General features: G+C 58.8%; 204 protein-coding genes and 4 tRNA genes. 96 read left to right on the forward strand and 112 right to left on the reverse strand.

Going from position 1 to position 219,497, the window contains the following annotated elements; all coding sequences use genetic code 11:
- The first annotated feature begins 89 nt into the window (after nucleotides 1-89).
- The 7 genes from GVK32_RS08625 (at nucleotide 90) to GVK32_RS08655 (ending at nucleotide 7,182) form a co-directional block, all read left to right on the forward strand.
- Nucleotides 90-1,109 (forward strand): NAD(P)-dependent alcohol dehydrogenase, encoded by a 1,020-nt coding sequence (locus GVK32_RS08625; protein ID WP_159867381.1) that lies wholly within the window; start codon nucleotides 90-92, stop codon nucleotides 1,107-1,109.
- Nucleotides 1,110-1,308: 199 nt separating this feature from the next.
- A complete protein-coding gene (locus GVK32_RS08630; RefSeq protein ID WP_123709821.1) occupies nucleotides 1,309-2,181 on the forward strand; it encodes a carbohydrate ABC transporter permease in 873 nt (290 codons plus the stop codon).
- Nucleotides 2,171-3,058, forward strand: coding sequence for a carbohydrate ABC transporter permease (locus tag GVK32_RS08635; RefSeq protein ID WP_041143815.1), 888 nt, complete (start codon nucleotides 2,171-2,173; stop codon nucleotides 3,056-3,058). Before GVK32_RS08630 ends, GVK32_RS08635 begins: the two co-directional genes overlap by 11 nt.
- 10 nt (nucleotides 3,059-3,068) lie before the next feature.
- Nucleotides 3,069-3,893: a phosphodiesterase gene (locus GVK32_RS08640; RefSeq protein WP_159867383.1), complete on the forward strand. Its 825-nt coding sequence runs from the start codon at nucleotides 3,069-3,071 to the stop codon at nucleotides 3,891-3,893.
- 5 nt (nucleotides 3,894-3,898) lie between these two features.
- Nucleotides 3,899-4,984 (forward strand): ABC transporter ATP-binding protein, encoded by a 1,086-nt coding sequence (locus GVK32_RS08645; protein WP_159867386.1) that lies wholly within the window; start codon nucleotides 3,899-3,901, stop codon nucleotides 4,982-4,984.
- A gap of 2 nt (nucleotides 4,985-4,986) precedes the next feature.
- Nucleotides 4,987-6,291: an ABC transporter substrate-binding protein gene (locus GVK32_RS08650; protein ID WP_159867388.1), complete on the forward strand. Its 1,305-nt coding sequence runs from the start codon at nucleotides 4,987-4,989 to the stop codon at nucleotides 6,289-6,291.
- 132 nt (nucleotides 6,292-6,423) lie between these two features.
- Nucleotides 6,424-7,182 carry an IclR family transcriptional regulator gene (locus tag GVK32_RS08655; RefSeq protein ID WP_159867391.1) on the forward strand — a complete coding sequence of 253 codons (759 nt, stop codon included), beginning with the start codon at nucleotides 6,424-6,426 and terminating at the stop codon, nucleotides 7,180-7,182.
- 4 nt (nucleotides 7,183-7,186) lie between these two features.
- Here the strand turns inward: GVK32_RS08655 and GVK32_RS08660 are convergent, their stop codons facing one another.
- From GVK32_RS08660 to GVK32_RS08675, 4 genes are all read right to left on the reverse strand, one after another.
- On the reverse strand, nucleotides 7,187-8,806 hold the full coding sequence (locus GVK32_RS08660; RefSeq protein WP_159867393.1) for a glycoside hydrolase family 43 protein: 1,620 nt from the start codon (nucleotides 8,804-8,806) through the stop codon (nucleotides 7,187-7,189).
- A gap of 12 nt (nucleotides 8,807-8,818) precedes the next feature.
- The gene (locus GVK32_RS08665; protein WP_159867396.1) at nucleotides 8,819-10,198 is read right to left on the reverse strand and encodes a glycoside-pentoside-hexuronide (GPH):cation symporter; all 1,380 of its coding nucleotides are present in this window, start codon (nucleotides 10,196-10,198) and stop codon (nucleotides 8,819-8,821) included.
- A gap of 358 nt (nucleotides 10,199-10,556) precedes the next feature.
- The gene (locus GVK32_RS08670; RefSeq protein WP_159867399.1) at nucleotides 10,557-12,524 is read right to left on the reverse strand and encodes a YjhG/YagF family D-xylonate dehydratase; all 1,968 of its coding nucleotides are present in this window, start codon (nucleotides 12,522-12,524) and stop codon (nucleotides 10,557-10,559) included.
- Between the two features lie 14 nt (nucleotides 12,525-12,538).
- Nucleotides 12,539-13,447, reverse strand: coding sequence for a dihydrodipicolinate synthase family protein (locus GVK32_RS08675; protein ID WP_159867402.1), 909 nt, complete (start codon nucleotides 13,445-13,447; stop codon nucleotides 12,539-12,541).
- A gap of 258 nt (nucleotides 13,448-13,705) precedes the next feature.
- Here GVK32_RS08675 and GVK32_RS29430 point away from each other — a divergent pair, with 258 nt between their 5' ends.
- Entirely contained in the window at nucleotides 13,706-13,834 is a 129-nt protein-coding gene (locus tag GVK32_RS29430) for a hypothetical protein (RefSeq protein ID WP_255429324.1), read from the forward strand.
- On the opposite strand, the gene GVK32_RS08680 is transcribed toward GVK32_RS29430, so the two are convergent.
- The 5 genes from GVK32_RS08680 to iolD form a co-directional block, all read right to left on the reverse strand.
- Nucleotides 13,831-15,324, reverse strand: a complete 1,494-nt coding sequence (locus tag GVK32_RS08680; RefSeq protein ID WP_159867405.1) for a sugar porter family MFS transporter — start codon at nucleotides 15,322-15,324, stop codon at nucleotides 13,831-13,833. The two genes, GVK32_RS29430 and GVK32_RS08680, sit on opposite strands and share 4 nt — an antisense overlap.
- A gap of 148 nt (nucleotides 15,325-15,472) precedes the next feature.
- Nucleotides 15,473-16,372, reverse strand: coding sequence for a myo-inosose-2 dehydratase (gene iolE, locus GVK32_RS08685; RefSeq protein WP_159867408.1), 900 nt, complete (start codon nucleotides 16,370-16,372; stop codon nucleotides 15,473-15,475).
- Nucleotides 16,373-16,395: 23 nt separating this feature from the next.
- Nucleotides 16,396-17,280 (reverse strand): sugar phosphate isomerase/epimerase family protein, encoded by an 885-nt coding sequence (locus GVK32_RS08690; protein ID WP_115193703.1) that lies wholly within the window; start codon nucleotides 17,278-17,280, stop codon nucleotides 16,396-16,398.
- 42 nt (nucleotides 17,281-17,322) lie between these two features.
- The gene (locus tag GVK32_RS08695) at nucleotides 17,323-18,336 is read right to left on the reverse strand and encodes a Gfo/Idh/MocA family protein (RefSeq protein ID WP_133601038.1); all 1,014 of its coding nucleotides are present in this window, start codon (nucleotides 18,334-18,336) and stop codon (nucleotides 17,323-17,325) included.
- A 48-nt stretch (nucleotides 18,337-18,384) separates the two neighbouring features.
- Complete coding sequence (gene iolD, locus GVK32_RS08700; protein WP_132513890.1) at nucleotides 18,385-20,325, reverse strand: 3D-(3,5/4)-trihydroxycyclohexane-1,2-dione acylhydrolase (decyclizing); 1,941 nt, start codon at nucleotides 20,323-20,325, stop codon at nucleotides 18,385-18,387.
- 526 nt (nucleotides 20,326-20,851) lie between these two features.
- On the opposite strand from iolD, the gene iolC reads away from it, so the two are divergent.
- Both iolC and GVK32_RS08710 read left to right on the forward strand, forming a co-directional pair.
- Entirely contained in the window at nucleotides 20,852-22,765 is a 1,914-nt protein-coding gene (gene iolC, locus GVK32_RS08705) for a 5-dehydro-2-deoxygluconokinase (protein ID WP_159867411.1), read from the forward strand.
- Nucleotides 22,766-22,914: 149 nt separating this feature from the next.
- Nucleotides 22,915-23,772 (forward strand): MurR/RpiR family transcriptional regulator, encoded by an 858-nt coding sequence (locus tag GVK32_RS08710; RefSeq protein ID WP_123709835.1) that lies wholly within the window; start codon nucleotides 22,915-22,917, stop codon nucleotides 23,770-23,772.
- A 267-nt stretch (nucleotides 23,773-24,039) separates the two neighbouring features.
- On the opposite strand, the gene iolB is transcribed toward GVK32_RS08710, so the two are convergent.
- Nucleotides 24,040-24,849 carry a 5-deoxy-glucuronate isomerase gene (gene iolB / locus GVK32_RS08715; protein ID WP_076946980.1) on the reverse strand — a complete coding sequence of 270 codons (810 nt, stop codon included), beginning with the start codon at nucleotides 24,847-24,849 and terminating at the stop codon, nucleotides 24,040-24,042.
- A gap of 18 nt (nucleotides 24,850-24,867) precedes the next feature.
- Nucleotides 24,868-26,373, reverse strand: coding sequence for a CoA-acylating methylmalonate-semialdehyde dehydrogenase (locus GVK32_RS08720; RefSeq protein ID WP_159867414.1), 1,506 nt, complete (start codon nucleotides 26,371-26,373; stop codon nucleotides 24,868-24,870).
- 350 nt (nucleotides 26,374-26,723) lie between these two features.
- Here GVK32_RS08720 and GVK32_RS08725 point away from each other — a divergent pair, with 350 nt between their 5' ends.
- Together GVK32_RS08725 and GVK32_RS08730 are read left to right on the forward strand one after the other, a co-directional pair.
- Nucleotides 26,724-27,545 carry a TIM barrel protein gene (locus GVK32_RS08725; protein WP_159867417.1) on the forward strand — a complete coding sequence of 274 codons (822 nt, stop codon included), beginning with the start codon at nucleotides 26,724-26,726 and terminating at the stop codon, nucleotides 27,543-27,545.
- Nucleotides 27,546-27,644: 99 nt separating this feature from the next.
- Nucleotides 27,645-29,147, forward strand: a complete 1,503-nt coding sequence (locus tag GVK32_RS08730) for a helicase HerA-like C-terminal domain-containing protein (RefSeq protein ID WP_159867420.1) — start codon at nucleotides 27,645-27,647, stop codon at nucleotides 29,145-29,147.
- Here the strand turns inward: GVK32_RS08730 and GVK32_RS08735 are convergent, their stop codons facing one another.
- Nucleotides 29,148-30,068, reverse strand: a complete 921-nt coding sequence (locus GVK32_RS08735; RefSeq protein WP_123709840.1) for a carbamate kinase — start codon at nucleotides 30,066-30,068, stop codon at nucleotides 29,148-29,150. It abuts the gene before it with no gap.
- Nucleotides 30,069-30,380: 312 nt separating this feature from the next.
- Between GVK32_RS08735 and GVK32_RS08740 the strand changes: the two genes are divergently transcribed.
- Genes GVK32_RS08740 through allS form a run of 5 tightly spaced genes read left to right on the forward strand, consistent with a single transcriptional unit; the run spans nucleotide 30,381 to nucleotide 36,328 of the window.
- Nucleotides 30,381-31,604 carry an MFS transporter gene (locus GVK32_RS08740; protein WP_132513880.1) on the forward strand — a complete coding sequence of 408 codons (1,224 nt, stop codon included), beginning with the start codon at nucleotides 30,381-30,383 and terminating at the stop codon, nucleotides 31,602-31,604.
- A 13-nt stretch (nucleotides 31,605-31,617) separates the two neighbouring features.
- Nucleotides 31,618-33,288: an acyl-CoA synthetase FdrA gene (gene fdrA / locus GVK32_RS08745; protein WP_159867423.1), complete on the forward strand. Its 1,671-nt coding sequence runs from the start codon at nucleotides 31,618-31,620 to the stop codon at nucleotides 33,286-33,288.
- 23 nt (nucleotides 33,289-33,311) lie between these two features.
- Nucleotides 33,312-34,577 carry a DUF1116 domain-containing protein gene (locus tag GVK32_RS08750; protein WP_123709843.1) on the forward strand — a complete coding sequence of 422 codons (1,266 nt, stop codon included), beginning with the start codon at nucleotides 33,312-33,314 and terminating at the stop codon, nucleotides 34,575-34,577.
- Nucleotide 34,578: 1 nt separating this feature from the next.
- The gene (locus GVK32_RS08755) at nucleotides 34,579-35,412 is read left to right on the forward strand and encodes a DUF2877 domain-containing protein (RefSeq protein WP_159867426.1); all 834 of its coding nucleotides are present in this window, start codon (nucleotides 34,579-34,581) and stop codon (nucleotides 35,410-35,412) included.
- The gene (allS, locus tag GVK32_RS08760) at nucleotides 35,399-36,328 is read left to right on the forward strand and encodes an HTH-type transcriptional activator AllS (protein ID WP_004857321.1); all 930 of its coding nucleotides are present in this window, start codon (nucleotides 35,399-35,401) and stop codon (nucleotides 36,326-36,328) included. Before GVK32_RS08755 ends, allS begins: the two co-directional genes overlap by 14 nt.
- Nucleotides 36,329-36,361: 33 nt before the next feature.
- On the opposite strand, the gene lptG is transcribed toward allS, so the two are convergent.
- Together lptG and lptF are read right to left on the reverse strand one after the other, a co-directional pair.
- Nucleotides 36,362-37,444 (reverse strand): LPS export ABC transporter permease LptG, encoded by a 1,083-nt coding sequence (gene lptG / locus GVK32_RS08765; RefSeq protein ID WP_159867429.1) that lies wholly within the window; start codon nucleotides 37,442-37,444, stop codon nucleotides 36,362-36,364.
- Nucleotides 37,444-38,541: an LPS export ABC transporter permease LptF gene (gene lptF, locus GVK32_RS08770; protein ID WP_076946991.1), complete on the reverse strand. Its 1,098-nt coding sequence runs from the start codon at nucleotides 38,539-38,541 to the stop codon at nucleotides 37,444-37,446. Before lptF ends, lptG begins: the two co-directional genes overlap by 1 nt.
- Before the next feature lie 267 nt (nucleotides 38,542-38,808).
- Here lptF and pepA point away from each other — a divergent pair, with 267 nt between their 5' ends.
- The 4 genes from pepA to GVK32_RS08790 all read left to right on the forward strand — a co-directional run bounded on the left by pepA (nucleotide 38,809) and on the right by GVK32_RS08790 (nucleotide 44,484).
- The gene (gene pepA, locus GVK32_RS08775) at nucleotides 38,809-40,320 is read left to right on the forward strand and encodes a leucyl aminopeptidase (protein ID WP_123709847.1); all 1,512 of its coding nucleotides are present in this window, start codon (nucleotides 38,809-38,811) and stop codon (nucleotides 40,318-40,320) included.
- A gap of 191 nt (nucleotides 40,321-40,511) precedes the next feature.
- A complete protein-coding gene (gene holC / locus GVK32_RS08780; protein WP_041143792.1) occupies nucleotides 40,512-40,955 on the forward strand; it encodes a DNA polymerase III subunit chi in 444 nt (147 codons plus the stop codon).
- Nucleotides 40,955-43,810 carry a valine--tRNA ligase gene (locus GVK32_RS08785; protein WP_159867432.1) on the forward strand — a complete coding sequence of 952 codons (2,856 nt, stop codon included), beginning with the start codon at nucleotides 40,955-40,957 and terminating at the stop codon, nucleotides 43,808-43,810. Before holC ends, GVK32_RS08785 begins: the two co-directional genes overlap by 1 nt.
- Nucleotides 43,811-43,980: 170 nt before the next feature.
- The gene (locus GVK32_RS08790; protein WP_159867435.1) at nucleotides 43,981-44,484 is read left to right on the forward strand and encodes a GNAT family N-acetyltransferase; all 504 of its coding nucleotides are present in this window, start codon (nucleotides 43,981-43,983) and stop codon (nucleotides 44,482-44,484) included.
- 82 nt (nucleotides 44,485-44,566) lie between these two features.
- Here the strand turns inward: GVK32_RS08790 and miaE are convergent, their stop codons facing one another.
- On the reverse strand, nucleotides 44,567-45,331 hold the full coding sequence (miaE, locus tag GVK32_RS08795) for a tRNA isopentenyl-2-thiomethyl-A-37 hydroxylase MiaE (protein ID WP_045853290.1): 765 nt from the start codon (nucleotides 45,329-45,331) through the stop codon (nucleotides 44,567-44,569).
- Between the two features lie 49 nt (nucleotides 45,332-45,380).
- Nucleotides 45,381-45,806, reverse strand: a complete 426-nt coding sequence (gene rraB, locus GVK32_RS08800) for a ribonuclease E inhibitor RraB (protein WP_041143788.1) — start codon at nucleotides 45,804-45,806, stop codon at nucleotides 45,381-45,383.
- 163 nt (nucleotides 45,807-45,969) lie between these two features.
- Between rraB and argF the strand changes: the two genes are divergently transcribed.
- The gene (gene argF, locus GVK32_RS08805; protein WP_041143787.1) at nucleotides 45,970-46,974 is read left to right on the forward strand and encodes an ornithine carbamoyltransferase; all 1,005 of its coding nucleotides are present in this window, start codon (nucleotides 45,970-45,972) and stop codon (nucleotides 46,972-46,974) included.
- Nucleotides 46,975-47,074: 100 nt separating this feature from the next.
- On the opposite strand, the gene GVK32_RS08810 is transcribed toward argF, so the two are convergent.
- The gene (locus GVK32_RS08810; protein WP_159867438.1) at nucleotides 47,075-47,527 is read right to left on the reverse strand and encodes a YhcH/YjgK/YiaL family protein; all 453 of its coding nucleotides are present in this window, start codon (nucleotides 47,525-47,527) and stop codon (nucleotides 47,075-47,077) included.
- A gap of 195 nt (nucleotides 47,528-47,722) precedes the next feature.
- On the opposite strand from GVK32_RS08810, the gene GVK32_RS08815 reads away from it, so the two are divergent.
- From GVK32_RS08815 to ridA, 5 genes are all read left to right on the forward strand, one after another.
- Nucleotides 47,723-47,827: a pyrBI operon leader peptide gene (locus tag GVK32_RS08815; RefSeq protein WP_080773194.1), complete on the forward strand. Its 105-nt coding sequence runs from the start codon at nucleotides 47,723-47,725 to the stop codon at nucleotides 47,825-47,827.
- Entirely contained in the window at nucleotides 47,802-47,861 is a 60-nt protein-coding gene (locus GVK32_RS29435; RefSeq protein ID WP_112150686.1) for a pyrBI operon leader peptide, read from the forward strand. Before GVK32_RS08815 ends, GVK32_RS29435 begins: the two co-directional genes overlap by 26 nt.
- 2 nt (nucleotides 47,862-47,863) lie before the next feature.
- The gene (gene pyrB, locus GVK32_RS08825) at nucleotides 47,864-48,799 is read left to right on the forward strand and encodes an aspartate carbamoyltransferase (protein WP_159867441.1); all 936 of its coding nucleotides are present in this window, start codon (nucleotides 47,864-47,866) and stop codon (nucleotides 48,797-48,799) included.
- 12 nt (nucleotides 48,800-48,811) lie between these two features.
- Entirely contained in the window at nucleotides 48,812-49,273 is a 462-nt protein-coding gene (pyrI, locus tag GVK32_RS08830) for an aspartate carbamoyltransferase regulatory subunit (protein WP_159867444.1), read from the forward strand.
- A 177-nt stretch (nucleotides 49,274-49,450) separates the two neighbouring features.
- Nucleotides 49,451-49,837 carry a 2-iminobutanoate/2-iminopropanoate deaminase gene (gene ridA, locus GVK32_RS08835; protein WP_159867447.1) on the forward strand — a complete coding sequence of 129 codons (387 nt, stop codon included), beginning with the start codon at nucleotides 49,451-49,453 and terminating at the stop codon, nucleotides 49,835-49,837.
- A 194-nt stretch (nucleotides 49,838-50,031) separates the two neighbouring features.
- On the opposite strand, the gene GVK32_RS08840 is transcribed toward ridA, so the two are convergent.
- Nucleotides 50,032-50,949, reverse strand: coding sequence for a LysR substrate-binding domain-containing protein (locus GVK32_RS08840; protein ID WP_159867450.1), 918 nt, complete (start codon nucleotides 50,947-50,949; stop codon nucleotides 50,032-50,034).
- Nucleotides 50,950-51,044: 95 nt separating this feature from the next.
- Between GVK32_RS08840 and GVK32_RS08845 the strand changes: the two genes are divergently transcribed.
- The gene (locus GVK32_RS08845; protein ID WP_159867453.1) at nucleotides 51,045-51,905 is read left to right on the forward strand and encodes an aldo/keto reductase family oxidoreductase; all 861 of its coding nucleotides are present in this window, start codon (nucleotides 51,045-51,047) and stop codon (nucleotides 51,903-51,905) included.
- A 70-nt stretch (nucleotides 51,906-51,975) separates the two neighbouring features.
- On the opposite strand, the gene GVK32_RS08850 is transcribed toward GVK32_RS08845, so the two are convergent.
- From GVK32_RS08850 to GVK32_RS08875, 7 genes are all read right to left on the reverse strand, one after another.
- On the reverse strand, nucleotides 51,976-54,369 hold the full coding sequence (locus GVK32_RS08850; RefSeq protein WP_159867456.1) for a beta-N-acetylhexosaminidase: 2,394 nt from the start codon (nucleotides 54,367-54,369) through the stop codon (nucleotides 51,976-51,978).
- Between the two features lie 159 nt (nucleotides 54,370-54,528).
- Entirely contained in the window at nucleotides 54,529-57,237 is a 2,709-nt protein-coding gene (gene mgtA, locus GVK32_RS08855) for a magnesium-translocating P-type ATPase (RefSeq protein ID WP_159867459.1), read from the reverse strand.
- A 143-nt stretch (nucleotides 57,238-57,380) separates the two neighbouring features.
- Nucleotides 57,381-57,434, reverse strand: coding sequence for a mgtA regulatory leader peptide MgtL (gene mgtL, locus GVK32_RS29505; protein ID WP_227697828.1), 54 nt, complete (start codon nucleotides 57,432-57,434; stop codon nucleotides 57,381-57,383).
- A 139-nt stretch (nucleotides 57,435-57,573) separates the two neighbouring features.
- Nucleotides 57,574-58,326, reverse strand: a complete 753-nt coding sequence (locus GVK32_RS08860) for an IclR family transcriptional regulator (RefSeq protein ID WP_133601054.1) — start codon at nucleotides 58,324-58,326, stop codon at nucleotides 57,574-57,576.
- On the reverse strand, nucleotides 58,323-59,660 hold the full coding sequence (locus GVK32_RS08865; RefSeq protein ID WP_159867462.1) for an MFS transporter: 1,338 nt from the start codon (nucleotides 59,658-59,660) through the stop codon (nucleotides 58,323-58,325). Before GVK32_RS08865 ends, GVK32_RS08860 begins: the two co-directional genes overlap by 4 nt.
- Nucleotides 59,661-59,750: 90 nt before the next feature.
- On the reverse strand, nucleotides 59,751-60,443 hold the full coding sequence (locus tag GVK32_RS08870; RefSeq protein WP_159867465.1) for an RraA family protein: 693 nt from the start codon (nucleotides 60,441-60,443) through the stop codon (nucleotides 59,751-59,753).
- A gap of 17 nt (nucleotides 60,444-60,460) precedes the next feature.
- Nucleotides 60,461-62,179 carry an IlvD/Edd family dehydratase gene (locus tag GVK32_RS08875; protein WP_159867468.1) on the reverse strand — a complete coding sequence of 573 codons (1,719 nt, stop codon included), beginning with the start codon at nucleotides 62,177-62,179 and terminating at the stop codon, nucleotides 60,461-60,463.
- Between the two features lie 445 nt (nucleotides 62,180-62,624).
- On the opposite strand from GVK32_RS08875, the gene treR reads away from it, so the two are divergent.
- The 3 genes from treR (at nucleotide 62,625) to treC (ending at nucleotide 66,831) form a co-directional block, all read left to right on the forward strand.
- On the forward strand, nucleotides 62,625-63,572 hold the full coding sequence (gene treR / locus GVK32_RS08880) for a trehalose operon repressor TreR (RefSeq protein WP_159867471.1): 948 nt from the start codon (nucleotides 62,625-62,627) through the stop codon (nucleotides 63,570-63,572).
- Nucleotides 63,573-63,701: 129 nt separating this feature from the next.
- Entirely contained in the window at nucleotides 63,702-65,120 is a 1,419-nt protein-coding gene (treB, locus tag GVK32_RS08885) for a PTS trehalose transporter subunit IIBC (RefSeq protein WP_041143774.1), read from the forward strand.
- A gap of 55 nt (nucleotides 65,121-65,175) precedes the next feature.
- Nucleotides 65,176-66,831 (forward strand): alpha,alpha-phosphotrehalase, encoded by a 1,656-nt coding sequence (gene treC, locus GVK32_RS08890; RefSeq protein WP_159867474.1) that lies wholly within the window; start codon nucleotides 65,176-65,178, stop codon nucleotides 66,829-66,831.
- Nucleotides 66,832-66,905: 74 nt separating this feature from the next.
- On the opposite strand, the gene celB is transcribed toward treC, so the two are convergent.
- The 3 genes from celB to GVK32_RS08905 all read right to left on the reverse strand — a co-directional run bounded on the left by celB (nucleotide 66,906) and on the right by GVK32_RS08905 (nucleotide 69,980).
- Complete coding sequence (gene celB / locus GVK32_RS08895) at nucleotides 66,906-68,258, reverse strand: PTS cellobiose transporter subunit IIC (RefSeq protein ID WP_159867476.1); 1,353 nt, start codon at nucleotides 68,256-68,258, stop codon at nucleotides 66,906-66,908.
- A gap of 26 nt (nucleotides 68,259-68,284) precedes the next feature.
- On the reverse strand, nucleotides 68,285-69,592 hold the full coding sequence (locus GVK32_RS08900; RefSeq protein ID WP_159867478.1) for a 6-phospho-beta-glucosidase: 1,308 nt from the start codon (nucleotides 69,590-69,592) through the stop codon (nucleotides 68,285-68,287).
- Nucleotides 69,593-69,671: 79 nt separating this feature from the next.
- Nucleotides 69,672-69,980 (reverse strand): PTS sugar transporter subunit IIB, encoded by a 309-nt coding sequence (locus tag GVK32_RS08905; protein ID WP_041143771.1) that lies wholly within the window; start codon nucleotides 69,978-69,980, stop codon nucleotides 69,672-69,674.
- 262 nt (nucleotides 69,981-70,242) lie between these two features.
- Here GVK32_RS08905 and GVK32_RS08910 point away from each other — a divergent pair, with 262 nt between their 5' ends.
- The 3 genes from GVK32_RS08910 (at nucleotide 70,243) to nrdG (ending at nucleotide 74,237) form a co-directional block, all read left to right on the forward strand.
- Nucleotides 70,243-70,986, forward strand: coding sequence for a MurR/RpiR family transcriptional regulator (locus GVK32_RS08910; protein ID WP_041143770.1), 744 nt, complete (start codon nucleotides 70,243-70,245; stop codon nucleotides 70,984-70,986).
- Between the two features lie 367 nt (nucleotides 70,987-71,353).
- Nucleotides 71,354-73,492, forward strand: coding sequence for an anaerobic ribonucleoside-triphosphate reductase (gene nrdD, locus GVK32_RS08915; RefSeq protein WP_159867480.1), 2,139 nt, complete (start codon nucleotides 71,354-71,356; stop codon nucleotides 73,490-73,492).
- 280 nt (nucleotides 73,493-73,772) lie between these two features.
- Nucleotides 73,773-74,237: an anaerobic ribonucleoside-triphosphate reductase-activating protein gene (gene nrdG / locus GVK32_RS08920; RefSeq protein WP_159867482.1), complete on the forward strand. Its 465-nt coding sequence runs from the start codon at nucleotides 73,773-73,775 to the stop codon at nucleotides 74,235-74,237.
- 6 nt (nucleotides 74,238-74,243) lie between these two features.
- Here the strand turns inward: nrdG and GVK32_RS08925 are convergent, their stop codons facing one another.
- The 12 genes from GVK32_RS08925 to pmbA form a co-directional block, all read right to left on the reverse strand.
- Nucleotides 74,244-76,154, reverse strand: coding sequence for a transcription antiterminator (locus tag GVK32_RS08925; RefSeq protein ID WP_159867484.1), 1,911 nt, complete (start codon nucleotides 76,152-76,154; stop codon nucleotides 74,244-74,246).
- 23 nt (nucleotides 76,155-76,177) lie between these two features.
- Entirely contained in the window at nucleotides 76,178-77,329 is a 1,152-nt protein-coding gene (locus GVK32_RS08930; RefSeq protein ID WP_159867486.1) for a lactonase family protein, read from the reverse strand.
- Nucleotides 77,330-77,415: 86 nt separating this feature from the next.
- Nucleotides 77,416-78,156 (reverse strand): KDGP aldolase family protein, encoded by a 741-nt coding sequence (locus GVK32_RS08935; RefSeq protein WP_159867488.1) that lies wholly within the window; start codon nucleotides 78,154-78,156, stop codon nucleotides 77,416-77,418.
- On the reverse strand, nucleotides 78,153-79,271 hold the full coding sequence (locus GVK32_RS08940) for a DgaE family pyridoxal phosphate-dependent ammonia lyase (protein WP_159867490.1): 1,119 nt from the start codon (nucleotides 79,269-79,271) through the stop codon (nucleotides 78,153-78,155). Before GVK32_RS08940 ends, GVK32_RS08935 begins: the two co-directional genes overlap by 4 nt.
- A complete protein-coding gene (locus tag GVK32_RS08945) occupies nucleotides 79,255-80,388 on the reverse strand; it encodes an amidohydrolase/deacetylase family metallohydrolase (protein ID WP_159867493.1) in 1,134 nt (377 codons plus the stop codon). The genes GVK32_RS08940 and GVK32_RS08945 overlap by 17 nt, the downstream gene beginning before the upstream one ends.
- A gap of 42 nt (nucleotides 80,389-80,430) precedes the next feature.
- Nucleotides 80,431-81,075, reverse strand: a complete 645-nt coding sequence (locus GVK32_RS08950; protein ID WP_032689791.1) for a DUF4310 family protein — start codon at nucleotides 81,073-81,075, stop codon at nucleotides 80,431-80,433.
- A gap of 13 nt (nucleotides 81,076-81,088) precedes the next feature.
- A complete protein-coding gene (locus GVK32_RS08955) occupies nucleotides 81,089-81,865 on the reverse strand; it encodes a DUF4311 domain-containing protein (RefSeq protein ID WP_041143762.1) in 777 nt (258 codons plus the stop codon).
- Nucleotides 81,866-81,886: 21 nt separating this feature from the next.
- Entirely contained in the window at nucleotides 81,887-82,186 is a 300-nt protein-coding gene (locus tag GVK32_RS08960) for a DUF4312 family protein (RefSeq protein WP_041143761.1), read from the reverse strand.
- Between the two features lie 2 nt (nucleotides 82,187-82,188).
- A complete protein-coding gene (locus GVK32_RS08965) occupies nucleotides 82,189-82,551 on the reverse strand; it encodes an SFCGS family glycine-rich protein (RefSeq protein WP_004098072.1) in 363 nt (120 codons plus the stop codon).
- A gap of 11 nt (nucleotides 82,552-82,562) precedes the next feature.
- The gene (locus GVK32_RS08970; RefSeq protein ID WP_041143759.1) at nucleotides 82,563-82,901 is read right to left on the reverse strand and encodes a glycine dehydrogenase; all 339 of its coding nucleotides are present in this window, start codon (nucleotides 82,899-82,901) and stop codon (nucleotides 82,563-82,565) included.
- 301 nt (nucleotides 82,902-83,202) lie between these two features.
- Complete coding sequence (gene cybC, locus GVK32_RS08975) at nucleotides 83,203-83,592, reverse strand: cytochrome b562 (RefSeq protein ID WP_159867496.1); 390 nt, start codon at nucleotides 83,590-83,592, stop codon at nucleotides 83,203-83,205.
- A 111-nt stretch (nucleotides 83,593-83,703) separates the two neighbouring features.
- Nucleotides 83,704-85,056, reverse strand: a complete 1,353-nt coding sequence (gene pmbA, locus GVK32_RS08980) for a metalloprotease PmbA (protein ID WP_159867499.1) — start codon at nucleotides 85,054-85,056, stop codon at nucleotides 83,704-83,706.
- Between the two features lie 94 nt (nucleotides 85,057-85,150).
- Between pmbA and yjgA the strand changes: the two genes are divergently transcribed.
- Nucleotides 85,151-85,702, forward strand: coding sequence for a ribosome biogenesis factor YjgA (gene yjgA, locus GVK32_RS08985; RefSeq protein WP_041143756.1), 552 nt, complete (start codon nucleotides 85,151-85,153; stop codon nucleotides 85,700-85,702).
- Nucleotides 85,703-86,251: 549 nt separating this feature from the next.
- The gene (locus tag GVK32_RS08990; RefSeq protein WP_159867502.1) at nucleotides 86,252-87,460 is read left to right on the forward strand and encodes an aldose 1-epimerase family protein; all 1,209 of its coding nucleotides are present in this window, start codon (nucleotides 86,252-86,254) and stop codon (nucleotides 87,458-87,460) included.
- Nucleotides 87,461-87,549: 89 nt separating this feature from the next.
- Here the strand turns inward: GVK32_RS08990 and GVK32_RS08995 are convergent, their stop codons facing one another.
- Together GVK32_RS08995 and mpl are read right to left on the reverse strand one after the other, a co-directional pair.
- Complete coding sequence (locus GVK32_RS08995) at nucleotides 87,550-88,071, reverse strand: GNAT family N-acetyltransferase (RefSeq protein ID WP_159867504.1); 522 nt, start codon at nucleotides 88,069-88,071, stop codon at nucleotides 87,550-87,552.
- A gap of 63 nt (nucleotides 88,072-88,134) precedes the next feature.
- Nucleotides 88,135-89,508, reverse strand: a complete 1,374-nt coding sequence (mpl, locus tag GVK32_RS09000) for a UDP-N-acetylmuramate:L-alanyl-gamma-D-glutamyl-meso-diaminopimelate ligase (protein ID WP_159867507.1) — start codon at nucleotides 89,506-89,508, stop codon at nucleotides 88,135-88,137.
- A 175-nt stretch (nucleotides 89,509-89,683) separates the two neighbouring features.
- Here mpl and fbp point away from each other — a divergent pair, with 175 nt between their 5' ends.
- Nucleotides 89,684-90,682, forward strand: coding sequence for a class 1 fructose-bisphosphatase (gene fbp / locus GVK32_RS09005; RefSeq protein ID WP_159867510.1), 999 nt, complete (start codon nucleotides 89,684-89,686; stop codon nucleotides 90,680-90,682).
- 43 nt (nucleotides 90,683-90,725) lie between these two features.
- On the opposite strand, the gene yjfF is transcribed toward fbp, so the two are convergent.
- From yjfF to ytfQ, 4 genes are all read right to left on the reverse strand, one after another.
- Nucleotides 90,726-91,724 (reverse strand): galactofuranose ABC transporter, permease protein YjfF, encoded by a 999-nt coding sequence (gene yjfF / locus GVK32_RS09010; RefSeq protein ID WP_041143751.1) that lies wholly within the window; start codon nucleotides 91,722-91,724, stop codon nucleotides 90,726-90,728.
- Nucleotides 91,711-92,736 (reverse strand): galactofuranose ABC transporter, ATP-binding protein YtfT, encoded by a 1,026-nt coding sequence (ytfT, locus tag GVK32_RS09015; RefSeq protein ID WP_041143750.1) that lies wholly within the window; start codon nucleotides 92,734-92,736, stop codon nucleotides 91,711-91,713. Before ytfT ends, yjfF begins: the two co-directional genes overlap by 14 nt.
- Before the next feature lie 9 nt (nucleotides 92,737-92,745).
- Nucleotides 92,746-94,248 (reverse strand): galactofuranose ABC transporter, ATP-binding protein YtfR, encoded by a 1,503-nt coding sequence (gene ytfR, locus GVK32_RS09020; RefSeq protein ID WP_159867513.1) that lies wholly within the window; start codon nucleotides 94,246-94,248, stop codon nucleotides 92,746-92,748.
- Nucleotides 94,249-94,328: 80 nt separating this feature from the next.
- On the reverse strand, nucleotides 94,329-95,285 hold the full coding sequence (gene ytfQ / locus GVK32_RS09025; protein WP_123709879.1) for a galactofuranose ABC transporter, galactofuranose-binding protein YtfQ: 957 nt from the start codon (nucleotides 95,283-95,285) through the stop codon (nucleotides 94,329-94,331).
- A 401-nt stretch (nucleotides 95,286-95,686) separates the two neighbouring features.
- Between ytfQ and ppa the strand changes: the two genes are divergently transcribed.
- The 3 genes from ppa to GVK32_RS09040 all read left to right on the forward strand — a co-directional run bounded on the left by ppa (nucleotide 95,687) and on the right by GVK32_RS09040 (nucleotide 99,618).
- The gene (gene ppa, locus GVK32_RS09030; protein ID WP_041143747.1) at nucleotides 95,687-96,217 is read left to right on the forward strand and encodes an inorganic diphosphatase; all 531 of its coding nucleotides are present in this window, start codon (nucleotides 95,687-95,689) and stop codon (nucleotides 96,215-96,217) included.
- A 235-nt stretch (nucleotides 96,218-96,452) separates the two neighbouring features.
- Entirely contained in the window at nucleotides 96,453-97,523 is a 1,071-nt protein-coding gene (locus GVK32_RS09035) for a YncE family protein (protein ID WP_159867516.1), read from the forward strand.
- An 85-nt stretch (nucleotides 97,524-97,608) separates the two neighbouring features.
- Complete coding sequence (locus tag GVK32_RS09040; protein WP_159867519.1) at nucleotides 97,609-99,618, forward strand: TonB-dependent receptor domain-containing protein; 2,010 nt, start codon at nucleotides 97,609-97,611, stop codon at nucleotides 99,616-99,618.
- A gap of 47 nt (nucleotides 99,619-99,665) precedes the next feature.
- On the opposite strand, the gene GVK32_RS09045 is transcribed toward GVK32_RS09040, so the two are convergent.
- The 3 genes from GVK32_RS09045 to tamA are packed head-to-tail and all read right to left on the reverse strand — an operon-like array spanning nucleotide 99,666 to nucleotide 105,519.
- Nucleotides 99,666-100,010, reverse strand: coding sequence for a gamma-glutamylcyclotransferase (locus GVK32_RS09045; RefSeq protein ID WP_041143744.1), 345 nt, complete (start codon nucleotides 100,008-100,010; stop codon nucleotides 99,666-99,668).
- A 2-nt stretch (nucleotides 100,011-100,012) separates the two neighbouring features.
- Nucleotides 100,013-103,789, reverse strand: a complete 3,777-nt coding sequence (tamB, locus tag GVK32_RS09050; RefSeq protein WP_159867522.1) for an autotransporter assembly complex protein TamB — start codon at nucleotides 103,787-103,789, stop codon at nucleotides 100,013-100,015.
- On the reverse strand, nucleotides 103,786-105,519 hold the full coding sequence (gene tamA, locus GVK32_RS09055) for an autotransporter assembly complex protein TamA (RefSeq protein WP_159867525.1): 1,734 nt from the start codon (nucleotides 105,517-105,519) through the stop codon (nucleotides 103,786-103,788). The genes tamB and tamA overlap by 4 nt, the downstream gene beginning before the upstream one ends.
- Before the next feature lie 210 nt (nucleotides 105,520-105,729).
- Here tamA and msrA point away from each other — a divergent pair, with 210 nt between their 5' ends.
- Together msrA and GVK32_RS09065 are read left to right on the forward strand one after the other, a co-directional pair.
- Nucleotides 105,730-106,368, forward strand: a complete 639-nt coding sequence (msrA, locus tag GVK32_RS09060) for a peptide-methionine (S)-S-oxide reductase MsrA (RefSeq protein WP_045853335.1) — start codon at nucleotides 105,730-105,732, stop codon at nucleotides 106,366-106,368.
- A gap of 172 nt (nucleotides 106,369-106,540) precedes the next feature.
- The gene (locus tag GVK32_RS09065; RefSeq protein WP_159867528.1) at nucleotides 106,541-107,884 is read left to right on the forward strand and encodes a hemolysin family protein; all 1,344 of its coding nucleotides are present in this window, start codon (nucleotides 106,541-106,543) and stop codon (nucleotides 107,882-107,884) included.
- 75 nt (nucleotides 107,885-107,959) lie between these two features.
- Here the strand turns inward: GVK32_RS09065 and GVK32_RS09070 are convergent, their stop codons facing one another.
- Nucleotides 107,960-108,166: a DUF1107 domain-containing protein gene (locus GVK32_RS09070; RefSeq protein ID WP_041143739.1), complete on the reverse strand. Its 207-nt coding sequence runs from the start codon at nucleotides 108,164-108,166 to the stop codon at nucleotides 107,960-107,962.
- 318 nt (nucleotides 108,167-108,484) lie between these two features.
- Here GVK32_RS09070 and GVK32_RS09075 point away from each other — a divergent pair, with 318 nt between their 5' ends.
- Nucleotides 108,485-109,042, forward strand: coding sequence for a YtfJ family protein (locus GVK32_RS09075; RefSeq protein WP_159867531.1), 558 nt, complete (start codon nucleotides 108,485-108,487; stop codon nucleotides 109,040-109,042).
- Here GVK32_RS09075 and cysQ read toward each other — a convergent pair.
- On the reverse strand, nucleotides 109,032-109,775 hold the full coding sequence (gene cysQ / locus GVK32_RS09080; protein WP_041143737.1) for a 3'(2'),5'-bisphosphate nucleotidase CysQ: 744 nt from the start codon (nucleotides 109,773-109,775) through the stop codon (nucleotides 109,032-109,034). The two genes, GVK32_RS09075 and cysQ, sit on opposite strands and share 11 nt — an antisense overlap.
- A 191-nt stretch (nucleotides 109,776-109,966) precedes the next feature.
- Between cysQ and GVK32_RS09085 the strand changes: the two genes are divergently transcribed.
- Nucleotides 109,967-111,910, forward strand: a complete 1,944-nt coding sequence (locus GVK32_RS09085) for a bifunctional 2',3'-cyclic-nucleotide 2'-phosphodiesterase/3'-nucleotidase (protein WP_159867534.1) — start codon at nucleotides 109,967-109,969, stop codon at nucleotides 111,908-111,910.
- Nucleotides 111,911-111,918: 8 nt separating this feature from the next.
- On the opposite strand, the gene GVK32_RS09090 is transcribed toward GVK32_RS09085, so the two are convergent.
- Nucleotides 111,919-112,299: a helix-turn-helix domain-containing protein gene (locus GVK32_RS09090; protein ID WP_041143735.1), complete on the reverse strand. Its 381-nt coding sequence runs from the start codon at nucleotides 112,297-112,299 to the stop codon at nucleotides 111,919-111,921.
- Nucleotides 112,300-112,388: 89 nt separating this feature from the next.
- Here GVK32_RS09090 and GVK32_RS09095 point away from each other — a divergent pair, with 89 nt between their 5' ends.
- From GVK32_RS09095 to ytfE, 4 genes are all read left to right on the forward strand, one after another.
- The gene (locus GVK32_RS09095; protein ID WP_159867537.1) at nucleotides 112,389-113,237 is read left to right on the forward strand and encodes an SDR family oxidoreductase; all 849 of its coding nucleotides are present in this window, start codon (nucleotides 112,389-112,391) and stop codon (nucleotides 113,235-113,237) included.
- A gap of 80 nt (nucleotides 113,238-113,317) precedes the next feature.
- A complete protein-coding gene (locus GVK32_RS09100; protein ID WP_159867540.1) occupies nucleotides 113,318-114,142 on the forward strand; it encodes an AraC family transcriptional regulator in 825 nt (274 codons plus the stop codon).
- A 75-nt stretch (nucleotides 114,143-114,217) separates the two neighbouring features.
- Nucleotides 114,218-115,192, forward strand: coding sequence for a DMT family transporter (locus GVK32_RS09105; protein ID WP_115193734.1), 975 nt, complete (start codon nucleotides 114,218-114,220; stop codon nucleotides 115,190-115,192).
- 82 nt (nucleotides 115,193-115,274) lie between these two features.
- Nucleotides 115,275-115,937, forward strand: a complete 663-nt coding sequence (gene ytfE, locus GVK32_RS09110; RefSeq protein WP_045853343.1) for an iron-sulfur cluster repair protein YtfE — start codon at nucleotides 115,275-115,277, stop codon at nucleotides 115,935-115,937.
- Nucleotides 115,938-116,149: 212 nt separating this feature from the next.
- Here ytfE and cycA read toward each other — a convergent pair whose 3' ends face one another.
- On the reverse strand, nucleotides 116,150-117,553 hold the full coding sequence (cycA, locus tag GVK32_RS09115) for a D-serine/D-alanine/glycine transporter (protein ID WP_159867543.1): 1,404 nt from the start codon (nucleotides 117,551-117,553) through the stop codon (nucleotides 116,150-116,152).
- Between the two features lie 305 nt (nucleotides 117,554-117,858).
- On the reverse strand, nucleotides 117,859-118,479 hold the full coding sequence (fklB, locus tag GVK32_RS09120) for an FKBP-type peptidyl-prolyl cis-trans isomerase (protein ID WP_159867546.1): 621 nt from the start codon (nucleotides 118,477-118,479) through the stop codon (nucleotides 117,859-117,861).
- 347 nt (nucleotides 118,480-118,826) lie between these two features.
- Between fklB and GVK32_RS09125 the strand changes: the two genes are divergently transcribed.
- Complete coding sequence (locus GVK32_RS09125) at nucleotides 118,827-119,492, forward strand: LysM-like peptidoglycan-binding domain-containing protein (protein ID WP_159867549.1); 666 nt, start codon at nucleotides 118,827-118,829, stop codon at nucleotides 119,490-119,492.
- 86 nt (nucleotides 119,493-119,578) lie between these two features.
- Here GVK32_RS09125 and rplI read toward each other — a convergent pair whose 3' ends face one another.
- From rplI to rpsF, 4 genes are read right to left on the reverse strand one after another with little or no spacing between them, the layout of a single operon-like run.
- On the reverse strand, nucleotides 119,579-120,028 hold the full coding sequence (gene rplI / locus GVK32_RS09130; protein ID WP_041143727.1) for a 50S ribosomal protein L9: 450 nt from the start codon (nucleotides 120,026-120,028) through the stop codon (nucleotides 119,579-119,581).
- A gap of 39 nt (nucleotides 120,029-120,067) precedes the next feature.
- The gene (rpsR, locus tag GVK32_RS09135) at nucleotides 120,068-120,295 is read right to left on the reverse strand and encodes a 30S ribosomal protein S18 (protein WP_002210155.1); all 228 of its coding nucleotides are present in this window, start codon (nucleotides 120,293-120,295) and stop codon (nucleotides 120,068-120,070) included.
- Between the two features lie 4 nt (nucleotides 120,296-120,299).
- Nucleotides 120,300-120,614 carry a primosomal replication protein N gene (gene priB, locus GVK32_RS09140; protein ID WP_041143726.1) on the reverse strand — a complete coding sequence of 105 codons (315 nt, stop codon included), beginning with the start codon at nucleotides 120,612-120,614 and terminating at the stop codon, nucleotides 120,300-120,302.
- 5 nt (nucleotides 120,615-120,619) lie between these two features.
- Nucleotides 120,620-121,015, reverse strand: a complete 396-nt coding sequence (gene rpsF, locus GVK32_RS09145) for a 30S ribosomal protein S6 (RefSeq protein WP_004098001.1) — start codon at nucleotides 121,013-121,015, stop codon at nucleotides 120,620-120,622.
- 340 nt (nucleotides 121,016-121,355) lie between these two features.
- On the opposite strand from rpsF, the gene GVK32_RS09150 reads away from it, so the two are divergent.
- Nucleotides 121,356-121,631 carry a DUF1471 domain-containing protein gene (locus GVK32_RS09150; protein ID WP_159867552.1) on the forward strand — a complete coding sequence of 92 codons (276 nt, stop codon included), beginning with the start codon at nucleotides 121,356-121,358 and terminating at the stop codon, nucleotides 121,629-121,631.
- Between the two features lie 62 nt (nucleotides 121,632-121,693).
- Here the strand turns inward: GVK32_RS09150 and yjfP are convergent, their stop codons facing one another.
- Nucleotides 121,694-122,410 (reverse strand): esterase, encoded by a 717-nt coding sequence (gene yjfP / locus GVK32_RS09155; protein WP_159867555.1) that lies wholly within the window; start codon nucleotides 122,408-122,410, stop codon nucleotides 121,694-121,696.
- Nucleotides 122,411-122,619: 209 nt separating this feature from the next.
- On the opposite strand from yjfP, the gene bsmA reads away from it, so the two are divergent.
- Both bsmA and yjfN read left to right on the forward strand, forming a co-directional pair.
- Nucleotides 122,620-122,928: a biofilm peroxide resistance protein BsmA gene (bsmA, locus tag GVK32_RS09160; protein ID WP_041143723.1), complete on the forward strand. Its 309-nt coding sequence runs from the start codon at nucleotides 122,620-122,622 to the stop codon at nucleotides 122,926-122,928.
- 138 nt (nucleotides 122,929-123,066) lie between these two features.
- Nucleotides 123,067-123,342, forward strand: coding sequence for a DUF1471 family protease activator YjfN (gene yjfN / locus GVK32_RS09165; protein ID WP_200842854.1), 276 nt, complete (start codon nucleotides 123,067-123,069; stop codon nucleotides 123,340-123,342).
- On the opposite strand, the gene GVK32_RS09170 is transcribed toward yjfN, so the two are convergent.
- The gene (locus GVK32_RS09170; protein WP_159867561.1) at nucleotides 123,333-124,970 is read right to left on the reverse strand and encodes an isovaleryl-CoA dehydrogenase; all 1,638 of its coding nucleotides are present in this window, start codon (nucleotides 124,968-124,970) and stop codon (nucleotides 123,333-123,335) included. The two genes, yjfN and GVK32_RS09170, sit on opposite strands and share 10 nt — an antisense overlap.
- 195 nt (nucleotides 124,971-125,165) lie before the next feature.
- Between GVK32_RS09170 and GVK32_RS09175 the strand changes: the two genes are divergently transcribed.
- Entirely contained in the window at nucleotides 125,166-126,458 is a 1,293-nt protein-coding gene (locus GVK32_RS09175; protein WP_159867564.1) for an MFS transporter, read from the forward strand.
- Nucleotides 126,459-126,486: 28 nt separating this feature from the next.
- Here GVK32_RS09175 and rlmB read toward each other — a convergent pair whose 3' ends face one another.
- The 25 genes from rlmB to nnr form a co-directional block, all read right to left on the reverse strand.
- Nucleotides 126,487-127,218: a 23S rRNA (guanosine(2251)-2'-O)-methyltransferase RlmB gene (gene rlmB, locus GVK32_RS09180; protein WP_041143720.1), complete on the reverse strand. Its 732-nt coding sequence runs from the start codon at nucleotides 127,216-127,218 to the stop codon at nucleotides 126,487-126,489.
- 106 nt (nucleotides 127,219-127,324) lie between these two features.
- Nucleotides 127,325-128,125, reverse strand: coding sequence for an ABC transporter ATP-binding protein (locus GVK32_RS09185; RefSeq protein ID WP_159867567.1), 801 nt, complete (start codon nucleotides 128,123-128,125; stop codon nucleotides 127,325-127,327).
- Nucleotides 128,122-129,111, reverse strand: coding sequence for an ABC transporter ATP-binding protein (locus GVK32_RS09190; RefSeq protein WP_159867569.1), 990 nt, complete (start codon nucleotides 129,109-129,111; stop codon nucleotides 128,122-128,124). Before GVK32_RS09190 ends, GVK32_RS09185 begins: the two co-directional genes overlap by 4 nt.
- Entirely contained in the window at nucleotides 129,104-129,961 is an 858-nt protein-coding gene (locus tag GVK32_RS09195) for an ABC transporter permease (RefSeq protein ID WP_159867571.1), read from the reverse strand. The genes GVK32_RS09190 and GVK32_RS09195 overlap by 8 nt, the downstream gene beginning before the upstream one ends.
- Nucleotides 129,961-130,917, reverse strand: a complete 957-nt coding sequence (locus GVK32_RS09200) for an ABC transporter permease (RefSeq protein ID WP_159867574.1) — start codon at nucleotides 130,915-130,917, stop codon at nucleotides 129,961-129,963. The genes GVK32_RS09195 and GVK32_RS09200 overlap by 1 nt, the downstream gene beginning before the upstream one ends.
- Before the next feature lie 12 nt (nucleotides 130,918-130,929).
- Entirely contained in the window at nucleotides 130,930-132,492 is a 1,563-nt protein-coding gene (locus GVK32_RS09205; RefSeq protein ID WP_159867577.1) for an ABC transporter substrate-binding protein, read from the reverse strand.
- A gap of 22 nt (nucleotides 132,493-132,514) precedes the next feature.
- Nucleotides 132,515-133,732, reverse strand: coding sequence for a M20 family metallopeptidase (locus tag GVK32_RS09210; protein WP_159867580.1), 1,218 nt, complete (start codon nucleotides 133,730-133,732; stop codon nucleotides 132,515-132,517).
- Nucleotides 133,733-133,785: 53 nt separating this feature from the next.
- Complete coding sequence (locus tag GVK32_RS09215) at nucleotides 133,786-134,562, reverse strand: ABC transporter ATP-binding protein (protein WP_159867583.1); 777 nt, start codon at nucleotides 134,560-134,562, stop codon at nucleotides 133,786-133,788.
- A complete protein-coding gene (locus tag GVK32_RS09220; RefSeq protein WP_159867586.1) occupies nucleotides 134,562-135,332 on the reverse strand; it encodes an ABC transporter permease in 771 nt (256 codons plus the stop codon). The genes GVK32_RS09215 and GVK32_RS09220 overlap by 1 nt, the downstream gene beginning before the upstream one ends.
- Nucleotides 135,329-136,336 carry a glycine betaine ABC transporter substrate-binding protein gene (locus GVK32_RS09225; protein ID WP_159867589.1) on the reverse strand — a complete coding sequence of 336 codons (1,008 nt, stop codon included), beginning with the start codon at nucleotides 136,334-136,336 and terminating at the stop codon, nucleotides 135,329-135,331. Before GVK32_RS09225 ends, GVK32_RS09220 begins: the two co-directional genes overlap by 4 nt.
- A gap of 73 nt (nucleotides 136,337-136,409) precedes the next feature.
- Nucleotides 136,410-137,117 (reverse strand): aspartate/glutamate racemase family protein, encoded by a 708-nt coding sequence (locus GVK32_RS09230; RefSeq protein ID WP_159867592.1) that lies wholly within the window; start codon nucleotides 137,115-137,117, stop codon nucleotides 136,410-136,412.
- Nucleotides 137,110-138,126, reverse strand: coding sequence for a D-cysteine desulfhydrase (locus GVK32_RS09235; protein WP_159867595.1), 1,017 nt, complete (start codon nucleotides 138,124-138,126; stop codon nucleotides 137,110-137,112). The genes GVK32_RS09230 and GVK32_RS09235 overlap by 8 nt, the downstream gene beginning before the upstream one ends.
- 214 nt (nucleotides 138,127-138,340) lie before the next feature.
- Nucleotides 138,341-140,788: a ribonuclease R gene (rnr, locus tag GVK32_RS09240; protein ID WP_123709897.1), complete on the reverse strand. Its 2,448-nt coding sequence runs from the start codon at nucleotides 140,786-140,788 to the stop codon at nucleotides 138,341-138,343.
- A gap of 161 nt (nucleotides 140,789-140,949) precedes the next feature.
- Nucleotides 140,950-141,372 carry a nitric oxide-sensing transcriptional repressor NsrR gene (gene nsrR / locus GVK32_RS09245; protein WP_076947037.1) on the reverse strand — a complete coding sequence of 141 codons (423 nt, stop codon included), beginning with the start codon at nucleotides 141,370-141,372 and terminating at the stop codon, nucleotides 140,950-140,952.
- 150 nt (nucleotides 141,373-141,522) lie between these two features.
- On the reverse strand, nucleotides 141,523-142,821 hold the full coding sequence (gene purA, locus GVK32_RS09250; RefSeq protein ID WP_041143717.1) for an adenylosuccinate synthase: 1,299 nt from the start codon (nucleotides 142,819-142,821) through the stop codon (nucleotides 141,523-141,525).
- A 102-nt stretch (nucleotides 142,822-142,923) separates the two neighbouring features.
- Nucleotides 142,924-143,121 (reverse strand): DUF2065 domain-containing protein, encoded by a 198-nt coding sequence (locus GVK32_RS09255; RefSeq protein ID WP_128879251.1) that lies wholly within the window; start codon nucleotides 143,119-143,121, stop codon nucleotides 142,924-142,926.
- A gap of 220 nt (nucleotides 143,122-143,341) precedes the next feature.
- Nucleotides 143,342-144,346, reverse strand: coding sequence for a protease modulator HflC (gene hflC / locus GVK32_RS09260; RefSeq protein ID WP_159867598.1), 1,005 nt, complete (start codon nucleotides 144,344-144,346; stop codon nucleotides 143,342-143,344).
- 2 nt (nucleotides 144,347-144,348) lie between these two features.
- Complete coding sequence (hflK, locus tag GVK32_RS09265; protein WP_159867601.1) at nucleotides 144,349-145,605, reverse strand: FtsH protease activity modulator HflK; 1,257 nt, start codon at nucleotides 145,603-145,605, stop codon at nucleotides 144,349-144,351.
- A gap of 65 nt (nucleotides 145,606-145,670) precedes the next feature.
- Nucleotides 145,671-146,951, reverse strand: coding sequence for a ribosome rescue GTPase HflX (gene hflX / locus GVK32_RS09270; protein WP_041143713.1), 1,281 nt, complete (start codon nucleotides 146,949-146,951; stop codon nucleotides 145,671-145,673).
- Nucleotides 146,952-147,148: 197 nt separating this feature from the next.
- Nucleotides 147,149-147,457 carry an RNA chaperone Hfq gene (gene hfq / locus GVK32_RS09275; RefSeq protein ID WP_041143712.1) on the reverse strand — a complete coding sequence of 103 codons (309 nt, stop codon included), beginning with the start codon at nucleotides 147,455-147,457 and terminating at the stop codon, nucleotides 147,149-147,151.
- Between the two features lie 92 nt (nucleotides 147,458-147,549).
- Complete coding sequence (gene miaA / locus GVK32_RS09280; RefSeq protein WP_045853364.1) at nucleotides 147,550-148,500, reverse strand: tRNA (adenosine(37)-N6)-dimethylallyltransferase MiaA; 951 nt, start codon at nucleotides 148,498-148,500, stop codon at nucleotides 147,550-147,552.
- Complete coding sequence (gene mutL, locus GVK32_RS09285) at nucleotides 148,493-150,358, reverse strand: DNA mismatch repair endonuclease MutL (RefSeq protein WP_159867604.1); 1,866 nt, start codon at nucleotides 150,356-150,358, stop codon at nucleotides 148,493-148,495. The genes miaA and mutL overlap by 8 nt, the downstream gene beginning before the upstream one ends.
- Nucleotides 150,359-150,368: 10 nt before the next feature.
- The gene (gene amiB, locus GVK32_RS09290) at nucleotides 150,369-151,703 is read right to left on the reverse strand and encodes an N-acetylmuramoyl-L-alanine amidase AmiB (protein ID WP_159867607.1); all 1,335 of its coding nucleotides are present in this window, start codon (nucleotides 151,701-151,703) and stop codon (nucleotides 150,369-150,371) included.
- Nucleotides 151,704-151,714: 11 nt separating this feature from the next.
- Nucleotides 151,715-152,173, reverse strand: coding sequence for a tRNA (adenosine(37)-N6)-threonylcarbamoyltransferase complex ATPase subunit type 1 TsaE (tsaE, locus tag GVK32_RS09295; protein ID WP_159867610.1), 459 nt, complete (start codon nucleotides 152,171-152,173; stop codon nucleotides 151,715-151,717).
- The gene (gene nnr / locus GVK32_RS09300) at nucleotides 152,166-153,677 is read right to left on the reverse strand and encodes a bifunctional ADP-dependent NAD(P)H-hydrate dehydratase/NAD(P)H-hydrate epimerase (protein WP_200842855.1); all 1,512 of its coding nucleotides are present in this window, start codon (nucleotides 153,675-153,677) and stop codon (nucleotides 152,166-152,168) included. The genes tsaE and nnr overlap by 8 nt, the downstream gene beginning before the upstream one ends.
- A gap of 13 nt (nucleotides 153,678-153,690) precedes the next feature.
- Between nnr and queG the strand changes: the two genes are divergently transcribed.
- The gene (queG, locus tag GVK32_RS09305) at nucleotides 153,691-154,830 is read left to right on the forward strand and encodes a tRNA epoxyqueuosine(34) reductase QueG (protein ID WP_128879258.1); all 1,140 of its coding nucleotides are present in this window, start codon (nucleotides 153,691-153,693) and stop codon (nucleotides 154,828-154,830) included.
- 271 nt (nucleotides 154,831-155,101) lie between these two features.
- On the opposite strand, the gene GVK32_RS09310 is transcribed toward queG, so the two are convergent.
- From GVK32_RS09310 to GVK32_RS09320, 3 genes are all read right to left on the reverse strand, one after another.
- Nucleotides 155,102-155,177, reverse strand: a tRNA-Gly gene (locus GVK32_RS09310).
- Nucleotides 155,178-155,200: 23 nt separating this feature from the next.
- Nucleotides 155,201-155,276, reverse strand: a tRNA-Gly gene (locus tag GVK32_RS09315).
- An 86-nt stretch (nucleotides 155,277-155,362) separates the two neighbouring features.
- A tRNA-Gly gene (locus tag GVK32_RS09320) sits at nucleotides 155,363-155,438 on the reverse strand.
- A 287-nt stretch (nucleotides 155,439-155,725) separates the two neighbouring features.
- On the opposite strand from GVK32_RS09320, the gene GVK32_RS09325 reads away from it, so the two are divergent.
- Nucleotides 155,726-156,457, forward strand: coding sequence for a transporter substrate-binding domain-containing protein (locus tag GVK32_RS09325; protein WP_159867617.1), 732 nt, complete (start codon nucleotides 155,726-155,728; stop codon nucleotides 156,455-156,457).
- 53 nt (nucleotides 156,458-156,510) lie between these two features.
- On the opposite strand, the gene orn is transcribed toward GVK32_RS09325, so the two are convergent.
- The gene (gene orn, locus GVK32_RS09330) at nucleotides 156,511-157,056 is read right to left on the reverse strand and encodes an oligoribonuclease (RefSeq protein ID WP_123709906.1); all 546 of its coding nucleotides are present in this window, start codon (nucleotides 157,054-157,056) and stop codon (nucleotides 156,511-156,513) included.
- 94 nt (nucleotides 157,057-157,150) lie between these two features.
- Between orn and rsgA the strand changes: the two genes are divergently transcribed.
- From rsgA to mscM, 3 genes are all read left to right on the forward strand, one after another.
- Entirely contained in the window at nucleotides 157,151-158,212 is a 1,062-nt protein-coding gene (gene rsgA, locus GVK32_RS09335) for a small ribosomal subunit biogenesis GTPase RsgA (RefSeq protein WP_123709907.1), read from the forward strand.
- A 206-nt stretch (nucleotides 158,213-158,418) separates the two neighbouring features.
- Nucleotides 158,419-159,345, forward strand: coding sequence for an archaetidylserine decarboxylase (asd, locus tag GVK32_RS09340; protein ID WP_159867619.1), 927 nt, complete (start codon nucleotides 158,419-158,421; stop codon nucleotides 159,343-159,345).
- A gap of 23 nt (nucleotides 159,346-159,368) precedes the next feature.
- Nucleotides 159,369-162,695 carry a miniconductance mechanosensitive channel MscM gene (gene mscM / locus GVK32_RS09345; RefSeq protein ID WP_159867621.1) on the forward strand — a complete coding sequence of 1,109 codons (3,327 nt, stop codon included), beginning with the start codon at nucleotides 159,369-159,371 and terminating at the stop codon, nucleotides 162,693-162,695.
- Nucleotides 162,696-162,774: 79 nt separating this feature from the next.
- Here mscM and epmA read toward each other — a convergent pair whose 3' ends face one another.
- Nucleotides 162,775-163,752: an elongation factor P--(R)-beta-lysine ligase gene (epmA, locus tag GVK32_RS09350; RefSeq protein WP_045853374.1), complete on the reverse strand. Its 978-nt coding sequence runs from the start codon at nucleotides 163,750-163,752 to the stop codon at nucleotides 162,775-162,777.
- A 273-nt stretch (nucleotides 163,753-164,025) separates the two neighbouring features.
- On the opposite strand from epmA, the gene frdA reads away from it, so the two are divergent.
- The 5 genes from frdA to GVK32_RS09375 all read left to right on the forward strand — a co-directional run bounded on the left by frdA (nucleotide 164,026) and on the right by GVK32_RS09375 (nucleotide 167,961).
- On the forward strand, nucleotides 164,026-165,816 hold the full coding sequence (frdA, locus tag GVK32_RS09355; protein WP_159867623.1) for a fumarate reductase (quinol) flavoprotein subunit: 1,791 nt from the start codon (nucleotides 164,026-164,028) through the stop codon (nucleotides 165,814-165,816).
- Nucleotides 165,809-166,543 (forward strand): fumarate reductase iron-sulfur protein, encoded by a 735-nt coding sequence (gene frdB / locus GVK32_RS09360; RefSeq protein WP_132513816.1) that lies wholly within the window; start codon nucleotides 165,809-165,811, stop codon nucleotides 166,541-166,543. The genes frdA and frdB overlap by 8 nt, the downstream gene beginning before the upstream one ends.
- A 10-nt stretch (nucleotides 166,544-166,553) precedes the next feature.
- Complete coding sequence (gene frdC / locus GVK32_RS09365) at nucleotides 166,554-166,949, forward strand: fumarate reductase subunit FrdC (protein WP_123709912.1); 396 nt, start codon at nucleotides 166,554-166,556, stop codon at nucleotides 166,947-166,949.
- Nucleotides 166,950-166,959: 10 nt separating this feature from the next.
- Nucleotides 166,960-167,319, forward strand: coding sequence for a fumarate reductase subunit FrdD (gene frdD / locus GVK32_RS09370; RefSeq protein ID WP_159867625.1), 360 nt, complete (start codon nucleotides 166,960-166,962; stop codon nucleotides 167,317-167,319).
- A gap of 111 nt (nucleotides 167,320-167,430) precedes the next feature.
- Nucleotides 167,431-167,961: a lipocalin family protein gene (locus tag GVK32_RS09375; protein WP_159867627.1), complete on the forward strand. Its 531-nt coding sequence runs from the start codon at nucleotides 167,431-167,433 to the stop codon at nucleotides 167,959-167,961.
- On the opposite strand, the gene sugE is transcribed toward GVK32_RS09375, so the two are convergent.
- The 4 genes from sugE to efp all read right to left on the reverse strand — a co-directional run bounded on the left by sugE (nucleotide 167,958) and on the right by efp (nucleotide 169,486).
- Nucleotides 167,958-168,275, reverse strand: coding sequence for a quaternary ammonium compound efflux SMR transporter SugE (gene sugE, locus GVK32_RS09380; protein ID WP_041143694.1), 318 nt, complete (start codon nucleotides 168,273-168,275; stop codon nucleotides 167,958-167,960). The two genes, GVK32_RS09375 and sugE, sit on opposite strands and share 4 nt — an antisense overlap.
- Nucleotides 168,276-168,414: 139 nt before the next feature.
- Entirely contained in the window at nucleotides 168,415-168,561 is a 147-nt protein-coding gene (gene ecnB / locus GVK32_RS09385) for a lipoprotein toxin entericidin B (RefSeq protein ID WP_159867629.1), read from the reverse strand.
- 149 nt (nucleotides 168,562-168,710) lie between these two features.
- Nucleotides 168,711-168,842, reverse strand: coding sequence for an entericidin A/B family lipoprotein (locus tag GVK32_RS09390; protein ID WP_041143693.1), 132 nt, complete (start codon nucleotides 168,840-168,842; stop codon nucleotides 168,711-168,713).
- A 77-nt stretch (nucleotides 168,843-168,919) separates the two neighbouring features.
- Entirely contained in the window at nucleotides 168,920-169,486 is a 567-nt protein-coding gene (gene efp / locus GVK32_RS09395) for an elongation factor P (RefSeq protein ID WP_041143692.1), read from the reverse strand.
- A gap of 40 nt (nucleotides 169,487-169,526) precedes the next feature.
- On the opposite strand from efp, the gene epmB reads away from it, so the two are divergent.
- Nucleotides 169,527-170,555 (forward strand): EF-P beta-lysylation protein EpmB, encoded by a 1,029-nt coding sequence (epmB, locus tag GVK32_RS09400; protein WP_159867631.1) that lies wholly within the window; start codon nucleotides 169,527-169,529, stop codon nucleotides 170,553-170,555.
- A gap of 44 nt (nucleotides 170,556-170,599) precedes the next feature.
- On the opposite strand, the gene GVK32_RS09405 is transcribed toward epmB, so the two are convergent.
- From GVK32_RS09405 to GVK32_RS09415, 3 genes are all read right to left on the reverse strand, one after another.
- A complete protein-coding gene (locus GVK32_RS09405; RefSeq protein ID WP_041143690.1) occupies nucleotides 170,600-170,953 on the reverse strand; it encodes a DUF4156 domain-containing protein in 354 nt (117 codons plus the stop codon).
- 133 nt (nucleotides 170,954-171,086) lie between these two features.
- On the reverse strand, nucleotides 171,087-172,733 hold the full coding sequence (groL, locus tag GVK32_RS09410; protein WP_159867633.1) for a chaperonin GroEL: 1,647 nt from the start codon (nucleotides 172,731-172,733) through the stop codon (nucleotides 171,087-171,089).
- Between the two features lie 44 nt (nucleotides 172,734-172,777).
- Entirely contained in the window at nucleotides 172,778-173,071 is a 294-nt protein-coding gene (locus GVK32_RS09415) for a co-chaperone GroES (protein ID WP_003855929.1), read from the reverse strand.
- A 230-nt stretch (nucleotides 173,072-173,301) separates the two neighbouring features.
- On the opposite strand from GVK32_RS09415, the gene yjeH reads away from it, so the two are divergent.
- Nucleotides 173,302-174,564 carry an L-methionine/branched-chain amino acid transporter gene (gene yjeH / locus GVK32_RS09420; RefSeq protein WP_159867635.1) on the forward strand — a complete coding sequence of 421 codons (1,263 nt, stop codon included), beginning with the start codon at nucleotides 173,302-173,304 and terminating at the stop codon, nucleotides 174,562-174,564.
- 70 nt (nucleotides 174,565-174,634) lie between these two features.
- On the opposite strand, the gene GVK32_RS09425 is transcribed toward yjeH, so the two are convergent.
- Nucleotides 174,635-175,105 carry an FxsA family protein gene (locus GVK32_RS09425; RefSeq protein WP_041143686.1) on the reverse strand — a complete coding sequence of 157 codons (471 nt, stop codon included), beginning with the start codon at nucleotides 175,103-175,105 and terminating at the stop codon, nucleotides 174,635-174,637.
- 339 nt (nucleotides 175,106-175,444) lie between these two features.
- On the opposite strand from GVK32_RS09425, the gene aspA reads away from it, so the two are divergent.
- The 7 genes from aspA (at nucleotide 175,445) to GVK32_RS09460 (ending at nucleotide 183,469) form a co-directional block, all read left to right on the forward strand.
- The gene (gene aspA, locus GVK32_RS09430) at nucleotides 175,445-176,881 is read left to right on the forward strand and encodes an aspartate ammonia-lyase (protein ID WP_159867638.1); all 1,437 of its coding nucleotides are present in this window, start codon (nucleotides 175,445-175,447) and stop codon (nucleotides 176,879-176,881) included.
- 116 nt (nucleotides 176,882-176,997) lie between these two features.
- Nucleotides 176,998-178,299 carry an anaerobic C4-dicarboxylate transporter gene (locus GVK32_RS09435; RefSeq protein ID WP_159867641.1) on the forward strand — a complete coding sequence of 434 codons (1,302 nt, stop codon included), beginning with the start codon at nucleotides 176,998-177,000 and terminating at the stop codon, nucleotides 178,297-178,299.
- Nucleotides 178,300-178,394: 95 nt separating this feature from the next.
- On the forward strand, nucleotides 178,395-178,718 hold the full coding sequence (gene cutA / locus GVK32_RS09440; RefSeq protein WP_041143683.1) for a divalent cation tolerance protein CutA: 324 nt from the start codon (nucleotides 178,395-178,397) through the stop codon (nucleotides 178,716-178,718).
- Nucleotides 178,694-180,511 (forward strand): protein-disulfide reductase DsbD, encoded by a 1,818-nt coding sequence (locus tag GVK32_RS09445; protein WP_159867644.1) that lies wholly within the window; start codon nucleotides 178,694-178,696, stop codon nucleotides 180,509-180,511. Before cutA ends, GVK32_RS09445 begins: the two co-directional genes overlap by 25 nt.
- 35 nt (nucleotides 180,512-180,546) lie before the next feature.
- Nucleotides 180,547-181,122, forward strand: a complete 576-nt coding sequence (locus GVK32_RS09450; RefSeq protein ID WP_159867647.1) for a transcriptional regulator — start codon at nucleotides 180,547-180,549, stop codon at nucleotides 181,120-181,122.
- A 68-nt stretch (nucleotides 181,123-181,190) separates the two neighbouring features.
- Entirely contained in the window at nucleotides 181,191-183,278 is a 2,088-nt protein-coding gene (locus GVK32_RS09455) for a DUF1176 domain-containing protein (protein WP_159867650.1), read from the forward strand.
- A 115-nt stretch (nucleotides 183,279-183,393) separates the two neighbouring features.
- Nucleotides 183,394-183,469, forward strand: a tRNA-Phe gene (locus GVK32_RS09460).
- 224 nt (nucleotides 183,470-183,693) lie between these two features.
- Here GVK32_RS09460 and GVK32_RS09465 read toward each other — a convergent pair.
- Nucleotides 183,694-184,296, reverse strand: a complete 603-nt coding sequence (locus GVK32_RS09465; RefSeq protein ID WP_159867653.1) for an NAD(P)H-dependent oxidoreductase — start codon at nucleotides 184,294-184,296, stop codon at nucleotides 183,694-183,696.
- Nucleotides 184,297-184,412: 116 nt separating this feature from the next.
- Between GVK32_RS09465 and GVK32_RS09470 the strand changes: the two genes are divergently transcribed.
- Nucleotides 184,413-185,021 carry a TetR/AcrR family transcriptional regulator gene (locus GVK32_RS09470; RefSeq protein ID WP_159867656.1) on the forward strand — a complete coding sequence of 203 codons (609 nt, stop codon included), beginning with the start codon at nucleotides 184,413-184,415 and terminating at the stop codon, nucleotides 185,019-185,021.
- Nucleotides 185,022-185,110: 89 nt separating this feature from the next.
- Here GVK32_RS09470 and GVK32_RS09475 read toward each other — a convergent pair whose 3' ends face one another.
- The 5 genes from GVK32_RS09475 to hisD form a co-directional block, all read right to left on the reverse strand.
- Nucleotides 185,111-185,902, reverse strand: coding sequence for a DsbA family protein (locus tag GVK32_RS09475; RefSeq protein WP_159867659.1), 792 nt, complete (start codon nucleotides 185,900-185,902; stop codon nucleotides 185,111-185,113).
- A gap of 215 nt (nucleotides 185,903-186,117) precedes the next feature.
- Nucleotides 186,118-187,125 (reverse strand): alcohol dehydrogenase catalytic domain-containing protein, encoded by a 1,008-nt coding sequence (locus GVK32_RS09480; protein WP_159867662.1) that lies wholly within the window; start codon nucleotides 187,123-187,125, stop codon nucleotides 186,118-186,120.
- Nucleotides 187,126-187,131: 6 nt separating this feature from the next.
- Nucleotides 187,132-188,460, reverse strand: coding sequence for an MFS transporter (locus GVK32_RS09485; protein WP_159867665.1), 1,329 nt, complete (start codon nucleotides 188,458-188,460; stop codon nucleotides 187,132-187,134).
- Nucleotides 188,461-188,491: 31 nt separating this feature from the next.
- Complete coding sequence (locus tag GVK32_RS09490) at nucleotides 188,492-189,247, reverse strand: SDR family NAD(P)-dependent oxidoreductase (protein ID WP_159867667.1); 756 nt, start codon at nucleotides 189,245-189,247, stop codon at nucleotides 188,492-188,494.
- A gap of 9 nt (nucleotides 189,248-189,256) precedes the next feature.
- On the reverse strand, nucleotides 189,257-190,570 hold the full coding sequence (hisD, locus tag GVK32_RS09495; RefSeq protein ID WP_159867669.1) for a histidinol dehydrogenase: 1,314 nt from the start codon (nucleotides 190,568-190,570) through the stop codon (nucleotides 189,257-189,259).
- A gap of 391 nt (nucleotides 190,571-190,961) precedes the next feature.
- Here hisD and GVK32_RS09500 point away from each other — a divergent pair, with 391 nt between their 5' ends.
- Together GVK32_RS09500 and GVK32_RS09505 are read left to right on the forward strand one after the other, a co-directional pair.
- Nucleotides 190,962-191,246: an SAF domain-containing protein gene (locus tag GVK32_RS09500; protein WP_159867671.1), complete on the forward strand. Its 285-nt coding sequence runs from the start codon at nucleotides 190,962-190,964 to the stop codon at nucleotides 191,244-191,246.
- Nucleotides 191,247-191,248: 2 nt separating this feature from the next.
- Nucleotides 191,249-192,418, forward strand: coding sequence for a UxaA family hydrolase (locus GVK32_RS09505; RefSeq protein ID WP_123709944.1), 1,170 nt, complete (start codon nucleotides 191,249-191,251; stop codon nucleotides 192,416-192,418).
- Nucleotides 192,419-192,562: 144 nt separating this feature from the next.
- On the opposite strand, the gene GVK32_RS09510 is transcribed toward GVK32_RS09505, so the two are convergent.
- Nucleotides 192,563-193,309 carry a GntR family transcriptional regulator gene (locus tag GVK32_RS09510; protein WP_159867673.1) on the reverse strand — a complete coding sequence of 249 codons (747 nt, stop codon included), beginning with the start codon at nucleotides 193,307-193,309 and terminating at the stop codon, nucleotides 192,563-192,565.
- 265 nt (nucleotides 193,310-193,574) lie between these two features.
- Between GVK32_RS09510 and GVK32_RS09515 the strand changes: the two genes are divergently transcribed.
- The 3 genes from GVK32_RS09515 to cbpM all read left to right on the forward strand — a co-directional run bounded on the left by GVK32_RS09515 (nucleotide 193,575) and on the right by cbpM (nucleotide 195,619).
- Nucleotides 193,575-194,237, forward strand: coding sequence for a TerC family protein (locus GVK32_RS09515; protein ID WP_159867675.1), 663 nt, complete (start codon nucleotides 193,575-193,577; stop codon nucleotides 194,235-194,237).
- A 159-nt stretch (nucleotides 194,238-194,396) separates the two neighbouring features.
- A complete protein-coding gene (gene cbpA / locus GVK32_RS09520; protein WP_159867677.1) occupies nucleotides 194,397-195,314 on the forward strand; it encodes a curved DNA-binding protein in 918 nt (305 codons plus the stop codon).
- Nucleotides 195,314-195,619 carry a chaperone modulator CbpM gene (gene cbpM, locus GVK32_RS09525; protein WP_041143674.1) on the forward strand — a complete coding sequence of 102 codons (306 nt, stop codon included), beginning with the start codon at nucleotides 195,314-195,316 and terminating at the stop codon, nucleotides 195,617-195,619. Before cbpA ends, cbpM begins: the two co-directional genes overlap by 1 nt.
- A 111-nt stretch (nucleotides 195,620-195,730) precedes the next feature.
- On the opposite strand, the gene GVK32_RS09530 is transcribed toward cbpM, so the two are convergent.
- The 3 genes from GVK32_RS09530 to GVK32_RS09540 form a co-directional block, all read right to left on the reverse strand.
- Nucleotides 195,731-196,102 carry a plasmid partitioning/stability family protein gene (locus tag GVK32_RS09530; RefSeq protein ID WP_159867679.1) on the reverse strand — a complete coding sequence of 124 codons (372 nt, stop codon included), beginning with the start codon at nucleotides 196,100-196,102 and terminating at the stop codon, nucleotides 195,731-195,733.
- Between the two features lie 9 nt (nucleotides 196,103-196,111).
- A complete protein-coding gene (gene parM / locus GVK32_RS09535; RefSeq protein ID WP_123709949.1) occupies nucleotides 196,112-197,068 on the reverse strand; it encodes a plasmid segregation protein ParM domain-containing protein in 957 nt (318 codons plus the stop codon).
- 425 nt (nucleotides 197,069-197,493) lie between these two features.
- Entirely contained in the window at nucleotides 197,494-198,840 is a 1,347-nt protein-coding gene (locus GVK32_RS09540; protein ID WP_159867681.1) for an alpha-glucosidase/alpha-galactosidase, read from the reverse strand.
- A gap of 240 nt (nucleotides 198,841-199,080) precedes the next feature.
- Here GVK32_RS09540 and melR point away from each other — a divergent pair, with 240 nt between their 5' ends.
- The gene (gene melR, locus GVK32_RS09545) at nucleotides 199,081-200,019 is read left to right on the forward strand and encodes a transcriptional regulator MelR (protein ID WP_159867683.1); all 939 of its coding nucleotides are present in this window, start codon (nucleotides 199,081-199,083) and stop codon (nucleotides 200,017-200,019) included.
- A gap of 65 nt (nucleotides 200,020-200,084) precedes the next feature.
- On the opposite strand, the gene proP is transcribed toward melR, so the two are convergent.
- Nucleotides 200,085-201,587, reverse strand: a complete 1,503-nt coding sequence (gene proP, locus GVK32_RS09550) for a glycine betaine/L-proline transporter ProP (RefSeq protein WP_159867686.1) — start codon at nucleotides 201,585-201,587, stop codon at nucleotides 200,085-200,087.
- Between the two features lie 543 nt (nucleotides 201,588-202,130).
- Here proP and GVK32_RS09555 point away from each other — a divergent pair.
- The 13 genes from GVK32_RS09555 to phnP all read left to right on the forward strand — a co-directional run bounded on the left by GVK32_RS09555 (nucleotide 202,131) and on the right by phnP (nucleotide 211,384).
- Entirely contained in the window at nucleotides 202,131-202,466 is a 336-nt protein-coding gene (locus GVK32_RS09555) for a zinc ribbon domain-containing protein YjdM (RefSeq protein ID WP_041143668.1), read from the forward strand.
- Nucleotides 202,467-202,708: 242 nt separating this feature from the next.
- Complete coding sequence (gene yjdN, locus GVK32_RS09560; RefSeq protein WP_159867689.1) at nucleotides 202,709-203,143, forward strand: VOC family metalloprotein YjdN; 435 nt, start codon at nucleotides 202,709-202,711, stop codon at nucleotides 203,141-203,143.
- A gap of 161 nt (nucleotides 203,144-203,304) precedes the next feature.
- On the forward strand, nucleotides 203,305-204,030 hold the full coding sequence (gene phnF, locus GVK32_RS09565) for a phosphonate metabolism transcriptional regulator PhnF (protein WP_159867692.1): 726 nt from the start codon (nucleotides 203,305-203,307) through the stop codon (nucleotides 204,028-204,030).
- Entirely contained in the window at nucleotides 204,031-204,483 is a 453-nt protein-coding gene (phnG, locus tag GVK32_RS09570; RefSeq protein WP_159867695.1) for a phosphonate C-P lyase system protein PhnG, read from the forward strand.
- Entirely contained in the window at nucleotides 204,480-205,064 is a 585-nt protein-coding gene (phnH, locus tag GVK32_RS09575; protein ID WP_159867698.1) for a phosphonate C-P lyase system protein PhnH, read from the forward strand. Before phnG ends, phnH begins: the two co-directional genes overlap by 4 nt.
- Nucleotides 205,064-206,128 carry a carbon-phosphorus lyase complex subunit PhnI gene (locus GVK32_RS09580; RefSeq protein ID WP_123709954.1) on the forward strand — a complete coding sequence of 355 codons (1,065 nt, stop codon included), beginning with the start codon at nucleotides 205,064-205,066 and terminating at the stop codon, nucleotides 206,126-206,128. Before phnH ends, GVK32_RS09580 begins: the two co-directional genes overlap by 1 nt.
- Nucleotides 206,121-206,969, forward strand: coding sequence for an alpha-D-ribose 1-methylphosphonate 5-phosphate C-P-lyase PhnJ (locus GVK32_RS09585; protein ID WP_159867701.1), 849 nt, complete (start codon nucleotides 206,121-206,123; stop codon nucleotides 206,967-206,969). Before GVK32_RS09580 ends, GVK32_RS09585 begins: the two co-directional genes overlap by 8 nt.
- On the forward strand, nucleotides 206,966-207,724 hold the full coding sequence (gene phnK, locus GVK32_RS09590; RefSeq protein WP_041143662.1) for a phosphonate C-P lyase system protein PhnK: 759 nt from the start codon (nucleotides 206,966-206,968) through the stop codon (nucleotides 207,722-207,724). Before GVK32_RS09585 ends, phnK begins: the two co-directional genes overlap by 4 nt.
- A gap of 85 nt (nucleotides 207,725-207,809) precedes the next feature.
- Entirely contained in the window at nucleotides 207,810-208,496 is a 687-nt protein-coding gene (gene phnL / locus GVK32_RS09595; protein ID WP_159867704.1) for a phosphonate C-P lyase system protein PhnL, read from the forward strand.
- The gene (gene phnM, locus GVK32_RS09600) at nucleotides 208,493-209,629 is read left to right on the forward strand and encodes an alpha-D-ribose 1-methylphosphonate 5-triphosphate diphosphatase (protein ID WP_159867707.1); all 1,137 of its coding nucleotides are present in this window, start codon (nucleotides 208,493-208,495) and stop codon (nucleotides 209,627-209,629) included. Before phnL ends, phnM begins: the two co-directional genes overlap by 4 nt.
- Nucleotides 209,629-210,195, forward strand: a complete 567-nt coding sequence (gene phnN, locus GVK32_RS09605) for a ribose 1,5-bisphosphokinase (RefSeq protein ID WP_159867710.1) — start codon at nucleotides 209,629-209,631, stop codon at nucleotides 210,193-210,195. Before phnM ends, phnN begins: the two co-directional genes overlap by 1 nt.
- A complete protein-coding gene (gene phnO / locus GVK32_RS09610; RefSeq protein ID WP_159867713.1) occupies nucleotides 210,182-210,616 on the forward strand; it encodes an aminoalkylphosphonate N-acetyltransferase in 435 nt (144 codons plus the stop codon). The genes phnN and phnO overlap by 14 nt, the downstream gene beginning before the upstream one ends.
- Nucleotides 210,617-210,625: 9 nt before the next feature.
- Nucleotides 210,626-211,384, forward strand: coding sequence for a phosphonate metabolism protein PhnP (gene phnP / locus GVK32_RS09615; RefSeq protein WP_159867716.1), 759 nt, complete (start codon nucleotides 210,626-210,628; stop codon nucleotides 211,382-211,384).
- A 46-nt stretch (nucleotides 211,385-211,430) separates the two neighbouring features.
- On the opposite strand, the gene yjdP is transcribed toward phnP, so the two are convergent.
- The gene (gene yjdP / locus GVK32_RS09620) at nucleotides 211,431-211,781 is read right to left on the reverse strand and encodes a DDRRRQL repeat protein YjdP (RefSeq protein WP_159867719.1); all 351 of its coding nucleotides are present in this window, start codon (nucleotides 211,779-211,781) and stop codon (nucleotides 211,431-211,433) included.
- Nucleotides 211,782-211,864: 83 nt separating this feature from the next.
- Nucleotides 211,865-214,438, reverse strand: a complete 2,574-nt coding sequence (locus GVK32_RS09625) for an ATP-binding protein (protein WP_159867722.1) — start codon at nucleotides 214,436-214,438, stop codon at nucleotides 211,865-211,867.
- Between the two features lie 185 nt (nucleotides 214,439-214,623).
- Here GVK32_RS09625 and GVK32_RS09630 point away from each other — a divergent pair, with 185 nt between their 5' ends.
- Genes GVK32_RS09630 through GVK32_RS09640 form a run of 3 tightly spaced genes read left to right on the forward strand, consistent with a single transcriptional unit; the run spans nucleotide 214,624 to nucleotide 218,120 of the window.
- Nucleotides 214,624-216,144 (forward strand): sugar ABC transporter ATP-binding protein, encoded by a 1,521-nt coding sequence (locus GVK32_RS09630; RefSeq protein WP_159867725.1) that lies wholly within the window; start codon nucleotides 214,624-214,626, stop codon nucleotides 216,142-216,144.
- Entirely contained in the window at nucleotides 216,141-217,142 is a 1,002-nt protein-coding gene (locus GVK32_RS09635; protein ID WP_041143647.1) for a ribose ABC transporter permease, read from the forward strand. The genes GVK32_RS09630 and GVK32_RS09635 overlap by 4 nt, the downstream gene beginning before the upstream one ends.
- 36 nt (nucleotides 217,143-217,178) lie before the next feature.
- Nucleotides 217,179-218,120, forward strand: coding sequence for an ABC transporter substrate-binding protein (locus GVK32_RS09640; protein ID WP_159867728.1), 942 nt, complete (start codon nucleotides 217,179-217,181; stop codon nucleotides 218,118-218,120).
- Between the two features lie 53 nt (nucleotides 218,121-218,173).
- Here GVK32_RS09640 and GVK32_RS09645 read toward each other — a convergent pair whose 3' ends face one another.
- Entirely contained in the window at nucleotides 218,174-218,902 is a 729-nt protein-coding gene (locus tag GVK32_RS09645; RefSeq protein WP_115193763.1) for a response regulator, read from the reverse strand.
- Nucleotides 218,903-219,175: 273 nt separating this feature from the next.
- Between GVK32_RS09645 and GVK32_RS09650 the strand changes: the two genes are divergently transcribed.
- On the forward strand, nucleotides 219,176-219,497 hold a 322-nt coding region (locus tag GVK32_RS09650; protein WP_159867731.1), incomplete at its 3' end, for a molybdopterin-dependent oxidoreductase.

A 219,497-nucleotide genomic window follows, 5' to 3' on the forward strand; every position in this document is an offset into this window, starting at 1 on the left:
CGCCTCCCCCACACCACCTTCTGCCAAGCGGCGCCACCCCCAATGCTCTACACTTTCTGATTGTCTACGCCAAACCCAAGGAAACCGTCATGAGCATAATTAAAAGCTACGCCGCCAAAGAAGCGGGCGCCGATCTGTCGCTGTGGGAATACGATGCTGGCGAACTCCGGCCGGAAGATGTCGAGGTCCAGGTGGAGTACTGCGGCATCTGCCACTCGGATCTGTCGATGATCGACAACGAATGGGGCATATCGAGCTACCCGCTGGTTGCCGGGCATGAAATCATTGGCCGCGTTGCGGCGCTGGGCAGCGCGGCGCAGGAGAAAGGGCTGAAGGTCGGCCAGAAGGTCGGCATCGGCTGGACGGCGCGCAGCTGCGGGCACTGCGACGCCTGTATCAGCGGCAACCAGATCAACTGCCAGGAAGGCTCGGTGCCGACCATCATCAACCGCGGCGGCTTTGCCGATAAGCTGCGCGCCGACTGGCAGTGGGTGATCCCGCTGCCGGATAGCATCGATATCGAATCCGCCGGCCCGATGCTCTGCGGCGGCATCACCGTCTTTAAACCGCTGCTGATGCATCGCGTCACCGCCACCAGCCGCGTCGGCGTCATCGGCATCGGCGGCCTCGGCCACATCGCCATCAAGCTGCTGCGCGCGATGGGCGCGGAGGTCACCGCCTTCAGCTCCAACCCGGCGAAAGAGCAGGAAGTGCTGGCGATGGGCGCCGATCGCGTAGTCAATAGCCGCGATCCTGAAGCCCTAAAAGCGCTGGCCGGCCAGTTCGACCTGATCATCAACACCGTGGCGGTGGATCTCGAATGGCAGCCGTACTTCGAAGCGCTCTCCTGGGGCGGCAACTTCCACACCGTCGGCGCGGTGATGAAGCCGTTCCCGGTCCCCGCCTTCACCCTGATTAGCGGCGACCGCAGCATCTCCGGTTCGGCCACCGGCAACCCGTCCGAGCTGCGCAAGCTGATGAAGTTCGCCGGACGCAGCAAAGTGGCGCCAACCACCGAGCTGTTCCCGATGTCGCAAATCAACGAAGCGCTCAAGCACGTGCGCGAAGGCAAGGCCCGCTATCGGGTGGTGCTGAAAGCCGACTTCTGACGATCTCCGCCGCGCTCAGGCCGCATGTACGCAGCCTGAGCGCCGGTGAGCCAGGCTATCTGTAACCTCTCCGCCGGGCGGCCCGTCTGCCCGGCTGCTGCGCCCCCGTTCATTAAACAGTCATCTTCCCGCCATACTTTTGCAGTCAAAGCTTCTCACAATCCGTGCTTCGACAATGCCCGATTGAGACGTCGCCGTTATGAGAAAAAGCTGGCTCCCCTGGCTGATACTGTCACCTTCGCTGCTGTTTTTACTGCTCTTTACCTGGTTCCCGCTGGGGCGGTCGGTCTACGACAGCCTGTTCGATACCCGGATGGTCAGCGACGGCGCGCAGTTCGTTGGCCTCGATAACTTCACCCGCCTGTTCGCCGATAGCGTCTTCTGGCAGTCGTTGGCCAACAACCTGCTCTATATCCTGCTGACGGTGGTGCCGGGCGTGACCCTGGCCCTGCTGCTGGCGGTGGCGCTGAGCGAAAACCACCGCGTCAACCGCTGGCTGCGCACCGCCTTCTTCTTCCCGATGATTATCCCGATGGTCAGCGCCGCCGCGCTGTGGCTGTTTATCTTTATGCCCGGCCTCGGCCTGCTCGACCACTACCTGGCGAAGATCGTCGGCCCGATGAACAACAACTGGCTGGGGCGCAGCAACACCGCCCTGCTGGCGCTGGCGCTGATCGGGGTGTGGAAGTTTGCCGGCTACTACATGCTGTTTTTCCTCGCCGGCCTGCAGAGCATCCCGGCCTCGGCCCGCGAAGCGGCGATTATGGAAGGCGCCACCCGCAGCCAGGTGTTCTTTAAGGTCACCCTGCCGCTGCTGCGCCCAACCCTCAGCTTCGTCATCACCACGGCGCTGATCTACTCCATCACCCAGATTGACCACGTGGCGGTGATGACCCGCGGCGGGCCGGACAACGCCACCACCGTGCTGCTCTACTACATCCAGAACCTCGCGTGGGATACCCACGACCTCGGCAAAGCCTCCGCCGCCACCTTCCTGACGCTGGCCGGGCTGTTCGCCTTCTCGCTGCTTAACCTCAGACTGCTGGAGAAAGGAGCCCACCATGAGCGCTGAAATCTCGCCGCTGGCCGTGCGCTCGCCGGCCGCATCGCGCCCGCTGTGGCTGCGCCTGCGTCGTTCGCAGCCCTTTACCCTCAGCGTGCTGATGTGCTGCCTGGCGCTGCTGTGGGTGAGCCCGTTTATTTGGATGCTGGCAACCTCGTTCAGCGCCACCACCTTCGGCGAGGATATGGCCTCGCTGCTGCCCAGGCTGCCGCTGACCCTCGATAACTTCCGCGACGCCTGGGCCAGCGCCGACTGGCTGAGCCTCTATGCCAATACCCTTATCTTCACCTTCGGCACCTTCTTCGTGCAGCTGCTGACCATCACCACCGCCGGCTACGTCTTCGCCTGCCACGAGTTCCGCGGCAAGCAGACCCTGTTCCTGCTGTTCCTGGTGCAGCTGATGATCATGCCGGTGGTGATGATGGTGCCGAACATGCTGACCCTTAAAACCTTCGGCCTGCTCAACACCCTCACCGGGGTGATGATGCCCTACTTCACCTCAGCGTTCGGCGTGTTCCTGATGCGCCAGGCGTTCCTCGCCATCCCCAAAGAGCTGGAGGAGGCGGCGCTGATGGAGGGCTGCCGCTGGTGGCAGGTGCTGTTCCGCGTGCTGCTGCCGATGTCCTGGCCGTCGGTGCTGGCCTTCGCCACCGTCAGCATTACCTACCACTGGAACGAATACCTGTGGCCGCTGATGATGCTCAACGATCCCGATAAGCAGGTGCTGACCGTGGGGCTGGTCTCCTTCGCCATGGGCGCCGAATCCGGCGGCCAGTGGGGCACCATCGGTGCCGGGACGCTGATGGTCTGCCTGCCGCTGATGCTGGCGTTCATTCTTTTCCAGAAACAGTTCCTGCGAAGCTTCGGCTTCTCCGGGATCAAATAAGGAGTTATTGATGCTGTTAGCGCAAATTTCCGATACCCACTTCCGCAGCCACGGCCAGAAGCTGTACGGCTTTATCGACGTTAATGCCGCCAACGCCGACGTGGTTTCCCAGCTCAACGCCCTGCAGGAGCGTCCGGACGCGGTGGTGGTCAGCGGCGATATCGTCAACTGCGGTCGCCCGGAGGAGTACGAAGCGGCCCGCCAGATCCTCGGCGGCCTGAACTATCCGCTGTATCTCATTCCCGGCAACCACGACGATAAAGCGCTGTTTCTCGAATACCTGCATCCGCTGTGCCCGCAGCTCGGCAGCGACCCGCAGAACATGCGCTACGCGGTGGACGATTTTGCCACCCGCCTGCTGTTTATCGACTCCAGCCGCGCCGGCACCTCCAGCGGCTGGCTGACCGACGAGACCATTAGCTGGCTGGAGGCACAGCTGTTCGAGGGCGGCGACAAACCGGCAACGGTGTTTATGCACCATCCGCCGCTGCCGCTGGGCAACGCCCAGATGGACCCCATCGCCTGTGAAAACGGCTACCGCCTGCTGGCGCTGGTGGAGCGCTTCCCGTCGCTGACGCGTATTTTCTGCGGTCACAACCACAGCCTGACCCTGACCCAGTACCGCCAGGCGATTATCTCCACCGTGCCGGGAACCGTCCATCAGGTGCCCTATTTCCACGAAGATACCCGCCCGTACTACGACCTGTCTCCGGCCTCCTGCCTGATGCATCGCCAGGTGGGCGAGCAGTGGGTGAGCTACCAGCACTCGCTGGCGCACTATGCCGGGCCGTGGCTGTATGACGAAAACATCAGCTGCCCGACGCAAGAGCGCTAATCACGATGCTGAGTTTGCAAAATATCACCAAACGCTTCGACGGCAAGCCGGCCCTCAGCGCCCTGTCGCTGGATATTCACGAAGGCGAGTTCGTGGTGCTGGTCGGCCCCTCCGGCTGCGGCAAAAGCACCCTGTTGCGCCTGCTGGCCGGGCTCGATCGGGTCAGCGACGGTGAAATCTGGCTGCACGAGCAGAACATCACCGATATGTCGCCGCGCGAGCGCAACTTCGCGATGATCTTCCAGAACTACGCCCTGTTCCCACATCTGTCGGTGCGCGACAACATCACCTTCGGCATGAAGGTGCGCAAAGAGGAGAAGGCCAGCTGGCAGCCGCGGGTGGATAACGTCGCGCAGATGCTGCAGCTGGACACCCTGCTGGATCGCAAGCCGGCGAAGCTCTCCGGCGGCCAGCGCCAGCGGGTGGCGATGGCCCGCGCCATCGTGCGCAATCCGCGGCTATTCCTGATGGATGAGCCGCTCTCCAACCTCGACGCCCGCCTGCGCAGCGAGGTGCGCGACAGCATTATGGATCTCCACCAGCAGCTGAAAACCAGCACCGTCTACGTCACCCACGACCAGACCGAGGCGATGTCGATGGCCGACCGCATCGTGGTGATGAACGCCGGCCACGTGCAGCAGGTCGGGCGTCCGGAGCACCTCTACGCCCACCCGGCCAACCTGTTCGTCGCCGGGTTTATCGGCTCTCCGGCGATGAACCTGCTGTCGCTGCCCTGCGCCGACGGCGAGGTACGGCTCGGCGAGCTGCGCCACCCGCTGCCGCCGGGCTATCGCGACGAGTCCCGCGTCTGGCTAGGCATTCGCCCGGAACACATCAGCGATCGCGTGGAGGAGGGTCACCTGCGCCTCTGCGCCACCGTCCTGCAACGAGAGCTGATGGGGGCCGATTACCTGCTCCACGTCAGCACCCCCATCGGCACCCTGCGCTTTAGCCGCCGCCATCGCGGCGCGGTGCCGGAGAAAGGCGACTCGCTGATCCTCGGCTTCTCGCCCGGGGATATTCATCTTTTTCATGCTGAGAAACAGCATAATTTAGCGCCCGCTCATCAGGCGCTTACTCCAGGAGATTGACCATGCTAAAAACTCTGACAGCCGTCGGGCTTTCGCTCGCGCTGAGCGGCGCGGCGCTAGCGAAAGAGAAGATCGATTTCATGTTCCCGGCGCCGGTAGACGGCAAGCTGACCATGGAGATGACCCGCGTCATCAAGGCTTTTAACGACTCGCAGCAGGACGTCGAAGTGCGCGGGATCTTTACCGGCAACTACGACACCACCAAGATCAAAGCCGAGTCGGCGCAGAAGGCCGGGCAGCCGCCGGCGCTGGTGATTATGTCCGCCAACTTCACTACCGACCTCGCGCTCAAGGATGAGATCCTGCCGATGGACGAGCTGTTCAAATACGGCGACCAGAAGGCCGGGGATTTCCTGGTCAAAGAGTTCTGGCCGGCGATGCACAAAAACGCCCAGGTGATGGGCACTACTTACGCCATTCCGTTCCATAACTCGACGCCGATCCTCTACTACAACAAAACCCTGTTCGAGCAGGCCGGGATCAAGCAGCCGCCGCAGACCTGGGCCGAGCTGCTGGCGGATGCCAAAAAGCTGACCGACGAGAGCAAAGGCCAGTGGGGCATTATGCTGCCGTCCACCAACGACGACTACGGCGGTTGGATCTTCTCGGCGCTGGTGCGCGCCAACGGCGGGAAGTACTTTAACGAAGACTACCCTGGCGAAGTCTATTACAACGCCCCGACCACCATCGGCGCCCTGCGCTTCTGGCAGAACCTGGTCTATCAGGACAAGGTGATGCCCTCCGGCGTGCTCAACTCGAAGCAGATCAGCGCGTCCTTCTTCTCCGGTAAGGTCGGGATGGCGATGCTGAGCACCGGCGCGCTGGGCTTTATGCGCGAAAATAGCAAAGACTTTGAGCTCGGCGTGGCGATGCTGCCGGCCAAAGAGCAGCGCGCGGTACCGATCGGCGGCGCCAGCCTGGTGAGCTTTAAAGGCATTTCCGACGCGCAGAAAAAGGCGGCCTATCAGTTCCTCACTTACCTCGTCAGCCCGCAGGTCAACGGCGAGTGGAGCCGCTTCACCGGCTACTTCTCCCCGCGTAAAGCCGCCTACGATACGCCGGAAATGAAGGCCTATCTGCAGCAGGACCCGCGCGCGGCCATCGCCCTGGAGCAGCTGAAATACGCCCATCCGTGGTACTCCACCTGGGAAACCGTCGCCGTACGTAAGGCGATGGAGAACCAGCTGGCGGCGGTGGTCAACGATGCGAAGGTCACCCCGGAAGCGGCGGCCCAGGCCGCGCAGAAAGAGGCCGATGCCCTGATGAAGCCCTACGTGGATAAAACCGCGCTCGCGGAAATAAAGTAAGCCCTCGCCTCGTCGCCCCAACGGCCGCACCGCGCCGAGCGGGGCGACGAGGCATTTTCACCCCAGCCGTTTGATTTTTCAGCGTAAAAAAGGTACTTTTTCACCCTCTCCCCGCGTGAATGGTCGTACATAATGCCTATTATTCAGTCTGTTGAACGTGCCTTGACGATCCTCGATCTGTTTAACGACCAGGCGAAGGAGCTCAAAATCACCGACATCAGCAAGCAAATGGGCCTGAGCAAAAGCACGCTCCATTCGCTGCTCAAAACCCTGCAGCTGCACGGCTATATCGATCAGAACCCGGAAAACGGCAAATACCGCCTCGGCATGAAGCTGGTGGAGCGCGGCCACTTTGTGGTGGGCTCAATGGATATCCGCCAGCAGGCGAAGGGCTGGCTGACGGAGCTCTCGCAGCACACCGGGCAGACCACCCATCTCGGTATTCTCGACGGCCGCGAAGGCGTCTATATAGAAAAGATCGAAGGCCGGCTCGCCGCCATCGCCTACTCGCGCATTGGCCGCCGCCTGCCGGTGCACGCCACCGCCATCGGCAAGGTGCTGATTGCCTGGCTGAGCGACGCCGAGCGGGATCCCCTGCTCGATGGCTATCACTACACCGCCTTCACGCCCGCGACCATCACCTCCCGCGAGGCGCTGCTGGCGATACTCGCGCAAACCCGCGCCCAGGGCTACGCCCTGGACAGCGAAGAAAACGAACAGGGCGTGCGCTGCGTGGCGGTCCCGGTGTGGAATCATGAATCGCGGGTGATTGCCGCGCTGAGCCTCTCCACCCTCACCTCGCGGGTGGATGACGACGAGCTCACCCGCTACCGGCTGCAGCTGGAAGAGGCCGGGCGCCAGCTGTCAAAAGCGCTGGGCTACCCGGCCTGATGGCCTACGCCTCTACCGGCAGGTAGCGGAAGTAGTCAAAATCAGCGTAGCAGCCGTCGCCGCTGATGTCCTCGCAGTGCAGGCCGACGAACGCCCCGGTAAAGAACCCGCGGCCGCCGACGTAGTCGTCCGACAGCTTCCACGCCGCATAGTCGACAGGCACCCGGTGCCAGTTCTCGCCGTCAAACGAATAGCTATAGCGGTACACCAGATGGTCGACGTCCACCCGCAGCCACACGCTCTGCGCCTCGTCCGGCACCGGAATCGGCTGCTCGTGCAGCGGCCAGGAAGGCACGTTGTGGTCGAGCTGCAGCACCTTCAGCGTTCTGCCCCGCCCCTCTTCGAAATCGACAAAACAGTAGCTCCAGTTTTTGGTGTTGTAATAGCAGGTTAAACCGGCGCTCTGCTGGAAGTTCTCCGGCGCGAACTCCATCCGCGTTTCGGCGCGGAAGGCAAAGTGCTGCCAGCGCCGCGCCACCGTGGACTGGGTAAAGGTGGAGTTAAGCGAATCGTTGCCGTACAGGCGCAAATAGCCCGGCCGGGCGCTGAGGGAGCCGAGCGTCTCATCGAAGGGAATACGCAGGGTTTGCAGCTCCGGGTCGAGGGCCGCGCCGTCGAACTCGTCGCACCACGCCGGCTCTGCCGGTGCCTGGCTTTCCGTCATCTGCGGGCCCGCCACCGTCAGCGCCGCGTGCTTGCCGCCCTCAATGACCGGCCAGCCGTCGCGCCAGGCGACGGGCGTAATGCCGGTCTCACGCCCCAGCGAGCAGTAGCCGCGCCCGCCGGACGCCAGCAGCGGCACGCCGGGCAGGCGCTGCGGGCGGCTGACGAGGTACGCCATATACCACTCGCCGGTATGCGTCTCCAGCAGCGAACCGTGGCCGCTTTTCTGCAGCGGGTTCTCCGGCAGGTGCCAGCTGCTCATCAGCGTCACCTCCGGAGAGAGCTCGTAGGGCCCGTCGATATTTTTCGCCCGCAGCACCACCACCGCGTGCTCGTAGCTGGTGCCGCCCTCCGCCACCAGCAGGTAGTACCAGCCCTCTTTGCGGTACAGGTGCGCCCCTTCGGTATAGCGCAGGTCGGTGCCGGTAAACAGGGTTTTGCGCTGCGGCGACAGGGTTCGGGTGTGCGGGAAGTACTCCTGCATGACGATGGTACAGTGCGGATCGCTGTGGTGGCGCGGCCCCCACGGGCGGTAGATGTAGTATTTTCGGCCGTCGCTATCGTGAAACAGCGACGGGTCAAACCCGCCGTTGCCCATCGCAATCGGCTCGCTCCACGGGCCTTCGACGGACGGAGCGGTCACCAGATAGTTACGGCCGTTTTTCCACGGCGAATCAACGATCTTCACATCGGTATACAGTAGCCAGAACAGACCGTCGGCGTAGCTCAGGCACGGCGCCCAGATACCGCCAGAGTCAGGGTTGCCTTTCATATCCAGCATCGACACGCGGTCCAGCGGCGTGCTGACCAGCGACCAGTTTTTCAAATCCCGCGAGTGGTAAATGCGCACGCCCGGAAACCACTCAAAGGTGGATGTCGCGATGTAGTAATCCTCGCCCTGCCGGCACAGCGACGGATCGGGGTTGAAGCCGGTCAAAATCGGGTTAGTAATCGTATACATATTGTCTCCCTCTTAATTGGATGCCGCGGCCGCGGCGGCAGGAACGTCTTCACTCTGCGCCGCGCGATGCTTACGGAGCTGCTGGCTGATGGCCTCAACGCGCTCATCGCTCAGCTTGTAAAGTGAGAGCATGATGAACATGCCGACGTAGAGCACCACCGGCACCACGCAGAACAGGATTTTAATGGTGGTGAGCACTTCCACCGGCTGCACGCTGCTGCTGGCGGAGTAGTTCACAAAGGCGAGAACCCAGCCCACTACCGCGCCGCCGATCGCCAGGCCGATCTTCAGGCTGAACAGATAGGTGGAGAACACCAGGCCGTCGAGGCGTCGGCCGCTGCGGCTCTCTTCGTAATCCACCACGTCGGAGGCCATCAGCCACTGCAGCGGCGTGGTGGTGTTAAAGATGAACAGGAAAACGATGTTAAGCGCGAAAATTAGCCCAATCTGTTCGGCAGGAATAAAGAACAGCAGCAGGCTTAACAGCGAATAGACGACGATAATCCCTTTGAAGGCCTTCACCCGATCGAAGCGCCCCAGCAGGCGCGAAGAGGCCAGCGAGCCGAACATGGTGGCGATGCTGCCGTAGAGCAGAAACTGCATCGCCATCTCCGGATGATCCATCACGTATTTGACGAAGTAGAGCGTCGCCCCGCCGCGCACCACGTTGGAACAGGTCGCCATCATTTTGAAGGTGCACATGATCCGCCACTGGGTATTGCCGAACAGCAGCCTGAGATCTTTCATCACCGAGGCGCCCGGCTGCACCTCGAAGGTGTAGCGCTCTTTGGTGGTAAAGAAGCAGACGTACAGCAGCACCACGCCGGTCAGCCCCAGCACGCACATCGCGCCAAAGTAGCCCACCTGCTCGTTGCCCTTGCCGATGATCCCCACCAGCGGCAGCGCGATACCGCTGATCGCCAGCGATCCGGCGGCGGCAAGGAAAAAGCGCCACGACTGCAGCGTGTGGCGCTCTTTCGGATCGACGGTGATCACCCCCGGCATCGCGCAGTAGGGCACGTTGACGAAGGTGTACACCAGCGTCAGCAGGATATAGGTGATGCTGGCATAGATGATTTTACCCTGCGCGGAGAAGTCCGGCGTGTAGAAGGTCAGCATGCAGACGAGGCCAAACGGGATCGCCCCCCACAGCAGGAACGGGCGGAACTGACCGTAGCGGGTGCGGGTGCGATCCACCAGCAGCCCCATCAGCGGATCGGTGACGGCATCCAGCACGCGCGAAACTAAAAACAGCGTGCCCATCACGCCGGCGGAGAGCCCAAAGACGTCGGTATAGAAATAGGCCAACAGGAACATCGTCGCCTGCCAGACAAAGCCGCAGGCGGTGTCACCCAGCCCGTAGCCAATTTTATCTTTCATGGTTAATTGCATATTTATCCCCAACCCCAAAGAGTGGAATGATGCAAACGTCAGGGGCCTGAAGAGGGCAAAAAAATACCCGCAGCGTCGTCAGGAAAACACCCGTGATGCGTGTGCCTAATTCACGTTGTCGTGTTAATAGAGTGTAATGAGCTGCTCATTTTTACGGCAATGACCATTTTTAATTTATGAATTATGTTTTTTTGTTTTTGTGATTAGGGTCGGTATAAACAGGAAGCTGAATAAATATTTTTAGCTTTTATTTTTAACGGCTTATTGAATAAATAAAATCTCAATAAATAGGCTTTTTAGGCCAACGAAAATTCGCCCGCGGAATATTTTCCGCAGGCTAAATTAACCGCTTAATTATTTATAAGCCGAGGGCTTTTTTACCGGCGTTAATAACCTCAATAATTTTATCGGTATCATAAATACAGCCTTTCCAGGTACCGCCGCTCACCGACTGCAGCGCGGCCCAGAGGCGCGTATCGTCCGGTAAAAAATCGTGAGGGTGCAGATCCGGATGCGGCGCTCTCGCCGCCAGCGCCAGGGCGCCCTCTTCCGGCGTCAGGCGCGCCTCCGCCGTACCGATAAAGTTCACGCTGCCGGTCAGGGCCAGGCGGTCAACCACGATCTCGATGATATCGTTATCGCGCAGCCTGCCGATGGGCCCGCCCGCCAGCGCCTCGGGCGCGACATGGCCAAAACAGGCGCCGGTAGAGACGCCGGAGAAACGCGCGTCGGTGATCAGCGAAACCGTTTTGCCCCACGACACGTGCTTCAGCGCCGAGGTGAGCTGGTAGGTCTCCTCCATACCGGTACCCGACGGCCCGCCGCCGATCACCACCATGATATCGCCCCGCTCAATCTCGCCGTTTTTAATCGCCCCGATCGCCCGCGCCTCCGAGACAAATACCCGCGCCCGGCCGGTGTGGCGATACACGCCGTCGTCGCCCACCACCGACGGGTCAATGGCCGTGGCTTTAATCACCGAACCTTCCGGCGCGATGTTGCCCACCGGGAAGGCCACCGTCGAGGTGAGCCCTTTCGCCCTGGCGCGCTCCGGCGGCAGGATCACGTCATCCGGATCGACGCCGTCCTGCTCCAGCAGGCACTGGCGAAACTTCTGCCGACGCTCCGAGGCCTGCCACCAGTCGAGGTTTTCGCCGACCGTCTGACCCGTGACCGTCATGGCGTCAAGGTGCAGCAGGCCAAGATCGCGCAGGTGCAGCATCACTTCCGGCACGCCGCCGGCGAGGAACGCGCGCACCGTCGGATGGTAGTCCGGGCCGTTGGGCAGCACGCTGACCAGCCGCGGGACCTTGCGGTTGATGCGCGTCCAGTGCTCGACGTCGGGAATGGTGCAGCCCGCCGCATGGGCAATGGCCGGAATATGCAGCAGCAGGTTGGTCGAGCCACCAAACGCGGCGTGGAGCACCATCGCGTTTTCGATGGCCTTATCGGTCAGGATATCGCGGGTGGTAATGCCGCGATTATCCAGCTCGCTCACCGCCCTTGCCGACTGGCGGGAGATCTCCAGCCACACGTCCTGCCCGGACGGGGCCAGCGCCGAATGCGGCAGCGCCATGCCCAGCGCCTCCGCCACCACCTGCGAGGTGCCGGCGGTGCCTAAAAACTGGCAGCCGCCGCCCGGCGACGCGCAGGCGCGGCAGCCGAGTTCCGCCGCTTCCTGCAGCGACAGCTCGTGGTTGGCGTAGCGCGCGCCGATGGTCTGTACCTTTCCGGCATCTTCGCCAAAGGTTGGCGGCAGCGTCGCCCCGCCGGGTACGAGGATCGTCGGCAGATTATGCATCGCCGCCAGGGCGATCATCGTCGCCGGTAGCCCCTTGTCGCAGGTGGCGACGCCGATCACCGCCCGCCGGGTTGGCAGGGAGCGGATCAGGCGGCGAAACACGATCGCCGCGTCGTTGCGGTACGGCAGGGAGTCGAACATCCCGTGGGTGCCCTGGGAGCGTCCGTCGCACGGATCGCTGACGAAGGCGGCGAAGGGAATGCCGCCGCTGCGGGTGATCTCCTTTGCCGCCGCCTGCATCTGCAGGCCAATTTCCCAGTGCCCGGTATGATAGCCCAGCGCGATCGGCCGACCGTCGCCGGCGCGAATGCCGCCCTGGGTGCCGACGATCAGCACCTCTTTGCCCGTCAGCTTATTGGCATCCCAGCCCATGCCGGCGTTCTGCGTCATGCCGAACAGGTTGCCGCTCGGCGACTCCATTAGCATCTGCGGCGTCAGCGGCAGTGCGCCCTGGGGGCCAGCGGCGTGGGTGGTGACCGCATAGAATGCATCGTCCTGCGGGGTGAAAATCTTGTCGATGGTCATCGTCTTTTCCCGTTTCAGCAGAGCTTGAGCCGTTGCAGCAGCGCTTTGAGCTGCGCCTTACCCGCCTCATTCAGCGGCGAGGCCGGCGGCAGCACGTGCGTTGACAGCGGCCGGCCGCACAGGACCGTCGCCTCTTTAATCACGTTCACGAACGGCGTATCGAGCTGGTAGACCTGCGGGATTTGCAGCAGCGTCTGATGATAGTGCGCCGCCTGCGCCAGGTCGCCGTCGCGGAAGGCCTGCAGCAGCTTAACCGACAGCTGCGGGGCAAAGTTAGCGCTGGCCGAGATCGCCCCGTCGCCGCCCAGCAGCAGCGTATTGAACAGGTGATCATCGTAGCCGCAGAGCACCGAGAAGTTCGGGTGCGCCGCCTTTACGGTCAGGATCATGCTGCGCAGATGGGCCACGGAGTCGATGGTGTCCTTGATGCCGACGATATTGCTGCGCGAATCCGCCAGGGTTTTGACCAGCGCTGGTGTCAGGTCCTGGCCGCTGAGCGCCGGGAAGTTATAGAGAATAACCGGCAGCGTCACGCAGTCCGCCACCTGCTGGTAGTAGCGGATCAGGTTCTGTTCCGACACTTTCCAGTAGTAGGGGTTAATCACCACAATGCCGTCAGCCCCTTCCGCCTGCGCGTGCTGGCTGAGCTCAACGGTCTCCCGCGCGTTGGTGCCGCCGGTGCCAATCAGAACCGGCACCCGCCGATCGACGTGGCCGATGGCGAATGCCGCAACCGCTTTACGCTCTTCGGTGCCGAGCTGCGAGAACTCCCCGCCGCTGCCGAGGAAGAACAGGCCGTCAACGCCCGCGGCGATAGTATCGTCAATAAGCGCCGCGAAGCCCGGCTTATCAAGCTGGCCGTCGGCGGTAAAGATGGTGGAAACAGGCGGAATAATCCCCGAGAACTGCACGGTCTGCTGCATGAGATCTCCTTGCTGATGCATTGCTCGACATTTTTGTTCTACATTATAGAACGGCGTTCGTTTATTTAGCGATCATACTATGCTGCCTGGAAAGGGAAGGTAAATGGGGTTGCGGACGTAAGTGCCGGTTTTTCAGGCTGGATCACATAATGCTGCAACGACGCTGATCTATAGCCCCGGTCAGCGCAGCAGAGGCGGAGAAAATCCTCAATACGTTGCTGAACCCTGCTTTCATCAAGCGTAATGCGGGCGGGAAAAATGTCGAAGATAGCGCGCGACGCCGGTGCGGGCTGCAGGAGCGCGGGGCTGCAGGAGAGCGGGCCCGCAGGCCCGTCTCCCCGCCAGACGCCGGGCCTGACGGGATTCGTTGGATTAACGCTGGCTTAGGCCTTATCCGCCTGGGATTCGGCCCACACCTTACGCGCGGCCCTGCGCTCTTCGCTGGTATCAAGTCGGTCCTGCAGATAGTGCTCAATCTGCTCGAGGCTGCGGTTGCGGGTTTCCGGCACGCATTTAATGACGAACAGCGCGCCAAACACGCCGATCCCGGCGAAGATAAAGAAGGTTCCGGAGAGGCCAATCCACGACAGCAGGATAGGGAAAAATAGCGAAATCATGAAGTTGGCGATCCACATCGAGAACACTGCCCCGCCCATAAAGATCCCGCGCAGGCGGGTGGGGAAGATCTCCGACAGCAGCAGCCAGGTCACCGGCGACAGCGCGCCCTGCTGGAAGCTGAGGAACAGCAGCATGCCCACCAGCACCATATAGGCCCGCAGCGCGTCCGGCTGGCCGTTGACGGTTTCCGGCAGCAAATAGCTCACCGCGCCGATAAACACCAGGCAGGCGGTACAGCCAAACTGGCCGATCATGGTCATCGTCCGACGGCCAATTTTACCCAGCATCCAGATGCCGACAAAGGTCATCAATACCGACACCACCCCGTTGGCAATGGTGGCAAACAGCGCGGCGTTATCGCTCATCCCCACCGACGTCAGCACCGTTGGCGCGTAGTACATAATGGTGTTTACGCCGGTAAGCTGCTGAATAACGGCAATACCGATACCAATCATAAACAGCTTAAACAGCCACGGAGTCATAATTTCGCGGAACCGCGGCTTGCCGAGACTGCGCTGCTCATCGAGCGTTTCGCTGATCTCCATCAGCTCCCACTCGACGTCCTCTTTGCGGCGAGTGCGCTCCAGAACCCGACGCGCTTCCGCCAGGCGCCCCTTCATCGCGTACCAGCGCGGCGAATCCGGCATAAACATCATGCCAAACCACAGCAGCACGGCGGGCAGCGTGGCGACCGCCAGCATCCAGCGCCAGGTACTCTCCCCGCCCCATACGGCGTGGAAGCCAGCGTTCGAGATATAGGCCAGCAGCTGGCCCGAGACAATCATCAGCTCCTGCAGCGTCACCAGCTGCCCGCGCTTGTTCGCCGGCGCCATTTCGGCGATATAGACCGGCACGGTTGCCGCCGCGCCGCCAACCGCCACGCCGAGCACCAGGCGAAAGAAAATCATCCAGTTAACGTCGGGCGCCAGCGCGGTACCAATGGCGCCAATGGCGAAGATAACCGCCAGCCAGAGGATGATTTTCTTTCTACCCGCCGCGCTGGCCATATAGCCGGAAAGCAGCGCGCCGAACGCGGCACCGAACAGCAGCGAGCTGGTCACCAGGCCGGTGGTGAACGGGGTGAGATGCAGCTCATTGCCCATAAACAGCAATGCGCCGGAGATAACGCCGGTATCGTAGCCGAACAGCAAACCGCCGAGCGTTGCTATCAGCGCAACGACTTTCACAAACGGCGTGGTCGGGGCGTCGCTATTCGGCCCCGAGGCCCTGTTGAGGGTGAGATATTGTTCCTTTGACATAAAAGACTCCAGTAACCTGCCTTGTAGGGGGAGATCCGCTCTGGTCTGAATGCAGAGGCGATGGCCTCACTGACGTGTTTATTTGATTCGCGCGCAGCGCCGGGAAAAAGCAGGCCACGCTGCTGCATGGCCTGAAGTGAAACAACGATTAAATTCCTGCCGTTTCGCGAATATATTTCCGCGCCTTCAGCGCATATTCGAAGGGGTTGGCCAGCGCCGGATCCTGCTCGGCTTCCACCACCATCCAGCCCTTGTAGCCAAAATCATCCAGCAGCTTAAATACCGGACGGAAATCGATCGCGCCGTCGCCGGGCACGGTAAAGGTGCCCTTCTTCACGCCATCGAGGAAGGAAAGCCCCTCGCGGCGCACCTGCTCAATCACCGCCGGGCGCACGTCCTTCAGGTGCACGTGGTTGATCCGCGGCAGATATTTTTTGAGGATCGCCAGCATCGGCTCCGCGCCGCCTTCGGAGTACCAGGCGTGGCCGGTGTCGTACAGCAGGAAGACGCCGTCATCCACCAGCGACATAAACTTATCGATCTCTGCCGTCGTTTGAACGCCGGTTCCCATGTGGTGGTGCAGGCAAACCTGCATCCCTTTTTCCGCGGCCAGACGCCCCAGGGTGTTGTAGCCCTCGGCAACCCGCTGCCACTCCTCTTCGCTAAAGCACGGCTTGGCGTCGGCCAGAATCGGCTTGTCCAACCCCTGGATACTGCCGCTCTGCTCGGAGCAGCCGATCACCTTCGCCCCCATCGCATGGAGGAAATTCATATGGTTAACGAATTCATCAATGGTTTTTTCGCGCTGCCCGTCGGCAAAAAAGGTGCTAAACCAGGCGTTGCAGATCTGGATGCCGCGGATCGCCAGCATCGGCTGCAGCACCGCCGGATCGCGGGGATATTTACTGCCGACTTCGCTGCCGCTAAAACCCGCCAGCGCCATTTCGCTGACGATCTGCTGGAAGGTGTTTTCGCCGCCCAGCTCCGGCATGTCGTCGTTAGTCCAGCCGATCGGGGCGATAGCGAGTTTGATATTATCTTTGTTCATTAGGTTGCTCCTGCCGCCGCGTCTTAACGACGCAGCAATTCACGTTCGATGAGTTCACGGGTTTCCACTGCCTGGTACTTCATCTTCTCCGGGTAGCCGAACAGGGAGGCGGCCACAATCGGCTCGCCGCCGACTTTGAACGTCCGTTCGGCAAATTTCATCTCGCGCAGCGTGCGGAACAGCGCGTTGAAATCTACATCCCCTTCGCCGACGCCCACGTGCTGGTGCACGGCGGCATCAACGCCCGGCGGGTTAACGATGTAACGGCAGTGCCTGGTATGGTTGCGGGTATCGGCGATCAGCACGTGGGAGAGATCGTCGCCGGCGTAGCGCAGCATCTTCTCCACGTCGCCTATCCCTTTGTCATAGAAGAAGGTGTGCGGCACGCTGTACACGTACTTCACGTTTTCACTGCGGAACGACTTCACGATATCGACGGTTTCGTTGTTCTCTTCGCAGAAGTCCCACGGATGGGCCTGGATCTCGACGCGAATACCTTCGCGCTCAAAGATCGGCAGCAGCTCCTCCATCGAGCGATAGAACATCTCTTCGCAAATTTCCGGCTGGTTAGGATCGCCCGAGAACTCGGTGTTGATCACCTGGACGCCCATCTCCACCGCGACTTCGATCAGCCGCTTCCAGTTTTTCACCGCCGCCTGGCGACGCGCTTCATCCGGACCCGACCAGCGATAGACGCAGATGAATGAAGAGAGCTCAACGCCGGTGTCGCGCAGCGCCTGCTTGTACTCGGCAATCACTTCGCGACCGGCACGCGGGTGCTTATAAAACGGGTTAATCTGCGGGTGCGGCGACTGCTCAATATAGCGGTAGCCCCACTCCGCTACCTGATGCACCATCCCGCTAATCCCGAGGTCTTTAATCACATCCACATCAAAGGCAATTTTCATCATCGAGTCCTGTTTGCAGAGGTTCCGCAGACGCAGCTGCGCTTAGCGCTGATAGAAAGCCGGGCACTCCGGCAGCGCGACCGCGACCGGCCCGGTGCTTTCCTGCGCCTGCAGGCAGGCGTCGGCGGCGACGGAGGCGGCATAGCCATCCCACGCCGACGGGCCCTGCAGCCTGCCGGCCTGCACGTCGTTGATAAAGGCCTGCAGCTCGACGTCGTAGGCTTTGATGAAGCGGTCTTTCCAGTCGGTGAGGATCGGGGTTGAGAGGTTCGCCGCCTTGCGCATCTGCACTGCCGAGGGTTCCGGCAGGCGCGCAATCCCGGTTTCGCCCACCACTTCGCACTGAATGTCGTAGCCGTACTGGCAGTTGACGAAAACTTCGACGTCGATCAGGGCGCCTTTTTTGGTTTCAAACGAGACGATCTGCGGATCTCTCAGCCGGGCGTGGGTGTGGGAAGTGGCGCGCGGGAAGCGAACCTGCACCGAGCGATAGTCGTCGTTCAGCAGCCAGCGCAGCACGTCCAGCTCGTGGATCAGGGTGTTGGTGATCGCCATATCGGTGGTGTAGTTCTCGCCGACGCTCTGGTTGCGGTGCGCGCACTTCAGCATCAGCGGCGCACCGATGTCGCCGTCATCAATCACTTTTTTCAGCGCCAGGTAGCCTTCATCGTACGGACGCATAAAGCCGACCTGCACCAGCCTACGGCCGGCTTTTATTTCGGCATCGACAATACGGCGGCAGCCTTCAGCGCTCATCGCCAGCGGCTTTTCGCAGAATACCGGCTTGCCGGCGGCAATCGCCGCGAGGGTGTACTCTTCGTGGGTCGGGTCCCATGAGGTCACCAGGATAGCGTCAACGTCGCTGGCGTTAATCACGTCGTGGCCGTCGGCGTAGACTTCGGCGTGAACGCCGGGCAGCGCAACCGCCGCCCGCGCGTTGTCGGCATTGATGTCCGAAACGGCCACCACCGTGGCCCCCTGTAATACCTGAGTGCAGCGACGGATATGCTCTTTACCAATGGCGCCTGCGCCGATAACGCCTAATCTGAGTGACATAATAGTGTTCTCCCGCGGTTCTGTAGGGTTCAGGGTAAGTGTTCTGTTTTAGTAATCCCGCGCCTCGGCGCGTTTTTCATTAATCTGCTCTGCGACTTTGCGGATCCGCTCGGACAGCGCCGTCTGGGCCACGCCGACGTTCCACCAGCTGCCGTACTTATGCACCATGGTTTTCGGCAGCACTTTAATATCAATCAGCGTGCTGACCGTTTCACGACGCGCGGCGTCCAGCGCCTGGCGCAGCTCATCAAGGGTGGTGACGCGCCAGGTTTTGCAGCCATAGCCCGCGGCGATGGTCGCGAAATCGACCGGCACCAGGCCGCCCTGCAGCCGCCCGCTCTCCGCCGAGCGGTAGCGGAACTCGGTGCCGAAGCTGTCCATACCGTGCTCGATCTGCAGGTTGTTAATACAGCCGTTGGCCATGTTGTCGAGCAGCACGATGTTGATCTTCGCGCGCTCCTGTAAAGAGGTGACCAGCTCGGAGTGCAGCATCATGAATGAACCATCGCCCACCAGCGAATAGACCTCGCTTTGCGGCTGCGCCAGCTTCACGCCCAGCGCGGCATTCACCTCGTAGCCCATACAGGAGTAGCCGTATTCAACGTGATAGGTGTTGGTCGCCCGGTTGCGCCAGACGCGCTGCAGATCGCCGGGCAGGCTGCCCGCCGCCGCCACGATCACCGCGTCGGAGGCCAGCGTTTCATTCAGCACACCCAGCACGCTGCACTGCGTTAAGGTTGAATCCGTGATCTGGCGGAATTCGCGGTACACCGCATCGCGATCCAGGCGGTCGTCAATTTCCGGGACGAAGGACTCTTCCTGCCATACCGCCTGATAGACGCGCTGTGTCTCTTTCAGCTGGCGGCTCTGGACGCTGTCGATCTGCGCTCCCCATTCAGCCTGCCAGGACTCGCCCGCCAGCGCGTCGTCCAGCGCGGTGAGCGCTTCGCGGGCATCGGCCAGCAGCGGGATCCCGTCCAGCTTCCAGGCGTCAAAGTTGCTGACGTTGACGTTAAGGAAGCGCACGCCGGGATGCTGGAAAAGCCATTTTGAGGCGGTGGTGAAATCGCTGAAGCGGGTGCCGATACCGATCACTAAGTCGGCCTCTTTTGCCAGCAGGTTGGCCGCCAGGCAGCCGGTTTCGCCCACCCCGCCAACGTTCAGCGGATGTGAGGAGACCACCGAGCCTTTCCCGGCCTGCGTTTCCGCAAAGGGGATACCGTAGCGTTCGGCAAAGCGGGACAGCGCCTCGCCGGCACCGGCGTACTTCACCCCGCCGCCGCAGATAATCAGCGGCTTGCGGCTGGCCTTAATCGCCGCCAGCGCATCCGCCAGCTGCGCGGCGCTGGCCGGGCGACGGTCGAGCCGATGCACGCGTCGGGCAAAGAAAGAGAGCGGATAATCCCAGGCTTCGCCCTGAACGTCCTGCGGCAGACAGAGGGTCACGGCGCCGGTCTCTGCCGGGTCGGTCAGGACGCGCATCGCGTTAATGCAGGCGCTCATCAGTTGCTCCGGGCGCGTAATACGGTCCCAGTATTTGCTCACCGCGCGAAACGCGTCGTTGGTGCTGATGCTCAGGTCATAGCTCTGTTCAACCTGCTGCAGGACGGGGTCGGGCTGACGGGTCGCAAACACGTCGCCGGGCAGCAGCAGCAGAGGAATACGGTTGGCGGTCGCGGTGGCCGCAGCGGTAATCATGTTGGCGGCGCCCGGCCCCACGGAGGAGGTGCAGGCGATGATCTGCCGGCGCAGAGACTGTCTGGCAAAGCCGGTCGCCGCGTGCGCCATCCCCTGCTCGTTACGCCCCTGGAATACCCGCATTTCGCCGCTGTCCTGCTCCAGCGCCTGGCCCAGCCCCAGCACGTTGCCGTGGCCGAAGATGGCAAAAATACCTTTGACGAATTTATGCTCTTCGCCATCGACTTCCAGATACTGGTTATCAAGAAACTTCACCAGCGCCTGCGCCATTGTCAGTCTCAGTTTGCCCATGTTGCACAATCCTTATTGTTCAGTATTTGTGTGTGGGTTAGCGCTTTTTCCCCTGCGGTGATACCGGAACAGGTCGAGGGAAATCGTTAACGGCCACTGGAATACTGTTGGATTATAGGCAAACATTTTTTTCATTAAACATAAATACAGAAAAAATATTTCATTTTGCGAGAAAGATCAAACTCTCGGCGCATTTCACTCGTTTCATCGACATCGGCGCGCAACCCGCCTCCCATTTCGCGCCGCGCCATATGCCAACATCCTTTTAAAAATCAGGTATAAAGATGTTTATTACTCACCCTTTTTCACGCAAGAGCAGCCGGTACCAGCAAACCTTTGTATAATGGCGCCCGGCGCCGCAGAGTGGTAGATCCCTCACACTTTTGGTTTTTTAATTTCGATCTAATTTGCAAATGAAATATTTATTTCTCAAACTAAGGGGAATCGTTCACTCTCAGGCTGTTTGTGGAGACCTCGTCGATATCGACCCTTCCGTACAGCAGACATGCAAAAGGAAACCGTAGCTATGAATGCAGCAGTAAAGCGGCTCGACGTCATCTGTATTGGCCGGGTGGCTGTCGACCTCTATGCCCAGCAGATTGGCGCAAGGCTGGAAGATGTCGCCAGTTTCTCTAAATATCTGGGCGGCTCCTCGGGCAACGTGGCCTTTGGCACCGCCATTCAGGGATTAAAATCGGCGATGCTTGCCCGCGTGGGTAATGAGCACAATGGCCGCTTTTTACGGGAAACGCTAAGCCGTGCCGGGGTCGATACCGAATACCTGATAACCGACCAGCAGCGCCTTACCGCGCTGGTGATGCTGGGGATTAAAGATCAGGAAACCTTCCCGCTTATTTTTTACCGCGACAACTGCGCCGATATGGCGCTGACGCCGGAAGATATTAAGGAAGAGTACATCGCCTCCTCCCGGGCGCTGGCGATCACCGGCACGCACCTTTCGCATGCCAACACCCGCGCAGCGGTGCTGAAAGCGCTGGAGTACGCCCGCCGCCACGGCCTGCGGACGGCGCTGGATATCGACTATCGCCCGGTTCTTTGGGGATTAACCTCGCCCGGCGATGGTGAAACGCGTTTCATTGCTTCCGGTTCCGTCACCCGTCAGCTGCAGGAAGTGCTACATCTGTTCGATTTAGTGGTCGGTACAGAAGAAGAGTTTCATATTGCCGGCGGCAGCACCGATACGCTGACGGCGCTGAAAAACGTCCGCCAAGCCACCAAAGCCACCCTGGTGTGCAAGCGCGGTCCGATGGGCTGCGTGGTGCTGGAAGGCGAGATCCCCAACAGCTGGGACAGCGTGCCGCTGCAGCAGGGCGTGCGGGTGGAGGTACTCAACGTACTGGGCGCCGGCGATGCCTTTATGTCCGGCCTGCTGCGCGGCTGGCTGAACGACGAGGGCTGGGAGCAGGCCTGCCGCTACGCTAACGCCTGCGGGGCGCTGGTGGTCTCACGCCACGGCTGCGCGCCGGCGATGCCGACGAAGGTGGAGCTGGATGACTATCTGCTGCGCGCGGAATCGGTCCCGCGCCCGGATCTCGACGCTCGTCTGAACCATCTCCATCGGGTGACCAGCCGCCGCCAGCAGTGGCCTGAGCTGTGCATCTTCGCCTTTGACCACCGCAAGCAGCTGGCGGATCTGGTGCAGGAAACCGGTCGCGATACGGCCTGCATCCCGCAGCTCAAGCTGCTGCTGCTGGCCGCAGCCGAAGCGGCGGCGCAGGAGGCCGGGCTCGATCAGCGCAGCGGTATTCTCGCCGATGGCACCTACGGCCAGCGCGCGCTGAACGCCATTACCGGCAAAGGCTGGTGGATCGGGCGGCCAATCGAGCTGCCGGGCTCCCGCCCGCTGCGTCTTGAGCACGGCAATATCGGCTCTCAGCTGATCGACTGGCCGCTGGAACAGGTGGTTAAGTGCCTGGTCTTCTATCATCCGGCCGACCCGGCGGCGCTGCGCGCCGAGCAGGATGCGCTGCTGCTGGAGGTCTGGCAGGCCTGCAATAAGTCCGGGCACGAGCTGCTGCTGGAAGTGATCCTGCCGGAAAACGGTCCGGATAAGGACGAGCGCCACTATTACGCCATGCTGGAACATTTTTACCGGCTCGGTATCCAGCCCGACTGGTGGAAGCTGCCGCCGCTCTCCAGCGCAAACTGGGAGAAGATCGCCGCGCTGATCGAACGCGAAGATAGCCTGTGCCGCGGGATCCTGATCCTTGGCCTCGACGCATCCCCCGATCGCCTGCGCGCCGGATTCGCCGAAGCCGCGAACCACCCTATCATCAAAGGCTTTGCTGTCGGGCGCACCATCTTTGGTCAGCCTTCGCGCCGCTGGATGCAGGGCGAGCTTAGCGATGAGGCGCTGATCGATGAGGTGAAACGCAACTACCTGGCGCTTATCGGCTACTGGCGCGAAGCCCGCGGCTAATCCTGTTCAGCCCGCATCTTCCCCCTCCGGTGCGGGCTTTTTCGCTTTCTTCGTGAAATGAATCGCGTATTTCATCGCAAAAAATGAAAAATTCTCTTCATTTGGTACACTGGAAATTATATTTCTTTCATTTCATCAGAGCGCAATTTATGGCCAATAATCCAACCCAACTTACCATCCTGCAGGATGAGATCAGACGTCGCTACGAGACGTTAAGCAAACGCTTAAAACAGGTAGCGCGCTATATTCTGGATAACAGCAATAGCGTGGCTTTCGATACCGTAGCCTCTATCGCCCAGCAGGCCGACGTTCCGCCATCCACCCTGATTCGTTTCGCTAATGCTTTTGGCTTCAGCGGCTTTAACGAAATGAAGCAGATGTTCAGACAGCATCTGATGGAAGAGACCGCCAACTATACCGAGCGCGCGCGTCTGTTCCGCCAGACCACCAGCGATGAGAGCTCGCCGCCGGAAACGCCGACCGAAATTCTCAATATGTTTACCATGGTCAACACCCAGGCGCTGCAGCAGCTTGCCATGCAGACCTCGGGCGACGATCTTGAGCGCGCGGTAGCCCTGCTGGCGGAAGCGGAGAATATCTACGTTATCGGCCTGCGCCGCTCGTTTAGCGTCGCCTCCTATCTGACCTACGCCCTGCGCCACCTTGACCGCAAGGCCTTCCTGATCGACGGGCTCGGCGGCATGTTTACCGAGCAGCTGAGCCTGGTCGGCCCGAAAGACGTGGTGGTGGCGGTCAGCTTCTCGCCTTACGCCCGCGAGGTAGTTGAGCTGGTTGAGCTCGGCGCTCAGCGCAAAGCGCGGCAGATTGCCATCACCGACAGCCAGGTTAGTCCGCTCGCGGCCTTCAGCGACGTCTGCTTCGTGGTGCGCGAGGCCCAGGTTGACGGCTTCCGCTCGCAGGTGGCTTCGCTCTGTCTCGCCCAGACGCTGGCGGTTTCGCTGGCCCTCAACAGCAGCAAAGATCAGCAGGCCCAGCAGCAGGCCTGAGGCACCGCCTCCCCGGAGGCGGCGCGCTCGCCCGTCCGGGCGACCACGACCAAACGTTCTCTCTTCTCCCTGGATGGCGGCGTCAGCGCCTTATCCGGGCTAGCGCTGCACGCCTTGTCATCCCGACCGGCCTACCGACATTGTGCACATTCGCCCCACCCGCCCCGACGGCCCGTTGTCGGACTGGTCGCGCGGTCGGGAACGCTCAGGCAACAAAAAAAGGCCGGTTAGCAAATCTAACCGGCCCTGCGTCGCGTTCATGGCGTATCAGTCGTGGCGAGGATAGTCGGGGCTATTGATCCACGCGTGATCCTCTTCCCAGCTAAACAGCCACCGGCGATCCGGCCCGGCCATCACGTTCAGATAGTAGCTGTCATAGCCGGCAATCGCCGCCACCGGATGATAGCCGCGCGGCACCATCACCACGTCGTGGTTGTAGGGCGCCATGCAGGCGTCCAGGCTGCGGTCATCGGTATAGACGCGCTGGAAGGCAAAGCCCTGCGGCGGGTCGAAGCGGTGATAGTAGGTCTCCTCCAGCTGGGTCTCGCGGCCCGGCAGCGCGGTATCGTGCTTGTGCGACGGCCACGAGCTGGTGGCCCCCTCATCGGTGTAGACCTCAACCACCAGCAGGCAGTCAGCCTGCGCGCTGTCCGGCAGAATATTGTGCACCCGGCGCTGGTTGCGCCCTTTGCCGCGATGCTCAACGCCAACGTCCTGCGGGCGAATCACCCGCGCGGGGAAGCTCCCCTTACCCGGCGCGCTGCAGACCGCCAGCTCGAGATCGGAATCGGCGGTAACCTCGACTTTATCCTGCGGCGGCACGTAGACCGACCACGGCGGCGTGCGCTCAAACGGCGACATCCGCTGCCCGAGGTCCGGGAAGTCGGCCTTCGTCGTTTTGACCGAAGCCAGCCCGGCGACCAGCACCAGGCACAGCTCGCGTTCGCCGCTTTCCAGCGTCACGCTTTGCCCTTTTTTCAGCATCCAGACGTCAAAGCCGATGTAGCGCCAGCCGGCGCTTTGCGGCGTAATGTGCTGGATCTGTCCCTCTTTTTGCGATTTAGCCAGTAACGACATGGCGCTCTCCTTCGCCGATTAGCCTAACGTCGGCATGCTGAATTCAGATACGGTTTGCTGCCCTGCCGGCCAGCGGACGGTGGCGGTTTTCATGCGCGTGTAGAAACGCACGCCGTCCGGCCCGTGGACGTTCAGAGCGCCGAAGACGGAGCGCTTCCAGCCGCCAAAGCTGTGGAACGCCATCGGTACCGGCACCGGCACGTTGACCCCGACCATCCCGGCCTGCACGTCATGGACGAATTCACGCGCGGTATGACCGCTGCTGGTGAAGACGGCGCTGCCGTTGCCAAACTCGTGGCTGTTCACCAGTTCCAGCGCGCTGTGATAGTCGGCGACGCGCACAATCCCCAGCACCGGCCCAAAAATCTCTTCCCGCCAGATGGTCATCTCCGGCGTCACGTTATCAAACAGCGTCCCGCCAACATAGTAACCTTCATCGTAACCCGGCACCCGCGGCTTACGGCCGTCGACTACCAGCGTCGCGCCTTCGCTGACGCCCTTATCAATATAGCCCAGCACTTTTTTCTGATGGCTGTCGGAAACCACCGGGCCCATTTCGTTCTCTTCTTTGCCGCGCATGCAGCCAGGGCCGACCTTCAGCGCCTGCACCAGCGGCTGCAGGCGGGCAATCAGCTTGTCCGCGGTTTCATCGCCGACGGCAACCACCACCGGCAGCGCCATGCAGCGTTCTCCCGCCGACCCAAACGCGCCGCCCATAATCGCGTTCACCGTGGCATCGAGGTCCGCATCCGGCATTACGATCGCATGGTTTTTCGCCGCACCGAAGGCCTGCACGCGCTTCCCATGAGCGCTGGCGGTTTTGTAGATATACTCCGCCACGCCGGAGGAGCCGACAAAGCTGACCGCCGCAATGCGCGGGTCGGTGTAGAGCTGCTCGGCATCTTCGTTGCTGCAGTGAATCACATTGAAGACGCCATCCGGCAGGCCCGCCTCTTTAAGCAGCTCCGCAAGACGTACCGCCGCGGTAGGCGCCAGCGCAGGAGGCTTGAGGATGAAGCTGTTACCGCAGGCCAGCGCCAGCGGGAACATCCACATCGGCACCATTGCCGGGAAGTTAAACGGTGTAATCCCCGCCACCACGCCCAGCGGCTGCATCAGGGAGTAGCTGTCGACGCCGGTACCGACGTCGGATGAATACTCGCCTTTGATCAGGTGCGGGATCCCGCAGGCAAACTCAACCACTTCCAGGCCGCGGGTCAGCTCGCCCAGCGCATCCGACCACACCTTACCGTGCTCGCTAACGATGATCCCCGCCAGCTCTTCAGCATGTTGTTCCAGCAGCATTTTAAAGTTGAACAGCACCCGGGCGCGGCGCAGCGGCGTAGTACGCGACCAGCCTTCAAACGCGTCGCGCGCGACCTGAATGGCGTCAGAGACCTCCTGGGCGGTGGAGAGCGTGACTTCGCGCACCACTTTGCCCGTCGCCGGATCAAACACCGGCATCGTTTCATTGCTGCTGCTGGTAACGGTCTGCCCGCCAATAAAGTTTCCTGTGATCGTCATGTTCTCGCCTCATGGTGTGGAAGGCCAACGCTGTGGCCCATCTCCGATTTTGCTGTGCTATAACCGTAGTAAAATGAAACTTATATTTCAACATTGATATAAAATGAAATTCTAATTTGGTGATGATGGTCGCAATTTAAAGCAATAATACTTCTGTTACTGCAAGAAAGTGCGGTTGCATGGAACAGACGCTGCGGCGCTTCGGCCCGACGCGCATCGTCCCTTTTGCGCACGCTATTTTGCGAGGCGGCTCAAATAACCACCATTTCACTCATTGCCATTTTTGGAATAAACGTTTTGACTAGAGAGTAATCGAACGAAGCCACTTCATCCTGTTCCCGGAGAGTAAAATGACCATTGCCCTGCACCGCTTCTGCATTAATCGCAAGATCGCCCCTTTGCTGAATATCGAGTCCTTCTTTCGCCTGGTGAACAGCCTCGGGCTGAACAAGGTCGAGCTGCGCAACGATCTCCCCGGCGGAAAGGTGACCGACGATCTCAGCGCCCGCCAGGTGCGCGAACTGGCCGAGCGCTACCATATTGAGATTCTGACCATCAATGCGGTTTATCCCTTCAACTGCCGTACGCCGGAGGTGCGCGGCCTGACCGAATCCCTGCTGAAGGAGGCGCAGGCCGTTGGCGCGAAGTCACTGGTGCTCTGCCCGCTCAACGACGGCAGCGCGGTCTCCACCGACGAGACGCTGAGCGCGCTTCGCGAGCTGGCGCCACTGTTCTCTTTTTACGGCATCCACGGGCTGGTTGAGCCGCTAGGCTTTCCGCAAAGCTCGCTGCGCTCGGCGGCGCAGGCGCAAACGCTTATTCACGATGCCCGCGTGCCGTTTAAGCTGCTGATCGATACCTTCCACCACCATCTCTACCCGCAGGCGGATGAGGAGTTTAGCCAGCTGGAGATCGACGCTATCGGCCTGGTCCATCTCTCCGGCGTCGAGGATACCCGCCCGCGCGAGGAGCTCACCGACGATGAGCGCATCATGCTGACCCCGCGCGACAGGCTGCAAACCTGCGAGCAGGTCAAAAACCTTGAGGCGCGCGGCTATCAGGGCGTTTACGCCTTCGAGCCGTTTGCGCCGGAGCTGGCAAACTGGCGTGAAGACGATATCCGTCGTGAGGTAGAGCAGAGCATCGCGCTGATCCAGCAGCACTGCGCCTGAAGAAAATAAACGTCGACTCCGCCCTAAAGTGGCGATTCCCTGCGTCTTTTTGCGGCCAGGTTGCCTATAATCGACGCAGGATAAATGGAGGAATCGACCATGAGCTCACCCCTGCTGATTGCGCGTACGCTAGAAAAACAGCTGTATCTACTCCCCGGAATGGCCAACCGTCACGGCCTGATCACCGGGGCTACCGGGACCGGTAAAACCGTCACGCTGCAGAAGCTGGCGGAGTCCTTTTCCGAAATCGGCGTGCCGGTATTTATGGCTGACGTGAAGGGTGATCTCACCGGTATCGCCGAGGCGGGCCAGAGCAGCGAAAAGCTGCAGGCGCGGCTGGAAAAAATCGGCGTCACCGACTGGCAGCCACACGCTAATCCAGTAGTCGTGTGGGATATTTTCGGCGAGAAAGGCCACCCGCTTCGCGCCACGGTTTCCGACCTCGGCCCGCTGCTGCTGGCGCGCCTGCTGAACCTCAACGAGGTCCAGTCCGGGGTGCTGAATATCATTTTCCGCATCGCCGACGACCGCGGCCTGCTGCTGCTCGACTTTAAAGATCTGCGCGCCATTACCCAGTACATCGGCGATAACGCGAAAAGCTTCCAGAACCAGTACGGCAACATCAGCGGCGCCTCGGTGGGAGCTATCCAGCGCGGCCTGCTGACGCTTGAGCAGCAGGGTGCGGAGCACTTCTTCGGCGAGCCGATGCTGGATATCGCGGACTGGATGCGCGTTGATGCCAGCGGTAAAGGGGTGATTAATATCCTCAGCGCCGAAAAGCTGTATCAGATGCCGAAGCTGTACGCGGCCAGCCTGCTGTGGATGCTCTCGGAGCTCTACGAGCGCCTGCCGGAAGCCGGCGATCTGGACAAACCGAAGCTGGTCTTTTTCTTCGACGAGGCACACCTGCTGTTTAACGATGCGCCGCAGGTTTTACTCGATAAAATCGAACAGGTTATCCGCCTTATTCGCTCCAAGGCCGTGGGGGTTTACTTCGTTTCGCAAAACCCGGCGGATATCCCCGACGCGGTGCTCGGCCAGTTGGGCAACCGGGTGCAGCACGCCCTGCGCGCCTTCACGCCGAAGGATCAGAAGGCGGTAAAAACGGCGGCGCAAACCATGCGCGCCAATCCGGCATTCAGTACCGAACAAGCTATTCAGGAGCTGGGCACCGGCGAAGCGCTGGTTTCCTTCCTCGACGAAAAAGGCAGCCCGTCGGTGGTAGAGCGGGTGATGGTTATCGCCCCCTGCTCGCGGATGGGGCCAGTCACGGACGACGAGCGTAACGGGCTGATTAACCACTCCGCGCTGTACGGAAAATACGAGGAGGAGGTCGATCGCGAGTCGGCGTTTGAAATGCTGCAAAAAGGGGTACAGGCCACCACCGAGCAGCAGGATGCGCCGCCGGCCAAAGGCCAGCAGAGCAGCGCCGACGACGGCCTGCTCGGCGGCCTGAAGGATATTCTGTTTGGAACCACCGGCCCGCGCGGCGGCAAGCGCGACGGTATTGTGCAAACGGCAGCGAAAAGTGCCACGCGGCAAATCACCAATCAGATTGTGCGTGGCATGCTCGGCAGTTTACTGGGCGGCAGACGGCGCTAGTCAGACGCACACCTCTGCCGGGGCGATAAGGGTGCCCTTTTCGCCCCGCAGGATGGCTGGCGCATCGCGCAGCGCGCCGATGTACGCCGGGTGACCTGTCATCTCAACAAACTGGATCGCGGCTTCCGCTTTCGGCCCCATTGCACCATCCGGCACGGCCAGCGGCCGAATATCGTCCACGGTGGCCGTGCGTAATGCGCGCGCCTTCGGGGTACCCCAGTCAAGATAAACGGCGTCAGCCTCGGTGAGGATCAGCAGCGCTTCTGCCTGCAGCGACTGAGCCAAAACCGACGCCGCCAGATCTTTATCCACCACCGCCTCCATGCCCTGATAACTGCCGTTTTCCTCCACCACCGGCGTGCCGCCGCCGCCCGCACAAATCACCACGTTGCCGTCGGCCAGCAGCTGACTAATGGCCTGCCGCTCAAGGATTTTTTGTGGTCTTGGCGACGGCACTACCCGGCGAACATAGTCGCCGTCCTTTTTCATCTGCCAGCCATAGCGGGCCTCCAGCGCACTCTGTTCCTCCGGAGCCCACACCGGACCGATATATTTCCCGGGCTGGCGAAACGCCGGGTCGGCGGCATCCACTTCCACTCGGGTCAACAGGGTGACGACCGGTGGGATCCCGGCCCGACTGCCCAGCACCTGAGCAATCATGTAGCCCAGCATCCCCTGGGTCTCGGCCACCAGCACATCCAGCGGCCACGCCGGGCAGTCGCTGTAGGCCTGATTTTGCAATGCCAGCAGCCCCACCTGCGGGCCATTACCGTGCACAATCACCACCTGATACTCCTGGCTTAGACTGGCCACCACATCGGCAATTTGCGCAATATTACGGTACTGATTTTCGGCGCTTAACGCTTCACCGCGTGCCAGCAGAGCATTCCCACCCAGCGCAATGACGATGGTCTTTTTCATGTTATTCTCCGGTTAATAATATAGCCTAAAAACATAACGGAACAATCATCATAAAATGTGAGCAATATCATTATTGGCCGACTCAAAAGAACAATTTAAAAATTAAACATAAGTCCACCATAGTTATTAAATTAATTCTAACAATGGTTTCTTTTAAATATTTTTAATAATCCAGACGGTGTGAAGAAAAAAAATCTCACAATCAGGCGAGTGTGATCTGCCTCACCAGAATACCCCTATTTCTACTGTAGGTTTAGCCGCAGAACACCCGCCGGGACTGGCGGAGGCAATATTATCTACAGGAGACAAACCATGTCTGCACAACTCAACGATGCGGTGGCCCCGCACAAAAGAGGGATCCCCGCCTGGTGGGTGACCATCTTTTTATTCTGGCTCGGCTGGATATTTATGTATGCCGATCGCACGGTATTAAACCCGGTAATGGGGGAACTGGAAAAAGAATTTGGTTTATCAGGCACCCAGCTTGGATTAATGAATTCGGTCTTTTATTTCTCTTACGCTTTATTACAGGTTCCGGCCGGGATCCTCGGAGATAAAATAGGCAAGAAAAAAGTCCTTATTCCTGGATTTTTACTGTTCGGGGCCTTTACCGCCGTCACCGGCTGGGCCAAAAGCTGGAGCACGCTGCTGTTCGCCAGGGTCGTCACCGGCGCTGGCGAAGGCACCTACTACGGCCCGCAGTATGGCCTCTCCTCAGAGCAAATCCCCAAAAAATACCGTTCGCTCGGCAGCGCCATCATCAACAGCGGCATGGCTTTTGGTATTGCGCTGGGGCTGATGGCCTCCAGCTGGCTGGTGTATGACCAGGGCTACAGCTGGCGTACGCCGTTCTTTGTCATGTCGATCCCTACTCTGCTGACCGGGCTGGCTATCTGGCTGTTTGTCAAAGAGAAAAAACGCCAGCCCGTCGAGGAAGGCGGGATGGCGAAACCGAAAAGCAAATTCACCGATTTGTTCAAAAATCGCAATCTGCTGCTGGTCTATCTGATGGTGTTTTGCAGCCTGTTTGGTTTCTTCGTGATCCTCACCTGGCTGCCCTATTACCTGCAAAGCGAGCGCGGCATTGCGGGGAGCGAAACCGGCTTTATCACCTCACTGGTCGCCTGGATCTCAATCCCTGGCGCGCTGCTCTTCTCCTCGCTCTCCGACCGTCTGGGTAAACGTAAGCCGCTGATTCTGGTGCTGGTGCCGGTGGCTATTCTCAGCATGCTCTCCATTATCTGGATGCCGAACATGACCGGGGTGATCGTCGCCCTGTGCGTTTACGGCCTGGTCGGCAAGCTGGCGCTGGATCCGGTTCTGGTGGCGCTGGTCGCCGACAGCGTCGATGAGAACAACTACAGCTCCGCCTTCGGTCTGTTCAACTTTATCGGTATGAGTTCCTCCATTCTGGCTCCGGTGATTGCCGGTGCCGCTCGCGATATGACCGGCAGCCTTGCCTCCAGCTTCTACGTCTCCGCGGCGTTACTGGTCGTGGGTCTGGTCGGCATGCTGTTCCTGAAAGAGAAGAAATAACCCGAGGTCTGTGATGATTTACGCATTCGTAAAAAAAGGTAGTTTTCAGGACTCCGTCAGCCTGATGCTCATCTCCCGTAAGCTGAGCGCCATTGACGATGTCGAAGAAGTCTCGGTGATGATGGGCACCCCCGCTAACAAAGCGCTGCTGGAGTCGACGGGCTTCTGGCATGAAGAGTTTGCCCAGGCAACGCCGAACGATATCTGCGCGGCAATCCGCACCCGTCAGCCGGTCGCCGATATTCTCACCCTGATCCAGCAGCGGCTGGACGCCGAACTGAACGCCATTGCCCAGGGGCAGAGCAGCGGCCTGCGTCTGCAAAAGGCGCGCCGCTGGGAGAGCGCCTGCGCGAAACTGCCGGAGGCAAACCTGGTACTGATCTCCGTCGCCGGGGAGTACGCGGCGGGCGTGGCCCGTCAGGGGCTGGAGAGCGGTAAAAATGTGATGCTGTTCTCTGACAACGTGCCGCTGGAGCAGGAACGGGCCCTGAAACAGTACGCCCGCGAGCGCGGTCTGCTGGTAATGGGGCCGGACTGCGGCACTGCCGCCATCGCCGGAGCGCCGCTGGCCTTCGCCAACATTCTGCCTGCGGGCTGCATCGGGGTGATTGGCGCTTCGGGCACTGGCATCCAGGAGCTGACCTCCCAGGTAGCGCTGCTCGGCCAGGGCGTTACTCACGCGATGGGTTTAGGGGGACGCGATCTGAGTCAGCAGATCGGCGGCCTCAGTGCCCTGACGGCGCTGGAGATGCTGGCGGCAGACGAGCAAAGCAAAGTGATCGCTTTCGTCTCCAAGCCCCCTGCGGAATCGGTCAGGCAGACCATTATCCACGCCATGAAAAAGCTGTCTAAGCCCGTCGTCGCCTTGTTTCTCAGCAGTAAACCCGCCCGGGGGCAGGAGGGCAATATCTGGTTCGCCAGCTCACTGGCTGAAGCCGCGCGTCTGGCCGCCATGCTGGCGAGCGTCGAGCAGATAGCCGCTTCACAAGTACCACAAAGCGGTAAGCAGATCCTTGGCCTGTATGCAGGCGGTACGCTCGCCGCGGAGGCAGCCATGCTCCTGGCGGAGCATCTGGGGGTAGAAACCGATGCTCATCACCCAGCCGGCGTGATGCTGGAAGCCCAGGGTCATCGCCTGGTCGATCTTGGCGATGACGCCTGGACGGTGGGACGCCCGCACCCAATGATCGACCCAACCACCCGTTCTCTGGAGATCGAGAAACTCAGCCAGCAGCCGGAAACCGGGGTGCTGCTGGTAGACATCGTGCTCGGCTATGGCGCCTGTGACGATCCGGCGGGCGCGCTGCTGGAGGCTATTAACACCGTCCGCAGCGCGCGTGGCCCTGAGCAACCGCTGACGGTTATCGCCACCGTCACCGGCACCGAACAGGATCCCCAGCCTCGCTCCCAACAAATCGACGCCCTGCTCAACGGCGACGTCATCGTGATGAACACCTTGCAGGAGGCGGTGCTGCTGGCGCATTACCTGGTGGCTCCCCGTCAACACCCGACTCCTGTCGCTCCCCCGGCGCTGCTCAACGGCGTGCAGGTGATCAACGTTGGCCTGCGAAGCTTTGCCCGTGATTTGCAGCAGGCAGGTTGCCCGGTGGTGCATTTCCAGTGGGCACCGATAGCCGGCGGCAATCCACATCTGGCGGCCCTGCTTAAGCAAATGAACTTTTGACTCTATTTTTGTAAGAGGTAGCTATGTACACCAGCATTAATGAAGCAAACGACGCGGTGATCGCCCGTATCAAAGCCGCCCGCCCGCACTGGCTCGACGTTAAACCCGCTGCCAGCGTTATCTCTGAACTGCGTGAAGGCCGCGTGCTGCTGCATGCCGGGCCGCCAATCCGCTGGCAGGAGATGACCGGCCCGATGCGCGGGGCCTGTCTCGGGGCCTGTCTGTTTGAAGGCTGGGCTGATGATGAAGCCCATGCTTTGCAGCTGCTGGAGCAAGGAGAGGTCGCCTTTATCCCCTGTCATCACGTCCGGGCAGTGGGTCCGATGGGCGGCATTACCTCCGCCAGCATGCCGGTAATTGTTGTGCGCGATGCGGTGCACGGCAATGAAGCCTATTGCAACCTCAACGAAGGGATCGGCAAAGTGATGCGCTTTGGTGCTTACGGCCCTGACGTGCAAACCCGTCTGCGCTGGATGCGCGATACCCTCGCCCCGGTACTCAGCGAAGCGCTAAGCACCTTTGAAGAGGGCCTCGACCTGTCGGCGCTGATGGCACAGGCCATCACCATGGGCGACGAATTCCACCAGCGCAACATCGCCGCCTCGGCGCTGCTGATGCGTACCCTTGCCCCGCGCATCGCCGGACAGGAACGAGATAAAACGCAGACCGGTGAAGTGCTGGAGTTCCTCAGCGTCACCGATCAGTTCTTCCTCAACCTGGCAATGGCCTACTGTAAAGCCACCATGGATGCCGCCGCAGAAATTAAAGCAGGCTCGGTGGTCACCGCCATGACCCGCAACGGCCAGATGTTCGGCATCCGAGTCAGCGGCCTCGGCGACCGCTGGTTTACCGCGCCGGTGAATACCCCTCAGGGGCTGTTCTTTACCGGCTACAGCCAGACAGATGCCAACCCGGACATCGGCGACAGCGCAATAACGGAAACCTACGGCATCGGCGGCGCGGCGATGATAGCTGCCCCAGGCGTTACCCGCTTCGTTGGTGCAGGCGGGATGGAGGCGGCCCAGGAAACATCAGAGGAGATGGGCGAGATTTATCTTCAGCATAACCCGCTGCTGCAGATCCCGTCGTGGAACTTCCAGGGGGCCTGCCTGGGGCTCGATATTCGTCGGGTCGTGGAAACCGGCATCACGCCAATCATTAATACCGGCATTGCCCACAAGGAGGCCGGGATTGGTCAGGTGGGTGCCGGAACCGTCCGCGCCCCGTTGGCCTGCTTCGAGCAGGCGCTGGAAGCGCTGGCCCAGGCGATGAATATCCCGGCAGCCTGATATGATCCTGACGCCGCTTGCCTCTGGCTGCAGCCATCCGCTCCCGGACGGCGAGTGGCGTTGTCATAGCCTGTTTAGCCAGGCCATTAATATGCAGCATGAGGATGGCACGCTGTTGACCCTGCTGCGCGGCGGAACAAGCCTGCCACCCATGGGCTGGTTGCTGCGCTGTCAGGAGTATGATTATCTGCGCAGCATCCTCTCTCCTGGCACCGTGCTCACCCTGTTTGCAGGCGGTTTACACTGGCGGGCGCTGCGATTGCGCGCTCCTCGTCGACATGTCACGCCCTCACTCCCTACTCATCCCTTACAGCCACTGGCGGCTTTTTTATCAGCTTATCCTCAGAAGACCGGGCTTTGCGGCAGCCTCTCAGCGGCGGTGCACCGTGCGGATGCGCCACAGCAGCACCTGTTCAGGCTGCTGGACAACGGCTTTGCCGATGCAGAAACGCTAATCGGACTCGGCCCCGGCCTGACCCCCTCCATGGACGATATGCTGGTCGGTGCGCTGGCCGTTCTGTACTGTGCCGCGCCAGTTCGCGAGTTGCCTCGCAAAATCAAGCAATTCCCCCCGGCCCGGACGCTGCAACAGCTGACAACTACGGTAAGCGCTTGTTATCTTCTGCACGCCAGTCAAGGGCGCTTTTCGACCACGCTTATCCATCTCTTGCGTCACCTGGCTGTCGGTGCTCATAGCACAAGGACTCACCACGCCATTCGTCACCTGCTGGCACACGGACACACCTCTGGCGCAGACACTCTGCTGGGAGTGCATGTTGCGCAGCAATGTCTGGTAACGCATGTATCACGGGGACACTGTAATGATGGACCATGAAACGATCCGCACCTTTATACGCGTGGCGGAAACCCGGAGTTTTTCCCGTGCCGCCGAGAGCCTGTTCAAAACCCCGGCCGCCATCAGCTACCGCATCAAAATGCTGGAAGAATCCTTGGGTACACCGCTGTTTCTGCGAACCACACGCTCGGTCAGTCTGACCCCCGCCGGTACCCATCTGCTTGAGCGCTGCCTGCAGTGGCTAAGCTGGCTGGAGGCGATGCCCGATGAGCTAAGCCAAGTCAATGACGGCGTCGAACGTCAGGTGAATCTGGTTATCAACAATCTGCTGTACGACAACCTCGCCGTGGCCCTGCTGCTCAGCCATCTGCATCAGCGATTCCCGTTTACCCAGTTTCAGGTCTCCCGCCAGGTCTATATGGGGGTCTGGGATGCCATGCTGTATGGCGACTACCACCTGGCGATTGGCGTCACCGGTTCGGAATCGCTCTCCAACTCAATTAATCTGTTGCCGCTCGGGGAAATCAGCTGGGTCTTTGTGGTGGCACCGCATCACCCGCTGGCGGCCGTCGAAGGGGTGATTAACGATGCACCGCTGCGCGCTTTCCCGGCTATCAACATCGAAGATACCTCCCGCAATCTCACCAAGCGCGTGGCCTGGCTGCTCTCCGGACAGAAGGAAATAAAAGTCCCGGACATGCAGACTAAATTACAGTGCCATATTACCGGGGTGGGGGTCGGTTTTCTGCCGCGCAATGTCTGTCAGCCATGGCTTGATAACGGCAGTCTGATAGCCAAAGAGGTGGAGAATCGTCGGCAGCCTTCACCGCTGTCGCTGGCATGGAGTAAAGAACGAGACGGTAAGGCGGTGAGTGAGATAGTGACGCTGTTCCGTCATCAGGAAAGCTGCGTGAAAGGTTTTTTAAACAATATTGACAGGCCGCCCGCGCTGTAACGACTCCTCCCGACGGGAGGAGCCGCAAGTCGTTTACGCCTTACGCATCATCAGCCAGAGGCTTATCAGGAAGAAGCTGGCGCTCGGCAGCAGCGCGCCGATGATCGGCGGAATGCCGTAGACCAGGGTCAGCGGGCCGAAAATCTGGTCCAGAACGTAGAAGATAAAGCCGAAGCTAATCCCCGTCACTACCCTCACGCCCATCGCCACGCTGCGCAGCGGACCAAAGATAAACGACAGCGCCATCAGCATCATCACCGCCACCGACAGCGGCTGGAAGATCTTGCTCCACATATTGAGCTGGTAGCGGCCCGGATCCTGACCGCTGGACTTCAGATAGGTGACGTAGTTGTGCAGGCCGCTAATCGACAGCGCGTCGGGATCCAGCGCCACTACGCCCAGCTTGTCCGGCGTCAGTTTGGTATTCCAGGTGCCGCTGACCATCTGCGAGCCGGTAATCTGTTTCGGGTCGGTGAGATTGGACTCATCAACCTGCGACAGTCGCCAGACCTTATTCTCGCTATCGAATTTCGCCGACGCGGCGTAGCGGACCGACTGCAGGCGACGCGCCTCGTTGAAGGCGTAAATGCTCACGCCGCCCAGCTCGTCGTTACCTTTAACCCGTTCGATATAGACAAAGTTGTGGCCGTCTTTCGCCCACAGGCCCTGCTGAGTGGAAAGCAGCGAGCCGCCGTACATCTGCTGAGCGCGGTAGTTACGCGCCATCTGCTCGCCCTGCGGCGCAATCCATTCCCCCATCGCCATCGTCAGCAGAACCAGCGGGATAGCGGTTTTCATTACCGCCAGTGCCACCTGCAGACGGGTAAAACCTGAGGCCTGCATCACCACCAGCTCGCTGCGCTGCGCCAGCGCGCCGAGGCCAAGCAGCGCCCCGAGCAGCGCCGCCATCGGGAAGAATATCTGCACGTCTTTCGGCACGCTGAGCAGGGTGTATAACCCGGCGCCCAGCGCGTCGTAGCTGCCCTGCCCGGCTTTTTTCAGCTGATCGACAAACTTGATAATGCCCGACAGCGAAACCAGCATGAACAGCGTCATCATGATGGTGTTGAAAATCGTCTTACCGATATAACGGTCAAGTACGCCAAACGCCTGCATCACGCCGCTCCTTTGTTAAAACGGGCACGGAAGCGACGCATTGGCACCGTATCCCACAGGTTCAACAGCACCGCCAGCGCGAAATAGAGCAGGTTGATGCCCCACATCCAGATCATCGGGTCCATTTTACCTTTGCCGCCGTTCGACTTAATCGAGGTTTGCAGCAGGAAGAAGACCAGGTAAAGCAGCATTGCCGGCAGCATCGACAGCACGCGACCCTGACGCGGGTTGACGACGCTCAGCGGAACCACCATCAGCGCCATGATAAAGACGGTCGCCACCAGCGTGAAGCGCCAGTGCAGCTCGGCGCGCGCGCGATCGGTCTGGGTATGCCACAGCGTGCGCATATCCATCTGTTCAGTATCATCGGGATCTGAGGTGACCGCCTGATGGCCAACAATCGCCTGATAGTTTTTGAAATCGGTGATGCGGAAATCGCGCAGCATGGCGGTGCCCTCAAAGCGGGTACCCTGATTCATGGTCACCACCTGCGAGCCGTCTTTCTGCTGCGAGAGCTCGCCTGAATCGGCGACCACCACCGACGGACGGGCGTTGCCTTTCGGCCGCAGCTGCGCGAGGAATACGTCCTGGAAACGCTTGCCGTTAACGCTTTCAATAAACAGCACCGCGCTACCGTCGCTGGCCTGCTGGAACTGACCCTGGGCCAGCGCGGCCATGCCGGGGTTAGCTTTTGCTTCCGACAGCACTTCGTCCTGATGCCGGGACGACCACGGCCCCGCCCACATCACGTTGACCGCCGCGACCGCGCCGGTGAACAGCGCGAGGATCATCGCCGCCTTCACCAGTACCGCTTTGCTCAGGCCGCAGGCGTGCATCACCGTGATTTCGCTTTCGGTGTAGAGTTTGCCCAGCGTCATCAGCAGCCCGAGGAACAGGCTCAGAGGCAGGATCAGCTGCGCCATTTCCGGAATACCCAACCCTAACAGCGAGAGCACCAGATTTGTCGGGATATCGCCATCTACCGCAGCGCCGAGGATCCTGACCAGTTTCTGACAAAAGAAAATGAGCAACAGGATGAATAGGATCGCCAACTGGCTTTTCAGCGTCTCACGAACCAGATATCTTATGATTATCACTATAAATACGCCCGTAAAAACCCGTCTTATTGCAGGAAAATTGCTTGTTTCATGGCTTAAACGTCATTTATTCTCTTTGGTCGTCGAAATCATCGCTAAGATTAAATGACTCATCGGTTCTGCGTATCAGGTTTTTTTCTGACGAACCAAGGCCGTAATAACGTTAAGATTAACACGAAGTCACCACAACAGCGGACATGAGTTACGAAAGCTTTCAATTCTATCCGTAGCCACCGTCGTTGTCTTTAAGATTCAGGAGCGTAGTGCATGGAGTTCAGTGTAAAAAGCGGTAGCCCGGAGAAGCAGCGGAGTGCCTGTATCGTGGTCGGCGTCTTCGAACCGCGTCGCCTCTCCCCCATTGCCGAACAACTCGATAAAATCAGTGACGGCTATATCAGCGCCCTGCTGCGTCGCGGTGAACTGGAAGGTAAGCCAGGCCAGACGCTGCTGCTCCACCATGTGCCAAATATTCTGTCAGAGCGCATTCTGCTGATTGGATGTGGCAAAGAGCGCGAGCTGGATGAGCGCCAGTACAAGCAGGTGATTCAAAAAACCATTAATACCCTGAATGATACCGGGTCGATGGAAGCGGTCTGTTTCCTGACCGAGCTGCACGTCAAAGGGCGTAACAACTACTGGAAAGTTCGCCAGGCCGTTGAGACCGCGAAAGAGACGCTGTACAGCTTCGATCAGTTGAAGACCAACAAAAGCGAACCGCGTCGTCCGCTGCGTAAAATGGTCTTCAACGTGCCCACCCGCCGCGAACTGACCAGCGGCGAGCGCGCAATCCAGCACGGTCTGGCGATCGCCTCCGGGATTAAAGCGGCAAAAGATCTCGGCAACATGCCGCCGAATATCTGCAACGCGGCCTATCTCGCCTCTCAGGCGCGCCAGCTGGCGGATACTTACAGCAAAAACGTCGTCACCCGCGTGATCGGCGAGCAGCAGATGCGCGAGCTGGGGATGAACTCCTACCTCGCCGTCGGCAACGGCTCGCAGAACGAATCGCTGATGTCGGTGATTGAGTACAAAGGCAACCCGGCGGAAGACGCGCGCCCGATCGTGCTGGTCGGTAAAGGCCTGACCTTCGACTCCGGCGGTATCTCCATCAAGCCTGCCGAAGGCATGGACGAGATGAAGTACGACATGTGCGGCGCGGCGGCGGTGTACGGCGTGATGCGCATGGTCGCCGAGCTGCAGCTGCCGCTGAACGTCATCGGCGTGCTGGCGGGCTGTGAAAACATGCCCGGCGGTCGCGCCTATCGCCCGGGCGACGTCCTGACCACCATGTCCGGCCAGACGGTTGAAGTGCTGAATACCGATGCCGAAGGCCGCCTGGTGCTCTGCGACGTCCTGACCTACGTTGAGCGCTTCGAACCGGAAGCGGTGATTGACGTGGCGACGCTGACCGGCGCCTGCGTGATTGCCCTCGGCCACCATATCACCGGCCTGATGTCGAACCACAATCCGCTGGCCCATGAGCTGATTGGCGCATCCGAGCTGGCGGGCGACCGCGCGTGGCGTCTGCCGCTGGGTGACGAGTTCCAGGATCAGTTGGAGTCCAACTTCGCGGATATGGCCAACATCGGCGGTCGTCCGGGCGGAGCCATTACCGCCGGCTGCTTCCTGTCGCGCTTCGCCCGTAAGTACAACTGGGCGCACCTCGATATCGCCGGTACCGCATGGCGTTCGGGTAAAGCCAAGGGCGCGACCGGTCGTCCGGTGGCGCTGCTGTCGCAGTTCCTGCTCAACCGCGCCGGCTTTACCGGCGAAGAGTAATCTTACGGGCCGGATAGCGCGACGCTTATCCGGCCCGTAAGTTCGAGCAATTAGAATTCAGTACCCTATGGATTTCGAGTTGCATCGCGGCGGCAGAGCGGCGCACACTCCCGTCAGCATAGTTCACTCTGCGGCCGGGGTGCCCAAAGGCAGCCAACCAAGAGGCAACGGGAAAGACAACGGGTAGAGATATGAAGAACGCAACCTTTTATCTGCTGGACAACGACGCGCAGCAGGACGGCCTGAGCGCCGTCGAACAGCTGGTGTGTGAAATTGCCGCGGAGCGCTGGCGCAGCGGCAAGCGCGTGCTGATCGCCTGCGAAGATGAGCAGCAGGCGGTTCGCCTCGACGAAGCGCTGTGGACGCGGCCACCGGAGAGTTTTGTCCCGCATAATCTGGCGGGAGAAGGCCCCAGAGGCGGCGCGCCGGTGGAGGTCGCCTGGCCGCAAAAGCGTAACAGCAGCCCGCGGGATATCCTGATCAGTCTGCGGGTAAACTTTGCAGATTTTGCCACCGCTTTCACAGAAGTGATAGACTTTGTCCCTTACGAAGACTCTTTGAAACAACTGGCGCGCGAACGCTACAAAGCGTACCGCATGGCTGGTTTCAACCTGAACACGGCAACCTGGAAATAATGGAAAAGACATACAACCCACAAGATATCGAACAGCCGCTTTACGAGCACTGGGAAAAGCAGGGCTATTTCAAACCGAATGGTGATGAAAGCCAGGAGAGCTTCTGCATCATGATCCCACCGCCGAACGTCACCGGCAGTTTGCATATGGGTCATGCCTTCCAGCAAACCATCATGGATACCATGATTCGCTACCAGCGCATGCAGGGTAAAAACACCCTGTGGCAGGCCGGTACCGACCACGCGGGTATCGCTACCCAGATGGTGGTTGAGCGTAAGATTGCCGCCGAAGAGGGTAAAACCCGCCACGATTACGGTCGTGACGCCTTTATCGACAAAATTTGGCAGTGGAAAGCGGAATCCGGCGGTACCATTACCCGTCAGATGCGCCGCCTGGGCAACTCCGTGGACTGGGAGCGCGAGCGCTTCACCATGGATGAAGGCCTCTCCAACGCCGTGAAGGAAGTCTTTGTCCGCCTGTACAAAGAGGACCTGATCTACCGCGGCAAGCGCCTGGTCAACTGGGATCCGAAGCTGCGCACCGCGATTTCCGATCTCGAAGTGGAAAACCGCGAGTCTAAAGGCTCCATGTGGCACATCCGCTACCCGCTGGCCGACGGCGCGAAAACCGCCGACGGTAAAGATTACCTGGTGGTGGCCACCACCCGTCCGGAAACCGTACTCGGCGATACCGGCGTGGCCGTTAACCCGGAAGATCCGCGCTATAAAGATCTGATCGGCAAATTCGTTATTCTGCCGCTGGTTGACCGCCGCATTCCCATCGTCGGCGACGAACACGCCGATATGGAAAAGGGCACCGGCTGCGTGAAGATCACCCCGGCGCACGACTTTAACGACTACGAAGTCGGTAAACGTCACGGCCTGCCGATGATCAACATCCTGACCTTTGACGGCGATATCCGCGAAACCGCGGAGGTGTACGACACCAAAGGCAACGAATCTGACGCCTACCCTAACGCGATCCCGGCCCAGTTCCAGAATCTGGAACGCTTTGCCGCGCGTAAAGCGGTGGTTGCCGCCGTCGACGCGCTGGGACTGTTAGAAGAGATTAAACCGCACGACCTGACCGTACCGTACGGCGATCGCGGCGGCGTGGTTATCGAGCCGATGCTGACCGACCAGTGGTACGTCCGTGCCGACGTGCTGGCAAAACCGGCGGTTGAAGCGGTTGAGAACGGCGACATTCAGTTCGTGCCGAAGCAGTACGAAAACATGTATTTCTCCTGGATGCGCGATATTCAGGACTGGTGTATCTCCCGTCAGCTGTGGTGGGGTCACCGCATCCCTGCATGGTACGACAACGAAGGCAACGTCTACGTTGGCCGTAACGAAGACGAAGTGCGTCAGGAAAACAACCTCTCCGCCGACGTGGCGCTGCGCCAGGACGACGACGTTCTCGATACCTGGTTCTCCTCCGCGCTGTGGACCTTCTCCACCCTCGGCTGGCCGGAAAACACCGACGCGCTGCGTCAGTTCCACCCAACCAGCGTGATGGTATCCGGCTTCGACATCATCTTCTTCTGGATTGCCCGCATGATCATGATGACCATGCACTTCATCAAAGATGAAAACGGCAAGCCGCAGGTTCCGTTTAAGACCGTCTACATGACCGGCCTGATCCGCGATGACGAAGGCCAGAAGATGTCCAAATCCAAGGGTAACGTGATTGACCCGCTGGATATGGTCGACGGTATTTCCCTGGCCGACCTGCTGGAGAAACGTACCGGCAACATGATGCAGCCGCAGCTGGCGGAAAAAATCGCTAAGCGCACCGAAAAACAGTTCCCGGACGGCATCGAGCCGCACGGCACCGACGCCCTGCGCTTCACCCTGGCGGCGCTGGCCTCAACCGGCCGCGACATCAACTGGGATATGAAGCGCCTGGAAGGCTACCGCAACTTCTGTAACAAGCTGTGGAACGCCAGCCGCTTCGTGCTGATGAATACCGAAGATCAGGACTGCGGCTTCAACGGCGGCGCCATGGAGCTCTCGCTGGCCGATCGCTGGATCCTGGCGGAATTCAACCAGACCATCAAAGCGTACCGCGAAGCGCTGGATAACTTCCGCTTCGATATCGCCGCGGGCATTCTGTACGAGTTCACCTGGAACCAGTTCTGCGACTGGTATCTGGAGCTGACCAAGCCGGTAATGAACGGCGGCACCGACGCCGAGCTGCGCGGCACCCGCAATACGCTGGTAACCGTGCTGGAAGGCCTGCTGCGCCTGGCGCACCCGATCATTCCGTTTATCACCGAAACCATCTGGCAGCGCGTGAAGGTAATTTGCGGCGTAACCGCCGATACCATCATGCTGCAGCCGTTCCCGCAGTACGATGCATCGCAGGTTGATGAAGCCGCGGCTTCCGATACCGAGTGGCTGAAGCAGGCCATCATCGCCGTGCGTAACATTCGCGCGGAAATGAACATTGCCCCAGGCAAACCGCTGGAGCTTCTGCTGCGCGGCTGCAGCAACGATGCCATTCGTCGCGTAAACGACAACCGCAGCTTCCTGCTGAACCTGGCGCGCCTGGAAAGCATCACCGTGCTGGCTGCCGATGATAAAGGTCCGGTTTCCGTCACCAAGATCATCGACGGCGCAGAGCTGCTGATCCCGATGGCCGGCCTTATCGACAAGGACGCCGAGCTGGCGCGTCTGGCGAAAGAAGTGGCGAAAGTCGAAGCGGAAATTGGCCGCATCGAAAGCAAGCTTTCCAACGAAGGCTTTGTCGCCCGCGCGCCGGAAGCGGTCATTGCTAAAGAGCGTGAAAAGCTGGAAGGTTACGCAGAAGCGAAAACCAAGCTGGTTGAACAGCAGGCCGTCATCGCCGCGCTGTAACCCTCTGCCCCTTGCCTGACCGGGCAAGGGGCCCAATCACCGCGTATTCCCACGCGCTAACGACCAGGTTGCAGCACAAACGTCCGTCGCGTTGAACAGCGCTTGCGCTGCCACCTTTTCCGATGTTATTAACAACAGCATCATCCGCCATTTTTGCTATGAGTAATCGTATGAATACGATCGCGACCATCACGGTGTCGCTGCGCCGGATCACCGCGCAAGACAATGCGGCTATCGCCGGCGTTATTCGCCAGGTTTCAGCCGAATACGGGCTGACGGCCGATAAAGGCTACACGGTAGCCGACCCTAATCTGGATGAGCTTTTCCAGCTCTACAGCCAGCCGGGTTCCGCATACTGGGTGGTGGAGCAGGATGGTCAAGTGGTCGGCGGCGGCGGCGTGGCGCCGCTGGCCCACAGCGAGCCCGATATCTGCGAGCTGCAGAAGATGTACTTTATGACTTCCGCCCGCGGACAGGGGCTGGCGAAAAAGCTGGCGCTGCTCGCGCTGGATCATGCCCGCGAGCAGGGATTCAGGCGCTGCTATCTGGAAACCACCGCCTTCCTCAAGGAAGCGGTAGGCTTATACGAGCACCTTGGCTTCGAGCATATTGACGGACCGCTGGGCGATACCGGCCACGTGGATTGTGAAGTGCGGATGCTTAAAACGCTGTAGTTAGTCTTGTTGTTTACGCTTCCCCGGCCGCGCTGCGCCTACCGGGGATCCGCCCTCGTCCCGTTGCTCCGGGAACCCCACTTCAGGCCGCCACCGGCACCCCGCTATGAAAGCGAATCTCCGCCTCCGGCGCGTTGATCAGCGCGGCTTCCGCGGCCCCCAGCTGGCGCACGCGCTCGCTGATATCTTCCCCGGCAATCTGCTGCGCCAGGCGCAGGTAATCCTCGAAGTGGCGCGCTTCGGAGCGCAGCAGCGACAGGTAGAACTTCTGCAGACTCTCCTCCAGCCACGGCGCCAGGGCGGCAAAGCGCTCGCAGGAGCGCGCTTCGATATAGGCCCCGCAGATCAGCTTATCGATCAGCATCGCCGGCTCATGGGATCGCACCTCCCGGCGTAGTCCGCGGGCGTAGCTGCTGGCGGTCATTTTGACGTAGGGAATATCGTGCGCCTGCATGATCTCGCGCACCTGCCAAAAGTGATGCAGCTCTTCTTTAATCAGCAGCACCATGCTGTCAATCAGCTGGCGTCCCCACGGGTCGTCCGTATGCGGCATGGTGCTTTTATTGATCCGCTTATGCAGCGCGACGAAATCCGGCTCCGGGCCCCAGCGGTAGGTAAAGTCCTCGTACGGCTTCAGGCAGGCCAGCAGCTCGTCAGCACCCTCTTTATCCGCCACATATTTACGCACCAGCAGCATGGCGTTCTGCGCCGCTTTCAGCTCGCAGACCATATGATCGGTGAGCAGCAGCGGCAGATTTTCCGGCTTACGGGCTTCATCAATCCACGCTTGCGGGGTGGTGCAGTGCAGGAAGTTGAGTACGGGGGAGAGTATTTGCGGGTAGTCCATCGAGATTCCTTGCTATACGGCGGCAGATACCGCCGTATCCATCAGCGGCTTAGTGACGTACGCCGTCGTCATCTTCATCGACGAAATCTTCGTCATCGTCTTCGTCGCCATCTTCACCGTTAGGGTCTTCGTAGTAGGTGCCCCAACCGTCATACTCGACGCCAAACTTTTCTGCCAGCGTCATCAGCTGTTCAACCTGGGCATCAATCAGCTCAACCTTCAGCGCGCTCTCGCTCAGGATATCGCAGCAGATAACGGTTTCGCCCTCTTCGACTTCCAGCTCTTCCGGCTCGGTCACTTCGTAACCCAGCTTGAAGGCTTCTACCGCAACTTTTTCCAGCGTTTCGAAGTCGTCGGCGGAGAGATGATGCTCAATGGTGTACAGCGCGTCCGGATCGCTGCCGTCTTCGAGCAGCTCTTCGATAATCAGACGCGTTTCTTCACGCTGTTCTTCCAGTAGTTCCGGGTTTGCCATGGCTCGTTCCTCATAATGTGCGGCAGTTACTTCTATTGTCACATACCGCCGTGATTGCCTCCACCTTTGCGCGAAAGATTTGTGCGGCGGGGTTGCAAATGAATATTCATACATATAAAGTGAATTTTAATTCAATAAGTGGCTTAAGCCATGCGAGGGAACCATGTCGACGTTTTATCAGAAGCATTTTTTGAAGTTACTTGATTTTACACCTGCAGAAATCACCGCCCTGCTCAAGCTGGCGACCAGACTCAAAACCGATAAAAAAAACAGCATTGAAATCCAGCATCTCGCCGGCAAAAACATCGCGCTCATCTTCGAAAAAGACTCTACCCGCACACGATGCTCTTTCGAAGTTGCCGCATTCGATCAGGGCGCGCGCGTGACCTACCTCGGGCCAAGCGGCAGCCAGATCGGCCATAAAGAGTCCATTAAAGATACCGCTCGCGTGTTGGGCCGGATGTATGACGGTATTCAGTACCGCGGCCACGGCCAGGAAGTGGTTGAAACCCTCGCCCAATACGCCGGCGTACCGGTGTGGAACGGCCTGACCAACGAATTTCACCCTACCCAGCTGCTGGCGGATCTGCTGACCATGCAGGAACACCTGCCGGGGAAAGCGTTCAACGAAATGACCCTTGCCTACGCCGGCGACGCGCGTAATAACATGGGCAATTCGATGCTGGAAGCGGCGGCCCTTACCGGGCTGGATCTGCGCCTCGTCGCGCCGGCGGCCTGCTGGCCGGAAGAGAGCCTGGTGGCCGAGTGCAAAGCGCTGGCGCAAAAGCACGGCGGCAACATCACCCTGACCGAAGATATCGCCGCCGGCGTGAAGGGCGCGGACTTTATCTATACCGACGTTTGGGTATCGATGGGCGAAGCCAAAGAGAAGTGGGCCGAGCGTATCGCCCAGCTGCGTGACTATCAGGTGAACAGCAGCATGATGGCGCTGACCGGCAACCCGCAGGTGAAGTTCCTCCACTGCCTGCCGGCGTTCCACGACGATCAAACCGCGCTTGGCCAGCAGATGGCCGCCGAGTTTGGCCTGCATGGCGGGATGGAAGTCACCGACGAGGTGTTTGAATCCGCGGCGAGCATCGTCTTCGATCAGGCCGAAAACCGCATGCATACCATCAAGGCGGTGATGGTCGCGACCCTGAGTAAATAACCCGGCGGGGACTTCCCGGAGGCGGCACGTGTGCCTTATTCGGGCCACCGCACCGCCCCCTTTCCCCGGCAAGTACTGCGCAGCCGGGGAGTAATGGCTCTTAGCCCATCAGCATCTTTACCACCGCTTTGCGCACTTTGGCGGGCGAGCCCACCGCGCACAGCGGCTTATGCACCTCTCCTGGATAAAACACCACAAAATCTCCCGCGCGGAGGATCATGGTTTTCTCCTCCTCGCCGGCGGCGAGGAATGCGATGTCTTTATCCGCCAGCCAGTCGATATCCGGCGTCCCGGCGGGCCGGGTGCTGAAGGTCATCCCCTCCTCGCCCTGCAGCACAATCTGGATATCCAGGTAGCGCGCGTGATACTCGGCACGGCGCTCGCTGAGCGCTTCGGTGGTATCCTGCGAAATCAGATAAAACAGGTTGTTGCCGTCAATATCGTGCTTGCCGAGCGGCGTATGCTCGGTGACGTGAGCCTTAACGTATTCGATAGCGTGACGCAGCGGCTCCGGTAGCCAGACCTGCAGATGGTGAATGTTGCCGACGATCATAATAACCCTCAAATATAAAACAGCTTTTCATTTACGTTTTTTTATACGCCCCTTACGACTGCCATACCACCACTTTTTAACGCTTTTTTGCGCTGGCGCAGCGATATCGAAGCAAACGTTTACCTGTTTGTGGACTAATCGCTTGATCCGAAATTTGAGCTGCGTATAATGCCGGTCGATTTGCCGGGAGGAAGCATGGTCTATTGCGTACGACATTCTGTCTTACCGCGTCTGAAAACAGGCGCTGGCGTAGCGTTTTTCTTTCCGTTGCTCAATGAATTCTCGAAGCCCCTTATTTAAGGGGCTTTTTTTTTGCCCAGGCGTCAGGAGATAAACATGGCTAACCCGCTATATCAAAAACATATCATTTCCATAAACGATCTCAGCCGCGAAGACCTTGAACTGGTCCTGGCGACCGCTGCAAAGCTGAAAGCGCACCCGCAGCCGGAACTGCTGAAGCACAAGGTTATCGCCAGCTGTTTTTTTGAAGCCTCTACCCGCACCCGTCTGTCGTTCGAAACCTCGATGCACCGCCTCGGTGCCAGCGTGGTAGGCTTCTCCGACAGCAGCAATACCTCGCTGGGCAAAAAGGGCGAAACCCTCGCCGACACCATTTCGGTCATCAGCACCTACGTTGACGCCATCGTGATGCGCCATCCGCAGGAAGGCGCCTCGCGCCTGGCAACCGAATTCTCCGGCGGCATTCCGGTGCTCAACGCCGGCGACGGCGCCAACCAGCACCCGACGCAAACCCTGCTGGATCTGTTCACCATCCAGGAAACCCAGGGCCGCCTGGAAAACCTCAACGTGGCGATGGTCGGCGACCTCAAGTACGGCCGCACAGTGCACTCCCTGACCCAGGCGCTGGCGAAATTTAACGGCAACCACTTCTACTTTATCGCTCCTGACGCGCTGGCCATGCCGCAGTACATCCTCGATATGCTCGATGAAAAAGGGATTGCCTGGAGCGTCCATAGCGCCATTGATGAAGTCATGGAGGAGGTCGATATTCTCTATATGACCCGCGTCCAGAAAGAGCGCCTCGACCCGTCGGAATATGCCAACGTGAAGGCGCAGTTTGTGCTGCGCGCCGCCGATCTTGAAGGCGCCCGCGACAATATGAAAGTGCTGCACCCGCTGCCGCGCATTGACGAAATCACCACCGATGTTGATACAACGCCGCACGCCTGGTACTTCCAGCAGGCCGGCAACGGCATCTTCGCACGCCAGGCGTTACTGGCGCTGGTACTGAATAGCGAGCTGGCTCTGTAAGGGGAAACGACCATGACACACGATAATAAACTGCAGGTAGAAGCCATTAAGCGTGGCACCGTCATCGACCACATCCCCGCGCATGTGGGCTTTAAGCTGCTGACGCTGTTCAAGCTGACCGAAACCGACCAGCGCATCACCATCGGCCTGAACCTGCCGTCAGGCGAAATGGGCCGCAAGGATCTGATTAAAATCGAGAACACCTTCCTGACCGACGAGCAGGTCAACCAGCTGGCGCTGTACGCCCCGCAGGCGACGGTGAACCGTATCGACGATTACGAAGTGGTCGGCAAGTCGCGCCCCAATCTGCCGGAGCGGATTAACAGCGTGCTGGTGTGCCCGAACAGCAACTGTATCAGCCACGCCGAGCCCGTTTCCTCCAGCTTTGCGGTGAAAAAACGTGAAAATGACATCGCGCTGAAGTGCAAATATTGTGAAAAAGAGTTTTCACATAATGTGGTTCTGGCCAACTAATTGAGGTTGGTATTGGCAACCCGGCTCCCTATAATGGCCGGGTCCTTAACGCGCTATCCTTCAAGCTGCTTCCTTGTCGGCGGCGTGAGCGCCCACGGCGACTCGCCTCCTGCCGCGTCGATGCAACCCGAAGGATTTCGCGTCACTTCTTAATTAAGCTGTTATTCAGGAGAACTCATGTCTAAAACTATCGCGACGGAAAATGCACCCGCAGCTATCGGCCCGTACGTTCAGGGTGTTGATCTGGGTAGCATGATCATCACTTCCGGCCAGATCCCGATTGATCCTAAAACGGGCAGCGTATCGGAAGATGTTGCCGCTCAGGCGCGCCAGTCTCTGGACAACGTAAAGGCTATCGTTGAAGCAGCAGGCCTGAAAGTGGGCGATATCGTTAAAACCACCGTATTCGTTAAAGACCTGAACGATTTCGCCACCGTGAATGCCGCGTATGAAGCGTTTTTCACCGAGCATGATGCGACCTTCCCGGCACGCTCCTGCGTCGAAGTTGCGCGTCTGCCGAAAGACGTGAAGATTGAGATTGAAGCGATCGCGATTCGTCGCTGATTGTTCAGCCCTCTCCGCCACGGAGAGGGTTATCTACCGGCCGCGGGTTGAGCAGCCGTCACCCGCCGCCGAAAAGCCCTTCAGACTGCGATTACCCCGTTACGGAGCGCATCCAACCCGATATCCTAAACCTGCGCTCATCCCACAGATTATGTACAGCAGCAACGCTTAAGGGACGCCAGGGATAGCTTTGGCTATTCATCTCGCGGCAACGCGTTCCGCTCACGCACAAAATCAATAAACGCCTGCAGGGGCACGGGGATCAGCCGACGATCGTGGTAGTAAAGATAGGGCCCGGAGAACGATAGCCACCACGGCTGTAATATTGGCTCGAGCTGGCCGCTGGCGAAGGCGGGCTGCAGCCACTCTTCAAACAGGTAGATAACGCCGGTACCGGCAATCGCGGAGTCAACCGCCAGGTCGACTGCGCTACCGACGCTCACCACCAGCGGGCCATTCACCTGAACGCTGTAGCTTTCCCCCTCGCGCTCAAACTCCCACGCCGGCATGACGCCCGTGGCGTAGCGGCCGCGTATACATTGATGGTGCATCAGGTCGCGCGGATGCGTAGGTCTGCCGTGCTGACCTAAATACGCCGGTGCGGCGGCTACGGCAAAACGCTGGCGTCGCGGCCCGATAGGCAGAGCAATCACATCCTGCTCGAGCCGCTCATCATAGCGAATTCCGGCATCGCAGCCGTCGCGAAACACATCCTGGACGTTACTTTCAGCGACGATCTCCAGCTGGATATTGGGGTAACGGCGGATGAACTCCGGCACCAGCGAGGGTAATACCAGCCGCGCGGCGCTGACCGGCACGTTCAGCCGCAGCGTGCCGCCGGGAGTATTACGATAGCGATTGAGAGAATCCAGCGCGGCGTCCACTTCGTTCATCGCCGGAAGCAGACGCTCAATCAGCGCCCTGCCGGCTTCGGTCAACACCACGGTGCGCGTGGTGCGATGAAACAGCCTGATGCCAAGCTGCTCTTCCGCACGACGCACGGCATCGCTTAGCCGCGACGCGCTGCTGCCGGTGATCCGCGCCGCCTCACGAAATCCGCCGGCCTTCGCCACTTCGACCACCGCATGCAGCAACCCCATATCCATCGACACTGTGCGCCACCTCGTACAGGTTGTCCTCATTTAGCCGGATAGTTGCACAGCACATTCACCGATACAATCGAAACACACTTACCCAGGAGAGCAACATGGCAAAACCCACGATGACTTACCGCCTCGGCGACCGCGAAGTTAACCGTTTAGGCTATGGCGCAATGCAGCTGGCAGGTCCGGGCGTTTTTGGCCCGGTTCAAGATGAGGCCCGGGCAATTCAGGTCCTTCGCGATGCCGTCGCCTCCGGCGTTAACCACATTGATACCAGCGATTTTTACGGTCCGCATGTGACCAACAGGCTGATTAAAAAGGCGCTGCATCCCTATTCCGACGACCTGTGCATCGTCACTAAGGTCGGCGCTCGTCGGGATGAAAAGGGTGGCTGGATCCCGGCCTTCAGCCCGCAGGAGCTGACCCGCGCGGTAGAAGAGAACTTACAAAATCTGGGGCTGGACGCCCTACAGGTGGTGAATCTGCGCAGCATGCACGACGTCCATACGCCGAAGGAAGGCCCGCTGGAAAAGGAGCTGGAAACGCTGGTTCAGTTGAAAGAGCGCGGATTAATCCGCCATATTGGCCTGAGTAACGTGACCGCCAAACAGATCGCCGATGCGCAAAAGATGACGCCGATCGTCTGCGTTCAGAACATGTACAACCTTGCCAACCGGCAGGACGACGGGCTGGTCGATAGCCTGGCCGCCCAGGGGATCGCCTACGTGCCGTTCTTCCCGCTCGGCGGGTTCTCGCCGCTGCAGTCCTCGCGGCTCGATGAGGTCGCCCGCGAATTACAGGCTACGCCCATGCAGGTCGCCCTCGCCTGGCTGCTCAAGCGCTCGGTCAATATTCTGCCGATCCCCGGCACGTCGTCGCCGCAGCATCTGCAGGAGAACCTGGCAAGCGCGCAAATAGTATTGTCGGATGAGGTGATGGAAAAGCTAAACGGGATCGTTAGCTAAGCAGCAGGCTTCAGCGGGAAAGCGTCTCTGCCACAGTGCCGGCCCTAAGGCCGGCACTGCCATATCTCCCCTACTCGACCTTCGTCGCCCGCAGCAGCTTCTCCAGCGGATAGACCGCTGCAATCACCAGCTCATCCTGCGTTTTCGCCGCCTCATCCAGCTGCGCCTGCACCGACGCATACTCCTTATCATCCAGCGTGCCCTGGCGAGCCACCAGGTCCGTCAGGCGCAGGCCCAGCGTCGCCAGCTTATCAACCTGCTGCACCACCGGGCCGATCGCCGCCAGCTGATAGCTGCTTTCCGTTAACGCCAGCGCATCGGCGGTATTATTTTGCCAGCGGGTAAAGACGTGACGCAGCGCGTCCGCGCTTTCGTTATCTTCCGCATCGCTAATCAGCCTTTCGGCCCAGCGGTCAAGGCTGCGCACGGTGTCGCTCTCCGGCGGCAGCGCGTCGGCCAGGCGGTTCAGCGGCTCAAACTGATGATAGTTATTGGCCTGGAATTTCAGATGCTGGCGCGTGTAATAGTGCGCCGGCTCGATGGCCTGGGCGAGAATCTGCAGCGCCAGGGTGCTGCCGCCGTTTGCCAGCCGGGTGAACTGCACCAGCTGCTGACCGTGCTGCTGCAGGCCGACCGAGACCGTTGACCAGCCGTCCATGGCCTGCAGGCGCTGGTACATATTGTCGCTGTCTTTGACATCCTGCGCCGACCACAGCCGCTCGGCGACCGCGAAGGCCCGCGGCCACAGCTTGATATCCAGCACCGGCGCCGCCACGTTTTCCGCCCACAGCGCCGCTTCGCCACCGAGCAGGTTCTTCTGTTGTTCGGCATCGGGAACCACCGGAGGGATCCCCTCCGGCACATCGTCCAGCCGCTGCCCGCTCACCGGATAGCGGACGTTGCCCAACAGGAAGTAGCCGCCAAGCTTATCGTCATTAACGGTGAGCACCGGCCGGGTTTCCCCCATCCAGGTATCGACGCTGAAGGTTATCTGGCTATCGTTCAACCACGCGATATCCTGCACCGCCCGACGTGATTTTCCTTTAAAATCAATAAACCCGCGCCATCCGCTCTCGCCTTTTATCAGCGTGAAGCTGCCTTCCACCGCGCTCCCCTTCAGCCGCGGCATCACAAAGCTCCAGCTTTGGGCGCTGTCGTTATCGGTAATGATGTCGACCCCGTTCAGGCCCTGCGGCACGACTTCATTGCGGTAGTGATAGGCGGTGTACTGCGGCTGATCGAGATAAAATCCGGTAGAGAGGATCCCGCGGTAGCCGTGCTTCGCCACCTCCCCCAGCGCGTCCTGCCCCTGCCACGACTGGATCAAAATGCTTTTCGGCAGATCGGGATGATAGATTTCGTCCCAGCCCACCATTTGGCGATGGTATTTTTCGAGGATCGTCTCCAGCCGGCGGTTGAAATACGCCTGCAGCGCGTGGCTGTCCGCCAGCCCCTTGCCGCGCATAAACTTCTGGATTGCCGGATTCGCCTGCCACTGGCTGTCGTCAACCTCATCCCCGCCAATATGCAGGTAGGGATCGGGGAAGATCGCCGCCAGTTCGCCGATCATCGCCTCGACAAAGGCGTAAGTGGCCTCTTTGGTCGGGTCGAGCACCGGCTTAAGCACGCCCCAGTGGCGCTCCATTTGATAGGGTCCCGGCGCGCTCATCAGCTCTGGATAGGCCACCGCAATGGCCGAGGCGTGCCCGGGCATGTCGATTTCCGGCACCACGCGGATGCCGCGTTCCGTCGCGTAGCGCACGATCTCTTTCATCTGCGCCTGGGTGTAGAACAGCCCGTCGCTGGCCTGCTGCTGCAGCTTCGGATAGCGCGTGGAGGCAAAGCGCCAGCCCTGATCGTCGGTCAGGTGCCAGTGGAAAACGTTGAGCTTGGCGGCCGCCATGCCGTCAATTTGCCGCTTGATGGCCTCCAGCGGCATAAAGTGGCGCGCGGAGTCGAGCAGCAGCCCGCGCCACGGGAAACGCGGCGCATCGTCGATCGTAACGTAAGGAATGGCGGTATTCTCCGCGCCGTTCTGGATCAGCTGGAGCAGCGTTTCCATCCCGCGCAGCGCGCCGAAGCGGGTATTCGCCCTGAGGGTAACGCCCTCGGCGCTCACCTTCAGCTGGTAGCTTTCATCGCTGTCCGGGCGCGGAATGGCCGGGACCTTTTTGGCAATCACCACGTTAATCGTCGGCGCTTTCACCGGCGCCAGCTGCGGCTGCAGCGTCCAGCCGGTCTGGCGGGCGATGCGCTCGCGCCAGCGGCCGGCGGCATCCCCCAAATCGTCGCCGGTGACGTTTAGCGTCAGCTGATTATTCAGCACCAGCTCGCCCTGCGCCTGCGGACGCTCGACGTGAGCCGGCCAGGGCATAAGCGGCAGATCGCCCGCCGCGGCGGCGCAGGCCAGGCCGCTGAGAATTAATCCGCTGGTAAGCAGTCCATAGCGCAGGGTGTTAAGCATGAGTTTTCCTTTTGATGACGGGCCAAAAAAAAGCAAAACATTTGGTTAACATGCGCCAAAAAGAGCGTCAAGGAAATGAGATGACGCGCTTCACAACTTGATGAGGTTTAAGATAAATGCCCTCTCCCCTGAACGGGAGAGGGGCGGAGGAAGCCAGGACTACTGCCAGCCGTAGCGGCGGCTGTAGAAGCCTTTGACCATCTGGGTCAGCGTCATGTAGCCCGCCAGAATCGCAATCAGCCACGGGAAGTAGCTCAGCGGCAGCGCCTGCAGCTGCAGATAGCCCGCCAGCGGCGAGAACGGCAGCGCGATGCCGACCACCATCACCACCAGGGTCATGGCGAACAGCGGCCACGCGGCGCGGCTCTGGACGAACGGAATGCGTCGGGTACGAATCATATGCACAATCAGCGTTTGCGACAGCAGTCCTTCAATAAACCAGCCCGACTGGAACAGCGTCTGCGCTTCCGGCACGTTGGCATGGAACACCCACCACATCAGGCAGAAGGTGAGGATATCGAAGATTGAGCTAATCGGGCCGAAGAAGACCATAAAGCGCCCCAGCTCGGCCGGGTTCCAGCGCTGCGGTTTGCGGATTTGCTCATCGTCAACGTTATCAAACGGGATCGCCACCTGGGATACATCGTACAGCAGGTTCTGAATCAGCAAGTGCAGCGGCAGCATCGGCAGGAACGGCAGAAATGCGCTCGCTACCAGCACGCTGAAGACGTTGCCGAAGTTCGAGCTGGCGGTCATTTTGATGTACTTGAGCATGTTGGCAAAAGTGCGGCGCCCTTCGATAACCCCCTCTTCCAGCACCATCAGGCTCTTTTCCAGCAGGATGATATCCGCCGCCTCGCGGGCGATATCCACCGCCCCGTCGACGGAAATCCCAATATCCGCCGCGCGCAGCGCCGGGGCGTCGTTAATCCCGTCGCCCATAAAGCCCACCACGTGCCCCTCGCGTTTGAGCAGCGTCACGATGCGCTCTTTATGCAGCGGCGCCAGGCGCGCAAACAGAGTGGTGCGTTTCGCCAGCGCCGCCAGCTCATCATCGCTGAGCGCTTCAATCTGGCTGCCGACAACCACCTCACCCGCGTCCAGCCCCACCTCATGGCATACCTTCGCCGCCACCAGCTCGCTATCGCCGGTAAGGATTTTGACGGTAATGCCGCTGGCCTTCAGCGCTTTCAGCGCCGGGGCGGTGGTCTCTTTCGGCGGATCGAGAAAGGCGATATAGCCTTCGAGGATCAGGTCCGACTCGTCGGCCCGCTGATAGTCCCCTTCCCGTGCCGGCAGATAGCGGGTGGCCACCGCCACCACGCGCAGCCCCTGACGGTTCAGCGTGTCGGTTACCCGGCGAATACGGCGCAGCATGGTCTCGTCCAGCGGCACGATATCGCCGTTGTAGCGGACCTGGGTCGAGACGTTGAGGATCTCCTGCAGCGCGCCTTTGCAGATAAGCTGGTGGACACCCTCCTGCTCGCTCACCACCACCGACATCCGGCGGCGCTCAAAGTCGAAGGGGATCTCGTCCACTTTCTGCCAGCGCTCGGCAAGCTGGCGGGCGGCATCCAGCTCCACGCCCTCCAGCACCGCGGTATCGAGCAGATTTTTCAGCCCGGTCTGGTAGTGGCTGTTAAGCCAGGCGGCGTTCAGCACCCGCTCGCTCACCTTACCAGAAACGTCGGTATGGTTTTCCAGCACGATTTTATCCTGGGTCAGGGTGCCGGTTTTATCGGTACACAGGATATCCATCGCGCCAAAGTTCTGGATGGCGTCGAGATGTTTGACGATAACCTTCTGTTTCGACAGCTTGACCGCCCCGCGTGCCAGGGTCGAGGTGACGATCATCGGCAGCATTTCCGGCGTCAGGCCAACCGCCACCGATAGGGCGAAAAGCGCCGCTTCCCACCAATCGGCTTTGGTAAAGCCGTTGATCAGCAGCACCACCGGCGCCATCACCAGCATAAAGCGGATCAGCAGCATACTGACGCGGTTGATGCCCTTCTGGAAGGCGTTAGGTTCGCTCTCCTGCTCGCTCACCCGCCCGGCCAGCTGGCCGAACCAGGTGCCGCCGCCGGTGGCGAAAACGATCGCCTGCGCCGTGCCGCTCACCACGTTGGTGCCCATAAAGCACAGGGTATCGCACTCAAGCGGGTTGCTCTGCAGCGGGTTGCGGCTGCGGGCCACTTTTTCCACCGGCAGCGATTCGCCGGTCAGCGACGCCTGGGCGACAAAAAGATCGCGGGCCTGGAGAATGCGCAGGTCCGCCGGGATCATATCTCCCGCCGAGAGCTTAACGATATCCCCCGGCACCAGCCGGTCGATAGGCAGCTCGCACCAGCGGCTTTCGCCCTGTTCGTTGACCACCCGCAGCACCGTGGCGGTGTTGCTGACCATCGCCTTCAGCGCATCCGCCGCCCTGGTGGAGCGGGCTTCCTGAATAAAGTTGAGCAGCGTGGAGATCCCGACCATCAGCGCAATCACGCCCGCGGCAAACAGATCCTCCGTAGAGTAGGAGACGATGCCCAGCACGGTCAGCAGCAGGTTGAAGGGGTTACGATAGCAGGTCCACAGATGCACCCACCACGGCGAAGGCTTCTGGGCGGGGATTTGGTTGTCGCCGTGCGCCGCAACTTTCTGCGCCACTTCGGCGGCGTTGAGCCCTTCCGGGTGGCTGTCGAAGGCGCGCCAGAGTTCGTTTTCATCCATGGCCGCCACGTTCAGGCAGCGTTTGCCCAGCGAGTCAGGGATCGGCGCGCTGGCCAGATTGCGGGCATCGGGGAGCGGATCGCGCTGCACCAGACGGTGTGGCAGGTGGCGGCTAAGCTGCGCAAACAGCTGCCGGGTAAAATTTTTCAGCATAAACAGTCCCTCCGCGCTCGCAGGACGAACGCAGCAAAAGCGACGGGCACGGTAAAACCATACCTGTCAGGCATTATTTTTTATGGCAGGGACATCAAGGACGTCACTGCTTTACGCTTCCGGTAAAGCAGTGCTAAGCAGGCTTACCGGAAAGGGGGGTAACTCCATCGAGGATGAGGAGTGGGATCGGGGTCCATAAAATCTCCGGTAAGTGAGTAAAAACGGCACGGATTATACCGCGGCCAGCGATCTATTTGTGGCAACTATGGCTATGGTAACCCCGCGTAACTAAACCAAACGTATACGCGCAGCCGTTCAGACCGGTTTATCACGCGTTCAGCATCGCGAACGCATTAGCGCCGCAAGCGCATCCCCCAGCGCCGTCGCCATTTCGCCCAGGGCCTGCTTTGTCTCTTCATAGTCTCCCGGTAGCCGATCGAACCACGGGCAGGTAATCACCGCGTGGGCGTAGCTATCCGGTCCGAAAACGGGCCATGAGGCCGACGTCAGCCCAATAATGCGATCGTGGGGGATTTCGGCAAAGCCCTGGGATTTTATGCGCGCAAGCTGCTCGGCCATCTCCCCGCGTAACGCCGTATCCAGCGCGTGATGGCGGATCAAACGCCAGCTATCCTGGTCGCTGGCGAAGGCCAAAAGCACCAGCGACGAGCTTGAGCGGATGGTATGCAGCAGCGACCCTTCTCTGGCGCTAATCGCCGGGGTGAAGTCCGGGTGACGATGGGCGATAACTACCACCCGATCGTCCCGCAGTCCGGCCAGGTGGCACGGCTGATTGGTACGCCAGGTGAAGTCTTTCATCAGCTGCTGGCAGCGTTCCGACTGCGCCAGCTGCTCGATATAGCGGTACTGGCCGGTGAGGGGGAGTTTATCGGTCAAATGATAATAGCGTCGGGCATCCTGCCTGAGGTACCCCTCCTCTTCCAGGCACTGAATAATCCGGAATAGCTGGTTAAAGGAAAGGCTGAGCGCCAGGCTAATCTCCCCCATCGTCATGGGGACCCCCGACGCCGACAAATATTCCAGTACGCGTAAACCCCGGCTTAGCGCCGGGGCTCGATAATCGGTCATAACGCTCCTTTCTGTGGCGAATCGGTATGGGGCAGCGGATCCTGGTCATCGCTGCGCCGGTGCAGATAGCGAATCGTCAATAGCGTCACCACGCAGCCGATGGCCATACACCCGCCCAAATAGTACATCGGGGCGCTGACGCTTCCCGTCAGATCGCGTACCGCCGGAACGGTATTCTGAGCAAAGAAGCCGCCGAGGTTAGCCAGCGAGTTTATCGCCGCTAATCCGGCCGCTGCCGCCGAGCCGCCTAAAAACCGCGTCAGGGTCCAGAAGCAGGGCTGAATTGAGAATATAGCCATAATAACCAGGGTTATGCATAAAAAACTTAGCCAGGGCGTGGCGATAAACAACGCGCTGCCGGCAAGGAAAAGCGCGGCCACCAGCATCGGCAGGGCAATATTTTTCACCGGATCGGAGGTCCGCGCCGGATTGCGTGTCATCCACCAGAGCAGCAGCATCGCCATCAGCCAGGGGATCATGTTGATCAGCCCGTTGGTCATATCGGATACGCCAAACCCTTTCACAATAGTTGGCATCCAGTAGCTCAGACCGTAGGCGCCAAAGGAAATAAAGCCCAGCACCAGCGCCAGCAGCAGCACCCGCACGTCTTTCAACGTTTTCAGCACGCCGTTCACCTGACGATCCCGGTCCCGGCTCTGCTCCTGCTGCAGCATCGCCCCAAGCCAGGCCTTTTCCTCCGCGCTCAGAAAGCGGGCTTTTTCCGGCGTATCGGGCAGCCAAAAAAGGACCGGAATAATAAACAGCAGCGCCGGCAGGCCGGTACCAATGAAGATCCACTGCCAGCCCTCAAGATTCAATATGCCATGAATGCTTAACAGCGCGCCGTTAAGCGGCGCCCCGATCAGGTTCGCCGCGAGGCTAGCCATAATCAGATAGCCCACCACCCGAGGACGGTATGACAAAGGAAACCAGCGGGTCATGTAATAAAGCAGGCCGGGATAGAGGCCCGCCTCGGCGGCGCCGAGGCAAAAGCGTAAAACGTAAAACATGCTGGCGCTGGTGGTAAAAGCCATTAAAACCGTAATGGCGCCCCACGTCAGCATAATCCTCGCAAACCACAGGCGGGCGCCCACTTTATGCAGTATGATATTGCCCGGAACTTCAAATAATAAATAGCCGATAAAGAATAACGATGCGCCAAGGCCGTAGGCGGTTTCACTCAGCGACAGGCTTTCCGCCATATGGAGCTTGGCAAAACCGATATTCTGCCGATCGATATAGGCAATCACGTAGAGCATCACCATGATCGGTATTATTTTGGCGGAAATTTTATTTATCGTCGTCTTTTCCATGCGACCGTCTGCAGAATACATAATTGCATCCTTAATTTAGTTCATCAAATAATTATGGTGCGATATAAACCTGTTAAAAGAATAAAGTCGTGAGGCGCCCTGAAATAACGCTTACATAATACCGAACTTATCAAAGGCCTCGACGGTACTCATGCCTTTTCTCAGCGCGTGCAGCACTTCATTTTCACCTTTGGCCTTTTCAAACGCCCCGTGGAAGGCTTCATCCACCGCCTGCGCAGGGATAATCAGCACGCCGTCGCGGTCGCCAAAAATCACGTCGCCAGGCGCAACCCGCACGCCGTCCAGTTCGATAGGCACGCGCCAGTCAACCACCTTGCCGCGCGGTCCCTGATCCTGCGCGTAGCTGCCGAAGGAGGCCACCGGGAAACCGAGGTCCAAAATTTCATTGCTGTCACGATGGTAGCCATGAATGACGGCTCCGGCCGCCCCGCACTGCATGGCGCGGGTCGACATTAACCCGCCCCATTGCGCATAGCGTAGCGACCCGCCCGCACAAATATAAACTTCGTTCTTTTGCAGATCGTCCAGCGCGTGAAACATTAAGCCGAACGGCTTTTCGCTGAGTGAATTATGGCCCGGAGCGCTTTGCTGGAAATAATCTGCCTCGAGTACCGGCATCGCCCGGCCAATAATAACCATATTGGCATCAATCGGTTTTAACTGCGGCGATAAAAACTGATGGAGTAATCCCATTGAATCCAGAATATCCCCCACTAATGCAACAAAGAGCTTTTCTTTTGCTAATGCAAATAACGTTTCATCATCTGACCAGGCGTGGCTCATAATATTTCCTCTGTGTATTATTCAGGATGGGGTTCACGTTTAATTTCACTACCTGACTTACCCGATAAAAAGTTCAGGTCGGCACCGGTGTGCGCCTGCAGCACCGTCTGGATATAAAGGCTGGCGTAGCCGCGGGGATAATCAGGATATTCCTGCGGTCGGTTTTCTTTACGCCTACTCAGTTCGCTATCGCTGACGTGCAGCGTCAGCCGGCGCTCGCGGCAGTTCAGCTCAATCATGTCGCCGTTTTCCACCACCGCCAGGGTTCCACCGATGGTCGATTCCGGGCTGACGTGCAGGACAATCGTGCCAAATGCAGTGCCCGACATGCGCCCGTCCGAGATGCGCACCATATCGCGCACGCCCTGCTGCAGGATCTTCAGCGGCAGGCCAAAGTTGCCGACTTCCGGCATGCCCGGATAGCCCTTTGGCCCCACGCCCTTCAGCACCAGAATATCGTCGGGCCGCACGTCCAGATCCGGGTCATTGATGCGTCGGTTATAATCTTCGATGTTCTCGAAAACGACCGCTCGCGCGGTATGGTTGAGCAGCGCCGGCGTCGCGGCCGAAGGCTTTATCACCGCGCCGTCGGCGCAAAGGTTGCCCTTCAACACAATCGTTCCGGCGTCATCCAGCAGCGCATTGTGCCGCTGCGCAATGACGCGCTCGTTTAAAATCGCCGCCTCGCGGTAGTTTTCCTCCAGGGTTTTGCCGTTGCACTGCAGCACCTGGCTATGCAGCTTGTCGGTAAGCTGGCCGATCACCGCCGGAACGCCGCCCGCGTAGTAGAAATCCTCCATCAGAAACTCCCCCGACGGTTTCAGGTTTGCCAGCAGGGGAACGTTCTGGCTAAAGCGGTCAAAATCCTCCAGCGTCAGCGGCACCTCGATCCGCCCGGCAAGCGCCAGAAGATGCAGGATAAAGTTGGTGGAGCCACCGATGGCCGCATTGACGACGATGGCGTTCTGGAAAGCCTCGCGGGTCAGGATCTGCGACATACACAGATCCTCTTTCACCATCTCGACAATACGCCGGCCGGACAGCCGGGAGACCCGACGACGCGCGGCGTCAACGGCGGGAATGGCGGCCGAACCCGGCAGCGACATGCCTAGCGCCTCGACCATGCAGGAGAGCGTGGACGCGGTGCCCATCGTATTGCAGGCGCCGGGGCTGCGCGACATGGCGTTTTCCACCTCGTCAAACTCGGCCTGGCTCATCAGGCCCGCACGCAGGTCCTCGCTAAATTTCCACAAGTCGGTGCCGGAACCGATATCCGCCCCGCGATATTTGCCGTTGAGCATCGGTCCGCCGCTCACTACCAGCGTCGGTAAATCCACGCTGGCCGCCCCCATCAGGCAGGATGGCGTCGTTTTGTCGCAGTTGGTGAGCAGCACCACGCCGTCAATGGGATTCGCGCGAATCGACTCTTCAACATCCATGCTGGCAAGGTTGCGGAACAGCATGGTCGTCGGCTTCATTAGCGCTTCCCCGAGCGACATCACCGGAAACTCAAAAGCCACCCCGCCGGCTTCGAGAACGCCCATTTTGACCTGCTCGGCAAGATCGCGTAGATGCGCGTTGCAGGGGGTTAATTCAGACCAGGTATTACAAATCCCGATAACCGGGCGACCATCAAAAATATCATTGGGCAGCCCCTGATTTTTTAACCAGCTTCTGGCAATAAACCCTGATTTATCCTTGCGTCCAAACCACGTCTGGCTACGATATTTTTTCATTACGTTGCGCCCATTTTCCAGAAAAGGTGAGAGTTAGCGGCAGTGTAATTGATGTGGCGATCCCGTCAATTAGCCGCAAGATGCCGGCAAAATCCTCCGTTTGTGAGTGAGTAAATAGAATCTTCGCTCCCGCTCGCCCCATGCTTTTACAGGTAAAAGTCAAAAAGACCCTGCGGTTATTGATGGCAAAAATATTATTTAATATCAGCGCAATATAGTTAGGTTGCTTTTTGCGGGTTTCATATATAAAAGTTAAATTCCCGCAAAGAAATCGCGAAAATGTGATCTGTATCGGAATAGCTGCCGCGGCCTGGCACAGCGGCTGCCCCGACAGGAGGCACAAAGGGCAGCGGATCAGCTACCGGACGTAAACCAGACTTTGCTCATTGCGGTCTGGTTGAGTAGCATTAGGCTCAATTTAATCGGACCATCGCGAGAATCCTGCATGCAAAACCGGCTGACCATCAAAGATATCGCGCGCTTAAGCGGCGTCGGGAAATCGACGGTATCGCGCGTGCTCAACAATGAAAGCGGCGTCAACGAGCGCACCCGCGAGCGGGTGGAAGCGGTTATGCAGCAGCACGGCTTCTCGCCCTCCCGCTCCGCGCGCGCCATGCGCGGTCAGAGCGATAAGGTGGTGGCGATTATCGTCACCCGTCTGGACTCGCTGTCGGAAAACCTCGCCGTGCAGACCATGCTGCCCGCTTTTTACGAGCAGGGTTACGATCCGATTATGATGGAGAGCCAGTTCTCCCCGGCGCTGGTCGGCGAACATCTCAGGATCCTCGCCCGCCGCCATGTCGACGGCGTGGTGCTGTTTGGCTTTACCGGCATTACCGAAGAGATGCTCACACCGTGGCGCGAAACCCTGGTGCTGCTGGCCCGCGACGCGCCGGGCTTCGCCTCGGTCTGCTACGACGACGACGGGGCGGTGAGGATGCTGATGCAGCGCCTCTACGATCGCGGCCATCGCCATATCAGCTTCCTCGGGGTGCCGCACAGCGACGTCACCACCGGCCAGCGCCGCCATCAGGCCTACCTCGATTTCTGCCAGCAGCACCGGCTCACGCCCACCGCCGCGCTGCCGGGCCTCGCCATGAAGCAGGGTTATGAAAACGTCGCCAGCGTTCTCGGCGCCGACACCAGCGCCCTGCTGTGCGCCACCGATACCCTCGCCCTTGGCGCCAGCAAGTACTTGCAGGAGCAGCGCATCGACAGCCTGCAGATCGCCAGCGTCGGCAGCACGCCGCTGATGAAGTTCCTGCACCCGGAAATTCTCACCGTCGATCCGGGCTACGCCGAGGCCGGACGCCAGGCGGCACGGCAGCTGATCGAACAGATCGCTGGCAACGCTAACCCTCGTCAAATCGTCATTCCCGCGGCGCTGATTTAATCTCGTCGGCAGGATTTATGTGATCGTGGCTGCGTTTCGGGAACGTTCCCATTTTGCAAACGAAGCGGAGCGGTTAGGATTCGTCTCAGTTCATTACGCAATCTCTTCCCTCTGTTTTGAGGCCTCACAATGAGTAAAGTAAATCAGCAGGACATCGATAAATTAATCGAACTGGTGGGCGGGCGCGACAACATCGCCACCGTCAGCCACTGTATTACCCGTCTGCGCTTTGTACTGAATAACCCGGCCATCGCCAGGCCGAAAGATATTGAACAGCTGCGCATGGTAAAGGGCTGCTTTACCAACGCCGGGCAGTTCCAGGTGGTGATCGGCACGGACGTGGACGACTACTACAAGGCGCTGCTGGCCACCACCGGCCAGGCCTCGGCGGATAAAGAGCAGGCCAAACAGGCCGCGCGGCAGAACATGAAGTGGCACGAGCAGCTGATCTCGCACTTTGCCGAGATCTTCTTCCCGCTGCTGCCGGCGCTGATCAGCGGCGGCCTGATCCTCGGCTTTCGCAACGTAATCGGCGATCTGCCGATGAGCAACGGCCAGACGCTGGCGCAAATGCACCCGTCGCTGAAAACGATCTATGACTTCCTGTGGCTGATTGGCGAAGCCATCTTCTTCTACCTGCCGGTCGGCATCTGCTGGTCAGCGGTGAAGAAAATGGGCGGCACGCCGATCCTCGGCATCGTGCTGGGCGTTACGCTGGTTTCTCCCCAGTTGATGAACGCCTATATGCTCGGCCAGCAGGTACCGGAAGTATGGAACTTCGGCCTGTTTACCATCGCTAAAGTGGGCTATCAGGCGCAGGTGATCCCGGCCCTGCTGGCGGGCCTGGCGCTGGGCTTTATCGAAACGCGCATGAAGCGCATCGTGCCTGACTACCTCTACCTGGTCATCGTCCCTGTGTGCTCCCTGATCCTGGCGGTGTTCCTTGCTCATGCCTTTATCGGCCCGTTTGGCCGCATGATCGGCGACGGCGTGGCCTTCGCGGTACGCCATCTGATGACCGGTAGCTTCGCGCCGATTGGCGCCGCGCTGTTCGGCTTCCTGTATGCGCCGCTGGTGATTACCGGCGTCCATCAGACCACCCTGGCTATCGATATGCAGATGATTCAGAGCATGGGCGGTACGCCGGTGTGGCCGCTGATTGCGCTGTCCAACATCGCCCAGGCCTCGGCGGTAGTCGGCATTATTATCGCCAGCCGCAAGCAGAATGAGCGTGAAATCTCCGTCCCGGCGGCGATCTCCGCCTACCTTGGCGTCACCGAGCCGGCGATGTACGGCATCAACCTGAAGTACCGCTTCCCGATGCTCTGCGCGATGGTCGGCTCCGGCCTCGCCGGGCTGCTGTGCGGCCTGAACGGCGTGATGGCGAACGGGATCGGCGTCGGCGGCCTGCCGGGCATCCTCTCCATCCAGCCGACCTACTGGCAGGTTTACGGCCTGGCAATGGCTATCGCCGTCGTCGTGCCGATTGTTCTCACGACCTTCGTGTACCAGCGCAAATTCCGCCAGGGCACCTTGCAGATTGTCTGATTTTATCTTCCTTCCGGGGCGCAAACGCGCCCCCTCGTTGTCGCAGGAAAGCACTATGAATACCCTTCCCCTCTGGTGGCAAAACGGCGTTATTTACCAAATCTATCCGAAGAGTTTCCAGGATACGACCGGCAGCGGTACCGGCGATCTGCGTGGGGTCACCGCGCGGCTCGACTACCTGCACAAGCTCGGCGTGGACGCCATCTGGCTGACTCCGTTCTACGTCTCTCCGCAGGTGGATAACGGCTACGATGTGGCGAACTACACCGCCATCGATCCAACCTACGGCACGCTGGATGATTTTGACGAGCTGGTGGCCGAGGCGAAAGCGCGCGGCATCCGCATCGTGCTGGATATGGTGCTTAACCACACCTCAACCGCCCACACCTGGTTCCGCGAGTCGTTAAAGAGAGAGAGCCCGTACCGCCAGTTTTATATCTGGCGCGACGGCGAGCCCACCACCCCGCCGAATAACTGGCGCTCAAAATTCGGCGGCAACGCCTGGCAGTGGCACGCCGAAAGCGGCCAGTACTATCTGCACCTGTTCGCCGCCGAGCAGGCGGACCTCAACTGGGAAAACCCGGCCGTGCGCGCGGAGCTAAAAAAGGTCTGCGAATTCTGGGCCGACCGCGGCGTTGACGGCCTGCGCCTCGACGTCATCAACCTGATCTCGAAAGAGCAGACCTTCCCGTCCGACGCCGAGGGCGACGGCCGCCGCTTCTATACCGACGGCCCGCGCGTGCACGAATTCCTGCAGGAGATGAGCCGCGACGTCTTCACCCCGCGCAATCTGATGACGGTCGGGGAGATGTCCTCCACCACCCTGGAGCACTGCCAGCAGTACGCGGCGCAGGAGGGCCAGGAGCTGTCGATGACCTTTAACTTCCACCACCTGAAGGTGGATTATCCCGGCGGCGAAAAATGGAGCCTCGCGCGTCCTGACTACGTGGCGCTGAAGGCGCTGTTCAGCCACTGGCAGCAGGGGATGCACAACCGCGCGTGGAACGCGCTGTTCTGGTGTAACCACGATCAGCCGCGCATCGTTTCGCGCTTCGGTGACGAGGGCGAATACCGGGTTCCGGCGGCCAAAATGCTGGCGATAGTGCTGCACGGGATGCAGGGCACCCCCTATATCTACCAGGGGGAAGAGATTGGCATGACCAATCCGCACTTCTCGCGAATCAGCGACTATCGCGACGTCGAAAGCCACAACATGTTTATTGAGCGTGCCGCCCAGGGGCAGGCGCCCGACGAGCTGCTGGCGATTCTGGCCAGCAAATCCCGCGACAACAGCCGGACGCCGATGCAGTGGAGCGGCCGCGAGAACGGCGGCTTCAGCGAAGGCGAGCCGTGGATTGCATTGTGCGATAACTATCGCCACATCAACGCCGAGTCGGCGCTGGCCGCTCCTGATTCGGTGTTTTATGCCTATCAGCAGCTGATCGCGCTGCGCAAAAACACGCCGGTGCTGACCTGGGGCGACTATCTCGATCTTTGCCCGGAGCATCCGTCTCTGTGGTGCTATCGCCGTCAGTGGCAGGGGCAAACGCTGGTGGTGGTGGCTAACCTGAGCCGTGAATTCCAGAACTGGCAGCCGGATGAGATCAAGGGCGACTGGCGGGTATTGATGAGCAACTACGCGGAAGCGGCGAATCGCCCGGCGGCCATGACCCTGCGTCCGTTTGAAGCCGTGTGGTGGCTGCAGGAGTAAGGCGACGCCGCGGCTGGCGCAGCGCTTGAGCGGGCTACGTTAGGGTAGCCCGGACTGGCGCCGCGCCTTTGTCGTCAGACTCTGTCGGCCGTTGACAGCGCGCTGCTGGCCTCCTGGCGGGTCGAGGCGTGTTCCTCTTTCGCCTTCAGGCGATCCCACGCCCGGAAGAACGGATAGTAAACCACCAGCGAAATCGTCAGGTTCACCACCTGCAAAATGGTCCCGGAAATATGCCCGCCGGTTGCCAGATAGCCGCTAATAAAAATCGGCGTGGTAAACGGCAGCGCAATCCCCGCCGGCGGAGCGACCAGCCCGGTCGCCATCGCGGTGTACGAGACAATCACCAGCAGAACCGGCGTCAGAATAAACGGCAGGAAGAAATAGGGGTTCATCACCAGCGGGATGCCGAACACCATCGGTTCGCTGATATTAAACAGCGCGCCGGGCGCGGCGATTTTACCCAGCTGCTTCATCTGCTGGCTGCGGCTTCTGAACAGCATAAACAGCACCAGCCCCAGCAGCGCCCCGGTGCCGCCGGGGGCAATCCACAGATCGTAAAACTGCTGCGTAATGATGTGCGGGATCGGCTGGCCGTTCTGAAACGCGGTGAGGTTTTCCGACATATTCGACAGCCACACCGGCTGAATAAACACCAGTACGATGGCATCCCCGTGCAGCCCCAGCGTCCACAGAATGCCGATCAGGATAACCGAGAAGATCATCCCCGGCAGCGTACCGCCGATGTGGTGCATCGGGATGCCGATAATGGTGGCGATCATGCTGTTAATGTCGCCGAACGGCGAAGCTTCGACGATCAGACGCAGCGCCAGCACCACCGCCAGCACGCAGAAGCCAGGGATCAGCGCGAGGAACGATTTCGCCACCGCCGGCGGCACGCCGTCCGGCATGCGGATAACCAGGTTACGGCCGGCGACAAAGCGATAAATCTCGGTGGAGAGCAGCGAAATCACGATGGCAACAAACAGCCCCTGGCTGCCCACCAGCCCAACCGGGATCACCCCTTTGACCACTTCCGCCGTGCCGTGTACCGGCATAAACAGGGTGCTTTGCGGGATCGTCATCACGAAGGCAACCAGCGACATGGCCCCGGCGGTCAGCGGATCGAGCGTGCGGTACTTCTCCGCCAGCCGGTAGGCAATCCCGAAGCTCGATATCAGCGCCATAATGTCGTAGGTCGCTTTGACCGGATAAAGAATTTTATCGCGCCAGACGTCGCCGAACAGGCCACTCATCATATCGGCATAGCCGGGAATGGGCAGGTAGGCGAAAATCAGGAAAAATGAGCCTATCAGCATAAACGGCATATTCAGAATAATGCCGTCGCGCACCGACAGGACGTGCTTTTGCCCGGCGATTTTCAACGCCGCAGGCATGACGTAACGTTCAATCCACGTAGTGTTCGACATAAGACGATCCCCAAAGGAAATAACGGTCAGTTAAATTGCGTCAGCCATTGACGGTTGATGGTTAAGACTTCGTCCAGCAGCGCCTGCGCGTCGGTGACGTTGCCCACCAGCGGGTTGGTCACCAGCGCCAGCAGCGCGCTATCGCGACAGCCGTGTACCGCGGCTTCAATGGTCAGCCGCTCAAAGGCCTTCACCTGCTGCGTCAGGCCGTTCATCGCTGGCGGCAGCGCGCCGAAGGTCAGCGGGCGGGCGCCCTGGGCATCAATAATGCTGTTGGTTTCCACCACCGCGTCATCGTCCAGGCCGTGAATCGCCCCGTTGTTGCGGGTGTTCACCACCATCTCCTTGCCCAGATTGTTATGAATCGCGTTGATGAGCTCCACGGCAACCTCGGAGTACCAGGCGCCGCCGCGGAAGCTGAGCTGCTCCGGCTTCTCATCGAGGGCCGGGTTGGCGTACAGCGCGAACAGCTCCTGCTCGACCTTCATCACCTGCTCGGCGCGAGTGCCTTTGGTTTTTGCCGCCGCGATCTCCTCCGCCAGCATCGCCGGCGTCAGCCAAAAATAGCGGTGATAGGGGCAGGGAATGGCGTTCAGCGCGCGCAGGAACGGCGCCGGCCACGGCAGCTCTTTGATATTGTTCATCGACAGCGCCTGGCCATCGCACAGCATGTCGATTACCTTGCGGGTCACGTCTTCGCGCCCCTGCATCACTTTATGTACCCACACCATATGGTTGAGCCCGGCAAAGCGCAGGTTAACCTCTTCCTCCTTCGCGCCCAGCATGCCGGTAATCATGTGCTGCATATTAATCGGCACGTTGCACAGGCCGATAATCTTCGCCTTGCTGTAGCGGCTCACCGCCTCGGTGACAATCCCGGCCGGGTTGGTGAAGTTGAGGATAAACGCCTGCGGCGCCAGCTGCTCAACCTTGCGCGCCACCTCAAGGATCGCCGGGATGGTGCGCAGCGCTTTGGCGAATCCGCCCACGCCGGTGGTTTCCTGACCCAGCAGGTTGTACTTCAGCCCGAGGCGCTCGTCGCCGGCCCGCGCCGCCAGCTGCCCGACGCGCAGCTGGGTCAGGACGAAGCTGGCCCCGCGGATCGCCTCGTCCAGCGCAAAGTGGACGCTGACTGTAACCTGCTCCAGCCCTTTGCGGGTCAGCATCCGCCGCGTCAGCGCGGCGATAATTTCCACCTTCTCCCTGCCTGATTCAACGTCAACCAGCGCCAGCTCCGTGACCGGAAGCTGTTCATAACGAACGATAATTCCTTCAATAAGCTCCGGCGTATAGCTACTGCCGCCGCCAATGACGGCAATTTTTAGTGCTTGCATAGAGACCTCTTTCGGCATGCAGAGAGCCGCGCGCGGTTGACGTGAGCGCGCGTGATGGTTCAGGGATATGAGAGAAAAATCAGGAATTAAGCAGCGCGAGCGCCTTATCAAGTACCGCCGCGCCGCGCATCATGCCGTAGTCGGCCATATCGATCACCGCGACCGCTTTTCCGTGCGGGGCGGCCAGCGCGCTCAGGCGTCCGGCCTCATACTTCACCTGCGGCCCCAGCAGGATCACGTCGGCGTTGGCCAGTTCGCGCTCAAATTCCGCTACCGCCACCGCGTAGATATCCAGCGACAGCGCGCGCTGCTGCGCCTCGGCTTTCATCTTCGTTACCAGCATGCTGGTTGACATACCTGCTGCACAGCACAGAACGATTCGTTGCATGACCTCTCCCCCTGATGGATTTATGACCTCGCCCGTTAGGGCCTCAGCGAATATATTGTTAAGATTGTGTGAAAGTGAAGGCTATATGAAAATAATTTTCACCAATGTGATCGAAACGTAATTTTTGATCATTATTGCTCGCGCCGTTTAGCCGATTACCGGCGAAACCATAGGAAATACCTTGGGCTGGTGCTATAAATAGGCGCAGGCGGTAAGTGAAAAATATTTTCAACGTGATGTTCTGGGGAAAGGGAAGGTCAGGATGGATATCGTAGGTCAGTTACAGCAAGGGCTGGTGCGCTTTAGCACCCAGGAGTCGCGGGTTGCGGCGTTTATTCTGGAAAATTTGAGCTTTACCGCCAGCGCGTCCATCGATGAACTGGCCGCCAGTGCCGGGGTCAGTCCGGCCACCATCACCCGCTTCGCCCGCTCCGTTGGCTGCGAGGATATTCGCGATCTGCGCAAGCAGCTGGCGCAGGCCAGCGAGCGCCGGACTAGCTGGGTGAGCCCGAACAGCCACGCCCTGCCCGCCGCCTGGCGCGACAGGCTGAGCTATCTTGGCGATACGCTGACCCGGCAGCTGGCGCAGACCTCGGAGGCGGCGGTCGAGAAGCTCAAATCCCGCCTGCTGACCGCGCGCGCCGTGCACTGCTTCGCGCTCGGCGCCCAGGATGTTGCCCTCGCCACGCTGCTGCAGCACCAGCTGCTGCCTTCCGGCATCGCCATCAACCTGTGCCAGGACAGCGCCCTGATGCGCATGACGGCCTCGACGCTGAGCGACGATCACCTGCTGCTGGTGCTGGTCACCGCCGGCGCGGACAATATTTTGCAAAGCGCGACCCTGCAGGCGCGAACCCAGGGGGTAACCATCATCGCCCTGGCACCGGAAAACCACGCCCTGGCCAACATGGCTGCCGGGATTATTCCGCTCCCCGATAGCCCGCAGCTGGCTCGCTACGCCCTGCTGCTGCTGGTCGATCTGCTGAACGATACGCTCATTGCCTGAGCCGCACCGCCTGGCGCCTGCTCGGGCGGCGTCACGACATTTTTATGCTTGTTTTTTAAGCAGATAAATTTACATTTAGCGCAAGCGCCCATCATCCGTACTCTCACCTTTTTACTTTGTCCTGCATCAATAAAATCGCAAACATCTTTGATGCAAATCACTACATATAGAACTTAAAATGCGTCCCGGCCCTACATATTGTATTAATCGTCTATTATGTCGACACAGCCCATCGTACTCAGGCGGTGGTGGGATGTGGATAAAACGGGCCGGAACCGCAGGAAAACGGCGGCAGCTATAGCCCCTCGCGACCTCGGTATACCTTCCGCCTCTGTGGATAACCTGTTCTATAAAGTATGGAGTGATCATGACACCGCATGTGATGAAACGAGATGGCTGCAAAGTGCCGTTTAAGTCAGAGCGCATTAAGGAAGCAATTCTGCGTGCAGCTAAAGCAGCGGGAGTCGATGACGCAGACTATTGCGCCACCGTCGCAGAAGTCGTTAGCCAGCAAATGCAGAACCGGGCTCAGGTCGATATCAGCGAAATCCAGACCGCCGTTGAGAACCAGCTGATGTCCGGTCCGTGGAAGCAGCTGGCTCGCGCCTATATTGAATATCGCCACGATCGCGATATCGAGCGTGAAAAACGCGGCCGCCTGAACCAGGAGATTCGCGGCCTGGTAGAGCAAACCAACTCGTCCCTGCTTAACGAAAACGCCAACAAAGACAGTAAGGTGATCCCCACCCAGCGCGACCTGCTGGCCGGGATTGTCGCCAAACACTACGCTCGCCAGCACCTGCTGCCGCGCGACGTGGTGCAGGCGCACGAACGCGGCGAGATCCACTATCACGATCTCGACTACTCGCCGTTCTTCCCGATGTTTAACTGCATGCTGATTGACCTCAAGGGCATGCTGACCCACGGCTTTAAAATGGGCAACGCCGAGATCGAGCCGCCGAAATCTATCTCTACCGCCACGGCGGTTACGGCGCAGATTATCGCCCAGGTCGCCAGCCATATTTACGGCGGGACCACCATCAACCGTATTGATGAAGTGCTGGCGCCGTTCGTGGCCGAAAGCTGCAAGAAGCATCGTAAAATCGCCGAAGAGTGGCAGATCCCGAACGCCGAAGAGTACGGCCGCTCGCGTACCGAGAAAGAGTGCTACGACGCCTTCCAGTCGCTGGAATACGAAGTCAATACCCTGCACACCGCCAACGGCCAGACGCCGTTCGTCACCTTTGGCTTTGGCCTCGGCACCAGCTGGGAATCGCGTCTGATTCAGCAATCCATTCTGCGCAACCGCATTGCCGGTCTGGGTAAAAACCGCAAAACGGCGGTGTTCCCGAAGCTGGTCTTCGCCATTCGCGACGGCCTGAACCACCGGTTCGGCGACGCCAACTACGACATCAAGCAGCTGGCGCTGGAGTGCGCGAGCAAGCGCATGTATCCGGATATCCTCAACTACGATCAGGTAGTGAAGGTCACCGGCTCGTTTAAAACGCCGATGGGCTGCCGCAGCTTCCTCGGGGTGTGGGAAAACGAAGATGGCGAGCAGATCCACGAGGGTCGTAACAATATCGGCGTGATTAGCCTGAACCTGCCGCGCATTGCGCTGGAAGCCAAAGGTGACGAAGCGGCCTTCTGGAAGCTGCTCGACAGCCGCCTGGAGCTGGCTTACAAAGCCCTGATGACGCGCATTGCGCGCCTCGAAGGGGTGAAGGCCCGCGTCGCGCCGATCCTCTATATGGAAGGCGCCTGCGGCGTACGCCTGAAGGCGGACGACGACGTGGCGGATATCTTTAAAAACGGCCGCGCGTCGATTTCGCTGGGCTATATCGGCATTCACGAAACCATCAACGCGCTCTCCGGCAACCAGCATATGTACGACAGCGACGCGCTGCGCGAGAAAGGCATCGCCATCGTCAAGCGCATGCGCGACGCCGTGGAGCAGTGGAAGGAGGAGACCGGCTACGGCTTCAGCCTCTACAGCACGCCGAGTGAAAACTTGTGCGATCGCTTCTGTCGCCTCGATACCGCCGAGTTTGGCGTCATCAGCGGCGTGACCGATAAGGGCTACTACACCAACAGCTTCCATCTCGACGTCGAGAAGAAGGTGAACCCTTACGATAAGATCGACTTCGAAGCGCCTTACCCGCCGCTGGCTAACGGGGGCTTCATTTGCTACGGCGAATACCCGAACATTCAGCACAACCTGAAGGCGCTGGAAGACGTCTGGGACTACAGCTACCAGCACGTGCCGTACTACGGGACCAACACGCCAATCGACGAATGCTACGAGTGCGGCTTTACCGGCGAGTTCGAGTGCACCAGCAAAGGGTTTACCTGCCCGAAATGCGGCAACCACGATGCGGCCCGCGTCTCGGTAACCCGCCGCGTGTGCGGCTATCTCGGCAGCCCGGACGCCCGTCCGTTCAACGCCGGCAAGCAGGAAGAAGTTAAACGACGCATTAAGCACCTGGGGAATGGGCAGATCGGTTAAAGAGCAATGAGCTCTTCCCGGATAGCGGCGCATAGCGCCTTATCCGGGCTACCACTGCCGTACCGGGAAATGGCCGCACTCCGCCGTTTTTGCAAATCCATTAGCGTCAGAGCAAGGCGGCAAACGAAGGAACCCCATGCTGCCATGTGGGTTTCCTCAACTCAGTTGGCGTTGTAGCAAGGCGGCAAACAAGTAAGCCCCGGGGAGCTTACTGTAGTAAGTGACCCGGGCGGGCGAGCGCAGCCAACGCCGCTACAGCGTCAAATGAGAAGAGGAAACAATGAATTATCACCAGTACTACCCTGTCGATATCGTCAACGGCCCCGGCACCCGCTGCACCCTGTTCGTCTCAGGCTGCGTCCACGAATGCCCCGGCTGCTATAACAAGAGCACATGGCGGCTCAGCTCCGGCCTGCCGTTCACCACCGAAATGGCCGACCGCATCATCGCCGACCTCAACGACACGCGCATTCAGCGCCAGGGGATCACCCTCTCCGGCGGCGATCCCCTGCATCCGCAGAACGTATCGGAGATCCTCGCGCTGGTGCAGCGCATTCGCGCCGAGTGTCCCGGGAAGGATATCTGGATGTGGACGGGCTACAGGCTTGAGGAGCTCAACGACGCGCAGATGGCGGTGGTCGACCTGATTAACGTGCTGGTCGACGGCAAGTTCGTGCAGGATCTAAAAGACCCGATGCTTATCTGGCGCGGCAGCAGCAACCAGGTGGTGCACCATCTGCGCTAGCCGCGCTTAAAAGCGGCTGACGCACTCCATTGCCACGGTTTTAAATTCGTCAAAGCTGCCGGTGGCGGCAAGGCGGGTCATCGCGCGTTCGCGCAGGAAAGTCACGAAAATATCGTAGATCGCCATCGCCTCTTCATACTCGCTCTTGCTGATGGCCAGCAGGAAGATGATATGGGCGGTTTCGTCGCCCCAGACCATGCCGTTCGGGGCAATCACGGTGTAGACCACCGTTTTTTTCGCCAGCAGACCGAGGGCGTGCGGTAGCGCAATGCCGTCGCCGAGCATGGTGCTGACGATGGCCTCACGCTCGACAACCGAGTCATAAAAACCGGCGTCGACAAAACCTTCCTCCTGCAGCTGCCAGCACAGTTCGGCAAACAGCGTCTGGCGATCGATGGGGGTGTCGATTACCCGGAAATGGGCCTCATCGAAATACTTATCCAGCATCCACGGACGGGTTCTGTCCACCAGCACCAGCTTACCGATCTGATCCAGCTGATAATCCGTCGGGAACGGCGCGATGGTGACCACCGGCTTATCCTTTTCACCGATGCGCACGGTGGAAATCACGAAATCCTCGGCAACGGCTTCAAGCAGCTCGTACTCGCGCTGCGACAGGGTGGCGGCAATTTCCAGCTGCGGATATTTGCGCTGCAGGGTTGCCTCGATCATCCGCACCATCGCGTTGCTGGTATCGCACACCAGCAGCACGCGCGGCTGGCGCTGGTAGCCGATATTGTAGTGCCGCTCGAGGCCGACGCCGATGTGCAGCACCAGGAAGCCGATCTCGTTTTCGCTGATCGCATAGGGGGTGTATTTCCCCCAGCTGGAGACGGCCGCCAGGGTCATATCCCACGCCATCGGATAGTGCTGCTTGATGTTATCCAGCAGCGGATTGGGGATCATTATCTGGTAGCGCACCCGGGTGATCATGGTCTTAATATGGGTCAGCAGATCGGCGTGCAGCTGGGCGTCATCAAGCAGGTTGTAGTTATACTGGGTATTGATATAGCGCAGGATGTAGTTCACCAGCGCTTCGTCGTCATCGGCGCTGATGGTGCCCGGATCGACGTCCTGTACCTGGCGGGCGGCAAGGTGCACGCACAGCCACTCCTCTTCCGCCGCGGAGAGCGCCTTCCCCGCCAGCTGCTGCAGCATCCCGACCAGCTCTCTTGTGGCATCGCGCACGTTCTGCGCCACGTCTTCAGCGCTAAATTCCGCCAGCGGATAGCCCTCGCTGGCGCGACGCACCACCACCGCGCTGTAGAGGCGGATAAAGCGCTCGCCCTCATCCGTCAGACGGACGTGGTGGCGGGTGAGGATCTCCTGCAGCTCGCGCGCCAGCCAGGAGGAACCCTCCGCGCTCAGGCCGCCTTTATCCACCGGCAGCGGCAGTCCGCCCTGCTGAGCATGCTCCCACAGAAGGTCTGTCAGGCAGGCGCGAATCGACACTTCGCTGCCGAACAGCTTCATGCCGTGCCGCGGGCGCGTCTCGAGGGTCAGCTGGTAGCGCTGGAAACGTTCGCGCACGTCCACCATATCGCTCTGCAGCGTGGCGCGGCTGACGAACCACTCGTCGGCGAGATCTTCGAGCTTGAGCGAAAAGGCCGAGGTCAAAAAGCGTATCAGCAAAAAGTTGATGCGATCCTGCGCGGTACGCGGAATATGCTGCGCCTTCGGCGCCGTCTCCTCCAGCGTCTGGTACAGGGTCGGGTCGTCAACGTTGAGCCGATAGCCGCTGCCGCGGATAAGCATAAACTGCGCCCCGTAGGGCAGCAGCAGCGCGTTAAGCGCCGTGATATCGGCGCGTACGGTACGGGTAGAAACTGACAGCCGCTGCGCCAGTTCATCCTGCGGCAGCGTTTCGTTTTGCAGCAGGCTAAACAGCTGCGCTAAACGTTGGTTGGGGAATCGCATGTCAGTTCCTTCATCTTTACGGCTCAAGGTTGAGCGGATATCACCATCTGTGACGGGCTGCCTACCGGAGTATAGTCCGGGGAAAAGGTCAGCCTGCCGCTTTCGGGCGCCACGCCGAAACGGGTGATATTATCGCTACGCTGGTTCATGACGTACAGCCACTGCCCCTGATTATCCAGAGTGAGCGTTCGTGGGTAGTCCCCGCGCGTCCAGATATCTTCCTGATGGCTCAGGCTACCGTCCGCCATCACGCTAAAGTGCGCGATGCTGTTATGCAGGCGGTTCGCCACGTACAGCTGCCTGCCGTCGGCGCTCAGCGCCAGGCCAGCGGCAAAGCTGGTCCCTTTATAGCCCTTCGGCAGCGCGGAGATCGTTTTACCCTCGCGCAGCAGACCGCTGGCCTTATCAAGATGATAGAAGGTGAGCGTAGAGGACTCTTCGTTAATCAGCCACAGCCCGTCACCCTTCGGCGTGAAGACAAAGTGACGCGGCCCGGCTCCCGGCGAAGATGCGGAGATAAACGGCGGATCGTTGGGGGTCAGCTTGCCGCTGGCGCCATCCATCCGGTACTGATAGATCCGATCCAGCCCCAGATCGGTGGAGTAAACGTATTTCCCGCTGGGATCGGCCGAGATCATATGGGCGTGGGGGCCGTTATGGTCGCTAATGGCAAAGCTGCCCTCAACCGCCGCCGCCGGGCGCGCCGCGCCTGCCGGACCCTGGTCCTGATGCACGTCCACCGCCTCGCCAAGGCGACCGTCTTCCTGCACCGGCAGCACGGCGGTCGTGCCGCTGACGTAGTTTGCCACCAGCAGATGGCGACCGTCCGGCGTCAGGGAGAGATAAACCGGCCCGGCCCCGCCGGAAGAGACCTGGTTTAGCTCGCTCAGCTCGCCGTTAGCCCCCACACGCCACGCCTGCACCACGCCCTTTTCCACTTCGCTGGCGGCGTACAGGGTTTTGCCATCGCGCGAAACGGTGAGCTGCGCGGCGTTAGGCAGGGAGCTGACCAGCGTTCTGTTGCTCAACGCGCCGGTTTTCGCCTCAACGGTAAAGCGATACAGGCCTTCACCGTTGGGGTTGTAGGTGCCGACCCAGGCGTACTGCGCCTGGGCGCAGGTGCTGGCGGCGAGCAGGGAAAGTGAAGCAACAAGCAGGTGACGAGCGGCAGGCATAGTGACTCCTTGATGGTTCGGTAGGGTAAGGTGGCTGTCCCCCGCCCCGCCCTTGCGGCGGAGTTCGGGGGACGGCAGAGCAATGACTATTTAACCAGCGCCCTGGTCATCTCCAGCAGCTGACGCACGTCCACCGGACGGGTGTTGCCGCTCTCTTTATCGATAATAGAGCTGTAGATGTGAGGGATGATTTTGCTGACGCCGGCGTCCAGCGCGATCTGCAGGATCTCGCCGTAGTTTTGCAGATCGATCCCGCCGGTCGGCTCCAGCCAGAAATCGTGGCGGGCGCAGGCCTGCGCGACGGCGAGGTACTCATCGCGGTGCTTCAGGCCGCCCATCGGGAAGTATTTGATTGAGCTGCCGCCCATATCTTTTAGTAACGCAATGGCGGTTTCCAGCGGCACGATTCCGTCCGCCGCGCCGCTGCTCAGCGGGCCGGTGGAGATCTTCACCATCCCCGGCGTGCCGGTCGGCGACACCAGGCCGTTGACGACGGTTTCACTCTGCCCCAGCAGCGCGCGGCTGGTGCCGACGCCGGTAAAGACCTGGTTGACGTGCTGCGGCTGTACCTGGCGGGAGATCTCGCTGACCATCGCCGACTGGTTTGGATCCCCCGCGCCGAGGCCCACCGACAGCGCGTTATCGATAAGCCGGGCGTATTCACGCATATCGGCCACCGCGCTCGCCACGTCCGGATAGTTTTTAGAGAGCACGCCGACCAGAACATGACCTTCCGCCGCTTCGTAGATGTCGCGGGCATTGTCTTTGCTACCCGCCAGGACGTTCAGGCACACGCGATCGCGGTAAAAATTCGGGGTCAGTTTCATGCTTTCTTCTCCTTGTTCAGAACTTCGCCGATGCGGCGGGAGACGATCTCCAGCTGCTGTGCGCTAACGCTGCGCACGTCGGCCTCAATAATGCCTTCGTTGGCCTTATAGCCGCGGAAGTAGATGGCGTATTCGCCCTGCTTCAGCGCCTCAACCAGCTCGCCGGTGGCGATGCCGGTCACGGCTTCAGTAAACTTAATTTCCGCCCGCGCGATATCGCGGCCGGCGCTATCCCAGACCACCCGCGCGCTCACCCCGGTGAGGGCGTTGAGCTGGTTAATGAACGGCGTCATCTTCGCCACCATCTCATCGCCGCTCTCCTTGCGCGCCGTCAGGTAGTGTTCAATCGCGCAGGTCAGGCCTAGAATGCCCTCTTTACCGACCTTCATCGCCCGGCCAATGCCGCCTGACTGGCGTTTGACCCACTCCACGTACTGCGTTTTACCGATCACCAGGCCGCTGGTTGGGCCCTCAATCGCTTTGGCGCCGCTGTAAATCACCAGGTCGGCGCCGGCGCTGTAGTAGCACTGCAGATCTTCTTCTGCCGCCGCGTCGACGATCAGCGGCAGGTTGTGCTTACGCGCCACCACCACCGCCTGCTCAACGCTGAGCATGCTTTTCTGCACGCAGTGGTGCGATTTGATGTAGAGGATCGCCGCGGTGCGCGGGGTGATCGCCGCAGCCAGCTGATCGGCGGAGCACTCGTTGGCGTAGCCGGCTTCCACCAGCCTGCCGCCGCCCAGCGCCACCATCGTGCCCACCGGCGCGCCGAAGTTAACGTTATGCCCTTTCGGCAGGACGATTTCGTTGTTTTCGATCGGCGTGACGTGGAGGTTCTCCAGCAGCCAGCTGCTGTCTTTCACCAGCACCGCCGCCACCGACTGGGCGATCCCCGCGGAGGCGCAGGAAACAACGGTGGCCCCTTCGACGTCCAGCAGGTTGGCGATGTACTCGCCGGTTTTATTGACCAGGTCTTTCATTTCGAAGTAGTGGTTCATGCCGCTCATGACGGCTTCGACCACTTCCGGGCGCGGCGTGGATACGCCCAGCGCCGTCATGCGGCCTGAAGTATTAATAACCTGTTTTAAATTGTACTTTTCAAAAATCGAAGGCATTTTCCGCGCTCCCTTGTTCGGTCAGATAGCCCTTGCCTGCGCGAATCGCGGCAAGCGGCACCAGAATATTGTCAACCTGCAGGCTCTCTTTTTCGGCGTCGACCAGTACCGTCGGTGCATGCTGCAGAGCAAACAGGGTTAAATCTGCGTCGTAGCCCACGGCCAGGCGCCCTTTTTGCGTCAGGCGCAGCCCGTCAGCGGCGCTGGCGGTAACGCACTCCACCACCTGCGGTAGCGACATGCCGATGGCGAGAAACTTCGACATCACCAGCGCCAGCGAACGCACCGGGCCGTCAATACGGTTGCGGCAGTAAATATCGGAGCTGATGGTCTGCGGCAGGATGCCCAACGCTATCGCCCGGCGCGCCACCTCAAAGCTGAAGCTGGCGGTGCCGTGGCCGACGTCAAGGCGCACGCCGCGCTTCAGCGCGCGGGTCACGGAGGCGCGCAGCTCGCCGGCGGCGGTCAGAATGCGGTTCGGCTTGCCGTTATAGCAGTGGGTGATGATGTCCCCCGCGCTCAGCAGGTCGGCAATTTCATCGAGGTTCGGCGGGTTGTTGCCGATGTGCACCATCAGCGGCAGGCCGCCGTTTTCGCGCTGCATCGCCTTCGCCCGCTCGAGAGGGGTAATTCCGTTGTCGCCAACCACGCTGCTGCTCATGCGCGCCTTCAGGCCGACGATAAAGTCTGGGTGGCGCTTCACCGCCTGGCTTACCGCATCGGCATCGACGTTGGCCATATTGGCCAGCTCGTTCTGGGCAATCAGCCCGACGCGGGAGATGTTGAGCAGCGCAAAGACCTCGGTGGCCGCGCTGCGGGTCAGCTGATAAAAGTCGTCGATATCGTCCGCGCCGGTGCTGCCGGCATCAATCACCGAGGTCACGCCGGTGGCAATGCCCACGCTGTCCGGCTGGTCGTAATAAATCGGCGAGTTCGGGTAGCAGTGAACGTGGGAGTCAATCCAGCCGGCGCTGGCGTAGCAGCTGCCGTCCAGCTCAACGGTTTTGCACGCAGGCGCGCTAATCTCGCCCAGCGCCGCAATCTTCCCGTCCTGAATGGCGATATCAGTCAGGGTATCGTCGACGAGGCGCGCACGGCGCAGGAGTAAATCAAACATGGGTCTCTCCTGTTAAAGCGGGCGCTCGCGCGCCCGCAGGACTTAACCAATAGCAATCGGGAAAAGGGAACCGAGGATCATCGCGCCAAGGATGGCGCCGCCGGTGATCGGCTTCTGCCAGATGTAAAACAGCAGGGCGCCCACCAGAGAACCGATACCGATAGGAATCGATGCGGTCATCGCGCTGAGGATAATCAGCGGCCCAAGGAAGCGACCGGAGGCGTTACCTGCCCCCATCATGACGTCGGCACCGTAGGTGGAGTCGCTCTGATTGATGGTGAATTTACGCGCCAGAATGATGATGTAGCCGACGGCGAGGCCCAGCGCCAGGCCGGTAGCCAGCGAGGCGGCAAAGTTGGCCACCGGGAAGACGAAGCCCGCGCCCAGCAGCAGCGCCGGCACGCCGAGGCCGATACCGGTCTGAATCGCGCCACCGATATCAAGGATCCCCACCAGCGAACCTTCAATGATGCGCGCAAACAGGAAGCTGGCGCCAAACGCCGCGACCGCTCCGTAGGCACCGGTATCAATGCCCGCTTTCAGCATGGCCACGAAGGCCACTTCGTTAAACGCGCCGATGCCGTAGAGGTAGTACATGTGTGTCCCGGCGAAGACGCCGGAGGAGAGCAGGCCAACGAAGATCGGGAACGACCAGTCGGCATACCAAAAACCTTTATTCTGTTCCATTTAGAGGCTCCTGTTATTTGCCGCTGAGCGAGTTGTGAATCAGATCCAGCCAGTTCGGTACGCCCAGGTGGAAGGACTCCAGGGTCTTAATATCGAAGCCGCGGAAGAAGGCGCTCAGCACGAACAGTGCAACAATGGCGGACATCATCACTTTGGTGACGCGGTGCCAGCCGCTCTCTTCGACGCCCTTACCGATCAGGATACCCAGCACCAGACCCGGAACGGCGTTACCCATAATCAGCTGCGCGGCGCCGCCGAAAATGGTGGCCCAGAAGCCCGACTTTTTCCCGGCATCGATAGCCGCCAGCCAGAAGATAACCGGCATCACCGTGTTAACCAGCAGGTTAGCAGCGGGAACCAGGACCTTAACGGCGGTAACCTGCAGCGCTTCCGGCACGGAAGAGGCGGTCAGGTTAAGGAAGGAGACCACGAACATGCCGATAACGCCGCAGGCAATCGCCATCTTCTTCGGATCGTGCAGCGTCTCGCCGACGTTGCGGTTTTTCAGCATCAGCGCGGCGGCGCCCCAGTTAGGGATGATGCGGTGATCGACGTCCTGGGTGAAGGAGCCTGCTGCGACAGAAGAGGCCCAGGCGTTAAAGAAGAAGCCGAGGCCAAAGGAGAAGTGGGAAGCCGGATCGCCTTCACAGGAGTTCAGCTCGCCCAACGTACGAAATGCACCCATCCCTTGCGTGGTGGGCGCATGAAACATACGTGCCGCTCCGGCGCCCACGCCGACGCCGACCAGGCCGCCGATAATGAGCGATTTTATTAAAATTATCAGGAACATAGTTTAACCCTATGATGAGAATCAGGTTTGCGTGACGAAATCCACTTTATCGAGATTAATGGCGGTCACGTTGACGGTGACGTTCAGCTCCACGCTGTAGGTCCGTCGTTCACGGCGCAAAAAGAAGAATAAAAACGCTTCTTTGCGCACCGCTTCACGCGCATGAACAACCTCCACATCCTGTGGCTCAATACGCAGTAAGATGTGCGGCGAGGTTTTCATCACCGCCGCCTGCACGTGGTTCAGGGCATCGGCGAACGCCCTGGTCTTGCTCTCGCCTTTGCCCGTAACGCTCACCGTGGTGGTGAATTGCTCTTTCATACTCAGGCGCCGTATTTCTTTTTCCAGGCTTCTACCAGGCGCTCGCCCAGCTCTTCTTTATCCATAAAGCCGAAGCCCAGAACGTTGTAGCCTTCGTTGATAGCGGTGACGCCTTCATCAACGGAACGCATGCCGTATTTCGCTTTGTAGCCATGTTTGTTTTGCGCGGTAATGGCACCTGCGCCGCCGCTTCCGCAGAAGGAGATGCCGAAGGTGGCGTTCTCTGCCTTCATCATATCGCCCAGCTTCATATCAGCGGCAACGCCCGGTACCACGACTGCACGAGCTCCGGCTTTTTCCGCGCCAGCGGCAACTTTCTGTCCTTTACCCAGGCGATCGCCAATTACTACGGTGATTTGTTCCATTTTTTAGCTCCTTACAGGTTTTCTTTTGCGACTTCGAAGTGGACGGACAGCAGCCAGGACTCTTCTTCTGGCAGGTTGCCGAATTGCGCGACCACTTCGCGGGCCAGCATCATTGAATCTTGTGAAATCTCTTCAAACAGGCTGGCATCCACTTCCGGCAGCGGCTCGCCGCTGATTGACCGGTGGGCCATAGCCCGCACGTGGGAGGTCAGCATCTGCTCCTGGACGGCGTTGGGGATGATGTTACGGCGACCTAGCAGGGTATAAACCTGCTGCAGCATCTTCTCAGCCAGCTGCTCGGTTTGCGTTGCCTGCTCCCCTACGTCGTGTGTTACCGCTCCGTTATTCACTTGTCTTACCCCGTTGATGTCTCTGGGGACAAAACTAACGCCGGGGGTGAGGAGTTTGTAGCGAGTTGTTTTCCACTTCGAAGTGGAAAGGCCGCCGGACGATGCGATCCATTGCACAGAATTGGCCTAAATCTGCCATTTTCGGCAAAACGGCGTGAGGAGAGTCACAAGAACGTCATTAAATTAGCGTGCGCAAGCGGCCGAAACGGCGGCAGAGAAGAGCTGGAAAATGTGACAGGGATTGGGTTTTATGCGAAGACGACGTGCAGGAGGTACCGGCTGATACCTCCTGGAAAAGATCTTAACGGTACTTCTGGTGGTAGGTGTTACGGGTGGTTTTGAACGCTTCCGCAGCGGCCTGCGCCTCTTTGACCTTGCCCTCATTGGCCAGCTTCAGGGCGCCGTCAATCTGGCCAATCAGGATATCGAGGCCGTGGCGATAGTCCTTCATCTCCGCGCTGTCCGCCGCTTTGCCTTCCAGCTTCGGCGGGGTCTCTTTCTGCGCATCGACCGCGGCGTCGCGCATCTTAGTCAGCGCCGCTTTCAGCTCGCCGGCATCAGCGGTCTTCTGCACCACCTGCAGATTCTGGGCGATGGTATCCATATCCTCGCCCAGATCGACGGCAAACGCCGACGCTGAACCCATCGCCAGGGCTGAGACAGCCAGCGCTGCTAACAGTTTTTTTCGCATTGCTCACTTCCTTTTTTATTATTTAAGCACAAGGAAAAGGCGCCACCTGGGCGCCCTTCTATACCCGTTATTCCTCAAGCCGAGGCCTGAATAATCCGGTATAACACGCCGTTATTGCCCGGCGATTTTCATCTCTGGCAGCAGCACGGAACCACACTGGATGTTGCTGCGCATTTCGATATCGTCGGCGACGGTCACGATATTACGCCACATATCTTTCAGATTTCCGGCGATGGTGATTTCGCTTACCGGATACTGAATTTCGCCATTCTCAACCCAGAAACCGGATGCGCCGCGCGAGTAATCGCCGGTCACGCCGCTGACACCCTGCCCCATCAGTTCGGTGACGACAAGCCCGGTGCCCATCTCTTTAAGCAACGTTTCAAAACTCAGGCCGCGGCCGTTGATTCGCCAGTTGTGGATGCCGCCCGCGTGTCCGGTGCTCTTCATGCCCAGCTTGCGCGCCGAGTAGTTGGTCAGCAGCCACTGCGTCAGAATGCCGTCCTTAATGATGTCGCGACGCTCCGTACGCACGCCTTCGCTGTCGAACGGCGTTGACGCCAGCCCTTTCAGCAGGTGCGGATGCTCCTCAATGGTCAGCCAGTCCGGCAGGATCTGGGTGCCAAGGGCGTCAAGCAGGAAGGTCGATTTACGGTACACCGCGCCGCCGGCAATCGCGCCGACCAGGTGACCAAACAGCCCGGTCGCCACTTCATTGGCAAAAATCACCGGCGCCTTCATGGTCGAGAGCTTGCGCGGCGCCAGGCGCGAAAGGGTGCGGCGGGCGCACTCGTCGCCCACCCACTCCGGCGACGCTAAATCTTCGATCGCGCGGCCGATGGTATAGGCGTAATCACGCTCCATATCGCCGTTTTCTTCCGCGATAACGCAGCTGGACAGCGAATGGCGGGTTGAGCAGTAGCCCTGCAGCATGCCGTGGCTGTTGCCGAACACCTTGATGCCGTAGTGGCTGTTGAAGCTGCCGCCTTCGGTATTGGTGATGCGTTTATCGGCCTGCAGCGCCACCTGTTCAGCGCGGGCGGCCAGCTCGATGGCCCGATCCGGCGTCACTTCCGCCGGGTGGAACAGGTCAAGATCCGGGGCGTCAAAGGCCAGCAGCTCTTTATCGGCAACGCCGGCAAACGGGTCCGGCGAAGTATAGCGGGCAATATCCAGCGCCGCCTGCACCGTACGGGCAATCGCCTGCGGGCTAAGATCGGTTGAGGAGGCGCTGCCCTTGCGATGCTGATGATAAACGGTGATGCCTAAGGCACCATCGCTGTTGAATTCTACGTTCTCCACCTCGCCGTAGCGGGTGCTGACGCTGATGCCGGTGGTTTTGCTGACGGAGACTTCAGCCCCGTCTGATTTACCTGCCGCCAGTTCCAGCGCCGTGGTCACGGCCTCTTCCAGCGCCTTACGCTGCTGTGCAACTTGAGAGATGACTTTCATCGCTAATGCCATAATGTAGGAAGGAGTTAATTGAAGTCTAACAGAGAACCGTTTTTCAGTGCGCGCCTTAACTGGTAACATTAGCCTCTTTTTTAAGGAGCCTGAGATGACAAAGCAGCCCGATGACTGGCTCGACGACGTTCCCGGTGATGACGTCGAAGATGAAGACGATGAAATTATCTGGGTCAGTAAAAGTGAAATTAAGCGTGACGCCGAAGAACTGAAGCGTCTTGGCGCGGAACTGGTAGAGCTGGGGAAAAACGCGCTGGATAAAATCCCGCTCGATACCGACCTGCGCGACGCCATTGAACTTGCCCAACGGATCAAGAAAGAGGGCCGCCGCCGCCAGATGCAGCTGATTGGCAAAATGCTGCGCAGCCGCGACGTTGACCCGATTCGCCAGGCGCTGGACAAGCTGAAGAACCGCCACAACCAGCAGGTTGCGCTGTTCCATAAGCTGGAGATGATCCGCGACCGTCTGATTGCCGATGGCGATGACGCGGTGCCGGAAGTGCTGAACCTGTGGCCAGAAGCTGACCGTCAGCAGCTGCGTTCGCTTATCCGTAACGCGCAAAAAGAGAAAGAAGGCAACAAGCCGCCGAAGTCCGCGCGCCTGATCTTCCAGTATCTGCGTGAGCTGGCCGAAGGCGAAAGCTAATTTAGCTCCCGCCCGCCTGGCTTTCCCGCAGGCGGCGCGCCTGTCCGGGCTACCTGATAACGTTTAACCTGTAGCCCGGCATGCGTGCGCATTGCCGGGAAGGCTGACTTTCCCCGCACCGCCCGCCCGCATGGGCTCTCCCGTTATCGCCGCCGTTCGGCCGTCCAGAGGCCTTATGTTCAGCGCCTTTCAGCTTTTTTGCGCCTGTTTTGCTTCTCTTTGCCTTCTCTTTTGCTTGCCTGCTGCTTGCCTGCTGCTTGCCTGAGTCTTTATCCTGCCTGTACGCCGTTTTGCCGAGCGTCAGCAGACGCGCTTTTTTGCTTTCTCAGCCGCCAACAAAAGCTGAATCGTTAAGGCTAATAATGCATAAATTCACATTTTCATAGCAACGATGACGCTATCTTGCATTAAAACAGGGCTTCAGTCGCAGTTAAAAACAACAAATCGCGCATATTCTCACCAGGTGAAGTACTTCACATTTTCATCATCCGCTAACCATTAGATTCCCTTCATTGATAACAATATCGATTCAGCAAAAAGGGACAAAAAATGAAAAAAACAGTAGCGTTGACGGCAGTAGCGATGATGATTTCTGGGCAAGTCGCGGCAAAAACATGGGTGCTGACAAGCGCTGAAAGCAGTACAGAGAAAGGAAACTGGCAGGTAAGCAGCGATCAGCTGAAGATAAAAGATCGCCATTTCAGCATCGAGCAAAAAGTTCTCCACGGCGGCAAGCAGGAGGGGAGTAAAGTTATCGTGATTCGCAGCCAGGACGGCCTGACTATCGCGCTCAGCCCGACCCGCGGCATGAATTTGCTCAAAATCGAAGGTTTCGGCACGCGGATGGGCTGGGACTCGCCGGTCAAAGAGGTGGTTAACCCGGCCTTTATTAATCTGGAAAGCCGTAACGGACTGGGCTGGCTGGAAGGTTTCAATGAGATGATGGTGCGCTGCGGCTACGAATGGACCGGTCATCCGGTCACCGCCGACGGGCAGATTTACACCCTGCACGGCAAAGCCGGAAACACGCCGGCCTCGCAGGTCGAGGTCGAGGTTGCCGATAGCGCGCCGTATGAAATTCGCATTCGCGGGCTGGTGAAGGAGAGCACCTTCAAGAAGGCCGATCTGCAGACTATGACCGAGCTGCGCTACGTGCCGGGCAGCAACAGCTTCAGCCTGCACGATGTCTTAACCAACCATGCCGATTACCCGCATGATTATCAGATAATCTACCACAGCAATTTCGGTACGCCGATTCTCGAAGAAGGCGCGCGTTTCCTTGCGCCGATGGCCAGCATCAGCCCGTTCAACGACTATGCCAAAGCCGGTTTGAAAACGTGGCAAACCTATGCCGGCCCGACCAAAGACTTTGACGAGATGGTATTTAACATTCAGCCGCTCGCCGATGACCATCACCAAACGCTGGCGGCAGTGGTTAACAAGGCTGGCGATAAAGGCGCGTCAATTCAGTTTGATACCCGCCAGCTGCCGGTCCTGACGCTGTGGAAAAACACCGATAGCCAAAAACAGGGCTATGTTACCGGCATCGAGCCAGGCACCAGCTATGCCTATCCGGTGACAATTGAGCGCGAGCAGAAACGCGTGAAGCAGCTGCAGCCGGGCGCCAGCGCGCAGTTTGATCTGACCTATACCCTGCTGCACAACAATAAACAGGTTGCCGAGGTTGAGCAGAGGATTGCGACGATCCAGGGCGACGCGAAGGTTGCGGAAAACGACGCGCCGATCGCCAAAGAGTAACCTCCCGGCCGGCGCTGCTCCCGGGCTTACCGCAGAGGCAGCGCCGGCACCGCACATCCCCTTCCCGGCGCCAGCGCCGGGATATCGGTTTAGGCCATCACCACCTGGCGCAGCTGCTGCGCAAAGCGCCGGTACTGCGCCTCGTCAACCGCCTGCGGGTAGCTCAGCACCATCAGCGCATGATCGGCGATGCCGTAATGATAGGTCGGGTGACTATGCGGCCACGGATTGTCGCTAAAGCCCATCGCGGCGTAAAACTGCAGCCGCCGGCGAGCGATTTCCGTGGTCAGCGGATCGATCTCGAGGATGGTCAGCGGCGCACGCTTCAGTATTTCCGCCAGCAGGCGTTTGCCGTAGCCGCGCGAGCGCAGGCCATCGTCAATTGCCAGATGTTCAATGTAGCCATAGCCCGCAAACTGCCAGTTGCCGCTCAGGCCGATAAACTCGCCGTCATCAAACCACGCCTCCAGCACATAGTGCGGATCGCGCAGCGCGCGCTGTTTAGCCAGCGGCTCGCGCTGCTCGTGCCACGGAAAAGCCTTGACGTACAGCGCGTCGAGCGCGGGAAAGTGCGGTGAATCGGTCGAGGTCAGTTTTTCACAAGTGAGCATGACAAAATCCAGGATGGCAAAAAATCTGCCCTCGCGCGGAGGGCAGAGAGACGATCGTCGGAATTACTCCGCCGCAGCCGCCTTGCTGGCCAGCTTATCCAGCAGCTTCTGATGAATGCCGCCGAAGCCGCCGTTGCTCATCACCAGAATGTGGTCGCCCGGATGGGCGGTTTTGATGATCATATCCACCAGTACGTCGACATCGGCGCTCCAGTGGGCGGGCTGCACGCAGGCTTCAGCCACCTCGGCGACCTGCCACGGAATATGCTGCGGCTGCAGCAGGAACACTTCGTCCGCGCGGCCCAGCGACGGCGCCAGATCGTCTTTACAGACGCCCATTTTCATGGTGTTCGAGCGCGGCTCAAGCACCGCCAGAATGCGGGCGGTGCCGCCAACCTTGCCGCGCAGCGCCTGCAGCGTCGCCAGAATTGCCGTCGGGTGGTGGGCAAAATCGTCGTACACGGTGACGCCGTTCGCTTCGCCGCGCAGCTCAAGGCGGCGGCGGGCGTTGATAAAGCTGCCCAGCGCGTTGGCGGCGTCCGCCGGCACCACGCCGACGTGGCGGGCGGCAGCAATCGCCATCAGGCCGTTGTGCATATTATGCTCGCCAACCAGCGCCCACTTCACTTCCCCAACCTTCTCATCGTCAAGCCAGACTTCCCACTGCGAGGCGTCGGCGTTGAGCTTCTTCGCCTGCCAGTGGCCCTGCTCGCCGACCAGCTCCTGCTCGCTCCAGCAGCCCATCGCCATGGTCTGCTTCAGGTTGATGTCGTTTTCCGGCAGGATAATTTTGCCCTGGCCCGGGACAATGCGCACCAGATGATGGAACTGCTTCTGGATAGCCTTCAGGTCATCAAAGATATCCGCGTGATCGAACTCAAGGTTATTGAGGATCAGGGTTCGCGGGCAGTAGTGAACAAACTTCGAACGCTTATCAAAGAAAGCGCAGTCATATTCATCCGCTTCGATAACAAAGAACGGGCTGCCGCCCAGGCGCGCGGAGACCTCGAAATTCCCCGGTACGCCGCCGATCACAAAGCCCGGCTGATAGCCGCAGGCTTCGAGGATCCAGGTTGCCATACCGGCGGTCGTCGTTTTACCGTGGGTGCCGGCTACCGCCACAACCCAGCGATCGCGCAGGACGAAATCATGCAGCCACTGCGGGCCGGACATGTACGGAATGTTGTTTTCCAGCACCGCTTCGACGCACGGATTGCCGCGGGTCATCGCGTTACCGATGATCACCAGGTCCGGCCGAGGCTCCAGCTGGCTGGCGTCATATCCTTGAATGAGATCGATCCCCTGGTTTTCCAGCAGGGTGCTCATCGGCGGATAGACGTTAGCATCCGACCCCGTTACCTCATGACCGAGGGAACGCGCCAGCATCGCCAGCCCCCCCATAAACGTGCCACAGATACCTAAAATATGAATGCGCATTCGTCACTTCCCTCTTTAATCTGGCGCACATTTTACCCTTATGTTCGGCATCAGAGAAATGCATTTCAGGCGAATCCGTTTTTTGCTGGCGCGATTCACCTGTGCGTATTTTTTTTATTCTTTGTTAAGATTGTTGCGTTCGTTTTACTTCACATAAACATGCAGGGAACGGGTTATGAAAACGTTAGGTGAATTTATTGTCGAAAAGCAGCACGAGTTCTCCCACGCAACCGGCGAGCTAACTGCTTTGTTGTCGGCGATAAAACTAGGCGCCAAGATCATCCACCGCGATATCAACAAGGCCGGTCTGGTCGATATTCTGGGTGCCAGCGGTGCTGAAAACGTCCAGGGCGAGGTGCAGCAAAAACTCGATCTGTTCGCCAATGAAAAATTGAAGGCCGCACTGCGAGCGCGCGATATTGTTGCCGGGATCGCCTCTGAAGAAGAAGACGAAATCGTCGTCTTTGAAGGCTGCGAACACGCAAAATACGTGGTGCTCATGGACCCGCTGGATGGTTCCTCTAACATCGACGTTAACGTCTCTGTCGGGACTATCTTCTCCATCTATCGTCGCATAACCCCGGTCGGCACGCCGGTCACCGTCGAAGATTTCCTGCAGTCGGGCAGTAAACAGGTCGCCGCAGGCTACGTGGTTTACGGCTCCTCCACGATGCTGGTTTATACCACCGGCTGCGGCGTGCACGCCTTCACCTACGATCCTTCTCTTGGCGTATTCTGCCTCTCCCAGGAGCGCATGCGCTTCCCGGAGAAAGGCAATACCTACTCCATCAACGAAGGCAACTACATCAAATTCCCGATGGGCGTGAAGAAGTACATTAAGTTTTGCCAGGAAGAGGATATCGGCACCCAGCGCCCCTATACCTCGCGCTATATCGGCTCACTGGTAGCGGATTTCCACCGCAATCTGCTGAAAGGCGGCATTTATCTCTACCCAAGCACCGCCAGCCACCCGGACGGGAAGCTGCGCCTGCTGTACGAATGCAACCCGATGGCGTTCCTCGCCGAGCAGGCGGGCGGTAAGGCCAGCGACGGTAAAGAGCGTATTCTCGATATCGTTCCGGTTAGCCTGCACCAGCGCCGCTCCTTCTTCGTCGGCAACAACCATATGGTTGAAGACGTCGAAAACCTGATTAAAGAGTTCCCGGACGCGTAACGCTTCTGACTTCCCCTCTCGCCCGGCGAGAGGGGAATTTACGCTAGCGATTCGCCGCCCCGCTCACCCGCGATACCGGCGAGTTCTGGCGGTTTTCCCACAGCACCGTCAGCCCGCGCTGCAGCGCAATAAAGATAAACAGCAGAATACCGATCGCAATTTTCGTCCACCACGAGCTGAGCGTACCGTCAAAGTTGATGTAGGTCTGAATCAGCCCCTGAATCGCCACGCCGAATAGCGTGCCTAATACCGTGCCGACGCCGCCGCTGAGCAGCGTGCCGCCAATCACCACCGACGCAATCGCATCCAGCTCAACGCCAACGCCGGCCAGCGCGTAACCGGCCTGGGTATAGATAGAAAAAACGATCCCCGCCAGCGTCGCCAGCCCGGTCGAGAGCATGTAGATGCGGATGGTGGTCCCACGCGTCGAAATCCCCATCAGGTTCGCCGAGACAGCGCTGCCGCCAATGGCGTACACCTGATTGCCAAAGCGGGTACGGTGGGCCATAAAAATGCCCGCCACCACCACCAGCAGCATCAGCAGCCCCATCGCGCTCAGGCGACCGCCGCCGGGAATGGTCCACGCCAGCCCGGAGAGCGTGTCATACACCGGATGATCGATAGGGATGGACTCTTCAGAGACCAGGTAGCTCACGCCGCGCAGGAAGAACATCCCGGCGAGGGTAATAATAAACGCCGGGATCTTCAGCGTATCGATAAGCCAGCCCATCAGCGCGCCAAACGCGCAGCCCATTACCAGCACCAGCGGGAACGCCAGCAGCGGCGTGATCCCCCAGACGCCAATCGCTTTTGCGAGGAACACGCCGGTGAAGGCGATGACCGACCCGACCGAGAGGTCAATGCCGCCGGAGAGGATTACGAAGGTCATCCCCACGGCAATAATGCCAAGAAAGGCATTATCGGTGAGAATATTGCAGATCACCCGCGTCGAGGCAAAGCCGGGAAACTGGGTCAGGCAATAGAGGTAGCCCAGCACGAATACGGCAAGGGTAATCATCAACGGCAGGTTACGTTTTATCACGGCCGCGCACTCCTTTCAGTAAGCTGATAAAGCGCGGCGACTGAACGATCAGTACGCACAGTACCACCACCGCTTTCACTACCTGGTTTAACTCCGGCGGGAAGCCCGACAGCAGGATCCCGGTGTTCATCCCCTGGATTATCAGCGCGCCGATGACCGAGAGCAGAAGGTTAAAGCGCCCGCCCATCAGCGATGCGCCGCCGATCACCACCGCGAGGATGGCGTCCAGCTCCAGCCACAGCCCGGCGTTGTTGGCATCGGCGCCGCGAATATCCGCCGCAACGATGATCCCGGCTATCCCCGCGCACACGCCGCTGAGCACGTAGGCCAGCATCACGACGATGCGGGTGTTGACCCCGGCATTTTTCGCCGCCCGAATGTTGATCCCGACCGCTTCAATAAACATCCCCAGCGCGGTTTTGCGGGTGAACAGCCAGAACAGCAGCAGCGTGGCGGCAGCAATCAGCACCGGTGTCGGCAGCAGCAGCAGCGAGCCGCTGCCGAGCCACGCCAGAGGCGGCGAGTCAAAGGTGACAATCTGCCCGGAGGTGATCAGCTGCGCAACGCCGCGCCCGGCCACCATCAGGATCAGCGTAGCCACGAACGGCTGAATCTTCAGCACCGCCACCAGGATGCCGTTCCATAGCCCGGCCAGCGCGCCCGCCCCCAGCGAGGCCAGCAGCACCACCGGCAGGCTATGCCCGGCAACGGTCATTGAGGCGGCGGTCGCGCCGGCAATCGCCATCACCGCGCCGACCGACAGGTCAATCCCGCCGGTAGCGATAACCAGCGTCATGCCAATCGCCAGCAGCGCGACCGGCGCCGCGCGGTTAAGAATATCGATGGGGCTACCGAACAGGCGCCCCTCCTGGAGGACAATCTGGAAAAAGTGCGGCGCCACCAGGCTGTCGACGGCCAGCACCAGCAGCAGCGCAATGATTTGCGGCATACCCTTCGGCCAGCTGAAGCGACGCTTCGTTTGGCCGGTTTGCGGAAGAGATCCTGGCATCATGATTTACTCCTATGCCGCAATTGCGTTCATGATCGCCGGAACGGAGAGCTCCCCGAGCGGGATCTCCGCCACCTGCTTGCGATCGCGCATAATAATGACCCGATCGGCATAGCCCACCAGCTCTTCCAGCTCTGACGAAATGACCAGCAGCGCCAGGCCATCGGCGCACAGGGTTTCAATCAAGCGGATGATCTCGGCGTGGGCGCCGACGTCTATCCCGCGGGTCGGCTCATCGAGGATCAAAAATTGGGGTTTGGTCAGCAGCCAGCGGGAAAGCAGCACCTTCTGCTGATTGCCGCCGGAAAGAAATTCGATCGGCTGCTCGGCGCTGGGGGTGCGGATACCCAGCTGGCGGATAAAGCGTTCGGCAATTTCATTTTGCTCACGCCGGGAAATCGGACGCAGCCAGCCGCGCTGGGCCTGCAGGGCCAGCACGATGTTCTCCCGCACCGACGCCGCCGCGATAATGCCGTCGGTTTTTCGGTCTTCCGGGCAAAAGCCGATCCCGAGGCTGGAGGCCTGATGCGGCGAGCGCAGCGTCTGCGGCTTGCCTTTAATCCACGCGTTGCCGCTATCGGCCGGCTTGATGCCAAAAATCACCTCCGCCGTTTCGGTGCGTCCGGAGCCCAGCAGCCCCGCCAGGCCGACGATTTCGCCGGGGCGGACCTGGAGGTCGAACGGCGCGATGGTGCCCTTTTTACCAAATCCTTCAAAGGCGGCGATCGGCTTGTCGCTCAGCAGGGTGCGGCCCGCACGCTGTAGCGCGTTATGCTCCAGCTCCCGGCCCAGCATCATTTTCACCAGCTCAATCTGCGGCAGTTCGCGGGTTTCCCGGCAGCCGACGAAGCCGCCGTTGCGCAGCACGGTGATCCGATCGCTCACGGCATACACCTGATCGAGAAAATGGGTAACAAAAATCAGGCTGACGCCGCTATCGCGCAGCTGGCGCATCAGGGTGAAAAGCATCTCCACCTCCTGGGTATCCAGGCTGGCCGTAGGCTCATCGAGGATCAGCACCTTGGCCGACAGGTCGATAGCGCGACAGATAGCGACAATCTGCTGCATCGCCACGGAAAAGCGGTTAAGCGGTTCACGAACGTCAAGGGAGAAGCCGTAGGAAGCCATCAGATCGGTGGCGTGCTGTTCCATCTCTTTGCGCCGCAGCAGGCCAAAGCGGCGGGGCTCACGGCCGATAAACAGATTGTCCGCCACCGACATATTCGGCAGCAGGTTTACTTCCTGGTAGACGGTACCGATGCCCAGCTGCTGCGCGTGGGCGGTATTTTTCGGCGCGATGGCCTGGCCCTCAAGCCAGATAGTGCCGCGATCGGCGTGATAAACGCCGGTGAGCGCTTTGATCAGGGTCGATTTCCCCGCGCCGTTTTCACCCAGCAGGGCCATGATCTCACCGCGCCGCAGGCTGAAATCGACGTTATCCAGCGCCTTAACGCCGGGGAAAAATTTGCTCAGTCCCTCGGTACGAAGGATCTCCTGGTGTACTTCGCCGTTCATGGTTTCCCCTCCCCTAACCCTCTCCCTCTCCCCACCGGGGAGAGGGGACTAAACCGAGCGTCCTGATGGCCTACGCTCACTCAATAGCCCATGTTTTTCTTCTTCTCTAACTCTTCTTTCGCCGTCTCCGGCAGATAGAGCGTCGATTTGGTGATGGTCAGCTTCTCAGGCAGGGTGCCGTCTTTCTTGAATTTCTCCAGCGCATCAAACGCCGGCCCGGCCATATTTGGCGTCAGCTCGACGCTGGCGTTAGCTTCGCCGGCGATCATCGCTTTATAGATATCCGGTACGCCGTCAATCGAGCCGGTCAGAATATCTTTGCCCGGCTTCAGCCCGGCCTCTTTAATCGCCTGGATGGCGCCGATGACCATGTCGTCGTTATGGGCGTAAACCATGCAGATGTTCTTGCCGTTGTTTTCCGCTTTGATAAAGCTCTCCATAACCTCTTTCCCCTTACTGCGGGTAAAGTCGCCGGACTGAGAGCGGATAATCTTGATGTTCGATGCTTTAGCGATGGCCTCAGCGAAGCCTTTTTTACGGTCAATGGCGACGCTGGCCCCGACGGTGCCCTGCAGCTCAACGACGTTGCACGGCTTGCCGTCGACGGTTTTCACCAGCCAGTCGCCAATCAGCTGGCCTTCCAGCACGTTATTAGCGGTGACGGTGGTCATGTAGAGATCTTTGTCTTTTACATCAATAGAGCGGTCGAGCAGGAATACCGGAATTTTGGCCTCTTTGGCCTCTTTCAGCACCGGCTCCCAGCCCGTCGCCACGACCGGGGCGATAAAGATGGCGTCGACGCCCTGCGCAATGAAGGAGCGTACGGCTTTAATCTGGTTTTCCTGCTTTTGCTGGCCGTCGGCAATCTTCAGAGTAATACCGCGCTTAGCGGCCTCCTCCTTCGCAACGCTGGTTTCGGCCGCACGCCAGCCGGATTCAGACCCGACCTGCGAAAATCCTACGGTCAGAGGGGCAGCTATTGCCATAGATGACATAGCTGCGGAAACTGCTGTGACAAGAAGTAAGCGCTTCCACATAAGGCGATCCTCGTAGGGTTATTGTTAGTAAGATTGTTATCTGCGGACAAACTATAGACAATCAGAGATGTAACTGAATGCGTTACATCACACTTCGAAAAAGTAAACTAAATGTTAATTCATGCCGTTTAAGGCAGCTTAGAGCGGATAAGGCTTTCGCAGCGATGCCACCATCGCCGCAGATGGCGAAATTTTTAGCACTTTGAAAAATCAATCACATGCAATGTAAACGGTTACATAAATTTATTCAGGATGTGGCTATGTTTATGGATTTTCAGGTTGTTTTGCGATGAAAAATGACGCCATCTTTCCGCCACCGGAAACAAAAGAAGCGAAGACATTCGATGTGAGTTGGCTATAATACCGGGCACTTGTTTGCTATACATTTTAAAGGAACAGACATGAGCTTACTCAACGTACCTGCGGGTAAAGATCTGCCGGAAGACATCTACGTCGTTATCGAGATCCCGGCGAACGCAGACCCAATCAAATACGAAGTCGACAAAGAGAGCGGTGCACTGTTCGTTGACCGCTTCATGTCCACCGCGATGTTCTATCCGTGCAACTACGGCTACATCAACCACACCCTGTCTCTGGACGGTGACCCGGTAGACGTGCTGGTCCCGACTCCGTATCCGCTGGAGCCAGGCTCAGTGATCCGCTGCCGTCCGGTTGGCGTTCTGAAGATGACCGACGAATCCGGTGAAGATGCCAAACTGGTTGCGGTACCGCACACCAAGCTGAGCAAAGAGTACGATCACATCAACGATGTGAACGACCTGCCGGAACTGCTGAAAGCCCAGATCACCCACTTCTTCGAGCACTACAAAGATCTGGAAAAAGGCAAGTGGGTTAAAGTTGACGGTTGGGACAATGCTGCGGCAGCGAAAGCTGAAATCATTGCTTCCTTCGAGCGCGCTGCGAAGAACTAAGTTCGCCTCTGCGTGAAGCCAGACCCTGAACGCCGGCTGCCGGCTAGTAAGGGTTTTTTTATGTCTGCTGTTCACCCCTGCCCGTTTATTTCCCCCTTTCTCCCGCCCTGCGGACAAACCTGCGGCCAGACTTGCGCCTACCAGAATAGGAAGTCGGCCGGCTACATTTGCAATTGCGAATGAAATTAAAAATCATTATCATTTTCAATTCGTAAATAAATGTGAATAAACGTCAATGAACCTCCACAATGTGAAGACCTTAAAGCTCTGTTCCGGCATGGCGCTGACCGCAGCCCTGCTACTGACCGGCCTGACCGCAACGGCCGCCGCGCTTCCTGAGAAAGATTTCCTGACTCGTGAAGTGGGTCATGGCGTCTATGAGCTGGCGGTAGACGCGCAGCAGCATGCGCTGTTCGCCGCCTCCGCTCCTTCGTTTGATAAAGACAAAACCACGGGGCAGATTTACAAGCTGGACCTGGAAAGCCTCACCACCGTTGAAGTCATCAAAACCAGCCGTCGGGCGTTTGCCACCGCGCTGGATGAGGTGAACCATATTCTGTACGTCGGCAATACCCTCGAAGGCTCGGTCACGCTAGTCGATACCCGCAGCGGCAAGGAGCTGGCGGTGCTGCAGCTTAGCGAGGCGAGCGACCCAAAAGCGATTATCCATACCCGCGAAATGGTCCTCGATAAGCAGAACCATCGCCTGTACGTCTCCGGCGTCGCGGAGAAGGGCGTTGTCTGGGTGGTCGATACCGCTAAGCGGGCGAAGATTGCGACCATCAGCGAGATGGGCGAATACCCAACCGGCATGGCGGTCGATCCGCTAAAAAACCGGCTCTACGTGGTGAACGGCAGAAATGGCCTGATCGTCATCGATACCACCAGCAATAAAATTATCGACCGCTTTACCGTTGCCGCGGATAAAAAGCGCTTTTTCCTTAATATCGCCGTGGATGCCAAAAACAGCCGCGCCTTTATTACTGACCCGGATTTACCCAATGTATTAGTGGTCGATATTCGTAACGGTAACGTCCTTTTTAAAATTGACGTGATTAACTCCCTGGCCGTTATTTATAACGAGAAGCGTCAGGAGGTTTATATTATCCACCGCAACGCCAAACTGATAACCATCGCCGACAGCGAAACCGGCAAGGTAAAACAAAGTATTCAGACCACCGCCCTGCCCAATAGCCTTGCGCTTTCCGCCGATGCCAACACGCTGTACGTCAGCATTAAACAGCCCGAAGAGCTGATCGGTAAAAAGCCTGACTACGTGATGAAAATCGACCTGACTCAATACTAATCATCATCACGCGTTATTTTTCACCTTGTGGCGGCGCGCCGTCGCGAGGTGATGTCGTTATTTTCTCTTTGCAGGTGTCTATATTATGAAAACGCGTCAACTGATTACGCTTACGGGGATCGTCGCCCTGTCCGGCGGGGTTATTTTGCCCTCTCAGGCGGAAGAACTCAGCGAAACCTCGCGCAGCGGCGAAGATCAAATGGTGGTGACCGCCACCGGCTTTGCGCAGGAAAAGCGTGAAGCGCCGGCGACCATCTCGACAATCGATCGTAAAACGCTGGATGTTCAGCCCGATCGCAACGTCGGCGAGGCGATAAAAAATCTCCCAGGCGTGTCGGTGTCGAGCGGCAGCGAAATATCCTCGGGCAGCATCATGATGCGCGGCATGGACCCTTCCTACACCGCCTTCATGGTGAACAGCGTCAAGCAGAATACCGGCGAATCTCGCCCCTATGGCCAGGACCTCGGCACCGAAGCCAGCTTCCTGCCGCCGATGGAGGCGATTGAGCGTATTGAGGTGATTCGCGGCCCGATGTCCTCCCTCTACGGCTCAGACGCCATCGGCGGGGTGGTGAACGTCATCACCAAAAAGCCTTACGGCGTGAAGGAGTGGACCGGCGCCCTGGCCGCCAACACCTGGCTCCAGGAGCACCGTGATTTTGGCAATACCAGCCAGATGAATCTGTTCACCATGGGTCCGCTGATCCCCGACGTCCTCGGCCTAAGCCTCGCGGCCGACTGGCTGGATCGTCGCGATGACGAACGCGAAAACTACTTCGGCAAGCACAACCGCAAGTCCCTCGATATGACGCTCGGCCTGGCCGCCAGCGAGAACAACCTCTTTGACCTGAACGTGGTCACCGGCGAGCAGGAGAAAAATCGGACCTGGCAGCGCGGCACGCCCTGGTCGTGGCGCTTCGACCGCGACGCCTTAACCCTGACGCACTCCGGCTGGTATGCCGACGATACCGTCGCCACCACCAACTACATTAATTATGAAAAGGGCCGCTCAAAGTACGTCTATGACGGGCAAACGCCGCAATACGTACAGACGGAAAACTACGTTGCCAACAGCCAGACAACCCTGAGCCTGGATAACCACAAGCTGACCGTGGGCGCGAACTTTACCCGCGAAGAGCTGAATGACCGCTTTGATGTCGCCAACAAAACCCTGCCGGGCTCCACGCCGGTCACCAAAGTGAGCCGCAACGGCTGGGCGCTGTTTGCCGAAGACGGCTGGACCCTCGGCGATTTCATCCTGACCACCTCAGGGCGCCTCGATCGCGATGATAACTTTGGTACCCACGTCACGCCTAAGCTGTACGGTAACTGGGCGTTTAGCGACGCATGGGCGCTGAAGGGCGGGGTCTCTGCAGGCTATAAAAAACCGGAGCTGCGCGCCACCTCCAGCGATTTTATTACGCCGCACGGCTCAACCGTACCCTATCCCTTCCTGACGGTCGGGAACGACGACCTGAAGCCAGAGAAAAGCGTTAACTCCGAGCTCGGCCTGTACTGGACGGGCAGCGCCCTGGCGCTTGACGGCACGGTCTTCTATACCCAGTTCAAAGATAAAATTACCGAGCAGAACATCTGCGAAACCACGGCCACCAGCCAGTGCTCCGTTAATGGCTACAAAGCAGACTCAATCGACAAGTACTTTAACGTCAGCAAAGCGGACGTCTACGGCGTCGAGCTCAACGCTGACTGGCAGATTAGCGCCGATATCAAGGCTAACGCCAACTACACCTACAACCACAGCGAGCAGAAAAGCGGGGCGGAAAAAGGCTATGCCCTGAACGACTACCCGCGCCATATGGCCAATCTGTCGCTCAGCTGGGCAGCAACGCAGAGTCTGGACGCCTGGAGTACGGTGAACTATCGCAGCAGCAACCGCGATAGCGGCAGCCACAACGAGTATGAGGCCTATACGATGGTGGATGTCGGCCTGCGCTATCGTGTCAACAAAAACGCGCAGCTGCTGGCGGGGATCTATAACCTGTTTGATGCCGACCCTAAACGCACCACCTCGTGGGGCGAGTACGGTCAGATAGAGGGTCGACGCTATAACCTCGGCGCACGCGTCGAGTTCTGATTAGCGGCCACAAAAAACAGCGCCACCCGAGGGTGGCGCTGTCGTTTTTAATACTGGTCTCTGTCTAACCAGTTACCGCTCTCTATCCGCGTAAATCCCTCAACCGGGCGCTGATAGACATACATCCATGCGCCGCCATACGGCGTCTGGATAAGATGGCGCGCGTATTCGCCGCCTTTGGTACGCAGAGCATCCAGTTCGGCCAGCGTCGATGCGTCAATACGATAGACTTCACCATGTACCGTGCCTTCACCGGGCACCGCGCCTGGATAGTGGCCCAGGCTGTACAGCTGATAATCGTTGACACTATGAGCGCCCAGCCACTGAGCGTTGGTCATCCAGTGGCTGTTGCCTTGTTTGCGTCGTAAACTGCCGTAAACAAATATTCGCATTGCTAAAACTCAAACTGATAGAGCAAATCGAGAGCCTGGTCTACGCCAGACACCGCTTCCATATATAGCTTCGGCATCAGGCGATAGCGTAATGTCAGCGTCGCCAGGGAGTCGAAGATACCGACCCCGTATTTTACCTGCAGACCCGGCAGCACGTAGCCGCTGACTACCACCTGGGAAGAGTCGCCTACCCCCTCGGTATCCAGCGCCAGATTGCTTACGCCAAACGTCTCGCCGATTTTACCCACAACCTGACCACTTTGTGCAACCCCCAGGCCAATAAGCATTGACGTCATTGCGGCGCTATCGCTCTGCCCGCTGCTCAATCCCTGGCCGCGCAGCAGATAAGAAAGCGCTTCCTGCTGCGACATGACCGGGTCGGAGAAGATCTCCGCCCGCGGCTGGTCGGCCGAACCGGTGACGCGAACGCCGGCAATTACGTCGTCTTCTGTGGCATCTGGGTTACGAATGGCTTCGATATTCAGTGAAGGCTGATCCGGCGGACCGGAGAACAGCAGCTCGCCTTTACGGACGATCAGATCCTGACCGTAGGCGTGGAAGCGCCCTTCAGGAATATTGATCTGCCCGTTGAGGCCCAAACCCTGTTTATCCTGAGCAACTTTTAAATCGCCGGTCAGGCGCGCCTTCAGACCAAACGCGCTGAGGCGAACGTTGTCACCGACATGGATAGTCAGGTTGCTGTTGATCGGGATACCGGCGCTCTGCGGCTTAATCGGCTGCAGAGAGTCGTTCAGCATCACCTCATCGGAAGAGACGCCGACCGCGCTCTCCGGCACGTCGTTAACCACAATACGCGCCCACGGAACATCGACGCTACCGTCAAGGTTAAACAAGCTCGGCGTCGCAGTAAAGACGACATCCGGCGAAACGTCCAGGCGCACCATCGGCGGCACCGTAATGCGCACGCGGTTGCCCTTCGCCGCGATCTGCGCGCGCCAGTTGTCTATCTGGGTCCAGTCGGCGTTACCGTTCAGGCTAATATGCCCCTGGCGCGTATTTACCGTTCCCTGCAGCGTCGAGCGGGTGCCGTTGAAGTTCATCGCCAGCTGGCTCGGCTGCATATCGAACGGCATAAAGTTACCGTCAATGTCCACGCCGTTCAGCTGCATCTGACCAAACAGCTGCGGATTTTTCACATCGCCGCCGAGGCGCAGGTTGGCGTTAAGCCGCCCTTCCGCCTTTTCCCCGCGCGAGAAGATCGGATTAATCATCGCCAGCGAGAAGTTGTTGATGTTGATATTGCCGCCAAGATTGCGTCGGCCCTGCGGGTCGGTGACCTGAACCTGCCCGTCAAGTTGACCGTTATTGGTCAGACGGATCAGCCAGCCGAGCTGCGCGCGGTTGTTGTGCAGATCGGCGGTGAGGTTCAGGGTATCGAAAGCCACCGGCAGCGGCGCATCGTTGACCGTTTGAGTCACTTTCACGTTGCGCCCGCTCAGCGTCACCTTGCCCTGCGGCAGCCCCTCTTTGGTAGTGTCCCAGCTCACGTCGGCGTTACCGCTAAATACGCCGCTGGCCTGAGTGGCTTCCGGCATAAACGGCTTGAGCATCGCGAGGTCGAAGCGGTTGAGGTTGACGACCGCTCGTCCGCTCGCGCCCGCATCGATCGTCTGCGGCACGCAAAGCTCGGCGTTCGGGTTGGCCCAGCAGTGCGGCCCAATGCTGATTTTCTGCTCGCGGTTACGGTAGTCCAGCGCGATATTACGCGTCAGCGAAACCGGGCCCACCGGCGTCTGGAAGCGGGTATTGCTCAGCGTTCCTCTCCAGCGCTCCTCTTTACGGTCAAAGCTCCCCGCCAGCGACAGCTGGCCGGATACCGGGTCGCCCTGCACCCTAAGCTGCAGGTCATGCTGCTTCTCATTCCCCTTCGCATTGAGCTGCACCAGGCTGATATTAACGCCCGGCTGGCTGATACGATCGATACGCACGTCGAGGTTACCGCCAATCTGATCGCTGGATTTCACGTCGCCTTTGACGTTAACCTGGGCGATCGACAGCTCCTGCCAGCGCAGGGCGCGAGCGGTGATATCCGCCAGCAGCTGCGGCGCCTCCACGGTGCCGCGCACCTTCACCAGCCCTTTCGCCGTTCCGCCAAGGCCCGGCAGGGCGTTGTCGAGATGCGGGGCATCAATGGTGGCGTCGAGATCGAGATCTTTAACCCCCAGCTCACCTTTCACGTCGGCGCTGTTGGGGCCTAGCGCCAGATGCAGGCCGGGAATTTTCCACTGCATATAGCTATTGCCCTGCAGGGAACCGCTGACATCAACCTTATTCTGCTTCACGTTACCGGTGATTTTCAGCTCCGGCACCGACATCTGCCAGCTGCCGCCGTAAAGGCTGCCCTGGGTTTTGATCAGACCGTTGAGCTTCGAAGGCCAGTCCGGAACCTCTTTGGCCGTGTTAATGCCGTCGAGGGTCAGCTCGCCGCGCCAGCTAATCGCCTGCTGCCAGTCGAGCAGCGCCTTTAGTTCGGTTTTCCCTTCCAGCGCGGCGACGGTGAGCTTATCAATATTCAGCTGCTGCTCGTTGCCCTTAGCATTGAGGCTGATTTTCGCCGGCGGCACGGATTGCCCCTTCACCGCGGTACTCATCGCCAGGGCGTAGTCGGTCATCTTGCCGCTGAACGTCAGCTGCAGATCGTCAGCCTGGAACTGCTTTTCACCGCTAAACGGCCAGTAGAGCTGTTTGCTTTTCAGTTCCATATTGAGCGGCAGCCCGGCTTCCGCCAGCTGCGCTTCGGCGCGCAGCGTCATCGCCACCGGGCCGGCTAAATCAACGCCAACCGTCAGCTTTTTACGCATCTCGCCGCCGACCTTCAGCTGGACCTTCTCGCCCTTGAGCGGGTCAATATTCAGCGCACCGTTAAGAGTGATATCCACCGGCCAGCTATCCTGCAGCTGCGCGCTGCCCGAGGCGGTGACTTTGCCCTGGTCGGAATCGACATCCAGCGTATCGAGCTTCATCTGCCCGTCAATGCTGCTGACCTTCAGCAGCAGGCTGTAGATGGTCATATCGGTATCGCCGGTGATCCGCAGCTGCTCGCCGCGGAACTCCTCGATATTGAGGTTGAGCGGCAGGTGGACGTCGGCCATTTCCGGAAGCACCGGCTTCTCAAACAGCGCCTTCATCGTCTCGCCGAGCGGTTTCTCTTCCGGCTGCGGATTCTCTATCTTCGGCTCAACGATCTGCTCCTGCGCCACCTTCGCGACTTTCGGCAGCGCGATAAGCAGCCCCTGCAGCGACGTCGGCGTCAGGGTCAGGTTTTTCTCCTGCCAGCGCAGGCCGGTGGAGAAGTCGCGCACCGAGACGGCGGTATCATCAATTTTGACGTTAACGTTTTGCAGCGCGACGCGGCTCAAGGTGATGGGATACGGCGTGGAGAGATTCAGCGGCCCTGTATCTTCCTCTTCTGGCGGCGCGGAAGGCGGCATTTTTGCGGTATCGATAGCGACGTAGATATCGCGCAGCGAAATATCGTTAACACACAGGCTGCTGTCCCACAGGCAGCGTAATTTGACCGCAAGATGGAACTGACCGGCGGTCACCGCCACGCCCGGCTGAGCAAAGCGTACGTTCTCCAGCGTCAGGTCACGCCAGCCGCCGGTGACCTTGCCGATCTCCAGGCCAGGTACCCAGCGGTCCGCCGCCTTCAGCACCAGGTGCAGGCCGCTGGTGGTGCCGACCAGGAAGCCAACCGTGCCCAGCAGCAGGACCAGAAAGAGCATGATCCCGAGGCTTATCTTCTTCCATAAACTCATAATTCAGGCCCCAGACCGATGTAAAACTGTAAACCGTGTTCGTCTTTATCGCCGACCGGAGCGGCGATATCCAGCTTGATCGGGCCGACCGGCGACTGCCAGCGCACGCCAACGCCGGCGCCGGTTTTGAAGTCGCTTCTGCGGATATCGCTGACCGCTTCACCGCCGTCGATAAACATCGCCCCCCACCATTTTCCGCTGACGTTGTATTGGTACTCCAGCGAGCCGGTGGCCAGCTTCGATGCACCAATCAGCTTGCCATCATCGTCTTTTGGCGAGATAGATTTGTATTTGTAGCCGCGAATGCTGCGGTCGCCCCCGGCGAAGAAACGCAGATCCGGCGGGACCTTGTCGAAATTGTCGGCCTCAATCCAGCCGAGGTTACCGCGCACCACAAAACGGTGGCGATCGTAGAGCGTGCGGATCCACACGTCCTGCGCCTGGGCGACGACGAAGTTAATATCCGAGCCCCACAGGGTGTTGGAGTAATCCACCGAATAGCGCTGGGAATCGCCCCAGGTTGGCATCAGGCCGCCCCGCGAGCGGGTGCGGTTAACCGATACCCCGGGATAAATCAGCATGGTGGTATTGGTGACGTTCGCCTGGGTAAAGTGATCGAGGCTCCAGCGCAGGTTGATAGCGCGCTGCCAGCCGCTCGACATCTCCCAGTAACGCGATGCCGCGAGGGTGGTGGAGTCGGCTTTGGTATCGTTGAGATCCGTGCGCTTAAAGCCGCCCTGCATCAGGTAATACTGTTCCAGCGGGCTCTTCAGCAGCGGGACCTTATAGCTGAAATCAAGCTGCTGCTCCGGTGCGGAGAGGCTGAGGCTGGAGGTCAGGCTGTGACCATAGGAGTTCATCCACGGCTTTTTCCAGGTCGCCTTCACCCGCGGCCCGACGTCGGTCGAATAGCCGATACCGGTTTCGACGGTATTCTCTTTGCGCGGCGCGACCACGCCCTTCAGAGGCAGCACTTTCGTTTTTCTGGACTTCTCAAACTCCGGCGCGACCACCACCGAGCTGAACCAGCCGGTGGCCGCCAGGCGGCGGTTTAGCTCCGCCAGATCCTCGGAGGTGTACTCATCTCCCTGCTTAAACGGCACCAGATTTTGCAGATATTCGTCGCGGATCTGCGATCCGCTGAAGGTCACGGCGCCGAAGCGATAGCGCTCGCCGCTGTTGTAATCGATATCCCAGAAGGCCTGATGACGATCGAGAGAGACCCCGAGCTGGCTTTTATTGAATTCACTATCAAAGTAGCCTTTGCGCAGCGCAACGCGGGTCAATGAGCTTTTAAAACCGTCGTAATCGCCGTGGTTCAACACGGTGCCGATGGCCGGACGCGTTTTTAACAAATCCAGATAGTCACGGTCGGTTCGCGCGCCGCCGCGCAGGATCACGTCGGTGCCGCCAATACGCACCGGTTCGCCGGGCGTGACTTTGGCGATCAGCACCTGCCGCCCTTTTGCCGGCGGCGGACGTAAATCAAAATCGATCGTCGGTTCGTAGTAACCTAGCGCTTTTAATCCTTCACGGATGGCATCATCAACGCGCGCGCGAAAGCGGCGATCCGGCGTGACTTCATCGCTTTGGATCGTCGACAGCCGGGCACGGACGTTTTTTTGCAGCTCCCCGGATAGCCCCTCAACCTGCAAACGCACGCTCGCGGCGCTAGCGACCCCGCTGACCAGCAAAAGGCTGGTGACACATAACTGGCGGATTTGTAGCACGTTTTCTCCTGAATATCCTTGTTTCCCCCCGAAGGAAACGAAAGCGCCGTTCCACGGCTTAACAAAACCCTAACAACTAAGGGTTGAAAAAGTGACGATAACCCAAATAATTCTTATGTTTAAATACAGACGTACCGATCGTGTTTATTGTGTAAAAAGACACGCATCGTTACAACCTTAACTACGACTTATGTTTCAGAGAGGCCAACCGTGAGTCTATTTGATAAAACGCATCTTGTCGCCCAGGCGGATGCGCTACCCGGACGCAACACCCCCATGCCGGTGGCAACGCTTCACGCCGTCAATGGCCACTCCATGACTAACGTTCCTGCGGGAATGGAAGTTGCGCTGCTGGCGATGGGCTGCTTTTGGGGAGTTGAGCGCCTGTTCTGGCAGCTGCCTGGCGTTTATAGCACCGCCGCAGGCTACACCGGCGGCTACACCCCTAACCCCACCTACCGCGAAGTCTGTTCCGGCGACACCGGCCACGCCGAGGCCGTACGCATCGTGTATGACCCGCAGGTCGTCAGCTATGAGCAGCTGCTGCAGGTATTCTGGGAAAACCACGACCCGGCTCAGGGAATGCAGCAGGGCAACGATCGCGGTACCCAGTATCGTTCGGCCATCTATCCGCTGACGCCGGAGCAGGATGCGGCCGCCAAAGCCAGCCTGGCGCGTTTTCAGGCGGCGATGCGCGACGCCAACGACCCGCGGCAGATCACCACCGAGATAGCCACGGCGAAGCCGTTCTACTATGCTGAAGACGACCACCAGCAGTATCTGCATAAAAATCCGTACGGATACTGCGGGATCGGCGGGATCGGCGTATGCCTGCCGCCACAGGCCTGATAGTGAATATTACCGGGGCGCGCAATTAACGCTCTGGCGGCTTTACAGTACCTTACGCTATACTAGCCTGTGTTGTAGCCGGTCCAGTGCCTTCGGACCGGTTTTTTATGTATTCCACATTAGAGTTATCAACTTCCCTTCCGAGGATCTGGCCTCAACGGCTAGATAAAATATGTTAAACAGTATTTTAGTAATACTTTGTCTGATTGCCGTCAGCGCATTTTTTTCGATATCCGAAATCTCGCTGGCCGCCTCACGTAAAATCAAACTCAAACTGCTGGCCGATGATGGCAACCTGAACGCTCAGCGCGTTCTCAAAATGCAGGAAAACCCCGGGATGTTCTTCACCGTTGTGCAAATCGGCCTGAACGCGGTGGCGATTCTCGGCGGTATCGTCGGCGATGCGGCATTCTCACCGGCCTTCAACAGCCTGTTAAGCCGCTATATGTCCTCGGAACTCTCCGAACAGCTCAGCTTTATTATCTCCTTTACTCTGGTCACCAGCCTGTTCATCCTGTTTGCTGACCTGACCCCGAAACGCATCGGTATGATTGCGCCAGAAGTAGTGGCTTTGCGCATCATCAACCCGATGCGCTTCTGCCTGACGGTGTTCCGCCCGCTGGTGTGGCTATTCAACGGCATGGCCAACAATATTTTCCGGCTGTTCAAAATACCGATGGTGCGTAAAGACGACATCACCTCCGACGATATTTACGCGGTCGTTGAGGCCGGCGCGCTGGCCGGCGTGCTGCGTAAGCAGGAGCATGAGCTGATTGAGAACGTGTTCGAGCTGGAATCGCGTACCGTTCCGTCGTCGATGACCTCGCGTGAAAACGTTATCTGGTTCGATCTCCACGAAGACGAGCAGAGCCTGAAGAACAAGGTTGCGGAGCATCCGCACTCCAAGTTCCTGGTCTGTAACGAAGATATCGACCACATCATCGGCTACGTGGACTCCAAGGATCTGCTGAATCGCGTGCTGGCGAATCAAAGCCTGGTGCTGACCGGCGGCGTGCAGATCCGCAATACGCTGATTGTTCCCGACACCCTGACGCTCTCCGAAGCGCTGGAAAGCTTTAAAACCGCCGGCGAAGACTTTGCGGTCATCATGAATGAATATGCGCTGGTGGTGGGGATTATTACCCTCAACGACGTCATGACCACCCTGATGGGCGATCTGGTCGGCCAGGGGCTGGAGGAGCAGATCGTCGCCCGCGATGAGAACTCATGGCTGATTGACGGCGGCACGCCGATTGATGACGTGATGCGCGTGCTCGATATCGACGATTTCCCGCAGTCCGGCAACTATGAAACCATTGGCGGCTTTATGATGTTTATGCTGCGCAAAATCCCCAAGCGCACCGACGCGGTGAAATTCTCAGGCTACAAGTTTGAGGTAGTAGACATCGATAACTACCGCATCGATCAGCTGCTGGTCACCCGCATCGACAATAAGCCGACGGTGCTGGTACCGAAGCAATCGGAAACGATGACAGGCGAAAAAGAGTCGGCATAATCGCCGCCTCCAGAAACACTAACGGCTCCCATCAGGAGCCGTTTTTCTTACCGTACAGCTATACCACTTTGCAGATTAAGCCATCTCTGTTTGCAGACGCAGAACCTGACGATTGACCTCGGACATCACAGAAAAATGCTGCTTGTCCTTTACCTTCGGGATAAGGATTTTGCCCTTATCAAACTCAAAAGCGCCAACATCCTTGATATATAACCGTCCACGGAACAGGATCTTCACGTACTTAGCCACTTGCAGCGGATTGTAGCGTTGGAAAATTTTCATTGTTGTCTCCTGCCAGGGTTACGCTCCTGTGGTGCCACACTTAGCCCACGAATCCAGAACGCAAATTTTAATGCCCTGAAACTATAGTCCAGAACTTCTGTAATACCCAGCATGCATAAGTTTATTTACCTTTTGATGACACTAACTAAGAATCTTCTTTTCATACATACGTAAAAGTGAGTATAAGTCACCGATTTTATTCGAATATGTGCGTTAACACGCAATCTGGCACTCTGATTGCGTGTCATGGCGATAAATCGCACTTATGCTTAAGCCAGACCAAGTGGTCGGATCACCTGTACATAATAAGGAAACATCATGACCCTACGTAAAATTCTGGCGGCTTCACTCCTTCTGCTTCCGCTGATCGCCTCAGCGCATAATTTTGTCGATGGTCAGCGCGTCGCGCCGGTTGGCATCGCCGACCGGGGAGAATTAATCCTGGATAATGGTAAGTTTAGCTATAAAAACTGGAATAGCTCGCAGCTGGCAGGAAAAGTTCGCGTACTGCAGCACATCGCCGGGCGCACCGCGGCAAAAGAGAAAAACGCCACGCTGATAGAGGCTATCAAGGCCGCGAAGCTGCCGCACGATCGCTATCAGACCACCACTATCGTTAATACCGATGACGCGATCCCGGGCTCAGGAGTGTTCGTGCGCAGCAGCATTGAAAGCAACAAGCAGCTCTACCCGTGGTCGCAGTTTATTGTCGACGGTAACGGTCTGGCGCGTAAGGCGTGGCAGCTGCAGGAGGAGAGCTCGGCCATCGTGGTGCTGGATAAGGACGGCCGCATTCAGTGGGCTAAAGACGGCGCGCTGACCCAGGATGAAGTGCAGCAGGTTGTCGCCCTGCTGCACAAGCTGCTCAGTAAATAGATACCCGGAAGCCGGGGTTGAGGAAGGATTCACGCGGCGTGTAGTCGAGGGTTCTTCCCTGCCAGTCGTGAACGTGCGCCCCGGCGGCAACCGCGACCGCATGGCCTGCGGCGGTATCCCAGCTATTGGTCGGCCCGAAGCGCGGATAGAGCTGAGCCTGACCTTCCGCCACCAGGCAGAACTTCAGCGATGAGCCGATCGAAGTGGTTTGATGTTCACCGATCTGCTCCAGGTACTCCTCCAGCTCCGGATCGTTGCCGTGGGAGCGGCTGATGACCACCAGCGGAGGCCGGGCGTCGCGAACCTGAATTTGCTTGCGCCTGCCGCACTCATCTTTCCAGGCCTTACCGTTTTCCGCGCAGTACAGCACCTTCATCACTGGCGCATAGACCACGCCAAGCACCGGTTTGCCCTTCTCAATCAAGGCGATATTGACCGTGAACTCGCCGTTACGCTTGATAAACTCTTTGGTGCCGTCCAGCGGATCCACCAGCCAGTAGCGCTGCCAGTGCTGGCGCACCTGCCACTCCTGGGGGTCTTCTTCAGACAGGATCGGGATATCGGGGGTCAGCGCCAGCAGGCCGCTCATAATGACTTTATGCGCAGCAATATCCGCCGCGGTGACCGGAGAATCATCCTTCTTGCTGGCGACGTCCATCGGCTGATTTCCATCATAGACTTCCATAATGGCATCGCCGGCGATCCGTGCAAGCTGACATACTTGTTCTAACATTCTCCACCTCATCTGGTTGCAGTGGCGTTAACTCGTTGTTTTATTTATATCGCATCGCTGCGAGTTCCGCTATCTGTGATAGCGATGGCGGTTTCAATTGTCGTTTTTCTGGCATGATTCACAATTCTGTAAGCAACAGAATGTAAATACATTTCCTTCTGTGCCATTGCTCATAAAAAAGGACGCCTCTGATGATTAAGTTTAGCGCAACGCTCCTGGCCACGCTGGTCGCTGCCAGCGTAAACGCGGCGACGGTCGATTTGCGGATCATGGAAACCACCGATCTGCACGGTAATATGATGGATTTTGATTATTACAAAGACGCCGCTACGGAAAAATTTGGCCTCGTGCGCACCGCCACGCTGATTGAAAAAGCCCGCCAGGAGGTGAAAAACAGCGTACTGGTCGATAACGGCGACGTTATTCAGGGTAGTCCACTGGGCGATTATATGGCGGCGAAAGGTCTCAAAAGCGGCGATATTCACCCGGTTTATAAGGCCATGAACACGCTGGATTACACCGTGGGCAACCTCGGCAACCACGAGTTTAACTACGGCCTCGATTTCCTGCACAAGGCCCTCTCCGGCGCGAAATTCCCCTACGTCAACGCCAACATTATCGACGTAAAAACCGGCCAGCCGATGTTCACCCCGTACCTGATTCAGGATACCAAAGTCGAGGATAGCGACGGCAAAACGCAGACCCTGCGCATCGGCTATATCGGCTTCGTGCCTCCGCAAATCATGACCTGGGATAAAGCCAATCTCGCCGGTAAAGTGACCGTTAACGACATCACCGAAACCGCGCGCAAATTCGTTCCACAAATGCGCGAGGAAGGCGCGGACCTGGTGGTGGTTATCGCCCACTCGGGGCTCTCCGCCGATCCGTATCAGGCCATGGCGGAAAACTCGGTCTACTACCTCAGCCAGGTTCCGGGCGTGGATGCCATTATGTTCGGCCACGCGCACGCGGTATTCCCGGGGAAAGATTTCGCCAGCATCAAGGGCGCGGATATCAGCCGGGGCACGCTTAACGGCGTTCCGGCCGTGATGCCCGGCATGTGGGGCGATCATTTAGGCATCGTCGATCTGGCCCTCAGCAACAGCGACGGCAGGTGGCAGGTCACCCAGGCGAAGGCCGAAGCCCGCCCAATCTACGATCCGCTGGCGAAGAAGTCGCTGGCCGCGGAAGATGGCAACATGGTGACGGTGCTAAAAGCCGACCACGACGCGACGCGCGAATTTGTCAGCAAGCCTATCGGTCGCGCCTCCGACAATATGTACAGCTTCCTTGCGCTGGTGCAGGACGATCCGACTGTGCAGGTGGTCAATATGGCGCAGAAAGCCTACGTCGAGCACTTTATTCAGGGCGATCCTGACCTGGCGAAGCTGCCGGTCCTCTCCGCCGCCGCGCCGTTCAAGGTCGGCGGACGCAAGAACGATCCCGCCAGCTTCGTCGAAGTGGAGAAAGGCCAGCTCACCTTCCGCAACGCCGCCGATCTGTATCTCTATCCGAACACCCTGGTGGTAATGAAGGTGAGCGGCAAGGAGGTCAAAGAGTGGCTGGAGTGCTCTGCCGGACAGTTCAATCAGATAGACCCGACGAGCAGCAGGCCGCAGTCATTAATCAACTGGGACGGTTTTCGCACCTATAACTTCGACGTGATTGACGGGGTCAATTACCAGATTGACGTCAGCCAGCCGGCGCGCTACGACGGCGAGTGCCAGATGATTAACCCGCAGGCGCAGCGCATTAAGGATCTGACCTTTAACGGCAAGGCCATCGACCCTGCGGCCACCTTCCTTGTCGCGACGAACAACTACCGCGCCTACGGCGGCAAGTTCGCCGGTACCGGCGATAGCCACATTGCTTTTGCTTCCCCGGATGAAAACCGTTCGGTGCTGGCGGCGTGGATTAGCGCTGAGTCGAAAAAGGCGGGGGCCATCCACCCGGCGGCGGATAACAACTGGCGCCTGGCGCCGATCCACGGCAAGGTGCCGCTGGACATCCGCTTTGAAACCGCGCCAACCGAAAAAGCGGCGGCATTTATTAAAGAGCAGGCGCAGTACCCGATGCGTCAGGTTGCCACCGACGATATCGGCTTTGCCATCTATCAGCTAGACCTGAGTAAGTAGCTCTCTGCTCAGGCAACGGTCTGCTCGTGGTTCGCCAGAACCGCGGGCAGATTCAGCTCAATCCAGTCGGCCAGCGCCGCCACCTTCTCGCTCACCTGCTCACCCAGCGGAGTCAGGCTATATTCAACGTGCGGCGGGACCACCGGATACGACACCCGGTCGATAAAACCATCCTGCTCCAGCGCCTGCAGCGACTGGGCCAGCATCTTTTCACTCACCCCGCCCATCTTGCGACGCAGGTCGCTGAAGCGGTGGGTTCCCGCGCGCAGCGCCACGAGGATCAGCACGCCCCAGCGGCTGGTGACGTGTTTCAATACATCGCGGGACGGGCACTGCTCGGCAAACAGATTGCCGTCGCGCAGCTGTTCACTCAGCGTCGGATTCGCCATTTCATACTTACCTTTTTGTACGTACTTACTAAAAGTTAGCTAAGATGTTAGCTTACCACAACAGTCAATAAACACGAAGGAGAAGACCCATGATCGCAATTACCGGCGCCACCGGCCAGCTAGGCCACCACGTTCTGCAAGCGCTGTTAAAAACCGTTCCCGCCAGCCAGATTGTGGCGATTGTCCGTAACCCAGCGAAGGCCGAATCCCTCAGCCAGCAGGGCCTCGTCGTCCGTCAGGCGGATTACACCGACCAGGCGGCCTTCACCGCCGCGCTGCAGGGCGTGGATAAGCTGCTGCTGATATCATCCAGCGAAGTGGGCCAGCGCGCGTCCCAGCATCGCAACGTCATCCAGGCGGCCAGGGCCGCCGGGGTCAAATTTATCGCCTACACCAGCCTGCTGCATGCGGATCAATCTCCGCTTGGTCTGCACGCTGAGCACGTGGAAACCGAGAAGATGCTGGCCGAGTCCGGTATTGCCTATGCCCTTCTGCGCAACGGCTGGTACACCGAAAACTATCTCGCCAGCGCGCCGCCGGCTCTGGAACACGGCGTCTTTATCGGCGCCGCCGGCGACGGTAAAATTGCCTCAGCCACCCGTGCCGACTATGCCGCCGCCGCCGCCCGCGTCATCGCCGAAGAGGGCCACGCCGGGAAGGTTTACGAGCTGGCGGGCGACGAGGCCTGGACCCTCAGCGAGCTGGCCGCCGAGCTGAGCAAACAGAGCGGTAAGAACGTGGTTTATCAGAACCTTAGCGAAGCCGACTTCGCCGCGGCGTTGAAGAGCGTGGGCCTGCCGGCAGGGCTGGCGGATATGCTGGCAAACTCCGATATCGGTGCCTCTCAGGGCGGCCTGTTTGACGATAGCCATACCCTGAGCAGCCTGATTGGCCGCCCGACCACCTCCCTGGCGGAGAGCGTCAAAGGCATCCTGTAACTGTTGCAAACTGGTTAATTTTTGTAGCATCCCCGCAGGTCATCTCCGATAATCAAGGATGGCCTACGGGGAGAAAGCAGATGCAGGGCGTACCGGAACAGTTCAGCGATGAGAGAGACAGCGCGCGCTTTCGCCATCTGGCGCAGGTGCCGGGCGTGGAGCTGTATCATGCCCATATCTCCCGCTACGCCTTTGAACCGCATACCCACGAAGCCTTCGGCATTGGCGCGATTGAGCTGGGCGCCGAGCGCTTCCGCTATCGCGGCAGCCAGTACGTCGCCGCGGTGAACTCCATCGTCACCATGAATCCCGACGAGCTGCATACCGGCGAAGCGGAAACTGCAGACGGCTGGCGCTATCGGATGGTCTATCTCGATCCCGCACTGCTGGAAGAGGTGACCGGCACGCGCCACTGGTGGTTCAGCGAAGTCGTGCGCCAGGATCCAAAGCGCTCGCGACAGCTCTGCCATCTCATATACGGCCTGTGGCACACCGAGGATCCGCTGGCCCAGCAGGGCCTGCTGCTCGACCTTATCGACACCTTTCGCCCGTTTGCCCATCACGCGCCGGTACTGACGGAAGCGGCCCATCGCTTCGAGCGCGTGCGCGAATATCTGCACGATAACTATATGCGCGCGGTCACCCTGGATGAGCTGGCGCAGGTTGCCGCCCTCAGCCCGTGGCACTTTCAGCGTCAGTTTAAAGCCCATTTCCACGTCACGCCCCATCAAATGCTGATGGCTATTCGCCTATGGCGCGCCAAGGCCTTCCTGACGCACGGGATGCCCGCCGCCGAAGTTGCCGCCGCCGCCGGCCTTACCGACCAGTCGCACCTCACCCGCGCCTTTACCCGCCGCTACGGAATTACCCCGGTACGCTATCAAAAGCAGGTCATCCGGCGCTAATGCGCAATCTCATACAATATTCCCGCACCGGCCTCACCTACACTTTGGCCAACGATAACGATGATGGATGGCAAGATGATTAGCGGCGTGCTGTATGCCCTTCTGGCAGGGTTGATGTGGGGGCTGATTTTTGTCGGTCCTCAGGTGGTGCCGGAGTACCCGGCGGTATTACAGTCAATGGGGCGCTATCTGGCGCTGGGGCTCATCGCCCTGCCGCTGGCGTGGCTCGGTCGCGTGAGGCTGCGCCAGCTTTCGGCACAGGATTGGTGGGTTGCCTGCGGGCTGACCATGATGGGCAACCTTATCTATTATGTTTGCCTCGCCAGCGCCATCCAGCGTACCGGTGCCCCGGTCGCCACCATGATTATCGGCACCCTGCCGGTGGTGCTGCCGGTGTTTGCTAACCTGCTCTACAGCCAGCGCGATGGCAAGCTGCCGTGGCGGCGCTTATTCCCGGCGCTGGCGTGCATTGCGCTCGGCCTGGCGTGCGTTAATATCGCCGAACTGCGCCAGGGCATGGAGGCGTTTAGCTTCTGGCGCTACGGCTCCGGGATCGCGCTGGCGCTGATCTCCGTTGCCTGCTGGGCGTGGTACGCGCTGCGCAACGCCCGCTGGCTGCGCGAAAATCCGGATAAGCATCCGATGATGTGGGCAACGGCGCAGGCGCTAGTGACGCTGCCGCTATCGCTGGTGGGCTACGTCGCCGCCTGCTGGTGGCTGCACGGCCAGCAGGTTAGCTTTCCCCTTCCCTTTGGCCCGCGTCCGCTGGTCTTCGTGACGCTGATGCTGGCTATCGCCGTGCTCTGCTCGTGGGTCGGGGCTTTATGCTGGAACATCGCCAGCCAGAAGCTGCCGACGGTGATCCTCGGGCCGCTTATCGTCTTCGAAACGCTTGCCGGTCTGCTGTATACCTTCCTGCTGCGCCAAAGCCTGCCGCCGCTGCTGACGCTCAGCGGTATCCTGCTGCTGGTATTAGGCGTTATCTCCGCCGTGCGCGCCCGACCGGAAAAGCCGAGGCTGGTGGCGCAGGTCAGTGCGAATAAAAAATAGCCTGGTATCCGAAAGGGGTATTCCCTTATCGATAAGATGCATTTAAAATACATCTTATATTCTTGATGACGAGGTAATTGCTATGGCTTTCCGTGACCAACCTTTAGGCGAGCTGGCGCTGACGATCCCGCGCGCCTCCGCGCTGTTCCGTAAATACGACATGGACTACTGCTGCGGCGGGAAACAAACGCTGGATCGCGCAGCATCGCGTAAAGAGCTGGACGTCGCGGTTATCGAAGCGGAGCTGATGAAGCTTGCGCAAGAGCCGGCAGAGCGCGACTGGCGCGTCGCGCCCTACGCCGAGATCATCGACCATATTATCGTGCGCTATCATGACCGCCATCGCGAGCAGCTGCCGGAGCTTATTCTGCAGGCCACCAAAGTTGAGCGCGTGCATGCCGATAAGCCCAACGTGCCGAACGGCTTAACCAAGTACCTGACGATGCTCCACCAGGAGCTCTCCAGCCACATGATGAAAGAGGAGCAGATCCTGTTCCCGATGATTAAGCAGGGCATGGGGACCCAGGCCGCTGGCCCCATCAGCGTGATGGAAAGCGAGCACGACGAAGCGGGCGAGCTGCTGGAAGTGATTAAGCACATCACCCATAACGTGACGCCGCCGCCGGAAGCCTGCACCACCTGGAAAGCGATGTACAACGGCATTAATGAGCTGATCGACGATCTGATGGAACACATCAGCCTGGAAAATAACGTCCTGTTCCCGCGCGCCCTTGCCGGAAACTAAATAAAAAAAGGCGCCCGCGGGCGCCCTCGATACTGTCAGTCTTATTGGCCACTCCGGGTGGCCTTTTTTATGACGGGCGTCCTGCCCGTCCCCCTGCGGGCCGTTGCAAGCAACGTTAAAAATCTCTCCCGAAGATTTTTTATGACGGGCGTCCTGCCCGTCCCCCTACGGGCCGTTGCAAGCAACGTTAAAAATCTCTCCCGAAGATTTTTTTATTTCGCCAGACGTTTCTTACCGGCAAAGAACCAGCCCACCGCCAGCAGAACAAACCACAGCGGCGTGACGATCAGCGCCTGGCGCGTGTCGGTCTCCAGCGTCAGCAGCACCACCACGAAGGCGAAGAACGCCATACAAACCCAGCACATCAGCTTGCCCAGCGGCATCTTATACTTCGACTGCTCGTGCAGCTGCGGGCGCTTTTTGCGATAGACCAGATACGAGCACAGGATAATGGTCCAGACGAACATAAACAGGATCGCCGAAACCGTGGTGATCATGGTGAACGCGGAAATCACGCTCGGATTCACCATCAGCATCACCACGCCGCCCAGCAGGCACATGCAGGAGAAGGTCAGACCCTTTGCCGGTACCGCACGTTTCGACAGTTTGGCGAACATCGACGGTGCCTGACCATCCTGCGCCAGGCCAAACAGCATACGGCTGGTGGAGAATACGCCACTGTTGGCCGAAGAGGCCGCGGAGGTCAGCACCACGAAGTTAATCAGGCTGGCCGCAGCCGGCAGACCCACCAGCACAAAGAGTTCGACGAACGGGCTCTTGGTCGGAACCACCGAGCCCCACGGCGTCACCGACATAATCACGATCAGCGCGAAGACGTAGAACATAATGATGCGCAGCGGGATAGAGTTAATCGCGCGCGGCAGGGATTTCTCCGGATCTTTGGTTTCCGCAGCGGTGGTGCCCACCAGCTCAATCCCGACGAAGGCGAAGACCGCAATCTGGAAGCCGGCAAAGAATCCGCTGATCCCTTTCGGGAACCAGCCGCCGTCATTCCACAGATGAGCAAAAGAGGCTTCTACGCCGGTCGGCGATTTGAAGTGCATCATCACCATGACCAGGCCGACGACAATCAGCGCCACGATAGCGACGATCTTGACCATCGCAAACCAGAACTCCATTTCCCCGAACATTTTCACGGTGGCAAGGTTCAGGCTCAGCAGCAGCAGGATAACCGCTAGCGAGGCCACCCAGTCGGAGAGGCCCGGGAACCAGAACTGGGCGTAGGCGGTAATCGCCACGACGTCCGCCATCCCGGTCACCACCCAGCAGAACCAGTAGGTCCAGCCGGTAAAGTATCCGGCCCACGGCCCCAGAAGATCGGCGGCGAAATCGCTGAACGATTTATATTCCAGATTCGACAGCAGCAGTTCGCCCATCGCACGCATGACGAAAAACAGCATGAAGCCAATGATCATATAAACAAAAATGATGGATGGCCCGGCGAGACTGATGGTTTTACCGGACCCCATAAATAAGCCGGTACCGATAGCGCCGCCGATGGCAATAAGCTGAATATGCCGGTTTGTGAGATTTCGCCGCAGCGTTTGTTCCGTCGGAGCCTGCTCTTCAGCAGCGACTTTAACCTGATCTACCATGTGATATTTTCCTGTTGTACCTGTCTGTGTTGTTCAGGCTCTACTGGCCCGTCATTAGTCATGACCCCTGGAAAAGGGCTTATCGATATTAGGTAAGAATCGGAAGGATGAATACTATGATTTAGATATAATGTTAATTTTATGTTTAAAGTGAGTGTTATATCACTCCGGTCACGCGAAACAGCTCACAAAAATACGCCAAAAAATCATTTAAGCAATATTAAACTCTAACTAAATTCAAAATTAAGCGTTTTACGCTATTTTTATTGGCTTCCCCACCCTTGGGGAGAGGAAGCCACTACTGCTTAGATAATATCCAGCAGCTCTACTTCAAAAACCAGGGTGCTGAACGGAGGAATCGATGCGCCCGCGCCGCGCTCACCGTATGCCAGGTTGTGCGGAATGGTCAGCTCCCATTTTGAGCCAACCGGCATCAGGGTCAGCGCTTCAATCCAGCCGCCGATCACGCCGGTTACCGGGAATTCAGCCGGCTCGCCGCGCGCAACGGAGCTGTCAAAAACGGTACCGTCGATAAGCTTACCGGTGTAGTGCACGCGAACGTGGTCGGTCCGCGCCGGGATAGCGCCTTCGCCCTGGGTCAGGACGCGGAACTGCAGGCCGGATTCGGTGCTGTTCACGCCTTCGCGCTCGCGGTTTTCATCGAGGTATTTCTGGCCATCTGCCGCCAGCTCCTGGAAACGTTCGCGGCGTACCGCATCGGCACGTTCGTGAATTTCACGCAGCGCGCGGTGAACGGCTTCTACCGGCACCTGCGGCTGATTGCCTTCCAGCGCATCAGCAATACCGGCTACCAGCGCCTCAGGCAGCAGCCCCTGCAGGCCAGATTCGCTCAGCTGTTGTCCAACCTGCAAGCCGATACCGTAACTTGCCTGCGCTTCGATAGTGTCAAAAGTCGGGGTTGCCATCTTTGTTCCTTTTTTGGGGGGAAAATTCATACTCTATAAACTTCGGCCTGCGGGAAGGCGGCAGGCTCCTGAGCCTTCGCGGTATAAATAACACCGTAAGCGAAGCGAGCGGCACTGCCAGCGCACCGGCAACCCGCAAGACGACGAGTATAAAGCGGTGGGCAGCATATCAGCCACAGCACGATGGGTAAAACTTTGTCGCTGGATGATGACAAATCTGAGGGAAACAGAAACAATAGGCAATATCAGGCTAACCTCACGAAACATATCTTTGTCTCGTCCATCAGGAAGTTAGCCATCTATACTCTACGGAGCAGCATAAAAATATGCGGAGCAGGAGGAAAGCCATGCCCGGGCGCTTTGAAATGACACCTACCCTGGCGAAGATCTGGCACGCCCCGGATCATATTCGCATTATGGATCCGCTGCCGCCAATGCACCGTCGAGGCATTATCGCCGGAGCCCTGCTGGTGGTTATCGGTATCCTGCTCCCCTCCGAGGAGAGCAGCACGTCCGCCCAGGTCAGCCGCGATGCCAGCCTCGATATGCAGTCGCAGTCCCAGCCGCAATCGTCTTCACAGCAGGCTATCCCGCTGCCGCCTATTACCTCAACGCCTACGGTGAGCGACGCCGATCAGATGGCGCCGGTGGCGCCAGAACCGGTTCAGGACGAGCAGCCCGCCGAGCAGCAGAATCAGACCGACTCTCCGCCTCAGCAGCAACAGCAGCAATCTGCGCCGGGCATCGAGCAGCAGTGGCGCACCTATCGCATCGAGTCAGGGAAAACCCTGGCCCAGCTGTTCCGCGACCATAACCTGCCGCCAACCGACGTTTACGCTATGGCCCAGGTCGAAGGTTCGGGAAAACCGCTCAGCTCGCTGCAAACCGGGCAAACGGTACAGATTAGGCAGAATGCGAATGGGGTGGTAACCGGCCTGACTATCGATATCGGCGGTGGGCAGCAGGTGCTGTTTACCCGTCAGGCAAACGGCAGCTTTATTCGTGCGCGATAGTCTATCGCGAATAAATTAGCGTGGGGGAAGGCAGAAAAGCAAAACGCCGGCACAAGGCCGGCGTCTCGACGCGAGCAGAGTAAAAATTACTCAGCTACAACGTTAACAACCAGTTTCGCGAAGACTTCGCTGTGAACCTGGAAGTCCACTTCGTGCTCACCGGTGGTGCGCAGAACGCCGTTCGGCAGACGAACTTCGCTCTTAGCGACGGCAACGCCAGCTGCAGTTACAGCGTCAGCGATGTCGCGGGTACCGATGGAACCGAACAGTTTACCTTCGTCGCCTGATTTAGACGCGATGGTAACATTGCCCAGTGCATTGATTGCTTCAGCACGTGCGTTAGCAGCTGCCAGAACGTCAGCCAGTTTGGCTTCCAGTTCAGCGCGACGCGCTTCGAAGAATTCAACGTTTTTCTTGGTAGCTGGAACAGCTTTACCCTGTGGAACCAGGAAGTTACGAGCGTAGCCCGCTTTAACATTAACCTGATCACCCAGGCTGCCCAGGTTTGCTACTTTATCAAGCAGAATAACTTGCATTACCTTATCCTCTTAAAGTCGTTAATAGACAGCGGCCGATTACTGATGACGATCGGTATATGGCAGCAGGGACAGGTAGCGAGCGCGCTTGATGCAGCGAGCCAGCTGACGCTGGTATTTTGCGCGAGTACCGGTAATACGGCTCGGGACAATTTTACCGCTTTCGGTAATGTAGTTTTTCAGCGTAGCGATGTCTTTGTAATCAATCTCTACAACGCCTTCCGCGGTGAAACGGCAGAACTTGCGACGACGGAAATAACGTGCCATTTGGCTAGTCTCCAGAATCTATCAATTCAATCTGCTCGGCATGCAGAACCATTTTGCTCAGGCCGTTCTTTGCCTTGTGGCAAGAAATGAACCCCCGAACGATTACTGCACTGCCGACCGTTATACTGTGAGTAATGGCCTGGTTTTGGTGTCCGCTAATGATAACGGGCATTTGGCACCATGCCTGCCGGTGAAAACCGGCTTCCTCCTGCACTGAACGATGCTCAAGCACGAACTGGCAGTGTGGAATTCCTGACGGGCTGACCTTACGAATTGGCGTCCTGCAGATAATGCCGGACAGCTCCAGACGGTTGGTCATCAGGATTACTCTTCAGAATCCCCAGCTTCGGAATCATCTGCGGTTTCGTTTGCGAAATCTTCGCGACGCTCACGGCGCTCGTCTTTCGCTTTAACCATCGGAGATGCTTCGGTAACAGCGTGCTTAGTACGCATTACCATGCTGCGGATAACGGCGTCGTTGAAGCGGAAGTTTGTTTCCAGCTCATCGATCGCTTCCTGCGGGGCTTCAACGTTCAGCAGAACGTAGTGAGCTTTGTGCAGTTTGTTGATCGGGTAAGCCAGCTGACGGCGGCCCCAGTCTTCCAGACGGTGGATCGTACCTTCTGCTGCAGTGATTGCACCAGTGTAACGTTCGATCATACCCGGAACCTGTTCGCTCTGGTCAGGATGGACCATAAAAACGATTTCGTAATGACGCATCGAATTGCTCCTTACGGATTATTCAGCCTCCTGTCTGGGTCAGCCGCGGCCCATGGAGGCAAGGAACGTGGTTAAAGGGCGGCTGAAAAATTGACGCGTCATTCTAATTGCGAACCACCATAAACTCAAGCTGATTGCGCAAATAATTCGCACTAACGGCAAAGCCGCCCTAAGTCAGTGATTTAAAATTAATCAACGGCAGCAGCGACACTTTTTTGAACAACTTCATCAGAAATGGTCGCGATGCACCCGACAGGGAGTGATTACACTTACATCAAGAGCAATCTATAGCCCAAGGGAGCCCGGGTTAACGTCAGGACAGTTATAAGGAGCGTAGATTATGAAATACATCCTCATTGCCGTAATGGCTGCGCTTTTACTGAGCGCCAACGCGCTGGCAGCCATCAAAATCGATGGACGTCAGGCACGTAACATGGACGATGTACAGAGCCTGGGCGTTATCTATATCAACCACAATATGGCCACTGAGCAAGAGGCCGATAAGGCCCTTAACCAGCTGAGCGACGAACAGGGGGCAAAATACTTCCAGCCGATCCTGATCCACGAACCGGAAAGCAACGGCGCGATCCACGCCAGCGCCGCGATCTATCGCTAACCACCCTTCTCTAACCCCTTCGCCTCCGCTACGGGGACGAAGGGTCCAGCCCGCCGCCGCGCCTAAAGCGTGCGCTTAAAGAACCCGACCGTTTCGGCCAGCGCCTCTGGCGTAATGCGATGGCGCACGCCCTGCTGCCAGACGCAGGTCAGGTTTTCGGCCAGCCCGCTTTGCTGCAAGGCCTGCTGGAGGCGGAAGGTTTCGCCAGGCGGTACCACGTCGTCCTCATCGCCGTGCCAAAGCAGCAGCGGCCTGCTGGCGAGCGTCGCCAGCTGATGGCTGACGTCCCACTCCGTCAGTTGCTCCGCGTCCAGAGAGGGTGAGGGAAACAGGCTTTGCGCGAGGCTGCTGAAATAGCCGGACCCCATCAGACAGGCGACGCTTTTCAACTGCGGATGATGGGTCATAATACCCAGCGCCGTCATTCCGCCCATCGAGGCGCCGGCGACCGCCAGCCTGTCGTCCGCAATCCACCCCTGCGCGGCGATCGCCTCGCGCAGCGCGGTGAATTCGGCGAAGTTCTGTAGCAAGATGGGCCAAAAGTGCTGCATTCGCCCTTTTTCATCGCCGAAGTAGCGCGCGCCATGCTCCGGCGCATCGGGCATAATGACCCGAAATCCCGCCTCCGCCAGCGCCACGGCGAAGTAGCTATAAACCAGCTTCGAAGAGGTGAATCCGTGATAAAAAACGATACACGGCAGGGGCCGGTCTGACGCATTTTGTGGACAGGCATGAAGCACCTCGCCGCCCGCAAGATTACGCACTTCCAGTACTATCATTTATCGTCTCCCATCTCTAGAGTAGCGGTGTGCCATGGGCTAACATATAGCCAAAGGCGTGGGTTCAGCCGCGATTTATAATGTTGAGAACTGGGTTACGCTTTCACAACATTTTCATTCGAAAATCGCGTCAGAGATAACAATTCGGGAACATTCCCCGGAAATGTCATTCAGGCTACCACTACACTGTGACTAACAGGAAACGAGATATGGTTATGCGTAGGTTTACACCGTGGTTACTGGCGATTGTTCTGAGCGGCTGTAGCGCTCTGCAGGGAACGCCTGAAGCCCCGCCGCCTGCGACCAGCCATCCGCAAGAGATTCACCGTAACCAGACCAGCGGGCTACAAAAAATGGGGACGGTGAGCGTGCTGATGTACGGTTCGCCGATGGATGTTGAAGCTGCGCTGAAGGTCAAAGCAGAAGCGGCTAAAGCGGATTACTACGTCATCATAATGATTGATGACACCCTGGTTCCCGGCCAGTGGTATTCGCAGGCAATTCTGTACCGTAAATAACGGTACGACGCCTTTAACCCCGCTTTACATTGCTTTGCATCCGTTCACGTTCTCCTGTGCATAATAACGTTCAGCCAGTCAAACCTGGCAGGACGTTAGCAACGGACTGCCCTCGGGCCACGCGAAATGGAGCTGACGATGAAACGATCATTTACCTTACCCAGCCTGCTGTTTAACGCTACAACGGCACACACTGCAGCACAGTCCGCAGAATTTGCCAGCGCGGACTGCGTCACTGGCCTGAATGAAATCGGCCTGATTTCCGTCAACAATATTGCCGGCAGCCAGCAGGACGTCGAGCATGCCATCGCCATGAAGGCCGATGAGCAGGGCGCCTCCTGGTATCGCATCGTCCAGATGTACGAGGAACAGCAGCCGGACAGCTGGCGGGTACAGGCCATTCTCTACGCCTGAGGCGCCTGGCGCCCGCGCCCGGTGCCGCGCAGCAGCAGGTCATCGAGCGTTTGCGCGTCCAGCCGCACGCCGCCGCGCGGATCGAGCATCATTCGACACCATGCCTGAGCCAGAGGCGGCGAGGCGTAGCGCAGCATCTGCGCTCCCGCGCCTAGCCGGTACACCAGCCGGGTTATCTCCCGGCCCTGCTCTTCCTTTGGCCGCCTCAGCAGCAGCTGCAGCTGACGCCATCCGCGATCAAAATGGCGATTCTGCCCTTTAACTTCCGCACACTCTGTCGCCAGCAGCTCCAGCGCCGCAGGCTGCTTGCCCAGCACCCGCATCACGTCGAGACACATAATATTCCCCGAACCTTCCCAGATACTGTTCACCGGCATCTCCCGGTACAGGCACGGCAGCTCGCTCTCCTCGCAGTAGCCGATACCGCCCAGCACTTCCATCGCTTCGCCAACAAACGGGATCCCGGATTTGCAGATAGCAAACTTCGCCGCCGGGGTAAACAGGCGGGCCCACAGCGCCTCTTGCGCGTCGTCGCGCTTATCCCACGCGCGCGCCAGGCGGAATAAAAAGGCGGTTTGCCCCTCAAGCTGCAGCGCCATCTGGCCCAGCACCTGGCGCATCATCGGCTGCTCGACCAGGCTTTTACCGAACGCCTGGCGCTGAAAAGCGTGATAGAAGGCGACCGACCAGGCCCGACGCATTAAGGCATGGCTGCCCAGCGCGCAGTCGAAGCGGGTCAGGCCGCCCATTTTGAGAATTTGCCGTACGCCGTCCCCCTCTTCGCCCACCAGCCAGCCACAGGCGTCATAAAACTCCACCTCGCTGCTGGCGTTAGAGCGGTTACCGAGCTTATCTTTGAGCCTTTCGAGGTGCAGCGCATTACGCTGGCCGTCCGGCAGAAGGCGAGGCACAAAGAAACAGGAGAGCCCGCCGGGTGCCTGCGCCAGCACCAGGTGCGCGTCGCTTTGCGGTACCGAGAAAAACCACTTGTGGCCCACCAGACGATAAAACCCGTCAGCGCTCTTTTCGGCACGGGTGGTATTGCTCAGCACATCCGATCCCCCCTGCTTTTCCGTCATTCCCATGCCGATCAGCAGCCCGCGCTTCTGGCTGCCCGGTGCCAGGTGCGGATCGTAGCGATCGCTCAGCAGCGGCGTCAGCCAGTCGCTAAACGGCCTGGGGAGCGACTGCTGTAGCAGAGGCGTAGCGGCGAACGTCATGGTTATCGGGCATAGCGTCCCGGCCTCCACCTGCGCATGCAGCATAAAGCGGGCCGCCCGGGCCACGAAAGCGCCGGCGCGCGCGTCGTCCTGCCAGGCGAGATTATGCACCCGGTTAGCGCACAGCCCCTGCATCAGCAGGTGCCAGGCGGGATGAAAGCGCACATCGTCAAGCCGCGTACCGGTCGCGTCATAGCGCAGTAGCTCAGGCGGATTAACGTTCGCCAGCCTCCCCAGCTCCAGCGACTCTGCCGTTCCCAACTGCTGGCCAATGCTGGCCAGCAGATCGCCATCCCAGGCGGCGCCCTCCCGAGCCACGGCTTCGCGCAGCGCGGTATCGGACAAGAATAAGTTGCTGTTCAGCAGCGGCGTCGGCTGATTAAACACGGTATGAGTTGGCCAGTGCATAGTGCTTCCCTCCGTCAATGGCGTTGTACTCAGTATGGTCAGCCAGGGCAGGGAGCGCCCGCGAGCCGGGTCACAAAAAAACCATCCGCCCCTTCGTGAGGCGCATCACAGGCATAAGAATTTAAAATTTCACAAGGCTAAAGTTGTGGAATAATTTATTCACTTGTTATTTTTTTGTTGAAATCAGGATGGCCTATGCAGACCGCGACACGCCCTGCGGGCGCGCACAAGCGCGCGCTGATCGCCGGATCTATCGGCAACTTTATTGAATGGTATGAGTTTGCGGTCTACGGCTTTCTGGCGACGGTTATCGCCCGGAACTTCTTTCAGCTGGCCGGCGAGGCGCCGCTAACGGGCCTGATCCTGACTTACGCCTCCTTCGCTATCGCCTTTTTCTTCCGCCCGCTAGGCGCCATAATTTTTGGCCGTATCGGCGATAGAATCGGCCGCAAGCCGACGCTGATCGTCGTCCTGGTGATGATGACGCTCGCCACCACGGCAATTGGACTGGTGCCGACGTATGCCAGCATCGGGGTGGCGGCCCCTCTGATTTTGACCGGGCTGCGCATTCTGCAGGGGCTGTTTGCCGGCGGGGAGTATGGCGGTGCCGTCTCGCTGATGACCGAGTTTGCGCCTCGCGGCAAGCGCGGCCTGTATGGCGCATGGCAATCCTTCACCGTCGCCCTCGGCCTGCTGGCCGGCGCCGGGATCGTCGCCCTGATATCCGCGGCGCTGAGCCCGGAAGAGCTCCATGCCTGGGGCTGGCGAATTCCGTTCTTCCTCGCCATCCCGATGGGGATCGTCGCGCTCTGGCTGCGGGTGAAAATGGAAGAGACGCCGGGCTTTCTCCGCCAGCAGCAACAGCAGCGCCCGCAGGCCAGCGCCGACCTGAGCCATACTCTGAAAGCGATTATCACCGGCATCGGCCGCCTGATGGTCTGGTCCGCCGCAGGCTACACCTACCTGGTGATTATGCCCGCCTACCTGCAGTCGGCGCTGCACACCGGCTTTAACCAGGCGCTGCTGATCGCGGTGATCTCCAATATTGGCTTTGCGCTGACCATTCTTCCTGCCGGAATACTCAGCGATAAGTGGGGTCGGCGTAACGTGATGGTGATGGCCGCGGTACTGCTGCTGATACTGGCGCTGCCGCTGCTGAAAATTCTTCAGGCGGAATCCAGCACGCTGCTGATAAAAGGCGCGGTGGTGCTCGTTGCTGGCGGTCTGGTGGGGGTGCTGGCAGGGCCGGGACCGGCGATGCTGGCAGAGATGTTCCCAACAAGGGTACGCTATACCGGCCTTGGGCTGGCCTATTCGCTCTCTAATGCAGTTTTTTCCGGCTGCGCCGGGCTGATTATTACCGGCCTGATTAAACAGACCGGTAATCTTGATATTCCGGCTTACTACGTCATGGCGACGGCGGTAGTCAGCATCATCGCGCTGATGACGCTCAATAAGAACGATCACCTGCGCTCGCTGGACGAGTAGCCGCCGGGCAGCGTGCGCCCGGCGTTAATCAGCTGCGCTGGCGCACGGCTTCAAACAGACAAATGCCGGTCGCGACGGAGACGTTCAGCGAGGAGACGCTGCCGGCCATCGGAATGCTGATCAGCTCATCGCAGTGTTCGCGCGTCAGGCGGCGCATCCCTTCACCCTCGGCACCCATCACCAGCGCCATCGGGCCGGTCATCTTGCTCTGGAAGAGGGTATGGTCCGCTTCACCGGCGGTGCCGACGATCCAGACGTTCTCTTCCTGCAGCAGACGCATGGTGCGCGCGAGGTTAGTCACGCGGATCAGCGGTACGTTTTCCGCCGCGCCGCAGGCGACTTTTTTCGCCGTCGCGTTCAGCTGCGCCGAACGGTCGCGCGGCACGATCACCGCGTGTACGCCGGCGGCATCGGCGCTGCGCAGACAGGCGCCAAGGTTATGCGGATCGGTAACGCCGTCGAGAATCAGCAGCAGCGGCTGATCGAGAGAGGCGAGCAGTTCAGGCAGGTCGTTCTCCTGGTACTGACGTCCCGGCTTCACGCGGGCAATAATCCCCTGATGCACGGCGCCTTCGCTTTTCTCATCGAGAAACTGGCGGTTAGCGACCTGAATCACCACGCCCTGGGCTTCCAGCGCGTGGATCAGCGGCAGCAGGCGTTTATCCTCGCGGCCTTTGAGAATATAGACTTCCTGAAAACGCTCGGGAGCGCGCTCCAGCAGGGCCTGCACCGCATGGATGCCGTAAATCATTTCACTCATTAAAGGTACTCATCTGGGGCGATATGCGCCGGGTTAATAGGGCCGTGAACCACTTCACTTGCGCCTATTATAACCGACATGGCGTTCAAATCGACTCCTGTCCTCGTTAACCGTTGGCCACCGCGCGCCTCTCGCCCGCCACCGCCGGGTGCGCGGGTAAAATAGCGTTAAGTAAATAGCGCGTATAGTCATGACCTGCCTGGGTGAAAATGCGCTCCGTCTCACCCTGCTCAACAAGCTTGCCCCGATACATTACCCCCACGCGATCGGCAATGTGTCGGACCACGTTTAAATCATGAGAGATAAACAGGTAAGCCAGCCCATATTCGCGCTGCAGCGCCATCAGTAAATTGAGTATTTGCGACTGGATCGACACGTCTAAGGCCGAAACGGGTTCATCGCAGACGATCAGTTTCGGCTTGAGGATCAGCGCTCTGGCGATGCCGATACGCTGGCGCTGGCCGCCGGAAAACTCATGCGGGTAGCGGGCGGCATCCTGCGGGCGCAGGCCAACCTGCTCCAGCATTTCGGCGACCCGCATTTTACGCTTGTCTATGCCGTGAATAATGAGCGGCTCTTCCAGGCTGTAGCCGATGCGGCGCCGGGGATCGAGCGATGAGAGCGGGTCCTGGAAAATCATCTGCATATCCCGGCGCACGCTGCGCCAGCCTGCGGCACTGAGCCCCGTCAGAGAGCGTCCATCAAAGACTATGTCACCGTCGGTCGCCGGCGTTAGCCCTAACATCAGCCTTCCGGTGGTGCTTTTACCGCTGCCGGACTCCCCCACCAGCGCCCAGGTCTCGCCCGCCTGGAGGCTGAAGCTTATATTATCTACCGCGCGCACGGAATTCCCGCGGCGCAGGAACGTCTTTGATAGCTGGTTGACCGTCAGCAACGATGTCGTCATTGCAAAATTCCTCCTTCTTCAGCTCGCCAGCAGCGAACCTGATGCCCCTCGTTGCCAACGGGGCGCAGCGCTGCCGCCTGTGCCCGGCATCGGGGCTGCGCCAGCGGACAGCGATCGGCATAGGCGCACCCGGCGGGTAACGCGTGCAGAGAGGGCACCTGCCCGCTAATTTCCGCCAGCGGCGTTTTCGGCGGATGGTTTGCCGAAGGCCGCGCCGCCAACAGCGCGCGAGTATACGGATGGCGAGGCCGCTCGAAGAGCGTATACACATCCGCTTCCTCCACCACCTGCCCGGCATAGAGCACCACCACGCGCTGGCACAATCGTGCTACTACGCTGAGATCGTGGGTGATAAAGATAATGCCCATCCCGGTCTGCTGCTTTATCTCATCGAGCAGATCGAGGATCTGCGCCTGAATAGTGGCGTCCAGCGCCGTGGTCGGTTCATCGGCAATCAGCAGCGAGGGAGAGGTAGCAATCGCCATCGCGATCATCACGCGCTGGCGCATTCCGCCGGAAAGCTCATGCGGCCAGGCGCCGGCACAGCGCGCCGGATCGGGTATGCCGACCTGCGCCAGCAGGCTGAAGATTTTTTCCCGCCGCTGCGCGCGCGAAAGCGCCGTATGCAGCCGCAGGCTTTCGTCAATCTGTAACCCAATGCTCATCACCGGGTTCAGGCTGGCCAGCGGATCCTGAAAGATCATCGCCATATCCCGGCCGCTTATCTGCCGGCGGACCTTCGCCGGGAGCGAATGCAGCGCTTTACCCGCCAGCACAACTTCCCCCTCAACGCGGCTGATGCGGGGGGATAGCAGCCCCATCAGCGCCTGGGCGGTGACGCTCTTGCCACAGCCGGATTCGCCAATAATGCCGAGCGTTTCATGGGCGTTGACCACAAACGACACCCCGCGCACGGGGGAGATCACCCCCTGACGGGTCGCGAATCGGACGTCCAGTTTATTAACCCGCAGCAAAGTCTCAGCCATAACGCCCCCCTTGTTTCAACAGCCGGAGTATCCGACGCGGTAAGGGTTTAAGCCCCGGATCGGCGCTATCGCGCAGGTCGTCACCGATAATATTCAGCGCCAGAATCAGCAGCACGATGGCTACCCCCGGGAAAAAGGTCATCCACCAGGCGCTAAAAATCACCGCCTTGCCTTCCAACAGCAGATTGCCGAGGCTGGGCATCGGCGCCGGTACACCGGAGCCGAGAAAGCTCAGCGCCGCCTCGGTGAGGATGGCGACCGAAAACACCCAGCTGACCTGGACGATAAACGGTGAAACAACGTTAGGCAGCAGGTGCAGCCATATAATCCGTGACGAAGTGGCCCCCTGCGCGCGCAGCGCTTCGATAAAGTTTTTCTCTTTAATCACCATCGCCGCCCCGCGGATCACGCGGGCAATCGACGGGACATACACCAGCGAAAGCGCCAGCACGACGTTGGCGATATTCGGCCCCAGTACGCCGACGATCGCAATTGCCAGCAGCAGGGAAGGAAAAGCGAACAGTCCGTCACAAACGCGCATCAGCACCCGATCTAGCGGGCGATACCAGGCGCACAGCAGCCCGATGACCATTCCCGTCACCCCGGCAATAGCCGCTACGGCAGCACCCACCGAAAGAGACACCTGAACCGCCAGCGCCACCCGAACAAACAGATCCCGGCCGAAGTTATCGGTCCCGAACCAGTGGGCGGCTGAAGGGGGTTTCAGGCGGCTTAGCGGATCGATGCTGTAGGGATCCCATGGGCTGAGGGCGCTGGCGAAAAAGGAGAGCAGCACGAGAGCCAGCAGCAGGCCGGGCCAGGCCAGGCGCGCGGAATTCTTTATCACCATCACTTTTCCCCTTCGTCGACGGAAAGACGCGGATCGGCCAGATAGCTCAGCAGATCCACCGCCAGGTTGATCAGTACATAGCAGACGGTAATCAGCAGCACGACGCCCTGGATCACCGTCACATCCCGGCGTTCGATGGAGTCAACAATCAGCGAGCCGACTCCAGGAATGCCAAATACGCTTTCAATCACAATCGTACCGGTGACCAGCGAGGCGAACGATTCGCCGCAAATCGTCAGAATCGGAATCAGGCTGTTTTTCAACGTGTGGCGCAGCAGCACCAGCCGCTCCGGCACCCCTTTCGCCCGTGCGGTATTGATAAACGGTTCCTGCATCACGTCCAGCATCACCGCACGGGTCATCCGCGCGATCAGCGCCGCAATACGCAGACCAAGCGCAAAAGCGGGCAGCGTCAGATACCAGACGTTTAACCAGAAAGATGCGTTGCTGGAGCGATAGCCCACCACCGGGAACCAGCGCAGCTGCACGGCGAAAAAGAAAATCAGAAACAGGCCGAGCAAAAAGCCCGGCACCGACATGCCGAAGGTCGCCAGCATACGAATCATGCGGTCCGTCGCGCTTCCGTGCTGCCACGCGCTGATGACGCCGCCCGCCAGCCCCAGCGCCAGCGCAATCGACTGGGCATACAGGGCCAGGGACAGCGTCGGCGTCAGGTGCTGTAAAAACAGGCTCATTACGCTGGTATTTAAAAACAGCGACTGCCCCAAGTCGCCCGTCAGCACCTCGCTAAACCAGCTGGCGAACTGGACCAGCAGCGGCCTGTCCAGCCCCATCTGCTGGCGCAGCGCGGCAATATCCTGCGGACTGGCATCATTTCCCAGAATAACCAGCGCCGGATCGCCAGGCGCCAGGTGAATCAGACAAAACACCACCACCGCCACCACCACCAGTACCGGCAGGAGCGCCAGCAGGCGGTGAAACAGATATCTTTTCATCGCCTTCTCCCGTCAGGGCGCGGTGACGCTAACGTTCCACAGGATCGGTCCAATCAAATCCTCGTAGCCTTTAACATTGTTTTTGATTGCCACGGCGTCCGGCGTGGTACGTCCCAGCACGATCACCGGCAGATATTGCCAGCTCAGCACGTTGAGTTTATCCACCAGCGGTTTCGCCGCCTGTAATGACGCGGCCTGCTTGATCGCATCGAGAACGGCATCAATCTCCGGGCTGTCGCTCAGCCCCGGGAACTTGGCGCGGGAATCGAGGAACGGATACTGATGCAGCACCTGGCGCATGGAGAACTCCAGCGCGCAGAGATCGAAGTTTTTCGGATCCTGGCGGCGCTGCAGCACCGTTGGCCAGTCGTATACATCCAGGCGGGATTTCACGCCAATCTGCTTAAGAACCTGCTGGGCGACAATCGCCAGGTTATAGAGCTCGGCATACTCTTTTGTGGCGATGATCACCACCTCCTCGCCTTTGTAGCCGGAAGCTTTCACCAGCTCGCGCGCCTCATCCAGCTTGCGTTGGTTCCAGTAAGGTTTTCCGGCCTCGCTGTACCAGTCCACCTGTTCCGGAAAGCCCAGCGAGGGGTCCTCTTTAAAGAAGCGCGGATCGCTGTAGCCCGCCAGCAGCGTTTGATGTACGTCGAGCGCAAGGTTGAAAGCCTGGCGCAGCTTGACGTTGGCGAACGGCCCCTGATGCTTATTAAACAAATAGGTGATCAGCGAGCCGCCGCTTTGCGGCTGGAACAGCGACAGATCCGGCACGCGGCTCAGGGTTTCGATATTGTCTTTCGGCAGCTGGAAGACGAGGTCGTATTCTCCGGTCATCGCCCCCGCCAGACGGGTAGACTCATCGGTGATATAGCGGAACCAGATATCCTTCACGTCGGCCTTTTTCTGCCCGGACAACCCGCTTGCCGGTTCTGACCGCGACTGGTACTGGTCATAGCGCGTTAAATGCAGATAATCGCCAGGCTTAAACTCCGCCAGCTTGTAGGGACCGGTGCCGATAAGCTCGGTCACCGGCTTTTTGCTGCCGTCCGCTTCATTGATAATCCGCGCAGGCATGATGGCGGCGATATTTTTCACATCTGCCAGCACGTTGAGGGTTATCAGCGACGGGGCTGGTAGCGTGAAGCTCACGGTTTTATCATCAACCTTTGTGAACTGAACGCCGGGCAGATTGGCTTTGCCCTGGGTGGATACCGCCAGCCAGCGGTTCATTGAGGCCACCACATCGTCCGCCGTCAGCAGCTGCCCGTCATGGAAATGGATCCCCTCGCGCAGGACGAGCGTGTAGGTTTTACGGTCGTCGCTGAGGGTGTAGCTCTGCACCAGCTCAGGCACCGGCTCAAAGTTTGCGTTAATGGTGAACAGCGTTTCGAAGATATGGCGGTCGACATCGGAGGTGGCGTTATTGGTCGTCAGGTAGGGGTCCAGCGTGCCGGGACGATTACCGTAGGCGATGTTCAAGGTGGCGTTACGATCGACGCTTTGCGCCTGCGCGTTTCCCAGGGGTAAAACCGCCGCCAGCATCAGCGCGGCGGCAGAAAACAGCATTTTCATTATGATAGTGCTCCGGTGAAGGTCAGGCGGCCCGCGTGGCGGCTGTGCGCCCGGCAAACTCATTTTTGGCATCCGCCAGCAGCGCGGCGTCCGTTAGTAAGCGCAATCCGGTCCGCGCCAGCACCAGCGCCCCGGTAACCAGGGCATCGTATCCCTGAGGCGAGTTAGCGGCTTCGCGAAAAGCAACGGTATGACCAATCAGATCGTCCGGGCCTATTTTGATATACGGATGCGCGGTGGGTACGGCGTGGCTGATATCGCCGGCATCGGTGGAACCCAGCCCCTCTTTCTCTTTCAGCTCGACGCTTTCGCCCGCGGCGGTGAACTCCTCCAGCAGCACGTCGTTGAGGGTATGGTTGATATTGAAATCGCGCGGCCCCACCTGATGTTCGATTTTCACCGTGGTGCCCGTCGCCAGTGCAACGCCCTCCGCGATGGCCCGGATGCGCGGCTCCAGCGCGACCACCTGTTCACGCGTACGAGCGCGAATGTAGTAATGGGCGGAGGCATACTCAGGAATGACGTTCGGCGCCTGCCCGCCGTTGGTGATAATGCCGTGCACGCGAATACCGTCCGGCAGCTGCTGCCGCAGTACGCTGATCCCGTTGTATAACAGCACCAGCGCATCGAGGGCATTCACGCCCTTATCCGGTGAGCTACCGGCGTGGGAAGGCTTGCCGTAGAAGTGAAAATAGAGGTGGTTATTAGCCAGCGACGGGCCGGAAAGCCGGGTTTTACCTGCCGGGTGGACCATCAACGCAACGTCCACATTGTCGAGGAAGCCGTGTTCCACAAAGCGGGCCTTCACGTTGCCGTTCGGCCCGCCCCGGCCGCGTAATCCCCCCTCTTCCGCCGGCGTTCCCAGCACGACCACCTTGCCGCCGGTGTACTCCAGCGTTTCGCCGAGCGCTACGGCCGCGGCCACGCTGGTGACGCCGATAATATTGTGTCCGCAGGCGTGACCGATATCGATCAGCGCATCGTACTCCGCCAGATAGGCAATCGTCGGCCCCGGTTTACCGCTCTCTTTAGTCGCGAAAAAAGCCGTTTCGTGTCCGGCGACGTGGGGAGTCACGGTAAAGCCGTGTTTCTCCAGCAGCTGCGTCAGCAGGCCGCTGGCGTAATACTCGTTATTGCCGGTTTCAGGATGGCCATGAATATCTTTGGCTATCGCCACATACTCATCCCGGTGCTGGTGAATACTTGTTGCCAGACGGTCTCGTAATTCGCTTGTGCTCATTGCTTCCACCTCAGTCATCACAGTTGATCCATTCCCGCCACCGGGAATCGCGTTTAGCCTAAATGTCGTTTTGCCTCCTGGCGCACCCGGTGCAAAACGTGGTGTTTAATCTCGCTGTAGCGCGGGTGTTCGGCCAGGGTTTCGATATCCCGTTCGCGGCCGAAGGGCAGAACGATCTCCTCGACGATTTTTCCCGGCTTCGCCGACATGACCAGAATGCGGTCGGCAAGGAACAGCGCCTCTTCAACATCGTGGGTGACAAACAGCAGGGTAGTACCAGTAGAAAGCCAGGACTCGCGCAGCAGCTCCTGCATCATCAGCCGGGTTTGCGCATCCAGCGCGCCGAAAGGCTCGTCCAGCAGCAGCACTTGCGGACCGGGCAGCCAGGCGCGCGCCAGCGCCACGCGCTGCTTCATACCGCCGGAGAGCTGCCAGGGGGCGTGATGCTCAAACCCTTTCAGGCCAACCCGGGCAAGCCAGTCCAGCGCCCGCGCGTTGGTCTCTTCTTTACGGTACCTGCCCAACCGCGGGCCAAAGGTGACGTTCTCCAGCACCGACAGCCACGGGAACAGATTCGGCTGCTGAAAAATCATGCCGCGATCCGGCCCCGGCGCGCGCACCGGTTTACCGCCCGCCGCTACGCGTCCGCGATCCGCTTGGCTAAATCCGGCCACCAGGTTGAGAATGGTAGATTTGCCGCAGCCCGAAGGGCCCAGCAGGACGACAAATTCCCCTTTGTTCAGCGACAGGCTGATATCCTCGAGCACCGTGAACGGCTGCGGCTTGGCCGCAAAGGAGAGCGAGACGTTTTCCAACGTGATGGCACTCATTATTCTTTCCCCGCCCAGGGCACAAACAGCCGTTGCAGCCCCAGCAGCAATAAATCCAGCAGATAGCCAATGCCGCCCAGCAGCAGAATGCCGAGCATGACGATATCGGTACGCAGATAGGAGCTGGCGTTAATCACCATCCAGCCAAGGCCCGAACTGGCGGCCACCATCTCCGCCGCAATTAGCGACGTCCAGCCGATACCAATCGACAGCCTGACGGTGGTGAAAAGGTCGGGTAGCGCATCCGGCAGCACGACCCGCAGGAAGATCTGCTTCCGCGAGGCGCCGAGGGTTTGCGCCACGCGAATGCGCGAGCGGCCAATACGCTCGACGGCGGCAGAGGCTCCGACCACTACGCTTAAAAAGGTGGCGATAAATATCAGGAAGAATTTAGACGCTTCACCAATCCCCAGCCAGACCACGGCCAGCGGGATTAGGGCGATTTTGGGCAGCGGGCGCAGGAACTGCACGAACGGATTTAACACAGCGGCGAGGCCGTCCGACAGCCCCATCAGCAGCCCCAGCGGAATGCCGATGATAATCGCGACCGCAAAGGCGCTAAGGGCGCGCGCGAGGCTCACCGCGATATGCTCCCACAGCGGCACCTGGCGATAGCCGTCCGCCAGCAGCTCTTCGGTGGTGAGGCCGATGTCCGTCAGGGAGGGCAGCAGCAGCGGATCAACCCACTGTCGCATCGCCGCCACCTGCCAGACGATAAAGAAAACCGCCACCGAGACGGTGCTGATGGCGATATGCTGGCTCAACCTCATTGCGCAGCTACCGCCGCATCACGGATATAGCGTGAATCAATCGCGGCATCCCAGTTCGCCGGAATGTCGCGTTTGCGGATCTCGCCAATCCCCGCGAGGAAGCCAGAGGTTTTACTCAGCGCTTTGCCGATGCCGCTGTCGGACGTTTGCGTCCCGTTGCCCAGCCATGCCGCCGTCCCCTGCTGGCTCAGAGTGGGGTATTCCAGGCCACCAAGCGTATTCGCTGCGGTGGCCACCGGTGCCCCTACCTCTTTCGCCACGATAGCCGCGGCGCGCTCCGGATCCTGCGTAAATTCATCGACCTTTTGCTGGTGAACGCGCAGGAAGGCGGTCACGACCTGCGGATATTGCTCGGCAAAGGCCTTGCGCACCACGTAGTTGTTGTAAATCAGGTAGCCATCTTTTTGCAGATCTTTTGTGGCGAAGACCTGGTGGCCGCCGGAGGACTCCAGCTCCTGGGCAAACGGCGCCCAGACGTAGCCCGCGTCAATATCACCACGTTTCCAGGCGGCGACCATGTCTGCCGGGCGCAGCGGCAGCAGGGTTATCTTGCTGCGATCCAGTTTGTTGACGTCGATGGCCGCTTCAAGAGCATATTGCGCCGTCGAATTCGGCGGGTAGGCCACGCGCTTACCTTCAATATCCTTAATATTGCTAATGCCCTCTTTGCCAATTAACCGTTCATAGCTGGCAATAACGCCGGAAACGCCAATAATCTCTACCGGTAGTTTTCTGACGATCCCCGCCGCCGCCGGGCTGGATCCAAAGTTGGCAATATCAATCGCATTACTGGCAAAATAAGTTAACGCATCAGCGCCAGAGGCAAATTGCACCCATTTCACTTTGCTGTTTAATGCCTTATCCAGAGAGCCATCGGCCTTTGCCAGCATTAATACCTGGGAGCCGCCGCTATAGGCCACCCGAACTTCGGCAGGCGTATCCGCAAAGCTGGTATTCGCCCATAAACCACCCGCTGCGATTAATAAGCAGAGACTTTTCTTCATTATATTTACCCCTGGAAAGTGCAGAAATTAGTGTCCGGATTAATAATCGGACTGGAAAATGCTTAATGCGGTATTAGCTTAATTGCCATAGCTGCGAACATCGCTCGGCCAGGGCCTGGGACGGATCGAACGTCAGGTCATAAAACGGCACCTTCACCGCCGCAAGCGCAACGGGAACCTCGGTACAGGCCAGAATCAGCTTTTGTGCACCGCGGTCAAACAGCGCGTTTGCCTGACGCAGCAACTGCTCGCCACCCTCTTCCAGCGCACCACGCTTAACGGCGTAACAGCCGGGCACAAACCACTGCGCCAGCTCCTCCTCCGTCGGCTCGATAGCCTCAATCCCCTGCTCCGCCAGCCTGCGCTGATACCAGCCCGCCTCCAGCGTGCCTTGCGTAGCGATAATGCCCACCCGCTGAGGTTGGTCCTCCTGCTGCGCCAGCAGGGCAAGCGTGGCATCTACAATATGCAGAATCGGGGCCTCGCTGACCTGACTCAGAGCGTCGTACCAGTGATGCGCCGTATTGCAGGGGATAGCGATATGGCTTGCCCCCGCCTGATTGAGCGTTTTAATACCATGGATGAGCTGCGGCAACGGTGACGGGCCGGTTCCCGCTAGCGCCTTTTGCCGGTCCGCGACTTGCGGAACGTTCCACACTATCGACGGTAACTGCTGCTGATCGCTCTGCGCCGGCGTGGCATCGAGCAGCCGTCGCTGAAAATCCAGCGTGGCAAGCGGCCCCATGCCGCCCAGCACGCCAAGCAGAAACGGCTTAGTCATGATGAGACTGCGCCTCTAACAGCTGGCGGTAGCCGAACAGTCCCGCGGAGCCGCCGGTGTGGATAAAGACCACGTTCTCATCCTGACGGAAGTGGCCCTGACGAATCAGATCGATAAGCCCGGCCATCCCTTTTGCGGAGTAGACCGGGTCAAGAAGAATACCTTCATGACGCGCCAGCAGCGTCAGCGCTTCCAGCATCCCTGCGGTTGGCAGACCGTAGCCCTCGCCGACATAGTCGCTATTGGCGACGACGGCGCTATGCGGCAAATCACCCGGAACACCCAGCAGGGCAAGCGTTTTGGCAGCCAGGTTCCAGACGTTCTCTTCCTGCTTATCCTTAGGCGCACGCACGCTGATGCCCAGCACAGGAACATGGCTGTTGGTCGCCGTAAAGCCCGCCACCAGCCCCGCCTGGGTACCGGTGCTGCCCGTAGCATGAACCACGTGATCGATGCGCAGGCGCAGCTGAGATGACTGATATAACAGCTCTTCGGCGCAGGCGACGTAGCCCAGCACGCCGATGGGGTTAGAGCCGCCGCCGGGGATAACATACGGGTTGTATCCTTGCTCACGCAGCGTGGCGGCGTACTCCTCCATCGCCCGCTGCATATCGGTGCCGCCGGGCAGATGGGCCACAATTTCCCCGCCCAGTAGCTCATCCAACAGAACGTTGCCGGAGCGTTGATAATCCTCGCCAAAATCAGTCACCCGCTTCTCCAGCAGCGCTTTCGCCTGCAGCCCAAGACGCGCCGCGCCGGCGATGGTCTGGCGCACATGGTTAGACTGCGTCGCGCCCTGAGTAATCACTACATCAGCATTCCGCGCCAGCGCATCCGCCAGTAAAAATTCCAGCTTGCGGGTTTTATTGCCGCCGCTCGCCAGGCCGGTTGCATCATCCCGTTTGATCCATATTTTTGGACCACCTAATAATTTCGACAAGTTATCCAGCGGCTCAAGCGGCGTGGGGAAATGACCAAGAGACACTCGAGGAAAACGGGCCAGATGCATACATGCTCCTTGCGAGGAAAGAGGGCAGAATAAAAGTAAAACCCACTATACACATCGGGAAAACATGGCTAATTAAAAATAATAAATAACGTCTTCTGAAAATAGACTAAGCAGGAAATACGAGGGGAAAGGAGTATTTTCTATTCTGTTATGGAATGACTTGCGGCAAAAAAGAATAACCCCTGCCGCATGACAGGGGTTATCGAGTGGAGTATTACTCAGCGGTTTTCTTTTTCGCCGCGCGCTTCGCTTTGGTTGCGGCAGCTATTTTCTGCGTTTTGGTCGACGGCTTCTTCGCTTTTTTCTCGCCTTTAGGCTGGGTAGCCTGGGGCTGAGACTTGCCTTTCTCTTTGCGGAAGGCGCTATCCGGCTCGAAGTTTACCTGCTTACCGGCCTGGCGACGACGCCCGGAAGGCTTGCCGGCGTTCGATTTTTTCGCCTTCTCACGCTCGGTCTTGCCGACGTTGCGCGGGGCGCGTTCGCTGGAGATCAGCGAGAAGTCGATTTTGCGCTCGTCCATATTGACCGCTTCCACGCGGACTTCCACGCGATCGCCCAGTCGATAGGTCTGACCGCCGGACTCGCCGATCAGACGCTGTCCGACCTGGTCGAAGCGGTAGTAATCGTTATCCAGGGATGACACGTGCACCAGGCCGTCGATAAACAGCTCGTCCAGGCGGACGAAGAAGCCAAAGCCGGTGACGCTGGCAATCACGCCCTTAAAGACGTTGCCCACCTGATCCAGCATAAAGTCACACTTCAGCCAGTCAGAGACCTCGCGGGTCGCTTCGTCGGCACGACGTTCGGCCATCGAACAGTGCGCGCCCAGCTGCAGCATCTCTTCCATGCTGTAGTGCCAGCCGCCGGTTTCAGTGCTGTTGCCTTTGTGCCCCTGCTCTTTCGCCAGCAGATACTTAATGGCGCGGTGCAGCGACAGGTCAGGATAGCGGCGGATAGGCGAGGTGAAGTGCGCGTAGGACTGCAGCGCCAGGCCAAAGTGGCCGCGGTTTTCCGGATCGTAAACCGCCTGCTTCATCGAGCGCAGCAGCATGGTTTGCAGCATCTCATGGTCAGGACGATCGGCGATGGAGGTCAGCAGCTCGGCGTAGTCGCGCGGCTCCGGCTTGTTGCCGCCGGGCAGCTCCAGACCGAGCTCCGCCAGCACCGTGCGGAAAGCGGTGATCGCTTCAGTGGTCGGCTTATCGTGGATACGGAACAGGGCCGGCTCCAGCGCCTTTTCAACGAAGCGAGCGGCGGAGATATTCGCCAGAATCATGCACTCTTCGATCAGCTTATGGGCGTCGTTACGCTGGGTCTGCTCAATACGTTCGATGCGGCGTTCAGCGTTAAAGATAAACTTCGCTTCTTCACTTTCAAAGGAGATGCCACCGCGCTCTTCGCGAGCGCTATCGAGGACTTTGTAGAGGGTGTGCAGCTCTTCGATATGCTTCACCAGCGGCGCGTACTGCTCACGCAGCTCGCCGTCGCCCTGCAGCATATGCCATACCTTGGTATAGGTCAGGCGCGCGTGCGAGCTCATTACCGCTTCATAGAATTTGTAGCCGGTCAGGCGGCCTTTTGACGAAATCGTCATTTCGCAAACCATGCACAGGCGATCGACCTGCGGGTTCAGCGAGCACAGGCCGTTAGAGAGCACTTCCGGCAGCATCGGTACCACCTGCGAAGGGAAGTAGACCGAGGTGCCGCGGCTGCGCGCTTCGCCGTCCAGCGGCGTACCGGGACGCACGTAGTAGCTTACGTCGGCAATGGCAACCCACAGGCGCCAGCCGCCTCCGCGTTTCTTCTCGCAGTAAACCGCGTCATCAAAGTCGCGGGCGTCTTCACCGTCAATGGTGACCAGCGGCAGATCGCGTAAATCAACGCGGCCGATTTTCGCCTCTTCCGGCACCTGCTCTTTGAGCACAGATACCTGTTTTTCTACCTCCGGTGGCCAGGTGTAAGGGATTTCATGGGTGCGCAGCGCCATATCGACCGCCATGCTGGTGCCCATGTTATCGCCCAGCACCTCAACGATTTTGCCCACCGCTTTCGTGCGACGGGTCGGGCGCTGGGTCAGTTCAACGACCACCACAAAGCCCATCCGCGCGCCCATGACTTCTTCAGGCGGGATCAGGATATCGAAGCTCAGGCGGCTGTCGTCAGGGACCACGAAGCCCACGCCGGCGTCGGTGAAGTAGCGGCCGACGATCTGGCTGGTTTTTGGCACCAGCACCCGCACGATACGCGCTTCGCGACGGCCTTTACGGTCCGCGCCCAGCGGCTGCGCCAGCACCTGATCGCCATGAATGCAGGTTTTCATCTGCTCAGACGACAGGTACAGGTCGTCTTTACGCCCCTCGACGCGCAGGAAGCCAAAGCCATCGCGATGGCCGATAACCACGCCTTTGAGCAGGTCAAGACGCTCCGGCAGCGCGTAGCACTGACGGCGGGTAAACACCAGCTGCCCGTCGCGCTCCATGGCGCGCAGGCGGCGGCGTAGCCCTTCTAACTGCTCTTCGCCTTCGATATTCAGTTCTATCGCCAGCTCATCTCGGCTGGCCGGTTTTTCACGTTTTGCTAAATGATCGAGGATAAATTCCCGGCTAGGGATTGGATTCGCATACTTTTCAGCTTCGCGGTCCTGGAAAGGATCTTGTGACATGTCGGTTCCTCCGTTGTCATCTCTGGTGAAAGTTCCTTCGTCTTTCACGCCGCCTCTTTGTTAGCTGCCTTCACTCACTCCGGTCACTTACCTGAGTAAGCTCCCGGAGATTCGTTCAGTTGCCGCCGCGATGCGACCTGAAATACTCGGCCTTTAATTCTTTACACCAGTAATAATTTATAAAGCGGTTGATTCTCTTCAACCAAATCAGCCAGCGTGTAGTTATCAAGTTCCTTAAGAAAACTTTGCGCCGCTTCTGCAAGCGCCTGTTTCAGGCGACACGCGGGAGTAATGTGGCAAAATTCGCTGCTGCAGTTGACCAGCGATAGCGGCTCAAGATCGCGAACCACGTCACCAACACGAATCGTTTTTGCCGGCTTACCGAGGCGGATCCCCCCGTTCTTTCCCCGCACTGCCATAACGTAACCAGAGCGACTCAGCTGATTGATTATTTTTACCATATGATTACGCGACACGCCGTAGACCTCCGTTACTTCGGAGATGCTCGTCATTCGGCCATCCGGTAGCGACGCCATATAGATAAGCGCTCGTAATCCGTAATCAGTGAAACTCGTTAACTGCACAGCAACCTCAGGGTAAGGGGAAAGCGGTGAATCCGCAGGGTATGACTATATTGATGATAAACCAGCCGACGCACAGGCCGCTAATTTATTTGAAATGGGGCGGGTAGGCAGCAAAAACAAGGGGCGCCCAATCGGCGCCCCTGGAGATAATTATGCGTCGAACGGATCGCGCAGAATCATCGTCTCGGTACGGTCAGGACCGGTAGAGATAATATCAACCGGTACGCCGGTCAGCTCTTCAATACGCGCGATGTAGTTCAGCGCCGCCTGCGGCAGGCCGCTACGCTCTTTCACGCCGAAGGTGGTTTCGGACCAGCCCGGCATGACTTCATAGATCGGCTCAATGCCTTCCCAGTTGTCGGCTGCCAGCGGAGTGGTGGTCACTTCGCGGCCGTCCGGCAGACGGTAAGCTACGCAGATTTTAACTTCTTTCAGGCCGTCCAGCACGTCCAGCTTGGTCAGGCAGAAGCCGGACAGGGAGTTGATCTGCACCGCGCGACGGATCGCCACGATATCCAGCCAGCCGGTACGACGACGACGGCCGGTAGTGGCGCCGAATTCGTTACCCTGCTTGCACAGGAACTCGCCGATGTCATCAAACAGCTCGGTCGGGAACGGACCTGCCCCTACGCGAGTAGAGTAAGCTTTGATGATACCCAGAACGTAATCCACATAACGCGGACCCAGGCCGGAGCCGGTTGCCACGCCACCTGCGGTGGTGTTGGAGGAGGTTACGTACGGATAGGTACCGTGGTCGATATCCAGCAGAGTGCCCTGCGCGCCTTCGAACATCACGAAGTCGCCGCGCTGACGCGCCTGATCCAGCAGATCGGAGACGTCTACAACCATCGCCGTCAGGATGTCGGCAATCGCCATCACGTCATCAAGGACTTTTTGATAATCAACCGCTTCCGCTTTGTAGAAGTTCACCAGCTGGAAGTTGTGATATTCCATCACTTCTTTCAGTTTGTCAGCGAAGGTGGCTTTATCAAACAGGTCACCCACGCGCAGACCGCGGCGAGCGACTTTATCTTCGTAAGCAGGCCCGATGCCGCGACCGGTGGTACCGATAGCTTTCGCACCGCGTGCTTTTTCACGCGCAACGTCCAGCGCAACGTGATAATCGAGGATAAGCGGACAGGCTTCGGACAGCAGCAGACGCTCACGGACAGGGATACCACGGTCTTCCAGTCCTTTCATTTCTTTCATCAGCGCAGCCGGAGACAGCACAACACCGTTACCGATGATGCTGGTGACATTTTCGCGGAGAATACCTGATGGAATAAGATGCAGGACGGTTTTTTCACCGTTGATTACGAGAGTATGGCCTGCGTTGTGACCACCCTGGTAGCGCACAACATATTTAGCCCGTTCAGTCAGGAGATCGACGATCTTCCCTTTACCTTCGTCACCCCATTGGGTGCCCAGTACGACGACGTTGTTGCCCATTTTTCAAAATCACCGTTTGCTTAAAAATGGATTCTACCATCGCTTTTTCAGAGTTACAGCACTTTTTGCACTCAATATCAGCCAGGTCTGGCCATTTTTTGATCAGCTCAGTGATTTCGTCAACATGTAGTAGATGACTATCCCGGCAACCACAAGACCGCCGCCAAAACGGCGTAATAAATTATCCGGCAGCTGGCTCATTGTGGCGATCATCCGACGCCAGGCGCGCGGATAAAGCAGCGGCCCCAGCCCTTCAAGTACTAAAACCAGCGCCAGTGCCAGCCAGATTGTTGAGTTCATGATTAACCTTTAGAAAGAAACGAAACCAGCGTCGCCGCAGAGCGTCAGGGCCTGAGTCATGACGCATTTTGCCCGTGTTGCATATTGTCCGGCATTTCGCGTTGATTATGCACTTTTTTTGCAGAACAAACGTATAACCCATTGTGTTAAGAGTTATTTCTGGAATTAAAAATATAAAAAAGGCGCCTTTTTCAAGGCGCCTTTTCGCTGACTAAATCGCTTATTTGCGAGCGGAGTCAGGTGACTTCATGTAGCGGAAGAAATCGCTGTCCGGGCTGAGAACCATCACATCCTGGTTACCCTGGAAGCTGTTCTCATAGGCACGCAGGCTACGGATAAAGGCATAGAAGCCCGGATCCTGGCTAAACGCATCGGCAAACAGCTTGGCCGACTCTGCATCGCCTTCACCACGCATGATGCGGCCCTGGCGCTCGGCTTCTGCCAGCGTCTTGGTCACTTCATAGTCCGCGGTAGCGCGCAGCTTCTCAGCCTCTTCCTGGCCTTGTGAACGGTGGCGACGGGCAACCGCTTCACGCTCGGCGCGCATACGGTTATAAATCGCTTCAGACACTTCGGCCGGCAGGTTGATCTGCTTGATTCGCACGTCGACGACTTCAATACCCAGCGCTGCCATACTGTTCGAGTTAACAACCGGAACCTTGCCGTTAGTTTCTGCCGATACGCGCTCCGCCGCTTTGGCGATAGCATCGTCAGCGGCCGGCGTGCTGACTTCATCTTCGGTGCCCGCTGAGCCGGAGTTCAGCGCATCGCGCACTTCCAGCGTCAGACGACCGCGGGAATCGGTCACGATATCCTTCACGTCCAGGCGACCAATCTCAGAACGCAGACGGTCAGAGAATTTACGCTTCAGCAGCACCTCGGCCTGGGAGACGTCGCCGCCGCCGGTTGCCAGATAGTAACGGCTGAAGTCGCTGATACGCCACTTGATGTAGGAGTCGACGATCAGGTCTTTCTTCTCTTTGGTCACAAAGCGATCGGCCTGGTTATCCATGGTCTGAATACGCGCATCGAGCGTTTTCACTGACTCAATGAACGGGATCTTGAAGTGCAGACCCGGCGAATAGACCAGCGGTTTATTTTCGCTATCGCGTAGTACCTTACCAAAGCGTAGCGTAATACCGCGCTCGCCCTCTTTGACCACAAAGATAGACATGTAAAGCACTACCAGCACGATGGCAATAATCGCAATTACAGGTTTACGCATCGTTATTCCCCCTGACGCTGGTAGTCGTTACGCTGCGCGTTGGCGCGACGTTGGTCCATAATGTTGCTGTCCGTAGTGCTCGAGGTGTTGCTGGCGCTGCTTGAGCCGGAAGCAGGCGGCAGGCGCAGCAGATCGCTCGCACCGCTGCTATTGCCCTTTGCTGCCGGCGTACCGGCGCCTTTCAGCATCTGGTCCAGAGGCAGAACCATCAGATTGCCGCCCTTATCGTTAACCAGCACTTTACGGGTATGGCTCAGCACTTTTTCCATGCTTTCGATATACAGACGCTCACGGGTAATCTCCGGCGCGGCTTTGTACTCAGGCAGGATCTTCGCAAAGCGCGCGACCTCACCCTGAGCTTCAAGAACGGTCTGAGTCTTGTACGCACGCGCCTCTTCGAGGATACGCTGCGCGGCACCGTTAGCTCGCGGCTGCACTTCGTTGGTGTAAGCTTCGGCTTCGCGGATGTACTGCTGCTCGTTCTCACGCGCGGCAATCGCATCATCAAACGCGGCCTTCACCTCTTCCGGCGGACGTGCCGTCTGGAAGTTGACGTCCAGCAGGGTAATACCCATGTCGTACGGGCGAATCGTCTCTTCCAGCTCGCGCTGGGTATCGCTACGAATCACGGTACGCCCTTCGGTCAGAATACGGTCCATGGTGTACTTGCCGATAACGCCGCGCAGGGCGCTGTCGGTTGCCTGACGCAGGCTATCGTCGGCGCTGGCAACGCTAAACAGGTAGCGTTCTGGATCGGTTACCCGATACTGCACGTTCATCTCAACACGCACGACGTTTTCATCAGACGTCAGCATGACGCCAGAAGCCGCCAGTTCACGTACCGATTCAACGTTGACTGCCTGAACGTTATCGATAAAGGTTGGTTTCCAGTTAAGACCCGGCTCAACCAGATGGCTGAATTTACCAAAGCGAGTCACCACACCACGTTCTGCTTCCTTGATGGTATAGAAACCGCTGGCTGCCCAGATAATAACGGCGGCTACGGCAACAATGCCGACAATGCGTCCGCCCATAGGCCCGCGAGGTCCCTGAGAGCCGCTAGCGCCTCCCTGTCCTCCTTTGCCGCCACCGAGACCGCCAAGTTTTTTACTTAACTTGCGGAAGATATCATCCAGATCGGGCGGCCCCTGCTCGCGACCACCTTTATTGCCATTTCCCCCGGAGTTGCCGCCTTGGTTATTGCTGCTCCCCCACGGGTCGCGGTCCTGTCCGTTATTACCGGGCTGATTCCACGCCATGTATATGCTCCATATTTGTTTTTGATATCCCCACAGGGGTTAATATCTTCAGGCAAGCTGCAAGGTCAAATCACGTAATCAACCAGCGCTGGCTCTTGTTTACAGAGGCGACGCCAGTCAACGATCGGCATGCGCACCTGCAGACTCACGCTGCCGTCATCCTCCAGCCACTCTTTTTCTATCGCCTGAAGCTGATAGAACCGACTTCTCAGTCGCCCTTCCTGCGGCGGTAAGCGCAGCGTGTGCTGAGCCACTTCACCGGAAAGCCGTTCCGTCAAAGCCTGAAAAAGCAGCGGTACCCCAACTCCGGTCTGCGCAGAGAGCCAGACCCGAATCGGTTTATTCTCTTCATCCCGGTCGATACGCGGTTCAAAATCGTCAAGCATGTCGATTTTGTTCATCACCAGCAGCACCGGGATCTCATCGGCCTCGATTTCAGCGAGAACCGTATTTACGGCATCAATGTTTTCCTGCAGACGGACGTCGGCTGCGTCAATCACGTGCAGCAACAGCGTCGCCTGACGCGTCTCCTGCAGCGTGGCTTTAAACGCGGCGACCAAATCGTGCGGCAGGTGACGAATAAAGCCTACGGTGTCCGCCAGCACGGTTTCACCCACGTCAGTGACGTCGATGCGACGCAGCGTCGGGTCCAGAGTCGCGAACAGCTGGTCCGCCGCGTAAACCTCAGCTTCGGTTATCTGGTTAAACAGCGTTGATTTCCCGGCGTTGGTGTACCCCACCAGCGACACGGTGGGAATATCGGCTTTGGCTCGTGACCGCCGTCCCTGTTCACGCTGCTTTGATACTTTTTCCAGCCGCCCGAGGATCTGCATAATGCGGTTACGCAGCAGTCGACGGTCAGTCTCGAGCTGGGTTTCACCCGGGCCACGTAAACCAATCCCGCCCTTCTGTCTTTCAAGGTGGGTCCAGCCGCGTACCAGGCGCGTCGCCATATGGCGCAGCTGCGCCAGCTCAACCTGCAGTTTCCCTTCGTGGGTGCGCGCTCTCTGGGCGAAAATATCTAAAATAAGCCCTGTGCGATCGATAACCCGGCATTCGCACAGCTGCTCCAGGTTGCGTTCCTGGGCTGGGCTCAGGGCATGATCGAACAGCACGACCGACGCGCCGGTCGCTTTTACGGCTTCCGCAATTTCGACAGCCTTACCTTCACCAACAAAATATTTCGGGTGCGGTGCTTTACGGCTACCGGTAATCACCTGCATTGCTTCGACACCGGCAGAGGAGACCAGGGATTCAAACTCCTGAAGGTCTTCCATATCTTTGTCTTGCGAAAAATAGATGTGTACCAGCACCGCCTGCTCACCGGCATCATAACGGTCAAACAAGCGTAAACCCCTTCTAAAATACCAGCGGGGAACAGAGTCACTCGTGGTCTTTCTGGCTGCGTGAGTATTGGCCTTACTCGTTTACCCCAGCCATTTACGGCTGTAAACGCCTGGGGATTCACTACATACCGCCTTCCTGCAACCCAAAACTCATAGAGTAAAATCTGGCTCCCCGGCTTGGAAAAACAGCATTAACCTTATTCGGCGTCTTCGCTGTCTTGCTGCGGCGCAGAAGAACCCTGCGCGCTACCACCGTGGTGATAGTTGCTTGTACCGCCGCCAGCATTATTGCTGTGGTGAGACACCGGGCGAGACGGAACAACGGTAGAAATTGCGTGCTTGTAGACCATCTGGCTGACCGTGTTCTTCAACAGGATCACGAACTGATCGAAAGACTCAATTTGCCCTTGCAGCTTAATACCATTCACCAAATAAATAGAAACCGGAACGCGTTCCCGACGCAAAGCGTTCAGGAACGGATCTTGTAAAGATTGCCCCTTAGCCATTCTCTCTTTTCCTTATATGTATGCTTGTTTTGTACTCAGAACCTTACGATTCTTAAAAAAAATTACGCACGATACCGTTTAATTGTACACGTTCAGTCCTGGCTCGCACCAACTACCTGTAATACTTTGTTGAGCGCCTGTTCAGGTTGTTCACTGTCTAACCAGTGAATATCTTCCCAGCCGCGCAACCAGGTTATCTGACGCTTGGCTAACTGTCTCGTGGCGCAAACACCTCGATAAACCATTTCATCATACGGGATCTCGCCATCAAGGTATGACCACATCTGGCGATATCCTACACAACGAATGGAAGGCATATCCGTATGCAAATCTCCGCGGGCAAATAGCGCCCGTACTTCTGCCTCAAAACCTGAAGCCAACATCTGATGAAAACGCTGTTCTATGCGCTGATGGAGCAGTTCCCGGCTCGCCGGGGCGATGGCGAACTGATGCACCTTGTACGGCAGAGCGTCTCCCGACGTTTGCGTCAGTTCCGTTAAAGTTTTACCCGAAATGAAAAAAACTTCCAGTGCTCGGGAAAGTCTTTGTGGATCATTTGGATGAATACGCGCGGCGGCGACGGGATCGATCTCCTGTAGCTGCCGGTGCAGTGCGTGCCACCCCTGCTCTGCTGCCTGTTGCTCAATCTTAGCTCTGACCTCGGGATCTGCCGACGGTAACGGCGAAAGTCCTTCCAGCAACGCTTTGAAATACAACATTGTTCCGCCAACCAGTAGCGGAATACGCCCGGCAGCGACGATATCCGCCATTTCTGCCAGCGCATCGCGACGAAAATCCGCCGCGGAGTAAGCCTCTGCCGGGTCGAGAATATCCAACAGTCGATGCGGCGCTGCGCTCAGCTCTGCCGCATCCGGCTTGGCCGTACCAATGTCCATTCCTCGATAGATAAGGGCGGAATCGACACTAATCAACTCTACCGGTAAAATTTTACGCAAAGCAATGGCCAGCGCCGTTTTACCGGAGGCCGTTGGGCCCATTAAAAATATTGCCTTAGGCAGGCTCGCCTCAGTTACATCACTCATCTTTCAGGGCATTCATCGCCGAATTTAGGTCAACGGGTTGTAACAGACCACCCGGCGGAGCTTTTACCAGCTGCGGACATAAACGCTCGACATCCGCCAGCACGCTAATCGCCTGCGCCATATTCCACTGCGCGTGTTCGCTCGCCAGATTACGCGCGATCCACTGCGCGATGTCACCGACGTCAAATGCCTTTCGCTGCGCCAGGTAGCCTATCAGTTCAGGAATCAAGATTTGTAAATTTTGTTGTCTTAAGGGTAAAGGCACCGCGCGAACCGTCAAATGCTGCGCATCGGACTGCAGATCGATACCCAAAGCCACCAGCGCCGCCTGCGCTTTCGCCAGCGCGTCCTTTTCCGCGCCCGAGACCTTTAGCCGCAGCGGGATCAGCAGCGGTTGTCCGCAAACCGGCTCCCCGGCGGGCGTCAGCTGCGCCTGACGCAGCCAGCGTTCGGCCACCGGCAGCGCCAGAAGCGCCAGCCTGCCGTCGCGCTCCAGCAGCGCGCAATCACCCTCAACGATGGTCAGCACGCGGCCAAAGCTTTGGCTGTGCCCGGACAAACCTTCCGCCGCGGGCGCCGGGGCGCTGCTTTTACGCTCGGCGGCCGGCGTCTCGAGCAGCTGACGATACAGGGCCCCCTGCTGCTTTTGGTATCCCGGCTGCGCATGCGGCCAACCGGCGCCGGCGCCTCCAGCCGGACTGGAAGGCTCGCGTGGCGCTTCACGGCCGTAGCGCGCGGCGGCTGGCTCTCGTGCGGAAACCGGCTGTGCAAAATGGTTAGCGCCGGCCGCGATCCGATTCTCCGGTATCTGCAGACGCGGCGGCTGGCCCTTATCTTCTTCCGCCAGCGGCGCGCTGAGCTGCTGCTGGAGGACGCTGAGCACCCCTTGATAGATAAAATCATGGACCAGCCGGGACTGGTGAAAACGCACTTCGTGCTTCGCCGGATGGACGTTGACATCCACCTGGTGCGGGTCAATCTCAAGGTACAGGACAAAAGCCGGCTGCTGATCGGCCCCGAGCTTATCTTCACAGGCCTGGCGAATAGCGTGGTTGATCAGCCGATCGCGCATCATCCGGCCGTTGACATAGCAGTACTGGATCTCCGCCAGCGCCGGATTGGTGTGCAGCGGATCGGCCACCCAGCCGCTGAGGGTCAGATCGCCGTGCTGCCACTCAATCGCCAGCGCCTGCTCGAGGAACGGCGTACCGCAGATAGCTCCCAGCCGCCGCTCGCGCTGTCCGCCCGCGGGTACGGCGCGATACTGGCGCATCGCCTTGCCGTTATGGCTGAGATTAATCGTGACGTCAAAACGCGCCAGCGCGATGCGCCGGACGATTTCATCGATGTGGTTGAATTCCGTCTTTTCGGTACGCATAAACTTGCGGCGTGCCGGGGTGTTATAGAACAGATCCAGCACTTCCAGCGTGGTGCCGACCGGGTGCGCCGCCGGCTTGACGGTCACGTCCTGATCGCGCCCTTCGGCGTAGGCCTGCCAGGCCTCCTGTTGCTCCGCCGTGCGGGAGGTCAGGGTCAGCCGCGCCACCGAGCTGATACTGGCCAGCGCTTCCCCGCGAAAGCCGAGGCTGATGATGGCTTCCAGATCGTCGAGGGAGGCAATTTTACTGGTGGCGTGGCGAGCCAGCGCCAGCGCCAGCTCGTCTTTTTTGATGCCGCAGCCGTTGTCCCGAATGCGGATAAGCTTCGCGCCACCGCGTTCGATATCAATATCAATTCGGGTCGCGCCGGCATCAAGGCTGTTTTCGACCAGCTCCTTAACCACCGACGCCGGACGTTCCACCACCTCACCTGCGGCAATCTGGTTGGCGAGCTGCGGCGGCAGAACCTGAATCGGCATGACTGACTCCTTAATTTATCAACGTCCTGCCAGGCGACGCGGCGCTGGCCGTTTGTGCGGGCTCGCCGCGCGGGGCTGATTGCAGCGGGTGCTGCATAAAGTAATTACGCAGACCGTTATAAATCGCTTCGGCAAGCTGCTGCTGATAGTTGTCGCTGGCCAGCAGCCGCTCTTCGCCGGTGTTGCTGATAAAGCCGGTTTCGACGAGGATCGACGGAATATCCGGCGAGCGCAGCACGCCGAGGCTGGCGTGTTCCGGACGGCGCTTGTGGAGATCGCCGACCCGCTGCAGCTGGCTCAATACGTTAGTCGCCACATCATACCCGACGCGCTGGGAATGGCCGAACTGTAAATCCAGCACCGCCTGGCTCAGATAGGGATCCGACTGGCTGTTCGCCAGCACGTCTCCCGCGCCGCCGAGCAGCTCGGACTGCTTCTCATGCTGCTCAAGCCAGCCCGCCATTTCGCTATTGGCGCGACGGTTAGACAGCACCCATACCGACGCGCCGGTCGCGTCACGATTCGGCGCCGCATCGGCGTGAATCGACACCAGGAAGTTGGCATTTTGCTTACGGGCGACGTCCGAACGGCCCATTACCGAAATAAAGTAGTCGCCGTCGCGGGTCAGCACCGGCTTAAACAGCGGATCGGCGTTCAGCAACGCACGCAGCTTGCGGGCAATCGCAATCGTCACGTTCTTCTCTTTGGTACCATCCGGGCCGATCGCGCCGGGATCCTGGCCGCCGTGGCCGGCGTCGATCGCAATAATGACCTTATCGTCCGTCGCCATCGCGCGGCCAGCCGGGCGCGTCACGGGATGACTCTCGGTCATCACCGTTTGCCGTTCGTTACCCGATGACTTAAACGGATTGCGCGCCGGCGCCACCGGCACCGGACGTGGGGCGATCGTCGGCGTCTCCACCCGCTTCACGACCGCCGGAGGCGGTGGAGGCGGCGGAACGTCGGCGTTAATCGTGAACACAACGGTATAATTAGAGCCGTTTTGCTGCTTCACCGCGCGGGTTTTACCGTCTTCTGTCAGGTCCACCAGCAGGCGCAGAGACTGGGTATCCTGCGCGGCGCCCGCGCGAATGCTTTTCACCAGGTTGCTGCCGCTAAACAGCAGCGGTAATCCCTGCAGAGTGCCAGTCTGCTTGATATCCAGCGCCACCGTGCGTTTGCCCTGCGGGCTAAAGGAGTATTCGGGATCGCCGATAAAGCTAATGGTAATACGGGCCTGCCGATCTCCGTTAGAGACCTGGATATCGGATAAACTTGCCGCAAAGGTCTGCATGCTAAACAGCATCAGCGCAGCGGCCAGCCAGGGGGTTATGCGATATTTCATCCCGCGATCCTTCAGGCTAAACACGCCAGTAAAGACTCACCCAATGAGGAGACTGCCGTTACGCGCGCCTCACGCCCTTGTGCCTGATACTCAAGATGAATTTCGACATCCGGCTCGGGCAGCACGCCCGCGCCCTGCTGCGGCCATTCAACCAGGCAGATAGCATCGTCAGTAAAATAGTCACGGATCCCCATAAACTCGAGCTCTTCGGGGTCCGCCAGGCGGTAGAGATCAAAGTGATACACCATCAGGTTTTCGAGGGTGTACGGCTCCACCAGCGTATAGGTAGGGCTTTTGACATTCCCGCGGTGGCCGAGTGCGTGTAAAAAGCCGCGGCTGAAGGTCGTTTTACCTGCGCCTAAATCGCCATACAGATAGATGACCGTGGCGCCCGTACAGAGCCGTGCAATGCGGTTGCCAAGGTCCAGGGTTGCCTGCTCGTCGGGTAAGGGAATCACTCGGTTAATCATGGTCTACGTCAATCACATCCGGGTTAACAACACGCCTGAGCGTGGAAAAGAGATCGGTCGCCAGCATCCCACGGGCGCCATCTCTGGCAGCCAGTCGGTCTGCGGCTTCGCCGTGCGCCACGCAACCGGCGCAGGCAGCATCATACGGCGTCAGCTTTTGCCCTAACAGAGCGGCAATAATACCGGTGAGCACATCGCCCATTCCGCCGCTGGCCATACCGGCATTGCCGGCATCGATAATACCCATCTCGCCTGCTTCACTGGCCACCACCGTCCCCGCGCCTTTCAGCACGACCACGCCACCATAACGTTTTACCAGACGTTGAGCAGAATGTAAGCGATCGCTTTCAATTTCTGCCACGCTGCAGTCAAGCAGGCGGGCGGCTTCGCCGGGGTGTGGCGTCAGCACGCGATTGTGACGTTTATCGGCATTGATTGCCAGCAGGTTCAACGCATCCGCATCCCACACCATCGGTTTCATAAAGCTCTCCAGCTGGCGTAGCGCCCGCGTCGCCCATTCGCTCTGACCGAGTCCCGGACCGATCGCCACCACATCAGCCCACTGCAGGCTATCATCGAGGCTCTGCGGCGTGAGCGCATCCACCATCAGCTCCGGCCTGGCGGTAATAATCGGGGCAATATTTTCCGGATGAGTCAACACCCGCACGAGCCCCGCTCCCGCCCGCAGCGCCGCTTCTCCGGCCATCCTGATGGCGCCAGCGGTGCCGCGGTCGCCACCCACGATCGCCAGCCTGCCGTGATCGCCTTTATGGGAGGTCGCGCGGCGCGGCGGCAGCCAGCCCGCCAGCTGCGAGGCATCAAAGCGCGCCAGCAGGAACCTTTGTCCGGCAAGCCAGCCGTCGAGGCCCAGGGAGTGGTAGTGCAGCTGACCCACCACGTCGCGGGCTTTACCGGTCAGTAGCCCCGGCTTGAGGGCGATAAACGTTAGCGTGTGCGCCGCATGGATCGCCGCTCCCGGCGTGGTTCCGGTCTGCGCATGGAGCCCGGAGGGGATATCCAGCGCGACTATCGGCGCCGGATGCGCATTGGCGCGCGCGATAAGCTCGGCGGCAGGCCTGCGCGGAGCGCTGCGCAGGCCGGTACCCAGCAGTCCGTCAATAATCAGCGAGATCGCTTCCGGCCAGGCGATATCCGCCGCGTGGATCGTCCCGCCGGCGTTGAGCCACTCTTCGCGTGCGGCATGCGCCTCCTCCGGCAGCGGCTTCTCGCTCTCCAGCGCCAGCAGCGTCACCGCAATCCCTTCCGCCTGCGCCAGGCGCGCAACGACATAGCCGTCGCCGCCGTTGTTGCCGTGGCCGCAAAGAATCAGCCAGTTCTGGCTGGCAGGGTAGCGGCTGCGCGCCAGCTTGAAAGCCGCTTCGCCGGCCCTGCGCATGAGCTCAAACAGGGTCAGCCCGAGGCTATCGGCAGCCTCTTTTTCCGCCCGCCGGAGCGTCTCTGCAGGGCAGATGAAGTGTGGTATACTGACAGGGTTTTTCGTCATTGTATGGTCCATCATGTTACAGCCCCTCGATCTCAATAAGTTAGCGCAACAAATCAAGCAATGGGGCACTGAACTCGGGTTCCAGCAGGTGGGTATTACCGATACCGATCTCAGCGTCAGCGAACCCAAACTGCAGGCATGGCTGGACAAACAGTACCACGGAGAGATGGAGTGGATGGCGCGCCACGGCATGATGCGCGCGCGCCCTCATGAGCTTCTTCCCGGTACGTTACGCGTCATCAGCGTACGGATGAACTACCTGCCCGCGAATGCCGCTTTTGCCCGCACCCTGAAAGATCCCGCGCTTGGCTACGTCAGCCGTTATGCCCTTGGGCGTGATTATCATAAGCTGCTACGTAACCGCCTGAAAAAACTCGGTGAGATGATTCAGGAACAGTGTGCTTCGCTCAATTTTAGACCGTTTGTCGATTCCGCGCCTGTTCTGGAGCGTCCTTTGGCGGAAAAAGCGGGTCTTGGCTGGACGGGTAAGCACTCGCTGATTATTAACCGCGATGCCGGTTCGTTCTTTTTCCTCGGCGAGCTGCTGGTGGATATCCCCCTGCCCGTCGATCGGCCGGTCGCCGAAGAGTGCGGGCGCTGCGTCGCCTGCATGACGATCTGCCCGACCGGCGCCATCGTCGAGCCCTATACCGTCGACGCCCGCCGCTGTATCTCCTATTTGACCATTGAGCTGGAAGGCGCAATTCCTATCGAGTTCCGCCCGCTGATCGGCAACCGCATATACGGCTGCGACGACTGCCAGCTGATTTGCCCGTGGAACCGCTTTTCCCAGCTTACCGATGAAGAGGATTTCAGCCCGCGCAAAGCGCTGCATGCGCCGCCGCTGGTGGAGCTGTTTGCCTGGAGTGAGAGTCATTTTCTGAAGGTGACCGAAGGATCGGCAATTCGCCGCATCGGTCATCTGCGCTGGCTACGCAATATTGCCGTGGCGCTGGGAAATGCGCCGTGGGATGAAGCGCATCTCAAGGCGCTGGAAAGCCGTCGGGGCGAGCATCCGCTTCTCGATGAACATATCGAGTGGGCAATAGATCAGCAAATTGCCAGGCGCAGCGCCGGCGCGGTTGACGTGCAGCTGCCGAAGAAACAGCGGCTGGTCAGGGTGGTCGAAAAAGGTCTTCCGCGAGACGCCTGATTCATTCACAGGCTGTGAATAAAAACAAAAACACATTGCGTTTCAACATGCACACGAACGTCAAGTGATCGTATTAACACTTTGAAATGAAATTTTATTGTTAAATTTCAATGAGATGAATTGATACTATTCAAAAATCGAAGTTTTTCCGCAACGCGTCGTTTGCATTTAACCTGTGGATAACTCTGTTTACAGTATTTTCCGGTATTCAACGGAAGGCATCCCCGGTGCGATTTGCACTGTGGATAAATTGAGTATGAGGAAGAAATTTTGGAGCGGGAAACGAGACTCGAACTCGCGACCCCGACCTTGGCAAGGTCGTGCTCTACCAACTGAGCTATTCCCGCTTGGGTGTGGTAACTATCAAATTTGGAGCGGGAAACGAGACTCGAACTCGCGACCCCGACCTTGGCAAGGTCGTGCTCTACCAACTGAGCTATTCCCGCTTAATCTTCGTCTTTCAACCTGCCGCTACCTGAGTAGCTTTACCGCAAGCCGAAATCCTGTGATTAGGATAGTGCCTTTCAAATTTTGGAGCGGGAAACGAGACTCGAACTCGCGACCCCGACCTTGGCAAGGTCGTGCTCTACCAACTGAGCTATTCCCGCGTACTTCTTGCCATATTTCTATGGCGTCGTGATTTGCATTTCTGCTTCGTCACGGGAGGCGCATTATACGAGAATTCGATTTAGCTGCAACCCCCTTGCGAGCACTTTTTTTCTATTTTTGTCTGAATGGACATTTTATCGCCAGATAGCGCCCTGAATTGTATAAATAAGCAGCGCGTAAGGCAAAAAAACTTTTTCCGACCTTGTTAAAGGCGCAAAATCGCCCCGCTCTGCGGGTATGATCACCCCATAGACGGTCAACAACAATGACAAACAGGGAAATTAAAATGAAAAAGACGCTCTCCGTCCTGCTGCTGATCGCGCTAGCTATGGGAACGGCATCGGCAACGACGCTACATTTTGGCACTACGACGGCCAATCCGCCCTTTGAAACCGTCAACGCGAAAAACCAGCCGGCCGGTTTTGATATCGATCTTGCCCGGGCGCTCTGTAAACAAATGCAGGCCGAGTGCACGTTTACGCCGCAAAGCTTCGATACCCTCATCCCGGCGCTGCGCTTTAAGAAATTCGACGCCATCATCGCCGGCATTGAGATCGTCCCAATGCGCGAAAGGCGGGTCGCCTTCACTCAGCCCTATCGTCAGCAGCTCTCCGGCGTGGTTGTTACCGCAAAGAACAGCGCCCACGGCTTTGCAGACCTGAAGGGTCAAAAGATTGGCGTCGCTAAAGGCAGCATTCATCAGCGCTACCTGCACGATAAGCAAAAGCAGGTGAACGTCGTCGCTTACGAGAGCGATGCAGCCGCGTTCAGCGCGCTGAAAGAGGGGAGCGTTAACGGAGTAATGAGCGATCGCACCGGCGCCGAGACGTGGCTGCAGGAGAATCCTGACTACGCCATCATCAACGAGCAGGCAACCGACGCCAAATATTATGGTAAGCAGCTGGCGATCGCGGTACGCCAGGATGACCCGGAATTGCTCAACGCGCTGAATGCCGCGCTGGAGGTCGTCAAGGCCTCCCCTGAATTCGGGCAAATGGAGCTGAAGTGGTTTAAATAGCCGGGCCGGCCGCCGGGGGCCAGTGCCCCCGGCGGTAAGATTAGAGCTTAACGTTACAGCTTGATAAAGTGCTCGCGGTAGTAGGACAGCTCCGCCACCGATTCGCGAATGTCATCCATCGCCTGATGGGTGCCCTGCTTTTTAAAGCCATCGAGGATTTCCGGCTTCCAGCGGCGCGCCAGCTCTTTCAGGGTGCTGACGTCAAGGTAGCGATAGTGAAAGTACGCTTCCAGCTCGGGCATGTACTTAAAGAGAAAGCGGCGGTCCTGACCAATGCTGTTGCCGCAAATCGGTGATTTACCCGCAGGTACCCACTGCTTGAGGAATTCGATAGTCGCCAGCTCCGCCTCGCGATCGCCCAGGGTGCTGGCCTTGACGCGCTCCACCAGCCCGCTGCCGGTATGCGTGCGCACGTTCCACTCGTCCATCAGCGCCAGCTGCGCGTCAGACTGGTGTACCGCAATGGTCGGCCCTTCCGCCAGAATGTTCAGGTTTGCATCGGTTACCAGGGTGGCGATTTCGATAATGCGATCGCGCTCCGGATCCAGCCCCGTCATTTCAAGATCGATCCAAATCAGGTTGTTTTCATCTGCACTCATGCTATTTTCCACCCTTCTTGCGTAACTATATTCATCTAAAATAGCGTGTATCATAGAGGTTTTGCCCCTACAGGGCGACCAGGAGCCAGTTCGATTGAGTAAAAATAAACTCTCCAAAGGCCAACAGCGCCGCGTGAAGGCCAACCACCAGCGCCGCCTGAAAACGACTTCGGAGAAGGCCGACTACGATGACAATCTGTTTGGCGAGACCTCCGAAGGCGTCGTCATCAGCCGCTTCGGCATGCATGCCGACGTTGAATCCGTTGACGGTGGCGTTCACCGCTGCAACATTCGCCGGACGATCCGTTCGCTGGTCACCGGCGACCGCGTGGTCTGGCGCCCGGGCAAAGATGCCGCTGACGGCGTTAGAGTAAAAGGTATCGTTGAGGCCGTGCACGAGCGGACCTCGGTCCTGACGCGTCCGGATTTCTATGATGGCGTGAAGCCCATCGCCGCCAACATCGATCAAATAGTCATCGTTTCCGCGATTTTACCGGAGCTGTCGTTAAACATTATTGACCGCTATCTGGTGGCGAGCGAAGCGCTGGACGTCGAGCCACTGATTGTGCTCAACAAGATTGACCTGCTGGACGAGGACGCCTTAGCGTTCGTCAACGAGCAGATGGATATCTACCGTAAAATTGGCTATCCCGTGCTGATGGTGTCGAGCCGGACCCAGGACGGGCTGAAGCCGCTTGAAGAGGCCCTCACCGGCCGCATCAGCATCTTTGCCGGGCAGTCAGGGGTGGGTAAATCCAGCCTGCTGAACGCGCTGCTGGGCCTCGGTGACGATCTGATCCTGACCAACGACGTCTCTGACAACTCGGGCCTCGGCCAGCACACCACTACCGCCGCGCGCCTCTACCATTTCCCGCACGGCGGCGACGTGATCGACTCCCCCGGCGTGCGCGAATTTGGCCTCTGGCACCTTGATGCGGAACAAATCACCAACGGTTTTGTCGAATTTCACGATTATTTAGGCCGTTGCAAATACCGCGACTGCAAGCATGATACCGATCCGGGCTGCGCGATTCGCGAAGCGGTTGAAAACGGCAGCATCAACGCGCGCCGTTTTGAAAACTACCACCGTATTTTGGAAAGCATGAACGAAGTGCAGGTAAAAACGCGTAAAAGCTTTTCATCATCCGATGACTGACATTTAAGCTGAGCATCGCTATACGCTTCATCCTTCAGCCTGCCTCTGCGCTGGCGACGCCCGTCTCCCCGGCAATGCTGCCGGGGATTCGCAGACCGGCCGCCGCGATGCAACCCGGATGAGTTTACGTATAGAATCGACCCCTTTTTCAGGTCCCCGACGCGTTGCGGGGGTCAGGAACGATAAATAATGGCCTGGAGGCTACCTTGTTAAACGATCTGAAACTTTCTCTGCAATACATTCTGCCTAAACTGTGGCTTACCCGCCTCGCAGGCTGGGGTGCGAGCAAACGAGCGGGTTGGCTGACGAAGCTGGTCATCGACCTGTTCGTGAAGTGCTACAAGGTCGATATGAAAGAGGCGCAGAAGCCCGATACCGCCAGCTACCGCACCTTTAACGATTTCTTTGTGCGCCCACTGCGTGATGAAGCGCGTCCGCTGAACACCGATCCGAACGTGCTGGTTATGCCTGCCGATGGCGCCATTAGCCAGCTGGGCGCTATCGAAGACGATAAAATTCTGCAGGCCAAAGGCCACAACTACACCCTGGAAGCGCTGCTGGCCGGCAACTACCAGATGGCAGAGCTGTTCCGCAACGGTAACTTCGCCACCACCTATCTGTCGCCGCGTGACTACCACCGCGTCCACATGCCGTGCAACGGTATTCTGCGCGAAATGATCTACGTTCCGGGCGATCTGTTCTCCGTTAACCATCTGACCGCGCAGAACGTGCCAAATCTATTCGCCCGCAACGAGCGCGTCATCTGCCTGTTCGATACTGAGTTCGGTCCGATGGCGCAAATTCTGGTCGGTGCGACCATCGTTGGCAGCATTGAAACCGTCTGGTCCGGTACCGTGACCCCGCCGCGTGAAGGCGTGATTAAGCGCTGGACCTGGCCGGCGGGTGACAATGAAGGCTCCATTGCCCTGCTGAAAGGCCAGGAGATGGGTCGCTTCAAGCTCGGTTCGACGGTAATCAACCTGTTTGCGCCGGGCAAGGTCAAGCTGCTCGAGCAGTTGCAGAACCTCTCCGTCACTAAGCTTGGTCAGCCGCTGGCAACCGCCGTTGAGACCATGTCCACGACCGAAGACGCCGCCAGCATTCTGGGTGACGATTCGCAAGACGAAGGTTAATAGCTGAAAAAAAGGGTTATGCCGTGCGCCTGATATATATTTTCCTGCTGGCCTGGAGCCTCAGTCTGGGGGCGTATGCAGCGACAGCCCCCGACGCTAAACAGATAGCTCAGGAACTGGAACAGGCGAAGGCGGCAAAACCCGCCCAGCCTGGTACCGTTGAAGCGCTGCAGTCCGCGCTGAACGCGCTCGAGGAGCGTAGCGCTTCCCTCGAGCGCACGCGCCAGTACCAGCAGGTTATCGATAACTTCCCCAAGCTGTTCCAGACCCTGCGCTCGCAGATCAACAACCTGGCCGATGAACCGCGCCAGGTATCAACGACGCTCTCCACCGATGCGCTGAATCAGGAAATCCTGCAGGTCAGCAGCCAGCTTCTCGAAGCCAGCCGTCAGGCCCAGCAGGAGCAGGAGCGCGCCCGCGATATCGCCGATTCGCTAAACCAGCTTCCGCAGCAGCAAACTGACGCCCGCCGTCAGCTGAACGACGTTGAACGCCGCGTTGGCACGCAGACCAGCAATACCCCGCTGGCACAGGCGCAAAATCTTAGCCTGCAGGCGGAATCCGCGCGCCTGAAGGCGCTGGTCAACGAGCTGGATCTGGCGCAGCTCTCCGCCAACAATCGCCAGGAGCTATCGCGCATGCGCGCCGATCTGGCGCAAAAGCAGAGCAAACTGCTCGACGGCTACCTGCAGGCCCTGCGTAATCAGCTCAATAGCCAGCGCCAGCGCGAAGCCGAAAAGGCGCTGGAAAGCACCGAGCTGCTGGCAGAGAACAGCGAAAACCTGCCGCCGGAGCTGGTGGCTCAGTTTAAGATTAACCGCGAGCTGTCGCAGGCCCTGAACCAGCAGGCTCAGCGCATGGACCTGGTGGCTTCCCAGCAGCGTCAGGCCTCCAACCAGACGCTCCAGGTTCGCCAGGCGCTCAATACGCTACGCGAGCAGTCGCAGTGGCTGGGCGCCTCCAGCCTGCTGGGCGAAGCGCTACGCGCCCAGGTCGCCCGCCTGCCGGAGACGCCAAAACCCCAGCAGCTGGATACCGAGATGGCCCAGCTGCGGGTGCAGCGGCTGCGCTTTGAGGACCTGCTCGGCAGCCAGACGCAGCTCCGCCAGCTGCGCCAGGCCGACGGCCAGGCGCTGACCAGCGAGCAGAGTCGCATTCTTGAAGCGCAGCTGCGCACGCAAAGCGAGCTGCTCAACTCGCTGCTGCAGGGCGGCGATACGCTGATTCTGGAGCTGACCAAGCTCAAAGTGGCCAACGGTCAGCTCGAGGACGCCCTGAAAGAGATGAACGAAGCGACCCACCGCTATCTGTTCTGGACCTCGGACGTCAGCCCTATCGGTTTTTCATGGCCGCTGGAAATTGCTCACGATCTGCGCCGCCTGGTCTCTCTCGATACCGTTAGCCAGCTGGGCAAAGCCAGCGCGATGATGTTAACCAGCAAGGAGACGCTGCTGCCGCTGTTTGGCGCGCTGATTCTGGTCGGTTTCAGCATCAGCTCGCGTCGCCACTTCACCCGCTTCCTTGAGCGTTCCAGCGCCCGCGTGGGTAAAGTGACCCAGGACCATTTCTGGCTCACCCTGCGCACCGTGTTCTGGTCGATTCTGGTGGCCTCGCCGCTGCCGGTATTGTGGATGACGCTCGGTTATGGCCTGCAGTCCGCCTGGCCCTTCCCGCTGGCGGTCGCCATCGGCGAAAGCGTCACCGCCACGGTGCCGCTGCTGTGGGTGGTGATGGTTTGCGCGACCTTTGCGCGTCCGAACGGCCTGTTTATCGCCCACTTCGGCTGGCCGCGCAGCCGGGTCACCAAGGCCATGCGCTACTACCTGATGAGCATCGGGCTGATCGTCCCGCTGATTATTGCGCTGATCATGTTCGATAACCTCAACGACCGTGAGTTCTCGGCCTCCCTCGGCCGCCTGTGCTTCCTGCTGATTTGCGGGGCGCTGGCGCTGGTCACCCTGAGCCTCAAGCATGCCGGTATTCCGCTGTATCTCGATAAGTCGGGAAGCGGCGATAATATGGTTAACCGCATGCTGTGGAACCTGCTGCTGGGCGCGCCGCTCATTGCCATGCTGGCGGCGGCCATTGGCTACCTGGCGACCGCCCAGGCGCTGCTGGCCAGGCTGGAAACGTCGGTGGCGATCTGGTTCCTGCTGCTCGTGGTGTATCACATTATCCGCCGCTGGATGCTGATCCAGCGCCGCCGGCTGGCCTTCGATCGCGCCAAGCATCGCCGGGCGGAAATCCTGGCCCAACGCGCGCGCGGCGAAGATGAAGCCGCGCACTCCAGCAGCCCTGAAGGGTCTGCGGAAATCGAAGTCAGTGAAATCGATCTCGATGCGATCAGCATCCGGTCGCTGCGCCTGGTGCGCTCGCTGCTGATGCTGGTCGCCCTGGTCTCGGTAATCGTGCTGTGGTCAGAAATCCATTCGGCGTTTGGCTTCCTTGAGAATATCTCGCTGTGGGACGCGACCTCAACGGTGCAGGGCGTTGAAAGCCTCGAGCCAATTACGCTTGGGGCGGTGCTGATCGCGATTCTGGTGCTGATTATCACCACCCAGCTGGTGCGCAACCTCCCTGCCCTGCTGGAGCTGGCGATTCTGCAGCACCTGGACCTCACGCCGGGCACCGGCTACGCGATCACCACCATTACCAAATACCTGCTGATGCTGATTGGCGGCCTGATGGGCTTCTCGATGATTGGCATTGAGTGGGCGAAGCTGCAGTGGCTGGTCGCGGCTCTCGGCGTCGGCCTCGGTTTTGGCCTGCAGGAGATCTTTGCCAACTTTATCTCGGGCCTGATTATTCTCTTTGAAAAGCCGATACGTATTGGCGATACGGTGACCATCCGCGATCTGACCGGCAGCATCACCCGCATCAACACCCGCGCCACGACCATCAGCGACTGGGACCGGAAAGAGATTATCGTGCCGAATAAGGCGTTCATCACCGAGCAGTTTATCAACTGGTCGCTGTCTGACTCCGTCACCCGCGTGGTGCTGACGGTGCCGGCTCCGGCGGATGCGAATACCGAAGAGGTCACGCAGATCCTGATTAACGCCGCCCACCGCTGTTCGCTGGTTATCGATACGCCGGCGCCGGAGGCCTTCCTCGTCGATCTGCAGCAGGGGATTCAGATTTTCGAGCTGCGTATTTACGCCGCCGAGATGGGCCACCGTATGCCGCTGCGCCACGAGATCCATAAGCTGATTCTGGCAGGCTATCGCGAACACGGTATCGACATGCCGTTCCCGCCGTTCCAGATGCGTCTGGAGAGCATTGACGGCAGGAAGAGCAGCAGAGCGATGACCTCAGCAGGGAAATCCAGCCGCACGGCGGGCAGCCTGTAGATTCAACCCTGACCGGCGTCTCGTGCGCCGGTCAGGTCCGCTCTCTGGCCCGGGATGGCCGAAGAGAGACTCGGTCGGGTCAGGCGCGATCGACAGTAAAGGCGATCACCTCACCGATGCTTTCGGCACCCAGCGCCAGCATCACCACGCGATCGACGCCCAGCGCCACGCCGGAGCAGTCCGGGAGGCCCGCTTTCAGAGCTTCCAGCAGATTGCCGTCAATCGGCTGCTGCGGCAAACCGCGGGCCGCACGCTTGCGGTTATCCTGCTCGAAACGCTGCTGCTGTTCGCGGGCATCGGTCAGCTCGTGGAAGCCGTTCGCCAGCTCAATTCCCTTGTAATAGACCTCAAAGCGCTCCGCGACGCGGTGATCTTCAGTGCTGATCTGCGCCAGCGACGCCTGGCTTGCCGGGAAGTGATAGATAAAGGTCGGACGATCCTTGCCGATATGCGGCTCGACGCCCATGGTAAACAGCAGCTGCAGCAGCGTATCCTTATCTTCTTCCGTATCGGCGATATTGCTCAGGTCAAGCTTCGCCGCCGCTTCGCGCAGCTGCGTCTTATCGGCCGACAGCGGATCGAGCTCAAGATGGCGCAGGAACGCCTGCTGATAGGAGAGACTTTCCGCCGGCTGGCACTCCAGCACCTGCTGCAGTAAATCATCGACCTCGTTAATCAGACGATACATGTCATAGCACGGACGATACCACTCCAGCATGGTGAATTCCGGGTTGTGGTGACGCCCCATCTCTTCATTGCGGAAGCTGCGGCACAGCTGGAATACCGGGCCACAGCCCGCGGCCAGCAGGCGCTTCATATGGTATTCCGGGCTGGTCATCAGATACAGATCCATCCCCTGAGAGTAGCCGGGGCCGACGAAACGGGTCTGGAACGGAAACAGGTGAATATCCGTTACCGTTGCCTGACTCATGCAGGGCGTCTCCACCTCCAGCACTCCGCGGTCGGTAAAGAAACGACGAATTTCCGCCATCACAGCCGCGCGTTTTAACAGGTTTGGGATCGACGCGCTCGGCTGCCAGGTTGCCGTTTCACTCATGGTACTTTCTCCGATTTCATACAAGGGCACGAAGTCTACTCGTAACCGGCGAGTGAGACAAATTTTGTACCCGCGAGCCCTAACCCATACCGAAAATTTATTAACCATTGGGGCGCATAAAAAGCGCTGATAAATCACCGCACATATCGATAAAAAAATCGAACACGTCAATTTTCCCTACCGACCCTAAGGCTATACTTCTTTACCTATAAAGGAGCAGTGACACATTTTCGCCAGCCCGGCGGCGAAATAAACAAAAACTGGAGGAATGTCGTGCAAACTTTTCAAGCCGATCTTGCCGTAATTGGCGCTGGCGGAGCAGGTCTTCGCGCTGCAATCGCCGCAGCGCAGGCTAATCCAAATGCCAAAATCGCACTGATTTCAAAAGTCTATCCTATGCGCAGCCACACGGTTGCGGCTGAAGGTGGCTCCGCTGCCGTGACGCAGGATCATGACAGCTTTGAGTACCATTTTCACGACACCGTCGCCGGCGGCGACTGGCTTTGTGAGCAGGATGTCGTCGACTATTTCGTCCATCATTGCCCGACGGAAATGACCCAGCTTGAACAGTGGGGATGCCCGTGGAGCCGCCGTCCGGACGGGAGCGTCAACGTCCGCCGCTTCGGCGGGATGAAGATCGAACGCACGTGGTTTGCCGCGGATAAAACCGGCTTCCATATGCTGCACACCCTGTTCCAGACCTCCCTTCAGTTCCCGCAAATCCAGCGTTTCGACGAGCATTTCGTCCTCGATATTCTGGTCGACGATGGCCAGGCGCATGGCCTGGTGGCGATGAATATGATGGAAGGCTCGCTGGTACAAATCCGCGCTAACGCGGTGGTGATGGCCACCGGTGGCGCAGGACGCGTCTATCGCTACAACACCAACGGCGGCATCGTCACCGGCGATGGGATGGGCATCGCGCTCAGCCACGGCGTTCCGCTGCGCGATATGGAGTTCGTGCAGTATCACCCGACCGGCCTTCCCGGCTCCGGTATTCTGATGACGGAAGGCTGCCGTGGCGAAGGCGGTATCCTGGTCAACAAGGACGGCTACCGCTACCTGCAGGATTACGGCATGGGCCCGGAAACGCCGCTCGGCGAGCCGAAAAATAAATATATGGAGCTCGGCCCGCGCGATAAGGTCTCCCAGGCCTTCTGGCACGAATGGCGTAAAGGCAACACCATTCCAACGCCGCGCGGCGACGTGGTTTATCTCGACCTGCGCCACTTAGGTGAGAAAAAGCTGCTGGAGCGTCTACCGTTTATCTGCGAACTGGCGAAGGCCTACGTCGGCGTTGATCCGGTTAAAGAGCCTATTCCCGTGCGCCCAACCGCGCACTACACCATGGGCGGCATCGAAACCGACCAGAGCTGTGAGACCCGTATCAAGGGGCTGTTCGCCGTGGGCGAATGCTCGTCGGTCGGCCTTCACGGCGCCAACCGCCTTGGCTCCAACTCGCTGGCCGAGCTGGTGGTTTTTGGCCGCCTCGCCGGCGAGCAGGCCATCAGGCGAGCGGCGGAGGCTAAAGAAGCCAACGCCAGCGCGCTGGATGCGCAGACCGCCGACGTCGAAAAACGCCTCAAAGACCTCATCAATCAGGAAGGCAACGAGAACTGGGCGAAGATCCGCGACGAGATGGGCCTGTCGATGGAAGAAGGCTGCGGGATCTACCGTACGCCAGAGCTGATGCAAAAAACCGTCGATAAGCTGGCCGAGTTGCAGGAGCGCTTCAGGCACGTACGCATTACCGACAGCTCCAGCGTGTTCAATACCGACCTGCTGTATACCATCGAGCTGGGCCACGGGCTGAACGTGGCGGAATGTATGGCCCACTCTGCCCTTGCGCGTAAAGAGTCCCGCGGGGCGCATCAGCGCCTGGATGAAGGCTGCACCGAGCGTGACGACGTCAATTTTCTCAAGCATACGCTCGCATTCCGCGATGCCGATGGCACCACGCGCCTTGAGTATGGCGATGTGAAGATCACCACTCTGCCGCCGGCAAAACGCGTATATGGCGCAGAAGCGGAAGCAGCCGAGAAGAAGGAGACGAGCAATGGCTGAGATGAAGAAGCTGAAAATCGAGGTGGTGCGCTACAACCCGGAGGTGGACACCGCACCGCACAGCGCGTTCTATGAGGTTCCTTACGATGAGCAGACCTCACTGCTCGACGCGCTAGGCTATATCAAAGACAACCTCGCGGCGGATCTCAGCTACCGCTGGTCCTGCCGCATGGCGATTTGCGGCTCCTGCGGGATGATGGTCAACAAGGTGCCGAAGCTGGCGTGTAAAACCTTCCTGCGTGAATACACCAAAGGCATTAAGGTCGAAGCGCTGGCTAACTTCCCGATCGAGCGCGATCTGGTGGTCGATATGACCCACTTTATCGAGAGTCTGGAGGCGATTAAGCCCTATATTATCGGCAATTCGCGTACCCCGGATCAGGGGCCAAACAAGCAAACTCCGGCGCAGATGGCGAAATACCATCAGTTCTCCGGCTGCATCAACTGCGGCCTGTGCTACGCCGCCTGTCCGCAGTTTGGCCTTAACCCTGAGTTTATCGGCCCGGCGGCAATCACCCTCGCCCATCGCTACAACGAGGACAGCCGCGACCACGGTAAAAAGGAGCGCATGGCGCAGCTTAACGGTCAGAACGGCGTCTGGACCTGTACCTTCGTGGGATACTGCTCGGAAGTCTGTCCGAAGCACGTCGACCCGGCAGCCGCCATTCAGCAGGGCAAGGTAGAGAGCTCGAAAGACTTTCTTATCGCCACCCTGAAACCACGCTAAGGAGTGCATTATGACGACTAAACGCAAGCCCTACGTGCGGCCGATGACGTCCACCTGGTGGAAGAAGCTGCCGTTTTATCGCTTCTACATGCTGCGTGAAGGCACGGCGGTACCGGCAGTCTGGTTCAGCATCATCCTGATTTATGGCCTGTTTTCCCTCAAGCACGGGGCGGAAAGCTGGGCGGGATACGTTGGCTTTCTGCAAAACCCGGTGGTGGTGATCCTCAACCTGATCGCCCTCGGCGCAGCGCTGCTGCATACCAAAACCTGGTTTGAACTGGCGCCGAAAGCCGCCAATATTATTGTCAAAGGCGAGAAAATGGGGCCAGAGCCGGTTATTAAAGGGCTGTGGGTGGTCACTGCGGTAGCAACCGTGGCGATCCTGTTTATCGCCCTGTTCTGGTGAGGAGGCTGGAATGATCAATCCCAACCCAAAACGTTCCGATGAACCGGTATTCTGGGGGCTGTTTGGCGCCGGCGGCATGTGGAGCGCCATTATTGCTCCGGTGATGATACTGCTGGTCGGTATCCTGCTGCCGCTGGGCCTGGCGCCCGCTGACGCCTTCAGCTACGAACGCGTGCTCGGCTTTGCCCAGAGTTTTATTGGCCGGGCATTTCTCTTCCTGATGATCGTCCTGCCGCTGTGGTGCGGGCTACACCGCATTCATCACGCCATGCACGACCTGAAAATTCACGTCCCTAACGGCAAGTGGGTGTTCTACGGCCTGGCCGCCATCCTGAGCGTGGTCACGCTGGTCGGCGTATTATTTATCTAAGCCTCCCGATGCCCGGTAGCGGAGTGTTACCGGGCTCTCTTTTGCAGAATATTTTCCCGTTTTTTCCCCGCCAGAATCTACACTTAGCAAAAAACCAGTAAGGAAAATAGTATGCGTCTGCTGCCAATGATTGCCGCTGTTGCCGCCTCGTTTCTGGTTGTTGCCTGTAGCACCCCGACGCCTCCGCAGGGCGTGACGGTGGTCAGCCCGTTTGATACCCAGCGCTATCTCGGCACCTGGTATGAAATCGCCCGCTTCGACCATAGCTTTGAGCGCGGCCTGGAAAAGGTCACCGCAACCTACAGCCTGCGCGACGACGGTGGACTGAACGTCGTCAATAAGGGCTATAACCCCGATCGCGGCATGTGGCAAAAAACGGATGGCGTGGCCTACTTCACCGGCGAGAGTAACCGGGCGGCGCTAAAAGTCTCCTTTTTTGGCCCCTTCTACGGCGGCTACAACGTGATTGCGCTGGATAAAGATTATCGCTACGCGCTGGTGTGCGGACCGGACCGGGATTATCTCTGGCTGCTGGCGCGCACGCCGAAAATCACGCCGGAAGTGAAACAGCAGATGCTGGATATTGCCTCCCGGCAGGGCTTCGACGTGAGCAAACTTATCTGGGTCAACCAGCACTATTAGTGAGTGCTGAGCTTGAGGCCGATAATACCGATGACGATGCACGCCAGGCTGGCAATACGCATCGGGCTGGCGGACTCGCCCAGTAGGACGATACCGGCAATCGCCGCGCCGACGGCGCCGATCCCCGTCCACACCGCGTAAGCGGTGCCTACCGGCAGCGTTTTCATCGCCCATGACAGCAGCGCCATGCTGACCACCATCGCCACGATGGTGATGGCGCTGGGTATCAGGCGGCTAAAACCGTGGGTGTACTTCAGACCAACCGCCCAGACCACTTCCAGCAGACCGGCGATAAACAAAATTAACCAGGACATAAGGCTCCTTGATGGGGCCGTCCCCGGATGCAGTACGCTTACGGGTCGTCCCGCAAGGTGGGTGAAAAAGCGCGGATATTATAAACAACGGTGCAGGAGATGGGAAGAACGGTACGACCGCCAGCCGTACCGTCAGAGGCTATTGCTGAGCTTTATTCGCGGCGCCGGAAATAGCGCTACCACCTTCTGAAATATCCTGACCGACACCGCGCGTTGTATTACATGCGGTCAGCACAGAGGAAAGAGCCAAAACCGTAAAGAACGCTGCAATCGCTTTTTTCACCATAATGTCATCCTTATTTACCAGTTTTAGTTATCGTGCCCTATAAGCATAGACAAACTGACCCGGAATGAAGGGATCTCAGCGTTTTTTAAGAGAAAAAGCGATGCGCGACGTCGGGAGGTACGAATCAGAGGAGAGGGGGAAAACGGTGCTTAGCTGGCGGCGTGAGAAATGGCGTGCCCCAGGCTGCGGATATCTTCACCCACGCCGTGGACCGTATGACAACCGGCCAGCAGAGCGCCGCTGAGCAGCAGCAATACCACAAGCTTTAAGGTGTTGTTCATCTTCCCTGCCTGCTATCGATACCTTGCGTGCTATAGGGGGCGCAGCAACGCGCTGCGCCAACCATCAGAGACGTGAATTACTTCACGCGGGATACGTATTCGCCAGAGCGGGTATCCACTTTAATCACTTCACCAATCTGTACAAACAGCGGAACTTTAACCACTGCGCCAGTGGTCAGGGTCGCCGGTTTACCGCCGGTACCCGCGGTGTCGCCTTTCAGACCCGGATCGGTTTCAACGATTTCCAGCTCAACGAAGTTCGGCGGGGTCACGGAGATAGGCTGACCGTTCCACAGGGTCACGATGCACTCAGCCTGATCCAGCAGCCATTTAGCGCTTTCACCAACGGCTTTCTCGTCAGCGGCCAGCTGTTCGAAGGTGGAGTTGTTCATGAAGTGGTAGAACTCACCGTCGTTGTAGAGGTAAGTCAGGTTCATATCGACAACGTCTGCGCCTTCAGCGGAGTCGGTAGACTTGAAGGTTTTCTCTACGCGAGTGCCGGTCAGCAGGCGGCGCAGCTTAACGCGGGCGAAAGCCTGGCCTTTTCCCGGTTTTACGAATTCACTCGCTTCAACGGCATAAGGTTCGCCGTCCATCATGATTTTAAGACCAGCACGAAAATCGTTGCTATAGTAAGTCGCCATAAGGCCCTCTGAAATTGTTAATTGGTAGCTAAGCCACAAAATGGCGCATATTGTAACCCTAAATACCCCATCCAGAGAAGATTGGTTAACGCAACTTGCCGATGTTGTGACCAGTCCTGATGAACTGCTGCATCTTTTAAATGTAGACGCTGATGCAAACCTATTGGCGGGGCGCGATGCGAAGCGCCTCTTTGCGCTGCGCGTTCCCCGGGCTTTTATCGCCCGCATGGAACGAGGAAATCCTAACGATCCTCTTCTTCGTCAAGTACTTACTTCGCAAGAAGAGTTCATCGTCTCCCCCGGTTTTTCCACCGATCCGCTGGAGGAACAGCACAGCGTGGTGCCCGGACTGCTGCATAAATACGCCAACCGCGCGCTGCTGCTGGTTAAAGGCGGCTGCGCGGTAAATTGTCGTTATTGCTTCCGCAGACACTTCCCATACGCCGATAACCAGGGCAATAAGCGCAACTGGCAGGCGGCGATGGACTATATTTCCGCCCATCCGCAGCTCGATGAGATTATTTTTTCCGGCGGCGACCCCCTGATGGCGAAAGATCATGAGCTCGACTGGCTGCTCACCCAGCTGGAAGCGATTCCGCACGTCAAGCGTCTGCGTATTCACAGCCGGCTGCCCATTGTCATCCCGGCGCGCATCACCGAGGCGCTGGCTGCGCGTTTCGCCCGCTCCTCGCTGCAGATACTGCTGGTGAACCATATCAACCACGCCAATGAAATCGACGCTGAGTTTCGCGCGGCAATGGCGCGTTTACGCCACGCTGGCGTCACCCTGCTGAACCAAAGCGTACTGCTGCGGGGGGTCAACGATAGCGCACAGACGCTGGCTAATTTGAGCAATGCGCTATTTGATGCGGGGGTGATGCCGTATTACCTGCACGTGCTGGATAAGGTCCAGGGCGCGGCCCACTTTATGGTCGAAGATGAAGAAGCCCGGGCCATTATGCGCGAGCTGCTGACGCTGGTATCAGGCTATATGGTACCGAAGCTGGCGCGAGAAATCGGCGGAGAGCCGAGCAAGACGCCGCTGGATTTGCAGCTACGACAGAGCTAGCCAGCGTTCCTTCCCCTCTCCCCACCGGAGAGAGGGGAAAGCGATCAGTTCGGGCACTTATAGACCTGACCGTTCATTTCGCTATCGGTCGGCACAAAGCTCGACAGCAGGTTCTGCGTCGGGCTGCTGACGCCGTAAATCACGTTGCCGCCCATTGCTGCGGCCTGATTACGCAGCGCATTAGCCGCGCCGCGCATGGAGCCACCCTCACCGCCGTTCTGCCCGGAGAGCCAGTTGCTCTGCTTGCCGCTAGCGGTCCCCAACAGCTGGCAATCCGCACCCGGCTTATCTTCAACAAAGCGTACGCTCTGCCCGCCTGAGCTCAGTTCGTTGCTGGAACTGCAACCCGCTAACAGTAGTGCTGCGCCGACAATCCCTGCTAAATATCTTACCTGCATGTTATTCCCCATGATCAATGAGCTGGACGCGCTGGCCCGGATGTACACCTTATACTAAAAAGACGGAAAAAAGAAAAACCCCCGAGCATTTCTGCCCGGGGGTTTCTTTGTTTCTAAGGGGTAGAGCGCACGATTACATCATGCCGCCCATGCCACCCATACCGCCCATGCCGCCAGCAGCGCCTAAATCAGCTGCGTCGCTTTTCGGCATATCGGTAATCATGCACTCGGTAGTGATCATCAGACCAGCAACGGAGGCCGCGTACTGCAGAGCAGAACGGGTCACTTTAGTTGGGTCGAGGATACCGAAGTCGATCATGTTGCCGTATTCTTCAGTCGCCGCGTTGTAACCGTAGTTACCTTCGCCCGCTTTCACGTTGTTAGTTACCACAGACGGTTCTTCACCGGCATTGGCAACGATCTGGCGCAGCGGAGCTTCCATTGCGCGCAGCGCAACTTTGATACCGACGTTCTGATCTTCGTTCTGAGCAGTCAGGCCAGCCAGTTTAGCCGCAACGCGCACCAGCGCGACGCCACCACCGGCAACGACGCCTTCTTCTACCGCAGCACGGGTCGCGTGCAGGGCATCGTCAACGCGTGCTTTCTTCTCTTTCATTTCAACTTCGGTAGCTGCACCGACTTTGATAACCGCAACGCCGCCTGCCAGTTTAGCAACGCGTTCCTGCAGTTTTTCACGGTCGTAGTCAGAAGTCGCTTCTTCGATCTGCTTGCGGATCTGAGTCACACGGCCCTGGATAGCGCCTTCTTCACCCACGCCATCGATGATGGTGGTGGTGTCTTTGTTGATCACAACGCGTTTTGCCTGACCCAGGTCTTCCAGAGTCGCTTTTTCCAGCTCCATACCGATCTCTTCAGAGATAACGGTACCGCCGGTCAGGGTTGCGATGTCCTGCAGCATAGCTTTACGACGGTCGCCGAAGCCCGGTGCTTTAACCGCAGCCACTTTAACGATGCCGCGCATGGTGTTAACCACCAGCGTTGCCAGCGCTTCGCCTTCAACGTCTTCAGCGATGATAACCAGCGGTTTACCGGCTTTCGCTACGGCTTCCAGAACCGGCAGCATTTCGCGGATGTTGGAAACTTTTTTGTCAGCCAGCAGGATGAACGGGCTTTCCAGCTCAACGGCACCGGTTTCCGGCTTGTTGATGAAGTACGGGGAGAGGTAGCCGCGGTCGAACTGCATACCTTCAACCACGTCCAGTTCGTCTTCCAGACCGGTACCGTCTTCAACGGTGATCACGCCTTCTTTACCGACTTTATCCATCGCTTCAGCGATCAGTTTACCTACGGTTTCGTCGGAGTTAGCGGAGATAGTACCAACCTGAGCAATCGCTTTAGAGTCGGAGCACGGTACGGACAGGGATTTCAGTTCTTCAACGGCAGCAACGACGGCTTTGTCGATACCACGTTTCAGATCCATCGGGTTCATGCCCGCAGCAACGGCTTTCAGGCCTTCAGCGATGATCGCCTGAGCCAGTACGGTTGCGGTGGTGGTACCGTCGCCTGCAGCGTCGTTCGCTTTAGAGGCAACTTCTTTCACCATCTGGGCGCCCATGTTTTCGAACTTGTCTTCCAGCTCGATTTCACGCGCTACGGAAACGCCGTCTTTGGTGATGGTCGGCGCACCGAAGGATTTGTCCAGGACCACGTTACGGCCTTTCGGGCCCAGGGTCACTTTAACTGCATCTGCCAGTACGTTTACGCCGCGCAGCATTTTCACACGAGCGTCGTTACCGAATTTTACGTCTTTAGCTGCCATTTTAATCTTTCCCTTAAATTCGTATGTTCAGTGTCGTTCGCAGATTAGGCTTCAACAATCGCCAGGATGTCGCTTTCGGACATGATCAACACTTCTTCATTGTCGATCTTTTCAGATTTCACGCCGTAGCCGTCGTTGAAAATGACGATATCGCCAACTTTCACGTCCAGCGGCTGCACGGTTCCGTTTTCCAGGATGCGGCCCTTACCGACAGCGATGATTTCGCCACGAGTTGATTTGGCTGCCGCAGAACCGGTCAGAACGATGCCGCCAGCAGATTTGGTTTCAACTTCTTTACGTTTGACGATCACACGATCATGTAACGGACGAATACTCATTGATAGCTCTCCTTTGAGAAAGTCATTATCAGTTATGGATGACACCGGCCCGTATACGGTTTTCCGGCTAGTGACCTGAGAGATGGGGATGGAGTTTTACCGCTTCAAGGGGCGAGTTGAAAAAAAGTTTTTTCGCGTGCCCGGGCGCACACTCCCGGCGCGTCGCTCAAACGTCATAAGCAAAAACGATTGTGGTACCATTCGGGTTTTGTCGGGGACAGGGTTGCATCATGAGTGGTTTGAAGCAGGAGTTAGGTCTGGCTCAGGGAGTGGGCCTCCTCTCCACATCATTACTGGGCACCGGCGTCTTCGCCGTTCCCGCTCTGGCCGCGCTGGTTGCGGGTGATAACAGCCTGTGGGCGTGGCCGGCGCTGATCCTGCTGGTTTTCCCGATAGCCATCGTCTTTGCCATACTCGGCCGCCACTATCCCAGCGCCGGCGGCGTGGCGCATTTCGTCAATATGGCGTTCGGCCCCCGCATGGAGCGCGTGACCAGCTGGCTGTTTTTGTCGGTCATCCCGGTGGGATTACCCGCCGCATTGCATATCGCCACCGGCTTCAGCCAGGCCCTGTTTGGCTGGCACGACGGCCAGCTGCTGCTCGCCGAACTGGGGACGCTGGCCATTATCTGGTGGGTGGGTTCACGCGGAGCCAGCTCCAGCGCCAATCTGCAAACGCTGGTGGCAATCCTGATTGTTGCCCTGATTGTCGCCATCTGGTGGCGCGGCGGTATCGATCCGGCGCATATCCCCTTCCCGGCGCCGCAGGATGTTGACCGGTCGCAGCTTTTTGCCGCGCTTTCGGTCATGTTCTGGTGCTTTGTCGGCCTGGAGGCCTTTGCCCACCTGGCTTCCGAATTTAAATCCCCGGAGCGCGATTTTCCGCGCGCGCTGATGATTGGCCTGCTGCTGGCCGGTACGGTCTACTGGGCCTGTACCGTGCTGGTGCTGCATTTTCACGCCTTCGGCGAGGGTATGGCTGCCGCCGCGTCGCTGCCTGATATCGTGGTGCACCTGTTCGGTGTCCAGGCGCTGTGGGTCGCCTGCGTCATTGGCTACCTCGCCTGCTTCGCCAGCCTCAATATCTATATTCAGAGCTTCGCCCGCCTGGTCTGGTCGCAGGCGCAGTACAGGCCTGAGAGCCGCCTCGCCCGCCTGTCGGCCCGGCAAATCCCGCGCAACGCGCTCAATGCGGTGCTGGCCTGCTGCGTCATCAGCACCCTGTGCATTTACTGGCTCGATATCAACCTCGACGCGCTGATCGTCTACGCTAACGGCATTTTTATTATGATTTATCTGCTGTGTATGCTGGCGGGCTGCCGGCTGCTGCAGGGGCGCTATCGGGTGCTGGCGGCGATCGGTAGCCTGCTGTGCCTGCTGCTGCTGGCGATGGTCGGCTGGAAAAGCCTGTACGCGCTGGTGGTGCTGGCGGCGCTGTGGCTGCTTTTACCCCGGCGCCGGTCGCTGAGCGAAACCCCGGGCGCCCAGCCGTAAAAAAGCCGGATCGCGCTGCGCGTATCCGGCTTGTCACTCCACGCCCCCGGCGGTCGCCGGGCTGGCTGGATTAGCGATCGTCTTTGTGGTCCAGACGGTCGCGCTCATCGTCTTTACGCTGGTATTCCCCGTCAAAGGTATCACCGCCTCCGGTACCGGCGCTAAAGCCGCCGCCTGGCATCCGGCTAAAGCGCAGATGCGGCATCAGCTTGAGGGTCAGGTGTTTTTGCACCGGCGGCAGCAGGAGCAGCAGGCCGAGGAAGTCGGTAAAGAAGCCCGGTAACAGCAGCAGCAGGCCGGCAATAATCAGCGATACGCTTTTGATCATTTCCGCCGCCGGGCTTTCGCCGGCCGCCATTTTTTGCTGCATCAGCATAAAGTTTTTAAAGCCCTGGTTGCGCACCAGCGACATCCCGACCACCGAGCTAAAGATCACTAAAATCAGCGTCAGCAGCACCCCAAGGACATGGGAAACCTGGATAAAGATCGAGATTTCAATGTAAACGTATAAAAAAAAGGCAAAAAACGGAATCCAACGCACCGGCGTCTCCTTCATTAGCATGCGCCGCTATCGGCACCCGCAGCTATAAGATGTGCTATTCGCATCCCATCAATATTGGGCTAACGCGGGACTTTTCAATCAGCAGAAACGCTTATTTTTTTCAAGAACTGCAAAGCGGTGATTCATTTCACAGATTAATAATTCTTATAGTCCTCACTACATAATAAGTGATCAAGATTACTGATATTCGCTATCATCAGCATATGATCGTGGGCACCAGGCCGATTAAGGAAATAATCTTCGGCGAGAAAATGCGCTAAATCCTATAAATTCTGCGTATTTGGTGAATTCATTGGCAGCTTGAAAAAGAAGGTTCACATGTTAAACAACATTCGTATCGAAGAAGATCTGTTGGGTACCAGGGAAGTTCCAGCTGACGCCTACTACGGCGTTCATACTCTGAGAGCGATTGAAAACTTCTACATCAGCAATAGCAAGATCAGCGATATTCCCGAGTTTGTGCGCGGTATGGTGATGGTGAAAAAGGCCGCTGCCATGGCCAACAAAGAGCTGCAAACCATTCCTAAAGGCGTCGCGAATACCATTATTGCCGCCTGTGATGAAGTGCTGAATAACGGCAAGTGCATGGATCAGTTCCCGGTTGACGTGTTCCAGGGTGGCGCGGGGACTTCCGTCAACATGAACACCAACGAAGTGCTGGCAAACATCGGTCTTGAGCTGATGGGCCACCAGAAAGGTGAATACCAGTACCTGAACCCGAACGACCACGTTAACAAATGTCAGTCCACTAACGATGCCTACCCGACCGGTTTTCGCATCGCGATGTATGCCTCTCTGCTGAAATTAACCGACGCTATTAACCAGCTGGGCGAAGGCTTCCAGAGCAAAGCCGTTGAGTTCCAGGACGTCCTGAAAATGGGTCGTACCCAGCTGCAGGATGCGGTACCGATGACCCTCGGCCAGGAGTTCCACGCCTTCAACGTTCTGCTGAACGAAGAAACAAAATGCATTCTGCGTACCGCAGAGCTGCTGCTGGAAGTGAACCTCGGCGCCACCGCCATCGGCACGCGCCTGAATACCCCGGACGGCTATCAGCAGCTGGCGGTACAAAAACTCGCGGAAGTCAGCAGCCTCCCGGTTGTTCCGGCGGAAGACCTGATTGAAGCCACCTCCGACTGCGGCGCCTACGTCATGGTGCATAGCTCGCTGAAACGCCTGGCGGTGAAGCTGTCTAAAATCTGTAATGACCTGCGCCTGCTCTCTTCCGGTCCGCGCGCTGGCCTGAACGAAATCAACCTGCCGGAGCTGCAGGCGGGTTCATCCATCATGCCGGCCAAGGTTAACCCGGTGGTACCGGAAGTCGTCAACCAGGTGTGCTTCAAGGTGATCGGCAACGACACCACCGTCACGATGGCCTCAGAAGCCGGCCAGCTGCAGCTGAACGTGATGGAGCCGGTTATCGGCCAGGCGATGTTCGAGTCCATTCATATCCTGACCAACGCCTGCTATAACCTGCTGGAAAAATGCGTAAACGGCATTACCGCCAACAAAGCGGTGTGCGAAAGCTATGTTTACAACTCCATCGGCATCGTCACCTACCTCAACCCGTTTATCGGCCACCACAATGGCGATATCGTCGGCAAGATTTGCGCCGAAACCGGTAAGAGCGTGCGGGAAGTGGTGCTGGAACGAGGTTTGCTCACCGAATCGGAGCTGGACGATATTTTCTCTCCGCACAACCTGATGCACCCGGCCTATAAAGCAAAGCGTTTTACCGATGAAAGCGAACAGTAAGCTTTCAGGTTAAACTCAACGAAGGCATGTCAGCAATGACATGCCTTTTTGCTTTTCTGGGTTTACGAAATCATAACAATTCAATATCAACTTGTTAAAAAACAAGGAAGGAACATATGTTTGGTGCAGAGCTCGTCATTGTCCTGCTGGCTATCTACCTGGGTGCCAGGCTGGGTGGTATCGGTATCGGATTCGCCGGTGGTCTGGGCGTCCTCGTCCTGACCTTAATCTTTCAAATCAAGCCCGGCGCGATCCCCTTCGACGTCATTGAGATCATCATGGCGGTCATCGCCGCGATTGCCGCCATGCAGGTTGCTGGCGGCATGGACTACCTGGTCAGCCTTGCAGAGCGCCTGCTGCGCCGTCATCCGAAGTACATCACCTTTCTCGCCCCGCTGGTCACCTGGTTTATGACGGTCCTCGCGGGGACCGGCCACACCGCCTTCTCGACCCTGCCGGTGATCACCGAAGTGGCGAAGGAGCAGGGCATTCGCCCCTCCCGCCCGCTGTCGATTGCCGTCGTGGCCTCGCAGATTGCGATTACTGCCTCGCCAATTTCCGCCGCGGTGGTGTTTTTCGCCGGTATTCTGGAGCCGCTGGGCGTCAGCTACCTGACGCTGCTGGGCATCTGTATTCCGGTGACGCTGATTGCCGTGATGATCACCGCCGTGGTGTGTAACTTCCTCGGCTGCGAGCTGAAAGATGACCCGGTTTACCAGGAGCGCCTGGCAAAAGGGGAAGTCAAACTGCGCGGAAGCCAGGTGTTCCAGCTGAAGCCGCACGCCAAACGTTCGGTGCTGCTGTTCCTGATTGGGATCGTCGCGGTCATGTTCTACGCTACCGCCATCAGCGATACCGTCGGGCTGATTCAGAACCCGGTACTGCCGCGCAACGAAGCGATCGTGGTCTTCATGCTGACCATCGCCACGCTGATTAGCATCACCTGTAAGATCGATACCAGCGAAGTGCTGAACGCCAGCACCTTTAAATCCGGGATGAGCGCCTGCGTCTGCGTGCTGGGCGTTGCCTGGCTGGGCGATACCTTCGTGAAGGCACATATCTCTGATATCCAGGCGGTGGCGGGCGATCTGCTGCACAACTACCCGTGGCTGCTGGCGGTGGTGCTGTTCTTCGCCGCGACCCTGCTCTACTCCCAGGCCGCCACCACCAAGGCGCTGATGCCCGCGGCGCTGCTGCTTGGCGTGAGTCCGCTGACCGCCATTGCCTCTTTTGCCGCGGTCTCCGCGCTGTTCGTCCTGCCGACCTACCCGACGCTGCTGGCGGCGGTCGAAATGGATGACACCGGCTCGACCCGCATCGGCAAATACGTCTTCAACCACGCCTTCCTGATCCCCGGGGTGATCGCCATTACCCTGTGCGTCATTTTGGGGTTCATCATCGGCGGCATCGTGCTGTAAAACGGCTTAAATTCGGGCCACATCGTGGCCCGTTTCATTAATCCCCCCGCATCTTGCGTGCTATAGTGCCTCTTTTCGCTGATACGAGGTTCACGATGACTACGCCTGATGCCGTTGTTGTACTCTGCACCGCGCCGGATGAAGCGACCGCCCAGGATTTAGCGGCCAAAGTGCTGGCAGAAAAGCTGGCCGCCTGCGCCACTCTCCTGCCGGGCGCGACCTCCCTCTACTACTGGGAAGGCAAGCTGGAGCAGGAGTATGAGGTACAGATGCTGCTGAAAACCGACCGCGCACATCAGCAGGCGCTGCTGGAGTGCCTGAAGTCCCATCACCCGTATCAAACCCCCGAATTACTGGTTTTGCCCGTCACTCACGGAGACACTGATTACCTCTCATGGCTCAACGCATCATTACGCTGATTCTGCTGCTCTGCAGTACATCTGCCTTCGCCGGGCTATTTGATACTCCCGGCCGCTCAAATTTTGTGCCTGCTGACCAGGCTTTTGCCTTTGATTTTCAGCAGAGCCAGCACGAGATAAACCTGACCTGGCAAATCAAGGAGGGTTACTATCTCTACCGCAAACAGATCAAGCTCAGCGCCGCAGACGCCGCTTTCCTTGAGCCATCGCTGCCGTCCGGCGAATGGCACGACGATGAGTTTTACGGCAAAAGTGAGATTTATCGCCAGCGGCTAACCGTGCCGGTTACGCTCACCCGGGCCGCCAAAGGGGCCACGCTGACCGTAACCTGGCAGGGCTGTGCCGACGCCGGCTTCTGCTATCCGCCGGAAACTAAAGTGGTGCCGCTCAGCGCGGCGCTGGCGCTCTCCAGCGACGGGCAGGCTCCCGCGCGCCCGGCTCTGCCGGCCGTCGGAGAGCCGAAGCTTAACCCGCCGCTCCCGGTAGAACCGCGTCCGGCGCTGGCGCTCGCGGAACGGCCGCCGGTTGCAACAGCCGAGTCCTCTGCGCCAGAGCGGCCCACAGCCACGACGGATGACAGCCAGCTTCCGTTCTCCGCGCTCTGGGCGCTATTAATTGGTATCGGTATCGCGTTTACGCCCTGTGTGCTGCCGATGTATCCACTGATCTCGGGTATCGTGCTCGGTGGCGAACGCCGGCTTTCCACCGCCCGCGCGCTGCTGCTGGCGTTTATCTATGTCCAGGGAATGGCGCTGACCTACACGGCGCTGGGTATGGTGGTGGCCGCCGCGGGCCTGCAGTTCCAGGCGGCGCTGCAGCATCCGTACGTACTGATCGGCCTGTCGGCGGTCTTTATTCTGCTGGCGCTGTCGATGTTTGGCCTGTTTACCCTGCAGCTGCCGTCATCCTTGCAGACGCGCCTGACGCTGATGAGCAATACCCAACGCGGCGGTTCCGCCGGCGGCGTTTTTGCCATGGGCGCCATCGCCGGGCTTATCTGCTCGCCCTGTACAACGGCGCCGCTGAGCGCGATTCTGCTGTACATCGCACAAAGCGGTAACCTGTGGCTGGGCGGCGGCACGCTGTATCTCTACGCGCTCGGCATGGGGCTACCGCTGATTCTGGTCACCGTGTTTGGCAACCGCCTGCTGCCGAAAAGCGGCCCGTGGATGGCCCATGTGAAGACCGCGTTCGGTTTTGTCATCCTGGCGCTGCCGGTGTTTTTACTGGAGCGTATCGTGGGCGAGGTATGGGGGCTGCGCCTGTGGTCGCTGCTGGCGGTGGCCTTCTTTAGCTGGGCCTTTATCACCTCCCTTGGCGCCTCGCGTCCGTGGCAGCGCATCCTGCAGATCGTGCTGCTGGCTGCCGCGCTGGTGAGCGTTCGTCCGCTGCAGGACTGGGCGTTCGACGCGCCGACGGCGCAGCAGCAGGCGCACCTGGCGTTTACCCGCGTCAGCACCGTCGATGAGCTCGATCGGGCTCTGGCGCAGGCTAAAGGCCGACCGGTTATGCTAGATTTGTACGCGGACTGGTGCGTGGCCTGTAAAGAGTTCGAAAAATACACCTTTAGCACACCGGAAGTGCAACAGGCCCTGAAAGATACCGTTCTGTTGCAGGTAGATGTCACGAAGAACAGCGCGCAGGACGTCGCCCTGCTGAAGCATCTGCGGGTGCTCGGCCTGCCGACGATTCTGTTCTTTAACGCGCAGGGAGAGGAGCAGCCCGCGCAGCGCGTAACCGGCTTTATGGATGCCGCGGCATTCAGCGCCCATTTGCGCGATCGGCAACCGTGAACGACACTTTAGGAGGTAAAATGGAGGAGAAAACCGTGCAACGTGAAGATGTTCTGGGCGAAGCCATACAAATTCTTGAAATCGAAGGTATTGCTAACACCACGCTGGAGATGGTCGCCGAGCGCGTTGCTTATCCGATCGATGACCTCAAGCGCTTCTGGCCAGACCGCGAAGCGCTACTGTATGACGCCCTCCGCTATCTCAGCCATCAGGTTGATGCATGGCGTCGCCAGCTGCTGCTGGACGAGACGCTAACGGCGGAGCAGAAGCTGCTGGCGCGCTATGCGGCGCTGACCCGATGCGTGAGCAATCACCGCTATCCCGGCTGCCTGTTTATTGCGGCCTGCACCTTCTATCCGGATGCCCAGCACCCGATTCATCAGCTGGCTGAACAGCAGAAGCAGGCTTCTCTCGCCTATACGCACGAGCTGCTGACCCAGCTGGAAGTGGATGACCCGGCGATGGTCGCCAAACAGATGGAGCTTATCGTCGAAGGCTGCCTGAGCCGCATGCTGGTGAAGCGCAGCCAGGCCGACGTCGATACCGCCCAGCGCCTGGCGGAAGACATCCTGCGTTTTGCCCAGTGTCGAATGGGCGGCGCGCTAACCTGATTCCGATATATTAACCGATCCTTCGCGCATATAATTTCCCTCTCACCGACATGCTGACAGGGTTTTATATGCGTTCTCTCCTTTGGGTTGCCATCATCGGGCTATGTCCGATATCGCTGCTGGCGGCTCCCGTACAGGGTTTTTCTTTCGCGTATAAAGACTGGGAAGTCGCCTGTGATAATACCGGCACCTGCCGGGCCGCGGGCTACGGCGTCAACCGCGGTGAAGTCAGCGTCCTGCTGACTCGCGGCGCGGGCCCGGATCAGCGGGTGAGCGGCCAGGTGACGTTTGCCCAGACCGATCGCGATATCCCCCCTGACGCCACCGTTCGCCTGCTGATCGACAATCAGGATCGCGGTTCGCTGGATGCCAAAGATGACAGCCACTTCCGTCTCGACAGCACGCAAACGGCCGCGCTGATTCAGGCCCTGGAGCATGAAAGCCGCATTGAGATTTCGCTTAACGGCGCGCGCAAGCCGCTCTCGAGCGCGGGCAGCAGCGCGATATTTCTCAAGATCGACGAATTTCAGCAGCGCCTGGGTACCGCAGACGCGCTGCTGCGCAAAGGCGATGCCGACGATAGCAATACGCTGAACGCGCTGCCCGCCCCGGAGATTATCGCCGCCCCAACGCTCCACAACGCTCAGCCCGAACCATTGACCGCCAAACAGCGCCAGCGCCTCCTCCCGGAGCTGATCCCGCTGCTGAATAGCCGCTGTGACGACTGGCAAAACAAAGATATCCCCGCCCAGGAACGGCAAATAACCGCCACCGCCATCGATAAAGGCCATTGGCTTATCCAGGCGCTGTGCTGGCGGGCCGCCTATAACGACGGTTACGCCATGTGGGTGGTGGACAGTGCCCCGCAGGCTAAACCTCAGCCGATCTCCACCGATGCCTCCAGCTATGCCGATGGCGCGATCGCGTTCTTCAACAAAGGCCGCGGCATCGCCGACTGCGTGAGCGGGGAGGAGCGGGTCTGGGACGGTAAATCGTTCGTCCAGAGCCTGAAATATACCACCGGCATGTGCCGAGAAATTACGCCCGGCGGGACCTGGATGCTGCCGACCTTCGTCAGCCAGGTGCGTCCTAAGCAGCAGAAAGACGCCGATAATAGTGCGCTCAAGGCGCTGTATAGTGCGGTACTGAAAGAGCAAAAGGCCAATCCGGAGCTGGAGCTGAATAAGATCGCCGAGCAGTTCCCGCTGACCGGCCGCGTCACCAACTTCACGCTGACCTATGCCGACGATACCTTAGTGTCAACAAACAAGCCTTCCGCCGATATCAGCGACGATGAGTGGCAGGCGTTTCTCCATTCAGATATCAGCGCTGATTCAGAAAATGGCAAGGTCAGCTTTACGCTTATCGACCTCGATAACGACGGCAGGCGCGATTTGATTATCGACAGCTACGTCGGCGGAACCGGCTTATTCAGCTATACCGGGGTCTTAAAACGCGGCGATGACACCTTCGATAGCGTCAACGGCAGCGATAGCGATGACGACGATGATTTTGACGCCGGCGTGCCCGGCGCGCTGTACTCCCTCAACGGGCGCGGGGCCAACCAGTGGAGCCGGTGGGTCAGAATTAACGGTCAGGTGTATGCGCTTTGGTACAACGGCCAGTTCGGCGAGGATAATCTGTATCTGCTGCGTCCCTTCAGCCCGACGGACAGGACGCCTGCGGTGACGATTCGCTATCGCTACACGCTGAATACCATCAGCTCGCCGGAGAAAGACCAGCCGTTAACCCCGGCGCTGAATGCCGAAGATAAGGCGGATTTACTCAAGTCGCTGGAGGTTATGCAGGGCACCCTGCTGAAAGATAAGCCGCAAACCGATAGCGACGCGCCGATTTGCCCCATTCCTCCTGGCACCTCCTCCGACGACGCGGATAACTACTACAGCGGCATCGCCTCAAACTATATCTATGAAACGGTGGCCTATATTCCCGTCTGGCTGAATGATAAATGCTTCATCGGCACGATTTTTAGCCACCACGGAACCTACCGCCACGGCGTCGATGCGGAGATTACCATCAGTTCCCCGCGCGAAGACGAAGAGGTGATCGGCGACTACACCCTTTCCGGTTTACGCCACGTCATCTCTGCGGTCAGCGGTTGGAAAATCCGTCAGGGCGATAACGGGATGATGTGAATTATGGCCAAAACGCGGCTTTTGATGCAAAACTGCCGTAAAGTTAAGCAATCGGCAGGAAAATAAAGAAATGTGGTTGACGCGCGAAGTGGATTACGGTTTAATTCGCCCCGTTGCCCGGATAGCTCAGTCGGTAGAGCAGGGGATTGAAAATCCCCGTGTCCTTGGTTCGATTCCGAGTCCGGGCACCACTATTTAAAGAACCCAGCCTATGGCTGGGTTTTTGCTTTTCTGCAGCCGGACTCTCCATCGAACTGCGTTCGATTATTCGCCGCCAGCGGCTCACCCCTTCGGGGCCGGCGCAACGAGCGCGCCGTTCAACGCCTTCGGCGTTAGTCCGAGCCGGGCTCCACTATTTAAAGAACCCGCCCAAAAGGCGGTTTTTTGCATTTCTGCAGCCGGACTCTCCATCGAGCTACGTTCTATTGCCCCGGCTAAAAACGTCCTGTCCCAGCCGGCGCCCCATCTCCAGGTGCGCTTCCGCCGTGCCCAGATCCGGCAGCAGCAGCATCTCAGAACTCGCCACCGTAACGCCGCAGTAGTCAAAAATCCCGTGCACGATTTGCGCGTTATACGCATCGGTAAGCCCGTGAGTATCGTAGGTTTTTTGGCTTGCGGCCCCTAATGCCACAAGATGAACCCGTAGGCGGCCCAGCTTCTTGACAACGTTGCCGTCGGCCGTCTCTTCATAGGCCCAGCCGTTTGAAAACACGCGGTCGATCCAGCCCTTAAGCAGTCCCGGCATTGACCACCAGTAAACGGGGAAAACCAGCACCAGCGCGTCGGCCTTATCGATTCGGGACTGTTCCGCAACCACCTCAGCGGGCGTCGCGACGGTGAGGTGAAAAGCCGCCATATCTTCGGCAGTGAAAGTCGGATTAAAGCCCTCCTGCGTTAAATCGGCGAGTTCAGAAGTATTCTGCGGATCGGATTCGGCAATCCCTTGCGCAATCGCCGTCGCGACGCTGTGGGTCAGCGAATCAGGAAGAGGATGAGATACCACAATTAATGCATGCATGACGCAGACTCCGGTTGCCATATGACGTTATCAGAAGTAGTCTTATATACCAAAGGTAACCTACCAATGGTAACTTACCTTTGGTATATAAGCATGTCAACGGGAGAATGTGTCTAATGGCTGAACCACTTGTGCGGCAGCGTTTATCCAGAGAAGAGCGGCATACACAGCTGGTGGACGTCGCGTGGCGTATTATTCGCGAAGAAGGGACGGAAGCGCTGACCCTCGGCTATCTGGCCAAAAAGGCCGGGGTGACAAAACCGGTGGTTTACGATCATTTTGACAGCCGTTCCGGGCTTTTTGCCACCCTTTACCGGGAGTTCGATCGCCGACAGACGGCGCTAATGGACGAGATCCTGCGCAAAACGGAGCCGGACGCGGAGAAGCTCGCGTCGGTGATCGCAACGTCATACATTGAATGCGTTCTGCTTCAGGGACGCGAAATGCCCAGCGTCATGGCCGCACTGGCCGGTACCCCGGAGCTGGAAAAAATTAAGCAGGAGTACATGGCGGCCTTTACCCTGAAGTGCCGCGAACTGTTCGCTCCGCTCTGCGGTGGGCAGCCACTCAGCGATGCGACGATTCTGGCGACGATCGGCTCAGCGGAAGGTTTATCCGCCGCCGTCGTGAGCGGCGTAATCACCGAACAGCAGGCAAAAAACGAGCTGTTCCAGGTCATTATGTCCATGCTAAATCGGTGCTGCCCGCCGCCTGTCGCCAAATAGCGCTCGGACGATTCAGACAGAAGCGCCGCTTTCCGAACAGCAAACGCGGCACCATCGCATTAAATCATGCCCGCGGCGCCGACCGGCAATCAGCTACCGCCGGCTTTCTTAATCGCCGCATCCAGCGAGTCTTTATCCGCCAGGCCCGGGAAGACGGTAATATTCGCCTCCGTGGCGCCGGTCGTCGGCATCACAATAACGCCCGGCGTGCCGCTTAAACCGATGGCCTGCGCCAGCTGGTTAGTCGCCTCAAGCGCTGGCTCAACGTCGGCGGCCTTCTTCGCCTCGAAGTTGACCTTCTTCACCTGCTGCTGAATATCCGCCGCCGTCAGCTTGCCCTCGTTATGCCCGGTGGCATAAATCCCGTTATGGTAGGTCAGGTAGGCTTCCGCCCCCTTCTGCTGATAGATTTGCAGACCGGTTTTCGCCGCGGTCAGCGACGTTTCCCAGCGGCTGCCGAAAATAGGCCACTCTTTAAACGCAAAACGGGTCTGCGGATTTTCCTTAATCACCTGAGCCATCACCGGCGCCAGACGGCTACAGTAAATACACTGGTAATCAAAGAATTCGATAACCGTGACCTTGCCATCCGCCGGTCCGTAGGTCGGCGTATTTTTATCCTGGGTCAGCGCGGCCTGATTCTTAATGACCGCCTGGGTCGCGGCGCTGGCCTGCTGCTCTTGCTGAATCTGCTGCAGCTTCTGGCTTGCCTGCAGCAGAACCTCCGGATGGGCGACTAAATAATCCGCCGCAATCTTGCCGATGCGGGCTTCCTGCTCCGGCGTAAAGGTGGCAGGGGGGGCGTCAGCCGCCATAGACAGGGCCGGAAGCAGCGTGGCGCCAATCAAGGCGAGGGTCACTATTTTTTTAGAGCCGGACATGAGGATGATCCTTGCGATAGGTAAACGGCAGGTGAGTCTGTTGAGACAAAGTAGCATCCTTTACCGGCGAATAATCATCAGGCGATGCATTGATTCGTAACTTTATTTTTCATCAGGCGGGATCAAATGAAGCCGCCAGCAGGCAAACACGACCGGTAACTCCGGCTATACTGCCCGCGTGGCGGTAATACTCGCAAAACCTGGCAATCAGATGCCTATGGTACAAGCAGCAATTTTGCAGCAGAGACGCGCTGATTCTCCAGGTCATCAAAGGCCCTCTGGCCGTCATTAAGGGGCCGAGCTTCCACCCAGCCAAGATCGCCCAAGGCCCCCTGGGCCAGCATGGATAACGTCAGGCAGAAGTCGGCCATGGTGTATGTATATGTGCCCAGCAGGGTGATCTCCCCAAGCGTCAGCTTGCGCATATCAATTTCGCTCTCCCAGCCCTGCAGGCCAATATGCATCACCGTACCGCCAGGTCTAACCGTGCTTAACGCGGTCCTGCGGGTTCCCGTCGCGCCGACGGCGTCGATCACCAGATCAAAACTATTTCCCTTCATCTCCGTCTTCAACGGATCGACACTGGCACAATCTACCTCAAGTTCTGCCGTTTTACGCCGTAGCGGATTCACTTCCGCCAGGGTCAGCTGTCTGCAACCCCAGGCACGAAGCACGAGCAACGTGAGCAGACCTATCGCGCCGCCGCCAATCACCAACGCTTTGGCTTCAGCAAGCGGTAAATGCATTGCGCGCTGTGTCAAGCGCAGGGCGTGAACCACGGTCGCGGCAGGCTCCGTTATCGCCGCATGCCGGAGATCCAACCCCGATGGTATCGCCACCACCGAGCGCGCCGGAATGGCCATAAACTCGGCAAAAGCTCCGGGCCAGTCCATCCCCACCATGTGACGATCGCTGCACAAATTATCACGTCCCTGCAGGCAATATTCACATTGGCCGCAGGTGATTAATGGATTCGCGGTAACACGCTGCCCAACGTGAAATCGCCGGGACTGACTTTCAACAATCTCACCAGACAGCTCATGCCCTAATACCAGGCCAGGCTGGCGCCGCGGATCTTTGCCATGAAACGCGTGCATATCAGAACCACAGATTCCAGCGGCAGCAATGCGGATCACCACCTGCTCCTCACCTTCGGGCAGATGAGGATAGGGGCGCTCCTGAATCGCAACGCCGAACGGCTGGGTATAAACCAATGCTTTCATACTTCCTCACTTAATCATTACGGTATGGGAGTTCGCCACTTGCCCTACGGCATGGGTACGCCGCCACAAAGAGATAGCGCAGGCGGCGCTGATCAGGCCAATAACTAATACATAGGCGCAGATAAGCCAGGGCGCGCCACCAAGCATTCCCGAGAGTACGGTCGCCAGTACCGGCGTCAGGCCGCCGGCAAAGACGCCGGAAATCTGATAGGCAAACGAGATACCGGTATAACGCACCGAAGCGTCGAAACACTCGGAATAGATAGAAGAAAGGGTGCCGAAAACGGCCGCATGGAAGATACCGAACGGAATGACTACCGCCGCCCATATCAACCAGATATTGTCTGCATTCCACTGCATTACGGCAAAAGCAGGGAAAGCAGAACAGGCCGAGAGCGTGGCCCCAAGGACGAAAACGCGAATCCGTCCCCAACGGTCAGCTATATAGCCCCAGAAAGGAATAAAGAAGCTCATGACAAAAGCACTGGCCAGGATCGCTATAATGGCCTCATCGCGCGGGATATTAAGCTGTTGCGTCAGCCAGGTCAGCGAAAATACGCCGAAAATATTAAAGAAGACGCCGTCAATTAAGCGCATCCCCATACAGGTAAATACCAGAGCGGTGTGTTTACGGAATAGTTCCACCAGCGGGATCCGCTTCGCCACTCCTTTTTGCGCTTCTTTCGCCTTAAGAAAGTCCTCGGTTTCCGCGACGTTATTTCGAATATAGGTTCCAATAACCACAAAGATACCGCTCAATAAGAAAGGTACACGCCATCCCCAGGCCATAAAATCTTCATCGGTTAGCAGGAATGACCCCAGGCCAATAGCGCCAGAAGCTAATAGCAGGCCAAGCGACATACCGATTTGCGGAATACTGGCAAAGAATGCGCGATGCTTTTCTGGCGCGGACTCAAAGGTCATCAGTACCGCCCCTCCCCACTCTCCGCCCAGCCCAATTCCTTGAATCAGTCGGCAAAGAATAAGCAGCAGCGGCGCCCAGATACCAATTTGATGATAGCTGGGGATAAGCCCTATGGTGACGGTGGCCCCTCCCATAATCACCAACGTCAGGATCAGCATTTTTTTACGCCCAAGCGTATCGCCGAAATGACCGAAAATAATGGCGCCCAGCGGTCGGGTCAGAAAACCAATTGCAAACACGCCATAGGACAGTAGGGTGGAAATAAAGGGGTCGCCTTCCGGAAAATACAGCTTATTGAACACCATTCCGGCGACGGTGCCATAAAGGAAAAAGTCATACCATTCAATGGTTGAACCAAACAGGCTCGATAGCGTTACGCGACGAAGATTCCCGGCAGCAGGCTGTTGCATCATATGCTCCTCTGCGCTGTTAAAATGGTGGTTAAATGGCGCTGTAGCCGCCATCAACCATAAGGGTTTGACCGGTAATATAGGCGCTGGCCTGGCTGGCCAGAAAAAGCGTAACGCCGTACAGGTCATGCAGTTCCCCATTACGCCCAATACAGGTCCGTGCAGCATGACGCTCTCTGAGCGCGTCATCGGCAAATACAGGACCCGTGAGCTCGGTTGGGAAAAAACCGGGACCAATCGCATTACAGGTAATGCCTTCACGCCCCCAGCGCTGGGCGATAGCCCGCGTTAGCTGAACAATCCCGCCCTTACCGGCACCATATGGCGCGCTATTATCGAAAGCCCGCCATGATTGCAGCGAGGCGATATTGATAATCCGCCCCCAGCCGCGCCTGGCCATTTCCGGCGCCAGAGCCTGAGTGAGAAAAAAAGGTGCCTTGAGATGTAGCGCCAGCTGCAGATCCCAGTCGGCTTCGCTGACCTCCTCAAACGGCTGGCGCAAATTAACGCCGGCCGCATTAACCAAAATATCGACTTCGCGACACGCTGCCGCCAGCGAGATACGGCTTTGCTGGCAAGTTACATCGACACAAAGATAGCGGACATGGCCTCCCTGCTGAGATAAACGCTGCGCGACACTGGACAGCTGCGCTTCCCGACGTGAAGCGAGGATAACGGCTGCGCCAGCGCCAGACAGCGCTTCGGCCATCGCGGCACCAATCCCGCTACCGCCGCCGGTAATGAGGGCAGTTTTACCCTCCAGAGAAAAAAGTGAGGCTAAATGCATAATCCCTCCTTAACGGGTCACGGGCGTGCCGAGCGCAAAAGCATCATTCGGGAAGTATTTTTCCAGCCTAACCTCCGCGGTACGGGCGTGGGCCTCCATACCTTCAAGACGGGAAATACGCGCGGTCGTTGCGCCTATTTGAGGTACCGCTTCACGTGACATACGCTGCCAGGTCAGCGTTTTGAGGAATTTATGTACCGAGAGGCCTCCCGAGTAGCGGGCTGCGCCTTTGGTGGGCAAAACATGGTTTGGGCCGCTGCATTTATCCCCAAACGCCACCGTCGTCTCTTCGCCAAGGAACAGAGAGCCGTAGCAGCTAAGAGAATCGAGCCACCAGATCAGGTCTTTAGCATGAACCTCAAGGTGCTCAGAGGCGTACCGATCCGATACCTCAACAATCTCCTCGCGGCTATCACAAAGAATCACTTCGCCATAATCACGCCACGCACAGCTCGCCGCATCCCGCGCGGTGGAAGGAAGGAGGTCAATCAGTTTTGGCACCTCAACGAGCGCCGCTTCGGCTAGCGCGCGCGAAGTGGTAAACAGCCACGCGGGGGACTCGTGTCCATGTTCAGCCTGACCAACCAGATCGCTGGCGACAATGCGTATATCCGCGGTTTCATCAGCAATGACCGCCACTTCTGAAGGCCCGGCAAAAACGTCAATCCCCACTTCGCCAAACAGGGTTCGCTTAGCTTCCGCCACAAATTTATTTCCCGGCCCAACCACCACATCGGCAGGTTTATCGGTAAACAGGCCCCAGGCCATAGAAGCAATCGCCTGCACACCACCGAGGGTCATTACCGTATCGGCGCCAGCCCGATGAAATGCATAAAGTACGCACGGATGGATAGCCTGGCCCTGCCGGGGCCCCGAGCAGGCAATGACATTTTTCACTCCTGCAGCTTTTGCCGTTGCCACGCCCATATAAGCCGAGGCGATATGCGCATAACGACCTGCCGGGGCGTAACAGCCGACCGTGGTGACCGGCAGCACTTTCTGCCCGGCGACCAGCCCGGATGGCAAAGTCACCTCCATATCATGCAGTGATTCGCGTTGCGCACAGGCAAAGGCGTATACCTGGTCAATGGCATAATCAATATCCTTACGGATATCCGCCGGCACCTCGCGAATCTGCGCCGCAATTTTCTCCGGTGTCAGAATAATGTCACCGCTCCAGCTATCCAGCTTGCTGGCATAGCGGCGCACCGCGGCTTCGCCCTCAGTCTTTATGGTGGTGAGCATCTCTTCTACCACCTCTCTCGCTTCCAGCGTGTTTGATTGTGGATTTTTACTCGCTTTTTTTAACCAGGTTACCGACATATTTATCTCCAGACTGTAGAGGGAGGATTAACAGCGTTTTTATTGTGCCTATTCATATGTCATGTACATGACTAGTTAAAATCTATAGAGAGATAAAAGTTAATCCGCAAAACACTTCAGTGAAAAAAGTGATCCCGATCGCTGCGCGAGAGAATAACTGCAGAGCGGGTCACATTTTATCGCCACCTGGAAGAAACTACCTATTAAAGTAATAATAATCATCTATTTAGGTGATATTAAAAATGTCTGGCAATTTAGAATCCTTTCCGCGTTTTTTCGTGATCTCTCTCGCACAATCCTCACACTGTTGCTAAAAATCATTCACAGCCTAAATTCATATGATATATGTCATATACATGAGTTCGATAATCGTTCAGCGAAGGAGGCAGTAATGAGTATTGAGTTTGTTGTTCATGACGACGGTGATTCCGTCGGTGTCGTTGTTATTGAGGGGGTTGAGGCCGGTCAGATCCTGACTGGATGGATCATGGATCAGAACAAAACGATCGAGTTTGCCGTGAAGGATGCCATTCCAATCGGCCATAAGCTGGCGATCCGTTGCCTCGACGTTAACGATACGGTCATTAAGTACGGACAGGACATCGGTCGCGTCATCCAGCCTATTCAGCAAGGCGAACATCTTCACGTTCACAACGTTAAAACTAAAAGGTGGTAATGATGGAAATCAAAGGACGCAAGTTTGCCGGCTACCGTCGTGAGAATGGCCGGGTTGGGATCCGCAACCATGTCATCATTCTGCCCGTTGACGATATCTCCAATGCTGCAGCCGAGGCCGTTGCCAATAACATCAAGGGAACGATCGCTCTGCCGCATCCCTACGGCCGACTACAGTTTGGGGAAGATCTAGAGCTCCACTTCAGAACGCTGATCGGCACGGGCTGCAACCCGAACGTCGCAGCGGTGATCGTGATTGGTATCGAACCCGGCTGGACCCAGCGTGTCGTCGATGGCATTAAGGCAACCGGTAAACCCGTTGCAGGATTCTGGATTGAGCAGAACGGCGATCACAACACGATCTGCACCGCCTCGAGAAAAGCACGTGAATTCACCCAATATGCCTCTGAAATCCAAAGAGAAGAGTGTGATATCAGCGAACTTTGGGTTTCGACCAAGTGCGGTGAATCCGATACGACGTCCGGCTGCGGCGCCAACCCTGCAGTCGGTAATCTCTTCGATCGCCTGTATGAAAATGGCAATACGCTGCTGTTTGGGGAAACCTCAGAACTGACCGGCGGAGAGCATCTGGTGGCGGCGCGCTGCGCCAATGCCGACGTCCGGCAAAAGTTCCAGTTCATGTTCGATCGCTACAGCGCCATGATCGATCGGTGGAAAACCAGCGATCTATCAGAATCTCAGCCAACAAAGGGCAATATTGAAGGCGGGCTGACCACCATTGAAGAGAAAGCGTTGGGCAACATTCAAAAAATCGGCAAAAAATGTCAGGTAAACGGCGTGCTGGATAAAGCCGAAACGCCGACCGGACCGGGCCTTTGGTTTATGGACTCCTCCTCAGCAGCGGCGGAAATGGTTACGCTCTGCGCCGCTGGCGGCTACGTCGCACACTTCTTCCCTACCGGTCAGGGCAACGTTATCGGTAATCCGATATTACCTGTTATCAAGATATGCGCGAACCCGCGCACGGTACGCACCATGTCGGAGCATATCGATGTCGATGTTTCCGCGATCCTCAGACGGGAAATGAACCTTGATGGCGCTGGCGAGGCGCTTCTCGAATCGCTGCTACGTACCGCCAACGGCCGATTGACAGCGGCCGAAGCCCTCGGCCATCGCGAATTCGTGCTGACCAGAATCTTCGAAAGCGCCTGACAACTTATCTCTTCTCCCGCCTGTGCGCAGGCGGGCAACGCCACTCCTCCACGCGACGGCAGAACGCGGAACGCTGGCCCGAAGAATGCGATTCCCCTGGCAGGACACGGAGAGAATCACTCCGCCAATTAGCGAAGCGCCCTCTCAAAGCTGGTTAATGTAGGTGTGATTGCGGGTGAGGATAGTTGACACGCGGAATTCAACCGGCTTGTTCTGCAGATCCCGTGCCACGCGGGATATACGCAGCAGCGCCTCGCCTTCGAGAGCCTCCAGATGGAGCACCTCATCTTCGCCCGCATTTACCGCCTGAATAGACTCGCTAGCCTTAACGATGGTGCAGGAGAATTTATTCTGATAGAGCTGATACAGCGTATTGGGCAGCGTTTCCGGCTCTCTCTCCAGACCGGGAAAAGTGGCGGCATCCAGAGAGATATGCTCCAGGATCACCGGGACGCCCCCCAGCTCACGCACGCGCCAGATATGCAGAACCTTACAGCCCTGCGCAATATCCAGCGCCGCCGCCTCTTCTCGGGAAGCTACGCGTAAATGGCGCGCCAGCACGCGTGAGACGGGCATCATTCGCTCGCCATCGAGCGCGGTAATGTTAAAAAAGCGAAACAGTGTGCTATCCGCATCATGAGAAGAAACAACGGTGCCCTTTCCCTGATAACGGATAACAACATTATCGGTGACCAGCTCGTTGAGCGCCTTACGCAAGGTGCCAATACTGACATTATAGGCTGAACTCAGGCTAGCCTCGCTGGGAATATAGGTGCCTGGAGGCCATTCGCCGGACGCAATTCGCTCCATCAGCAGATTCTTGATCTGCAGATAGAGCGGCTGGAAGGTGGCTGTTTTAACTTCAACAGCTGAATTAATTTCTTGATTCATATCATATTCCTGGAGCCAGGATTGCTAAAAATAGTGCAGCGCAAACGTCGCTAATTCATATAACATATATATGAATTAGCGCTATTTAACAACCCCGATTTAGCCTGATAGCGATCCGATAAACTCTTTTTCCAGCGGCTCTCCCACAGTTCAGCAAACCAATACATATGCCGATCCCTCTGATAGCATCTACTTCCCTAAAATGAGTCCGCCGGGCAAAACAGATGGTCCCGGCATTTATCTCTTCGCGTAAGATGAGTCAGGTATGAACGAGCTAGTTATTCAGTGGGATTTTACCGTCATTTTGCTGCAAATCATCGCTATCGACCTGCTGCTTGGCGGCGATAACGCGGTGGTGATTGCCATGGCCTGCCGCAAGCTGCCGCCGCACCTGCGCACCAAAGCGATCGTTATCGGCACCTTTGGCGCCATCGTGGCCCGCGTGCTGCTGCTGGCCTTGGCCATCTATCTGCTCTCCTTACCCTGGCTAAAAATAGTCGGCGCGGTGCTGCTGCTGTGGATTGGCATCAAGCTGGTCGCCAATCAGGAGGAGAACGAAGAGGTCAGCAGTTCCGGCAGCCTGTGGCGCACCGCCGTCACCATCACGGTGGCGGACGTCATTATGTCCCTCGATAACGTCCTGGCCGTGGCCGCCGCCGGCAAAGGCCACCTGCTGCTGGTGGCGCTGGGGGTGCTGATCAGCATTCCGATCATCGTCGCGGGCAGTAAGCTGGTGCTGGCGATACTGAATCGTTTTCCGTCCGCTGTCCTGCTGGGCGGCGCGTTAATCGGCTGGATTGCCGGCGCCATGCTGGTCACCGATCCGACCATTATTCGCCTGTTCCCCGCGGCGCCGGACGCGCTCCCGACGATCGCCGGGGCCGTTGGCGCCGGGCTGGTGCTGGCGGAAGGGCTGCGCCGAAGCTAGCGTAAAATTCAGGCCGGCGGGTCGCCCGCCGCCCCCTCTTTCGCCGTCGATCCCGACGGCGTCAAGTTTCAGGCACATTCCTCTCACGCGCCGGCTCATTTGCCCTAAGCTTAATGGGAAAGTTGTTACCACCCCATTCTGTAAAGATGAGATAACGATATGGAATTAAAGGATTATTATGCCATTTTAGGGGTTAAGCCAACGGACGATCTCAAAACCATTAAGACCGCCTACCGTCGCCTGGCTCGTAAATATCACCCCGACGTCAGCAAAGAGAGCGATGCTGAAGCCCAGTTTAAAGATCTTGCCGAAGCCTGGGAGGTGCTGAAAGATGAGCAGCGCCGTGCCGAGTACGACGAGCTCTGGCAGCACCGCAACGACCCGCACTTTGGCCAACAGCAGGCCCCTCACGAGCAGAACTACAGCCAGCAGGACTTCGACGACATCTTCTCATCGATGTTTGGCCAGCAGGCACACCACGCCCGGCGCCAGCAGGCCGCACGCGGCCACGATGTAGAAATCGAAGTCGCGATGTTCCTCGAAGAGACGCTCGCCGAGCAGACCCGAACCATCAGCTACAGGCTGCCGATGTATAACATTTTCGGCATGGTCGAGAGCGAGACGCCTAAAACGCTGAACGTAAAAATCCCCGCCGGCGTCAGCGACGGCCAGCGCATCCGCCTGAAGGGCCAGGGTACGCCGGGCGAGAACGGTGGCCCGAATGGCGACCTGTGGCTGGTTATCCATCTGGCCCCGCATCCTCTGTTCGATATCGTGGGCCATAACCTGGAAATCGTCCTGCCGCTGGCCCCGTGGGAAGCCGCGCTGGGCACAAAGGTGACGGTTCCCACCCTCAAAGAGAGCATCCTGCTGACGATCCCCCCGGGCAGCCAGCCGGGGCAACGCCTGAGGATCAAAGGCAAAGGGCTGGCGAGCAAAACCGCCACCGGCGACCTGTTTGCGGTGATAAAAATCGTTATGCCGCCGAAACCAAATGAAAAAGCCAGCGCGCTCTGGCAGCAGCTCGCGGAAGCAGAGGCGAGCTTTGAGCCGCGTAAAACATGGGGGAAAGCATAATGGCTAAGATGACAGTGACGTTCTCAATCACCGAGTTTTGTCTGCATACCGGCATTTCTGAAGACGAGCTTAGCGAAATTGTCGGTCTGGGGATGATTGAACCGCGCCAGCCGCAAACCGAGGTCTGGCTGTTCGATGACAGCGCGGTAACGATAATGCACCGCGCGGTGCGCCTGCGCCGCGAGCTGGAGCTCGACTGGCCCGGCATCGCCGTGGCGCTGACGCTACTGGATGAGAACGCGCGCCTGACCCGCGAAAACCGGCTGCTGCACCAGCAGCTGGCGCGCTTTCTGACCCACAGCTGATCCGCCAATTCCCGGCCTCCCCGGCCTACGCTACGCTGAGCCGGGCGTCGAAATGAACTTCTTCTCGTCGCCCGGCTAAGGCGTTAAGCCGCTATCCGGGAAAGCGGGCGCCTAATCCGGCAGCGAGCCGGCAAGATTACGGGCGGAAATGCTCTCCGTCTCCTTCACCTCTTCAGCCACCGGTGCCGGTGCTGCAGGCGCAACGCTCGGCGCAGAGACCGCGGCTGCGGGCTGAATTTCCAGAAATGATGCCAGCATCGTACGCAACATCTCCGGCCGGGTATCTTCCGCCAGTAAAGCCGCCAGCATTGACGGCAAGCGGCCGTCAATTTCCCCCAGCGCGAGGCCGGCCAGCAAGGCAGTACGCGACATTTCGCCGCGATCGCCACGATGGTGAGCCTCAATTTTGGCATCGGCAAAGCGCTCGCTGGCGCTGATATCCGGGCGCAGGTAAATCAGAACTTTTCTGCGTTCCAGAGTCATACCCGCTCCTTAGCCTATGATTTTCAGACCGCGAACCAGCGCAAACTGCGGTTCATCAGCAACCACAAAGCGATCGTCACGCAGGCCAACCCGCGCACGGATGGCGTCCGCCACCAGCGGCGCACCGCCGCCAATCACAATCACGTGAGAATAGCCCTTAAAGCTATCAATGGTCGTCAGCACGCGCGTGGTGAGCCGCTCGATGCTTCCGGCAATCACCTTTTTCACATCGGAGACCGCATCCGGATCGTTGATGTTGTCGGCTAAATAGGCATTGTCATCGCGGTTAATAATGATCTGATCGACGTTGTAGCTGGAGGTATCGGTATTCGCTCTGGCCAGCGCCAGCTTCACGGCATCGGTCACCAGCGACACGCCCAGCTTCGGGTCGCCAAAAATGCGCGAAACCGAGGTCATCTGACCGGCCACCATGGAGATATCCAGCGTGGTACCGCCCAGGTCGACAATCAGCACGGAGTGTGACGGTTTAAGCTCATCGCACAGGCTGATACCGGCCGGGATAGACTCCGGGCGCACGGTGACTTTGGTGATATTGAACACTTCGCCTTTGTTCAGTTTGACCGCGCGGCGGAGGCTCTTTTTCTTGCGTTCGATATTGTCGAGGCGGTACTGGGCATCTTCGTCGTAAAACTCGGTCAGCGGCAGCGTCACCACGATCTCCACATCCTGCGGCTCAATTCCGCTGGTCAGCAGAGCGTGATGCACGGCGATGGAGTTCAGCGGGCTGTACTGCCATTCGATATTGTTGGTCGGTAACGCATCCGGCGTAATCAGATCGAAGGAGTACTTCTCCTCATCCACGGTGTAGTTATAGGGCTTCCCGGTACCGAAGGTGGCAGACCATCCACGCTTGAAGCTGTTCGGGCTGATATGGGTCAATGTTTCACCATCTTGTTCCCACAGCATTTTGATATTGGTTGAACCATCATCGATAAAAATGCGCATCGTATCGCTCCGTCTCTGCGACAAATAAGAGAAAAAATAAGACCACAAAAGAGTAGCAAGCGTAAATCGACCGCGCAATAGCGCAAAAAAGAGACAATTCCGAGAAATTAAAGAGACAAATAAGATAAAATAAAAATCAAAGACTTAAAGAAGAGAATAATTAGAGAACAAATAGATAATTATCAGAGATAACTTTCTTACGCTTTTTGTCGAAAAATGAAGGAAAAACCCGCGCTAAATCATCTAATTTTCGCCTACGCTCACGCAAAATCCGCGGGTTTTATCATCAGCTGTGGCGTCGGCCATAGCGCGCCGCGGCATCTTTTATGATGCCGCGGCGCGTTCAGGATGTCGGGGCAGAGGTCGAGGAAAATGATATCGCGGCGGATATCGTCGGGCCGGGCGGCCCGACGGCGGAGAAAGTATTAACGCTGCAGCCAGGCCGGCAGCCACTCGCCGTGGCTGGCGATCAAATCGTCTACCAGCGCATAGATCTCCTCGATCCCCAGCACCGCCGCAGTGTGCGGATCCATCATCGTCGCGTAATAGACGTAATCGCGGTTTTCGCTGAGGATCGCCTCGGTCAGCAGGGTCTGGACGTTGATGTTGGTCTGCATCAGCGCCGCCAGGTGCGCGGGCAGCTTGCCAACTTTGGTGGGCTGAATACCGTTGGCGTCCACCAGGCAGGCGACCTCCACGCAGCACCCCTGCGGCAGGTTGTCGATCAGCCCGTCGTTGCGCACGTTGCCGTACACCACACTCGGCTCGCCGGTCCAGATCGCGTTCATAATCGTGCTGGCGTATTCCCGCGAGGGCTTAATGTCGATGCGATCGCTGGTTTTATACGTCTCCAGCTCTTTATGCCAGTTCGCCACCTGCTCCACGCAGCGCTTCGGATACTCATCCAGCGGCACCTGGTAGCGGGCGATCAGGTCTTCACGCCCCGGCTTGATAAACCACGGGGTATATTCCGCGAAGTGCTCCGACGATTCCGTCACGAAGTAGCCCAGCTTTTTGAACATCTCATAGCGAACAATATTCTGGCAGCGCGAGTTCTCACGGTGCTTCGGCGCGCGCCCTTCGGCAAAGGCTTGTAGCATATCCGGATAGATGCTGACGTAGCTGCCGTCCCCCGTCTTTTTCTCCAGCGACAGGTAGAACGCCATGTGGTTAATCCCGGCGCAGCGGTAGCGCAGATCCGCCGGGTCAAGGTCGAGGTCGTGCGCCAGCTCTTCCGCCGTTCCCTGCACGGAATGGCACAGGCCGACCTGCTTGATATGCGGATAGCGCGCGTACATCGCCCAGCTGTTCATCGCCATCGGGTTGACGTAGTTCAGCATCGTCGCGTTCGGGCAGACCTCGGTCATATCGTCACAGATGCGCCACAGGTGCGGAATCGTCCGTAGCGCCCGCATGATCCCGCCCGGCCCGAGCGTATCGGCGATGGTCTGCTCCAGCCCGTGCAGCTTGCAGACCTCAAAATCGGTTACCGTACACGGCTGGTAGCCGCCGATCTGGAAAGCGACCACCACAAAATCGGCGTCCATCAGCGCGGCTTTCTGGTCGCGATGGCAGCTAATTTCTCCGTGAGCGCCGACCGAGTCCATTAGCTTTTGCACCACGATATGCGACTCTTCCAGCCGGTTGGCGTCGATATCCATCAGTGCGATATGGGCCGATCTCAGCGCCGGGCGTTGAAAAACGTCGCCGAGAATATTTTTAACGAAAACCGTTGAGCCAGCGCCGATAAAGGTAATTTTTGGGGCAGACATAGTGCTCTCTCCGTAAAGTCATTAGACACCCGCAGAGTGGCACGCCGGATGCGCCGCGCGCTGCCCTCTTCCCGGCAGAGCATTCCCGGAAACTCAGATCGACCGTTACCCGCCACAAAATCTGAGCTTTCGGGAACAAGATGGCGGAAAAGAAGAGAAAACGGGCGGTTTAATCCGCTAAGATAGCGGCATATCGGTGCAAAAAACAGCAGCTATGACGATTCAGGAATCCGAAGCCCTATGGAAAAAAACCTTACGCCGCAGCCTCCCGACCCGCATATGAGCAGCAGCGACGAGAAAAATACCCGCAGCCCGCTGGCGCTCTATTCGGAGTATCAGCGCATGGATATCGAGCTGCGCACCCCGCACGCCATGACCACCAGCCACTGGCACGGTCAGGTAGAGGTTAACGTCCCCTTCGACGGCGACGTGGAGTATCTGATTAACAACGAGGTGGTGAGCATCAGGCAGGGCTACATCAGCCTGTTCTGGGCCTGTACGCCGCATCGGCTCACCCGTCCCGGCAACTGCCGGCAGATGGCCATCTTTAACCTGCCGATGCATCTGTTTTTGTCCTGGCCGCTGGACCGGGAGCTTATCAACAACGTGACCCACGGCATGGTCATTAAATCTCTCGCGGCGCAGCAGCTCAGCGTCTTTGAAGTCCAGCGCTGGCAGCAGGAGCTCGCCAGCGACAACGAGCAGATCCGCCAGCTGGCGATCGAAGAGATCGCCCTAATGCTCAAGCGCTTTAGCCTCTCAGGCTGGCAGCCGATTCTGGTCAACAAAACCTCGCGCACGCACAAGCACAGCGTCTCGCGGCACGCGCAGTTTTACGTCAGCCAGATGCTCGAATTTATCGCCGCGCACTACGATCGGGCGCTGACCGTCGATGCGGTTGCCGAACACGTTAAGCTCAACCCCAACTACGCGATGGGCATTTTTCAACGGGTGATGCAGCAGACCATGAAGCAGTACATCACCGCCATGCGCATTAACCACGTCCGAGCCCTGCTGAGCGATACCGATAAAACTATCCTTGATATCGCCCTGACCGCCGGCTTTCGTTCCAGCAGTCGCTTCTACAGCACCTTTAGCAAGTACGTCGGCATGCCGCCGCAGCAGTACCGCCGGCTCAGCCAGCAGCGCCGGCAAAGTCTGCCGCCGAATGAGGCCTAAGCGGCCATAAAAAATGCCGCCGGGGGAGTCCCGCGGCGGCATTTTTCACATTCCTGGCGAATTAATCAGTCGTTAATTCGCGGGTGCTGATCCACCAGACGGGAACGTTTTTCCTGCAAATCGGCAATTTCCTGATCGATATCTTCGATTTTGTTTTCGATGTTATCGTAGTGCTCGCCGAGGATCTCTTTCGCTTCCTGAATATCCGAAGCCGCAGGCGTCGCCCCTTTCAGCGGACGGTTCGCCGTCTCCTTCATCGTCAGGCCGGTCATCAGGCCAATCACCGCAATCACCATCAGATAGTAGGCCGGCATCATCAGGTTCTGCGTGGTTTCCACCAGCCAGGCCGCCAGGGTTGGCGTCAGACCGGCAACCAGCACCGAGATGTTAAAGGCGCTGGCCAGCGCGCTGAAGCGGATATGGGTCGGGAACATCGCCGGCAGCGAAGACGCCATAACCCCGATAAAGCAGTTAAGCACCACCGCCAGCAGCAGCAGACCGCCGAAAATCAGGCCGATAACGTTGCTGTTAATCATGATAAAGGCCGGAATCGACAGCACGAACAGGGCCACGCTACCAATCAGGATAAACGGACGACGGCCGAAGCGGTCGCTGAGCATCCCGATAATCGGCTGCACAAACAGCATCCCGACCATAATCGCGATGATAATCAGCACCCCGTGATCTTCCGAGTAGTGCAGGTTATGCGACAGGTAGCTCGGCATATAGGTCAGCAGCATGTAGTAGGTCACGTTGGTGGAAATCACCAGACCGATACAGGTCAGCAGGCTACGCCAGTGTTTGGTTGCAATCTCTTTGAACGAGACCTTCGGACCTTCCTGCAGCCCTTCGCGGTCGCCCTGCTCCAGGGTTTCAACGTGCTGCTGGAATGCCGGAGTCTCTTCCAGAGCATGGCGCAGATAAAGGCCGATAAGCCCTAACGGCAGCGCGAGGAAGAACGGCAGGCGCCAGCCCCAGCTGAGGAAGTTTTCCTCGCCAACTATGCTTGAAATCAGCACCACCACGCCCGCGCCGAGGACAAACCCGGCAATGGAACCGAAGTCCAGCCAGCTGCCCATAAAGCCGCGCTTACGGTCAGGCGAGTATTCGGCAACGAAGATCGAGGCGCCGGTGTACTCTCCGCCCACCGAGAAGCCCTGTGCCATCTTACACAGCAGCAGCAGAATCGGTGCCCAGATACCAATCGACGCGTACGACGGAATAAGACCAATACAGAAGGTACTTATCGACATGATAACGATGGTTATCGCCAGAATCTTTTGTCGACCGTACTTATCGCCGAGCATGCCAAAGAACAGCCCGCCTATCGGACGAATCAGGAACGGAACGGAGAATGTCCCGAGCGCGGCAATCATCTGCACGCTGGGATCGGCATCGGGGAAGAAGACTTTACCTAAGGCGTACGCCACGAAACCGTACACGCCGAAATCGAACCACTCCATCGCATTACCCAGCGACGCTGCGGTGATTGCTTTTTTCAGCTTGCCATCGTCAATGATGGTCACATCCCGCAGAGTGATTGGCTTTACTTTTTTCCTTTTAAGCATATTTTTCCTCTAAAGCTTCGCCGTGAGCGCACGGATCTCCGCCAAACGGCAATACCGTTTGCGTCGTGCGTTGGGAGCGGCCAATTGCTGTGCTCCTCTTTTCAAGCGTAGCAGGTTTGCCTGCACTGTCTGCTGACAATTAGTACAACCGAACCTGTTGACGCCTGCTCTGGCGTAAATGAATCAATAAATAGAGCTACGAATAAACCTGATGAATTTACGAACTCGCCTTTTTTACCCTAACAGCGTTTAAATTTGCGATCAACTTCACGAAAATTTGTTCGCCATATTACAGAGCCAGGCAGCATTAATAAGTTCAATGAATATGCACAAGCAGTGATTTATTTTTGGACATCCCGCCTCCGGCAGCACATCGAATATTGCTGATTTTTGATCGAAAAAGAGAATATTCCCGCAGCGGTACTATCGGAAAAAGTGGCCGACAAATGGCCGCCATTGCGTTATAATAGCAATCACTTTCGGCTATCAGCCGCTTTTTAATGGGCCAAAGGCCTGTTTTATACAGTAATCATGAGGAACGTCATGCAACTCCCACAGTGTCCTAAATGCCATTCTGAGTACACCTATGAAGACAACGGCATGTTTATCTGCCCGGAATGCGCCCATGAATGGAACAATGCCGAGCCGGCTGAAGATAATGATGCGCTGACGGTGAAAGATGCCAACGGTAATTTACTCGTCGATGGCGACAGCGTCACCGTGATTAAAGATCTAAAGGTTAAAGGTAGCTCTTCAATGCTGAAAATCGGCACTAAAGTGAAGAATATCCGCCTGGTAGAAGGTGATCATAACATCGACTGCAAAATTGACGGTTTTGGTCAGATGAAGCTCAAATCCGAATTCGTCAAAAAGAACTAACGCTATTTCCTTTTCGCTGAATCGTTATTTTCCCGGCCATAGCCGCCGGCCGGGAAAATGAACGAATATATCCCCGCGCCACCGTCCCCCTATTTCCCGCCTCATCGGCGATGACTGCCGGCCGCATCGCGCCTGGCGCAGGCCAGATATTGTCCTCATCCGCCTCCTGACGCCGCCGTCTGGCTTAAATCGCCAACCACCCTCTACGCTTAATGGGTCAATCGTTATCTGAGGTCATGACTATGTCTTTAAGCCCCTATATCGCCTTCAGCGGCAACTGCGCTGCGGCTATCGCGTTCTACCAGCAGGCCCTGGGCGCAGAGCTTGTCCACCAGATCACCTACGCCGAGATGCCGCAGAATATGCAGGACACCGAGGACGGCTGCCCCTCCGGCCAGCACCTCGCCGCCGACTGCATCGCCCACGCCAGCCTGCGCGTGGCGGGCAGTGAACTGATGCTGGGCGATAGCCCCACCAGCGACAGCGAACGCTATGCCGGCTTCACGCTGGTGCTGGATACTCAGGACCTGGATGAAGGTAAACGCTGGTTTGACAGCCTCACCGCTGAAGGACGTATCGAAATGGCCTGGCAGGAAACCTTCTGGGCCCACGGTTTTGGCAAAGTTTTCGATCGCTTCGGCATCCCGTGGATGGTGAACGTTGTCAAGCAGGCTTAATGCCTCTCCCTTCGGGCGGGCTCCCCCGCCCTGTCATCACCTTTACGCTAACTCTTCATCCTGCGGTCATTATGTTTTAACCGAAATGTAACAAAAACAGGTCAGGATCGGGCCACTCTCAGAGGGAAATCCCTTCTTCTGCTTAGTGAGGCTCGACTGACATGTACTTATCCAGACATCCGACCAGTTATCCTACCCGGTATCAGGAAATTGCCGCCAGGCTTGAGCAAGAGCTTCGTCACCACTACCGCTGCGGCGACTATTTGCCCGCGGAGCAGCAGCTGGCCATCCGTTTTGAGGTCAACCGCCATACCCTGCGTCGGGCGATAGACCAGCTGGTTGAACGCGGCTGGGTTCAGCGCCGTCAGGGCGTCGGCGTGCTGGTGCTGATGCGGCCGATCGACTATCCGCTGAACGCCCAGGCGCGCTTCAGCCAGAACCTACTCGAGCAGGGAAGCCATCCAACCAGCGAAAAGCTGCTGTCGGTGCTGCGCCCTGCCAGCAGCCACGTCGCCGAGGCCTTTGCGATCAACGAAGGCGATAACGTCATCCATCTGCGCACCCTGCGCCGGGTGAACGGCGTCGCGCTGTGCCTGATCGACCACTACTTCACTGACCTGCGCCTCTGGCCCGCGCTGCAAACCTTCAGCCAGGGTTCACTGCACGATTTTCTGCGCCAGCAGCTGGACGTCGAGCTTACCCGCGCGCGCACCAAAATCAGCGCCCGCCGCGCGCAGGCCAAAGAGAGCAACATTCTGGGGATCCCCAACATGGCGCCGCTGCTGTGCGTAAGAACCCTGAACCACCGTCCCGGCGAGCAGAACGCGACGGAGTACTCCGTCAGCCTGACCCGGGCGGACATGATCGAATTCACCATGGAGCACTGAATGCACTTTGATACCGCAACCCGCCAGCGCTGGATGTCCGTGCTGGCCCACAGTGAACCACAGCAGCTTCTGGCGCGGATGCAGACCCTGCAGCTGGCGCCGCAGTACGAATCCATTCGCGCTCCGGAGACCGGCCTCGTGCAGCTCCAGGCGCGCATGGGGGGCATCGGCGATCGTTTCTTCGCCGGTGACGCCACCCTGACCCGGGCGGCGATCCGCCTCGCCGACGGCACGCTCGGCTACAGCTGGATACTGGGGCGCGATCGCCCTCATGCCGAACGCTGCGCGGCCATCGACGCCTTGATGCAGTCGCCACACCACTTTCATTCCTTAATGGAAACCCTGATTACCCCGCTGGAAGAACAACGAAGCGCGCGCATTGAAGCCCGACGCGCCGAAGTCAACGCCAGCCGGGTCGATTTCTTTACTCTGGTTCGCGGAGATAACGCATGACCTTACAAACCGCCTTTACCCTACCGGCGCAGGATGCCCAACACAGTTTTCGTCGCCTGCTGAAGGCCATGAGCGAGCCGGGCGTGATCGTCTCCCTGCAGCAGCTTCAGCACGGCTGGCAGCCGCTGAACGTCGCCTCTACCAGCCTCCTGCTGACGCTTGCCGATCGCGACACGCCGGTCTGGTTTACCGCCGCGCTGCATAACGACCTTGTCGGCCAGAACCTGCGTTTTCATACCGGCGCACCGCTGGTTGAGCAGCCGCAGCAGGCGGTCTTCGCCGTCACCAACGAGCGCATCAGCGCCGAACAGCTGAACGAGCTCTCCGCCGGCACCGTTGTCGCTCCGGAAACCGGCGTAACGCTGATCGTCCAGCTTCCGAGCCTCAGCGGCGGGCGCATGCTGCGTCTGACCGGCGCCGGCATTGCCGAAGAGCGGATGATCGCCCCGCAGCTGCCGGACTGCATCATTGATGAACTGACCGATCGCCCGCACCCGTTCCCCTTAGGCATTGACCTGATCCTGACCTGTGGAGAACGTCTGCTGGCCATCCCGCGCACCACCCACGTGGAGGTTTGCTAATGTACGTTGCCGTCAAAGGCGGTGAGAAGGCGATAGTCGCCGCTCACGCCCTTCAGGAACACAAACGACGAGGCGATGGACGGCTTCCTGAAATTAGCGTTGAACAGATTACCCAGCAGTTGAACCTGGCGGTTGACCGGGTGATGACCGAAGGCGGCATCGCCGATCGCGAGCTGGCGGCGCTGGCGCTCAAGCAGGCCAGCGGCGATAGCGTCGAAGCCATTTTTTTACTCCGCGCCTACCGCACCACCCTGCAGCGGCTGGCGGTCAGCGAGCCGGTAAATACCGCTGGCATGCGCCTGGAGCGGCGTATTTCGGCGGTCTATAAAGATATTCCCGGCGGCCAGATGCTCGGTCCGACCTACGATTACACCCACCGCCTGCTCGATTTTACCCTGCTGGCCAACGGCGAGACGCCGGCATTGAAAACCACCGAGCAGCCGCCGGAAGCCACGCCGCACGTCTTTAACCTGCTGGTCCAGCAGGGGCTGGCGAAAGCAGAGCAGCAGACCCTCGCCGAGCCTGACGATATTACCCGCAGCCCGCCGGTTTACCCCTGCTCGCGCTCATCGCGCCTGCAGCAGCTGGTGCGCGGCGACGAAGGCTATCTGCTGGCGCTGGCCTACTCGACCCAGCGCGGCTACGGCCGCAACCACCCGTTTGCCGGTGAAATACGCAGCGGCTACGTGGCGGTAGAGATCGTTCCGGAAGAGCTGGGCTTTGCGGTCAATATTGGCGAGCTGCTGATGACCGAATGCGAAATGGTCAACGGCTTCGTCGCCCCGCAAGACGAGCCCCCGCACTTCACCCGCGGCTACGGCCTGACGTTCGGCATGAGCGAGCGCAAAGCGATGGCGATGGCGCTGGTTGACCGCGCGCTCCAGGCGCCGGACTACGGCGAAGAGGCGGCCGGCCCGGCGCAGGACGAAGAGTTTGTGCTGGCCCATGCCGATAACGTCGAGGCCGCGGGCTTCGTCTCGCATCTTAAGCTGCCCCACTATGTTGATTTCCAGGCCGAACTGGCGCTGCTGAAGCGCCTGCAACGGGAGAACGAACGTGGCTAATACCCTCTCCGGCTATAACTTCGCCTATCTTGATGAGCAAACCAAGCGCATGATCCGCCGCGCCATTCTGAAAGCCGTCGCCATCCCCGGCTATCAGGTTCCGTTCGGCGGACGCGAAATGCCGATGCCCTACGGCTGGGGGACCGGCGGTATCCAGCTGACCGCCAGCGTGATTGGCGAGAACGACGTGCTGAAGGTGATTGACCAGGGCGCCGACGACACCACCAACGCGGTATCGATTCGCCAGTTCTTTACCCGCGTGACCGGCGTCGCCACCACCGAGCGCACCGAAGACGCGACGCTGATCCAGACCCGCCACCGGATCCCGGAAACACCGCTGACGGAAGATCAGATCCTGATTTTCCAGGTGCCGATCCCGGAGCCGCTGCGCTTTATCGAGCCGCGCGAAACCGAAACCCGCACCATGCACGCGCTGGAAGAGTACGGCGTGATGCAGGTCAAGCTGTATGAAGACATTGCCCGCTTCGGCCACATTGCGACCACCTACGCCTACCCGGTGAAGGTCAACGGCCGCTACGTGATGGACCCGTCGCCGATCCCGAAATTCGATAACCCGAAAATGCACATGATGCCGGCGCTGCAGCTGTTCGGCGCCGGGCGCGAAAAGCGCATCTATGCGGTCCCACCCTTTACGCCGGTGGAAAGCCTCGATTTTGACGATCATCCGTTCACCGTCCAGGAGTGGGATGAGCCCTGCGCCATCTGCGGCTCGCGCCACAGCTATCTTGATGAAGTGGTGCTGGATGACAGCGGCAAGCGCATGTTTGTCTGCTCCGATACCGACTACTGCCGCCAACAGAGCGAGGCGCAACAAAAATGAGCCAACCGTTACTTGCGGTCAATAACCTGACCCACCTCTACGCGCCGGGCAAAGGCTTCAGCGACGTCTCTTTTGAGCTGTTCCCGGGGGAAGTGCTGGGCATCGTCGGTGAGTCCGGCTCCGGCAAAACCACCCTGCTGAAGGCCATCTCCGCGCGCCTCGCGCCGCAGCAGGGCGAGGTGCTGTACCACAGCCGCTCGCTGTACGCGATGAGCGAAGCGGATCGCCGCCGCCTGCTGCGCACCGAGTGGGGGGTGGTGCATCAGCACCCGATGGACGGCCTGCGCCGCCAGGTCTCAGCGGGGGGCAATATCGGCGAACGCCTGATGGCCACCGGCGCGCGCCACTACGGCAATATTCGCGCCACCGCCGGACGCTGGCTGGAAGAGGTGGAGATCCCGGCGTCGCGCATCGACGACCTGCCGACCACCTTTTCCGGCGGTATGCAGCAGCGCCTGCAGATCGCCCGCAATCTCGTCACCCAGCCGAAGCTGGTGTTTATGGATGAACCCACCGGCGGACTGGACGTGTCGGTGCAGGCTCGCCTGCTCGACCTGCTGCGCGGCCTGGTGGTGGAGCTGAACCTCGCGGTGGTGATTGTCACCCACGATCTCGGCGTCGCGCGCCTGCTGGCTCACCGCCTGCTGGTGATGAAGCAGGGCCAGGTGGTGGAAAGTGGTTTAACCGACCGGGTGCTCGACGATCCGCACCATCCCTATACCCAGCTGCTGGTGTCGTCGGTCTTGCAGAACTAGCCCACGAAGACATTCGCTGGGTCAGGTAGCCCGGACGGGCACGTCGCGTCGCCTCCGGGAAAACTCAGGCACTATGAGGCAACAAATGAACGCTATCCGCGTTGAAAACGTACATAAAACCTTTGTCCTGCATCAGCAAAACGGCGTCCGCCTGCCGGTGCTCGCCGACGCTTCGCTAACGGTTAACGCCGGAGAGTGCGTGGTGCTGCACGGCCACTCCGGCAGCGGCAAATCCACTCTGCTGCGCTCGCTGTACGCCAACTACCTGCCGGATACCGGGCATATTCACGTCCTCCACGGCGAGGAGTGGGTTGACCTGGTGAGCGCCTCGGCGCGCAAGGTGCTGGAAGTGCGTAAAACCACCATCGGCTGGGTGAGCCAGTTTCTGCGGGTTATTCCGCGGATTTCGGCGCTGGAAGTAGTGATGCAGCCGCTGCTGGATCTCGGCATCCCGCGCGAAGAGTGCGCCGCCAAGGCCGCGCGCCTGCTGACGCGCCTGAACGTCCCGGAACGCCTGTGGCATCTTGCCCCGTCCACCTTCTCCGGCGGCGAGCAGCAGCGGGTCAACATCGCCCGCGGCTTCGCCGTTGACTATCCGATCCTCCTGCTCGACGAGCCTACCGCCTCCCTCGACGCCAAAAACAGCGCCGCGGTGGTGGAGCTGATTAACGAGGCTAAAGCGCGCGGCGCGGCTATCGTCGGTATTTTCCATGATGAAACGATACGCAACCTGGTGGCCGACCGGCTGCATCCGATGGGAATAACAGCATGATTATCAACAACGTAAAACTGGTTCTCGAAGATGAAGTGGTGGACGGTTCGCTGGAGGTGCAGGAGGGTAAGATTTACGCGTTTGCCGAAAGCCAGAGCCAGCTGCCGCAGGCTATCGACGGCGAGGGCGGCTGGCTGCTGCCGGGGCTTATCGAGCTGCATACCGATAACCTGGACAAGTTTTTTACCCCGCGCCCGAAGGTTGACTGGCCCGCCCACTCGGCGATGAGCAGCCACGATGCGCTGATGATCGCCAGCGGGATCACCACCGTGCTGGATGCGGTGGCCATCGGCGACGTCCGCGACGGCGGCGACCGGCTGGAGAATCTGGAAAAGATGATCAACGCCATCGAGGAGACGCAAAAGCGCGGCGTTAACCGCGCCGAGCACCGCCTGCACCTGCGCTGCGAGCTGCCGCACCACACCACTCTGCCGCTGTTTGAGAAGCTGGTTGGCCGCGAGCCGGTGAGCATGGTCTCCCTGATGGACCACTCTCCTGGCCAGCGCCAGTACGCCGACCGCAGCAAGTACCGCGATTACTACCAGGGGAAATATCATCTGACCAACGAAGAGATGGACCGCTTCGAAGAGGAGCAGATGGCGCTGGCGGCGACCTGGTCACAGCCGAACCGCGAAACGATCGCCGCCATCTGCCGCGAGCGTAAGATTGCCCTCGCCAGCCACGATGACGCCACCCGTGAGCATGTCGTCGAATCGCACCAGCTTGGCAGCGTGATCGCCGAATTTCCTACCACCTTAGCCGCCGCAGAGGCCTCACGTCAGCACGGCATGAACGTGCTGATGGGGGCGCCGAATATCGTGCGCGGCGGCTCGCACTCCGGCAACGTCGCCGCCCACCGTCTGGCGGCCGACAATCTGCTGGATATTCTCTCATCCGACTACTATCCCGCCAGCCTGCTGGATGCCGCCTTCCGCATCGCCGATGACGACGGCAACCGCTTCACGCTGCCGCAGGCGATTCGCCTGGTGAGCAAAAATCCGGCGCAGGCGCTGGGGCTAGGCGACCGCGGGGCCATTGCCGAAGGTAAACGCGCCGACCTCGTGCTGGCCCATCGCCGCGGGGAGCATGTGCATATCGACCACGTCTGGCGTCAAGGAAAGAGGGTCTTCTAATGGCCGGGAAACTGATTTGGCTGGTGGGGCCTTCCGGCTCAGGAAAAGATAGTCTGCTGGCGGCGCTCCGCCAGCGAGAGCACTCGCAGCTGCTGGTTGCGCATCGCTATATTACGCGCCCCTTTAACGCCGGGAGCGAGAACCATATCGCCCTCAGCAAGCAGGAGTTTTTTAGCCGCGCCGAGCGCCAGCTTTTTGCGCTGAGCTGGCACGCCAATAATAATTACTACGGCATTGGCATCGAAATTGACCTCTGGCTGCACGCCGGTTTCGACGTGGTGGCCAACGGCTCCCGCGCGCATCTGGCGCAGGCCCGAGCGCGCTACGCCGCCGCCCTGCTGCCCATCTGCCTGCAGGTCACGCCGGACGTGCTGCGCCAGCGTCTGCAGCAGCGCGGTAGGGAAAATGAAACGGAGATCGCCCAGCGGCTTGAGCGCGCCGCGCGCTACGCGCCAACGGACTGCCTGACCTTAAATAATGACGGTACGCTGCCGCAGTCGGTGGACACCCTGGTATCGCTGATTCGAACTCACCGCCAGCGCGAGCACCAGCATGCCGACCTGTAAGCTACGCGAGGCGACCCTCGACGACATTCACGCCGTCTATGCGTTAATTGGCGAATTAAAGCAAAAAACCTACGATCGCGACGCTTTTGTCCGCGGCTTTGCCATGAACCTGCAAAATCCCACCCTGCGCTATCAGCTGGCGGAGGTGGATGGCGAAACCGTCGGGCTCATTGGGCTCCAGCTGCAGTTTCCGCTCAATTTCAACGCCTGGATCGGCGAAGTACAGGAGCTGGTGGTTCTGCCGCATATGCGCGATCTGCAGGTGGGCCAGGCGCTGCTGGCGTGGGCCGAGCAGGAAGCCCGCAGCCGCGGCGCCGCCATGATTGAGCTCTCCAGCGGGAAAGCTCGCCCCGACGCCCACCGCTTCTATCTGCGCGAAGGGTACGCACAAAGTCATCTTCGTTTTAAAAAAGCGCTGTGAGGAGGAGGTATGAGCCTGACTATCCGCTTAACCGGCACCGGCGGCGCCCAGCTGGTGCCGGTCTTCGGCTGCGACTGCGCCGCCTGTCGCCGCGCCCGCGCTGATGAGGCCCACCGCCGCCGCCCCTGCAGCGCGGCGGTGAAGTTCAACCACGCCGTAACCCTGCTGGACGCCGGCCTGCCGGAACTGATGGAGCGCTGGCCCGCCGGAACTTTTCAGCAAATCTTGCTCACCCATTACCATATGGATCATGTCCAGGGTCTGTTCCCGCTTCGCTGGGGCGTGGGCGCGCGGATCCCGGTTTTTGGTCCGCCGGATGAAGCCGGCTGTGACGATCTGTTTAAGCATCCCGGGCTGCTGGATTTTAGCCATACCCTTGCGCCCTTTGTGATGTTCGAGCTGCAGGGGCTCAGGGTGACCCCGCTGCCGCTAAACCATTCAAAGCTGACGTTCGGCTATCTGCTGGAGTCGGCGCACAGCCGCGTGGCGTGGCTGTCGGATACCGCCGGGCTGCCGGAGAAGACGCTAAAGTTCCTGCTCAATAACCCGCCGCAGGCGATGATTATCGACTGCAGCCACGAGCCGCGTCCGCAAACCCCGCGTAACCACTGCGATTTAAATACGGTGCGGGCCATTAACCTGATCGTGGGCTGCCCGCGGGTCATTCTCACCCATATCGGCCACCAGTTTGATGCCTGGATGATGGACAACGCGCTGCCGCCGGGGTTTGAGGCGGGCTATGACGGTATGGAGATCGTGCTGGATTAAGCCCGGCCCCGGCACGAGCAGGGGAAGCGGCGCGATCGGGGCAGGATCAGTAGTCGTCGTCCAGCCGACGGCGATCGTTTTCCAGCTGTCGACGATCCTGATCCAGCTGGCGCTGGCGATCGTCAAGCTGTCGGCGGCGATCGTCCAGTTGACGCTGCCGATCGTCGTACTGCCGCTGGCGATCGCTGCTTTGCTGACGGCTGCCCTGATAGCGTCCATCATCATCGCGGCCGTCGTTATAGCGATCGTCGTCATCGGAGCGGCTATCGCCGGGATGCCAGGCGTCGCTAATCGCCTGCTGAATATTGCCGATGGCGTCGTCAATAAGATCGGCGTGCGCAAGCTGGCTGCTCAGCGACAGGGTGCAGAGGATCAAAGCGGTCAAATAGCGTTTCATAGGGCCAGTCTCTTCGGGGGGCTGGCCCTACGGTAATCAACGCCCGTCGCCGCGAGTAGCGGAGGAATCTCAATTAGAGGCCGCTAGCGGGGCTGGGCCACGGCGCTTCGCAGCGCCTGCTGCAGCTGGGCGCGGGTGAAGGGCTTACGCAGCAGCTCGACGTCCGGCAGCGCGGGATTATGCGCCGGGCGCAGATCCTGGCCGCTGATCAGCAGCAGCGCCACCGTCGGGAAGCGGCGCTGCGTTTCGTTAATGACCTCCGCGCCGCTCAGCCTTCCCGGCAGCATCAGATCGCTTATCAGCAGCGCAATATCCGGCGAGGCCTCCAGCATCTGCAGCGCCTGCTCGCCGCTGGCGGTTTCCAGCGTCAGCCAGCCAAGCTGGTGCAGCTGTTCGCACAGGGTCTGGCGCACGTCCGCCTCATCCTCGAGCACCAGCGCCAGCCGCTCGGCGCCAGTTTCCTGCTCGGCCTCGGGCAGCCGCCCGCTGGCCGTCGCCTGTACCGCCGCGCGCGGCAGCTGCAGGCGTACCGTCGTCCCCTGACCCGGCGCGCTCTCAATTGCCACCCTTCCCCCGGACTGGCGCACAAAGCCATACACCATCGACAGCCCCAGGCCGCTGCCGCTGCCGGTCTGTTTGGTGGTAAAGAAGGGTTCAAAGACCTGCGCTTTCACCTCCAGCGACATTCCGCAGCCGTGATCGACCACCTCCAGCGCCACCATATCCTGCCGCCGCCCGTCGCTGCGCGCCACGCGCTGGTTCCAGCTGCGTATTCTTATCACCCCCGGCCGCCCTTCCATCGCGTCCCGCGCGTTCATCACCAGGTTGATAATGGCATTTTCCAGCTGGCCGACGTCAATCCACGCCGGCCAGGCGGGGGACTGCGCCTCAATCTCAAGGCTCAGCGCCGCGGGCAGAGAGTGGCGCATCAGTTCGCCGAGGTTCTCCAGCAGCGGCTTCATCTCAACGGCGTGCGGGTGCAGCGACTGCTTGCGCGAGAAGGCCAGCAGCCGCTGGGTCAGCAGCGCGCCGCGTTCGGCGGCCTTGCGCGCCCTGGAGATGCGCGCCGCGTCACCCTCGTGGGGCTGAACCAGCTCAAGGCTGCCGATAATCACCGCCAGCAGGTTATTAAAATCATGCGCCAGGCCGCCGGTCAGCTGGCCGACGGCCTTCATTTTCTGGCTATGGACCAGCGCCTGCTCCAGCCCCTTGCGCTCGGTGCGATCGAGCACCACGTTGACCAGCCCACGCCCCGGCACCGGGCTGAAGCGCAGCTCAATCGTCCGGTCATTCGCCAGCTGCAGCTCCTGCGGCTTCGGCAGCGGTGAAGCAAGATTGGCCCGCACGTGCTCCGCCAGCGGCGCCGCCCGGCTCAGCAGCTGCTGGTAGTACATGCCGCGCTGCAGATCCTGTGCCGCCAGCCCGAGCAGCAGCGGATACTGCGGGTTCCACACCACCAGCTGCCCCTGATTATCAAACAGGGCAAAGCCGTCGCGCATCGCGTGGAAGGTGGTCTCCAGCAGGGTGCTTTTCTCCTTCAGCAGCTGGGAAGTGTGGGCCAGCGAGGCGGTATTGCGGGCGAAGACGTTGAACGCGCGCGCCAGCTCGCCCAGCTCATCGCGCCGCTGCAGCGCGGGCACCGAGACGTGGTTCTCGCCGTGGGCCAGGCGCGACATGGCGCGGGAGATGGCGGTCAGGTTGGAGCCAAGATTGCGGTAGATATACCAGCCGGCGCAGCCGGTGATCGCCAGTGCCAGCAGCGCCGACAGCAGAATAAACATGCTGATGGAGCGCAGCTCCTGATGGCTTTGCGCCGCCCGCAGCTCCGATGCCTGCGCCACCCTGGCGACATACTGGTTAATATCGTTGTTCAGCAGCGCCACCAGCGCCTTGATATGGAACATATACCAGCCGATCGCCAGATCGCTCTCCTCCAGCTGGGCCGACAGCGGCTCCAGCCGGGCAAGCTCGGGCTTAAAATCCGCTAGGATCGCGGCCTGCGTCGGGTCAGCACCGGCTGGCGGCAGGAAGCCCATCACCTCATCCAGCTGCTGCACTATCGAACGCGGCGTTGAGGTGTGGATAGCGGCGGTAATCAGCCGGTCCATCTCCACCAGCCGCTGCGGATCGATCGCCGGCGCGCCGGGCCGATCGCTAAGATCCTGCAGATGGTGCAGATAGCTCTGGTTCTGATACAGCGAGCTGAGCAGCTCATAGCGCTGCAGATGGCGCCGCTGGCCGCGCACCAGCATTCCGCCTACGCTCTGCTGCAGCTCGTTACTGCGGCGAATAATGCTGGCGACCAGCGTCAGCTCCTGCTGCGCCAGCGGCGCGGCGGCAAGCTGTGACAGCGAGCGCTTCAGCGCCTGCTGGGTCTCCAGCAGACGCTCGGCCTCGCTTTTATACTCCAGCGCGCCCACCACCTGCGAGAGCCGAACCGCCGCGGTGGCGACGTTGGCGGTATCGCGGGCCAGGTTCATGCTGCCGGTCATATCGTCCAGCGTCTGCCGCTGTACCTGCTCCTGCAGCAGGCTGGCGTGGCGAAAACCCAGTACCGCCACCCCAGCGACCATCAGCGTCACCGCCACCATCAGCAGGTTAAACGAAAGCAGGCGTCCGCGGGCGCTGGTGAAAAACGGATAACGATGGGATGGCATGGTCGGCTCCGCGCTATTTTTGTTTATCCTGGCGGCTGGCGACGGCAACGGGGAGAGTAACGTTGCGTAATTGTGATCAAGATTAACTATTCATCAATATGACAAATATGAACGGCTTCTGACATTTTGCATTTACCAACCTGTGGTCCACTGCCGCTATCGACCGCTCTCGCAGGAGACCCTGTATGCCAGCAACGCCGGTACTATCTATGCGCAATATTGCCAAAGCCTTTGGCAAATTTTATGCGCTGAAAGGCGTCGATCTGACGGTTTGGCCAGGCGAGATCCACGCCCTGATGGGCGAGAACGGCGCCGGTAAAAGCACGCTCATGAAGATCCTCGCCGGCGCCTATACCGCCACCAGCGGCGAGATCCTGATCGACGGTAAACCGCACGCCATCAAAGGGCCAAAAGACGCGCTGGCGGCAGGCATCACGCTGATTTATCAGGAGATGCAGCTGGCGCCTAACCTCACCGTCGCCGAAAATATTTTCCTCGGCAGCGAGCTAGCGCGCGGCGGGCTGGTGCAGCGCAAAGAGATGCAGAGCCAGGCCCAGGCGGTGATTGACCGTCTTGGCGCCCAGTTTAAGGCCAGCGATCGGGTGATGAAGCTGACCATCGCCGAGCAGCAGCAGGTGGAGATCGCCCGCGCCCTGCACCGTAACAGCCGAATTCTGGTGATGGATGAGCCGACCGCCGCCCTCTCTTCGCGTGAAACCCAGCGCCTGTTTGAGCTGATTCTGCGCCTGCGCGACGAAGGCATGGCGATTATCTATATCAGCCACCGCATGGCAGAAGTTTATGAGCTGTCCGATCGCGTCAGCGTCCTGCGCGACGGTCAGTACGTCGGCAGCCTGACCCGCGACAGGCTCAACGCCTCCGAGCTGGTGCGCATGATGGTGGGCCGCCCGCTTAGCGATCTGTTCAATAAAGAGCGCGATATCCCCCTCGGCCAGCCGCGCCTGCGGGTGCAGGATTTGACCGACGGCAGCAAGGTGAAGCCGAGCAGCCTGGTGGTGCACGCCGGGGAGATCGTCGGCCTCGCCGGGCTGGTGGGCGCCGGCCGCTCCGAACTGGCGCAGCTGGTTTTCGGCGTGCGCAGGGCGAGCGGCGGCGTGATTGAAATCGACGGCGAGCCGGTGGTTATCCACTCGCCGCGCGAGGCTATCGATCTCGGCATCGGCTTTCTTACCGAGAACCGCAAAGAGCAGGGGCTGTTCCTCGAACTGGCGGCGCAGGAAAACATCACTATAGCGACGCTGGAGCGCGACGCCAGCTGGGGCATGCTCAACCGCAAGAAGGCGCAGACCATCTCCGATGACGCCATCTCGCTGCTCAATATTCGCGTCCCGCATTCGCAGGTGCGGGCGGGCGGCCTTTCCGGCGGCAACCAGCAAAAGTTGCTGATCTCTCGCTGGGTGGCGATCGGCCCGCGCATTCTGATCCTCGATGAACCGACGCGCGGCGTCGACGTCGGCGCCAAAAGCGAAATTTACCGCATCATGAACCAGATGGCGCGTCAGGGCGTGGCCATTCTGATGATCTCCAGCGAATTACCGGAAGTGGTCGGCATGAGTGACCGGGTCTACGTGATGCGCGAAGGCGCCATCGTCGGCGAACTGCAGGCCGACGAGATCGGCCAGGAAAGCATTATGACGCTGGCCACCGGCGTTAACGACTCTCACCTTAAGGCGGAACAACCATGACAACGCAAAAAGAGACCGCCGCCCGGCCGGTGGCAAAATCAGCATCGGCGAAAAAAATGCTGATGGGCGATTTGATGCAAACGGTCGGCATCCTGCCGATTTTAATCCTGATTGTCGCGGTATTTGGCTTTATCGCCCCGAACTTCTTTACCGAAAGCAACCTGCTGAACATTACCCGCCAGGCCTCCATCAACATCGTGCTGGCGGCGGGCATGACCTTTATCATTTTGACCGGCGGGATCGACCTGTCGGTCGGGTCTATCCTCGGCACCACCGCGGTGGCGGCGATGGTGGTCTCGCTGATGCCGGAGCTCTCTCTACTCTCCATTCCGGCGGCGCTGATGCTCGGCCTGCTGCTGGGGCTGTTTAACGGCGCGCTGGTCGCCTTCGCCGGACTGCCGCCGTTTATCGTTACGCTAGGCACCTATACGGCGCTGCGCGGGGCCGCCTATCTGCTGGCGGACGGCACCACGGTGATTAACTCCGATATCAGCTTCGAATGGATCGGCAACGATTATCTCGGGCCGGTGCCGTGGCTAGTGGTGATCGCCCTGGCGGTCATCGCGGTGTGCTGGTTCATTCTACGCCGCACCACGCTCGGCGTACATATCTACGCCGTGGGCGGCAATATGCAGGCCGCCAGGCTCACCGGCATCAAGGTTTGGCTGGTGCTGCTGTTCGTCTACGGCATGAGCGGGCTGCTCTCGGGGCTGGGCGGGGTGATGAGCGCTTCGCGGCTCTACAGCGCCAACGGCAACCTCGGCGTGGGCTATGAGCTGGACGCCATCGCCGCGGTTATCCTCGGCGGCACCAGCTTCGTCGGCGGTATCGGCACCATCACCGGTACCCTGGTGGGGGCGCTGATTATCGCCACCCTCAATAACGGTATGACGCTGATGGGCGTCTCCTATTTCTGGCAACTGGTGATCAAAGGGGCGGTGATCATCATTGCAGTACTGATCGATAAATACCGTACCCGACACCATCAAAGTGCATAACAACAATACCAATACCCTACGAGTGAGGAAGACAATATGCGTTTGAAACCGTTAGCGATCGCGCTCTGTGCCGGCACGCTGCTGGCCGCAGCGCCGTTCACCCAGGCTAAAGAACTCAAATCTATCGGCGTGACGGTCGGCGATCTGGCCAACCCGTTCTTCGTCCAGATAACCAAAGGCGCCGAGCTGGAAGCCCGCAAGCTGGCCGGGGATGGCGTCAAAGTGACGCTGGTTTCCAGCGGCTACGATCTCGGTCAGCAGGTTGCGCAGATCGATAACTTTATCGCCGCGAAGGTCGACATGATTATCCTTAACGCCGCCGACTCGAAGGGCATCGGCCCGGCGGTGAAGCGGGCGAAAGACGCGGGCATCGTGGTGGTGGCGGTGGACGTGGCCGCCGAAGGCGCGGACGCGACCATTACCTCCAATAACACCCAGGCGGGCGAAATGGCCTGTAAATACATCACCGACCGCCTGAAAGGGAAAGGCAATGTGGTGATTATCAACGGGCCGCCGGTTTCTGCGGTGCAGAACCGCGTCGAAGGCTGCCAGACGGAGTTCAAGCGCCACCCGGATATCAAAGTGCTGTCGTATAACCAGAACGCCAAGGGCAGCCGCGAAGGCGGCCTGGAAATTATGACCTCGCTGCTGGCCGCCAATCCGAAAATCGACGGCGTATTTGCCATTAACGACCCGACCGCCATCGGGGCGGACCTGGCGGCAAAACAGGCCCAGCGCCGCGAGTTCTTTATCGTTGGCGTCGACGGCAGTCCGGACGGGGAAGAAGCGTTGAAGCGTAAGAATTCGCTGTTTGTCGCCACCCCGGCCCAGGACCCGCAGGTGATGGCGGCGAAGGCGGTAGAGATTGGCTACGACATCCTGCAGGGCAAACCGGCGCCAACGGCCCCGGTGCTGATCCCGGTGACGATGATCGATAAAAACAACATTGGTACCTATAAAGGCTGGACCGTGAAGTAGGCGCCATCGGTCAGGCGATGCCCCGGGAAGCCCCGGGGTTAGCCCCTTCGCGGCTACGCCGCCTTATCGCCGTGGATAACGTCCGCGGCGAACACATAGCCCAGGCCGCGCATGGTTTTGATCAGCGCCGGCTGATGCGGATTAAGCTCAATCTTGCGCCGCAGGCGCATGATCAGCACGTCAATCGTCCGGTCAAACACCTCAATGCTCTCGCTGTGGGTCAACGTCAGCAGCTGTTCGCGGTTCAGCACCCGCCGGGCGTTCTGCGCCAGCGCCAGCAGCAGGCCGTACTCGCCCTGGGTCAGCAGCACCGGCTGCTGCTGGGGGTTAAACAGCTCACAGCGTCCGGTGTCCAGCCGCCAGCCGTTGAAAATGAGTCCCGCACCGCCGCCGCTGCTCTCAGCGGCCAGCGCGCCGCTGCGTCTGAGCACCGCTTTCACTCGCGCCACCACTACCCGGGAGTTAAACGGCTTGCCGATATAGTCATCAGCGCCCATCTCCAGCCCCACCACGACATCGGCTTCGCTCCCAAGACCGGTCAGCATCACCACCGGCAGCTCGGGTCTGCTGCGCTGTAGCTGCTGCAGCACCAGCAGGCCGTTGGTATCGGGCAAAATCATGTCCAGCAGGACAAGGGAAATATCCGCCCGCTGCGCCGCTACCGCCAGCGCTTCGCCGCCGGTTTGGCACACCAGCACGTCAAAAACGTGCGCGCTGAGCACGTCGCACAGCAGTTCGCAGATTGCGCTGTCGTCATCAACAACCAAAATGACCGGTTTCATAGCTTGCCTCTGCCCGCCGGGGATGATCTCTGTATGATTAATTCAGCAAACCACCACCGACAAATCCATTGCCGGATAGCGTTTCTTCAACCCATGTCACAACTCCGCCCGCTTCGACACGTCAAAACTGACGACGCCCTGCTTTTCGTCAGCACTTAGCCCAAAAAACCGGCGTATTATCGGGAAATACCCATAATGAAAATATGGCATAGAAGATGCATAGTGACGGCGTGATAGCGCATATGCGCCAACTGATTAACGGGAGCAAGACCGATGAAAAAAGTCGTCACGGTTTGTCCGTATTGCGCATCAGGTTGCAAAATCAACCTGGTGGTCGATAACGGTAAAATCGTCCGGGCTGAGGCGGCACAGGGGAAAACCAACCAGGGAACCCTGTGCCTGAAGGGCTACTACGGCTGGGACTTTATTAACGATACCCAGATCCTCACCCCGCGCCTGAAAACCCCGATGATCCGCCGCCAGCGCGGCGGCAGGCTGGAGTCCGTCTCCTGGGATGAGGCCCTCGACTACGTTGCCACGCGCCTCAGCGCGATTAAGGCTAAGTACGGCCCGGATGCCATCCAGACCACCGGCT

This window comes from Klebsiella sp. 18074 (assembly GCF_902705905.1).
In the GTDB taxonomy this organism is placed as follows: Bacteria; Pseudomonadota; Gammaproteobacteria; order Enterobacterales; family Enterobacteriaceae; genus Klebsiella; species Klebsiella terrigena.

Bases quoted from the DNA above. Each gene is read 5' to 3' on its own strand.
- GVK32_RS08625 (WP_159867381.1), top strand. From the start codon at position 90: ATGAGCATAATTAAAAGCTACGCCGCCAAAGAAGCGGGCGCCGATCTG.
- GVK32_RS08630 (WP_123709821.1), top strand. From the start codon at position 1,309: ATGAGAAAAAGCTGGCTCCCCTGGCTGATACTGTCACCTTCGCTGCTG.
- GVK32_RS08635 (WP_041143815.1), top strand. From the start codon at position 2,171: ATGAGCGCTGAAATCTCGCCGCTGGCCGTGCGCTCGCCGGCCGCATCG.
- GVK32_RS08640 (WP_159867383.1), top strand. From the start codon at position 3,069: ATGCTGTTAGCGCAAATTTCCGATACCCACTTCCGCAGCCACGGCCAG.
- GVK32_RS08645 (WP_159867386.1), top strand. From the start codon at position 3,899: ATGCTGAGTTTGCAAAATATCACCAAACGCTTCGACGGCAAGCCGGCC.
- GVK32_RS08650 (WP_159867388.1), top strand. From the start codon at position 4,987: ATGCTAAAAACTCTGACAGCCGTCGGGCTTTCGCTCGCGCTGAGCGGC.
- GVK32_RS08655 (WP_159867391.1), top strand. From the start codon at position 6,424: ATGCCTATTATTCAGTCTGTTGAACGTGCCTTGACGATCCTCGATCTG.
- GVK32_RS08660 (WP_159867393.1), bottom strand. From the start codon at position 8,806: ATGTATACGATTACTAACCCGATTTTGACCGGCTTCAACCCCGATCCG.
- GVK32_RS08665 (WP_159867396.1), bottom strand. From the start codon at position 10,198: ATGCAATTAACCATGAAAGATAAAATTGGCTACGGGCTGGGTGACACC.
- GVK32_RS08670 (WP_159867399.1), bottom strand. From the start codon at position 12,524: ATGACCATCGACAAGATTTTCACCCCGCAGGACGATGCATTCTATGCG.
- GVK32_RS08675 (WP_159867402.1), bottom strand. From the start codon at position 13,447: ATGCAGCAGACCGTGCAGTTCTCGGGGATTATTCCGCCTGTTTCCACC.
- GVK32_RS29430 (WP_255429324.1), top strand. From the start codon at position 13,706: ATGTCGAAGATAGCGCGCGACGCCGGTGCGGGCTGCAGGAGCGCGGGG.
- GVK32_RS08680 (WP_159867405.1), bottom strand. From the start codon at position 15,324: ATGTCAAAGGAACAATATCTCACCCTCAACAGGGCCTCGGGGCCGAAT.
- iolE (WP_159867408.1), bottom strand. From the start codon at position 16,372: ATGAACAAAGATAATATCAAACTCGCTATCGCCCCGATCGGCTGGACT.
- GVK32_RS08690 (WP_115193703.1), bottom strand. From the start codon at position 17,280: ATGAAAATTGCCTTTGATGTGGATGTGATTAAAGACCTCGGGATTAGC.
- GVK32_RS08695 (WP_133601038.1), bottom strand. From the start codon at position 18,336: ATGTCACTCAGATTAGGCGTTATCGGCGCAGGCGCCATTGGTAAAGAG.
- iolD (WP_132513890.1), bottom strand. From the start codon at position 20,325: ATGGGCAAACTGAGACTGACAATGGCGCAGGCGCTGGTGAAGTTTCTT.
- iolC (WP_159867411.1), top strand. From the start codon at position 20,852: ATGAATGCAGCAGTAAAGCGGCTCGACGTCATCTGTATTGGCCGGGTG.
- GVK32_RS08710 (WP_123709835.1), top strand. From the start codon at position 22,915: ATGGCCAATAATCCAACCCAACTTACCATCCTGCAGGATGAGATCAGA.
- iolB (WP_076946980.1), bottom strand. From the start codon at position 24,849: ATGTCGTTACTGGCTAAATCGCAAAAAGAGGGACAGATCCAGCACATT.
- GVK32_RS08720 (WP_159867414.1), bottom strand. From the start codon at position 26,373: ATGACGATCACAGGAAACTTTATTGGCGGGCAGACCGTTACCAGCAGC.
- GVK32_RS08725 (WP_159867417.1), top strand. From the start codon at position 26,724: ATGACCATTGCCCTGCACCGCTTCTGCATTAATCGCAAGATCGCCCCT.
- GVK32_RS08730 (WP_159867420.1), top strand. From the start codon at position 27,645: ATGAGCTCACCCCTGCTGATTGCGCGTACGCTAGAAAAACAGCTGTAT.
- GVK32_RS08735 (WP_123709840.1), bottom strand. From the start codon at position 30,068: ATGAAAAAGACCATCGTCATTGCGCTGGGTGGGAATGCTCTGCTGGCA.
- GVK32_RS08740 (WP_132513880.1), top strand. From the start codon at position 30,381: ATGTCTGCACAACTCAACGATGCGGTGGCCCCGCACAAAAGAGGGATC.
- fdrA (WP_159867423.1), top strand. From the start codon at position 31,618: ATGATTTACGCATTCGTAAAAAAAGGTAGTTTTCAGGACTCCGTCAGC.
- GVK32_RS08750 (WP_123709843.1), top strand. From the start codon at position 33,312: ATGTACACCAGCATTAATGAAGCAAACGACGCGGTGATCGCCCGTATC.
- GVK32_RS08755 (WP_159867426.1), top strand. From the start codon at position 34,579: ATGATCCTGACGCCGCTTGCCTCTGGCTGCAGCCATCCGCTCCCGGAC.
- allS (WP_004857321.1), top strand. From the start codon at position 35,399: ATGATGGACCATGAAACGATCCGCACCTTTATACGCGTGGCGGAAACC.
- lptG (WP_159867429.1), bottom strand. From the start codon at position 37,444: ATGCAGGCGTTTGGCGTACTTGACCGTTATATCGGTAAGACGATTTTC.
- pepA (WP_123709847.1), top strand. From the start codon at position 38,809: ATGGAGTTCAGTGTAAAAAGCGGTAGCCCGGAGAAGCAGCGGAGTGCC.
- holC (WP_041143792.1), top strand. From the start codon at position 40,512: ATGAAGAACGCAACCTTTTATCTGCTGGACAACGACGCGCAGCAGGAC.
- GVK32_RS08785 (WP_159867432.1), top strand. From the start codon at position 40,955: ATGGAAAAGACATACAACCCACAAGATATCGAACAGCCGCTTTACGAG.
- GVK32_RS08790 (WP_159867435.1), top strand. From the start codon at position 43,981: ATGAATACGATCGCGACCATCACGGTGTCGCTGCGCCGGATCACCGCG.
- miaE (WP_045853290.1), bottom strand. From the start codon at position 45,331: ATGGACTACCCGCAAATACTCTCCCCCGTACTCAACTTCCTGCACTGC.
- rraB (WP_041143788.1), bottom strand. From the start codon at position 45,806: ATGGCAAACCCGGAACTACTGGAAGAACAGCGTGAAGAAACGCGTCTG.
- argF (WP_041143787.1), top strand. From the start codon at position 45,970: ATGTCGACGTTTTATCAGAAGCATTTTTTGAAGTTACTTGATTTTACA.
- GVK32_RS08810 (WP_159867438.1), bottom strand. From the start codon at position 47,527: ATGATCGTCGGCAACATTCACCATCTGCAGGTCTGGCTACCGGAGCCG.
- GVK32_RS08815 (WP_080773194.1), top strand. From the start codon at position 47,723: ATGGTCTATTGCGTACGACATTCTGTCTTACCGCGTCTGAAAACAGGC.
- pyrB (WP_159867441.1), top strand. From the start codon at position 47,864: ATGGCTAACCCGCTATATCAAAAACATATCATTTCCATAAACGATCTC.
- pyrI (WP_159867444.1), top strand. From the start codon at position 48,812: ATGACACACGATAATAAACTGCAGGTAGAAGCCATTAAGCGTGGCACC.
- ridA (WP_159867447.1), top strand. From the start codon at position 49,451: ATGTCTAAAACTATCGCGACGGAAAATGCACCCGCAGCTATCGGCCCG.
- GVK32_RS08845 (WP_159867453.1), top strand. From the start codon at position 51,045: ATGGCAAAACCCACGATGACTTACCGCCTCGGCGACCGCGAAGTTAAC.
- GVK32_RS08850 (WP_159867456.1), bottom strand. From the start codon at position 54,369: ATGCTTAACACCCTGCGCTATGGACTGCTTACCAGCGGATTAATTCTC.
- mgtA (WP_159867459.1), bottom strand. From the start codon at position 57,237: ATGCTGAAAAATTTTACCCGGCAGCTGTTTGCGCAGCTTAGCCGCCAC.
- GVK32_RS08860 (WP_133601054.1), bottom strand. From the start codon at position 58,326: ATGACCGATTATCGAGCCCCGGCGCTAAGCCGGGGTTTACGCGTACTG.
- GVK32_RS08865 (WP_159867462.1), bottom strand. From the start codon at position 59,660: ATGTATTCTGCAGACGGTCGCATGGAAAAGACGACGATAAATAAAATT.
- GVK32_RS08870 (WP_159867465.1), bottom strand. From the start codon at position 60,443: ATGAGCCACGCCTGGTCAGATGATGAAACGTTATTTGCATTAGCAAAA.
- GVK32_RS08875 (WP_159867468.1), bottom strand. From the start codon at position 62,179: ATGAAAAAATATCGTAGCCAGACGTGGTTTGGACGCAAGGATAAATCA.
- treR (WP_159867471.1), top strand. From the start codon at position 62,625: ATGCAAAACCGGCTGACCATCAAAGATATCGCGCGCTTAAGCGGCGTC.
- treB (WP_041143774.1), top strand. From the start codon at position 63,702: ATGAGTAAAGTAAATCAGCAGGACATCGATAAATTAATCGAACTGGTG.
- treC (WP_159867474.1), top strand. From the start codon at position 65,176: ATGAATACCCTTCCCCTCTGGTGGCAAAACGGCGTTATTTACCAAATC.
- celB (WP_159867476.1), bottom strand. From the start codon at position 68,258: ATGTCGAACACTACGTGGATTGAACGTTACGTCATGCCTGCGGCGTTG.
- GVK32_RS08900 (WP_159867478.1), bottom strand. From the start codon at position 69,592: ATGCAAGCACTAAAAATTGCCGTCATTGGCGGCGGCAGTAGCTATACG.
- GVK32_RS08905 (WP_041143771.1), bottom strand. From the start codon at position 69,980: ATGCAACGAATCGTTCTGTGCTGTGCAGCAGGTATGTCAACCAGCATG.
- GVK32_RS08910 (WP_041143770.1), top strand. From the start codon at position 70,243: ATGGATATCGTAGGTCAGTTACAGCAAGGGCTGGTGCGCTTTAGCACC.
- nrdD (WP_159867480.1), top strand. From the start codon at position 71,354: ATGACACCGCATGTGATGAAACGAGATGGCTGCAAAGTGCCGTTTAAG.
- nrdG (WP_159867482.1), top strand. From the start codon at position 73,773: ATGAATTATCACCAGTACTACCCTGTCGATATCGTCAACGGCCCCGGC.
- GVK32_RS08925 (WP_159867484.1), bottom strand. From the start codon at position 76,154: ATGCGATTCCCCAACCAACGTTTAGCGCAGCTGTTTAGCCTGCTGCAA.
- GVK32_RS08930 (WP_159867486.1), bottom strand. From the start codon at position 77,329: ATGCCTGCCGCTCGTCACCTGCTTGTTGCTTCACTTTCCCTGCTCGCC.
- GVK32_RS08935 (WP_159867488.1), bottom strand. From the start codon at position 78,156: ATGAAACTGACCCCGAATTTTTACCGCGATCGCGTGTGCCTGAACGTC.
- GVK32_RS08940 (WP_159867490.1), bottom strand. From the start codon at position 79,271: ATGCCTTCGATTTTTGAAAAGTACAATTTAAAACAGGTTATTAATACT.
- GVK32_RS08945 (WP_159867493.1), bottom strand. From the start codon at position 80,388: ATGTTTGATTTACTCCTGCGCCGTGCGCGCCTCGTCGACGATACCCTG.
- GVK32_RS08950 (WP_032689791.1), bottom strand. From the start codon at position 81,075: ATGGAACAGAATAAAGGTTTTTGGTATGCCGACTGGTCGTTCCCGATC.
- GVK32_RS08955 (WP_041143762.1), bottom strand. From the start codon at position 81,865: ATGTTCCTGATAATTTTAATAAAATCGCTCATTATCGGCGGCCTGGTC.
- GVK32_RS08960 (WP_041143761.1), bottom strand. From the start codon at position 82,186: ATGAAAGAGCAATTCACCACCACGGTGAGCGTTACGGGCAAAGGCGAG.
- GVK32_RS08965 (WP_004098072.1), bottom strand. From the start codon at position 82,551: ATGGAACAAATCACCGTAGTAATTGGCGATCGCCTGGGTAAAGGACAG.
- cybC (WP_159867496.1), bottom strand. From the start codon at position 83,592: ATGCGAAAAAAACTGTTAGCAGCGCTGGCTGTCTCAGCCCTGGCGATG.
- pmbA (WP_159867499.1), bottom strand. From the start codon at position 85,056: ATGGCATTAGCGATGAAAGTCATCTCTCAAGTTGCACAGCAGCGTAAG.
- yjgA (WP_041143756.1), top strand. From the start codon at position 85,151: ATGACAAAGCAGCCCGATGACTGGCTCGACGACGTTCCCGGTGATGAC.
- GVK32_RS08990 (WP_159867502.1), top strand. From the start codon at position 86,252: ATGAAAAAAACAGTAGCGTTGACGGCAGTAGCGATGATGATTTCTGGG.
- GVK32_RS08995 (WP_159867504.1), bottom strand. From the start codon at position 88,071: ATGCTCACTTGTGAAAAACTGACCTCGACCGATTCACCGCACTTTCCC.
- mpl (WP_159867507.1), bottom strand. From the start codon at position 89,508: ATGCGCATTCATATTTTAGGTATCTGTGGCACGTTTATGGGGGGGCTG.
- fbp (WP_159867510.1), top strand. From the start codon at position 89,684: ATGAAAACGTTAGGTGAATTTATTGTCGAAAAGCAGCACGAGTTCTCC.
- ytfT (WP_041143750.1), bottom strand. From the start codon at position 92,736: ATGATGCCAGGATCTCTTCCGCAAACCGGCCAAACGAAGCGTCGCTTC.
- ytfR (WP_159867513.1), bottom strand. From the start codon at position 94,248: ATGAACGGCGAAGTACACCAGGAGATCCTTCGTACCGAGGGACTGAGC.
- ytfQ (WP_123709879.1), bottom strand. From the start codon at position 95,285: ATGTGGAAGCGCTTACTTCTTGTCACAGCAGTTTCCGCAGCTATGTCA.
- ppa (WP_041143747.1), top strand. From the start codon at position 95,687: ATGAGCTTACTCAACGTACCTGCGGGTAAAGATCTGCCGGAAGACATC.
- GVK32_RS09035 (WP_159867516.1), top strand. From the start codon at position 96,453: ATGAACCTCCACAATGTGAAGACCTTAAAGCTCTGTTCCGGCATGGCG.
- GVK32_RS09040 (WP_159867519.1), top strand. From the start codon at position 97,609: ATGAAAACGCGTCAACTGATTACGCTTACGGGGATCGTCGCCCTGTCC.
- GVK32_RS09045 (WP_041143744.1), bottom strand. From the start codon at position 100,010: ATGCGAATATTTGTTTACGGCAGTTTACGACGCAAACAAGGCAACAGC.
- tamB (WP_159867522.1), bottom strand. From the start codon at position 103,789: ATGAGTTTATGGAAGAAGATAAGCCTCGGGATCATGCTCTTTCTGGTC.
- GVK32_RS09065 (WP_159867528.1), top strand. From the start codon at position 106,541: ATGTTAAACAGTATTTTAGTAATACTTTGTCTGATTGCCGTCAGCGCA.
- GVK32_RS09070 (WP_041143739.1), bottom strand. From the start codon at position 108,166: ATGAAAATTTTCCAACGCTACAATCCGCTGCAAGTGGCTAAGTACGTG.
- GVK32_RS09075 (WP_159867531.1), top strand. From the start codon at position 108,485: ATGACCCTACGTAAAATTCTGGCGGCTTCACTCCTTCTGCTTCCGCTG.
- cysQ (WP_041143737.1), bottom strand. From the start codon at position 109,775: ATGTTAGAACAAGTATGTCAGCTTGCACGGATCGCCGGCGATGCCATT.
- GVK32_RS09085 (WP_159867534.1), top strand. From the start codon at position 109,967: ATGATTAAGTTTAGCGCAACGCTCCTGGCCACGCTGGTCGCTGCCAGC.
- GVK32_RS09090 (WP_041143735.1), bottom strand. From the start codon at position 112,299: ATGGCGAATCCGACGCTGAGTGAACAGCTGCGCGACGGCAATCTGTTT.
- GVK32_RS09095 (WP_159867537.1), top strand. From the start codon at position 112,389: ATGATCGCAATTACCGGCGCCACCGGCCAGCTAGGCCACCACGTTCTG.
- GVK32_RS09100 (WP_159867540.1), top strand. From the start codon at position 113,318: ATGCAGGGCGTACCGGAACAGTTCAGCGATGAGAGAGACAGCGCGCGC.
- GVK32_RS09105 (WP_115193734.1), top strand. From the start codon at position 114,218: ATGATTAGCGGCGTGCTGTATGCCCTTCTGGCAGGGTTGATGTGGGGG.
- ytfE (WP_045853343.1), top strand. From the start codon at position 115,275: ATGGCTTTCCGTGACCAACCTTTAGGCGAGCTGGCGCTGACGATCCCG.
- cycA (WP_159867543.1), bottom strand. From the start codon at position 117,553: ATGGTAGATCAGGTTAAAGTCGCTGCTGAAGAGCAGGCTCCGACGGAA.
- fklB (WP_159867546.1), bottom strand. From the start codon at position 118,479: ATGGCAACCCCGACTTTTGACACTATCGAAGCGCAGGCAAGTTACGGT.
- GVK32_RS09125 (WP_159867549.1), top strand. From the start codon at position 118,827: ATGCCCGGGCGCTTTGAAATGACACCTACCCTGGCGAAGATCTGGCAC.
- rplI (WP_041143727.1), bottom strand. From the start codon at position 120,028: ATGCAAGTTATTCTGCTTGATAAAGTAGCAAACCTGGGCAGCCTGGGT.
- rpsR (WP_002210155.1), bottom strand. From the start codon at position 120,295: ATGGCACGTTATTTCCGTCGTCGCAAGTTCTGCCGTTTCACCGCGGAA.
- priB (WP_041143726.1), bottom strand. From the start codon at position 120,614: ATGACCAACCGTCTGGAGCTGTCCGGCATTATCTGCAGGACGCCAATT.
- rpsF (WP_004098001.1), bottom strand. From the start codon at position 121,015: ATGCGTCATTACGAAATCGTTTTTATGGTCCATCCTGACCAGAGCGAA.
- GVK32_RS09150 (WP_159867552.1), top strand. From the start codon at position 121,356: ATGAAATACATCCTCATTGCCGTAATGGCTGCGCTTTTACTGAGCGCC.
- yjfP (WP_159867555.1), bottom strand. From the start codon at position 122,410: ATGATAGTACTGGAAGTGCGTAATCTTGCGGGCGGCGAGGTGCTTCAT.
- bsmA (WP_041143723.1), top strand. From the start codon at position 122,620: ATGGTTATGCGTAGGTTTACACCGTGGTTACTGGCGATTGTTCTGAGC.
- yjfN (WP_200842854.1), top strand. From the start codon at position 123,067: ATGAAACGATCATTTACCTTACCCAGCCTGCTGTTTAACGCTACAACG.
- GVK32_RS09170 (WP_159867561.1), bottom strand. From the start codon at position 124,970: ATGCACTGGCCAACTCATACCGTGTTTAATCAGCCGACGCCGCTGCTG.
- GVK32_RS09175 (WP_159867564.1), top strand. From the start codon at position 125,166: ATGCAGACCGCGACACGCCCTGCGGGCGCGCACAAGCGCGCGCTGATC.
- rlmB (WP_041143720.1), bottom strand. From the start codon at position 127,218: ATGAGTGAAATGATTTACGGCATCCATGCGGTGCAGGCCCTGCTGGAG.
- GVK32_RS09185 (WP_159867567.1), bottom strand. From the start codon at position 128,125: ATGACGACATCGTTGCTGACGGTCAACCAGCTATCAAAGACGTTCCTG.
- GVK32_RS09190 (WP_159867569.1), bottom strand. From the start codon at position 129,111: ATGGCTGAGACTTTGCTGCGGGTTAATAAACTGGACGTCCGATTCGCG.
- GVK32_RS09195 (WP_159867571.1), bottom strand. From the start codon at position 129,961: ATGGTGATAAAGAATTCCGCGCGCCTGGCCTGGCCCGGCCTGCTGCTG.
- GVK32_RS09200 (WP_159867574.1), bottom strand. From the start codon at position 130,917: ATGAAAAGATATCTGTTTCACCGCCTGCTGGCGCTCCTGCCGGTACTG.
- GVK32_RS09205 (WP_159867577.1), bottom strand. From the start codon at position 132,492: ATGAAAATGCTGTTTTCTGCCGCCGCGCTGATGCTGGCGGCGGTTTTA.
- GVK32_RS09210 (WP_159867580.1), bottom strand. From the start codon at position 133,732: ATGAGCACAAGCGAATTACGAGACCGTCTGGCAACAAGTATTCACCAG.
- GVK32_RS09215 (WP_159867583.1), bottom strand. From the start codon at position 134,562: ATGAGTGCCATCACGTTGGAAAACGTCTCGCTCTCCTTTGCGGCCAAG.
- GVK32_RS09220 (WP_159867586.1), bottom strand. From the start codon at position 135,332: ATGAGGTTGAGCCAGCATATCGCCATCAGCACCGTCTCGGTGGCGGTT.
- GVK32_RS09225 (WP_159867589.1), bottom strand. From the start codon at position 136,336: ATGAAGAAAAGTCTCTGCTTATTAATCGCAGCGGGTGGTTTATGGGCG.
- GVK32_RS09230 (WP_159867592.1), bottom strand. From the start codon at position 137,117: ATGACTAAGCCGTTTCTGCTTGGCGTGCTGGGCGGCATGGGGCCGCTT.
- GVK32_RS09235 (WP_159867595.1), bottom strand. From the start codon at position 138,126: ATGCATCTGGCCCGTTTTCCTCGAGTGTCTCTTGGTCATTTCCCCACG.
- rnr (WP_123709897.1), bottom strand. From the start codon at position 140,788: ATGTCACAAGATCCTTTCCAGGACCGCGAAGCTGAAAAGTATGCGAAT.
- purA (WP_041143717.1), bottom strand. From the start codon at position 142,821: ATGGGCAACAACGTCGTCGTACTGGGCACCCAATGGGGTGACGAAGGT.
- GVK32_RS09255 (WP_128879251.1), bottom strand. From the start codon at position 143,121: ATGAACTCAACAATCTGGCTGGCACTGGCGCTGGTTTTAGTACTTGAA.
- hflC (WP_159867598.1), bottom strand. From the start codon at position 144,346: ATGCGTAAACCTGTAATTGCGATTATTGCCATCGTGCTGGTAGTGCTT.
- hflK (WP_159867601.1), bottom strand. From the start codon at position 145,605: ATGGCGTGGAATCAGCCCGGTAATAACGGACAGGACCGCGACCCGTGG.
- hfq (WP_041143712.1), bottom strand. From the start codon at position 147,457: ATGGCTAAGGGGCAATCTTTACAAGATCCGTTCCTGAACGCTTTGCGT.
- miaA (WP_045853364.1), bottom strand. From the start codon at position 148,500: ATGAGTGATGTAACTGAGGCGAGCCTGCCTAAGGCAATATTTTTAATG.
- mutL (WP_159867604.1), bottom strand. From the start codon at position 150,358: ATGCCGATTCAGGTTCTGCCGCCGCAGCTCGCCAACCAGATTGCCGCA.
- amiB (WP_159867607.1), bottom strand. From the start codon at position 151,703: ATGAAATATCGCATAACCCCCTGGCTGGCCGCTGCGCTGATGCTGTTT.
- tsaE (WP_159867610.1), bottom strand. From the start codon at position 152,173: ATGATTAACCGAGTGATTCCCTTACCCGACGAGCAGGCAACCCTGGAC.
- nnr (WP_200842855.1), bottom strand. From the start codon at position 153,677: ATGACGAAAAACCCTGTCAGTATACCACACTTCATCTGCCCTGCAGAG.
- queG (WP_128879258.1), top strand. From the start codon at position 153,691: ATGTTACAGCCCCTCGATCTCAATAAGTTAGCGCAACAAATCAAGCAA.
- GVK32_RS09325 (WP_159867617.1), top strand. From the start codon at position 155,726: ATGAAAAAGACGCTCTCCGTCCTGCTGCTGATCGCGCTAGCTATGGGA.
- orn (WP_123709906.1), bottom strand. From the start codon at position 157,056: ATGAGTGCAGATGAAAACAACCTGATTTGGATCGATCTTGAAATGACG.
- epmA (WP_045853374.1), bottom strand. From the start codon at position 163,752: ATGAGTGAAACGGCAACCTGGCAGCCGAGCGCGTCGATCCCAAACCTG.
- frdB (WP_132513816.1), top strand. From the start codon at position 165,809: ATGGCTGAGATGAAGAAGCTGAAAATCGAGGTGGTGCGCTACAACCCG.
- frdC (WP_123709912.1), top strand. From the start codon at position 166,554: ATGACGACTAAACGCAAGCCCTACGTGCGGCCGATGACGTCCACCTGG.
- frdD (WP_159867625.1), top strand. From the start codon at position 166,960: ATGATCAATCCCAACCCAAAACGTTCCGATGAACCGGTATTCTGGGGG.
- GVK32_RS09375 (WP_159867627.1), top strand. From the start codon at position 167,431: ATGCGTCTGCTGCCAATGATTGCCGCTGTTGCCGCCTCGTTTCTGGTT.
- sugE (WP_041143694.1), bottom strand. From the start codon at position 168,275: ATGTCCTGGTTAATTTTGTTTATCGCCGGTCTGCTGGAAGTGGTCTGG.
- ecnB (WP_159867629.1), bottom strand. From the start codon at position 168,561: ATGGTGAAAAAAGCGATTGCAGCGTTCTTTACGGTTTTGGCTCTTTCC.
- GVK32_RS09390 (WP_041143693.1), bottom strand. From the start codon at position 168,842: ATGAACAACACCTTAAAGCTTGTGGTATTGCTGCTGCTCAGCGGCGCT.
- efp (WP_041143692.1), bottom strand. From the start codon at position 169,486: ATGGCGACTTACTATAGCAACGATTTTCGTGCTGGTCTTAAAATCATG.
- epmB (WP_159867631.1), top strand. From the start codon at position 169,527: ATGGCGCATATTGTAACCCTAAATACCCCATCCAGAGAAGATTGGTTA.
- GVK32_RS09405 (WP_041143690.1), bottom strand. From the start codon at position 170,953: ATGCAGGTAAGATATTTAGCAGGGATTGTCGGCGCAGCACTACTGTTA.
- groL (WP_159867633.1), bottom strand. From the start codon at position 172,733: ATGGCAGCTAAAGACGTAAAATTCGGTAACGACGCTCGTGTGAAAATG.
- GVK32_RS09415 (WP_003855929.1), bottom strand. From the start codon at position 173,071: ATGAGTATTCGTCCGTTACATGATCGTGTGATCGTCAAACGTAAAGAA.
- yjeH (WP_159867635.1), top strand. From the start codon at position 173,302: ATGAGTGGTTTGAAGCAGGAGTTAGGTCTGGCTCAGGGAGTGGGCCTC.
- aspA (WP_159867638.1), top strand. From the start codon at position 175,445: ATGTTAAACAACATTCGTATCGAAGAAGATCTGTTGGGTACCAGGGAA.
- GVK32_RS09435 (WP_159867641.1), top strand. From the start codon at position 176,998: ATGTTTGGTGCAGAGCTCGTCATTGTCCTGCTGGCTATCTACCTGGGT.
- cutA (WP_041143683.1), top strand. From the start codon at position 178,395: ATGACTACGCCTGATGCCGTTGTTGTACTCTGCACCGCGCCGGATGAA.
- GVK32_RS09445 (WP_159867644.1), top strand. From the start codon at position 178,694: ATGGCTCAACGCATCATTACGCTGATTCTGCTGCTCTGCAGTACATCT.
- GVK32_RS09455 (WP_159867650.1), top strand. From the start codon at position 181,191: ATGCGTTCTCTCCTTTGGGTTGCCATCATCGGGCTATGTCCGATATCG.
- GVK32_RS09465 (WP_159867653.1), bottom strand. From the start codon at position 184,296: ATGCATGCATTAATTGTGGTATCTCATCCTCTTCCTGATTCGCTGACC.
- GVK32_RS09470 (WP_159867656.1), top strand. From the start codon at position 184,413: ATGGCTGAACCACTTGTGCGGCAGCGTTTATCCAGAGAAGAGCGGCAT.
- GVK32_RS09475 (WP_159867659.1), bottom strand. From the start codon at position 185,902: ATGTCCGGCTCTAAAAAAATAGTGACCCTCGCCTTGATTGGCGCCACG.
- GVK32_RS09480 (WP_159867662.1), bottom strand. From the start codon at position 187,125: ATGAAAGCATTGGTTTATACCCAGCCGTTCGGCGTTGCGATTCAGGAG.
- GVK32_RS09485 (WP_159867665.1), bottom strand. From the start codon at position 188,460: ATGCAACAGCCTGCTGCCGGGAATCTTCGTCGCGTAACGCTATCGAGC.
- GVK32_RS09490 (WP_159867667.1), bottom strand. From the start codon at position 189,247: ATGCATTTAGCCTCACTTTTTTCTCTGGAGGGTAAAACTGCCCTCATT.
- hisD (WP_159867669.1), bottom strand. From the start codon at position 190,570: ATGTCGGTAACCTGGTTAAAAAAAGCGAGTAAAAATCCACAATCAAAC.
- GVK32_RS09500 (WP_159867671.1), top strand. From the start codon at position 190,962: ATGAGTATTGAGTTTGTTGTTCATGACGACGGTGATTCCGTCGGTGTC.
- GVK32_RS09505 (WP_123709944.1), top strand. From the start codon at position 191,249: ATGGAAATCAAAGGACGCAAGTTTGCCGGCTACCGTCGTGAGAATGGC.
- GVK32_RS09510 (WP_159867673.1), bottom strand. From the start codon at position 193,309: ATGAATCAAGAAATTAATTCAGCTGTTGAAGTTAAAACAGCCACCTTC.
- GVK32_RS09515 (WP_159867675.1), top strand. From the start codon at position 193,575: ATGAACGAGCTAGTTATTCAGTGGGATTTTACCGTCATTTTGCTGCAA.
- cbpA (WP_159867677.1), top strand. From the start codon at position 194,397: ATGGAATTAAAGGATTATTATGCCATTTTAGGGGTTAAGCCAACGGAC.
- cbpM (WP_041143674.1), top strand. From the start codon at position 195,314: ATGGCTAAGATGACAGTGACGTTCTCAATCACCGAGTTTTGTCTGCAT.
- GVK32_RS09530 (WP_159867679.1), bottom strand. From the start codon at position 196,102: ATGACTCTGGAACGCAGAAAAGTTCTGATTTACCTGCGCCCGGATATC.
- parM (WP_123709949.1), bottom strand. From the start codon at position 197,068: ATGCGCATTTTTATCGATGATGGTTCAACCAATATCAAAATGCTGTGG.
- GVK32_RS09540 (WP_159867681.1), bottom strand. From the start codon at position 198,840: ATGTCTGCCCCAAAAATTACCTTTATCGGCGCTGGCTCAACGGTTTTC.
- melR (WP_159867683.1), top strand. From the start codon at position 199,081: ATGGAAAAAAACCTTACGCCGCAGCCTCCCGACCCGCATATGAGCAGC.
- proP (WP_159867686.1), bottom strand. From the start codon at position 201,587: ATGCTTAAAAGGAAAAAAGTAAAGCCAATCACTCTGCGGGATGTGACC.
- GVK32_RS09555 (WP_041143668.1), top strand. From the start codon at position 202,131: ATGCAACTCCCACAGTGTCCTAAATGCCATTCTGAGTACACCTATGAA.
- yjdN (WP_159867689.1), top strand. From the start codon at position 202,709: ATGTCTTTAAGCCCCTATATCGCCTTCAGCGGCAACTGCGCTGCGGCT.
- phnF (WP_159867692.1), top strand. From the start codon at position 203,305: ATGTACTTATCCAGACATCCGACCAGTTATCCTACCCGGTATCAGGAA.
- phnG (WP_159867695.1), top strand. From the start codon at position 204,031: ATGCACTTTGATACCGCAACCCGCCAGCGCTGGATGTCCGTGCTGGCC.
- phnH (WP_159867698.1), top strand. From the start codon at position 204,480: ATGACCTTACAAACCGCCTTTACCCTACCGGCGCAGGATGCCCAACAC.
- GVK32_RS09580 (WP_123709954.1), top strand. From the start codon at position 205,064: ATGTACGTTGCCGTCAAAGGCGGTGAGAAGGCGATAGTCGCCGCTCAC.
- phnK (WP_041143662.1), top strand. From the start codon at position 206,966: ATGAGCCAACCGTTACTTGCGGTCAATAACCTGACCCACCTCTACGCG.
- phnL (WP_159867704.1), top strand. From the start codon at position 207,810: ATGAACGCTATCCGCGTTGAAAACGTACATAAAACCTTTGTCCTGCAT.
- phnM (WP_159867707.1), top strand. From the start codon at position 208,493: ATGATTATCAACAACGTAAAACTGGTTCTCGAAGATGAAGTGGTGGAC.
- phnN (WP_159867710.1), top strand. From the start codon at position 209,629: ATGGCCGGGAAACTGATTTGGCTGGTGGGGCCTTCCGGCTCAGGAAAA.
- phnO (WP_159867713.1), top strand. From the start codon at position 210,182: ATGCCGACCTGTAAGCTACGCGAGGCGACCCTCGACGACATTCACGCC.
- phnP (WP_159867716.1), top strand. From the start codon at position 210,626: ATGAGCCTGACTATCCGCTTAACCGGCACCGGCGGCGCCCAGCTGGTG.
- yjdP (WP_159867719.1), bottom strand. From the start codon at position 211,781: ATGAAACGCTATTTGACCGCTTTGATCCTCTGCACCCTGTCGCTGAGC.
- GVK32_RS09625 (WP_159867722.1), bottom strand. From the start codon at position 214,438: ATGCCATCCCATCGTTATCCGTTTTTCACCAGCGCCCGCGGACGCCTG.
- GVK32_RS09630 (WP_159867725.1), top strand. From the start codon at position 214,624: ATGCCAGCAACGCCGGTACTATCTATGCGCAATATTGCCAAAGCCTTT.
- GVK32_RS09635 (WP_041143647.1), top strand. From the start codon at position 216,141: ATGACAACGCAAAAAGAGACCGCCGCCCGGCCGGTGGCAAAATCAGCA.
- GVK32_RS09640 (WP_159867728.1), top strand. From the start codon at position 217,179: ATGCGTTTGAAACCGTTAGCGATCGCGCTCTGTGCCGGCACGCTGCTG.
- GVK32_RS09645 (WP_115193763.1), bottom strand. From the start codon at position 218,902: ATGAAACCGGTCATTTTGGTTGTTGATGACGACAGCGCAATCTGCGAA.